Raw genomic sequence first — 162,391 nt, forward strand, 5'->3', positions numbered from 1 at the left:
CGGATTTGAACCGGGGGGGGACTTCCCGACCCAATTGGGTTCTCGGGGGGGTTATGAGCCCGCAGGCTACCAGGCTACCCTACCCCGCTGGTTTTATGGGTCATTCTTTGTGCTTTTAAGGCTTTCGCTGGCTGTGGTGGGTTTGGTTTTTAGTTTTGGTGTGTTGGGGTGGTTGGTGGGTGATGATGGGAGGGGGGGTTATGATGTGTGATTGTGCGCCGGCTTTTTGCTGATTCTCTTGATTAATGCTCAGTGAGCCTTCCCGAGAAATATGAATAACCTACCAATCGGTCTTGAACATATTGTGAGTGCCATGAACCTGGTGCTCTTGATTAATGAATTGCGTCAGTGTCTAAATGATCGCGTCCCTAACCATGGCTATGGCAATCAATGACCTAAACATAAACCCACGCCTTAAGTAGGCTATTGCAGTCTTGAGGAGGTCACTGCGAAGTGAGTCGGCTCTCCACTAAACGCCAAGCCTAATGGCCTTCCTCCTAACGGAAACGAGCAACTGCAGACTAACTGCCTTGAATGATTCTCTCCAGGAATTCCATGGCTAGGGCAGGGCCTCCTTGGGCAGGATAAGAATTACTCCCTTTATCAAGTAACACACCTTTTAAAATATTTGTCCTAGAACTTATCAATAACGTGGTTGCGCAATGCTCATACCGTGATCACGTCATTACCCTGCCCATCACCTCTAAACCTCATTATTAATAGCACCATCAATACCGTGAGTAACATCATTAGGTATATCGTATAGTAATCACGATAGTTCACGTTAACGTACATTGGCGAGTCAATAGCTAGTATGATATTGCCCAGTAGTGGGTATTCACGACCATTGACGTTGATTGACGAGACAACGGCGAGGGTTAGGTTAGGCAACACCTGGTACCTGGGTATTGACAGCCTGATTACCGAGCCTGGCCACACCCACCCCCCCGTGTAGCTCGTGGTCCTGGTTCCATTGACTATCACTGGCAATGAACCCTTAATAACCACCAGGTACTGCGGAGATCCAGCTATGTTTATGCGGGTTGGTTCTGTGATTATTACCGTACCATTAACCGGGGGATTCAATTATAAGCCTCGTCGAATTACCGAGGTAGTAATACCTAGGTACGATAATGACTAGGCTTGTTCCGTTGGTGAGCCATCCTGTGTAATTCACGGTCTTAACGCCATTTATCAAGATGGGCACTGGGCTCGTAACCACCACTAAGTACTGAACTGCCCAATCCACGGTGATGCTCATGGGACTGCAGACCTTGTATGTGCCCGTCCCATTAATCACCACATACCTAGTGTCATTACCCAGGTAGTGGGCATCCGCGTTCACAATGAGGCGGCTGCACGCAGTCACCCAATTAACATAGTTCATTGTTAAGGAGCCATTCACGTTGATTGGGTATTCACTGCTCACGGTGATTAAGTACTGCCTAATCCAGCCTATGGTTATGTTCATTGGCTTATCCACTGTAATTAATAGTGAGGAGCCGTTAATGGGTAGTAACCTAGTTCCATTGCCCAGGTAATTTGGTGTGGCAGTTATGTTAATGACTGAACCAGCCCTAACCCACCCAGCGTAGTTACTAACTAGCGACCCATTGACACTTATCTGGCCTATGCTTGTTATTGAAATTAGGTAGTAAGTGGAGTAACTAGGCCTAACGATCACCACCTTGGGAACACTTGATGGCGTAACCTCAACACCCGTGGTGTTTAGAAATCTCCGGGCCCCCCCGTTGGTCATGACCCATACGCCGGCGAGCCTCATCATTACTCCAGGCGCAGGTTCCGCAATTTGCGGGTAGGATATGTTTATGGGGTTTACTATGTACGTACTATGCACAACTCCATCCAGACCCACCCACTCCACATAAGTCATTGGAACACTCAATGCATTGAAGGTGTCCACTTGCCCGTAATTTGGCTCACCATTTACGACACAGGGCAATTCACCGCACGTGGTTGTGCTAGGTACGTTGATGTTAGGTTCGTGTTAATGGCGAAGTTGTACATATTTGTGACCGGCATGAAGGATTCACCATTCCAATAAAGAAGAGCGATCTGGGCGTTAAACGGCTGCGCATTGCTCAGTCCATTACCAATTATTAATTCCGAGTCATAGGAATAACCACTGGGTGTGGCTAGGTATGGGTTCATCATTATGACAACCTTGGCGGCAAGGCCTAACGACACCTCATATGCCCAGTTAATTCCTGGCTCGCCGTAATGAGTACCATTCTCTATCACGGCATAGCCCAGCCAAACCACGGCATTCCCATTAGTTATGTTAACCATAACCGACAGGTACAGGGCATATGGAATCTCAACGTGCCCTAGCCATATCGTCGCCATGCCCAGGACCTGAGATTCGCTGTTTGTAATGTTGACTACGTAAATCGTCAGTAGAGAATTACCGTTAGAAATATTGAGGATCTCCTCGACCCAGTACTCGGCTATCTCGTAATAATGATAATCCACCACCAAGGATCCAAGGGCAATGTTGATGGGATTGCCAGGTTGGTACTCTGTAATGTTCACGTAGGCCAGCAACTCATTAGTAATTACTGGACCTAGGGATGTTATGCCAACCCCCCCGGGCTGGTTGATGACCCTAACGACCGCGTTAACCCCCCACACCGCACGGCGCTGGGTATAGAACCACTGAGTATTGGCCCTGCGGCATTGGAATTACGTAAGCTGCGCCGCCCGTCACGTTCTGGGAATATATGGCGTAGGCCTGTTCACCCGAGACCCACCTGCTGTATTGACCTGGGGGTGAATATGTATAGGCTGTAGTTATTACTGAGTACGTGAATCAACAGGTACTGACTTGAAAGCACTGTTACATTCCACAATCCCCCCCAACATGCACCACTACTCGGTGGATTAACGGTTATTGACTGCGCATAAACCACACTGGGCATTGACATAGCCACAATTAGGGCTAGCGCTACCGCAGTTACATACCTCATTCAATGCCTATATCATGCGCATCCCTTATAGGTCTTTAGTTAGGATCAGGCGTATTATTGGTAATCGTTAAATATTACATCCTGACCTAAGCCTAGTAATGTCACTGTATAAAGAAGTCCCTAATTAGTGGCGTGGTCTTTGGATACCTATACACAGTCATTACCTACGTATTCGTCCTGGTTTACGTAATCCTACCGATCAAGCTCATACCGCTGATTCAATAAGCTATTGCAATATCTAATTGCCATGATAAGCATGGTAGGGCTATCCTTCTTAACCCTCGGCGTCGATGCTGCCATAGCCAGGGAAAGCGTCATGCTCTATTCATAGCCCGAAATCATCCCTCAAAACTTCTTATAAGTCCATTAATCATGAATACCGATGTTACGAGAAAGACAATGATTATGGCGGTGATTATTAAGTGTGTTATGAAGTTTTATGAAGTAAACCACATCATTAATAATGGTCTCTGAGTATGGGGCTACAGCAGTAATTAATGAACACGCTTATGCATTGAGTATGTTCATTAAGTAATTCATACGTTGTTAATAATGATTATGATATTGCAGCATTATGATTAATAACCTAAAATGAGCTAATATCCCTAACGAAGAACCTAACCAATGCATCAATAACATGAATATAACGATGCACATTAATGAATTACCGGCACACTTAAAAGTTAATCTTGCGGGTTAACAACACGTAAGATTGTTAAAGGGGTTTGATAGTGGTATCCTAATGCAGTGCCAATTACCCGCCAGGTATGAGTATGGGGAACACACGGCCGACGTCGCGTGATAGCCTACGGATGCACGCTTGAGGAGGCCTTTAAGAATGCCGCACTTGGGGGGGTTGCTGACCTTACTTATTACGTTGATAGGGTTGAGCCGAGGGAGTTCGTAGAGGTTAACGTGGAGGGCGAGGATCTTGAGCAATTATTGTTTAATTGGATTGATGAGTTCATATACCTATTCGATGGCAGGAAGTTCGCCTACGGCGACTATTTCAGGGAGGTTAGTATTGAGGGTAATGGACCATACAGGATTAGAGCTACCGTCGGTGGTGAGCACTTTGACATTAATAAGCATGGTTATAGGGGGCCTAATAGTTAAGGCGATGACCTACAACATGATGGAGATTAAGAAGGCCAATAACTATTGGAGACTCACGTTCGTGGTTGACATCTAGGTTATGCATTAAAAGGGGGGGATTACGTACTAACTATCGTATGTCATCAAGCACCACGAAGCGTAAGATCGGCCTTACACTCATTGGTATTGGTGTCGCCCTGTTGTTAGTGGCCTCGGCGCTCGCGTATATAGAATTAATCCGGAGCATCTCTATACCACAGCCGATCTCACTTACGAGCGTGCTTTACGTATTGGCCGTGGTCACGTATAAGGTAGCTTCATAGCCGTAATCGCCTGGGCAGGTGCAATACTCATAACGAGGGGGGGCCTACAAGCGTTATAATGGGCTAGCCGATATATTTAGCATTCAGCCCCCCCTCATTAATCAACACCTGGTACAATTTCCTATCAGCCGTGACAACCTCATTAGCGCCTATAAACTTTGCTGATGCTACTTGTACAGCATCGGCTTGGTAAATGTGATATTTCTCAATTATTGACCACGTGCTCCTTAGTATTGATAACTTAATTGGTATAATCATAAGTACGCCTAATTTAACTAGTCTTAAGGTTTCTCTCATGAATCGTAGCTTAGCGGTTTCATACTCATTATCAGTTATTAACTTCCTCATTCTTGCCCTATCAAGGACCCCCTAATACCTCTCCTATGTTCCATGCATTGAATGCTAATTTTACACTACCCGTATAGGAACTTAAATAAAGTGATTTTACATAATCACTGCCGGGTTCAGAAATGTACCTCTTTACTATGGCACTACTGTCCAGATAAATCACTCTCTCTTTCATCCCTCATCTCCCTCACGAGACCACTCACTGGCTCCCTGCTTAATCGGTTCAAAATCAAGCTCTGGATTGGTCTCCTCGGGTATTAGTGTATTAAGCTCAATCATCAGCTCCTCTTTAATCAATTCCTCCAGCAATTCGCTAGCGTCTAAACCCTGCTCCGCAGCATGTCTCTTAAACTCTCTCCATAATTCCTCATCGATATAGATACTAGTCTTTATCTTGCCCATACCTTCCTTATTGACTTAAAGGAGTAAATAAGTTTTTCTGTAAATACTTAATTAATCCAGCGTTCCTAAATTACTAAGGCGTTAAGACTTATTACTTAATCAAAATACTGGCTTTTGTGAGGGTTGCTATTGCGTTGGCAATACTCTCACTGGTGATTACATTGATTGTACTCGGCATTTCAGCATTAACGACGGGGGGGAATTTAAGTAGGTACGTTAGCGCCAGCATTTATCAGTCAGGTACTGGGTATTACCTAAACTTCACGGTGCGTAACCCATTGCCATTACCATTGGTGATAACCATATCGCAGGGAGGCCTTTCAAGGAGTGTTTATGTTGAGCCCTATGGTTTTGGAGAGGTCGTAATGCCAATAACGTCACTTAACGTACCAATAAACATAACCGTGTCAATACCTGGTATTGCCAACGTCACCAGTACGGTGACCCCCCATCATGAGGATCAGGGATAGATTAATAAGTGGCGTGGTTAATGCCGTTACCGACGTACTACTCCTAATCCTAATGTTGATATTGTACTCATTACTTAGCTCATACATGGCGCACCTGCCCTTTTCATTCACGGCAATAACCACGGAGTACATCACGCTAATCGCGGCCTTCGCATTGCTGGCGTTTTTACGCGGTTTACTGGCGGGTCACGTACTTGCCTACCCAGTAATCCTTGGTGAGGCTACGTTGATAACGGCGATATTCCTCTCAATACCGAGTACAATCACGGCCTATGGGGTTACCGTAAATATAACGCCACTGATCTACTTCTTATGGTCCATAGAGATGGCTTGGATTGTCTACTCAATAATCGATCAATTCAACAACACACTGCTTGATCCCTAACGTAGGTATTCCTCGATTTTAACGGCAAGTTCCTTAACGAGCTTACTCATTAATAATTGCGAGGCTCTCTCCCTGGCATTCCTACCCATCCTATCCCTCTCCTCAGGATGATCAAGGAGTCTCTCCACGGCTTTGGCGGCACCCTCGATATCCTCCGGTCCATTAACGTGTATACCATCTACCCCCCCATCCCTAACGACCCACTTCTGTCCATAAACGGCGGAGGTTATTACGGGCACGCCACCATACATAAACTCCAACTGCGTCAAGCCAAGGGCCTCCATCTTACTCATTATTATGTTCACGTAGGCCTCCTTAATCAACTTCTTCTTATCCTCAACACTCAACTCCCCCCCAGTCAATGTCACATTACTCAAGCCCCCCCTAGTCTCATTGACCACCTCATCCCATTGATCGCCAGGCTTGCCGGCAATGACGAAGTGCACGTCACGCCTATGCCTAAGCATCCTGGCAACCCTGACAACGGCCAGTGGGTTCTTCCTCTCCTCAATAGTGCCCAGGTAAGCCACTATCTTAGCGTCATCGGGAATCCTATACTTAACCCTGAAGTCGCTCGAATCAACAGCATTCAAATCAGCCACCTCATCATCATCGATACCTCCCGGGAATACGTAAATTTGCTCAGGCCTTGCACCCATCCTAATCATTTCCTCACCCTCAAGTGGCGTTACGCAAAGGACAAGGTTCGCAGCCTTAAATATCTCGGGAAACGCCATGTGGTTCCAGGCGAGCCTATACGTTCTCTCGACTACGTCATACCTCGTTGGGTCTGGCGGTTGATAATGGCTCATGTGACCAAAGAACACGTTACCACCCTCAAGACCAAACGTTGTCAACATCCTCCTCCACATCACGTACTTAGCCGCATCCTCAGGTCCATTCCAAAGCGTGGAATGAGTTATCAAGGAGTTCACGTTAAAATCATCGCCAATCCTCCTGAGCACATCAACGAAGTTCTTGAACATGATTCTCCTAGGAGGCCACTTGGCTATGTAACTGTCAACCTAATGGTGGGTAACCCAATGGTGGGGTCCTTCTCCTGAAATACGTAGCCCTCCAGTGACGTCTCAACAACTCTCCTCCTAACGACCTCATTACCGTCATGGTAAATACTCGTTATTAGGTAAGCCTCATAACCAAGCCTAAGAAACCACTTAACCATCCTCTGAGCAACCAACTCCTGCCCCCCCTTGGAATTGCTCGTTTGATACATTATAACGCCAATGACAGGCTTAGCCACCGCCATCACCCCCCCTCCTTTCACCCCCCCTACTTCCTGACTGACCCCACTCACGCTCCAGGAACCTCCTTAACGGCTCCCTCAGTGGAACCGCCAGTACAAGGCCTATGGCAACCCCCCCAAGTCCAATGGCCACAGCCCAGGCGAGTCCTTGGGCAAAGATGTAAAGTATCGTGACATTAACCTTCATGACGCTCAACGCTATTGTTATGACCATGTAATAGAGTATGAACCTAAATGCGTCGCCAACGAAATTAAGTAACGTCTGTGCGTATTGGTCATTCGCAGGATAACTACGTTTAAAATAATCACTTATCCAATCCACCATTATCAAACCAATGATTAATATAATAACGCCAGATACTAAGTACGGCAGATACGACAATACGCTCTTCGATGTGTCGTATAGAAAGGCGAGGTTTGGACTCGCGTAGGATAATTCAAGGAGTGCGTAGAAGATTGCGGCTATGTAAATGACCCACTTAACGAATAAGCCCAGGAAGTCACCGGCCGTATAACCACTCCTAAGTAGTGCACGACCAACTGAGGTCTTCCTAAAGAAGGCATCGAGGCCCGTAGTATATGATATCTTCTTAATTAGTATCTCCACGAGTCTCCCAACCACGTAACCAACGATTATTATAACCACGGCAGCTAGTACTGTGTAAAAAACACCCTGTGGTATAAAGCCAAATACCTCGGTCTGCGTTGCTGTTGAATTTACGGTAGCACTCATTACTAAAGAGATTTACAGCAAGGTATTTAATACTTTAGGATGATGCTTTTGACGATATAAACTATCATATTGATGTTGTTAATTTAGTATCAAAATAGATTGAAAGAGAAAACTAAACCAACTTATATACTTACACTGGCCCTTAATGTCTATTAAGTCAACATTAACAGATTAGAATCATTGGAGACTTAGTTTTATATTGATTAGTATCGTGTGCTTAAAATATGGAGGTTCATATGAGAAGGTTGAATACTGAGACACTGGCTAAGGAAAGACTTGAGGAGGCCATTAAGGAACTTGATGTGGCGGAGGTTTTCTTAAGGGAAGGCCTTGTCAGGAACGCTGCGGGTAAGGTGTTCCAGGCATGGAAGGCGTTCCTCTCATACTTAGCGTTAAGGAATGTGAATTTACTTCAGGAAAAGTATCGCGGGAATAAACGTGTTGGAAATGCCGCTATACCGCTCTATGAGTGGATAGCCGCAGTATTACCGACTAATAGAATGACTGAGCTAGGTGCGGAGATTGAGAGGATAGTCCCAGGCGTGGCCGAGTTAACGGCCATGGCCCTACAATTACATGAGTATCGATACAACGGTCCAGACCCGGAAGGCATTAGGAGTAAGATACCAAATGATGAAACAGCCATGGTATTAATTAAATCCTTCATAACTAAGGCGAGGGCATTAATGAGCACTTCAAGCAGTGAGTCAAGTAGTATCAATACATCTGGTTAACGCTAATGACGTAATTGTTAAGATTGTAGGTATTTGGCGGCTTTCTTAATGGCCTTGATTATGTTTATGTAGCCTGTGCAGCGGCAGATATTCTTGATGCTTAGTTTCAGTAGGTCATCATTAGCCGTTGGGTCTATGTTGGTGAGGTAGTCCTGGGTCACCATCATGAAGCCGTGTGTACAATAACCACACTGCATTGCGTACTCCTCAAGGAATGCCCTCTGTATTGGGTGTAGTTCCATGCCCTTACTCAAGCCCCCCCTTATTGTTGTTACTGAGTGCCCTGAGACCCTGACCACAGGTACCATGCATGACTTGACGGCTCTACCATCAACAAGCACAGTGCATGCACCACACTTACCCTCATCACAGCCCCTCCTAACCTCCCTAAATCCATGTCTCCTTAGGAAGTCGAGAAGCAATAGTCTTGGCTCAACCAAGTCCTCAATCCACTGCCCATTGACGTTAACCCTAACCCTAACCAAGTCCCCCCCCACATACTCAACACCATCCCTGAACTCCCACTTAATTAACTCGTCCTTAACAGGAGCCTTAATGTACTGCACCGAACCACTGGCTATCTCGGTCAAGGCCTTGGTTAGTAAGTTCCTGGCCACCTTGACCTTGTAATCACCAGGTGCGTGGGTATCCTCAAGGGGCTTGGCGTCAATTGATGAGAATATGGAATTCACAATATCATTGACCCTAGTTCCAACCTCCTTAATCCCAAGCCCATTTAAGTGGCCGCTCACTAACACGGGCTCTGGGTAAACGGCGCCAATGGCTATCCTGGAGTCTGTTATGACCCCCATCCTTTTCCTGATAGGTGACGGCTATGATAACACTCGGGAATGACGCACCACCCCCCCTCCTAAAGAATTCATAAACGCCCCCCTAAAGCCGCTGAGTGGTATCCTGACCTCCGTGATTAATTCATTAGGCTTTAGGTCAGTGGTGTATGGTCCCTTATAGAGTTCTGAAACCTTAACAGTCCTCTCAGTACCGATTCCCCCCCTAATCATGACCTCAGCATCCAGGGCTATCAGAGCTGGGTAGTAATTAGCCGCTGGATCTGCATGAGCTAGGCTACCACCTATCGTGCCGAGATTCCTAACCTGAATATCTGCTATATGCCATGCAGACTCACTTAATACCTTTGCATTGTCGTTAATGAGCTTGTTCATTGCAATGTCGTTATGCGTAACCAATGCGCCAATCCTTAGGTAATTGCCCTCAACCTTGACGTACCTAAGGTCATTAATGCCAAGTATGTCAATTAAATACTTAACCTCAGTCATCCTAAGCTTAAGCATAGGCATTAAACTCATGCCACCAGCGAGCACCTTAGCATCACCACCATATTCATTGAGCAGCTTCAACGCCTCATCGACTGTTGAAGCCCTAACGTACTTAAATCCCCTGGGAATACCAAGGGCGTAAGCCATGCCCATCACCCCTCGACAGCCCTCATTATCTTATAAGGCCTCAGTGGCAGGTCTGTTACTGCTTTACCAATTATTGAGGCCAGGGCATTGACTATCGCCGCAGGCACACCCATCATGGCTCCCTCACCAACACCATGAGCCCAGAGACTAGATGCTTCGTGGGTGTTTCAAAGTGTATGAACTCCACCTCCATACCCACAGCCTCAGCCAGCGTTGGTGTTTCATAGATATCGAGACTCGTCGTTAATGGATTACCCTGATCATCATACATCAACTCCTCATAAAGCGTGAGGGCGAGTCCATGCATTAAACCACCCATTAATTGTCCATCAACGAACTCCCTCTTGAGTATCCTACCAGCGTCATGGGCTATCACGTACTTCTTAACCTTAATGTCATACGTGTTTGGGTCGAGCTCTATAACGGCAAGTTGCGCCTGTATTGCGTATGTGGCTGATGAGTTTATTTTATCACCCTCTGCCGCCTTAACCGTTGGCGGTTGATAAAACACGGTAGCGCTCAATGACGCATCCAAGCCCTCTGGTAATGAGCCTGGGTCCCAATTAACTGATGATGCCATTCTCCTAATGTCGATCCTCCTACTTGGGTTGTTTATGTCATAGAACTGACCATTCTCATAACCAACCTTATCCGTGCCAAGCATCGCCATGGCTATTCTCGTCAACTTCTCCCTCAATTGTCTCGCGGCAAGTATCGCAGCACTAACTACTATTGGGGGGGCGAACCTGGATGAATATGAACCATCTGATAGCGCCCACGTCCTTGTCGTATCAACCCTATTCTCAACAATTATTACTGAGGGGGTCGACACCCAGTTCCGAGGCGACGACCTCGGCGAGCGTTGTTTCGTGACCAAGCCCCCCCTCGTTGGTGCCATTAACGAAAACCCTAATGTACCCACTCATGTCGAGGCTGATTGTTACATAGGAACCAGAGCCCGAGTGCGGGTATTTACGCTTGCTTGGCTCGATTGCTAAATCTGTGTAGCCTAAATTCGTGCCTGCCGGCTCCACGAGGACTGCAATACCAACACCAATGTTTGGGTTCTTCCTCCTCTCCTCAAGCCAACGCCTATACTCAGGTTCTATAGCCCTAACGACCCTCTCATAGTCCTGCCTTGGGTATAGGCCGCCTGTGACCGTCTCGTAGAAGTACTCATCACCAATCTTCTTCGGGAACTCCCTAATTAGGTTCTTGATCCTAAGCTCGAGTGGGTCTATACCAAGTTCACGGGCTAATTCATTAACGGCAACCTCAAGCATGTAATAGAATGGTGGGCCGCCATAAGCCCTGTTAAGGCCTGTTGGTAACTTATTCGTTATTACTACGTAATCCTCAACATCGATGGCCCTAACATCATATGCACCGTTCATGTTACCGTGAACCCTAAATAGAACGCCAGGATCAGGCGGCCTTGGATACGCACCAACATCCTCATAAAACCTATACCTAAGTCCCTGAATCACGCCATCCCTAGTCGCCGCAACCTCCACAACACCCTTCCTAGCACCACCTGAGTTGCTGCCCACGAGGTGCTCAGTCCTACTCTCAACCCACTTAACAGGTCTGCCACTAAGTATTGACGCCGCAGCGGCTAGTGTTATGTATGGATAAAGTGAGTACTTAGAGCCGAAGCTACCACCAACGTCCCTAGGGCCAAAGAGCCTAAGACTACCCGTTGGTAAGCCTAGAGCTCTCGTTACAAAGTAAGTTATCAATAACGGCCCTTGAGCATTAGCCCAGACATTCAGTTCACCACCAGTATAATGTGCAAGGACTCCGTAGGTCTCCAGGGGCATTGCATTGTGCTTTTGATAGTAGAACTCACGCTTTATAACGACCGGAGCCTCAGAGAACACCTTATCCACAGGCCCAAACTTCATATGCCTATACATGGCCACGTTCGACTTAAGCTCCTCATGAACTAGTACATCACCCTTCAACGCATCATCAAAGGTGAGCACGGGCTTTAATGGCTCGAAATCAACCTGGACATAATCAAGTAAGTCAATCGCCTTATAGGGGGGGTCATCGGCGAGGACCACGGCTATTGGCTCACCAACGAACCTGGCCTTATCCCGGGCAAATGGATAATACTTGATCGGCGCATCCACAGCCAGTGGGAATGGGTTTGGTATTACCTTAGCCAAGTCGCTTGGCCCGTAGGCAATGCCTCCATGCTCAAAGACCCCGCTTAAGTCAACCTTGAGTATTCGGGCATGGGCGTAGGGGGGGCTCCTGTAGATCGCCATGTAGAGCGTGCCTGGCGGTGTGGGTATATCATCAATGTACTCGCCAGAACCGGTCACTGCACGGAGACCTTCCCGATAATGAGGCAATTTACTCATTAACTTCAGTAATTGGGGGGGATTGGTTATTAAAGTATTAAGTTATTAATGTTATTAAGGTATATGGCGCCTAGGATATTCATCTATAGATTGCCGCAGGACGATCCAAGGAAGAACACGGCTATTAAGCTGGCTAGGTTTGGGCTTGTGTATTTAGTAGATAGTATTAGGGCGCTACCGAGCGGCTCAATAATACTTGACCCAACCGCCAAAACGCCATTAACACCCAGCGATAGGGATACTGCCATGTCAAGGGGGGGTTTATCATTAATTGATTGCTCATGGAAAAGGGCAGTGGATGTCCATGCTAAGTTCGTTAAGGGCCACTTCATTAGGAGGAGGCTGCCACTGCTCATAGCGGCTAACCCGACCCACTACGGTAAGCCCTACATCTTAAGTACGATTGAGGCAGTAGCAGCTGCTTTATACATAATGGGCTTTATGGATGATGCCATGGAGATTCTAAGGCTGTATAAGTGGGGGGGTCCAAACTTCGTGATAATTAATCGGAGGTACCTTGAGCGGTATGCCGCGGGTGATTTGTCGCCGGAGAGGGAATTGCTTGGTGTTGATGATGTTGAGCATGGGCTTGAGCAATTAATGATTGCATTAACTAGGAATGATTAATGGTTACTTCCTACTGTTGGCGTGTAGGCATATACTTCTTAACGGGCATTTATCGCAAAGTGGGTTATCGACTAAGCAGTACTTCTTACCGATGGTGACCACGGAGGCATGTACCAACTTATAGGTGTATAAGTCCCTGGGTATTAACTTCTCAAGTGTTTCCTTCCAGGAATCATAATCATCACCAGGGTTAACGCCCAATACCCTACTGAGAACTCGCTTCGTATACTGTGAAATAGGCATTGTTGGTATGTTCAGGGCGAAGAGCATTATCGAGTCCGCAGTCTCCCTACCAATACCATCCTGGTTAAGCAGGAAATCCCTGACATCACCCTAAGCCTCAGCCTTTCTAAACCGCCAATCACCGTAATGTTGCGGGCAAGCTTAACGAGCCTTTGAGCCTTTGTGAACCTGTAATTAACTCCCTTAATTATCTCAGCCAGGTAATTAGGGTCGGCATTAGCAATACCCTCAAGAGTGTTTAAACCAAGTTTTCTGAGCCTATTAAGGACCTCATGAACTACGTCCCAACGGGTTTGTTGAACGAGTATTGCTGTGATTACGACCTCATCGGGCGTCTCTGCACCACCCCCCCACCACTTAGTTGAATAGGCATCAGCGGGATACCAGCCCACGCTCTCTAACTCGTCCTTCATGTTATCGAAGATTTTGATTAATTTGTTCATCGTCTCGTTCATTACCGAGCGTAATGCCTGGATAAGTTTATTAAAGTAAACCCGCGCAACACGTGTAATGAGTGCGAGAGGTAGGAGGCCGGTTAGGCGTAGTCCATTGCCTGGTTATAAGGCTTGTAGGAATTGTAAGGCAGTGGTGCCTGAGGATGTTGATAAGTGCCCAGTGTGCGGTGGTACCGACTTCACGAAGGATTGGATGGGCCTAATAATAATACTTAAGCCCGAGGAGTCCTGCATAGCCAAGAGACTTGGCATTACTAAGGCCGGCATGTACGCAATCGAAGTCCTATAATCCCATAGGTAACAAATAATACTTATTAAGGGGGGGTTTCTCAACGTCAAGACTGATGTCAATACCAATGCCGAAATTACCGGAGGGCGTTGAGGCAGGTAAGCTCGTATTTAAGCTACTCAACATTAGGGAGAATAAGGTTATTGGCCGTAAGGAAGTCACCGCCGAGGCTTGGCACGTGGGCTTACCAACACCAAGTAGGGTTCAATTACGTGAGGAGATTGCCAAGGCCATGGGTGTTGATGTTAAGCAGGTATACGTTGTTAGGGTTGTCACCGAGTATGGTAGGCATAGGAGCGTCATTGAGGCTCACGTTTATGACGATCCAAACATAGGCGAGAATGTCGAACCACTCTATATCAAGCTCAGGAACATGCCGAAGGAGGAGGCTAAGAAGATACGTGAGGAGATGAAGAAGAGGAAGACCGAGAAGAAGGCTGCGGCTAAGAAGCAGTAATTTACGCGTATAAATCTACACCCGTGTAAATCAATAGATTTTTAAGTGAATAATCAGTGAATTGGTGGTATATCTATGGATTTTAGGGAAGTCCCAATTAATGAATGCCCAATTAAGTACCTGGACACGCTTCACCTAATACTATTCATACTTTATAAAAGGACTGAGTTATGCAGGAACCTTGGCCTTAACTGCATGGACCTACCCGTACTGGCAACAACACCGCTTACCGTTAGGAATTGTGACAGGAATGATGTTCATAAGTTCTTTAGGCGCATGAGGAGGATTGTGGAGAGGATTGGTAATGAGATTGAGATTTTTAGATTCGGCAGGTTAAGTGCGTCATTGGCCATTGAGTTTAGTACCGGCAATATTAAGGTCCATAGCAGCTTCATCGTGAGTGATAGCGATTGCAACAAGGTTCAATGCGTTACTGTGAATAATGTCACCACGTTATATATGAGACTAATCATTAGGTTGAGTGATAAGAACATAGTCGTCCTTAATGTGCCTGACGTCCTCATTTGGCTGGCAAGGGTTTATGGCTTAGATACCGTGTATAGCGCGTTGAATATGGTGCATAATTATGTTGAGAATGGTACCTTTGGCGATGACCTTGATAAGGTCCTTGAGATAGTTAGTAAGTGGGGCGTTAATTTGGATAGGGACTCCTTTATCAATGCCACATTGCCTGGTAGAAGAAGCCTATTGATTTTGAGGGAGATCCTCAGTACCACGGCTTAATTACTCACTACGTCTAAGTAATTTCTCTGTGAACCAAGGAACCAGGGAGTTCTTTATCGCGGACATTATCGTACCCAACCTACCATGTACCAACTCATGGATTAGGAAGCCAAGTCTACTGTAGTACTTCACGTAAGCCCACTGAAGCATTTTCTGGGCCTGCTCCTTAGTGAATTTGTAACCCCCCCTCATAACGGCTTTAAGCGTTGTCCAATGCTCCCAATTCCAATCCTCAATAAGGTTATCATTAAGTGCTTGGTAATAAAGTGGTGTGCCTGGGTATGGCGTGGCGACTGTGAACTGCGCATATGTTGGGTTTAGCTTCATGGCGAACTTGACTGTGTTCTTCATGTCATCTATTGACTCCCATGGGAATCCTATCACGAAGGAACCCACGTGGTCTATCTTAATCTCCTTAGCCCACTGAAACACCCTAACCGCCTGCTCAAGGGTTATCCTTTTACCAATCCTATTAATCGTGTCCTGCTCCCAGACTCAACGCCAAAGTATAGCGCGGTGCACCCATGGTTCTTTAGCGCAGTCATCATCTCCCTATCTATTGTGTCAACCCTAGAACCACAGGAGAAGTTTATATCAAGCTTTCTCTCCTCAAGTTCCCTGAGGAATTCATACACAAACCTCTTACCGAGTGTGAACTCATCATCGGTGAATACGATTATGTTCGTCTTATACGTATTCACGGCATCCTCAATCTCATCAGCACGGCCTTAGCCGACCTATACCTAACCATCCTGCCCCAGAAGTATGATGTTGAGCAAAAGGAGCAGCCGTATGGGCATCCCCTACTCGCCATAACATGGACTATCTTAATTGGCTTACCAAATAGCGTGTATTTATCCATGGGCAATAAGTGGCGGGCCGGCGGTGGTAATTCATCAAGATTCCTAATTGGCGGCCTATCGGGAGTCTTAATCACTTGGTCACCATCCTTAAATGCTAAACCCTTTATTGACCTTAACCGCGCTGGGTCTAACCCGTACTTCTCCATCGTGTTTATGAGCTCAAGCGTTGTATACTCACCCTCGCCCCTAACAATAACATCAACGTTATTGTTCAACGCCTCCTCATACATGAAGGTTACGTGGGGGGCCACCCATTATAATCGGTATGTCCCTATCATACTCCTTAATCGCCTTAGCTGTTTCATAGGCCTTATAAACAGTTGGCGTTATTGCTGTTATACCAACAACATCTGGCTGCCAGGACTTAACCTCGCTCATGAATGTCCTCAGATCAATGCCCTCAGTTGGTGAGTCAATTATCCTAACCTTATGTCCAGCCCTCTCGAGTACGGCCGCGATCCAGGCAAGGCCAAGTGGCGGTGCCTTAAGGCCAAGTACCTTATACAGTTCTAACTTATCAATTCCTGGAGGGACTGCGAGTAAGACTTTCATTTTCATCACCTCACTTGAAGGCTAACGGTGATACCTTCACCTTAATCCTCAGTATATCCTCCTGCAGCTTCCTCCACTCGGCCGAGTTATATATACAGCCCGGGTCTGGAGCGAGTACGTCACCGAAGTAGTTATACGCCCTGGCCCTACAGCCACCGCAGATCAGCTTATACGGGCATTTACCGCAGAATCCCTCAAGCTATCCCTATCCCTGAAGTTCTCCATGAATGGATCCATCCAAATATCCCAGAAGGACTTAGTCCTTAGGTTACCCACTGGGTATGGCAGGAATACGCATGGCGTTAGCGTACCCTCAGGTTCGATTGCTGCATAAACACGGCCAGCGCCACAACCACCGATGAACTCCGTCAACTCCCTAGTTATTGGATCATTGGCAATTACGAAATGTGTTGGTGAAACATCCTCACCACCGCTTAACTGATTAACTACCCTGCCGTACTGAGGAGCCGTGCTTATGATCTCCATCTTCCTCCTCCTCATCTCCTTATAAATATGCCTAAGGAACTCCTCCCTCTCCTCGGGTGACAGGTCAATCTCCAGGTTCTCACGGCCCCTACCTACTGGAACGAAGTTGAAGAACACAACTCTCTTAACGCCAATCTCCTGGGCCAGGTCAAGTATCTTGTCAACCTCATGAATATTGTACTTGGTCACCGTGAATGCTAACGCCGCACTAAAGCCAAGCTTAACGGCATTCCTAAGCCCCCCCTGCACCGCCTTAGCCCATGCACCTGGTACACCCCCCCTAAACTTATCATGAACATTGGGATCAGCAGCGTCAATGCTTATCTCGACATACCTAAGTCCAAGCTTCTTAGCCTTCTCCGCAAATTCGAGATTTGCAAACGTCGTTCCATTAGTCGCAATGGCCGGGTAAAAACCCCTTCTACCTATCTCGCCAAAACAGGCCAGAAGTCTCTGTGAACCGTTGGCTCACCACCAGATAATGCGATGGCCGGTACTCCGGCCTCATCAAGCTCCTTAACAACCCTAAGCTTCTCATCAAGCGTTAACTCATTGGGCAGTGGTTTACCGGCGTTTTGGTAACAATGAATGCACCTTAGGTTGCAGGCGTTTGTGAAGTTCCACACTATGAAGAATGGGGGGGCGGGGGGGAGCTTCTGCGGTGTCGTAACACCGAATAGGGCTATGCCTCTCAATGTAGTGACTATGCCCCTCCTAATCGCTGGATCACTAAGCAACTGCTTAATTGGCTCCTCATCCGCGTGCAGCCAAGCCGTGGCAAGCTTCATGCCCATCTCAAAGAATGGAGCCACGAAGTGAGCCACCGTTGGGCACTGGGATTCACCAGCATACTTTGCCAATACCCACTCCATCAATGGCTTCCTCTCACCATTGAACTCCACCTCCTTAGTCAATACCCTGAGCGCCCATCTAACAATGCCTCTATTCAATAATCTAATCGCGGCTATTAATGCACCAGCACCACTTCCCGAATCCTCCACCTTCTTCTTCACTAACTTATCAATGTGTTCTCCCAATGATGACATACTAGTAATATCTATTTAGATATCAAATTAAGCCTGCTTATCCGAAAAACAACGTGAAGTTCTATGTGGCTTCACGAGCAAGCAAACTCTTTTCAATATTATCAGCCAGGATAGAGTCATGTCATTTAATCCATTGGGTTCGCCCTCATCATCCTGAAAAGAGAATTTAACTGAATTAATTAAGTCTATTTAGCGTTAATACTTAATAAGGTGTATGTCTAATCCCTGACTCGTGGGGGGGACAAAGTTCGATGTAATAGTGGTTGGCGCAGGACCGGCGGGACTCACGGCAGCCCAGCAATTGGCTAGTAGGGGGGGGTTTAAGGTGTTAGTCATTGAGAGGGGTAAGAAGCCAGGTAGTAAGAATGTCTTTGGTGGCAGGATTTACGCCCACGTCCTTGATAGGCTATACCCTGAGTACGTTAAGGAGGCACCAGTTGAGCGCTGGGTCAGGAGGGAGAGGATAACAATGATGACTGAGGATTCCTGGACAACCGTGGACTTCGAAACCACGAAGGTCGAGCATAAGTCCTTCACCGCATACCTAACAAACTTCGTTGAGTGGCTTGATAAGAAGGCAGAGGCGGCTGGCGCCGTAGTTGTCTCAGAGGTTCCAGTTGACTCATTAATAATTAAGGATGGGAGGGTTGTCGGCGTTAGGGCTGGTAATGATGAGGTTTATGGTGATGTTACGATAATAGCCGAGGGAATAAACAGGCTGGTTCTAGAGAGGAGCGGTTTAGCCCCCCCTAAGTTAAGTCCAGAGATTGTGGCTCTCGGCGTTAAGGAGGTCATTAAGTTGAGTAAGGAGGAGATTAATGATAGGTTTAACCTTGATGAGGATGAGGGTTTAGCATGGGTTATAGCTGGATTCCCAACGCATTACCTACCAGGTGGTGCCTTCATATACACTAATAAGGAGGCCATAACCCTGGGCATAGTCCTATACCTAAGTTATGGCTATCAACTTGACGTGCCAATTCACGACCTTATTGAGGAATTTAGGCTACATCCAATGGTTAAGAGACTTATTAAGGGTGGCCAACTCCTTGAGTACTCAGCCCACCTAACGCCCGTTGCCGGCATTAACGCGGCGCCACCTAAATTATACGGTAATGGATACCTAGTCACTGGTGATGCGGCTGGTTTCCTGCTACATCTCGGCATATTAATTAGGGGGGGTGTGGACTTCGCCATGGAGAGCGGTAGATTGGCTGCGGAGGCTGTCACTAAGGCTCATGACTTGGGTAAGTACGATGAGGATACGTTATCAGTTTATGGAAGGCTACTTGAGGATTCCTTCGTGCTTAAGGAGCTTAAGACCTTTAGGAATGCACATAAGGTTTTAATAGAGCCGAGACTGTATAGTGACTACGTGAGGATGATAAACAATCTGTTGAGGAGGTACTTCGAGGTTGATGGAACACCAAGGAAGCTGGGCTCAACACTCCTTGAAAGCAAAGGTAATTTAACTCTCATTGATTTAGCAAGAGATGCCATTAGGCTGGTGATGAACCTATGAGCCTAGACAGGAAGATTCCAATTGAGGAGAGATTGAATAGTAACGCTTGGGATGTTGACCAGAGACCGCACATTAGAATTATAGACCCTGACCAGTGCAGGAAGTGCGATAAGAAACCCTGCCTATACCTATGTCCAGCAAGGTGCTACACACCAGGTCCAGACGGCACAGTGGTATTTTCACACGAGGCTGCCTTGAGTGCGGCACATGCCGTGTAGTCTGCCCAGAGAATAACATTGAGTGGAATTATCCGAAGAGTGGCTTTGGCGTTCAGTACAGGTTTGGTTGATGCTTCGTGCCTGCTATATAATGCTATATATGTCAAAGTTCAGAAATACATATTAAGTCAAATATCTGCCTTTAATTGATGGGTGGATTAACGATAATAGTCCCTGTGAAAGCCGCGGTACCCAATGTGACAGCAGTTAGGCTTGACCCTGTGACCCATAATCTAGTGCGTGAAGGGGGGGTACCACTGATGCTTAATCCATACGATAGGAATGCCCTCGAATTCGCCCTTAAGCTTAAGGATAAGTATGGTGGTAAGGTAATAACACTATCAATGGCGCCACCAAGCGGTAAGGACTTCCTAGAATCAACAATCGGCATGGGCGCTGACGAGGCATACCTAATCACTGATAGGGTATTCGCAGGTGCTGATACGTTGGCCACCTCATACACCGTGGCAAGGAGCATACAGAGGCTGTTCCCTAACTTCGACCTTATAGTATTTGGTGAGGAGACCACGGACTCAACAACAGCTCACATGCCTGCCCAGGTAGCCTCCTGGTTGAGTCTGCCCTACGTATATTACGCGGTTGATGCGGAGGTTAAGCTTGAGGATAGGCTTATCGTGGTTACTAGGTATCTGGAAGATGAGGGAGTCTATGAGACCTACGAATACAAGATGCCAATAATAATCAGCGTTTATAAGAATAGTAATCCACCGAGGGACATAAGTCTCACTAAGAAGGTTGAGGCTAAGTTAAATGGATTGGTGAAGATGGTTGATAATAATACTTTAAAGCTCGAGAGGGAGTGCGTCGGTCTGAGGGGCTCGCCAACGATAGTTGCTAAGATTGAGGACGCAAAACCAATAGAGAGGAAGAAGCAAATATTCAAGGGTGATCCGAGGGAGGCGGCTAAGTGGTTGCTTGAGAACCTGACCAAGGAGGGGGGGGTGATCAAGCCATGAGCGCGGCGCAGGCCCAACAAAAGATCTGTAGTGAGTGGAATCCAGTGAATAAGAATGAGTATAGGGGCATTTGGGTATATATCGAGTATGTAAACGGCGTAATTAAGGATGGCAGTCTGCAATTGATTGGTAAGGCCAGGGAGTTGGCAGGTAAGATTAACACCGACATGACGGCCGTGATTCTAGGCTATAACCTTGGTGATGCTGTTAAGGAGCCCATTTACTATGGCGCAGATAAGGTAATCTATGTCGATCACCCAGCCCTGGCTAAGTACATACCGCATATCTACGCCAACGTCATCGTTCAATTAGCCAATAAATACAAGCCAGAAATAATACTATTCGCAGCAACCAAGAGAGGCAGGGAATTAGCGCCGTATGTGGCCAACTCATTGAGGACTGGCATCACGGCTGACTGCACCGAGTTGGATGTAGATCCAAAGACCAGGGATCTAGACCAGGTAAGGCCTACTTATGGCGGTAACATACTAGCCCATATAAGGACTCCAACCAGAAGCCGCAACTGGCCAGTGTTAGGCCCAACGTATTCCCAACACCACCGAGGGATACAAGTAGAAAGGGCGAGATCATAGAGGAAACCATTGACTCGATGCCTAGCATTAATGGGCAGGGGGGGTTAATTGAGGTTAAGTCCGTAACTAAGGGCGAGGAGTTACCGCCGGTTGAGAAGGCCGACATAGTCGTTGTTGCTGGGCGTGGCGTGGGTAGCGCTGATGGTGTTAAGCTACTCACGGAACTTGCAAAGCTACTCGGCGGTACCATTGGCGGTACTAAGAAGGTTGTGGATGCTGGTTGGTTACCAGCTGATAGGCAGGTTGGGCAGACTGGTAAGACCATAAGGCCCACGCTTTACATAGGCATTGGCGTTAGCGGCGCCATTCAGCATATTTTCGGTATGAAGGAGTCTAAGATAATAGTGGCGATAAATAGTGATCCAAATGCGCCAATATTCCAGTACGCGGATTATGGAATAGTTGGTGATTATAGGGATGTTGTGAAGGAGCTGATAGAACTATTAAAGAGCTATAAGAAATAATTAAATAATATATTTAACTTATTTTAACTATGCCATAATTTCATTCGAGCTGTTTTCTAACAGTCTCGGGACCTATTGATGCGCCTATTATTGTCATTGCCGCACCAATCATTACGACTATTGATGGCGCCAGGGCAGCCGCAGTTATTGGGTTCATGCCACCTTTTAGGTTGGCATACAATAATAATGCGAAGGTCGGCGCTAATGAACCAATCGCTGCATTCAGATTCCAGCCAAAACCAATCCCGCTCCACCTGACCTCTGTTGGGAATATTTCGGAGAAGTAGGCGGTCTGCACAGTGGCGCTTAGGGTGAATATGAAGTACATGAGGCCAGTGATAGGGCCATTATTGGTATTGAGAGGGTTGTTAGGGCTAGGTAAAGTGGGTATATTGTAATTAGGAGTATTGCCGTTGGTACTATCAACATCCTTCTCCTACCGAATAGGTCAGTTAGGTAGCCACCAAATGTATTGCCTATTATACCGCCAATGCTGCCGAGCATTAACGGTAAATATGTCAATTGGACAAAGGCCCTCTGGAGCTCCGGAATATAGCTTGATAGTAACTTGGTGAATGTTGTTACGAAGCCATACCCTGCGTAGAACACGAAGGTTAGGCCAAGGTTAATCAGTATGACGAGAACTAGGCTAAACCAGTACCTTCTAATGGCGGTTGCTAACGGTACTTTAACGATCTTACCCTCCTCCTTCTTCCTCTCCCAAAGTATTGACTCTGGGGCTGCGAACCTTATTATCAAGCCTATTATGACGACAACAGCACCGCTCAGGAATAAGATCCTCCAGCCAATTACGCCTATTGGATAGTAAGCACTGACAAGTAGTAATAAGCCTGTTGCGAGTAGTGAGGCGACTGACATGCTTGAGTTAAGCACCCCCCCATTAACTAAGCCGCGCCATTTAGGTGATGCGAATTCCAAGGCCCACACAACACCGCCACCAGCCTCGCCACCATAACCAAATCCCTGGACAAACCTGAATATGGTGAGTAGGGTTGGTGCCCAAATCCCTATCTGCGAGTACGTTGGCAGTAATGCTATGACTATTGTCGCCACGGCCATCGTAACCGCATCACCAAGCAGCGCATTTCTTCTACCGTACTTATCCCTATGTGCCCAAAGAATATCGCACCGAGGGGGGGTCTCGCGAAGTAGCCCACGGCAAAAACAAGTAATGTGTATAGAAGCGCCGCCAATGGGTTTGACTTCGGGAAGAATAGCTCACTTATATATGGGATTAATGAGAAGTATATCAGGAAGTCGTAATACTCAAGGGCCCATGCGAAGAAGGTCGATATTGACGCTAGCATTAAGCCCCCCCTCCTTCTAACGTGCTCAGGAATAGATGGTCCGCTCATAGCATAGTATCAAGTTAAGGGCACATTTAAAGTGTTACCTAGTGATATATATGGCTATTTAACATTCCTAACTTTTGACACGTGACTTGGTTATGGATAGGTATAAACTTAGTACCTCCCTCGCCAATTCACGCTTGTGCAATGGGCCTATTCTCCTAATAACTCCATTCTTATCTAATACGAGTACCTCATCCTTCTCAGTGCCAAATCCCCCCCTGCTCTCACCAACCAAGTGCGCAAGTGCCAAGTCCCAATCGCCCTCACTAGCCCTCCTTAATGTCCTGGCGATTAACTCCTCCTCCGTGATCCCAACCTCGGCCTTATAGGCTATTAAGAATGTATTTGGCGAAAACCTCTTCAGATCCCTGGCAATCTTAGGTGCTTGAATTAACTCAATGACTACCTTATCCAAGTCACTACTTAATTTACCGCTTACTCGATCCCTAACGTAGAAGTCGAGTGGCGCTGCCGTGAGTATTGCTAGGTCGTAATGGCGCTTACTGACTAGATTAATGGCTACATCATACATCTCGAGGACGCTCTTAACCCTGTAGATCTCGGCGCCGGGTGGGTCACTAATGCCTACTGGTCCCTCAATTAGTGTAACCCTGGCACCCCCCCTAGCATCGCCTCCCTGGCGAAGTGATAGCCCGTTAAGCCACTACTTGGTGTTGTTATGTACTTAGTGGCATCGATATACTCATGCGTTGGGCCTGAGGTAATAAGTACGGATAAGCCAATCATGTCCCTTGGCGATAATAAATCAATTACTGAGTCAACGATCTCCTGATTAGGCGCCAACTTAGCCTTACCCTCCTCAATAACAGGCTCGACAAAGCGAACCCCTAAGTTACGCAATTTCTCAATGTTCGCCCTAATGATTGGGTTTCTCCACATTGATTCGTTCATTGCCGGGACGAGTAATAATGCACGCCCGAGCCGAGGGCAGTCATTGCGCATAGGGTTACCGAGGTATCACCAATGCCATTGGCGATCTTACTGATCGTGTTCGCCGTGGCTGGCGCAACAACCACTGCATTGGCTGTTGCGCAGATGTTAACATGTTCGGCGTAACCACTTAGCTCCACGTATACGGGGTTACCCGTAGCCCACTCCATGATCCTCGGACCAAGTAACTTACTTGCCTCCTTACTCATGAACGTGATTACATCAGCCCCCCCATGCCTAATCAATTCCCTAGCAATGTCTGGAATCCTATAAATCGAGATGCCGCCAGTTAAGGCCAGGACAACCCTTTTACCACGCAGTAAATTACTTCTTGAACTCCTTATTAACTCAATATCCTCCCTAAAGGACACAATTACTGTGAAATCGCCGATTATTAAGTTATTTCAGACCATGCGATTCCAATCATTGCTCATGACCCAACCGCCTCATCATCAATGATTTAGTTAGTGAACAGACTTTTAAGTCTATGGCATATTGGAATGAGCAGAAGAAGAATACGCGTTAATGCTTAGTCTTTTGATTTAATTTCAATTACTAATTAAGTTTCAATCACAAAACACAGCGCAGATAAACACTTCATGAAGTTTCACGTTGGTTTCACAATTCAGTTTCACAAAAGCCCTTAAAAGATCACTAGGGTTACGGTAAGGTCGATGGCATTCACAGAGGAGATTAGGTTGGTAGGAGGGGATTACCAATAGATGACTTACCGTACTCAATCAAGGTCTACATAAATAACCAAGTATTAATACCAGCAAACCTAGTTAGGTCCTTGGGACTCGATAAGGTAAAGTACGTCGACGTGGTCCTTGAGCATAACGGGCAAAAGATAGAGGTTAACAACGTTAAACTCCTTAGGACTAGGCATACGGCGAGTAGGCAGTTCACAATACCGAAGGATGTGAGGGAGAAGTACGGGATTAGACCGTTTGATGACGTAACGGTACACATGATAATACCAAGGCAGGTTCATCTTCATCAAAGAATTAAGTTGATGAATAAATTCAAAACTGAACAGCATCTAAAAATCTCTAACACACAATCCGGGCATTAACTCATTACTTAACTTCCTGAATAATACTTATTATTTCCTTAAATTTATATATTAATAAATGAGGACGGTATTCCTTAGTAATGGCTCGTTGGCTTTATTATATGATGAGAATTACTACATAAGGGATATTTACTACCCATTGCTTGGTCAGCATCATCACCACTCCTTCGGCGGTAGGTTCAAGATTGGTATTTGGCATGACGGTAAATTCACGTGGCTTGAGGGCATCGGTAATAAGGAGATTAAACTGTCAGGTTCAAAGGCTGAGCTTCATGCTCAGTGGGATGGGCTTGATATCCATATGGAGGATACGGTATTAATACCGCAGCCCGTATTGGTTAGGCACGTATCCATTAAGGGACCTGGCTTTGTTAGAGTTATTTTCTACCATGACTTTAAACTAAATGATTATGAGGCTGGCGATACCGCGTTTTACGACCCATCACTAGACGCGGTATTTCATTATAAGGGGGGGAGTACGTGGTTTGGCATTGCATCAACCAACCCAATCTATGAGTATACAACAGGTAGGAGGGACCTCAATGTAGTGCTTCCCGACTGTGAAGATGGCATACTTAGTAAGAACCCAATAGCCCAGGGCTCCGTGGCCTCCGCAATATCCATAGCGAGCCCCCCCGAGTTCTATTACTTTATCGTGGCAGGAGACAATTATGAGAGGGTTATGAGGTTAATAATCGAGCTTAGAGACAGGAAAAACGTGGAGACCTACTTCCGCAGATCGGTGAATTACTGGAGTAATGTGGCTGCGGAGTACGGTGATGATGAATTGGCGTCTCAAAGTATTGTGGTCCTGCTTGGGCATGTAGGTGTTAATGGCTCGATACCCGCCTCACTGGATACATCAATAATAAAGTTTAACCTGGACACATATGGCTATCTATGGCCTAGGGATGCTGCGTTTGCCGCAATGGCCCTGGACATGGCGGGTTACTACACATTCACGAAGCGCTTCTACTCCTTAGTGTTCAAGCTGTTTGGTGGTGAGGGCTTTCTATTCCAGAAGTATAATCCAAGTGGTACCTGGGGGGCTCGACGTGGCACCCATGGACCATCAGAAGTAGGAAATCACTGAATATTCAGGAGGATGAGACAGCAACCGTGATATACGCCTTTTGGCATTACTTCCAGAGGACGAGGGACTATGACCTACTTAGGGAGGTCTATGATGTGATAACTAAGGCCGCTAACTTCATGACTAATTTCAGGGATGAGAAGCTGAAACTACCCTTTGAATCCTACGACTTATGGGAGGAGAGACTCGGTGTGCATACGTATACGGTGGCTTCGGTATACGCAGGACTACTTGCAGCTAGCAACTTGGCTAAGATGCTTGGTGAGTATGAGAGTGCCAGTAAGTGGGAGGAGACTGCATGGAGATTCGAGAGGCAATTAGGAACTACCTATTCGATAAGGAGAGGGGCGTGTTTTATAGGTCTGTCAGGATTGATGATGGCAAGATAACGGAGGTTGATAGAACCGTCGATGCGAGCATAATGGGTATATTCCTCTTTAACGTGTTCGATGTGTATGAGCCATGCTCGAGAGTAGTGTTAAGGTTATTATGGATAGGCTTTGGGTTAAGCCCATAGGAGGCATTGCCCGTTATGAGGGTGATTACTACCAAAGGGTTCCCGGTGATTATAGTGGTGTTCCTGGTAATCCATGGATAATAACCACGCTCTGGGTTGCCCAGTACTACATGGCTAAGGGTGATTGTTATAGGGCTAAGGAGTTAATGGATTGGGTTAATAAGGTAAAGACACCCACGAACCTACTACCTGAACAAGTTGACCCATTCAAGGGATTGCCCGTTTCAGTAACCCCCCCACTTGTTTGGAGTCATGCAGAGTATTTAAGGGCCTATATAATGAGGAGGAAACATTGCGCTTAAAGTCCCCCCCAATACGTTTCGTAAAGCGTCATCCAATAACCACTAACCAGCCTATTCCTGCCCAAGACCTCCGTTATTGGTACCCTGACTATATCACCACCCCCCCTATAGGCAATCATCTTCCCAAAGTCATTCCCCCCCTCAATCGCATTGAAGGCCTCTGTGGCGAACCTAACGGCTAACACCCTATCAAACGCGGTTGGTGGTGCACCCCCCCTAATTATGTGGCCCGGAACCACGGCCCTAGTCTCAAGTCCCGTGGCCTTCTCTATGTATTGAGCAAGCTCATTACCAACACCACCAAGTCTCGAGTGCCCAAACTCATCCTTAGGCCCACCATACTCCTTAATACCCTCAGAGACCACGATCAATGCCCACCTTCTATCCTTGTAAACCTCCTTAACCCTATTAGCAACGATGTCCCAGTTAATGGGCTTCTCGGGTATTAAGACAAAGTCCGCCATCGTAGCTAAACCAGTGAATAAGGCTATCCAACCAGCCTCCCTACCCATAACTTCAACAACACCAACCCTCTCATGGGAAATTAACGTAGTCTTAAAGGACTCGGTAACCTTAATGGCTTCGTTAACGGCTGTGTCGAAGCCTATTGTGTAGTCGGTGCCATATACATCATTGTCTATTGTCTTTGGAATACCAACTACATTAGCTAAACCTCTTGCCTGTGTTTGGGCTGCCGCGCCTAGTGTGTCGTCACCACCAATTGCCACGATCACGTCTAAATCAAGCTCCCTTAAATTCCTGGCGAAGGTCTCAGCCTAGCTTCATCCTTGAATGGGTTAGTCCTCGACGTCCTAATGAATGTGCCACCCTCGAATGCAATGTCTATTAGGTCCTTAGACGTGACCCTCCTAACCTCCTTATCCAGTATTCCCTTCCAACCATGGAATATTGCATAAACCTCGTGTTTCCTCTCCAATAATTTAGTCAGTGTATATACGGCTATGTTAAGCCCTGGTGCGTCACCACCCCCCAGTGAGGATGCCCACCTTCATTTAGCCTCACCCAACACCTCAGTAACCTTCTTACCTCCATACACTATCTCTGAAAGAACCCTAGCGAACTCTAACGCGTCCTTCCTCTGCCACACATTCCTACCAACCGCAATACCAATGGCACCAGCCTCAAGAACACCCTCAACCTGCCTCAGGAACTCCTCCTCAGTCTTCGTCTTAGGGCCACCTGACATTAGCACTGGAACCTTACCGGCAACCTTGACAGCCCAGGCGAAGGTCTTTGGGTCACCGGTATACTTTATTTTCATTGCATCGGCACCGAGCTCAAGGGCTACCCTGCCGCATAAGCCACTATATCCGGTGCTGTCTCATTCGTGACCTTACCACCCCCCCTCGGGTACGACCATACAATCAGCGGTATATCGAACTTAATAGCCTCCCTCTTTATCCTGGCTAATTCCTCAAACATCTTCCATTCATAACCACTACCTGGATATATCGTATAACCCACAGCAGAAGCGCCCAGACTTACGGCCTCCTCAACCGTGCAGTTAGCCACTGATATTGGCTCACCATTATATAGGCTCGTCTTGCCATTCAACTTGACAATAAGCGGTACACTACCATCGTAGTACTTCTCAGCAATACCCCCCCTCTGGAAGACGACGCCGTCAAAGCCAGCCTCACGCGCCAGCTTAAGTATGTACTCAGGGTCTGCGGAGTCTGGATTGTCAAGGAAGTCCGTTGGCCCATGCTCAATGCCGTGGTCATAAGCAAGTATTATTGATCTACCTCTCCTTGCGAATATCCTCAGGAACTTCTCAATTAAGCCTGCCATCAATTCTTCGATTGTTAAGACCCATATTTAATGTGTGAATGTTAGAAATGTGTTGTTGGGTATAATGATTACACCGCTTTTAGGCATTATTACCCTCATTATTAATTGTAATACCGTAAATATCCCGAATCTGCTTAAGTAGGTCATCAACCATGAACCTAAGTATTTCAAAACCAATCTCGGGCCTTACGAGGTCCCTACGCAATGAACCAATAATGCCCGTCTTACTAACGTCAATAGTCCTGAAAACGTTTATATTACCGCTAGCCTCGATATCGGTGATTCTATCCCACCTAACAAGGTTCTTATCTATTGCAGCAATTAATGATGCTTCAACGGCATCGGCATGCCCGAAGGATGGGAAGTACCTCGTTATATAATCAATGACCCTCCTATTGTATACGTAGTAATGATAAGCCCTAGGACTAACCCCCCCTGAGTAATTCCACTCCTTAACAACTATGTTTAGTGCATCTACATTGCCGCCATGCCCATTGACGAACACTACCCCAATAGGATTCCATGCAGACACACTCTCAATAAAGTCGAGAAGGTAACGAATTAGGCTTTCAAAGCGGACCCACGTTGTGCCTACGAAGCCCGTATGCTCCATTGAGGAACCAATGGCAATTAATGGATAAAGCAAGGCCTTATTTCGCATTTTACGTTCAACCTCTGCTGCAACGTAATTAGCGATTATCGAGTCAGTGCCCAGGGGGGGCAGGTGAGGGCCGTGTTGTTCTATGGATCCAATCGGTACGATGATTAAAGGATCCTTAGGCACTTCATCACGTGTTATTTCCAATATCCTCACGTGATAGCGTTAATGCATTACTATTAAAAACCTGCGTTTAAGCTTCGGATCTTCACCCTAACAACCTCCCTAGTATATGGACCCAGCGCCGTCCCGAGAACACGTTGAGTGAACCTATCATAAGCGCACACATCACCGCTCGTTGGTAGCCCACACACCTTACATAGATGAGTCTCACTGGTTCCCGAAATACCCGCCTTGCCCATTGCCCTAAATGAGTTGATATTCCTAACTATTCCCTTCAGGAAACCCAACTTAATACCAGGGTGAGTTCTCTCCAGTTCATTAAACATAGCCTTTAACTGATCCTCCAACGTATTCCTTGGTTTATATGGACAGGGCTGAGCCGTGAACGGCAATTGCGCGGCTAATGAGTATAGTAGTGTCTCCCTCTCGTAAGTCTCGTATAAAGGCCTTATGTGGCTACACCACCATTAATCGTCTCCGTCCTTGGCACAAGCTTAATGAGTGAGTCATAGTCGTGAATTAATAACGCCTTAAGGCATATGCCGCTAAATCATCTGCGTGATGTCCAGTGGCCACTGAGGAGACCTTAAACTCCATAGCCGCCGCATTATAGATATATCTGCGTGTTAAGCCGCATATTGAACATGGTGGTCTACCTGACTTATCTCGGTGAATTATGTCGGGAAAGTCCATATTGAATAGTTCCTTATACGTAATTACGACTAAAGGCGCACCACTCATCCTTGATAGCTCCTCAACGGCCTGCCTAGCCACCTCCGAATAACCTGGTATCCCCCCCTGGTCAACGTGCAATGCTATTAAGTCGAACTTAAGGTCTTTCCTAAGCTCAGAGAGTACTTGAAGCATTGTAGAGCTATCCTTACCACCTGAGATAGATGCCAGTACCGTATCACCACTCCTAATTAATTTATACTCATCAATCACCTTACCAATCCTCCTCCTAACAAACTCAATAAAATGCTCCCTACAGAGTGCCAACTTAGCATAAGGAATCCTAACAAACGCCCTCCTACCACAAACACTACACCTACCAGGTATTGATTCCCTAACAACCTCAACCACATCACCAGCATGAAGTGGTCTCTTAAAGTCACTAATTAAGGTGCCATTAACGATGACGTGGGTTGCATCATCAGCCTTAACAGCACTTAATAACTCATTAATACTTACAGAACTACCGCTAATAACCGCACTCCTATCCTCCTGAATAAACTCAACCCTAATAGACATTCAAGAATCAAAACCAAAAGCAACAAGCCCTTAAAAACCATTAGATCAACCATGATTAAAAATACATGGTGCGGCCGCCGGGATTCGAACCCGGGTTCTGCGGCTTTCTACGTTCATTGCTCGGCAGGCCGCCATCCTAGACCAGGCTAGACTACGGCCGCGGTTTGAAACACGCTGTTTTGGGTTTTAAGCTTTTTGTATTGATCCCAGGTCTTCCCTCTCGATCTTAAAGGGCTTCATAATCAATAAGGCGTTATCCATCTTTCTTAGTAGCTTCTCCTTATTTATGTAGGGTATTTGGTTTTTCGTGATTAACTCCTTCGCCTTAATGATCAATCTCTTAAATGCATCTAGATTGTTTTCCTGGATCTTCACGAGGGATGCCGCCAATATTATCAATCCCTGTATACCCTCGTCCCTATTCTTACGCCAGATTTTTTCAAGCACCTCATGAGCCTCCCAGAACCTCTCCTCATTAAATAATTCAATATACCTCTTAATTGCACACTCTTCATTGTACTCTTCATCCTCCTCTAGGTCAATATTAATGGCATTCTTTATTTCAAATCCCAGATTCTCTATTGTGCGTGCATAATCACCGGTATCGACGTTTAGGTCGATCTCAAGATGACTACTTGCGACTCTAATATTTATTATCTTCAGCTTTGTTGCCTTACGCAGGTTCATAAGTAGTACCTCTCTATTCTCTGGTTTAAATCCTGGATTTTTCGTTATTAGTAATACCCTAATGATTAAGAAATTTCATGACTGTTTTAATCCCTTTTTCAACTCATCCTTTAGTCCCTGCGCCCAACGCCAGTAGTCCCCTGACGAAGTACCTACCTAGGAATATGAAGATGATAAGCGGTACTATGGCGGCTATTAATGAGCCTGCGTATGTCTCGTTATAAAGCACTCCATAACCACCTATATACTTCTGCACTGCAAGGGCTATTGGCCTTAGTCCTGGTGATTCAACGAGCACCAGTGGTATGAAGAAGTTATTCCAGGCCATTATGAGTATGTATATTGCGGTGCTATAACGCCGGGCATTGCCAGTGGCAGTAATATCCTTAGGAACACCGTGAAGTCGCTCGCCCCATCTATGTATGCCATCTCTATGTAGTCCTTGGGTATGACGGATATGAATATGGACATAAGCAATGCGCCAGTCGGTATGAAGAATATTAGGTAGCGAGTATTAAACCGCCGTAGGTATTAAATAGGCCTAGGGATACCATAATCTTAACCAGGGGGGGTACTGCAGCCACCTCATAGGGTATGAAGGTTCCTATAGCCACTAACGTGAATAATAAGTCACTCAACCAATGCTTAAGCCTGTAAAAGCCGAAGGTGCCAGTGCGCCTAGGAATGTGGATATAGCAACGACGGGTAAAACCACGATGGCGCTATTAATCAATCCATAGGCTAGGCTCCCCCCCGCGACGGTCACTATGTTACTCACGTCGAATCCACTGGGTAGTAATACTGGGGGGTTGTTTCTGCGGCCAGGGTTGTCTTGAAGGAGTTCACTATCATCGCGTATAATGGTATTAACCACAGTACTATTATTATCGCGAGAACGACTTGGTGAATCACCGACTTAGCATTGACCATACCATCACCCCCCCTGGGTTATCCACCTCTTTAAACCGTATAATGCGTAGGGTACGACTACGGCAACAGCAATCGCGATGACTATACCCGCTATCGCCGTCGCCTCGGCAAAGTGCTCGCTTATGTAATCCCAATAGAGGTTTATGACTGCCGTCTCGACAAATGGATTCAGCGCTACCATACCGTACGGTAGTGAGAATATCCTTAGGGCAAATAAGAAGAGTAGTGCCGATGAGATTATTAAGGCACCCCCCCTGACGTTAGGCAGCAATATCCTTAGGTATATCGTGAATGTGCCAGCCCCCCCATCAACCTTAGCCGCATCAATTACTGACTGTGGCACGTTCATGAGCATTGCTAGGTAGAAAATAACCGCAAGCCCCGAGTAAGCCCAGGTGGTTACTAGAAAAATGCTCCAGAAGGCGTTCTGAGGACCTAGCCAATTAATTGTGGGTAGTCCAATTAGCTTAAATACGTAATCAAAACCATACTCGACATTATAGAGCCATAGCCATATGAAGGCGTTAGCTATCATGGGCATCGCTAACGGGTATATTAATATTGATAAATAGACATTACGCTGCGTATTACTCCTTAGGAAGAACAATAGGCCGGCTAGTATTATGCCCAGCGCATTGCCTGAGACGACTAGGAGAGCCGCTAACAATATTGATCTCTCCAATGACGAGACGGTTATCGGTGTTGTAAGGGTCTTTACGTATGTTTGAAGACCCACGAATTGGGGGGGTATTGGGTTAAATAATGACCAATTAGTGAATGAGTAGTAATAATCCCAAACGAGCATGTATAGGAGGAATACACCAAAGATTAAGGCGGGAGAGGAAAAAATTAGCATTGTTTTTAATTCATGCCTCATTTAAATCACCTGATTAGCCACTGCTCGAGCTGCTGACCCACGGTGGTACGTAACAGCCGAGGTAGTAACCTGGCCAACCAAGGTAGCCAAGGCCCAGCTGATTAGCCTTTAACCACTCGGCCTTCTCCTCCGCCAATGCCGATGCTAGTGTACTCATCACTGTGACGTGCCGCTCGGTCCAACCTCGGCATAGGTTAATAGGCCTTGGTCTATCTGGGCGAAGACATCGTCAAATACGCCGCCATCGCTAAGCTGGTATACGAAGCGACACCAATCACTTGGGTTCTTACTCCAGTTGACGAGCTCCTCATAGCTCCACCACTGCTCCGGCGTGTTGTAGTAATCGGTGGTTATGTTGGTGTAGAACGTAACGGCCTTCCACTTTGTCCAGGTTGGTTCGCCACCTGGTATTCCGCTACCCCAATACCACGAGCTCCACCACTTTGCGAATAGTACTCCATAGCTCTCGCCTGGGCCAACCGGGACGGCCACTGCATCCACAACCAGTGGGTAAACACCCGCGGTTCCTGGGAATGGCTCTGCCATGGCCGTTATGTTGGTCCATGACGTGTATGGCGGTATTGCTGGGTACGTGGTCGTGTTTAGGAAGTCATACGCATAGGTTACCCACCAGTCACCATTTACCTGGAATGAAGCCTTACCCTCAATGATCCAGGCGACTCCCTGGGTCCATGTCATTGACTCCCAACCTGGGCAGTCAAGGGCTTGGAACTTCAGGAACCAGGTGTTTGTCTCGTTGATTATTGCCTGAACCTGCGGATCGCTTAGGTTGAGTGTTCCATATAGGAACTCCATGTATAGCTTGGGACCACCAAGTGCCAGGAATATGTCCTCCCATAGGTTGAACTGATCCCAACCACTGTCACCGCCTGGTATCATGAAGCATATGCCGTGTTGATAAAGCACGTACGCGTCATAATACAGCTGGTCAATTGTTGTTGGTATTGGTAAGTTGTACTCCCTCAATACCTGTGGGTTGAAGAATAGTAGGCCACCCCCTATGTACATTCACTGGGAATAGGTACATGTGGCCATTGAACATGCCAGCCTCCATGACGGGTATTGACACGTTGCCCGTACTAATCAGTGAGAACCACCAAGACGTTGCATTATAGAATGAGTTAGCACCTTGGGGGGGTGCAATCTCTATGTAACTAATCATCTCCGGACCTTCATGTGACTGGAATGTCGTTGGCGGCTTACCCGCCTCAATTAATGCTATAATTGCGTACTTAGCGGATGTACCGCCAGCGCCAGGTACTACGTACGGCACGACAGGTATGTGGAAATACTGGTCAAATAATGGCCAGGTATGTTCGCCAGCTACCTTACCAGTGGTTGCCCACCAGGTGTAGAAGAGGACTTCCTTAGGTGGTGGCGGTGTTGTGGGTCTCGTTGCGTAGTATGCCAGTAAGCCCCCCCGAGGACGACTACGACGACTATTAGGACCACAACCCATATTAATGTTGTACGGGAGATTCCTAGACGGGCCGTCATACGGTCTCTTCAGATACTTTCATAAATTTTAAAGTTTTAGGGTATTATTAGTATACCCAAGTACACCCATGTATCTATATTGATGAAAATATACCGCACTTATTAAGGTATAATACTATAGTTGTGAGTAGGTGTGTTAAGTTATTTATTTCGTAAATGATTAAATAATACTAAGTTAGTTATAATGCTAAAATAGTGCTGTCGGCTTTTATCGTCGTATGGAGTCTGTAATCATAACCGGCGCCCCCCGCTATAGTGCTTAATCCAAGTGATAATGTTGCCGTTGCCCTTAGGGATTTGAGGGCTGGTGATGATGTTGAGTTAGTAATAGGTAATTCAAGGGTCAAGGTTAAGTTACTTAATGACATACCTTTGGGCATAAATTCGCCATTAGGGATATTCGTATGTGCGAGTACGTGATTAAGTACGGCCATGTGATTGGTAGGGCTAAGCGTGACATTAAGATTGGCGAGCACGTACACGTTCACAATGTGGAGAGTTTAACCGCAGTTCACAGCGTATGCAGGGGGGGCGGTAATCCATGAGTAGGCCCACAATACTTGGTTACGTAAGGCCTGACGGTAGGGTTGGCATTAGGAATTACCTACTTGTGATGTCGACGGTAGTGTGCTCGAGCTTCGTGGCCCGCAGAATCGCGGATCAGGTACAGGCGCCGTGGCCATTGAGAACCCATTTGGATGCGGCCAACTTGAGCCTGACCTGGAGATCACCAAGAGGACGCTGATCGGCATGGCAAAGAACCCAAACGTGGGTGGTGTCCTCGTCGTTGGCCTTGGTTGCGAGCAAATACAGGCTGATGACCTGGTCAAGGAGATTGAGAAGACAGGTAAGCCCGTTGAGAAGGTCGTGGTTCAGGAGGTTGATGGCGGGACCCCCCCGGCGGCGATTGAGAAGGGAGTTACGTTACTTAGGAAGATGGCTGAGGAGGTACTTTCACAGAGGCCTGAGGAGGTTGATGTGTCAAATTTGGTCATGGGTGTCGAGTGTGGTGGTTCAGACGCAACCTCTGGATTAGCGGCTAATCCAGTCGTTGGTTACGCATCAGATAAATTAGTTGATCTTGGCGGCACGGTAATACTCTCCGAAACCCCCTGAAATGATCGGTGCCGAGGATATACTCGCCAGGAGGGCTGTGTCTAAGGAGGTTGGTGATAAAATAGTTAGGGTTGTTAGGAAGTGGGTTGACTTAGCCGCGTCCTACGGTGTTGACCTGGTTGGGACACAGCCATCGCCAGGCAACATAGCTGGTGGCTTAACAACGATTGAGGAGAAGTCCCTGGGCGCCATAATTAAAGGTGGTTCTAGACCAATACAGGGCGTTGTTGATTATGCCGAGGAGGTCAGGGGGGGCAAGGGACTGTGGATAATGGATACGCCAGGATACGACATAATGTCGGTGGTCGGCATGGTGGCCGGCGGCGCCACCCTAGTCGTATTCACCACAGGTCGTGGAACACCAACGGGCAATCCAATAGCCCCGGTGATTAAGGTCACGGCAAACCCATACACGGCAAAGAAGATGCGTGAGAACATGGACTTCGATGCAAGTACCGTGACCCTCGGCCAGGAAACCATTGAACAGGCTGGTGAGAGATTGTTCAAGCTCATAATTGATGTGGCTAGGGGCAAGCCAACAAGAGCCGAATTACTCGGGTTTAGGGAGTTCGTGATACACAAAATAATACCATCATTCTAGAATTAAAGCAATAATTGTTCAGTTTCCTTAAGCGTCCCCCTAACAACATCAACCTCAAGACCTAATGACTCTAACGCAGTGACTCCAAGCACATTAACGTCTCCCTCCTCACCGAATATCACCGTTACGGCACCCCCCCTCCTACCCATGACCTCAATGATCGCACCACCAATATCCCTCTCAACATAGCCGCCAAAGGCCAGGAATCTCCTCCTCTCAAGTGGCTTAATTCCTATTGAGTTTAAGAGGGATGACGCTATCACAGAGTAAACAGTTCCAGTATCCACAATCCCATCAACCTCAACGTACTTACTCATGTCCGCCGGATTATAAACCTAAATTTAACCTTAACAATACCCATTAAATGCGCGTTGACACGGCGGCTTTTAAACCTACCCATCACTAATACCAGCCATTTCATAGTACAGCTTCAACAGGGCCTGCGTCCCCCCCTTCTCGCCCAGCCCCCCTTAGCCACTAAGGCATTGTATAGTTGCAGTGTTAATGCCGTGCCTGGAAGCGGCACGTTAAGCCTATTAGCCGTTTCAATGGCGTACCTAAGGTCCTTCTTCAGGTGGGCTGCCCTAAACCCGGGTTCGAAGTCTCCCTTCATCATCTTTGGCATGTAGTACTGAACAGTGAATGAGTTGGCAGCGCCAGTAGATAACACTGTGAATAATTTCTCCATGTCAATACCCGCCTTTTTAGCGAGCGCCATCGCCTCGGCTACGGCGAGCATATCGATGCCAACAACTATCTGATTGAGGAGCTTGAGCATCTGACCATTACCAACATCGCCGGCATATATTATCGTCTTACCCATCGCCTGGAGAATTGGCCTAACCTTCTCAAAGACCTCGTACTTACCGCCGACCATTATGGTTAACGTGCCCTGCCTAGCCCCCCCAATGTCACCGCCAGTTACCGGCGCATCCAGGAACTCAATGCCGTACTTACCCAACTCCCTGGCGAAGTACCTGGCGTGGTCAGGCGAGTTTGTGCTCATGTCAATGACTATAAGCCTGGGTGGGCGCCGTGAACAACACCATTAGGGCCCAGTAGGACTTCCTCCACGTCTGGTGCGTCTGTAACCATGTCAATGACGACGTCGGACCTCTCGGCAACCTCCCTTGGGCTCTCGGCGACGGGAATTCCGAGCTTAGCAAAGGGTTCGGTCTTTGACCTGGTCCTATTATAAACGATTAATGGGAAGCCAGCCTTATGTATGTTCATGGCCATGGCACTACCCATGATACCAAGCCCGATGAACCCCCCCACCCTAAGTCTTTCCATACAGGTAGCCCAAGACGCGCCACTTAATAATCATTGCCTATAACCTGTTTAATTGGGATCATTATTTAAAGGCGCATTTGGTAAGTCGGTAATGTGAGGCTTGTTAGGGTTGAGGATGCGGTTGGGCAGGTGCTTGGTTACGACACGACGTATGTGGGTAAGGATGGGGGGGCAACGGTATTGCTGCCCAGAGGCCACGTGATCACAAGGGATGATGTCGAGAGACTTAAGGACTCTGGCGTTTACTTCGTGTGGGTTGAGGGTAATGAGGAGTCAAGTGATTTGATGTATGAGTGGGAGATTGCCGAGACAGTGGCTAGGGCGGTGGCTGGGGGGGAGAATACGTACGTCAAGCCCGCTAGGCAAGGCTCGGCCTGGATCATGGCTAGCGTTAATGGTGTGCTTAAGGTTGATATACACGGCTTGACTGAGTTAAACCTGGGTGGTAATGTTCTTTTGATTACTAGGCAGGGCATGAGCGGTGTTGTTAAGGATGAGTTGGTTGGCGTTGTTGACGTGATACCACTTAGCATGAGGAGGGGGGGCGAGGTTGAGGAATTACTGAGGTATAGGAATCTAGTTAGTGTCGTGCCGTTTAAAAGGAGGAAGATTGGCATTGTCATCACGGGTACCGAGATTTACCAGGGTAGGAAGAGGGACCTTTACTACCCAGTGATTAAGGCTAGGGCTGATAAATACGGCTGGGAGGTGGTATTTAACACGGTGGTACCTGACGACGAGGACAAGATAATTGGCGCCGTAAAGGATGCCATAAGCAATGGTGCGGAGGCCGTAGTAGTCACGGGTGGCATGTCTGTGGACCCAACGGATAAGACACCAATCGCGGTCAGGAGGCTTGGGGGGGCTAGGGTCATAGCCTATGGTGTACCCATTAAGCCGACGACAATGACGATGATAGCCATACTCGATAATACACCAATACTCGCAGTATCCGCCGGAGGAATATACTACAGCGACTACAACGCCATTGACATATTCCTACCAAGCTAATGGCAGACCTAATACCCGGCAGGGAGGAAATAGCGGCAATGGGCCATGGAGGGTTACTACCGAGTTATAAATTGGGTCATTAAATCGTTATACTAAGTAAATTAAGTATCTTAATAATGATATCCCTCGCCCTACGCGCCTTAGATAATGCCTCTACGGCATTTGAACGGTCATAAATCATGCCAGGCGTTAAGCCCATATTCGGTTCACCATAAGTTGAGCGTGCATGTTCAACCGCTAATTCATGCTCATCCTCGCCAATTCAATAACTAATTCCCTAACTTCACCTGGTAATTGATTAATGATGCCCATTAATTGATTTGATGGATCGTGACTCCACGTGGGCACTTGATAAATCGCTATAATTGCCTTTGCGAAGTTTTCAACGGCTAGCGAATAATGCACACTCAGCCCAATCCTCAATGGAACAGTACCTCTCGGCCCTACTTAGATGCTCATTAGCTAATCTATACCTATACCGAACCTCACTTATTGGGTCAATCATAATATCCTAACCCGCTCCATCGGCTTTGGCAACACCCAGTAATACGCCCTACCATCCTTAACCCTCCTGAACCCGCTCTCAATGATTCTACGCCTCACGTATTCCAGGAACCCACTTAATTCGCCAGTCTTATCTAGCAGTACTATGGCGTCCCAGTAAATATTAAGCAATAATGGCGTTATTAGTCCTGGGTTTAAGAAATCATTAATATCCATATCAAGCACGGTCAGAGGATAATCGCGTAGTAAGGCACTAATCGCCAAATAAATAGCCCTCCTCCTTCTAACGGGATCAATACCACCTAAACCCCTATGAAGGACTAATAAATCAACATCACTACGTTCTCCTGCCTCACAGCGGGCTAGGGAACCAAACAGCAGTACGGCGATGAAATTATTATTCACTAACTTGTTTAGTTTAGTCCTTAAATCATTAATGGCGTCTTGGCAGTTAATCGTTACCATAGGTAATACGGCTTAAGCCTTAAATGCCTTTAGTACCCTATCATTTAAGTACTCTCTCGGTGGTTTGAGAATAATTCTAATGAGGACTTGAATGTAAAGAACTTAAGTGATTAAGTAGCTGAGCATTATTTCACAGTTTAATCAATAATTTGTAGGAAAAATAATGGGCTTATCTTAGCGTTAGGGATGGTAATAATGTGATTTAATCTCCATGAGAATGCCTTATAAGTTTGGAAATAGGGTGAGGTTGGATGGAGGAGTTGATTAGGGTTGCTGAGGAGCGTGGTATTGACGTTGAGGACTTAATAATAAATGCCATTAAGAGTAGGAGTAATGATCCATCGGAATCAATAAGAATAAGGCTTGAATTAGCGAGGAGATACATTACCGAGGCCAGGGAATACATGAGCAAGGGCGATGCCGTCCAGGCCAGCGAGAAGGCGTACAAAGCAGCTGAGGAGGTTGTGAAAGCATTGGCAGAGAAGTATGGATTACCTGAGTACCAGCAAGCCACGAGAGAGGGCGGGTGGTATACCCATCAATTAAGTTCTGCAGTTAATAAATTATCAAGGACACTGGGCGGTTGGGTCCTAAATGGCTGGAGCAGCGCTACCTACTTCACGTTTGGGGCTTCCACGAGGCTAAACTGGGTATTGATGACATAAATGGCTATGTCGATGAGGTTGAGAGAATGGTTAAGGAGACTGAGAAGGCATTAACGCATTGAATCTGGGAGACTAAATATGTAAAATAAAGAATTTTTAAGATGTTCATTAAATGACGCGGTCGTGGCATCATTTGGTTGGGTTGGGAAAGTACTATATATTGACTTAAGTAGTGGTAGGACTTGGGCAGAGAGTGTTGGTGAGGATATTTACGATAAGGTGCTCGGTGGTGAGGGGCTTGCTGCCTACATAATCTATAAGCACTTCAGGGAGATAAAGGGTCCGCTAGACCCATCAAACATTCTCGTGTTTGCCACAGGGCCGTTAACAAGCGATATTATTCCACAGAGTGGTAGGGTGTCGATAGGCTTCATATCGCCGCTCACTGGGATATGGGGATCGGCCCATGTAGGTACCAGGTTTGCCTATGAGTTGAAGAGGGCGGGCCTTGATGCGGTAGTCGTAATGGGTAGAGCGAGAAGCCTGTTTACATATACATTGAGGAGGGGCAGGCAGACATTAGGGATGCCAGTAGGTACTGGGGGGGTCTTGATATAATAGAGACTGTGAATGCATTGAGGAGGGACCTTAATGACCAGTCAATTAAGGTGCTCGCCATCGGACCTGCTGGGGGGGAGCACTTGGTTAAGTTCTCGACGATAGCGAATGAGGAGGGCATTGGTGGTAGGTCCGGCGGTGGTGCTGTCATGGGTAGTAAGAACCTGAAGCTATTGCCGTTAAGGGCACCAAGCCCATTGAGTATGCATATCCCGAGGAGTTGAGGAGATATGTTAGGGAGTTGAACGTTAAGCTGGGCAGTTCTGCAAGAGGCGTTTCACTTAGGAAGTTCGGCAGCGCCGGTAGCGTGGGTATTTATAATGAGATTGGTAATATACCCGTGAGGAACTTCGCCTGGGGTAGGTGGGATGATGATGAGGTATTTAAGATAACGGGTGAGACCATGGCGAAGACAATACTGGAGAGACCGTACCCATGCACAACATGCCCAGTGGCATGTAAGAGGTTTGTCAGGGTTAAGCCAGGTAAGTGGTTTGATAAGGAGTTTAGGGGTTTGGGCCCTGAGTACGAGACAATATCGCTATTCGGCACAAACCTGTTAATCAGTGACTTGGAGGCCATAGCCAGGATGAATGAGGAGTGCGATAGGCTTGGGCTTGACACAATATCGACGGGTAACGTGATTGGCTTCATATTTGAGGCCGCAGAGAAGGGGGGGTTAATTAGTAAAGAGATTGAGGGGGGGTTAAGGCTGGAGTGGGGGGGTAATGCGGATACCGTGATTAAGTTAATACGAAAGATAGCCTACAGGGAGGGCATTGGTGACTTACTGGCTGAGGGCGTGAGGAGGGTTTCTGAGAAGATTGGTGGACAGGACTTCGCAGTGCACGTTAAGGGGGGGCTGGAGATGCCGGCCCATGATGGTAGGGCCTTCTTCGCACATGCCTTAAGCTTCGTAACGATTAATAGGGGGGGCGCTGATCACCTTGGCTGGCCGCACATGCCGTGGAGGGGGGGCATTGCCGTGCCTGAGCTCGGCATTAACGCGAGGGATGATAGGTATAACGAGTCTGAGGAGGTGGTTGACATAGTCATCAAAATGCAGAACCTAATGACTGTGTATGACTCACTGGTAATGTGCAAGTACGCGTTCACGGCCGGGTTAACAGTCACGGACATAATAAATCTACTGAAGTACACAACAGGTAAGGATTACACCGTGGACAAGCTCATGGAGATAGGCGACAGGATTTGGAAGATAGAGAGGTGGATAAATAACCAGTTGGGGGGGATAACGAGTAAGGACGATAAATTACCAAAGAGAATGCTAACACCACACGCGAATAGGAACGACACGAAGGTACCCTACGTCGTCGAGAAATGGTTACCAATCTATTACAGGAAGAGGGGTTTAACGGAGGACGGTGTCGTTAAAGAATTAGACGTGTAAAACCTAACCTATTGACTTAAAGCCATAGAGCCTTTGATATGGTATTGGCACGGCATTGGGGGGGTCTATATGAACATCGACTACCACAGCCTTGTCGGAGTTAAGGGCATCAGCGAGTAATGGCTTGAGGTCCTCCCTACGCGTTATCGTAATTCCCTCCGCACCCAATGACTGGGCTAGTAATGCAAAGTCAATATTAGGTAATTTAACCAGGGTCTCAGTAATACCTCCAAACCTAACCCTCTCATAAACACCCAAAACCCTATAGGCTGAGTCGTTAAACACGATGATCCTTGGCTTGGCGCCGTACTGAACGGCCGTTGAAACCTCAAGCCCACTCATTAGGAAACCACCATCACCGACAAGAGCCACCACATCCCTATCTGGGTAAATTATTGAGGCAGCTACAGCACCAGGTACAGCAAGCCCCCCCATCGATACATAACTGGTACTCGTTATGTAAGACTCACCCTCATAAATAGGCATTAGGAAGCTCTCAATCCTATGTGCACCAACATCGCCAATAAATATCGTCTTACCCCCCTATTGAAGATCTCCCTAACGGCCCTAATGACCTCCCAAGGCTTAATTAAACCACTCACATCCCTATAGTAACTCTCAAGTTCTCTATTCTCAACAGACCATAACTCCCTAAGCTCATTAATCACATAATCCCTACGCCTAACACTCAAACCCCCCCTTAGCGCCACAAGTAATTTAGCGAGGAAGTCCTTGGCATCAGCATGTACCTCAATGTATGGTTCATAGGCTTTACCGAGGTCATAATCATCAACATTAACGTGGACAAGCTTACCATGGATCTCAAGGCTATACCTACCAGTACCGATCTCACTAAACCTATTACCAATAGCCAACACCACGTCGGCTCTCCTAATAATCTCGTACGCAACCATATTACCCGCCTTACCCGCGGCAACACCGGCATAAAGTGGATGAGCGGGAGATATTAATCCCTTGGCCATTATCGTAGTAGCCACAGGAGCATTCAAGACCTCGGCAACCTTAATAGCCAATTCACCAGCCCCGACAGAAGCACACCCCTACCAAGCAAAAGCACGGGAAGCTCTGCATCGGCAAGAAGCTTGGCGACCTCTCTAACAACATTGTCGTCGGCCATGGGCCTCTCAACACCGACACCGCCAATATCGACAGGGGGGGAAACCTCGATCTCCGAATCAAGCATGTCCAAGGGCACCTCAATATAGACTGGGCCAGGCTTACCACTAACCGCGACCCTATAAGCTTGGCCAGGGTCTCAGAGATATCACTGTCATTACCTAACCTAAATGACGCCTTAACAACACTGCTCAAGGCATTAAACTGAGCATCACCACGCAACTGATGCATATGAGTACCCCTACCACCAATCACCGAGGGCGCAACGACAATCAAAGGATCACCCTCAACAAAAGCCTCAGCAATGGGCGACAAGGCACCAAAAATACCGGGACCAGCAGTAAGCACGAGCAAACCAGGCCTAAGTAACAACCTAGAGGAAACAAGAGCCATGAATCCGGCGGAAGGCTCGAACCTGGCATTAACAACAAACCCGCCCTTACCAATCAAGGACCTCAACAAACCCAAAATATTCTCAGCGGCAACAGTAAAGACATAACCATTAATATTAGTAAGCCAACCAGCGATTACTTCATAAACCCTCACGTAACACTTTTCATGATTAGAGACTTAAGGGTTATTATTAACCTTATAATTTTAAGTAAGTCAATAATACGCATTAAATTTAATATTTATTCCTAAGGAAGTATTAATAAATAATTTTGATGAAGGAGTTTGAGCAGAGATGGACTAGGCAAGCTGCTTATGCCTTATTGGGTCAAACAATAGGTTTCTTTCTCGATGCTTATGATTTAATGTTTGTAACAGCAATGACCCCAATATTAGCGAAGGTTTTATTGCCGTCAAAAATGCCTGCATGGCTTGCCTATTTTATCACGCTTTTTGGTTACGTATTTACATTAATAGCGAGGCCTGTTGGTAGTGCATTATTCGGTAATTACGCAGACTTAATTGGTAGGAGGAATACCCTGCTTTATACATTGCTTGGCGCCGGCATACTTAGTGCCGTCACTGCTGCAATACCCACATATGCCCAGGTGGGCATTATGGCGTACATAATATTTGCAATACTCAGGTTTATTGAGGGTATATTCATTGGTGGTGAATACGCGGCTGGGCACCCCCCCTTCGCACTTGAGCAGGTACCAATTAAATGGAGAGGGTTAGCTGGTGGTATTGATCAGTCGGGCTTTGCATGGGGTGTCGCGCTCGGCGGTGCGGTGGTCTCGGTATTTTATTCATGGCTTGGCCCATCGAGAATGCTAGCTTATGGGTGGAGATACGTGTTTCTGACTGGTCTCATACCTGCTGTGGTGGGCTTTATAATTAGGCTTACCCTGCCTGAGTCACCAGTTTTTGAGGAGATTAAGGAACAGGGTAGGCTGGAGAAGGTGCCATTCTTCTCCTTATTTAGCACTAGGGAGAGGGTGCTAACGTTTTTACAGGTGATGCTTGTTATGACCGGCATGTTCTATTGTTCATGGTCAATGTTTAACTATTTCGTTGGAATAGTGGAGGGCGCTGGTTTATCAGGTGGCGAGGCTGCCTTTTATTACTCAATGGCTGGCATAATAGATGCCATTAGCTTAATAATATGGGGTTTAATCTCGGACTTTATCGGTAGAAGGCTAGGCATAATAACAGCTGGTATTGGCGCCGTTATCATGGCGATACCCTCATTCTACTTACTATACATCGGCGCATACACGAGAAATGCGGCAATCCTATGGTTAGGTACAGTACTCGTTGGTTGGTTCACGAACTACGTCTGGGGGGGAGTAGAGCCTGCCTACTTAACGGAGAGATTCGCAACGGTCAGGAGAGGCTCAGGTGTTGGCTTTGGATATAGTTCAGGCATATTCCTATCATCGCCAATAATGCCATTCCTATCAATCCTACTTTACCCAATCCTCCACAGTATGTGGATGATAGCCGCAATAATGCTAATGATAGGCGGAACACTATCGGCAATAGGTGCATACATAGGACCGGAAACAAAAGGCGTTAGTTTAAGGGCATTCAGTGCATAAGATCGGGATGCAGCCATTCAAGGGCTTTTACAATATTCTCTTAAAATCTTCATTAGCGCTATCCCATCTTCACCTCCATAGCCCTTGCTGCTCGCCATTACGTAGAATTGTACGGCAAGGCTTGTCATTGGTAATGGGCAGTTAATGTTTTTGGCCGACTCCAGCGTATACATTAGATCCTTAATTATATAGTCGACCGGGAAATATGCCGAGTAGTCCTCCTTGAGTATCTTCTCGCGTCTAGCTTCAAACCAATAATTATAGGCTGCTGTGTCCCTGGCAGCCTTCAGGAACTCCTCAATGCTCATGCCAAACTTGGTAATGAACTGTAGGCCCTCGAGGAACACCAGTAATTGTGCGAAGCCCATGGCATTTGTTATTAACTTAAAGGCCACGGCAGTCTCTATCCTGCCCATGTAGTAGATCCTACCTGACGAGAGGTCCATAAACAGCCTTTGTACATTTGGATTCTCAAAGAGTTCCTTAGGACCACCAACAAAGAGAGGTGTTTCTCCTCTCTCAGCCTGGGGCACGGTTAAGCCAAGCATTGCAACGAGGAAGCCAACACCCCTCTTTCTACATTCCTCAGCAAGTTTCAACTTACTCGGTATGTCCGTGGTGCTAGTCTCAACGGCTATCAAGCCAGGCCTTGGGTTCTTAAGCACACCATTCTCACCGAGATAAACATCGAGCATATCCTCAGACCTAGGCACATTAGTCAGGAGTATATCCACAGTAGACGCCATCTCAGCTGGCGAAGACACACCCTTAGCCCCAAGCTTAACAAAATCCTCAACCTTAGACCTAACAATATCATAGACATATAAGTCATAACCCCCCCTCCTCAATAAATTACGCGCAAATGCACCACCCATCCTGCCTAAACCGATAATTCCAACCTTCATTGAGATAATTTCTATACTATCGTATTTAAATACTAATTATTACGCATAAATATTAGCAACTATTCATTTATTAATTACCACCATTATTCAAGTATGAAGATATGATTTTTCTCAGGGCATTTCTAAGGTGAATATTTACAGTGGCCTTACTGATATTGAATTCCTTAGCAAGTTCGTCGAGGCTTACACCTCTTGGGTAATTGAAGAAGCCCATGCGGTATGCTGTTTGGAGGATTCTCCTTTCAATATCTGTTAAGCCGTAGATAGATGGTGTGAATATGGGGGCTTTTGACACCTTAGTGATGTTGAAGGTTAGTACTTTACCGTAATTATTAAGTTCATTCCTGAGTTCGTAAAGTGACATCTCTAATTCGTTTATGTCCTTAGTGAAGAAGTACGCTGTGAAGTCCTTAATTCCCTTGCTAACGTATGAACTTACCACTACTCCGCCGCGTTCAAGTATTAGGTATTTGAGCATGCCCTTAATGTCGCCTAGAAAGAAGAGTTCGTAGGTATGATTGTTGATCTTATTAACTGAGACCACATCAACGATATTACCAAGGTACTTAAACCTCCTAATGAAGGACTTAACAACATCACTTCTCGTACCAGTCACAGTAATAATCTCAAAGCTATAACCCCCCCGCTCCTTAAACGGATAGTAATACCTCATGGATGTCCTAATGCCATCAAAATCCCTCGTATAATAACTCCAATCATCATAATGCTCAACCTGAACATAAAGTCTAACTAATTTCACATTAATAAAACATATTTATATTCTTATAAGTTTTTAGCGATATATAATTGAAAAACTATCAATCAATAAATTTATTGGGATTCATTATATTGCTGGGGGGTCAATTAATCTCTTTATATTCCTCATTAAATTTAATGCTACAATATTATTTCTCTTGAGATACTGTTCGTGAAGTAATGATTTCTTTTGAAGGCCAATACCGTGCTCGCCACTTATGGTACCACCTAATTCAATAGCTATTCTTGCAACCTCATCATACATCCTTTGCGCTAGTTCCTCCTCGCCCTGCTTAAATAATATGTGCGGGTGCATATTACCATCACCTATGTGTGCTAATATTGGCACTGGTCTTCCATACTTTATGCTAATACCCCCCCTCAATCTATTTATTGCCTCGACTAGTTTTGATATGGGTACCGTTATATCTTCAGAGTAGAAATTTCCGTACATAGCCTTAATGCTTCACCAGCCCTTGACCTAAATTCATACATTCTATCAATATCATCCTTATTTAATAATTCATGCATTTCACCAATGCGAGATGCTATATCCATTAATTCGTGGACGTAATCATCCTCAATCATCGTAAACACTAAACCGCCATTAGCCTCCTTAAGCCTGCGTTAAATACTTCATTCACAGCCTCACCGAGTAGTAATCCATGTACTCCATAAGCTCAGGTATTACGCCCCCCCTACTCCTAACCTCATAAACAAACTTGGCTAGGGATTCCATATCACTTAAGTACGCAATAAACGCCCTAAGTCGTTTACGGGGTAATGGCATTATTCTGAGCCAGGCCTCGGTAATAATGCCCAGAGTGCCCTCACTACCAACGAACAAGTGTACAAGGTCGTAACCAGCCCTATTCTTCCTAAGTGGCTCGCCAACCTTAATAACGTCACCACTTGGCAACACCACCTTTAGGGCAAGTACCCAGTCCTTAACTGTGCCGTACTTCACAGCCCTCATACCGCCTGCGTCAGTTGCTATTATACCGCCTACGGTGCACATGTAATGACTAGCTGGGTCAGGTGGGAAGAAGAAACCATACTTGTTAAGTTCCCTGTTTAAATCATCAAGAATGACACCAGGTTGAACCCTAACATACCAATCAACGGTATTGACCTCAAGTATCTTATTCATACCACGCATATCAATTAGGATGCAGCCATCACAGGAAACAGCGCCAGTAAGGCTCGTACCTGCGCCCCCCCAGGGCACCACAGTACGTGGAATTCATTAGCAACCTTAACAATATTAATGACATCATTCTCATCATGAGGATACGTAATGACCAGCGGTCTCACGGGAAACCCTATAAAATCATTCCTTGCCCCCCCAAACTCAAACCTAATTCCTAGTGAATCGATACGTTTAACTACGTCATCTTTACTCTTCATGATGTGGGATTATTACTAGAGCTAAAATCAAATAAAGAGGCAATTTAACAGATTAGAATACTTATTGAAATACCCTCATTATTTAATAGTTTTGATGTCGCAGGGAGGACAATATTCTAAGGAAGAGATTGAGAGAGGTATTGCCAAGATTTATCAGACCGTGCTTAGTACGAAGAATATAACCGCAAGGTACATTGCCGTAATTGCATTGGCCTCATTATGGGTTGATGCATACGACTTTGCAGCATTCACGTTTGGTACTGCTGCCTTTAAGGCTACATTTCCATGGATGTCACCATTTCTATTTGGCTTTGCCGTTGCTGCCGTTCAAATAGGCGCTACTGTTGGTGCTGTTGCCGGTGGTTGGCTAACGGATAGGCTTGGTAGGAGGACGATGTTTATACTAAATATGATATTATTTACGGTAATGGCAATTGGCGCTGGGCTTGCACCGGATCCGTATACATTCACAGTATTCAGAATCTTACTCGGTTTCGCACTAGGCGCTGATACAGCAACTGGTTTCACATACATTTTTGAGTATCTCGAGAGGAATCAGAGACTGTTCTGGAGTAATTTATGGCAGCTCCAGTGGTATTTAATGTATTTAGTCACAATAGCCATAGTAGTTTTACCCCCCCTTTACTTCTATTTCCACACGTTACTAACTCCCTGGTTATGGAGAACAACCATGATATTGGGTGGCGTCTTCGCTTCATAATACTCATGCTTCGAGCGCGAATACCTGAATCAGTTCTATGGCTTGCGTATAAGGGTCATCTAGCAACTGCCAAGAGAATACTAAAGCAGACCTATGGTATTGACTTACCTGACGTGCCAGACATCGATATTGATTATAGGGCAGTGGCTAGGGGGGGATTTAGGTCGGCGTTTAAGATATTTAGGTGGTCAAAGTGGAGGGAATTGGTTTATTCATTTAATGGTAACTTCGAACAAAGCATTGAGTTCTACACATTTGGTTTCTATATGCCCTATATATTATTAACCATGCATTTAGCAGGTAGTTTAGCTACGATTGAGGCCTCTGCCGTCTTTTACGGTGTGGGTGTCATCGCAGGAATAGCTGTGGCCTATCTAACTCCCAGGATAGGTACGAAGTCTCAATACGTATTGGGCGCATTTCTAGCTGGGGGGGTGTCCCTATTTGGATTAGCCCTTACCTTCCTTTACCACTGGCCGTTATGGCTATTCGTACTATGGGCTTCAGTATTCTACTTTGGTCACGTAATTGGACCCGCAAGTCAGGGTATGACCTCTATAAATGCTGCATTTGGTGCAAGCGAGAGGGGGGGTACGGCTGCTGGCTGGGGGGGTTATTTCTGGATTAAGGCAGCGGCCGTCGTTGGCTCCTTCTGGGGGGGTCCATACTGGTTAGCGGCTATTGGTGCGCCAGGCGTAACCGAGGCTCTGGGAATCTATGCCTTAGCCACTGCCATACTAGGTTTGATACTGGGCTTTGATGCGCGTAAGTATCATCCACCAGAACTTACTGAGGAGGTAAAGGCGCAATGATAAGGTAATATTAGATATTCCCTTAAAATCCTATTTCACTTTTAAATCACTCAATTAAATATTAATACGTTAGATTACGTATATAAATAACCATTTAAGGGACTTAAAACAATGAGTATAAAGTTCGCTGAGATAATCCTGGAGAGTAGGCCTTCTTGGTTTTGGCGTGTTCTTAGGCAGGTTGGTGTTGAGTACGTTACAGGAGTCTTGCCAGATGGTTTACTGATTGGAGGCAGGTTGAGGAGGAGAAGCCGTGGGACTATGGTCCTTTGATGAGGTATAAGAATATGCTTGAGGATAATGGTTTGAGGTTGGTTATTATTGAGGATAATCCGCCGATGGATGGCATTAAGTTTGGTATTCCCAGGGTTAGGGAGGAGGAGCTTGATAATGTGGCTAGGCTTATTGAGAATATGGGTAGGTTGGGTGTTAAGATTTGGGTTTATAATTGGATGGCTGGTATTGGTTGGGCTAGGACTCATACGCATATTCCCGGTAGGGATGGTATGTATGTGAGTGGCTTTGATTATAAGGATATTGAGGGTGCTCCGCCTCATAGGCTCGTTAAGGAGTATGGTGTTGATGCGAGTAAGCTTTGGGAGAATCTGAGGAGTTTCCTTGAGTATATCGTGCCCCTTGCCGAGCAGAGGGGGGGTGTTTACTTGGCGATGCACCCTGATGACCCGCCAATACCTGAGTTTAGGGGGGGTGTGCCTAGGATTATGAATAGCGTTGAGGCCTTTGAAAAATTAATTAATTTAGTCAGGAGTGAGCATAATGGTATTACCTTCTGCATGGGTAATTTCACGCTCATGACCAACGACGTGCCTGGGGCCGTCAGGAGGTTAAGGGATAGGATTTACTTTGTTCACTTTAGGGATGTAAAGGGCGACAGGTATAACTTTGTCGAGACGCTGATTGGTGAGGGTAAGACCGACTTAGTCGAGGCCGCCAGGGCAATGCTTGAGATAGGTCATGAGTGGTACATCAGGGTTGACCACACGCCAACTCTTGAGGGTGACACCGAGTTGGGCGCCGCGGGTTATAATTACCTCGGTAGGCTCTACACGATTGGTTATATTAAGGGTTTGTTCACGGCTGTGGCTAGGCAAGTGGGTAAATGATTGGGCATTCGGTTATTGGGGGGGGAAGTCAAATTTTGTTCTTTAGCTATTTCTTATGAAGTTAATGACCTCGGTTACGTCCTTCTTAACCAACTCCTCACTTGTGTACCTGGAAACCTCGCTGTCCCTGTCTAGACCGTTGTATTGGAACTCATGTAAATTAAGGCTATTTCTACGTAGAGCCTAAGCTCCTTATCACCTATTATTGAGGCTACCTCCCTAAGCCTTGAACTTGGCATGACTGCTATTAGCCAATCAACTCTATCAACTACCTTATTTGGTCCCAACCTTCTGGTGCCTGGATAGTGCTTTGCCAATTCATCCCTATAATCAATTGCTAACCCGGCCACGTAGGCTTAATGGCTTGATAGGCCTTGCTGGCGGCGTTCCTCATTAATCCGTTCTTGAGGAACCTCTCGGCCAGGTCAGCTTCGTAGAGGACTTCCCTAAACCTATCCTCCTGGTACTTCTTAGCGTCTATCCAGGGCTTTGTGATCTTCACATTTACAATCCCGCGTGAGGCGATAAAATACTTTAGGTCTCAATAACTCTCCTGGCATTAGTGACTAAGTCCTCAATGAGCTTCAGGTAACTTGTTAAATCTTCAACACCTAGTTTACCCTCATGAAAGCCCCAAACATGCAGTGCGTACCCGGCCGCCCAACCAGCCGCAACCCAACTCCCCAGCGTTGATGCAAGCCTATTACTAGCCTTTTGAAGATAGTGCGTAAACCACCTACCTTCCTTCAACGCCTGTTGGAACTCTGGCAAGTTGTATTTCTCCGCTAACGCCTTAATGCACTCCTCGGCAGCCCTGTAAAGCTTCTCACTGGCTTGAATGGCATCACCCTTACTAACGTAATCCTTAGCCTCATTAAGGTATTTCTCAGCGAGTTGTAGTCGTAGCTTCACCCCCCCGATTAATGGGTCGTTCTTACTTATTGCATTTATTATTAAGTCCGTGATGTCGATACCCCCCCTCTCCCCCCCAGCAGCCTTTATTAACTCCCTGGGTATTTCCATTTAGTTAAAGGTTGATGACCTGGCTTATATTTTTATTTATAGTTTTATCACGGGTGTTCTCTGTGTTCCAAGTCCCGTTATTGATATCTCAACGATGTCCCCCCCATGCATTAGGGTTATAGGTCTCGGTGGTATTACGGCGGTTCCTGTTGATAATAATGTCCCATCAGGAACAGTGTTATCTCTAATTAAGTACTTTATTTGATCCTCAACCCTCCTCCTCATCTTAGAAGTGCTTATACTGCCCTCAAAGATCACGGAATTACCTCTTATAATCCTCATGCTGATTGTTAGGTTGTATGGGTTACTGACTTCGTCAGGTGTTACCAGGAATGGACCGATGGCGCAGGACCCATTATAAATCTTCGATTGAGGCAAGTAGAGTGGGTTTTGTGCCTCCAAGTCCCTTGCGGAGACATCATCACTAATTGTGTAGGCCAGTATTTTACCGACTGAGTCAATCACGACACCAAGCTCAGGCTCTGGCAACGTCCATTCCGAGTCACTCCTAATGGCTATTGGCTCGCCATGGCCGACGCATCTGTTTGCCGTACCTTTAAAGAATATTTCTGGTCTCTCGGCATCGTAGACGAGTTCGTATATGGTCTTACCCCTTATCATCGCCACATCCTCCTCACTATACCTAGCCCTGGCAACCTCATACACAATACCACTGCCCCCCCAGACTTCCGGTGGATCGTAGGGCTTCGTAAACCTAAGTCCTTTATACGTGTAGTCCTTAGTTAATAATTCATCAATGTTAATATTAACCTCAGGCCCTAGCGGGACGTCTTTACCCTCTGAATAGAGCTTGAGTGCGGTTATTGGGTCGCTAAGTAATACATAGACCTTATTGCCTATGATTACGAAGTTACCAATCCAACCATTGTTAATAAGCCTGAAGATTCTCATACATTGATTATTGCTTAGGGAGCCATTTATGTGTTATATATAACATGGTTTAATTGCATAGCGTTAGGGATTAATTTTTACATGAATTTATCTAACCTATGCAAAGCCTATTGGAGTTGTTGAATGAGATTGCTAAGAGGAAGGATTAAGCCCTGAGCTTTATCTAGCTGATTTAATAGGCAGGGATTTAGACTCTAAGGACCGAGTCAATATTTACTTAAAGATCCACAGTGAACTGCTCAGTGAGGCTGAGAAGGAGTATGCCGCTAATGACCTTATGCAGGCTGGTGAGAAGTACTGGGGCGCAGTTACGGCGCTACTAAATGCAATTGCCGAATTGAGAGGTTGGGAGCACTATAGTCATAGGGATTATGCGGTGATAATAGAGCGGTTGGCTGATGAGCTTAGTGATGATGAACTAAGGGCCTTATTCGACTCCGTGGAGAAACTCCATGCGAATTTTATCACGGCTTCCTTGATAAAAATGGTTTTGATATACGTAGGGAGAGGGCTCTCATGCTTATTAAGAAATTGAGTGAGTACATGACGAAGCTGTTAAGGATGGGTTAATCATAGGCATTGGTTTAGGCAATGTACTTCCTTAGTCTCTCCTCATTTAATTCAAAGCCGAGTCCTGGCCTATTGGGTATTTCCACATCATCTCCCTTAAATACCTCCACCGGCTCATTGGTTATTTCATAGGCCAGTGGATTTTTCTCGACATAGTAGTATTCGTAGGTTGGTGTGAAGGTTATGTGGCTTGGTAGTGATGCCACGAATTGGAGTGTCGCAGCCCTACATCCAGCCCCTGATAACCCAACATGGAATGTCATGGGTATGCCGAAGGCGTCAGCATGGCGGCTATTTTCATGGCCTCCGTTATACCACCGACCCTCGCTATGTCAGGCATTACGATGTCCACGGCCTCCCTAATCATGAATTCAAGCCATTGATACTTGGTGAATAGGGTCTCGGCAGCGGCTATTGGTATGTCAAGGGCTTGGCAATCCTTGAGTAGGCCTCAATATTGTCGGGCGGTACAGGTTCCTCAAACCAAAGCACGTCGTATCTCTCCAACATCCTACCAACCTTAATTGCCGTGGATACATTGTATGCGGTGTTTGCATCAACCATTATCTCAACATCGTTACCCAGCGAGTCCCTTATTGCCTTAATCACGGCTTTATCCATGTCGTAGCCCCTACCAATCTTAACCTTAACATACCGAAATCCCTCCTGCACGAGCCTCTCAACCTCCTTAACAGTGTCCTCAGGGCTCATGAAGAGCACCGACGATGCGTAGGCCTTAACCCTATCCCTAAAGGCACCACCGATTAACTTATACACGGGCTTCCCAAAGTACTTACCCTTAATGTCCCAGAGGGCCAAGTCAACCCCGGATAAAGCCTCCACGTAGTAACCTGCGTAGTGGCCACGGATCCTCATTGCCGAGAATAACTGCTCCCAAATAACCTCATTATCCAGTGGGTCCTTACCAATGAGCATGGGCTTGAATAAGTTATTTATGACTGCTGCAGTGGCTTCAGGGGGGGCCTCCCTGGCGATCGCCTCACCCCCCCCAACCAACTAACCCCCCCTCATCGGTCACAACCTTAACGTAAACTGCAGTAAATCCGTGGCTAATCTTCGATGCTACGTCCTCATAAAAGCCCCCCCTGAATCCAGTGACGGGTTTTCCAACATATGCCTTGGCCACGTACGTAATCACATCAGCTATCCTCATGGAGATCTAGAATGCATTTATCAAAAGCCCTTAATAACCTATTATACTTACCCATTTTATTCCACTTTCTCGTAAGTTATTACTTTAATATAGATGCGCTCCACATAGTATAAAATAATGAATTTACCCAGTGAGTGGGTTGAGAAGGGTGATGCCTTCCTAAGGGATGCGGAGAACCACATTAGGGATGGGCTTTATTGGCTCTCATGCTTCGAGGCCCAGCAGGCGGCTGAGCTTTATTTAAAGGGTTTCTTATTGGCTAAGGCAGGTACGTACCCATTCACGCATGATCTAGCTGAGTTGTTGAGGACTATTAAGTCGTTGGGCATTGATGTTCCTGTGGAGTTATATGTTTACGCTGATGCGCTGAGTGGTGAGTATACCCTATCTAGGTATCCTGGTAGAAAGCCTAGGGTTTATAATGGGGATACCGCAATTAGGTGTGTGGAGTATGCAAGGAGAATCATTGAATTCATTAGGTCGGCTTCTAAGGACCCTGGCTAGGTACGTTGAGGAGGGTGATAAGCTCCTTAAGGAGTACGTGAATAGGCTTGTCCAGGAGATTCCCGAGAGCACAATAGTACTGTTCGGCTCCAGGGCTAGAGGTGATTACCTACCAATAGTGACTATGATATTGCGGTTATACTTAGGCATGTTAATGACGTACATAGTGAGTTATTGAGACTTCGTTCATTGAAGCCTGAGGGTTTATTCCTGGACTTACTCGTGCTTAGTGTCGATGATGTTGATGACCCAGTCATTAAGGAGATGCTTAGGGGCTGTAGGCTTCTCTATGATGGACTAGGTATGGGTAGCAGCCTCGGTTGTGAGCAATAATATTTTATGATGGGGTTATTTCTAACACTGTCTTTATGTCATCGTGAGTCCACGTATATGCCTCCTGGTAATTACTCAGGTTCGCCCTCTTGGTTATTAACTTGGCGGGCCAGTTATTGAACTCGTCCTTAGCCCTCCTCAGGTGTTCCAGGGCCATCTCGAAGTGCCTGATCCCAGCGTTCACGGAACCTATGATCACCTTATTATTAAGGACTACGTTAGTCATTAACTCGCCGAGACCACTCAGTGAACCACCGCTTGGGTATACACCGAGTAAGACATAGACACCATTTGGTGCTATGTGCCTGAGCCCCCCCTCACTAATTACCTGTGGCGATCCAGTGGCCTCAATCACTATGTCATATTCACCGCTTATCTGCTCAGTCATGGAGTCCACGTACGTACCACCAAGCTCCTTAACGAGCTTCGCCTTTAGGCTATCCGGTGGTCTAGTGGCTGTCGTCACCGTGCTAAGGCCCATCAGTCTAAGGACCATCGTGGCCAGTAAACCCACGGGCCTGCGCCAAGCACTAATGCGGTCCTTGGTTTCCAGTCAAACCTGGCCTGCCCGATCCTTATGGCCATGTCAATGCCCTTCTCAACTACTGAGAGTGGTTCGGTGAGTACGGCAATATCAACTATCTCCTTGGGTACTTTAACCAGGTACTTGGCATCAGTTACTGAGTACTCAGCTGCGTGGCCGTGTAAACCCCCCCAAATGCCATGTTCTAGGTAATGACCAACTGGGCAGAAGTCCACGGGTAAGTCGCAGTTCAATGGTCTCCTGACTGTTGGTACGACTACGTCACCAACACCCACATTATCCACACCATCACCAAGCTCCACAACCTCAGCCACAGCCTCATGACCAAGAATTAGGTATTGACTACCCTCAGGTGCCTTGCCGTACCTACCCTCGATTATCTCCTTATCCGTACCACAAACACCAACTCTAATTGGCTTGAGCAAGACCTGCCCCCCCTTACTGGGGTTGGGCTTGGGTACGTCCATTAGCCTCAGCGATTCTGGTATGCCTGGGATAACGGTTACTGCCTTCATAATTAATTATGTGTAAAGCACTGGTATAAATGTTTTAGAATTAAGGATCTCAATTACGATTTAAGGGTGATTAGGGCCCTTTCATCAGTATTATCCTCTCATCCTTATCCTTCAATATCTTCTTGACCGCATCGTAAACCTCATCAACGAATATGGGCCTTCCCGTGACCTTAATGACCTTGTGCTTGATCTCAATGCCTGTCTTCTCCCTAATCACGCTGGCGGCTTGTGCGTCGTAGTTCGACTCAACATCGATTATTAACTGTCCCTTGCTTAGGGCGTTCTTCACGAAATCGCTTGGGAATGGTATGAACATCTTAAGCTGCAGGAAGTTAACCCTATAGCCCTCCCTGTTTAGCATGTTCATGACGTCTAGCAATACTCCTTTTGTTGATCCCCAACCAACGAGGGTTATATCCGCGCTCTCCGGTCCATATAGCCTAACTTTATCCGTGATTGGTATTTCCCTATCCGCAAGCTCGAGCTTCTTCATCCTCTTCTCATACATCTCTGTCCTTGTGACTGGATCCTCGGTTATGTGACCGAACTCATCGTGCTCATCACCCGTCAACCAGAATATTGGCCCTAACCCGGGTATTGACCTTGGTGATACCCCCCCATCCTTCGTTATCCTAAACCTCCTATAATCATTCTCATCCTTCGTCACTACTAACCCCCCCCTATCAATCCTAAGGGCCTTCTTATCGATATCCCAAATAACCGTTGAGTACGAGTTGGCGAGGGTCTTATCAACTAGGTGGAACACGGGCATTTGATACCTCTCGGCCCAGTTAAGGGCTTTGAACGCATCCTCGATAGCCTCCCTGTGATCACCCGATGAGATTACTATCCTTGGGAATTCACCGTGGCCCATGTGCATTACGAACCTCAGGTCTGACTGGCTATTCCTCGTCGCCATGCCCGTGCTTGGCCCAGCCCTCTGGTAGTGCGTTATCACGACTGGTACCTCATTCATTCCTGCGAAGCCCGTGCCCTCAACCATAAGGCTTAGTCCAGGTCCTGACGTTGCCGTCGCAGCCCTTGCGCCGGCTATCCCAGCGCCTATTGCCATGTTTATGGCTGATATCTCGTCCTCAGTCTGAACAACGACTATGCCAGCCTTCTCCAGGGCCTTGGCCTCCTCCGTGACGGGGGGGTCAAGGCTAACTATGTTGTGGGCCTCTATGAAGAATGACTCATCAGCCGCAGGCGTTATTGGGTAATAGGTCTGGAACCTGAGACCACCGAGTATCTTACCTATTGCCACTGCCTCATTACCATTAACGATTATCGCCCTGACCTCCCTCTTTATCGGTGGTAGTGATATGTTCGTCTTTATCGGCTTTGCATAGTCATAAACCACCTCCACAATGGCTTTGTTATACTCAAGTAGTTTGCCCCCCCTCCTACCCGTGAATACATCCTCAAGGCCCTTGAATACGTAATCGATAGGTAAGCCCATTATCGCGGTTGAATAGGCGGTCATCACTACGTTAGAGTACCTGCCAATCAATGATGGTAAGTCAATGTCGTGAAGCCTCTTCTTAACCTCCTGGAGTAGGTCCGCATAGTGCATGGTTAATACATTGACTCCATTGTTCCTCAGGTAATCAATGACTCCCTTAACCGTGGGTTCAATCCCAGCCTTACTGAAGAACTCCCTAAGTCTCTCCTTTAACTCATCCTCCATGTACTGCAGTTGGTCGAGTCTAGTATTGAATGTGGATGTGTCGACTATCACGTAGCCACCGCGCTTTACATCCTGGAAGTGAGTGAATACGGATTCGGCGTCAAGGGCCACTAATACATCCATCGTGCTTAGTAAGCCACCCTTTGGTTCATCACTAACCCTAACCATGAAGTAGCTATGCCTACCCTTAATGTTTGAGAAGTACTCCCTGTCACCAATTACGTAGTAGCCAGCCCTGGCGACAGCTCATGAAGACATTAGCGCCAGTATCAATGCCACCACCCTGTGGTCCACCAATAACCCACATTATGTCCGTAGGCATTACACTAAGCCTTCTGAGACCTATTTATTAAGCCTTCTCCTATTGTAGAATATGTATTGATCACGTAAAATTAAGCCCACATCATTAATTCAATAAAATATAACAATATTCGAATGAATTAATGAATTAAGGTCTAATAAGTATCTTCCCAATTCTGGAATTATTTTTCATGAATTCCAGAGCATCACTAAACTTATCTAATGGGAATGTGGCAGCTATGACCGGCTTAACAAATCCCTTACTTAATAGCTTAAGTGTCTCAGCAACATCAGACCTGTTTGACCTAACGTTACCGATCATTATTATATCCTTCATGATTAGGTAGCCAAGCCTTAATTGGTATGTCTCGTCAGGGTTCACATTCCCAATAATTATCACCCTTCCTCCACTACGTAGGCTCCTCAGCGACTCCTCAAGGGTTGGCGTTCCCACCGCCTCGATCACTATATCCGCACCAACATTATTCGTTAAGTCCTTAACAACCTTACTAAACCTCTGCTCAGTAACCACCTCATCAGCAAACTGCTTAATGAACCTGGCCTTTTCAGGTGACCTTGTAATCGCTATAACCCTGGCACCCAACGCCTTAGCCAATTGAACGGCGTGAATACCAACACCTCCACTCGACAGTCACCACGACAGTCTCTCCATACGCTAGCCCAGCCCTTTTAAGGCCCTTGTAAACCATGGCAACGACGCAGAGGGTGAATGCGGCCAATTCATCAGGCACTCCATTAGGCACCTTAACTAATGCATTGCCTGACACCCTGGCGTATTCAGCGAAGAATCCGTCAACGTTCTCACCATAACTAAGCGCGTTAATGCAGTATGAGTCAAGCCCACGCATGCAGAACTCGCAGGTACCATCCGGCTCGTGAAGCAACGGTACGACCCTATCCCCCCCCGGCTTAAACCTTGGGTCTCTCGATTCAACCACGACACCAACGGCTTCATGACCTAAAATAACTGGGTACTTCATTCTCGGGTAATAACCAGCGAGTTGGAGTAGGTCGCGGTAGCACAGTGCCGCGTAGTTTATCTTTATTAGCACGTCGCCGTCATTAAGTCTTGGCATTGGTACGTCACGTACTTCGTACTTACCCCCCCTCTCATAAACAACAACTGCCTTCATTAATTAACGATGAGGTTGCAATATTTTAAGGAATTCCCTGAACTGATTATATTCAATTACTCTTTAATTTCGACCCTAGCCATTTCATAATCACTGGGTCTCATATTGTATAATTCATCGATTAAGTTCACCTTTAATGATGCCGGTCCCGAGGATCTCTTCTCAGCCTTTTCAGCTGCCACTTCAAACGTGACTAGGCCCTCCACTGAGGCGACCAGGAAGTCCCTGTTCATGGCCATGAAGCTTGCAATTACTGAACCAACCATACAGCCACTACCCGTTATGTATTGTAGCATTGGCGTTCCATTACTAACAACCGCACCCCTCTTACCATCCGACACATAGTCCCTAGGGCCTGTGATCACCGCCGTAACTCCATACTCCCTAGCGAGTTTCTCCGCAATATCAAGGTTAGCCTCGCCCAATGAATCCACGCCCTTAACCATGCCAGCCACACCCGCCAGAGCCATCATCTCGCCACCATTACCCTTAAGCACACTAACCTCAACCTCATTGAGGATCCTAAGCACAGTCTCCGTCCTAAACCTAGTCGCACCAGCACCAACTGGGTCTAGGAGCACAGGCACGTTATTCCTACTGGCAGCCTTACCAGCCAATAGGAAGGACTCAACCCACCTATCATCAAGCGTACCAATATTTATGTACACGACATCGGCCTTAGCCGCCAACTCCTCAATCTCATCAATAGCGTGCGCCATTATTGGCGATGCACCAACGGCTAAGGTCACATTTGCCGCATCATTCATAACCACGTAATTCATTAGGTGATGAACTAAAGGTCTCCTTCTCCTAATGGTCTGCAGGTCATTCCAGTAATTGATCATTAATAGCTCAATAACATAGTAATTAATAAATATTAATAATGTTATTCATTAATTAAGATAAGAAGAGAGAACACGCAGAATTCCTCATGATTTGGTGCACTAAGTAATTTCACATAGACTTATTAATTCAGTCTATAGCATAAGAATAAGATGAGCGAAAACCTTAGGAGCGAGTTTTTGCGTTTGTTGAGGGAGGATGAGGAGTTTAGGCTTGCGGTGATTGGTTTGTTGGGTATTGCTGATATTCAGTCATCGATTAGGGAGTTGGTTAATGCCGTTAATGAACTGACAAAGACAGTCCAAAGACTCGCTGAGGGCCAGGATAAATTGTGGCAGGAGGTTAGGGCATTGAGGGAGGACCAAAACAAGTTGTGGCAGGAGAACAACAAGATTTGGCAGGAGATAAGGGCATTGAGGGAGGGGGGGGCAGGAGAGGCTTTGGGAGGAGAATAATAAGCTGTGGCAGGAGGTTAAATCACTACGCGAGGGCTACGAAGGTTTAAGGAGTGATGTGAATAGGTTGTGGGAGGAGAATAAGCGAATAAACGAGAACATTGAGAGATTATGGCAGGAGAACAAGAGGATCAACGAAAACATAGAAAAACTATGGCGAGAAAACAACAAAATATGGAGGGAGATAAGGAGTATTAGGAGAACTTTAGAGCGTGTGACGTTGTCAATAGAGGAGGAAGCCAATGACGTTGTTCAGTATTTCCTTAAGCAGAGGGGGGGTATTATTGTGGAGACTAGGCCTACGCATTTCAATAGTCGGTTTGAGTTTGATGTTTATGGTACTAATGGGCAGTTGACGATCGTTGGTGAGGCTAAGACTAGGGCTAGTCCTAACACTGTTAGGAGGGTTGTTGAGAAGATAGATAATGCTGTTAAGGCAATGCCCGACAAATTCCCTGGAAGGGTCATCAAGGTAATTTACTGCCTAAGGGCCATGCCGGGCGCGTCGAGGAGGCTAATAGGCTTGGTGTTTGGTTCCTTGAGTCTGGTAGGGAGAGGAATTCACCGAGCATTTAATGACTTGGCTTGGCGATATTTAATTCCTTTATTAACTTAATTAGGGATTGAATTGGAGTACCACTGCTCGCGTCCACGCTAACCAGGTTGAGGGACTTAGCCAATGCATTATATATTACCCACTGCCTCGGTAGTGTCCTTGCGGTTGGTTCACGGCCTTTACGCTTAATTAATGTCTTGAGGTCGGCAATTATGAACACGTTCTTACAGTGTTTGATTGCCAATGCCAATGTTGCCCTCCCCCCCCACAAGGTCTTGAGGAAGCCTGGCTCGGTGGTTACGCAGACCCACACCAGGAAGTCCAGGAGACCTCTCTCGCCAATCACGATCTCGTAAAAACTGGGCATTATGAACCTGAAGAACCAATTGGGTAGCACTGATATGAATTCCAGGAACCACCAAAGGGGGGGCCTTAGGTTTTTCGGTATTGAAATTCCATAATAGGGATTATCAACACCCCTCATGCTTGGGAATAGCGCCAGGAACCTGGCCAGTAGTGACGCGGCCATGTGCGAGCCTCTGATCCAGGAAATCCTAACATGATCATTCCTCATTAAGTATTGAGCAAGTAATTGCGCTAATGTACTCTTCCCAGACCCATCAGGCCCGAAGAGGCATATCCTATCATGACCCATCAACAGCACCTAGACGAGTATGTATTTAACGTTTTCACGACCCACCAACTCCCGTAGTACACTCAACACGTCAATTGATAATCTCTGTTCACTGATTAATATTAATGGTTGTTCATTTCTTATCCTCGCTAAAGCTCTCATCATATTCGCACGATAGATCATCCTAATTTCTTAAAGACTTTACTACTTGACATAATTGACACATACTTTATATCAAGGCTTTCCATACTTCTTAAAACCTTAATAGGTACGTCAATGTGGTCGTGGCTTTACTTAATGTTTGTTACGTTATAATTAACAAGGTCAATTATTAGAAATGTAAGGATGATACCCTAGTTAAGTAGGTTAATCACCGTTGTTGTTAATATCTCTTCAATTCTATTGAGATTCCTTGTATTTGAGATATGAGATATACGGTATTATTGCTATTGTATTTGCGAATTTACTTGAAACTTTAATGACGCAATTGCCATGGTTCATATTATCTAAGGGAGGAATTTCTACAAGTTAAGGAATTTACCACTAAGGTAATAACCAATTAGGTGAGGATCATTATAACGTGTTGGGACTAATTATATAGGAGAATAGTTTCATCAACGAGTTTCATAGTCTTATGGCACGGTCTTTTTGATAAATCGTTATATAGAGTATTGGCAGGTTTATTGGGCTTTCCTACGTCCTTCTCCCACGTAAATTCATGCGAAACCTGTTAATTAATTAATACGTAGATAGGGAAAGACATTAGCATTGCTTTTGGTTGGGTTGATCTTGTTGTTCCTGCTTCTTCCTATTTGGTCCTATTATTCCGGCTATTAGGTGTCTTTCGGCTATCCATGTGAAGAATAGTAGTTTGTATACGTAGTCCAGGAGTTCCTCCCTGCCTGTTTCGCGGAATTCCTTAATCATGTGATCTGCAATCTCCCTTAGGGTCCTCACGTCATCCCACGTGTACTCCTCGTAGGGCTTAACCGTTATTAAGTACCTAAGCTTCTCCTCATCCTCCTTCGTATAGTACTTCGTCCTGGCTACGGGCACCATGGATAGGTAACCCCCCCTCAATGCCGTGGCCTCAGACTGCGTAATCACGTTCTTAATTGCCAAGACATCAATTAATGAATTGCTGAAGCCGAGCATTGATCGAGAGAGCTCATAAATATTAACCCTAATACCGCTGAGCTCATTCTCAATATTTGCAAGTTTCCTTTCTGCATTCTCAAGCCTACCCTCAAGGCTGCTAAGTCTCTCCTCAATATTGCCTATCCTCTTCTCGGTGCTCTCGAGTCTCCTCTCAACATTATCAAGCCTACTCCCAAGACTCTTCCTAACCTCCTCAATCCTATTTCCAAGTCCTTCCTCGACCTTATTGATCCTATCCTCAAGTTTATTCAGCCTATCCCATAGTAATGCCGTTAGTGGTCCAACCACCGCCGCCACACTGCCCAGCATGCTCAGTACTGTTAGTATGTCAACCATTAATTACCAATAACCTAATCAACAGGCTAATTAATAAACCTTATCATGCACCATGCCAGGTTTGGGGGGGTTAATTCTTCATGAGACTGCCATGTAATTATCCCCCTTTGATATTGTGACTTACCTAAGTGCTGATTTCGTGGTCGCTTACTGATTGAGTTAGCACTTTAGGTGGTGTATCGGGGGGGTAATTGAATGGAGGCCACTAGGGATTAATGCATTTTTAGTGATGATTTGATTTTGATTGTTTTGTTATTGTTGCTGCTGGGCCTTCTGTTGCTCCTGCTTTGTTTCCTCCTCAAGCTTCTTAAGCTCGGCCTCAATCTCCTTCTCAATCTCCTCAATGGGCTTTGGTGGTGGTGTTGTGGCTAGTGCGTAGCCTACCCAGGCGAGTATTCCGAAGACCACGATTATTATTAGCGTATCGGTTATTTGAAGCACCAGCGTTGTGTAGGGTGTGAAGAAAGTCAGGTATATGTAGGCCAGTATAATCACTATTGATATCACAAGCAACCCAATGCCAACTGCCTTATCCCTATTCATTAAATTCCACATGAAGAAGCAATTAATAAGCATTACTTTTTCAACCCATCGAAACTTTTAACGCATTAACAATAAGTACCGCCATTAAATAAATAATTATCATAAAATACCGAATAACTCATTGATCATTCTCCAATCACCATCATAATAACCAACGAAAATGATTAAGGGCACGGCCTATTAATCATGATAATCAATGTACTCAGGGAAAAGAGGGGGGGCGTTCTTACATAACGTCAGTATAAACCTCAATGCCCAACTCCCTGGCGAGTTCCGCAGCCTTATCATCGACGTACGGCGAGATGATCACGAGCCTACTTAACGCCATTAACCCTCTCATAAAGCCTACCAACCCTCCAGAACTCCGCAACATCACCCCCCCTGGAAATACTTGACTTAACCTCAACAAGTATGTGCGTACCATCCCTCACAACGATGTCAACATCGACAACCGCTGGATGCCCATAAACCTCACCGCTGGTGTCGTTATACGTCCACTTCTCAACCCTAGCCGTGCCGAGTATCTTCTCGACAACGCCCTTCATACCTTCCCTAAAAGCCTCCTCAGAAATAACACCCCCCCACCTAGCGCCCAATGCATCCAACTTCCTATTAAAGGCCATTATTGACTTATTGAAGTCCTCCCTCAAATTCCTCAACTCAGTCTCAATAGCCTCAAACCTCTTATACGCCTCCTCCCACCTCCTATTATTCTCCTCCCACCTTCTCTCATTTTCCTGCCACCTCCTCTCCTGCTCCTCCCTAAACGCCCTAAACTCCTGCCATAATTTCTCCTGATTCTCAGATAATCTCCTTATTTCCTGCCAGATCCTGCTGTTCTCCTGCCACAACTTATTATTCTCCTCCCATAGTTTGTTTATGTCGGTTCTAATGGCATCCTGACCCTCCCTCAACGCCTTTACCTCCTGCCACAGCTTATTATTCTCCTCCCAAAGCCTCTCCTGACCCTCAGCAAGCCTCTGAACAGTCCTAGCCAACTCACCAACCGCATTAACCAACTGCCTAATCGAAGACTGAACATCAGTAATACCAAGTAGGCCCATCACAGCAAGCCTAAACTCCTCATCCTCCTTAAGCAGCTTAAGCAGTTCGTCTTTAATACTCATCATTAAATTACTTTAATAAATAAATATAAACTTACCGCAAAAACAGTACCCTTAATGAGGTATCACGTCCGTGGTTATTAATCTAGGTTGAGACCAATAATTGGTGATTAACCATGTAAGGTCTATCAAACCCGTGCATGGTTAAATGGGAGAATTAAGGAATTAAGGAAAACGTTGCCCAATTAACTAGAGTTAAGTAGCTATGCTTGAAATAAGCGTCTACATGCACGATCATAATGATAAGATGCGCTTAATCAAGGCTAGGTTGGCATTTAGAGTCTAGGGATGCTGAGTGATTGTTTAATGAGGCGAGGATTATCGAGAATTAAGCGATTAGGACATAGATGTGATGCATGGGGGGGCAATAATTATGATGAATCGCTTTATTTAGTGTAAGACTTACTGTGTTTATGGCCATGCTGATTCTTCCTACTCATCTATTCATATTATTGTTGATATTGCCCAAAATATTACTAGGGCTATTAATGTGGGTATTAATGCCTTGGTAATGCTTGTTCCGTAAACCCTGGCGAATATGTAGGCTAGGAATAATGAGCCCATTACTACGAAAGCCAAACCAACCGCCAATATCACTGGCTCGCTTAATACACTGTGATGCATTGCCACAGCGTTAATCGAGTATTCAAGGAGAGGCGTCGCCACTGTGACGGCCATCTGAACCACACTAACGTAGAAGTAATTCCCACTGAGTAGCCAAGTGTCCATGAAGCCCGCATTAATCCTAAAGGCCCTCAACAACGCCATGAGTATCGCGGCCTCTATCAACCAACCAATAACCAAACCCACCAAAGTCGTTATTGGCATTATTACCTTCATAAACGAAATAAAGCCTGAGATGTCGCCCTGGCTTATTGACACGCCCTCACTACCTAGTTGTGTCTCGATTTGGTGAATGAGTATTGGCGTTATTGCCGGTATGAGGATGTAGGTTACGTATAGGTAAGTGGTTATGACTGCCATAATGAAGCCGATGATCCCCCCCGTAATTCTCAGCAGGGCCTTAGTATCCATTGGTAATACACCTAATAATCAATTATTAATACATTGCTGCTTACTAGACAGCGGTTAACTCCCTAATTAATTGCTCAAGGCTCTCACGTACCTGCGGTACCTCGTAAGTCCTCGTTATCACGCCATCGCTTATCCTAGAAACCCTATGGCAATTACTTATTAGCTCGAGGTTGTGAGTAACCATGACTATCGTCATACCAAGCTCCTTGTTCAGTCTCCTGAATATCTCCATGATAACCATGGCCGTCTTACTGTCCAGGTTGCCCGTGGCTCATCAGCCAGTAGGAGCCTTGGCCTGGTCACTATTGCCCTCGCGATGGCAACCCTCTGCTGCTCACCACCGCTAAGCTCATTAGGCCTCCTCCTGGCCTTATCCCTAAGGCCAACCATCTCAAGGGCCTCAAGGGCCATCCTCCTCCTCTGGCTTGGGTCAACACCCCCCCTGGCTATTAGCGGTAACTCAACGTTCTCAAGCACGGTCATCCTAGGTATTAAGTAATATAGTTGAAATACGAAGCCCACAAACTCATTCCTATACCTATCAAGCTCCGCATTACTAAGCCTATGCAGTTCATAGGGCCCAACCCTAAGGTAACCCCCCCTACTAACCCTATCCAAACCACCAATTAGGCTGAGCAGTGTCGTCTTACCACTGCCGCTGGGCCCGACAATGCACCTAAACTCACCCTCACTAATCTCCAGGTTCACACCACGGAGCGCCGGATAATCACCGTAATACTTCCACACATCCCTGGCCTCAATAAACGACACACGGGTTATTACGGCACCTCTTTAAAATACATACTCACCAAGAATTCATATATTGGAGACTGTAGTGATGACACCGCTGTAAAGAGAGTATGGTTTATAAGGGTATTCGTGGCCTTAAGCCCGATGTCGAAAATGATAACTAATAAATACGCATTAATAATAACCACGGCATTACTCACACTGCTGGCCTTAATACCCCTGGCACAGGCACAGCAATACTCGAACACTGCACCGCCATTCTCAATAGTCGGCATATCCTCGACACCATCACCAACCATTACCGGCATCTCCAAGGTATCAATAACCCTAATATACACAGGCGGCTACTACCTATACAACACGGAGTTCTCCCTAACACCCTGCAGCGGCGTCGTGGTTTCCCAAAACCCTGTATTCATTGGTTGGTTAAACCCTGGGCAGGAGGTCACGGTCACGTACCTAATAAACTCAACACTACCCATTAACTGCCAGTCAACGTTAACCATAAGCTGGGGCGCCGAGTACGAGACATCGCCGAGGGCCCAGGTAACCACGTACATTGAGGTGGCGGGTTCAGGCTCAATGAACATAAACTTCCCACTGGTTATTTACGGCTCTCCAATAATCACGGCACGCACTAATGCGCAGTACCTGGTTAGTAACCTAGTTAATCCGGTGGAGCTCGTGATAAATAATAATGGTAGTGGGCCCATTTACGACTTGCAGGTCAACGTAGCGATTGAAGGCGCCACATTAGCGGCAGGCTCCAGTGTCTTAGTAATCGGCACATTGAATCCAGGGAGTAACTACACCGCGACGCTTTATATACTACCGACTGGTAGCGGCCCCCGTAACAATGACCATAAGCTACTCAGGGCTTGATCAAAGCGGTAATGCTGTCAGTGGAAGTATTTCAATAAGCATGAGCGTTACCACGGTGTCCTCAAGCCAAGTCATTGTTTATCCAGTCAATTCATCATTGAGAATCGGCTCGGGTGAGTTGACTATTGGCATTAGGAACGTTAATCCTGTACCCATCTATAACGTGACTCTAGTCATAGCATCAACCCAGGGATTAAGCCTAACGGGCAATACTACGTATGATATTGCCGAGATACTGCCTGGATCCACCGATTATGTCTATGTACCCATCGCCGTGCCAATAACCTCATCCTCAGCATCCATAACATACTCACTGACTTACCAATACACCGGTGGGTATCCCGGCGGTGTCCAGGGTTCCATAACCCTCTCGGTGCTTAACGAACCATCAATACTAGTCACCGGTTATCAAGTGGCGCCAACCCCCCCATTAACAATCGGCGAGACCGGCTCCGTATCGCTGAACTTCGTCAACACAGGCCCAGTGCCGGCATACAACTTAAACATAACCGCAATACCGGGCCCCCCGGCATTAAGATGATTAGTCAGTCAAGCACCTACATGGGCACGCTGAACTCCCAGCAATTAAGTGCCGTGGCCTTCAGCTTCAGCGTCACTAGAGCCATGAACACATCGATAACCTTCCAAATACAGTACACAGACCAATTCGGGCAGCAACACGTGCAGTACTACACGGTGCCGATAACCGTGATTAGAAACGCCACATTATTCGCACAGTACGCCTCCCAATACGGTCAACAAGGCACTAATTACTATAGATTCCATAGAGTTAATTACCTCACCTACGTAATAATTACGTTTGCTGTAATTGCAGTAATCATAATAATCATAGTAGTGTTACTCCTGCGTAGGAGACATGGTGGCTCCTCATGAGGATTAGCGATTACTTTAAACTCGCGTGGAGCGCGGCATGGGAGCGTAGGGGGGGTAGGACTATAGGCGCCATTGTAGGCATAATAATAGCCATAGTGGCCCTTGGCCTAGCCGTGGGCATGGGGGGGCAGGGCTATAAGGTGTTGACCACGAGCTTCTTCGAGAGGGTCTTTGGAACGAATACCGTGTTCCTATTCCCAGGGCAGAACTCCCAGCTAACGCTTACTGATGTTTATGAGGTCATGGACATACCGCACGTGACCAATGCCATACCAATACTCTCCACGGTGGCTAGGGTGGATATTAATGGGCATGAGGTGACGGCCACGGTAATAGGGGGGCCACGGAGCAGGAGATAATGCAGCTCTACGGAGTGACCTCGCTGAGCAATGCCATACTGGCTGGCGCACCGGTACTATCACCTGGCCTAGCCCTGGTTGGTTACGACATTGCCTTCACAAGCACTGGCCAGCAGATTGCCTATCCTGGGCAGGTCATGGTGATAACAACACCAAGCGGCTCCGAGTTAACCTACACAATTGGCGCCATAATGCAGCAGAGCGGTATTGGGATCATTGGCTTAAACCCAAACAATGCCATATTCATTGATGAGAACACATTCCTGTCGCAATTCGACCCATCCGGCACGGTTGATGGAATAATCGTTTACGTGGACTCACCAAACAACATAAACTACGTCACTAACGAGTTAAAGGCCCTATTCCCAATGGACCAGGTACTAAACCTATCAACACTACTATCGAGTATTAACCAGTTCTTCACGGTGCTCGAGCTCTTCCTAGCCTTCATAGCCGGCATAAGCTTCATAATAATTGGCATTTGGATGTTCGACACAATGATGTTCAATGTGATCCAGAGGACTAGGGAGTTCGGGATAATGAGGGCTGTGGGCTTCAGTGGCAGGTCAATACCTCTGCTCCTCATTATCGAGCCGCGATAATAGCCATAATAGGCTCCGTGATAGGCACGGCACTGCTCATGGCCATAGTCAGCGCCTTCCCAAGCCCATCATCATTCATGAGACCAACCTTTGGACCAGGTAGGGTAGCCAGGGCCGCAGCCGCATCATCAATAATGTTACCCATAGTACTCACACCACTTGACTTCGCCGCAATATTCATACTGCCCATAGCAATAAACGTGATAGCCGCGTTAATACCGGCGATAAGAGCCATGAGAATACCGCCAGCTCAAACCCTCCGCTATGAATGAGACCGGTTGCTTACCAAGTCTAAAGCATGTCATAATTTAAGTACAGCCCTCCTAAGTATTGGGTCCGCAATTACGTACTCCTCATCGACTCTCTCCACAATGCCGTGATCCATCAACTCCCTGAGTAGTATGTAGAGTGACTTATCATTGATTGACTTACCCTCCGCAGCCTCAAGAGTCGCCTTCAACTCCTTCCAACTCCTTTTAACGAATAATTCCTTAAGTAATACTCTATACCTGGGACTCCTATTGGCTAGGAAGTTCCTGAGTTCATTAAGTGCCAGTGCCGTTGCTGACTCGAGGACTTCCTCGATGGATTGCTTACCCTCAATCACGTATTGGTGACCTATGTACGTCAACCAACCAATGACGCCATCAAGCTCATTCACAATACGCACGAGGAATTCATCAGCGGGCCTAATCCCATACTGCTCAAAGCCCCCCCTTCTCAGGAAGTCCAGGGACTCATCGGGGGGGCTGAGCCTCCTGGTGCTCACGAAGTGTATGTACCTGCCGAATAGCGGGGCCTCAGGATCATTAATCCTGAGGAACCTATACAATACCCCCCCAACCTCCGATCCCGACAGCAGGAATTTCACATACCTCAAATTATCGTATGCATACGCAAGTAACATGTTAAAGTCCACCCAAGTCACCTTACTCAGTTCCTGGGACTCATCAACAGCGATCACCACGGCCCTACCCAATTCAGTGCCTAGGTCATTAAGGGCATCGAGCAACTCACCAATACTTAGCCTACGGGATTCACCTAACCTAATCTCCACATGTATCGGCGATACCCCCAACCCTAATCCACCTAACCCTGGATATGGCGTCCCTAACCCTGTTAATTATTGACTTATTCCTGGCCAGGAAGTCCTCAAGCCCACGCCTAATCAACTCAATAAGATCGATCTGCCTAGGTCTTCCTGCAAACCTAACGTCGAGGTATACGTATGGGTAACCAACCTCATTAAGCGCAACCCTCATCAACGAGGTCTTACCAGTCCTCCTCAAGCCCCTGACGACTATTACCTTATCATTAATAATGCCGTTAATCAAATCCCTTAATTCAGTCTCGAAGTCGTATAAATCCTCCCTCCTACTCTTAGGCTCAAGATCAAATAGCATATACCAGTTACTTACCCTATAGGTAAGCTTATTAACTTAGCGTAAAGTAATCAGCATGCATTTATGGCAATTTCAACACCAACTATATGTGAGACCGTAAAAGCGTTATTGAGACGCTTAATCATGGGTATATTTTAAGGGGGGGATCGAACTCGGCATACCTAATGAGACAAACTAAGATTAAGCCCTGAGACGTCCTTAAGCTTCAGGTATAACCTACACTTCTGGGATTTACGAAAGGAGTTAAGTAATGGGTCTTAATCATGAATTAGCGCATGTGAAGAAATACATTTTGAGGAAATGAATAAGGTAATCTTGCTGTGATTGGGCATTACATTATAATCACTTCCTTGGCTTCAGTACCGCACCTAGTATCGCCAGTACCACGCCTATTATACCAATCACCAAGGCGAACAATATGAGCATGCCGCCAATTAGTAATGATGAGGTTATTGAGACACCAACAATACTATACTTAACCGTGACTGGTATTGAGTAATTATTCACTAGGTATAGGGTGCCCGTGCCTGAGAGCACGGTGTAAGCCACTACGTAATGCCCACTGGTGTACATGGTCTTAAGCACGCCAGGCATGCTTGTAAAAGTCTCAAGGGGGGGCTGATTAATCGAGTCCGTATAAACCACAGTCAACACCTCACCAGGGCTTGCAGTGCCTACAGTGACATTACCACCAGGGCTTAGCGTAACAGTCATCATCGTAGGCATCACTAGCCTAGAGACAACATAAGTACCAACAACATACATCACAACAGCCAACACAATTAAAACCACACCGGCTATCAACAAGCCCTTCCTCATATAGTATCTCGAGAATCACCTAACTAATAAGTATTGCTTCCGGAACTGAATAATTTTTGTAGAGTCATAACTTGGACCTGGAGAGTCGCTGTAGTTATATAATTACGGCGACTCTGCAAATCCAAAGCACGGCATTTAACCTAGTTGAGATAGCTTATCCCTATCGATGTACCAATACGTCTTATTACCGACATCGCTTATCACGACTCCGAGTCTCCCAAGTTCGTTCCTAATCTCATCGGCTATATCGAACATTTTCTTAGCCCTTAATTGAGCCCTGATCCTTATCAACGTATCTATCAGTGAGATGAGTGATGGTGGTAGCCTTGTCCTGTTTAATATTCCGAGAATGTTTGCCAAATCGCTGAAGGCTGTTAATGCATTGGTTAAGGCGTTCTTTGAGAAGTGCTGTGTGTTGTAGATTACTGTGGATGTAACGTATTTGGCGAAGTCCATGAGCGCCGCGACGGCGCCGCTGGTGTTTATGTCGTTGTTCATGGATTCCTCGAAGGAATTAACGAAGCCATTAACCCTACTTAGCAATTCAGTATCCTTGTCGCCCACGTCGGGGGGGCCTCATTTACGGCCTCGATGAGCATGTCATAAGCCGCGTATATACTCATTAATGAGTTCCTAACCTGATCTAGGGCGTCTGGGTCGAAGTCCATTGGCTTCCTATACTGGGTCATGGAGTAGTAAAGCCTCAGTACCTCACCGTCATACTTCCTCAATACATCCATAATAGGTATGATGTTACCGAGAGACTTACTCATTTTCTGACCCCTAATCGTCACCAACCCAACGTGTATCCAGTACCTAGCGAAGTAGTCGATTCCGAAGTAAACCCTGGCAATGGCGATCTCATTCTCGTGGTGCGGGAATATTAGGTCCTGCCCACCGCCATGTATGTCAAAGGGCACGCCAAGGTACTTACTGGACATGACCACGCACTCCAAGTGCCAGCCAGGCCTACCTGGGCTCCATGGGCTATTCCACCAGGGCTCACCCTCGCTCCATGACTTCCAAAGCGCGAAATCCAGCGGGTTTCTCTTACCAGGCTCGGGCTCAACCCTGGCGCCCGCTATCAACTCCTCGATCTTCTGCCCTGAGAACTCGCCATACCTAGCACCTTGGTTATGTCGAAGTACACGGAACCGTCGGGGGGGCTCACGTAGGCCAGGTTCTTACTCACTAACTCCTGGATCCACCTTAACATGTCGTTTATGTTCTCGGTAACCCTCGGATATGCATACGCCCTCTTTACGTATAGCCTATCCATTGCGTCAAAGAACTCCTTAATGTACCTACTGGGTACCTCATACCACCTATTAATTAAGTCACCACCAAACTCCTGCCTAGCCCTGTTAATTATCTTATCGTCAATGTCCGTGAAGTTAGTCACAAACCTAACCTCAACACCCAGGTACTCCAGGTACCTCCTGAATATGTCGTAAAACACGAATGTCCTCGCATGCCCAACGTGCATTGAGTCATACGGCGTTAACCCACACACGTATATCCTGGCCAAGCCAGGGCGTAGGAGGGTTATTCTCTCGAGGCTTTTCGAAGCCGTGTTGTAGGCAGTTATTGGTAATTCCTTGGAGTTCGTGTACATGCCCTTACTGGGCAAATGATGATCACCAGGCACAATTACTATAAGGATTAATAAGTATAACTCGGTGAAGGAAATTATTTTTACCTTAGGATGAATAATAACTAATGCAAATGAGTGCCGAGGAATTAACCGTGCTCTTAATGCTCAAGAGGTACGGGAGAATGGGTAGATACTCACTAAGCGCCATCTCCGGCATGGGGGGGGAGGGTGTCGTGAGGCGCGTACTAAATGAGCTTAAGAGCCAGGGAGCCATCAGGGTTATGAGGGGGGGTGGGGGGGCGGAGCTGACGAATAAGGGTGAGGAGTTACTCAATAACTTATTACGTGATTTGGGCATTGACGAGATAAGGGAGGTCACGAAGTTCTCCCAGGTATTTAAGTGCGAGTGTAGGAGGTGTTACGTGTCTGTGGTTAGTCGTAGTATCAATGAGGATTCCATTGTAAGGCTTAGGGACATTGCGATAAAGAATGGCTCTGATGCGGCGTTATTCCTAAAATACGTGTGCCCGCAAAATAGGTTCCTAATACTTAAGCTTAATAATTACCTGGATGAGTTGTCGCAGGAGGCTGTGAGTGAGTTGCAGGAATTGGGTGGTATTGGGTGTGATAAATACGTGATTGTTTTATGTGGGAACGAGAGTTACCAATTAATTAAGTCATTAATAAGTACGGTAATTAACATTTAAGGGTGTTTAACCTACGCGGTGGCTGCCATTGCCCTTTGAGTCTCGTACTGCTTAATTAGGTTGTCAATGGAATTTACTAACTCCTGCTCGTAGTCAATGAGCTTCTTATACTCCTCATTCTTAATCTCCATCCTAAGCCTAGCCAACCTCTTAACCGTATCCAACTCCCTAAGTGCTGAGGCTGGTACCCCCCCGCGGTTAATCGCCTCGAGCCCCCCCTTCCTATAGAACGTTATGATGAGCCTAAGAAGCCAGTACTGCTTTGGCGGTAAGGACCTAACATCAACTGGGTGATAAGCATCCTGCTTTAGGAAGCCCTCCCTAATTAGGAACGCTGCATTTAACAGGTGCTTCTCCTGCTCACTAAGCGCCTCGGTGCCGAGTATCCTCACGACCTCCTGAAGCTCAGCCTCCCTGGTCAGTATCCTCACGGCCTCGTCCCTAAGCTCCCTCCAGTCAGGAGCAACATTCTTTTGGTACCACTCAGCCACCGTATCAACGTACCTACTGAAGCCCATTAACCAATTAATGGCTGGGTAATGCCTTGAGTAGGCGAGCTTAGCATCTAACGGCCAGAAAGCCCCTATAAACCTAAGCGTATGGCTTGTGACGGGCTCTGTGAAGTCACCGCCAGGTGGTGAGACCGAGGCGGCTATCGTAACTGAACCCAACCTATTACCCTTACCAAGGGTTACAACCCTACCAGCTCTCATAAAACTCCGCCAACCTTGTTGGCAAATACGCCGGGAATCCCTCCTCACTGGGCATCTCGCCGATCCTCAGGGCAACCTCCCTCATCGCCTCAGCCCACCTACTCGTTGAGTCAGCCATTAGGAACGCATCATAACCCTGATCCCTGAAGTACTCGGCAATGGTGACGCCCATGTATATACTTGCCTCCCTAGCAGCCACGGGCATGTTGGATGTATTCACTATGATCGTTGTCCTCTCCATCAACGGCCTACCCGTGTTAGGGTCAACGAGCTTAAGCAAACCCTGTAGCGCATCCGCGGCCTCGTTTCCACGCTCACCACAGAGCACCGGGAACACTAACCTAGCCTCACTATACATTGCCAGCGTCCTTATTGTTACGGTCTTACCACTGCCGAATGGCCCAGGAATTGCGGCTGCGCCACCAATGGCTATTGGGAATAGGGTGTCTATGGTCCTAATACCCGTTATTAACGGCTCGACTGGCGGCAACTTCTCCTTAAATGGCCTTGGCCTCCTCACGGGCCACTTATGCCACATCTTAACCTTCACTGTGCCTTCCTTAGTCTCCACCTCGGCAATTACGTCATCAATTGTGTACTCGCCCTCGGGGGGGGCTACGTACTTAACAACACCGCCTACCCTATATATTGGTGGATAGAGGATCCTGTGCTCAACAAGTGGCGTTTCTGGGACAACACCGAGTATGTCGCCAACCTCAACCTCATCGCCAACCTTAACCTTTGGTATCCACTTCCACTTCTTATTGAAGTCCAGTGGTGGTGCCTTCTCATAATTAATACCCCTAGCTACGAAGGGCCTCTTTGTTAAGTCGAATATCAGCGATAATGGCCTCTGAACACCATCATAAACCCTATTTAGTATGCCGGGACCAAGCCACGCACTAAGTGGTTCACCAGTCCTTACTACGGGCTCACCGGGCTTTAATCCTGTCGTCTCCTCATAGACCTGTATGAAGGCCATGTCACCCTGAATCCTAACAACCTCGCCAAAGAGCCCTAGCTCACCGACGAAGACTAGCTCGTAAAGCAGTGCACCAGGTAATTCAGCCTTAACCACTGGTCCACTTATGTAGACGATCCTGCCCTTGCCAGATGACACGGTGCATGAGTTAAATTCTACATATTTAAAATTAATTCTACATAATTAATGGCTCAACTAGATGATGCCAGGTGCGCCAGCAGGGTCTTTATTTGATGCTCCATAAGCCTAAGCCTCGAATCCAATGTTGCGTCGACTCTGATGGACCCGTCGGCTGAGGAAATGATGACACCCAGTAAGTCCTCGTCTGTGGTGTTTATGATCGCGTTAAGGCCGAGTTCCGACACCAACTCCTTAGTAACATCCTCATCAGCCTTGCTCACCGTTATTACCAATTCCTGAGAACCGATTATTGATGTTGCCCATAAAATGGAGTTCCTAAGGAACTTCTTATAATCATTGGTGCCTCTCATGGAATTAATCCTCTCCTTAACTCTCCTAACAACCTCAGCATATGCCTCCTCAAGAATACCAAGCTTCTCCTTCTTTTCCCTCATCATCTCATCATAAAGCCTATACTCCCTCTCCATGTTCAGTTCCTTATCAATATTCTCAAGAGTACTTGAATACTTATCAATCACGGCCTTCACACCCTCGAGGAGCTCAGCCTCAGCCCTAAGCCTAACGTTATTACTCCACTCATTAATCTCGCTCTCAAGTCGAGCAATAATGCCATTAATTAATCGCTCAGTTAGTTCCTGCTCAGACACGTGGCAAGGTTATTTTACGTATTTAAAAGTTTTCCTTTCCCTCCCTTAAGAATGAGCTTACGCCCATTAATTAAGTACGTGCAGTTGTTAATATTCACATAGAACCAGCAATCCTCCTTAATTATAGTCTTTACGGAGCCTGTCGGCGTTAATACCTTGATCGTCTTAGCCGTCTCATCAACAACAATACCACTAATTCCATTCAAGGACCCGTTCCTACAATTAACGGTTTCCACAAACTTAAAAAGCAATGGCTTACTCATTCACCGGCCTTAACGGCCTTTTTAGCTTCCTCATTCATTATTGTTAATATCCTGGCAATGGCCCTCCTAATCGTCCTAACCCTGCCAGGGTTGTCCAGGGTACCACGCTCCCTCTGCGTCTGCAGCTTAAGCAGCTCGTTCCTTAAATCATTGAGCAGCTTAGCCCTATCCTCAGGCTTCATGTTCCTAATAGTCCTAGCGTTAAGTCTCTGCCTGCTCGCCACCCTCACCACCCTGTACCTGCTGTGCCTGGGCCTCGGCAGTTACCTCCCTACTCGGTGGTTTTATCTGGAACTCATCACTAAATCTAATTGGTGGCGTTATCCTAACCTCAATACCGTAAAGGCCCGGCTTAAGTAGTACCTGACCAACGAACTTCTGAACCTTGGTCCTCGAGTCATAACCATTCTTATAAATAACTCCATACACGTACTTCTCAAACCTTGACCTCTCACTCGTTAACTTGCCACTAATCGTGACCTCAGCACCCTTTGCGCCACCGTCCATTATTTGCCTAATGGCTATCATACCGGCCCTCCTGAACTTAACGCCCTTTGTCATTGCCCAGGCAATCCTATTGGCGATGATCTTGGGGTTAAGCTCTGGGTTCTGTATGGGTGTTACGTCGATTATTGGATTCTCAACCTCAAGCTTCTTACTGAGTAAATCCGTCAATTCCTTGACAATGACGCCCTTCCTACCGATTATCCTATTTGGTCTTTCAGCGTAAATTATAATCCTTGTGCCGAGCGGAGTCTTTAGTACGTCAGAGTCAACGTAGCCCTGCTTGGCCAGTCTGTAGTTTAGGAATTCCTTAACCATCCACTCCTTAATCTTATCCTGCAGTATCTTCTTATATACGGGAATCCTCCTCTGCGCTTGGCTCATTCGATTAAACCAACAACCCTATACCTATTTAAGATTTTTGTCATTCATTAGCCCTAGACGGGCTCAAAACCAACGATATCCGTTATGGAACCCCCCCCTCCTCTCATTCTCAGGCTTAAACACAGGCCTAACCTTAAGCCCAACCTTAACGTTACCTGGCTCAACATTGATTATGTAGTGAACAAGACCGCCAGTGACCCCCCCTGGGAACTCTATGAAGCCAATGATCACAGGCTTAGGCAGCTTGTTTCCGTAGGAGTCCTCGTAGACCACGGTGTAGGTCCTAACAACGCCCACAGGCGCTATCTCAACCAACTCCTTAATCTCGGCGAAGTCGTACTGACAAAAGGCCTTTGGGGGGGGCATTAGTAACCTACCACAAACTGGGCATTTACCAGCGAGCAATTTACCGGCCTTAATGCCCTCAAGGAACTTGGTACCTATTGGACCGGCTGTATACCTATAACCTTGCTCGATTGTATGGAGCCAATGCCTAATATCCCTATTAACACTTATCTTCTCGAAGGACATGCTCATCACCTCACGGGCTCGAAACACTCAATATCTAGTACAGAGCCCGTTCTTTGATCGGCAGGCTTCCACCGAGCCTTGACCCTCATACCGAATACTTTCATTGACTTAACATCCTCAGGGTCAACGCATAGGTAATGCATTATGCCGGGGAACCTATGCTCGCTGAACTCCTTGCCAGGTACATCAAGCTTAATCACACCAACAACCCTAGGCTCCTTAAGCGGTTCCCTCGTAGCGCTTATGTAACTAACCACCGCCGTGATTACCGTGCCCTCATCCTTAACCTCAACCCAACCATCCACAGGTTTGAAGCAATATGGGCAATACATCTTGGGCGGCACAAATATGTGGCCGCACTTGCTACAGTACGTGCCGTATATCTTACCATTCCTTAGACCATCTAGAAATTTGGAATAAGCCGTACCAGCAGTCACGCTGTACTGGAATGGTCTTGTCCACTCCTCATGTGGGTAGTTCTTAATATCGCTCTCCCTAATCGGTGTACCCCCCCTACCATAGTCTATACATTAATGAGGCTATATTTAAGAATCACCCTACCCTACCGCAAAAAGCCTTTAAGTATAAGTATTACATTGAGTTGGGTTAACACGTAGTGATGAGGAGGCATTTGGCTGATCAGTGAGTGAGCGCTGGAAATGCTGATTAATGAATTGAGAATGCACTCCTAACATGGTTAATTGCGTCATTTCTAATATCCATTATCCTTATGGGTAATTCATCCACCTTAACTCTACGATTCATCACTATTGTAGCCATAACACCAGCAATCATACTGGCATTACCGCCAACCCTCGCCTTAATACTGCGCATTAATACTGATAACTCCTGGTCAAGCTCCACTGCATCCGCATCAGTGATAAAGCCGTTATTCCTCAGGTAATTAATAAACCACGAGTACACGTTATCAAGGATGATCTCCCTCCTAATACCATACTTAGTACCGATGTCGTTAGCAATACCGTAAGGATCAAGCAGAAACACAACACCAACTATGGGTAACCCCCTCTTAATTGTATTGACTATGCAGGAGACCTTGCTACCCATTTCCCTAGTCATGTCTACAGTAGTTGGGTAACAACGCAGGAATAGCTCTGAGTATGCTTTATCGATTTCACCGGGTGAACCAGCTACGTAACCCACCGTACCCAAGTCCCACCTGGGCATTGCCAAGCCTATGACCCTATCCACTACCCTAGCTGGGTGTTAGAACTTAAAAAGTAAGAGGGTTAGGGTTCTCACGACTATGAGCGCTGTGGCTAGGGCATTGACTAAGATCGTGGTATGTCCACTATGTGATTACATGGGTGAGGATGTTAGTAAGGTAGTTGATGCAATAGCCAAGGCGTCACCAAGGCCCAGGCTGAAGTGCCCGAAGTGTGGTGCTGAGGTTGACGCGAACTCCTTCGTCACCCACATGCGCAGGCATGGCAGGGTTGGCGGTAAAACAATAACGTGCGACATATGCGGCGCTAAGTTAAATGGTGAGGGGGGGGCATTCCTTAGGCACATTAAGGAGCACTTGATAGTTTCGGTTAGGCGTAATGGGATGGATGTTTATTACTGTCTCGTGTGCGGTCAGGAATTCATAACGAAGAACTCCGCGATAACGCACCTAATCAAGAGACATAGCCTCGAGTGATTACGCGTGAGCTTACTCTGGGACTTCATAATTACGTTACTTATTATTTGGCCTCCGTACGTTGCCAATGCGACGCCCGTAGTTGCCAGTAAGGTGTTTAGGCGTAAGACGCCCATAGATCTTGGTAGGAATTTCATTGATGGGAGAAGGCTTTTTGGCGATGGGAAGACATATGAGGGCTTCATCACGGGTTTAATAACCGGCTTCGTAATTGGTGAGTTGACGTACATCATAGTGACCAGGGCTGTGAATATTGTCTCAGAACTCCCAAATCCATTGGCCGTATTTGTAATGTGCATTGCAGCACTACTGGGCGACTTACTCGGGGCGTTCATTAAGAGGAGATTTGGTCTACCCCGCGGAGCGCCGGCACCACTGCTTGATCAACTTGACTTCCTACTGGCGGCGTTGCTAGCCCTGTGGCTAATTCAGCCAAGTGTCCTAAGGGTTATTTACGTGGTTATTGCCGTGATAATAACGCCACCGATACACTTAGCCACGAATGCCATAGCCTACCTCCTAGGCTTAAGAGAGAGCCATGGTGATTATGTAATTAACTTTATAAATTCATCATAGTGTCTAAGAACGTGCGTGCAGTAGTGCTTGGTGATGAGCACACGGTATATACCTTTAAGTTACTTGGGTTTGAGGGTAGGGTCATTAATGAGAATGAGAACATATTGGCAATAATTAAGGAGTTGAGTGTTGAGGAGGGTGTTGGTGCGATATTAATAACGAGTAACCTCGTGGATAGAATTAGGGAGGATTTTGATAAGTTGAGGATGAGAATGAGGAAGCCCATGCTCATTGAAATACCGTCCCTCAGGGAAATGAAGTTCAAGGAGGTTAATTACCTAGCGATTCTTCGAAGTGTCCTTGGTATTTAATGAACAATAATTAGCAATGCAAATAGTAGATACGCAATTATCGTGACAGCCATAGCCCCCCCAAGGGACATCACCCTGAACCTACCCATGTAATCACTATTTCGCAGGAGCGATATCGATATATACGTAAGGATAGCATCCGTTATTAAGACACCCACCGATAGAGCTAGCCCATAGGGGTTTTGGAGCGCGTAAATAATTATTAATGGTGACATGAGGACTGCAACCAACGTGAATATTGCTGCGAGGATTATTGCGGTTTTAATACCGTAGGTATTGGCTACGGTCCTCACGCCAGCCCTCATGTCGCCGACAACGTCGATTGCGCCTTAACCAGTTCCCTACCCATGGTTGCTAGGAAGGAAACAATGAATAATAGGTATGGAAGATTAAGGGTTGGTATTGTGGATGAAACGGCGTAGAGTCCATATAGGAATGTTAATGATGATGTTATTGCCACGAAGACGTTGTTCACTATAATGACCCTCTTCAACCTATAATTGTAGGAGAAACCAAGCGCTATAGCCATTATTAATATTACGATGCTCCAAGCCACTAAATATCCCATGGCAATACCAAGTACATTTAATAATATAGCGATGACTACAGATAGTAATGATAATACCCAAGCCTCACTAATTGAAGCTTCACCACGTACGAGGGGGGGTGCGTCTGGCCTATTAATCCTGTCTTCCTCAATATTGTAAATGTCGTTTGTGGCGAAGAGGAATATTTCCGTAAGTAGTGATGATAGGAAGAGGAGTACCATTGCAATGGCACTCCTACCGCCAGCTATTACGTAGGATGCAATGACTATCAGGCTTGTCAGTATTCCATGCTCAATCCTAGAAAGCCTGATGAATGCCCTTAAATTCACGGTAACGCTAGAAATAACAGCCTTATTAAGTTAGACCGTATTAAAATGATGATGAGTAGACATACGGTATACCAAACATCTCGGCGACGTCCTTATCAATGGCAGCAACATCCTCTGTACTAACCTCCTTAATATCGTACTTGCCCAATGCGGATACCAACATCTGAATCTCCTCCTTAACAGCCTCTATGTAATTCAAAACCCCCTTCTCACCCTTAACCATCGCCGCTATGAGAAACGGCCTAGCCATATAAGCACCGCTGGCTCCCAGAGCCATGGCCTTAACCACGTGCGAACCATTATAGAGCCTACCCGCGAGTAGTAGCGATATGTCCATTATCCCCAGCCTTCTGGCGTCATGTATCTTCTTAAGGGCCACTATGGTTGGGTAGCCCAGGTCCTTCATGGCTACTGAAGGTGCCATTCCTGTACCACCCTCCTTACCATCAATCACGACAGCGTGAGCGCCCTCCTCATGGGCAATGCTAATGACCCTATCCACATCCCTATAGGGGCCGAGCTTAATCCAAATCCTCGCCCTTGGGTATGCCGTCTTCATGAACCTAATCATGCCCCCCCTAAGTATGTCCTCCGTGTATGTACCGGGCACTGAGTACCTGGTTATGAACTTATCCTTAACCTTCTCAGGATCCACCTCAAAGTGGTACTTTGCCTTAAGTCTAATTGCCTCCTCCTTCGGGATCTTAATTACACCGCCAAGACCAGGCTTGGCCCCCCCTGTCCCATCTTAATCTCGAAACCAACGAGGCCCTCCTCTATGTATGGCTCAACATCCTTATCACTATACACCTTATTCCAAAGCTCATCATACGCATCCTCCACATTTTGCTGGATAATAACCCCCCCACCGTACTTATCAACATTCGTTAAGTAAGCCATCAACCTCTCCTTAAAGCTTGGGTGACCCCCCCTTGTGTACCTCCTTGAATAGCCCCCCCTAACCGTGGCCACGTTCTCCCCCCCAATACCCATGACAATACCTGCCTTAGCCGCTGCCCTGGCAATCTCAAGGCTAAACTTACTGGCTATTGCCGTAGAACCCATTGAACCAACGACTATGGGCATGGAAACCTTAAAACCACCCAATGAACCTTCTAGATTCACGTCCATGAAAGTGGGCTCCCGAAGAAGCTCAGCCATCTTCTCAAGCCTTTTTGGCGTAAACGCTGGTGGTAATAATATTATTGAACTGTCTAGGGTCTTGAATCGAGGAAATCCCCCCCTCTTATCATAAACCCCCCCAGAGCCAAGCACTGCAGAGCCGTAGGTGGCTATCTCACCGAATGGGTAAACCGCATCACGGCCCTTAAGTGCCTTAAGTGCTATTTCATCAAATGGGTAATCATCGATGAACTCCCTGAGACCCCCCCTAATTGACGCCCAATAAGCCCTAAGCTTAACAAGCAATTTTGCAATTTCGAGAATCATTAACCACATGACACAGCATTGTTTTAAATACTTGCTCGTCAATATAACAAAGAATCTCCTGAATAAGTAGTTATAAGTAATGAGAAATCCTTAGTCAGATCATATTATTATTGATATGTCACTGCCATATTTTATTGATAAAAATACACTCATTAACTCATAATTACGGTATAATCCTATAATCCTTTTAAAGTAATATTCATAATAGAAGTTCATGGCATCAATCGATGAGGTTAGGCAGCAGGGCATTAAGTTAAAGGAGGTTCTTGGTTTAATGACGTGGCCAATAGGCATTAGGTTTTGTGGTAAGGGTGAGCAATGCAGCATTAGCGATTTCAAGAGGCCATATAAGGATCTCGGTATTAGGGTTGCGTTTTGCCAGGCTATAAACATGGTGAGGACTTACGGCTGGAAATTAGCAGTGGGGCTTGAGGACTCTTTCTGCATGATAGGCGCTGAGGCGCTTGGTTTAACTAAAACGGCGCTGGACTACATTGATAGGGACATACCGCAGTGGCATACATCGAGTAAGGAGACAATGAATAGCATAGTTACCACACTGCATTCAAGGTTTCTTGAACCCAACTCAACAGAGTTGGTCCTAATATCGCCACTTGATAAGATCGACTTTGAACCACATGTTGTTATTATTTATGGTATGCCTGCCCAAATAGCCACCATTGCCAAGGCATTGATTTGGAATGGCGTTATGCCAGGCGAGATTTCATATATTGGGTTGGCATCGTGTACGTTAATCCCATACTCACACAAGTATGGTAAGGTCCAGATAAACATACCTGGAACTGGAGAGTTAATACTAGGGAGGACTGAGAATTACGAGATCAGCATAATAATCCCAGCCAAGTACCTAAACCTGGTAATTCCAGGTATAAATGCGGTTAAGAGAATACACCCATACCCACTAGCTAAGTTCTCGCTTTATGAGCCAAGGTACCTAAGTGGTATGAGGAATTGACATTTGATTATTACAAGAACGTAGTTGGTTAACCATTTTACTTATATAAATAATTTAATAAAACTTTATACATTAATTTCATAAGGTAATATTTAAAAAGAGTTCATAAATAGAATATTTATGGCACTAAATCAAAAGTTCTATTCCCTAGATAAGATAAGGCGAATGGCTATTGAGGCCGCCGAGAATCCAGCTAAATTCTGGGCTGATAAGGCTGATTACCTTACGTGGTTTGAAAGACCAAAGTCCATATTTGAGGGCAGAGCACCAGATGTTTATTGGTTTAGGGGGGGTGGTTACCTAAACATTAGTTATAACGCTATTGATAGGCACATACCGCTAAGGCCAATAAGGTCGCGTTTTATTACGAGAATGAGAGGGGGGGCGATAGTAAGGTCATTAGTTATTGGGACCTTTACAGGGAGGTGAATAGGGCCGCGTACGTACTTAAGGAGCTTGGTGTTAAGAAGGGGGATGCGGTATCGATGATGATGCCCAACACGCCAGAGGCTGTTTACTTCGGCCTTGCCGTGCATAGGCTCGGCGCCACATTGGTAATTCACTACGCTGGTTTAAGTGAGGAGACCCTTGCATATAGGCTTCAGGACTGCGGATCAAAGGTGTTCATAGTCGCATCAAAGGGATTTAGGGCTGGTGACGAGGTTAGGATGAAGGACCTTGTGGACAGGACACTCGAGAAATACCAAACACCCGTTGAGAAGGTGCTGGTTGTATCCAGGGGGGGCTTCTCCGACTTTAATGTTAAGCAAGGTAGAGACATCGTCTATGAGGATGTCGCCCCAAAGGGCAAGGTCTACGTCGAGCCAGTCCCTGTGGAGGCTAATGAGCCGGCCACCATATACTACACGTCAGGCACGACGGGTAGGCCCAAGGGACTGTGGCAGAGTAATGGTGGTTATCCAATAGGCCTTAATTGGACATTTAGGGCACTATTTAATCCACAGGACACTGATGTTTGGTGGACAATAAGCGAGTTGGGGGGGTGGCCTGTGTGGCCCATGGCTAATTTATACACAATACCCGTGATGGGGGGGTTGACCGGTCTTCTATTTGAGGGATTCGTGGGTTATAAGAGGGACTTATTTGCCAGGATCGTTGAGAAGTACCGCGTCTCTTTGATCTGGAGTAGTACGACCACGTTATACACGATTAGGAGCATTGGTGAGGATGCGCTTAAGGGAGACTTATCAAGCCTGAGAATAATACTCAATACAGGCGAGACGCTTAACCCAGGTATTGCTGAGTGGTATATACAGCAATTACCGAATACCATGATTGCCGATGCTTATTGGATGACGGAGCACCTAATACCGATTGCAGCGACGCCATACGGCCTCGGCGAGATACCATTTAAGCCTGGCTCTGCCGGTATTCAATTCCCAGGTAGTAAGTGGCTCGTGGTCGATGATGACGGTAACCCACTGCCACCGGGGGGGCAGAGGGGGGGTTACATAGTCATTGCCATTCCAAACCCGGCAATGGCTAAGATGTGGAACGACCCCCAATCACGAGAGATTAGTGAAGACGTACTGGAGTAGGTTCCCAGGGTATTTCTACACAGGTGATTATGGCTTCTACGACTCGGATGGATACCTATACGTGCTAGGTAGAGCCGATGATATATTGACTATTGCAGGCGAGAGACTCGGTACAATGGACATAGAGGGTATCCTCGCGAGACATAAGGCGGTTGCTGAGGCTGCCGTTGTTGGCGCACCGGCGCCTGGCGGTGGCGAAAAAGTGCTGGCCTTTGTCGTACTTAAACCAGGGGAGGCGCCGTCGGAGGCATTAATCAATGATATTAAGGAGTTTGCAAGGGCGTCGGGTACTAGGTTGATGATGTAATAATCGTGAGGAGACTACCAAAGACTAAGTCGGGTAAGATAATGAGAAGGTTGCTAAGGGCCTTGGTAAAGAATGAGCCGTATGGAGACATATCAACATTAGATGATGTCAAGACACTGGATGATATAAAGGCGGCCTTAATTGAGCGTGGTTACATAAAGCCGTGATCACCATGATGAACTATCAGTATCAAAATCCAATTGAGACATTACTTGATTATTTGAGGAATCGACCAAACGATGTTTTCCTGGTAGATGAAAGTGGTGCGTCGCTTACGTACAACGAACTTTACAACAAGGCCTCCAAACTCGCAGGCTCATTAAGTAGGTTTGACGTTAGCCGTGGAGATAGGGTGGCCATAATCATGAGCAATAGCATGGAGGCCGTCATTTCATTATTTGCAACGTGGATTCTTGGCGCATCGGCAGTCCTCATAGACCCGTTAACCATATCTGAGGACCTTGATTACCAACTAAGTGATTCGGCTCCTAAGGTCGTCATTGCCGATAAATCGGTCATTGAGAGAGAGATCGCAGTTTTATCCAAGTATAGGGTCGTTGGTGTTGGTGTTTCTGGGCAGGGTATATTAAGCTTTCAGGAATTACTGAGTAATGTTCCCTCAACGGATTTTAAGCCAGTCGAAGTTAGGAGTGATGATGTTGGATTAATCTATTACTATGCGGGTATTGCTGGGAGGACAATGCAGGTTTGGCATACGTACTTTAGCCTATATTCAGGGCCTTATGCGTTTGGTGAGGCGATAGGACTAAATCCCAAAGACTCCGTGCTTGTGGTTGCCCAGCTATCCCACATACTCGGTCTTACTGAGCTCATGTCGGCCTTCGTGAGGGGGGGGCCAAGGCCGTTATCGCCAGGCACTTTGACGCCAAGGATACGCCTGAGTTAATACGTAGGTATGGAATAACGGTGTTTGCAGGCGTGCCTTTAATGTTTGACCAGATACTAAATAATAAGGACTTAAGCCCCCAATGCATTATCATCATTAAGGCTGGCCCTCTCGGCAGCCGCGCCATTACCGCCAGCGACCCAGTTAGGGTTTTACCAGAGGTTTGGTGTGCCGCTTGTGCAGTTCTACGGCTTAACTGAGGCGTACGTACTTACAGTACAGCCGATCAAGTATAAGGATGTGACTGGCACGGTTGGCTCGGCAATACCAGGTGCCGAGTTAAAGATTGTTGATCCAAACGATCCATCTAAGGAATTGGGCGTGGGCAGTGTTGGTGAGTTAGCGGCAAAGGCTCCCTGGGTTATGAAGGGTTATTCGGACCCGGATGACACGAGGAGGGCCTTTCATAATGGTTGGTTATTGACTGGAGATTTAATGGTTATGGATGATAAGGGCTTACTTTACTTCAGGGGTGTTAAGAAGAGGATGATTAAGTACAAGGGTTACCCAATATTCCCGCGCGACCTGGAAATAATATTAATGAAGCACCCAGCCGTTAAGGAGACCTACGTAACCGGCGAGCAAGCCGAGGACCCAAGCATTGGTCAATTACCCGTGGCCTACGTAGTACTGCATGATGAATATAGGGGGGGTAAGGTGTCTGACAAGGAATTGATTGATTTCGTAAATTCCAGGGTAGCATTTTACAAGAAACTTAGGAAGGTTTACTTCGTAGATAGGCTACCCATTAAGTAATCATTATGGCATTAAATTAAAATTAAATTGAAAATTATTGTCCTCTCCAAATAACTTCACCAATGTCATTAGGAACTTTATAACCAGGTAATTTACTGAGGGCGTCCCTAAACTCACTGCTTCTTAACATGCTGAGGAATGCCTTAACGCTATCCTTCTCAAGCCTATCAATGGGTATTGCGAAGTCATAACTCTCCCAACCAAGTGGTATGAAGTCAAGACCATACATGGCCGCTGCCGCCCTAATGCCAACACCGGCATCAGCCTTACCCTGGGCCACAGCCGCCGCGACTGCAGTGTGCGTCTTAACCTCATAGTAATAACCATTCACCTTTCTCACTAATTCCTCGAACTTAACACCCATCTTAACCGCGATCTCCTTCAACTTCAGATCTAGTAGAAATCTTGTACCCGCGCCCTTATTCCTATTAACAATCCTCACATCACCTCTTAGCAGGTCCTCAATACCCCCCCTTATGTTCTTGGGATTACCCCCCCTGGGCACTATCAATCCCTGTTCCCTGAGATAACCCCCCCTAATTAGAACGGCATTATTAACGCTGTACTTAACCATGTATGGCACATTGTATTGACCAGTTTCCTCATCAACGAGGTGCAGACCAGCCACATCAGCCTCACCGCGCTTGACTGCGTAGAGTCCACCCATCGAACCGACATTGATTACCCTAGCCCTAACAAAGCCCGGCAGCATTGGTATTAACACGTCAAGTCCAAGGTCATGACTACCAATTATGTATAGGTTAGCCGGCATATACTGATGAGTGAATAGGGTCACCTCCACATCATCGCCACTGTCCAGGTACTCCACGGTTTCGGGGATGGCTATGTAACCGTCGGCGAAGGCCAACGTACTTATGGCGCCTGACTCGGCAGGTAATGGGTAGGCCACTATCCCATGACCCGTATCAACTAAGCTAACTGGATAAAGAGCCCTCCTACCCTTCGCGCCATCGGCCTAATAGCCAGCTTGGCCCTAATCTTAACCTCATCAACGCCCGTGCACAGCATCCTAGCCAGTATCGGCTTAACTATTATGTTGAATATCATCAATGCTGAACTTGGGTATCCAGGTAGTCCAATAACCAACTTATTATCCCGTGACACGCAACTACGGTAGGTTTACCAGGCTTTACCTTGAGGCCATGGATTATTATGCCTGGAGGCCCTATCTCATCGAGTACCCTATACGTTAGGTCCGCAAGACCTGCGGAGGTTCCTCCTGACAGAAGCACTAGGTCGCTTATGCTCAGAGCCCTATTCACCGCATCCCTCATTTCATTAATGTTATCCCTAACAATACCCATAATCATTGGTTCGGCGCCCATCGATCTAACGGCGTGGGCTATCGTGTACGTATTTATATCATAAATCTTACCGCGACCCAACTCCTTACCTGGGCTAACTAATTCATTACCTGTGGATATTATCGCAACCTTAGGTCTCTTAAACACTTCAACCCTGTCAATACCAACAGCCGCAAGCAGGCCAACCTCCCTCTCCCTAATTACGGTGCATCTCCTAAGTATTAACTCGCCCATCATTACGTCGGAGCCTGCGGACATCACATTCTCACCAGGCGTTACTGAGCGGTATATCATTAATTCATCACCACTACGTTTCGTATACTCAACCATAACCACTGCATTGGCGCCAGGTGGCATTGGGGCGCCGGTCGCTATTTCAACTGCCTCGCCAGGGTTAACCTGAGGTAGTTCCTCAGCCCCCCCTGTCTCAACATTACCAATGACTTTTAACCTAGTTGGGTTAAGTTCATCGGCTCCAAATGTATCCTCAGCCCTAACCGCGAATCCATCCATTGTGGCCCTATCGAATGGTGGTACATCAATACGCGAATACACGTCCTTCGCCAAGACCCTCCCATAACTCTCCTCAATACTTACAACCTCAGTTCCCAGAGGTTCAATCCTAACCGTGTTGAATACCTTGCTTAATGCCTCCTCAGGTGTTAATAATTCATGAAATATTACCCTCTTACCTGCCTCAGACATCGTGCGTAATAAGATGTGGTGCTTTAATAAATTAATTAGCTCGTTAAAGTTAATTAATAATGCAGTAATTACACTGTGAGATTAGTATTTAAGTTCGGGGGGGCTTTATCTACGCAGTGATGAAGAGACTAACAAGTACGTGGTTAGTACTCATGCTTACATTCTCGGTAATAGGCCTATTTACATCATCTATTGTGATATACACGTATTACTATCTACGTGAATTACCGCCATTATGCACGTCATTTAAATCTCCATTCCCGGGAATAACCATTGACTGCGAAAGGGTGCTCTCAAGTAGGTACTCAGACATAGGCGGTGTTCCGCTGGACTTGTTAGCGGCTGTCTGGTTTATAGTGAATATAATCCTCGTACTAACATACGACTTAGGCCCAGGGAATCTGGCCAAGCTCGCACTGGATTCACTGTTTTATTGGAGATTTATTGGTATAGTGGTGGTTCCATACTTAATCTTCGTTGAGACCTACCTACTCCATGCACTGTGCATATACTGCACAATAATGCATGCAATGATAATAATAGACTTCATAGTGATAACGGTATTCTTCATCAAAGCAGGAAAAACGCCTAACGCATCTGTTCATTGATTAAGTATGGTGTTTATTACCGTTAATAAATCCCTAATGCTCCTGAAGGAGTAGGTCGGCCTAATGCCTGATAAATCAATACCCCACACATCCAATACATAACCCAACCTTCTCTCCCAATCACCGATGAATATCGTCATCAATCCAAACCTGGCTGGATAATAAACATCAAAGAGTGGGTTATCGCCAATCATTACCTGGCTCCATCGAAGAATTCACGGCAATTCTTAGGGCAACCAACTATGTCGGGTGTCCTAATACCATCAATGAACTTAGAAAAGCCAAGCTCATTAATAACCACGGATTGATACTTATACAAACCATTGGTTGCAATGATTATTTCATGTCCCAACTCCTTAATTACCCTCAAAAGCTCAAGTGCGCCATCAAATGGTTTAAAGCCACGAACATACTTCATTAATATACTATTAACGTCAATGCTCATTGGCACACCAAACCTATGAGCAACCTCAGTGAATATGTAGTCCCAATCAAATGCCCTTATCGTGAATTCCCTTAATAACTCCTTATTCAGTTCCTTAGCAGCCCTGTAAACAACCCTCCAATCAGTGTTGACCTTACTAGCTATTGATGTACTTATTTCCTGAAACACTGGGTCCCATGCTTCGAGGGGTAGTAGCGTACCGTCTAAGTCAATTAGGATAAGCACAGGTCCTTGGTAATTACTGGCCTTTAAGAATCATATCCCTGGTTTCACTTTGTTTCATATTAATTGAACGTTATTTTTCAGGGAGATTCCTTATTAAATAATTAATTTATGGGTTTGGTGATGAGTATGAGAAACAGAAAAGTAATGGATATAGGGGTAATAGCGTTGGCTACGGCACTTGCACTAACGTTGGTACTAACCGTGGTCATGACAGCAAACCCATTACTTGCATCTCAAACAACAAACGCCACTAACTCAACAGTTAGTGTTAATGCTACGTCTATAAGTAATGTTACGACAACGATAAGCAACGTGACAATGACGAACGTAACTACATGCCCACCCGGCCTACTTACTGCGATCCAGGCTAACCTATACATTGATGATATGTGGTTAATGAGGGTTGGTGCGAACATGAGCGGGTTTAACACCACGTCATTAATCGCCATTAACGCCACAGGCCTTAATGAGACCGCCATAAATGGCACATTCACGGGATTCAACATAACCAGGTTCAACATGACGACATACAACATAACCGGCTTCAACCTAACACCTACAGTGCTGCAGAATATTACCAATTACTATATTAGTAAGGGTGAGTGCCTGCTGGCACTTCAGTTCCTCGTCCACCTTAGGCACTACTTAGTTCACGTCTATGTGCTTGAGAAGCACGCGGAAATTTGGAATAGAACACTAACCTATAGATTAATGCTGCTCAATGAGACATTAACGAGACTTGAACAGCAGGGGGGGCTACTGAACAGCACGCAAGCAAGCCAAATTTACAGCCTATTGAGCCAATTAAAGCAGGCCCTGGTCAGTGGTAACTACTCAGAGGCCATGGCACTACTCAGTGAGTACAAGTCGTTACTAAGCAATATAACTAGTCAGTACTATGAGGAGCAGAAGATTGGCTTCGCAAACAGGATTGATCATGAGCTTGAGCACTACGTAATGCAAATAATAAGGGGGGGATCAATAATGCTGAATGAAACATTGACGCAATTAGCCATGCTTGATCACGAGTTGGGCGCTTTGGTAAATATTACTGGATTAAACATAACAAGTGTCAAGGAGTTACATGAACTATTCAAGGAGCTTGAGATGATATACCCGTTAATACAGGGCAACGAAACAGCGCAGGCACAGCTACTGCAGATGCTTAAGCACGGTAAGGGATTCAGTGATTGGCTCAATATAACGCAGCAATTCGGCCAGGAGGTTAAGGGCTGGCAACTACATGGGCAGGGACATGGCAAGGGACAGCACGGCCAGGGTAAGGGCAGACAAGGAGGGCAGCAAAGCCAACATAGGCGGGGGGGGAGGACAGGGTAAGGGTGGTGGTTAATAAGTAGTTTTCTTAGGGGGGGTACATTATCATTAAATATTTTTTAATTCCATTTTCATGTGCCTCTTTCTTATTTTCATTCTATTTCTCTTTTCATTATTAAGTGAATTAATAAAGTTTTTAAGTCAATAAGCCTTAATTGAATTGATGATGCTAATAGCATTAATTACTGCGTTCATTTATTTATTGAGTAATGGCTCATTGGTGAGTATAAATGTAACTGTTGCGCAAAGCACTGCCTTACTTAATGTTACATTACCCATAAAGCCCCCCCTGGGGGCCAATAATTGTCCAGAACTCAAGCGGTTCAACAATACCTGCAATATTGATAGGGAATCACTTGGTAATACCCGTCTTTGGGAATGGCTCATTCACGATACAGTATGTGCCTTACGTAACGCAATCGCCGAGTGGTTACATGGTCATTAATGTATCATCACCATATACGATAAACCTCTTTGTTAGTAATAACGTACTCATAACGCAATTACCAATAAGCCTAATAACGAACTTTACCAGGGTAAGTAATAGAATAGTACTCCAACTCGCGCCAGGTAATTACTCAATAGGCTTCATACCAGAACTACCAACAGCAATAAGCAATACCACAACTAAGACCACGGTAACCACAACCACCGTGAGTAATGTTAGTGCGGTTACTACGGTTACGAACTCAACGTCAAAAGCCACAAAACCCTCACCTGGTTTAGGCCGATGCTCTATTACATAGTCATCGTGATTATCGTTGCTGTGGCGGCATTATTTGCTTACTTATTCGTAATTAGGCATAGGGGGGGTCCTGAGGTGAACCCTGTAATTGTTGAGGGATTAAACCCAACAGATAAGGAGGTTCTTAAGGCGTTGATGGATATGGGTGGTGAGGCTTACCAGGCTGATCTTCAGAGGAAGTTGAACATGCCAAAGGCAACGCTTTGGAGAGCCATTAGGAGACTGGAGAGTGCAGGTTATATCCAAGTCATTAAGGAGGGTAGGGTTAATAGGATTAGGCTCATTAAGAAGCCAAAACTCGATTAATCCTCCCTGAGCATCATCACTCCATGGCCATTCCTAGATCTAAGAATGTCCAACGCCTCAGTCGCAAGCTTCATTGCGACCCTACCACTATGTGCAATGCCAACACCTATCCTCGCATTTATTAGGTTAGCCAGTGGTTTAAGGCTATCATCATTAATGGTTGGCTGTACTATTGATACTATGTTATCACCACCCAGGTAAAGCGTTATGCCACCATAGGGCGCCAGGTAAAGCCTAACCTGGTTAACCACACCCCAAACATGCTCATATAATTGGTAGCTCGATGTCCACTCCGTACTGGTTGTCGAGTCAATGAGGTCTATGTGCGCAATGGCTACATAACCATCATCCCTCCCACCCATCAATGACTCACCCGAGGCAGCCTTCATCGCAAGCTTGAAGGCCTCCCTCTCGGCGACCCTGGGATTCATATCTGCATACGTACCGCTCGACAATGGCACTGGGCTATACTCACTGAGTTCCTTAATTATCTTTGTCAATTCATTATTGCCTAAACCATTTGTTATTGCGAGCATGTAATCATACCTAAGTGGGTGGGCCCAGGCGTTGAGTCTGGAGAATGCATTGACTAATTCTTTATGTAATTGTGCCTGGACGCGTTGAATTATGTGTTCTCTATCGGGACCGAGGGTCTCTGTCCATTCTCTATACCCAATTAACCTAATTATTGTTACCTGAACCAAAGGTTTAACACCGAGACCGAGCTTAAACCTTTAGTTTAAAAACATAACCCTTCAAATGAGTGAGAATACTTAAAATAATGTGATTGAATAGTGAATTAATGAGCTTAAGAGTCATAACATTCGATGTATACAACACGCTGATAAACTACGGTAAGGAATTAATTGAGGAGATAGCCATGAACATAACCAAGTACCTCAAGTCACTGGATATTGAGGTGCATTTTGATCATGTTTATGAGATTTACATGGGACTTGATAGGGAGATTAGGCTTAGGAGGGTTGTTGAGATGGCGTATGTACCGCCAATGGATAATGTTAGGACATTCCTGGAGAGGTTGACCCGTAAATACGGGATTGAACTCAACGAAAGGATGGTCATGGACGTAGCAAACATAATAGCAAACACACTACTCGAGTCAGGTAATGTGAAGCCCAGTGAGGATGCGCAGTACGTGCTTATGGAGATGAAGAGCGATGGTTTATGATCGGTGTTGTATCTAACGTAATATTTTGGAGCAGTACAGTGTCCAGGAAACTCCTCGATAAGTTCGGCCTGAGCAGGTTCATCGATGTGCAGGTATATGCTGATGAGGTTGGTAGAGCTAAGCCACACCCGGCGATTTTTGAGCGAGCATACTCATTATTAACGCATGGTGCTGAGCCGGATGTCGCAATACACGTTGGTGATGGGTTCAAGGAGGATTTACTTGGTGCAATGCTTGATGATGTAATAGGCGTGTACATAGATAGGACAGGCGTATTAATCAGTGGTGGTAGTCCCGCCGAGTTGATTAGGTGTAGAGCCTATGCTGTTAGGAAGCTGAAGGAAGTTTTACTAGTGCCTCACCTTGTTTCGGGCTGTTCATGAGTCCATGAAGAAAATAATTTAATTAGTAAAATCAGGGTGAGAAGACGTGGTAGTACCATTTAAGTGCATGCCGAATTGCGGCTATTGCTGCACAATATCCCCAGTAACGGTATTCCCGCACGAAGTAATAATACTGAGTAAATTAGCCGAGGAACTGGATGTAAAGGACTTAACATTTAAGCCTGGCTATGTAATAACGGATATTAAGAATGGCGTTAGGATAGCCCTATCATACCTAATGCAACTAAATAGTGATGGTGTATGCCCATTCTTAAACACTGACGATAAAACCTGCAAGGTCCACTCACTGTACAAACCGCTCACCTGCAGATCCTTCCCATACCTACCCAGGGTAATTAGGTATGTGATAGACCCAGAGCTAAAGCTGGTGGACTTCACGGTAGAGTTCGTAGTATCCACACTATGTCCAGTCGTTAGGAATAACTATACACAGGATGACCTAGAGGCTATGATAAGTAATGTCAGGATTGCGGTTAAGGTAATGCCTAAGGAAGTGGCAGCGGCGGAGGAGGCCATAAGGGTCAGGAAGTTATATGCAGATGCATTAACGGCGCTATGGAGGGCGGGATACGTCGAATTGAGGGGGGGAGTGAGGGGGGGAATAATACGAACTGGCCCATAGTTAATGCATTCGAATACATCAGGCAATTCATACCCCACATAACCCTCGACAAATTTGTACCGAATATATCCCAGGTGATAAGGAGATTAGATTTGTAATCGGTTATTCGATATCGGTTTAGAGAAAGATTTATATTTAAGGTGCAATCCGCCTACTTGACCATTATGGAAGTAGCCATTAAGGCAATAAACTTAACGAAACGTTATGGAAACTTCACCGCGGTTGATCACGTAAATTTCGAGGTATATTATGGAGAAATCTTTGGATTCCTTGGACCAAATGGTGCAGGTAAAACAACAACAATAAAGATGCTAACCACAGTAACTAGACCAACCGAGGGAACGGCAATAGTTAATGGCTATGACGTGATCAAGCAGCCAGCTAAGGTTAGGGAAAGTATAGGTGTTGTACCTCAGGAGTATACTGCCGATGAGGATCTGACTGGTTGGGAGAATTTAATGCTTATTGCTGCGCTGTATGGTATTCCTAAGAGGGAGGCTAAGGAGAGGGCTGCTGAGCTGCTTGATTTGGTGGAACTTTCTTATGCAGCTGATAGGAAGGTTGAGACGTACTCTGGTGGTATGAGGAGGAGGTTGGAGATTGCCATGGGCCTTATTAATAGACCTGCCATATTGTTCCTAGACGAGCCTACGCTGGGTCTTGATGCTCAGACGAGGGCTGCAATTTGGGACTATGTGTATAGGCTTAGGAAGCAGTACGGCATGACTATATTCATGACCACGCATTACCTGGAGGAGGCTGACAGGTATGCCGAGAGAATTGCAATTATTGACCACGGCAAGATACTCGCTATTGGCACGCCGAAGGAGCTTAAGGAGAAGGTTGGTGGTGATGTGATAACCATTGAGGTTAATGGGGGGGATGTTAATATCGCCAGGAAGGTTATTGAGGGTATTGACGGCGTTAGTGGGGGGGTTACTGTTAATGGCAACACGATAATCTTTAAGGTTAGAAATGGCAATACGGCGGCTCCAATAATACTTGAGGCTCTTAATAAGCTTAGTATTAGGGCTACGAGCATAACCATTAAGGAGCCTACGATGGATGAGGTATTCCTGGAATTCACGGGTAGGAGACTTAGGGATGAGGAGGGTAGTTCGGAGGAGTTTATGAGGTTTAGGAGGACTGTGGCTAGGGCCAGGAGGTGATGGGCATGGCCACGAGACTACACCCACTACATGGGCTTTGGGCATTGACCAATAGGGAGTTGGCTAAGTGGTATAAGGTACCCGTCATATTAATAATATCGCTGATACAGCCAATTGTCTGGTTAGCATTTTTCGGAAAGTCCATGAACTTCGCGGCTATGTTCACGAGTGGACTAAACATACCTGGGCTGAACATACCTAAGCAGGTAATTGACGAAATAGCGTCCGAGGTACTTAAGGCCAACTTCGGGACCACGGATTACTTCTCATTCCTGGCGGTGGGCATGTTATCCTTCATAACACTATTCACATCATTACAGAGTGGCATGAGCATTGTATGGGATAGGAGACTTGGGGGGGTCCTAAGCAAGTTACTGACTACGCCAGTGCCTAGGGGCAATATTATAATGGCTAAGGTCCTTAACTCCATGATTAGATCCCTCGTTCAATCAACAATAGTATTAATAATAGCGATACTGCTCGGCATGAGACTAAACCCAAGCCTAAATCCACTGGACATACTAGGTGCCTACGCGGCGCTTGCTCTAATGTCCATGGGCTTCGCGTCGCTATTCGTGACGCTAGCCCTAAGGTCAACCTCCTGGGAATCACAAATGGCCATAATGAACCTACTAAACATGCCACTGATGTTCGCTAGTAACTCCTTCTACCCAGTTAAGTCGATGCCCTGGTGGCTCAAGCCCGTTGCCATTGTGAATCCATTAACGTACGTTAACGACATCAATAGGCAATTATTGCTTGGCATAACGGGGGGGCAGAGCCTACTGCTTGATTATGCATACCTAATAGCCTTTGCAGTAATATTCTCAGTAATAGGAATAGTGCTTTCCTGGAGGTATTTAAGCGAGGCGTAATTTTAAGCTAGTTTGTATAAGATTCATAACCTTACCTTGAGTACGTCCCCATGTACTCCGCCGTACCGATTATATTATTCTTTATAATCCTTAAAACCTCGTCCTTAGACGCCCTCTGCTTGATATTGGGTACGGTATTCAATGCGTATAACCTAAAGAAGTATCTGTGTGGACCGTGGCCCCTTGGTGGGCATGGACCGCCATAGCCAATCCTGCCAAAGTCGTTAACTCCCTGTATGCCGATTCCCTCGACGACTGGGGGGGTCTTCGGTACGTTCTCAGGTAGGTCAGTCCTATCGGGCGGTATATTGTATAAAACCCAATGCGTGAATACACCTATTGGTGCGTCTGGATCCTCCATGATTAAAACCAGGGACTTAGTACCTGGTGGAACGCCTGTCCATTGTAATGGTGGGCTTATGTCAACATCATCACACGTGTACTTCCTTGGGATTCTTTCACCGTATTTAAAGGCGGGGCTTGTTAATGCAAAGGACATACAAATTACTATTGATCTACAACCAAATTATTAAGTATTATGTTGATTCTCATTCTAACGTGTTAAGTAATGAATTAATTTAATAGGGGGGGCTAGTATATAGATTATTGATGGTTAGGATAAACCTACGAAGTCAGGAGAGGTATGGAGGTGTCTTAAACGCACCGCACAGGGCTTTTCTGAGGTCTATAGGTTTTTCGGATGAGGACATTGGTAAGCCATTGGTTGCTGTTGTTGCTGCGTGGAGTGAGGCTGGGCCGTGCAACATACATACGCTTCAATTGGCTGTCCACGTTAAGGAGGGTGTGCGTAGGGGGGGTGGTGGTTCGCCACTTACTGTGCCGACGATAGTCGTTAATGACAACATTGGGATGGGTACTGAGGGTATGAGGTATAGCCTGGTGAGTAGGGATGTCATTGCTGATACGATAGAGGCCCAGGTTAATGCGCATGCGTTTGATGGATTCGTTGGTATTGGTGGTTGTGATAAGACGACACCGGGAATCCTAATGGCTATGGCTAGGTTAAACATACCGGCTGTTTACCTATACGGTGGGACGGCGGAGCCTGGTTTTTACGGTAATCTTAAACTCACCATTGAGGATGTTCACGAGGCAATAGGTGCCTACCTCGCGGGTAAGATTACGGAGGATGAGCTTTATGAAATAGAAAAGAGGGCCCACCCAACCTATGGAACCTGCGCAGGCATGTTCACAGCAAACACCATGGCAGCTATAGCGGAGGCGTTAGGCATGGCCCTACCAGGGAGTGCCTCACCACCAGCCACATCAGCTAGAAGAGTTATGTATGCGGTTGAGAGCGGCGTTGCACTAATGAATGCCATGGAACTTGGTATTAAGCCTAGGGACGTCATGACGTATGAGGCCTTTGAGAATGCCATAACGGTATTAATGGCAATGGGCGGATCAACAAATGCCATACTACACTTACTAGCCATAGCGTATGAGGCTGGGGTTAAGTTAACGCTTGAGGACTTCGACAGGATATCTAGGAGGACTCCATACATAGCGAGCTTAAGACCTGGCGGTGATTACGTGATGGCTGACCTCGACGCCGTTGGTGGCGTCCCACTAGTCATGCTGAAGCTACTAAAGGCGGGTCTGCTCAATGGTAAGGTGCTTACAATAACGGGTAAGACAATGGAGGAGAATCTAAAGAATTACAAGTTCCCAAATGTGCCGCATGACCACATAGTTAGGGATGTGAGTAATCCAATAAAGCCTTGGGGCGGCATTAGAATACTCAAGGCTCATTGGCGCCTGAGGGTGCTGTGATTAAGGTCGCAGCCACGGAGTTAATGAAGTTTGAGGGTAAGGCGAGACCATTTAATAGTGAGGAAGAGGCGTTCCAGGCAATTAGAAGAGGCGAGATTAAGCCGGGTGATGTGGTTGTAATTAGGTATGAGGGTCCTAAGGGTGGTCCTGGAATGCCGGAGATGCTTAGGGTCACCGCCGCAATAGTCGGAGCCGGGTTAGGTAGGGATGTGGCATTGGTCACTGATGGTAGGTTTAGTGGTGCTACCCGCGGCTTTATGGTTGGTCATGTGGCCCCCGAGGCTGCCGTTGGAGGGCCGATAGCTGTTGTCGAAGATGGCGATAGGATATTAATTGACGTGGAGAATGGCCGACTTGACCTACTCGTTCCAGAGGAGGAGGTAAAGAGGAGGTTAAAGAATTGGCAACCGCCACCGCCCAGGTACACAAGGGGGGGTTTACTTGCTAAGTACGCATCACTAGTTACGTCAGCGTCGATGGGCGCTGTAACGCTGCCAAGGCTTTAATACTGTATTAATTGCTTAATTATGTTTTCAACACCCTCATTCTTAATTACCCAATGATTAAACCTTATTACTACCTTAATCACGTCATCACCGTCGTCAAGCCTCGCCACGCCATTATAGGCTAATTGCTTGTTAAATCTTAGGTATAACTTACCATCACTAAATCTACTATTGATAGTAACAAGGATTATTTCCCTGTCCAGTTGATCGATGGTCTTAAGTATGTATTGAGCAATCTGCAGTGCATCCTGCCCCCCCTTAAACTGCACCTTTATTGTACTTATATCATTGCCAAAGTGTCCCTGACCGCCACTCCTCATTATGCTGATGCCATCCCTATACTGTGGAGGCAATAGATTAAGCAATGCCCTTACAACCTTAAGCTCGCTCTCCGTTGCATGTACGTGCGTGCTAAGTTCAACATGCTCTATTGGGTTAATCACAGTGGTTACTGAAGTTTATTCCCCTTAATATTCCTTAGTCAGGACTATCCTAGGCACCCTACATTGAGTTGAGTTCCTTAATTCTCTCAGTTCCTCATTACTTAATCCATCAGACCAGGCCTCCGTAACCATGTACATGTCCTCATCCTTAACACCCCTAATCATAGCGCACATATGCAGTGCGCAAACCTTAACATAGACATACCTAGCATGCAACGCCTCCTTAAGCTCATTGGCTAGCCTTGCCGTAAACCTCTCCTGAAGCATGGGTCTAGCCGCAAGCCACTTAACATACCTAGCCACCTTGCTCAGACCAGGTACCTCGCTGTTGAGTGGCTCGTAAATCACGGTAACCGTGCCAATAATTGGCAATAGGTGGTGTTCACATAATGATACGAATTTAATGTCGTTAATTGAAATGCGACCAACATATTCATTACCCTCCATGGGAAAGAACTTAATCTTAGGCGGTGGTTCCCTTAAGCCACGAGTCAACTCAAGTAGGGCATTTAGGTACCTCCTAGCGTCTCTCTTAATCCAGGCCTGTCAGGATTATCGCCCAAAAACTCTATTATCTTACTTACGTAATTTTCCATCTCCGCTTCCTCATCATTGTGATTATTACGCACAGAACAAGACGGTTAGTACCTATATTTAAGTAAAGCACCCATTGCCATTAAAAATAAGTTCTCTAATGAAGCCTCCTAACCAATAACAACGCCAGTATTATCGATACGGCAACGCCAATAATTAGTGGATAATAAATGCCGTAATTGATGATCACGGTACCAATGGCCTTAGGACTCATTGATTCATTACCCTGAGCCGCGGTTTCGTTTATAAGCTGCATTAAATACTGAGTATTTATTATTGATGGCATGTTTATCACGAATGTCTCCTCTACGGTCACATCAATATTGACATCCGTATTATTAATGCTTAGATACGTAAGGTATTGCTTAGCTAAAGCCGTTAATACCGCCTTCTTAACCTCATCACTCATTATCGTACTCTCAATCTCGCTCTCGTACCCACTCACCTGGGTCATGTAAGACAATGCCCTCGTCTGATATAATGAGAGGTTTATGTAGGTGACTAGTAATTGATTTGTTAGGTTTAATAATTCGTTATGAAGTACGTAAAGACTCCTTGATATACTTATTATTAGTAACTCGCTCTCATTCGCCGCGGCAATTGCATAATTAAGACCCTCCGTGGCTTGATTAACCTGGTTCTGCGTCGTTGTGAGCTCACTTTGTATTGTGCCAAGGCTGTTATATACCTGGGAGAGGGTTGTTAATGAGTTCTCGATTTGATTTATCATAGTTATTGCATTATTTATTTCATTTATTAACGTGCTATTACTAGTCGAATTCTCTATTTGGAGTAAGTCCTGCTTTAACGTATTTAGGGAACTCAGGTACGTTTGCTCATTACTCACCACCGGACTAAGCGAGCTCCTTAATTGAGATACCACATTGGCTTCGGCACCAAGTACCTGACCACCAGCGGTGAGTGCTACCTTGAGCTCGATTAATTGAGCCTGGAGTAGGCTCTCAACCATTAATGTTGAGTTTATTATGTATGCCGATGCTCCGAGTACCTGAGCCGTCTCATTAAGTAGGTTTATTAATTGTAGGAATTGCGCCGTGTAATTACTCGCCGTCCCTGAAACGCCCGTTAAGGAACTTGAGAAGCTCCTTATCTGATTAAGGGTGTTGTTTAGGCTGTTAATGGCTTCATTCAGGGAGTTTATTGACTCATTTAAATCAATGCTTGCCTGAACGGTTATTGGGTTTATCCTAACGCTATGCCATGGACCCATATTCTCAACAACCATGCCCAGTGTTAATGAGGAGGAATTCTCCGTATTGAATATCCAATAATCAACCTCATAACCAAGTATGTTCTGCGTTAGCGTGGGTGTGACATTATACTCATAAAATAGGCCGGATTGCCTGGTTAGGGTTAGGGTGGTCATTATTGGGAATGGCAGTAAATTAGTGACATTCACTGAGATACTCACGTTGGTACCAACACCGCCATTAACCGTTGTTGAGTTGATGCTGGATCCATTAACGAGGATTTGGTAATCCATGGACGCTATTGGCAATAGCGTATAAACGGGCTTAAACCTAACATCAAGTGTCTCCTGGGAGTATGGCTGCAATGTGATGATCCAGGTCACGGCATTGCCACTGATTGATGCTGCTGATGGTGATACATATAATATGCTTGAGTATGGTAGTACGTTCATGGTAACGTTTAAAGAGATTGGGTATGGCTCATTATTGTAAAGCACCAATGAATACTCAATGTAATAATTCGTGGCTTGATTATTGGGGTTCAAATACGTGACGTAATTAACCGTAAAGTAGGCATTCAATGATTCATGGGCATATGCGGTGATTCCCATGAATAGCGTAATCACGATCATCATAACCATCAATAATGCATACTTAATACCCATTAATAGTGCAGATACTCCTTTACTAATTAAACTTAATTTCCTATGTAGAACCAATAAAACTATTTATCAAGTCCCTCCTCCTCTCTATCTCACCTAAATCCTGACCCAACCTCCTTAACCTCCTTTCTTCAAGATCGAGTATTCTTAGGTATGATTTAATAACGGTTAATTGATCAACCCTTAACCTACTGAATTCCTCCTTAATCCTTGCAAGGTCACTCTCGCTCACTATCCTACCACCCCCCCTAAGGTAAATGATCCTATGACCTATTGCCGCAACCTCCATGTTATGCGTAGCGATAACGAAGGTGACGCCTATGGCCCTATTCAACAACTTAACTAAGTCGAGTATTAAGTATGAACTGGCCAGGTCTATGGAGCCTGTGGGTTCATCCATGATTATGAAGGATGGGTCATTAGCCAATGCCCTGGCGATCGCCACCCTCTGTTGCTGACCACCACTTAGTTGGCTTGGCCTATTATTCGCAAACTCACCAACACCAACAAGGTCTAAAAGCAGCCTGGCCTTCTCCCTAGCCTCATCCTTCGTGTACCTGCCAGTTAATAGCATCGGTAACATCACATTCTCAAGAGCGGTTAATTGCGAAACAAGGTTATACTGTTGAAATACGAAACCCAGCCTCTCAAGCCTGAACTTTGATAGGTACCTCTCATCGGCGTCAGTGACGTCAACCCCATCAATAATTACGCGACCGCCAGTCGGCTTATCTAACGTACCCATTATATTCATCAACGTGGTCTTACCAGAACCACTGGGCCCCCCCATGACAATCGCGATCTCCCTCCTCCTAATGGCTAGGTTTATGTTGATTAATGCATCAACATAAACACTACTGCTCAGGTAATACCTCTTGCTAACATTTACGAGTCTCACAACCTCCTCGTTATCCTTCACGGGAAATGGTATTTAATATGGGTTAAAATCCCTTATTGCGGATGATATCGAGAAAGGCCGTATCTATCATGATAATTGTGATTTGGCTAATCATAATGTTTTACCTAGCTCGATATTCGTTAAATGTATTCAATGCGCTAACGTACGATGAGACGCAGTTAATGCCGAGCAATATAGAGCCTGTTATTGTTGATAACTTGGTTAATAAGTACATAGGTACTTCCAACGAAACAACACTTGTCGTTGTAATTAAATTAAGTAATAATGTAACAACCGATATTGAGAATAGATTGAATTACGTAAGTAAGGTCATTAAGGATGTGGACGCACCCAATATAACAGTCACCGACCTACTAACGACGTACAATGATGTCTACACGATCTATAACGAGACCATTAGTAATATCACTGCGGAAATAATCAGCAATGAATCCAGTAGTGTATGGAGTCTTTATTGGTCATTAAATAACGAGTGCTCATCAATAATACAATTGAATAGGGAGTATTATTCCACGGTCTATAACATAAGTAATACGGTTAGTGGTGAATTTAATGCAACCATAAATTACGCACAACTGCTTTATTACGAGATTGAAAAATACTACCTAAGGAATTACCCAAATGCATCGTTAAGTACACTGTTTAGGTTAACAACTAGGGATTATAGACTTAAGTATGGTCAATATGGCCCGTACATAGACGAACTAGCTAATGAAACACTTACCCAATTAATAAGTAAAATTGGTAATAATCCATCGCCATATACACTAATTTCGGAGAATATATCGGGGATTTTATTAACGAACTTTGAGAACATAATTCAGCAGGAATATCCAGGAATAGACCTAAGCAACATAACTGGTTATGTATACGATCAATTCATAAATAATGGCGTTAATAAAACAAATCTAAGGATTGCCATTTTACTCGGACCAGACACGAACATCAACTTACTAAGGCTCTTATTAATGCAGAATTACATGAATAGTACACAGCAGTTATTAATACCATACATTTACCAATTAACATGTAATAATGAGTCTATCGTAAACACCGTATTGAATGACCTAGGAATTAGTGTCATGAACGCTATAATGCAGGAGCATCCACCACCAAGCATTCTCAATTTACCTGACAACCTAACCCAGAAGTTCCTGAATGGCACGTACACAGTAGCCTTCATAACATTACCGAGTAATTATGAGGATGAGGTGTACGACTTACTAATACGTAGGGATTGGGTATATCCAGTTAGTACGGGGGGGTTATTCTCTATGAGCTTGAGAAGATGGTTACGAGTGACGTGAACATAATCGATAAGACTACGGCGGTCCTCGTGTTCGCAACAATGATAGCCATGTTGGGGGGGACGCTGATAGGCCCGGTCATGTCATTAACAATACTTGGCTTAACATACTTATCATCACTCGGACTCCTCTATAACTGGGCAATACACTTCAAGCTCTATTACCTCACCGTGTACATGATCGCCCCAATAATCTTCGGAATAGGTGTTGACTATAGCATGCTCATGCTTAGTAGGTACCTTGAGGAGAGGGTTAAGGGGGGCGTAGTAAGGATGAGGCATTAAGGATTGTATTAACGCGTGTTAGACCAACAATACTAACAAGCGCGTCTGTCGTTGGACTTGGGCTAGGCAGCTTCGCAATTTCGAGGTATGGCTACATACAGGACATTGGTATCGGCTTTATAATTGCCGTATCCCTCACGATAATCGCAACGGCGGTGATACTACCTGAAATAATGAGGGTGCTTGGAGATGGCGTGCTATGGCCAATGGGACTAAGGGCTAAATCCGTTGAGTTGAGGACAGCGTTTCTCTCAAGAATGGCTAGGTTTGCCGTTAATAGGCCGAAAACCGTGGTCGCGGCATTCCTAATAATAACCGTACTGGCCCTCACATACTTAATACTGAACATAAACATAACAACAGATCCAGTGCAGGTAATGCCGAATACGCCGGCCAAGATCGGATTAACGCTATTAATTAATTATTTTAGGAATTACGATTACTCAACAGCGTATCTGGTGGTTTATGGCAATAAAACTGCCGCAATTGCATTACTTAATACCGTTGAGAAGCAGAATTACGTAATTAACGCGGCTCTCACATACAACGGTTCAAACATGTACATAATGACTGTTACCGTGAACCAACAATCATTATCGGATAAGTTAATACCGATATACCTAAGCCTTAGGAAGATTGCTGATGAGGTGTCCAGGGAGTACGATGCTGAGGTACTCGTTGGGGGGGGTTCACCATCGTATAAGTACTACTTCGTGCTTGGCTTTGAGCATGAGTACTACGGCTTCATAATGTACTTAATGATTGCCATAAACATTGTGATTCTCACGATATACATGAGGTCCGTAATGATACCATTGAGGCTCGTTGCAACGGTGCTCATGAGTATTACCTGGTCTTTGGCATTGACCATATTCGTGTTCCAAGGTTTAATGGGGGGGATAAAGACCTACTGGTTATTACCGGTGATATTAATATCACTCCTGCTGAGTGTTGGTACGGACTACGACCTATTCATAATTAGTAGGTTTAGGGAGGAGGTAATTAATGGTTTTAGTGATAAGGAGGCTATTGTAAGGGCTGTGGAGTTCACGGGACCTGTTGTCACTGGTGCAGCGTTGGTACTCGCCATGGCCTTTGCGTCATTGGCATTGTCGAGTATATACATTTTAAAGCAGGTGGCGCTTGCCGTGGCCTCCTCAGTCATTATAGACTCGTTTATAGTTAGGCCATTGCTTGTTCCAGCCATAATCGTACTTCTCGGTAAATGGAATTGGTGGCCATTTAGCAATAAGGTAATTAAGCACCCAGTTGCTAATTAATTGCATGGACGGAATTTACAGGGTTTACCTGCCCTGGTACGTGAGGCTTAGCGACGGGAGTAAGTATAGAGTACCACTTAATGTAATAATGAGGGGTCTGCGAAATAACGTTTTTGTGATTAAGGTACCGCAGGACGAGATTGATTACGCCGCAGAGGAGCTTATCAGAAGAGGGTTTAGACCAACAATGCTCGCCGTGAATAGGGGGGGCGAGAGGTATAGCTTGACCATGAAGATTGAGCATCCCTGGGAAATACACGCCAGGATTTTCCCCGATGGTACTATTGAGTCGGAAGTCGAGATAAGTAGGGATTATCTACAGCATCTTGTTGGACCAAGGTTTAACGTGGTTTACGAAACCTATGATTTACTGAGGGAAATGGCCAATGATAAGAGAATATGCATTAAGCCGTTAGGTCGATGTATTAGTGATGTTATTGAGAACATAGGTATTGAGTTAAAGGCGCCTAGGGCATTAATACAGTGGAAGCCTTTGGTAATTACGGCATCATTAATAGCATTAACACCAATAATAAGCAAGGTAAGTAAAGCCTCTGTGTTTCATTTACTACAGTAATTCAAGCATTTAATTCCCATAATATGGGTCATTTTTCATGTGATATGCCTATTAATTGAAAGAGGCAGGGCTTTACTATTTCTATTCCTCAATATTTATAACACCCACTCATTAAATAAATTAAGTGGGGACAGAAGGTAATACCATAGTTGGCGTGGCTGGCAATGCCGACGTTAAGGACATAATTAGGTACATTTCCCATATAATAACATCAGCACTTGATGTAAAACCAAGCGAGTGCCTACTTAATAATTATAATAGTATTACGATGAGCGCCGTAAACATGATGCTCAAGTTATTCCCAGAGTTGACGAAAGAGTTGAATGCACTCGCGAGCAAATTCACGGAAATACAGGAGGCTAGTAAGAAGCTTGTTGGGATTAGGGATGTTGGTAAGTATGCTGATAATGTATTGACTATATTCACGACATATAACGTTGATCCAGGGATTTACGCGGTATTCGCAGCCCTACAGGCCATGGAGGTTGCGAGAACTTGCGGTGAGAATGATGCAAAGTTCTTCCTGGTGAGGACTTTATTAGCGGGTTCACTACCATTCAATTTATATAGGGTATTACTTGATTATCTAAGCATGGATCATAAATTCCCAATAAACCTACTAAAGGCCCTACTTGAAACAATATGATGTATTGGAGCTCATATTCACGGCTTAAAACCACGTATTAATTGATACAGGTAGGATGGCGTTACAGGCGTTTTACCAAGCTTCACCTTAACGCCAGTTTTACTTCTCACGGCCTTCTCCAATGCAAGGAATACTGATGCCAGGGCGCCGGTAGTTCCTGACTCCCCCCCAATGCCTCTAACACCACCAGGTAATGGTGATGGCGTATTTATTTCGTTTATCGCGACCTTATAAGCGACATCTTCCGCACTTGGTAAACCATAATCCGCAAGCGAGGCATGCAATGGCGTACCATCCTCACTATAAAATGCTCCCTCCCAAAGGACTTGGGCAAGGCCTTGAAGCACGCCACCGTGAATTTGAGCCTCAACCTCCTCTTCAAGAAGTGGCTTGCCCACATTATGTACGGTGTAGTAATCAATGACCCTTGCAACCAAGGTCTCTGGATCGAAGTCAACAACCGCAACATGGGCGCCCGGCGCAAATATTGCCATGCTAGGCTTATAGTCAACCTCCTCCTCAATAACCACACCCTTAGATCTTATTGCGTCGATCAATGATAAGCCCATCGATGAAAGCCTCGAGTTAACTCTCTCGGCTAATTCCGTAATCGCCGCTGCGACTACCGTGGCGCTTCTGCTACCGAATGTACCAACACCATAGTTAAGAGTCTCAGTATCACCAGGCACAACCTCAATAAGCTCCTCAGGTAATCCGAAAACCTCTGATACGTACTTCGTAAAGGCTGATACGTGGGCATGACCCTGCGGCCTAGAACCAATAATTAACCTCATCTTGCCGTTACCTATCACGGCCTTAACACCCTCACCACCGAGTGCGCTCACGTATAGCGCAAAAACAGCAATAGATACACCCTTATCCGAGTACTTACTCTTAAATTCGTAGTAACGCTTCGCCGCATCCTCAAGTATTGATTGGTAATTGGCTGGGTCAATAACAAGGCCCAGTGGTGTCCTATAGGTTTCTCCATCCTTAATTATATTCCTCCTCCTAATCTCAACAGGATCCATACCAAGTTCATCGGCTAAATCATCCATTAACGTCTCATGAATCAACGTAGCTTTAATAAATTGTTAAGACTACTTAAAGTCAATTCTTAATTTTTACTTGACAAAGTAAATTAACTAAAGCTATAAAAGTAGGCAATGAATCTCTATTTATTACAAGTTCCTGTAACTTCTCGCCGATAATGTGTGTTTTTAAATAAACTTTAAATTTATTACTTATTTCAATCATTTCCTTTAGAAATAAGTTAAGCATGCGAGCTTTATCATGCGTATTAGCTACTAAACAGTAATATCCTGATCTATGGTGCATTAACTTGAAGTTATATTTATTATATATTATCCATATCTCATGCGAATTATAATTATTAAATGCTATGTGAATTGTTTTACGTACCCTATAATGATTAAGTATGGTAAATCTTACTCTTGGATCCTCAAGTTGAGAAACAAAATTAAGTAGATCCCATGCAAATTTATAAGTACTATCTTTAGTAAGCCATATAGCATTAGCACTTCTTTTAAAATTAAAATCCATTAATGTATATCCTATATGTTTAAGTGTGTCGGCAAGTAATTTAGTACCGAGTTGCCCATCAACAATAATACTCATTGTAAAACCAGTGCGACGTTTATTACTATCTATGAATCCATCTCCGAGGTAAAACCCGGTCAAAGTTGCCATTAAGTTTACGTCTAATTTACCGTTAAGCCACGTCTTGAGTGCATCAAGTTTATTTTTAAAATTAAAACCTATTAATGAGTTGTTAAAGTAAGTCTCGATAGAAATACCTAATTTACCATCATTAGTAACAGATAATCTATTTAATGAAAGACGCAATAAAATTCTACTAATATTCTTGCTCTGTGCAATAGCTTTAATTAATGCAGCAGTTAATACGTGTATTTCAATCTCGTTGTTAGTGATCACAAAGTTACTACCATATCTACCTCCATCACTTGAAAGTAAACCAAGTAATATATCCTTAGCAATGTTATAATCAAGGTGTATTTGATCCTTGATTTCTACATTAATTGATATTCTCGATAATTCAAGTGCTATAGATACTGATGCATTCTTTGTTTTCTCTAACCTTATTAATACTTTCAGATCCTTTAATTTTTTGTTTTCCACGAACCTTATATAGAATGATTTTCTTCCTAACCTAATAAAATTTTGCGGATCTATCTTATAGTTGTTATTCATTAACGCCTTCTTAACTTCCGGTAACCACGTATTATATGTATATCCTATAATTATGTTCTTAATTTTAACAAGAAAATCGTAATAATCAAGAAGACTATTAATTGTAAGCACTTTATTTGGCGCAAGCATCATTAATTGTTCGTACGGATTTGTATTCGGTAAATTAATATATTGCGAGTTATTAAGTACTGCATCAATTCGCCTTATTAACGTGTTAATGGCATACTTAATTACATCTTCTTCTGATAAGCCTTCATACCATATTTTCTTAGTCATCAAAAATATTTCTCATAAAAACTTATAACACACTGAAGCATATCGTTAATAGTCACGAACATCTTACTAATTTACCTTAAACATTATAAAGAGTTTGTCATTGTCGTAATAAACAATACAGCCTTGGGTTCCATTGGATTGGCGACCAGCCTTGCCTGTTCAATCTCCCTCTCAACAACTACGTCTGCCTCCTTTAATGCATTAATGTCGCCACCCTCTAATGTGGTGTCTAGGGATATATTCGTGCCTATTTCAGGGTGTATTATCTCCTCGTTTTTCAATGCCTCATCTATTGTAATTATGGGTTTTAATGGTTCATACTCAATTGATACCTCATCAGCGATATCCTCAAGTGAGTACCTGGACTCGGTTATAACCGCCGCCACTGGCTGACCAACGAAGTTTACGGTATTTGCGGGTAACACGGGCATCCTAACAATCTTTGCGTTTGGCACAGTCATCGCCGGCATTAGTAAATTGCCTATGGTCTTTGCCGTGAGAAATAGCAGGGCTTTAGTACCTGGTTCCTCTATTTTCAATATCCTGGCCCTCGCATATGGTGATCTAATTACGTGGAGATAAGCCATATTGTTAAGCTTTATATCATCTAAGTACGTGGAATTACCAAGCACGATATCCAGGTGTTCCTTAATTGGCACGGCCTTGCATTATAACGATTGCTTTTAAGATTTGTCATGCGTTTTTCTTTCTTTAATTCATAAAGAATAGAAAGATTTTTAATCAAAAACACTGTAAATTTAACGATGGAATCTAGCGTGGGTAAGGAGGTCGTGGATACCCTGGAGGAATTCATGAGTAGGGTTTTCCCTGATGTTATTGGTGCCCTTGTGGTTAGGCGTGATGGATTGCCTGTGGCCTTTAAGGTTAGTAATGAATTCAATGCCAAGGTTGTGAGTGCCATGGTCGCGATCGCAAGGAGCACGATCGATAGACTTGGTGCTGAGTTAAGCCTTGGTGAACCAACAATAAGTATTGTGCAGTATACAAAGGATACATTATTAATCGCACCATTAAGTAAGGACTTAATCCTAACTGCAATAGCAAAGCCCGAGCCAAACCTTGGATTAATACTACTTGAGATAGAAAAGCTAAGAGACAAATTAATGAAGATACTTGTTGAATAGGATACGCAATAAAATAATTTAAATCGTGCTTATTACCGTGAGAATATACCCACCCTACCCTCAATGACCATCTGCTCTATCTGCGATGGTGTTAAGCCCTTTGTTTCAGGCATGAATAAGTACGACCAAAGAGCCACAAATAATATCGCACCACCAAGTAGTATAAATGCACCGTCATAGCCAATTTGATGTATCAGTATGGGCATGTAGAAGGAGGCAAAGGCTGCGCCAAACCTGGAGAACATTGCAGCAATACCTTGCCCGGTAGCTCTAATCCTAGTGGGCCAAATTTCGGCCATGGCAACGGTCCAGGGGGGCCAGGGCCGAAGTTCATGAAGTAGTAGTAAATTGTGAATAGTGCCATGACAAGCGGAAACGCTAAGGAAGTTGAGAATAGTTTCATCTCATACAGTGCTAACCCAACGAACATATCAATACCCATTATTGTGGATCCAAGTATTGTCACAAACCTCCTGCCAAGCACGTCATAGGTGGCTGCCGTTGTGTAATAACCAAGCAATGCGATTGCCCAGTAAAGTGCTGAGGCTAGGAAGGACATTTGAGGCGTTGTTACCCCAAGTCCCTTAGTTATGTATGGTGTGTACATGTTCGAGCCGTAGAATGCTATGTCTGCCACGGGCCACCAAACCCATAGGAATATCGTTGTTATCCACATCTTACCTGCGAATAAATCCTTAATTGATGGTTTCTTGGCGATACCTGAGTCGAAACTCGCCTCCTTACCACCGGTCATCTTTCTAATGACATCAGTCGACCTCTCCTTAACCTTCCTGCCCAGTTGCTCCTGTAGCGCGGCCCATCTTGGTGATTCGAGAATACCCATCCTAAGTAAGATAATGACTAAGCCCCCCCAAATGGCCTCACTACCGAGCATGAATCTCCAGGTAAAATCAGGGTTTGTGTTACCCCCCCATGCAACCGCCATACCATATGCAGATAGGAAACCAACGACAGAGCCAATACCCCAGAAACTATTCATTGATGCCAGCGCGAAGCCCCCCCTGCGCTTCGCTGGTGCGTACTCAGCAACCATCGTTGGTGATAGGGAGTAATCACCGCCAATGCCTATGCCGAGCAGGAACCTTACGATAAATAATTCCCAGAAATTCGTTACAAAGGCCGATAGGGCTCCAAAAATCACGAAGAACACTAGGTCGTATATGTAGAGAAGTCGCCTACCCATTCTATCAGCAATTGGCCCGAAAATAACGGCGCCCAGGGCAACTCCTATGAAGGCTGATGCAGCTAATAAGCCTGTCTCAACCGGTGTTAATTTCCATAGTGGCATTAGGTAAATTAGCGCTGCGCCTATGATTAACGTGTCGTAGGCGTCAACGAACTGCCCCCCCATGGATGCTGTGAACCAAGCAAGCCAGAAGTACCTCCCAAGCTTCCTTAGGGGGGGTAGGTCGTCAAAGTTTATGTTGTTACCTTCAATACCATTGCCCATTACGGCTTTACTATTAACACTTATTAATATGCATTACCTACGTGCACCTAAGCAATTGCAATAACTCAGATAATGAATGAATCACAAAATCAGCTTAAATCGCCATGCCCATGAACTCCAGTATCTATAATATTATAATACCTATCAATAATCCCAGCATACATACCTGCCGCCTTTGCCCCCCCAGGTACATCAGTACTGATTCTATCACCAATATAAATGACCTCATCACCCCCCCGCATATTGAGGATCTGTAAAGCCCTAGTGAACGGCTCAGGGTGGGGTTTAACGTGTTTTGTATCGTCTCCTGCAACCACTATTACATCGAATAGGTAGCCGACACCGTCACTACGTATTCTGTCTCTCTTAAGCCCTGGTTCGCCATCCGTATTCGTAACTATACCAAGTTTAAGGCCACACCTTCTTAACTCATTTAGGGTGGGTATGACGTCAGGAAACAACCTACTTTTTAAACGCCATGAATCCCAATAAGCTCTAACAAGTCTATTAACCTCATCAATACCTATCTCAATGCCCAATGCCTTAGCTACCTCCTTAAACCAAACCCTCCTGTCGAATTGACCAATGGACTCCATCCATGTCTCAACATCCTTAATTATCCTGAGTATGTGTTCCTGACTTAAATCAGTAATTAATGATAATTCCTTAGCAATAACATGCCTCGCGTAATTTCTTGCATCGCTTACGTCCATTATCGTATCGTCATAATCAAACAGAACTGCTTTCGCATTAATCTTCTCATTAGGCGCCATACGTACTAACTAATGTCAATATCATATAGGCTATATCCTTTATTGAGTCTAGTACATCATCAATACCGAATATTAGGCTCATACTACTCATGAACTCCACGTAGGTTAACTCCTTGGCGCTTGAGTATAGTTTATCCAGGCTGAATCCTTTATATCATCAACCTCCTCCTCGAGCTTCTGTATTCCCATAACCATGACCCTAATATCACTAAAGCTCTTCTTATCTAGGTTATTGATGATCTCCAGGAGCATTTTGAGGGCTTCCTTACCAATTCTAAGCATCTCCAGAAATTCCTCGCTAAGGAACTTCCTAACAGGCTCGGTATTGCATAGATAGTATGTACGCCTTAACTCCCTAGACAGTACGTGAATTCCGTCGAGTATGTCATCCGACTTATTGAGTATGGTATCCATAATTGAAGCCGTGGTTATTGGCACCGCGCCCTTAAGCACAGAATCATTTATCTGCCTAACGATTTCATCACCCTCACGCTCAAGCGCGGCTATCTCCCTCATACCCTCAGAGACCTTGGTTTTACTAACGTTGTTATCCTCAACGGCGCTTAGCACCATCTCCTCAAGTATTGATATGGCCTTTTGACTAAGCTCGATATGAGCCACTAACTTACTTAGAAATTCCCTCTCCCCCCCTACGTACAGTGGCGACAATATCCTTCCCCAGAAATCCTTTATAAACCGAGACATTACCTAAAGCGAAAAATATGACTAAAGAGTTATATATAAACCAATTCCCTAATTACTGCATGTATGATGAGGATGAACCCAGAAGATCGATGATGCTTGAACGCCGCTACTGATCACGCCCTGGTAATCACGAGGTAGAATTTACCAATTTGCTTACATATTGCCGGTACCTGACCAATTCGAAGTGCCACTATGCATGGTTCGCCACCGCCAATCTTGGTGCTTATGTCGAGTAAGTACTTATCATCAACCTTTGCCTTACTAAAACCACTACTTACTGGGTACACGGCTAGGAAATCATGACCCATGTACTTAAACTGCATTTCCATACCGTAAACCTCGTAATAATGACTTTCCGATGAACCCATTTCCCTAACTCTTAACCTAATCGTTACGGGATTTCCCTGAGTATCCGTTGTTTTATAAATGACGTACGAACCATCCCTCTCAAACATTGCCCAATCCCTACCGGCTAAGTATATTATTGCGTGTATATTAACGGGTACAGTTACAACCCTAGTTACCGTGTATATTGCTTGAACAACGTCGTTAAGACTAAGCATGAATACCCCCCCCATAACCGGCTTTGCCTATTGCCTTTTTAACCTTAACTTTTCTTTAGGTGTAGAAGGTCTCAACGCAGGAAGTAATTCTCATACTCCTTAACGTACTGCACACTCTCCTTAACACTGAGGAATAATTTCTTAACGTACTCAACGTCCTCTTTAGTGATCTCGTTATGACCAGCCTCCTGAGCCCTTAATTGAGCAGGTGCCAATAACTGAATGGCATACCTGAGACTCTCCTCGGTGCCTATCTTAGTCAACTCCTCAAGCGCGTCATTGGATAACGAAACCTTCTCCTCCTTAGCCCTGATCTTTATTATCTCCCTAACCTCATCAGCCGTGTAAGGCTTCGTCCTGATTATAATGAGCCTGTCAAGCATGTCCAGTGGAACGCCATGAGGTGACTCGACATCCGTGCCTCTAATCTTCGTTATACCCCCCCTATTGGTGGCTAGGATGAGTATTGGACTTAACTCACTCTCCATAGCCCTGCTCAGGTACGCCCATGTCTCGATATCGAGCATGTGGACATCATCGATAAACAATACACCAGGTACAAGCTCACCCTTGCCATCATTTATTAGCTTCATCACGAACTCATCAACGGCCTTCCTAACCTCATTTGGAATTTCCCGCTCCTCAGCTGCGAAGCCAAATATCATGGCGCTGAGCAATCCCTGCTGCCTAGCCTGGTATATGTCCAGGTCATTGAGTGTGAAGAACCTCGTTATCTCCTTTTCTTTATAGACAGGTCCCTTTGGAACCTCTATCTTCTTCTTAACGTAAATATCATATGTTTCACCACCCTCACCCTTACCCTGAACAAACACCCTACCAGTCTCCTCATCAATCCAAATAACATCACCCTCCTCAACGCCAAGCTCAATTAATTGCTCAGCGATCTCCGCGGGGGGGACCCTAAGTCTCTTTTCCTCGTCCTTCGTGGCCAGGGTTATGGTGGCACTCCTGGGTATTTGGGCGTATGGATTGTATGGGTGCCTACCATATTGAATGTCAAGGCTCTTAACAACACCCTCATACACCCTACGCCACTCCCTAATCCTAACACCAATGGCGCTCCTAAGGGCCCTCGTCAGGAATTCCGTCTTCTTAACCTCCATACTATAGACCTCAGCAGCGCTTATCTGCACAAACGGCGTGTCAGGACCAAGCTCCCTGGCGATACCTATGGCGAGTGCCGTCTTACCAGTGCCAGGTGGGCCGACGATTAATACGCCCTTACCGCCAAATTTACCAGCCCTAATCATCTTAACAACGTAGTAGGCGGCTTCCCTAGCCTCGACCTGCCCAACAAAACCATCTGCCGAGAACTGCACCTTACCATCCCTAACACCTAAACCCTTAATGTGGCTATGCAATCCAACCCTCTCAAAGGTTGGCTTCACCTCCTCGATCTTTATCTGGGACATAGCAATTAACGAAGTTAATACAGCCTTTAAACCTTTCAACGTAATGCCCATCAATAATGCCACGATGAATTATATCTACTTATTTACACGTATTAATAGCGTCTCTTCGTTAATTGGGACGTGGACGTTATCAATACCGTACTTAGTCTTCAACCTCTCAAGAAATTGCAACGCCTTTATTGCCTCTGTATGCACGAGGAGAACCCTAGTATCTGGGCTGAAATGATTAATGAATGCCTCTAATTCAGCCTTACCACTATGTGAGCTGAAGTCAAACCAATAGAGCCTAGCCTCGAGCACTATCTCAGCCTTATCAATGAATGTTCGTCCTCTCGTTAATAATTCAAAACCTGGAGTATCGGGTGCTTGATAACTCGGGAGTATCACGGCATTTCTCCTATCCTTACCCAACTTCTTCAAGTAGTAAACAGCGGCGCCTCCCTTTAGCATACCAGCTGGCGAAACTATTATCACGGGTTCCTTGGTTAACGACTTCCTCTGGTAGTCCGTGGTGACCTCGAGACTACTCTCAACAGCCTTTAGATAAAGCTCAGGATTCGCCAAGTAATGCGGGTACTTAGCCACTATTTGATTGGCTACCCTGGCTAATCCATCAATTATTATTGGGTAGTCAATGCCATTCTTATAAAGCGTTATTAATATTTCCTGGGCCCTACCAATCGTTAATACCGGTATTAACACAGAACCACCACTCTCGATAGTCTCCTTTATCACTCTAATGAATTCCTTCTCGACCTCCTCCCTAGACGGGTGCGTGTTGGTCACGTATGTACCCTCCATAATAACAACATCGACATCCTTAGGAACATTATTTATGTCAGCGCCACGGAGCAGGTTTGATGGTGATAAATTAAAGTCGCCCGTGAACAATATTCTGGCACCGTTTATTTCAAGTAATGTCAACATACTGCCAGGTACGTGACCCGCATTTATTATGGTAGCCCTAACATCCTTTGAAATATCGACATCCTCGCCGTAGGTCACGGGTATTGCGTGGTCAAGCACAGCCTTGATCTCCTCATCCTCATAGGGCAGGTAATAACCACTTAGCTTAATGGCATCCTTAAACATGATGTCCGCAAGCTCAAGCGTCAATGGCGTGGCGTATACAGCGGTGGTGAACTAACGTATAGGCTCGGCAACGCACCACAGTGGTCTAAGTGGGCGTGACTTAGGAATACCGCCATTATGTCCCTGGGCCTAACATGGCCGGGCATTACGGGTCTATCATTTTCATCAAAATTAACGCCATAATCAAAGAGGAAACCCTTATCGGAATTGGCGTCCTTAACGAAAATAGCCATTCTACCGACCTCACCTCCACCACCTAAAACCTTAATCATCAAGTCAGTCATTTACTCATGTAGACGCCAAATAACCGGTTTATGTACTTTGTTATTGCGTTAAATCAAATTGAGGGATACTTAATTACTGCCATTAATGCCCAGGGACTCCTCAAATTCCTTCATGACCCTTACCTGCCAGGGCTTTAGGTCAACCTCACCAAGTCTCCATAAGCGTAACAGCGAGTTCATGGTACACAACGTCCATGGACCAAAGATCATTATTAAGGACCCCCCCAGCCCTAACCCTACAACCACCGCAGTACCTTAGGTATGGGCATCTCATGCATGGGGAATCACCGTAATTTCTCTCTCTAAGCCTAATCACAAGCTCAGTGTTTACCCTGGGCCTAAGCCAAATCTCAGTTAATCTCTCCTTCCTGACATTACCCATTGGCTTATCATTGAAGAATTGACATGGATAAACATCACCATTAGGATAGATCGACATAACCTTCCTACCGGCACTGCATGCACCCATCCTACTCACAAGCCTTAGCTTGCTCATGAACTCACCCTCATCGTTGCTCGCCAGCAATGATGCAACGACACCATCAGCTGGATTATCCACAGTCAATATCTCAACGTCTGAGTACTTCCTGGCGATATCAATTAGCTTCATTAAGAACCTCAGTAACTGCTCGGGGGGGCTCGGTAATAAATTAACGATACCCCTACCCCTACCACTAGGTACTAGGTGGTAAAACGCTACCCTAGAAATACCCAACCTATGCGCCAGCTCCACAACCTCAGGCGCATGATCAATATTTAACTTGGTAACGGTTGTCCTAATACCGACTGGTATTCCAACCTCCATCACATTCTTAATACCCCCCCTAATCGCCAAGTCCCAGGCCCCCCCTGAACACCCCCCCTAATCTTATCATGAACCTCAGGTATTGGTGAATCAATGCTTATTCCAACGTATTGGACATTCAACTCCTTAAGCTTTAAGGCCCAATCCCTAGTGATTAACGTACCATTAGTGCTGAGGGAGACCTTTATACCATAATCATTAGCTCTCCTCATAACGTCAGTTATGTCCTCCCTAATTAAAGGCTCGCCACCACTAATAATGAGAAGTGGAGTTCTTAGTTCATGGGCATCATCAACAACCCTTAGGGCCTCCTCAGTCGTTAACTCATCTCTTGAGAGACCCTGTATCGCATTTATGTAGCAGTGTATACACTTTAAGTTGCATCTATACGTGATGTTCCAGAATATTAACGGCCTACTAATGTCTGTGAACTCCCTATCGTTCTTCACGTAGTCATGGCCCTTAATAGAAAGGCTCACGGTGCCGCTCCCCCCCACCACTAAGTTCGTTATGTTGATCATCTAATCAATTGGCAGGTACCTAACCAAGTATAAAATCTTGCTTGCCCATGTATGTAAAATAACACTAAGAAGTAAGTTATTAAATAAGGGGCTTGAACCCAACGCAATGCATAGATGGCCACTTGAGGAGAAGCCATTGCTGGTATTTTACGAGACAACGAAGGCATGCCCATTGGCATGCCGACATTGTAGAGCCAACGCGCTGCTTAAGCCATTACCCACTGAGTTAAGCACTGAGGAGGCTAAGAAATTCATTGAGGACATAACGGGATTTGGCAAACCATACCCAGTGCTGATACTCACTGGCGGTGACCCATTAATGAGGGAAGACATACTGGAATTAATAGACCATGCAAGGTCGCTGGGAATCCCAGTGGCGCTGTCTCCTGCCGTGTCAACAAAGTTACTTAATGATGAATTACTCAGGGAATTAAGGGGGGGGCGTGTAAGCTCAGTATCAATAAGCCTAGATGGAGCCAGGCCTGAGACCCATAATTATATTAGAAGAACTGCTTTGGAGAGAATCGATGTTTTTAAGACGACTCTGGAAGTATTTAATAGGCTTAGGAGTTATGGAATTGAATTCCAGGTTAACACAACGGTTATGAAACTCAACGTACACGAATTACCCCAGGTATTTAAGATCGTTAAAGACAGCGGGGGGGCCAATGCGTGGGAGGTCTTCTTCCTAATACGCGTGGGTAGGGGGGGCATGGAACTCGAGCCCTTGGATCCCTGGGAGACTGAGGATGTTGTTCAATTCCTATACGACGCATCACTATACGGATTACAAATAAGGACTGTTGAGGCACCCTTCTTTAGGAGGGTTATCATGCATAGAAACGCTGGTGCTAAGTATGAGGGTGGTAAGTTGTATTGGGAATTAACGAGGCAGCTCAGGGAATTGATGGGTGAGCCTCCAAGCAATACAAAGCCGCCAAGCTTTATACCGACCAGGGATGGTTACGGTATAATATTTGTAGCCAGTGATGGTTCGATATACCCAAGCGGGTTCCTACCGCTAACGCTTGGAAATGTTAGAAAAGACAACATAGTGAGGGTATATAGGGAGCACCCAGTGCTTAAGACGATAAGGGAGGCTCGGTTTAATGGTAAATGCGGTATATGCGAATTTAAGAATATATGCGGTGGGTCAAGAGCAAGAGCTTATACTGAATTAGGCGATCCTTTAGGATCAGACCCGGCCTGCATTTATGAACCTACTGCGAAATGAGTTTATTAAAAACCTCCATGGCACCAAACCTATTAAGTACTTCGTTGATCCACTCCCACTTTAAACCACTTCTCACGTTGGTATTCCTAATCAATTCCTTAATAAGGGATACGTACCACGGAATATCACTATTAACTACCACTGACACAACGAGATCCTCAATAGACGCGTAAGGTATGCCCTTTATTAGAACTGAACGTGAGAAGAGGTCTGGAACTAGGGACCTCTCAATAACCACGTAACTGCCTAGGACTTGCTTAACGAATTCATGATCGCCATAAATCAATACATCGACAACATCTGGAACATCAAAAATACCCAATCTCTCGCCGATAATCTTTAGTAGACTTGCTAATCCACATGCATGATCTATATTCAATTCAACAAGCCTCCAATGAACATCATCGCACGTAATACTCATAAAATTAACCCCCAATTATTACACACATTCATTATTTCATTATCACTAAAACCAAGGCTCCTTAATATCCTCAGGGGGGGACTTAAGTTAATGAATACTACGTAATTATGGTCAAGGTTTATGGCTGTTACAGACCCAGTATCGAGATGCAGCCTATAGATGTTGCTTAACGGTAACCCCGTAATTAGGGCTACTATCGTAGTAATTGGATGCCAATGACTTACTGCAATTACGTGCTTCTCATTAATACCTTTAATAAAGTTTAAGAAGTCCATTACCCTATTAACCACAGACTCCATGGTCTCGCCACCGGGTGGATGATGCTTAATAGGATCCTTAACATAGTCATTAAAGGGTATCTCACTTATCTTCTTGAGTTCCCATTCACCCATATCAATCTCTCTTAACCTCTCATCAACTATAATTAGGGTCAATACAACCGGCCGTTTGTCGAGCACGCAATAACGGTGACGTGAATACTGGACCATGAACGCCTAGCTTACGTAGAAGCATTGCGGTGGCCGCGGCTCAAGCCTTCCCTTATCCGTTAGTGGGTTATCGTTATAATTCCTTGAATGAAGAATCCCAAGCGCATTCAATTGCGCCTCACCATGCCTAACAAGGTATAGTATCACGTTAGTGATTACGGAGGTACTAAGTAATAAAAGCATTACTAAGCCCTGACAACAACCTCAGGCCAGTACTTATCGAGAACCTCAACTATACCGCCTGGTTTAATCACGACATTGCTCTCAAGCCTAACACCAAACTTACCAGGTAGGTATATGCCAGGCTCAATAGTGAATGTGCTACCCCCCCTCGGTAACGCCTTATCGTAGGACTGGCTTATGAATGGTTCCTCATGAACCTCAAGCCCAATCCCATGACCAGTCCTATGAATGAAGTACTCCCCCCCATAACCACCCTCGGTTATGACTCTCCTGGCTATCGAATCAACATACGCACCAGTAACGCCCTCCTTGATTCCGGCTATTGCCTCGTCATGGGCTTTCTTAACTAGGTTGTAAATGCGCCAGAAATCGCCTGGTGGGTTGCCTATTACGAATGTCCTCGTTAAATCGCCATAGTAATCATTGTAGGTTGCGGTGACGTCAATGACAACCACATCACCAACCTCAACCCTCCTACGGGAAGGCACCCAATGAGGTATGGCCGAGTTAGGACCTGACTGAACAAGCACATCCCTAGGCTCAGCACCTGCATTACCAATGGCATCACTAATCACCTTAGCAATATCAAGCTCCGTCATTCCCGGCTTAATAGTTTCATGAGCAGCCTTAATACCATCTTCAATGGCCCTAACTGCGCGCTCGATATTCCTTAACTCACCCTCATCCTTACTTATTCTCATTGATGTCAATAAATCATCAATTGAATAATCACTAAATTCACCAATCACTCTACGTAAAATCCATAAATAATTAAGCGTTGCCCTACCTTCAAGACCAACCCTCCTCGCCGCACCGCAATTACCATTAATGAACACCTTAATGGCATTTAACGGGCCCTCCTCATCACCATAAACAATATACGGCAAACCAGTGGCCTTGGCCTTACCCTCATCAAGCCTCGGCAACACTAAGGCATATGCACCATTGCCTGTACAAATCATTAATGCACCAAATCTCTCAAAGGTCTCAATGTAGGAGCCAACTAGGTACCTAAAATTCGGTCCAGGAGTAACGACCGCTAACTCCACTGATTTCCTGCGTAATTCATTGATTAAGCCATTAATCCTATTAATGTTAAGCATTACTCATTAAGCCATAGAGGCGTAATTAAGCTATTCCCTTAACGCATTAAAGATAAAAGAAATAGATCAGTAGAGGCCGCTCACATCATTAATCAGGTCCCGTAGAATCATCACGATAGAATTAATCAATTTAACTACCACGGGATTTAAAAACCAAGCCCTAACCCCTACCTACCTGTTGTGCTGATTGGAGCATAGCCATAGTTCTCAATCTCTCTATTATATTAAGTAGGATTGGTGTCTTCTCCCTCTCGACCACTACGTAGATATCATTGTCATACCTAAGTACATGCTTAGCGGTTATTTGATTGGATTTCATGACTTGTACGAGAAATGTCACAATACCGACAGGGGCCTTTTCAGCGAACATTATCCTCACCATGCCATACTCCTCAATCTTTGTCTGCGTGCAAACACTGGTTATGTACATTAATGGCGCAATCACGTGCATTTTATTGCCGTCATTAAGTATTATAAATTGAACCTTAGCCGCAGTTAATAGGTCCCTAAGTTTCGCCACCTTCTCCATATTCTCCTCCGTTAACATTATCTCAACCTCACCCATGCCACTGTACGTAATTATCTCAGCCATACTTAACGCCTTAACAATGTCAGGATACTCATTAACCAACTTATAATTCATGGAAATCCTCTCCAACGCCTTGACTATCGTGAATACCTTGGTGTCCTTACCAACCATTGAATCAACAAGGGGGGGCTTAATACTCCTAGCGAGCGCTGATAAGTTAACAAGACCGCTCGACAATAGGGTTACGTAGAGCGGGTTTTCCTCAACAATTATCCTAACAGCCTGTTGAATACTTAAACTCCGAGACACAATTACTATCTGTGAAAAAGAATTAATATTTTTTACTTAAAAATGCGCATCATGTCTGAAATTGATACAGAGTATTGAGCAGAGTTTAATCATTAAAACGGGTAGGCTTGAGTAATAATGAGTAATAATGTTTATTAATCCATAAGGTGTGGTTCTCTACGATGCTGCCCCTGGAATTACTACTGGCAATAGTAGTTCCAATTATTGGACTAGCCCTAGCTGGGTACAACGCATCATCAGTACTCAGGATACAGCCAGGTAAGAAGGAATTAACCGAGATAAACATGCTAATTGCCGAAGGAGGCAAGACATTCCTAATGAGGGAGTATAAGACGATACTGCCAACGGGTGTTGTATTGACAGTGCTTATATGGGCTGCGTATTACGTAATATTCCACAGCGGATTAATGGCTGGGTTAGCCGCATTATCCTTCGCCCTAGGCGCCATAGGCAGTGCCGTCGCCGGTTACCTAGGGATGTACGTAACCACGAGAAGCGCCGCCAAGACAGCTTGGATGGGTAAGTACGGTATGGGCCCAGCACTAAGCACATCATTTAAGGCAGGCACCGTAATGGGACTATCTCTAGCCAGTATTGCCCTATTAATAGTCACGGTACTATACATGGCATACTCATCAACATTACCAACACCACTATGGGCAGAGGCATTGGCGCCGGTGGCATTTGGTGCAAGCCTAATATCACTATTCATTAGGGTCGCCGGCGGTATATACACGAAGGCCGCTGACTGGGGGGGTGCCGATATAGTTGGTAAGGTTGAGGCGGGGGGGATACCGGAGGATGACCCTAGAAATCCAGGTGTGATTGCGGATAACGTGGGTGATAATGTGGGTGACTGCGCGGGCATGGCGAGTGATGTCTATGAAAGTTTCGTAGTTGTTCTCGCAGGTACACTATTGCTTGCCGCAGTATTTAGGCTTGCAACGAACCTAATCATGCTATCAATAGTACTTGCAACATTAACATTAATAGGCACATTGGTCGGGGGGGTTCAGGTGGTTAGGGGGGGTGAGGTGAAGGGTAAGGACCTAGCCGCCGCTGCAATGAGCAAGCTAAACCTTGCGCTCTACACAACTATAATCGTCTCGGCAATACTCGTTGCTATATACTCGTTCATGGCCTTCCCATTGATGGAGGCCACGGCGATATTTATATCGGACCTACTGGGCATGATAACGGCAATAGTCGTACTGTTCGCCACTGAATACTTCACGCACTACACATTCCCACCCGTAAGGAACATCGCACGCCAGGCAGTGCTCTCAGCATCAAACGTAATAGTGGCGGGTTACTCATACGGCCTATTAAGTGCGATACCCACGATATTCATGGTCGTGGCCGCCCTCGGGATATCCTACGTACTTGGCTCAATGTTTATACCACCATACGGCGTTGAGGGGGGGGTATCTTCGGTACGGCCGTGGCATCCGTAGGCTACTAAGTCTCGCAGGTATAGTTATTTCCCTGGACTCCTATGGGCCGGTTAGTGATAATGCCAATGGTCTCGTGGAGATGACGGGCATGGACGAGGTGAGGGATGTAACAGACCCACTGGATGCCATCGGCAACACCTTTAAGGCGACAACGAAGGGCTACGCAATAGCAAGCGCTGGCTTAGCAGCCCTAATACTATTCATTGGATTCATATACGAGGTTGTGGAGAGGATGGGAATACCACTGGTACAGGCCTTTGGTGAGCTAATGGTTATTGACCCAAGAATAATAATTGGAGCCTTAATTGGCGTGGCCCTCGTATACTTCTTCTCAAGCCAGACCCTAGCCTCTGTGGGTAGGGCCGCTGGTGAGCTTGTTGAGGAGATTAGGAGGCAGTTTAGGACTAAGAGAATTCTTGAGCTTTGGCCTCAGGAGAAGCCCGATTACAATAGGGCGATTGATATTGTGACCAGGCATGCACTCAAGAATTTCTTAGTACCTGCCTATCAGCCGTAATAGTCCCAATAGTGGTTGGACTGGCGCTGGGCTGGATTGGCCTTGTTGGTACAATATTCGGCGTAATACTCGCCGGATTCCCAAGGGCACTACTAATGGCTAATGCCGGTGGCGCCTGGGATAATGCCAAGAAGTACATCGAGATTGAGGGCATCGAAGTAAACGGCCAGAAATTTGGCAAGAAGAGCGAGCCGCACAAAAATGCTGTGGTTGGCGATGTGGTTGGCGACCCATTCAAGGACACCACTGGACCATCACTGAACCCACTCATTAAGGTTGTGAATACCGTCTCGATAGTCTTTGCACCGGTTATAGCAATGATTAGCCTGATAAACCCAGCGGCAGGTCCATTAATAATGCACCTAATCTCGATACTAATGGCGTAATCAAGTAGTCCTAAAATTAAATTATTATTAAAATTGTGCTTCCATTAATATATTTAAATTTTTACGTATAAATTATTTTCACAGTCAATATTGATAGGGAATCTTCTCGAATTTATTGTTCAGTATTTATAATTATTGTTAATGATTAATCAATAGAAAAAGTATTAATAATGATCGATATAATAAAATTTATAAAAACTAGAGATCCATAAATGTATAATGGGTTCCCTCGGTAAGTACGTGTTAACCTTCGAAGAGGCTGATCCAGACGATGTTAAGTTAATAGGTGGTAAAGCATCCAGTCTCGTCCTAATGACGAGGCTCGGCTTACCTGTTCCTCCCGGCATTATAATAACCACGAAAGCGTGCAGGGAGTACTATGACAAGGGTGAGAAGTTACCTGAGGGATTGATGGATGAGGTTGCCAGGGGCATTAAGTACCTTGAGGAGAAGACTGGGTATAAGCTTGGTGATCCCGATAATCCATTACTCGTTAGCGTAAGGTCTGGAGCCGCAGTCTCAATGCCCGGTATGATGGATACGGTCCTCAACGTAGGCCTTAATGATAGGACTGTCCACGGGTTAGCCAAGAGAATTAACAATAAGCATGGGGCATACGATGCGTATAGGAGGTTTCTGGCAATGTTTGGTAGGATAGTCCTTGGCATACCTGAGGAGGAGTTTAACAAGCCTCTTGAGGAGATTAAGCGGAAGTACGGCGTTAAGGAGGACCCAGAAATACCGCTTGAGGGACTTAAGGAACTCGTCGAGATCTATAAGCAGATATACATTAAGAGGTTTGGTAAGGTGTTTGATGATCCATGGGAGCAGTTAAGGCTCTCAATAGAGGCTGTGTTCAAGTCGTGGAACTCACCAAGGGCTAGGTTCTATAGGGAGGCCAATAAGATAACGCCTGATATCGCTGACTGCACGGCCACGGCAATAGTGACCATGGTCTTTGGCAACGCTGACTGGAGGTCAGCAACTGGCGTCGTCTTCTCAAGGGACCCAGCAACTGGCGAGAATAGGCTTTACGGTGAGTACCTGCCCTATGCCCAGGGTGAGGATGTGGTTGCGGGCATAAGGACTCCAAAGCCCGTTGAGAAGCTTAAGGAGGAGATGCCTGAGGTCTATGAGCAGTTATACAATGGTGTTAAGCTCATTGAGAGAACTAAGAAGGAGGTTCAGGATGTGGAGTTCACGATAGAGAAGGGCAAGCTATGGTTCCTACAGACGAGGAACGCTAAGATGAATCCACTGGCCGTTTTGAAGACGAGGGTCGACATGTACAAGGAGGGCCTCATAACGAAGGAGGAGGCGATAATGGGTGTTAAGCCTGAGTACATACTGCAGATGCTTTATCCAAGGATTGATGAGTCCAAGGCAGGTAAGCCATTGACCAAGGGTATACCGGCATCACCAGGTGCAGTAAGCGGGCAGGCGGTATTCGATCCAGATAGGGCAGTGGAGTGGTCTAAGGCTGGCAAACAGGTTATACTGGTTAGGGAGGAGACGAAGCCGGATGACGTGCACGGCTTCTACGCATCAGTGGGTGTATTAACAAGTAGGGGGGGTGGTGCAACTAGCCACGCGGCAGTTGTTGCCAGGGCAATCGGTAGGCCGGCGGTAGTTGGCGCCGAGGCTCTACAGATTGATTACAGCACTAGGACTGCGAGGGTTGGTGATGTGGTTATTAAGGAGGGTGATTGGATAACAATTGATGGATTTACGGGTAATGTCTATGTTGGTAAGGTACCGACGATAGAGCCCAAACTACCGCCTGAGTTCTTCGAGTTCCTGGACATGGCTGACTCAGTGTCTGTCTTTGAGGTTAGGGCTAATGCCGATACGCCTGATGACGCCACAATAGCCAGGAGGTTTGGTGCCAAGGGCATTGGCCTATTGAGGACCGAGAGGATGTTCAGGGCGCCTGGTAGGCTAGACCTATTTAGGAAGGTAATACTCTCAGACAACCCAAGCGAGAGGAAGGAGTTGCTTGATCAATTGGCTGAGATGATGAAGAAGGACTTCCTGGAGGTATTCGAGATAATGGAGGGCTACCCAATAACGGTTAGGTTATTCGACCCACCACTGCACGAGTTCCTGCCAAACTTTGAGGAGTTGGTTACAGAGGTGACCAGAGCCAGGACACTGGGTAAGCCAGACCCTGAGAAGGAGAGACTGCTCGCCAGGGTTAAGGCATTGATGGAGGCTAACCCAATGATGGGGCACAGAGGCGTTAGGGTTGGCATTACATACCCGGAGATCTACGCGGCGCAGGTTAAGGCAATACTGTCCGCAGCCCTCGAGCTTAAGAGGAAGGGTAAGCACATTGAGCTGCAGATAATGATTCCGCAGGTTGCGGAGGTTAGGGAGCTCGAGATAATAATTAACAACGTCGTTAAGCCCACGGCAGAGGAGGTATTCAAGGCGTATGGCGATAGGATTGACTTCAAGATTGGCACCATGATGGAGACGGTTAGGTCATGCCTAACAGCCGACAAAATCGCCAAGGTAGTGGACTTCATGAGCTTTGGAACAAACGACTTAACGCAGGCAGTCTTCAGCTTTAGCAGGGATGACGTGGAGAATAAGTTCATGAGCAAGTACCTAGAGCTCGGCGTACTGCCCTACGACCCATTCGTGACCATCGACGAGGATGGCGTTGCCAAGCTCATGAAGATAGCCATAGACGCGGCTAGATCCGTGAAGCCAGACATAGAGATTGGCATATGCGGTGAGCATGGCGGTGACCCAGACTCAATAAAGATACTGGCTAAGGTTGTGGTAGGGGACTCAACTACTTCAGCGCATCGCCCTATAGGGTACCAGTGGCTAGGCTAGTCGCTGCCCAGGAGTCCCTGAAGATATTGGGCAAGGCACCAAAAATACACATATACTAATGCATGGAATCAAATATTAAGAATATTTAAATTTAGGTCTATTTTACATAATCCTAACGAGGAATAAGTAAGGACAGTAATGCTATATTCATCTATTAATTATCACTAAATGTCACTAAATTTAATTAATAAGTCAAATTTTTGAACTAAAAAACTTAAAAAAGGACTAATTTCCTAACGAGGATGTATGACGGTAGCCATAACACCAATACAATATGCACTATCAGTGATATCAGGAATACTGGTTGGTTTTTCACTTGGTCTTATTGGAGGTGGTGGCAGCATCTTGGCTGTTCCATTGTTCCTATACTTCGTTGGTCTTGACACAATACCTGATGCAGCCCATATAGCCATTGGGACTACGGCATTGGCCGTTGGACTTAACGCGTACATAAACTCCTACATGCACCTTAGGAAGAGGAATGTGGCGCCAAAGGTTGGAGCATATTCGCCGGCGTAGGCCTCGTTGGTTCCTTAATAGGGGGGGCTTACCTGGGCCACATAACACCAGGCACTGACCTACTGACCTACTTCGCCATTGCAATGATTGTGCTAGGTATATACATGGCGATTAGGAAGGAATCAACGCAGGCCGGTACAGTTGATGAGGTTAATCACGTGCTTAATGCCTTCCAGAGGTGCCCGAGACTGACAATGTCGACCATACTCAAGGTGGCGGTCTTCGGCTTCGTAGTGGGCTTGGTCAGTGGTTACTTCGGTATTGGTGGTGGCTTCCTAATTGTGCCCAGCCTAATGTTCTCCGCTGGCCTATGCATAACGAGGGCCATTGGTACGAGCCTAATAAGTGTTGGTACGTTTGGTGTGGCCAGTGGTGCTGAGTATTGGTTCTACGGCGACGTCCTCATACTCATAGCCCTACTATACGTGGCCGGTGGCGTTGCAGGTGGTTACGCAGGCACTAGCATAGCGGTTAAAGCCCCCAAAGAGGACGCTGAGAATTGCCTATGGAATCATAATAGTACTCGTAGGCATATACATGCTAATGAGAATATACCACGTACTACCATAATTGGTCTCAAAATTTAATAACTTATGTTCATATTCATGAACACAATAATTAAAACAAAGTATTTAATTTACCTCCCATTACTCCTTAATTTGATGAGGTCAATTAGCTATAATAAACTCATAAACTTCATTAGAGGCAACCCGCTTTATGAGATTAGGGAGAGTTCTAATACCGTTGAGTTATTATTCCATGCACCAAGTGAGGAGGAGGCGGCTGGGGCTGAGTTCATCACTGGTGATGAGCCTAGACCTATAATGAGGATCGTATTTGATAGAGTTGGCGATGAGTTAATACCGAAGGAGGCATGGGTCGAGAGGGGCAATACGATACATAGGATGAGTGTTGATGAGCTCGACACTTGGCTCGAGTTTGTTGATATGTACTCCTAATTACTTTTTACACCCACACTTTTACTAGGGGGGGTTAAAAATAGGTTTTTAAATGGCTCAATCCCCTTTAATGATTGTGAATCTAATAAGAATTGGCATTGTATTAATGATTATTGGAGCCGTAACGCTATTGATAGCAAGTTCATTCCTGCCTAAGGTATACAATGTAATGACGAGTACCCTGGGCAATATGACGATAAGCATCGACGTATATTCAAGGTATTTAATACCCATTTACATAAATAGCCCTGCATACATAGTAATTCTTCTCAATGATTCATACCCATTATCCGTGTACGTATTTGATCAATTCGGCCATGTACTAACTCCATTAAGTTATAAGCAGGTGCATAATGCCTATTTAATAACATTCCAATTACTTAATCACGGCAATTACTCACTGGTACTATTTAACGATAATCCAAGGCCACTTAATGTTTCGGTTTTAATAACAGCTATTTCTCAATACATGGCTGGTAATGCATTATTAATAAGTACAATAATGGATTTAGGGGGGGTTATCATATTCCTCATTGGCGCAATACTTGTCGTGATTAACGCATTATTCATTGCTAGATATAGACTTTTCAGGACGAGGTAAAAAGCTTAAAAGATAGTGAATCATCACGTGATTAGTGTGAGTACTGATGAGCGTGGCATACCTCGTATTGGACGTCCTCGGTGTAGTGGCTCTGAATGAGAATGGTGATGTGATAGCTAAGGTGCTTTATGAAGGTAGTACGGACGAGATAGCCGATAAGATGAATAAGCTTGAGACCGGTGAACCAATAGATGAGGTTGTAAGGATAATAAATGAACTTAAGGATAAGGGCATTACTAAAATCGTCGTTGAGAATAGGGAGTTGGCTAGGAACCTCGCCAACATGGTAACTGGCGTTGAGATAAGATCCGAGTTACCAAGTAAAGCAGGTATGATGTATAGGAATAACATTAGTAAGTATGTTAAGGAGGTCTTTGGGCTCACTGAGGATGAATACTTGGCGAGGGTTTATGAGATAACCACGGTACAGACAAGGCATAAGTTGAGGCAAGTTGCGGAGAAGAGGGACCTATTCATAGCGCAGGCAATAAGTTCTGTCGATGATATTGACAAGATACTCAACTTAATAAGTTCGAGGGTTAGGGAGTGGTACGGCCTTCACTTCCCAGAGCTTGAGGACTTGGTTAAGGACCATAAGGAGTATATGACGCTAGTCACAGAGCTGGGACACAGGAGTAATTTCACCCTTGATAACCTAACGAAGCTAGGCCTCTCGCAGGAGAGAGCCAAGAGAATTGCTGATGCTGCGAGTAAGAGCGTGGGTGCTGAAATGGCTGATTGGGACTTGGAACCCATAAGGACTTACGCAAAGCTATACATACAATTATCAGACCTAAGGGGTAAACTGTCCCAGTACATTGATGAGGCTATGGTTGAGGTCGCACCAAACATTAGGGAATTGGTTGGCCCATTACTTGGTGCTAGGCTATTAATGCTCGCGGGAGGCTTGATGAGACTCGCACTATTGCCTGCATCAACAATTCAAGTGCTTGGTGCTGAGAAGGCCTTATTCAGGGCGTTAAGGACTGGCGGTAAGCCGCCGAAGCACGGTGTCATATTCCAATTCCCAGAGATATTTAGGGCCCCAAGGTGGCAGCGCGGTAAGATCGCCAGGGCATTGGCTGCGAAGTTGGCAATAGCAGCTAAGGCTGATGCATTCACGGGCAACTTCATCGCGCCAAGGCTTAAGGAGGACCTAATGAAGAGGATTCAGGAGGTTAAGACGCTGTATGCCAAGCCACCACCAAGAAAGCCGGAGCTAAGGCCGTTAGAAAGGCTGCAGAAAGAAAGGGTACTGAGAAGAAGGCTGAGGAGAAGAGGGCTCGTGAGAGGAGGGGGGGCGGTCGTAGATAGGAACATTAAGGTTTATAATCCCTTAAAAATACGCATTCCCAATGTCTTCATTAATACAGGTTGTCGGTGTTAAGGAGCACGAGAAATTCAAGGGCGTCTACTGGGTGTCATTTGAGGATGGGACAGAGAGATTGGCAACAATCAATCTAACACCAGGTAAGAGGGTTTATGGCGAGCAGTTGGTTCAGTGGGAGGGTAAGGAGTACAGGATTTGGAATCCGTATAGGTCAAAGCTGGCGGCTGCGATTATGAACGGACTTAAGGTAATGCCGATAGCGGAGGGAACACGGGTTCTCTACCTAGGTGCTGCCAGTGGTACCACCGTGAGTCACGTAAGCGATATAGTTGGTAATAAGGGCGTCATTTACTCAGTGGAGTTCTCGCCGAGGGTTTTCAGGGAGTTCATGGAGAAGCTTGTGGATCAGGGTAGGAAGAATGTAATACCGATATTGGCAGATGCAAGGTACCCGGAGCAGTACGTACACATTGTTAAGTCCGTCGATGTGGCCTACATAGACATTGCACAGCCATTCCAGGCAAAGATACTTGCTGATAATGCCGATGTTTACGTGAAGAGCCACGGCTATGTAATGCTAGTCATAAAGGCCATGAGCATTGACGTAACCAAGGAACCAAGCGAGACATTCAAGAGGGAGATTGACGTGCTTAAGGACAGGGGCTATGAAATACTTGACATGGTTCACCTGGAGCCTTACGACACGGCCCATGCCATGGTTATTGGCAGGAAAACCTCGTAATTACTCATTAGCTATGCAAAAGAGATTTAAATAAAATAGTATGTATGGTTATAATAAGGTAATGAGTAATGAACTCATAACACACGTATTGAGCTTGGCAGCGAGTAGGAGAGCTAAGGTACTGCTTGTTGGGGGGGATTCATCATTATCGTATGACGCAATAATTAGGATACCAAATTATAGAGATAATGAGGAGGGTAAATTCATCGTTAAGGTTAAGGAGGATGCAGATAGGGTGAGTAGGGAGGCAATAGTAGACCTTATCGTGCTATCAAGGGTTTCAAATTCGACGCCAATAATCGTAGGTATTAATTATGGTGATGAGGAAATGGCGGATGGAGTGGCGTATAAGGTACATGGAATCTACGCAGTGGGTATTAGGACATTTAAGAGGATTTTGGACAATGAGGGGGGGGTTAAGTTCGTGAAGGATAAGGGTATTGTGAGGGCTAGCGTGAAGGGTCAATTGCTTAGGAGGTTGAGGGAGGATAGGGGGGGTATGAGCCTTGGTGACCTTGCTAAGATTCTTGGCGTCACCAGGAGGACCGTCTATGAGTATGAGAGAGAGTCCATAGAGGCTTCGGAGAGGACCGCCAGAATACTCATTAACATATTCAATGAGGATATACTGAACGATGTTAATTTAAGGCCTAGGGATGAGGAGGTCATTAACGAGGTTAGGGAGAGGGAGGAAATGGTTGATGAGGATATTAAGGAATTACTGCCATCCTTTAGGCTATACTCATTACTGAAGGCTCATACGAAGGTCGCAGCCCACTCACAGAGTGAGTCGTACCTCGTTGAGGATAAGAGGAGGGTGAGTAATGAGGTCTTTAACGTCGCTAAAGTTCTTGGTGTTGGGCTGGCCTTGATAGAGTCTGATAAGCGTGATGTTGAATTCCTGGAGTCCAGGAATTAAGTAACGAGGCAGCACTATGAGTGAGTATCCCAGGGTGGAGGTTAGGGAGGGCTTAGCTTCAATAATTGTCCCGGACCTATCTAAGTACGTTGTTGGTAATAGGCCGGAGCCGGCCCACGCGCCGGTGTTTTATAACCCTAGGATGGAGGTTAACAGGTCATTGTCAACGGCAATAATTAATGGGTACGTAAGCTATATTGGTAAGGCTGGTATTACTATTTGTGAGCCATTATCGGGGACTGGGGTTAGGGCCGTTAGGTACGCCAGGGAGATCAATGGGGTTTCCAGGGTAATAGCCAATGATATTTCCGAGAAGGCCTATGAGTTAATAAAACTGAATGTGGATAGGAATGGACTTAATGATGTAGTTAGCGTGTATAGGGATGATGCCAATAACTTACTATTGAGGGTTGCACGTGAGGGTGGTTGCGACGTAATCGATATAGATCCATTTGGATCCCCCCCACAACCCTTCATAGAGAATGGACTTAGGGCAATTAAGGATGAGGGGGTTGCTATGCATAACGGCGACAGATGTGGGTGTTTTATCGGGTAAATACCCAATTAAGTGCGTTAGGCGTTATGGGGCGTTACCACAGAAGTTTCCCTATAGGTTTGAGGTTGGTATTAGGATATTGATATCATTAATTGCACGCTACGCATTATCAATGGACTATGGAATACAGCCACTGATATCATTCCTCGACGGCCATTACTACAGGGTGTGCGCATTAATTCTTAAGGATAGGGCCTATGCCCTGGAAACACTCAAGAACCTTGGTTATGCCTATTACAGGCCGAGCACACTGCAGAGGGGGGGCTTCATACCAGGGTATCCAATACCAACAAGTACTAGATATAAGTTGGCGGGTCCATTATGGATTGGCAATCTCTGGGATACCGAATTCATGGTGGATCATTTCACGAGGAATATTAAGGATTACTTTAGTGATAGGGCTAAGGAAATCAGTAGGTTAGTCATTGAGGAATCACTTGGCCCCCAATATACCCTACGCATTAACCACAGAGATCAGTAGGGACCTGGGCCGTGAACTGCCTATTAATGATGTAATAAGTGTGATCAGGGGGCTTGGTTATCAAGCCGTAAGATCGCACTTTCACATTAAGGGATTTAGGACAAATGCGGATCTACTTAGGGTTAGGGAGGTTATTATGGGTAAATAAAAAATAAGCCCTAGTAATCCACAGCGCACGTGTTGGTAGTAGTAATAACAGGACTGCCTGGTTCGGGAAAGACAATAGCATCAGACGTTGCGAGGGAGTTGGGCCTTCCCGTGGTGACTATGGGCGACGTGATTAGGGATGAGGCTTTAAAGAGCGGTATTTCCTCATCAACGGCATCGGTAACACTGAGATTGAGGAGTGGTACCAGGGCAATAGCCTATAAGACTCTTGAGAAGGTACCTAGGCAGTCTAACGTAGTTGTTATTGATGGAGCCAGGAGCATTAGGGAGATTGAAGCCATAGAGGAGGCATTATCAACGAATGTAGTGTTAATTTACGTGGTGGCGCCATGGAAGATGAGATTTGAGAGATTGCTAAAGAGGGGGGGTAGGCCTGATGACCCGAAGACCCTTGAGGACTTTCTAATGAGGGATCTTAGGGAGTTGAGGTATGGACTTGGAGACTTAATAGCTAGGGCGGATTACATACTCGTCAATGAATCATCAATAGAGGAATTCAAGGAGAGCGTCCGAAGAATACTCACGTCGTTAATATCCCAGGTCAAGTAACGGCATTACTTAGTAACTGCCTTCTGCCGTTCAGCTAAGTTCCTTAGGGCCGTTAACAATTCATCAATTGTGTTATTAACGACAGCCAACGGTATATGCTCTCTCCTGCAATCTCAATGCCTAGGTAATCAGGTCTGTCAACACCGTGCATAACCACTATGGCGGGCCTCAGACTCGTGAATGCAAGCATGGACTTAATGGCTATTAATGGAGACCTGCCATACCTAACGTTGGTGAACACGGCAGCTCTCTGCGTGGTGCTTCCATAAAGCTTTAAGTATTCATGCGATGGCACGTCGAGGACAAGCTTCAAGCTATCAACCACGGTATATCCATGAATATCGACATAACCCTCAGGCCCAACAGCTAGCGTCGCACCTATCGCATTAACGAAGTCATTAATCTCAATGGGTATGTCGAAGTCCCTCATATCAAGAATCGCCTCCCAAAACCTTTCGCCACCAAGTTGCCTACTCAATATGTATAACTTCTGACCACCCCTCTCAAGCTCGTAATCAACCAATGCCTTAACAACCCTCTTAATAAATTGGGAGCCCGGTGACTTCCTACGCCCAGACTCATAATCACTAATCACACTCGGTGATGTACCAACCTAGCCGCCAACTCAGCCTGGGACATCTCGAAGAATTCGCGCCACTTTCTAATTCCCTTGCCAGGGTTATCCGAAAGCACTATATCGCCGGCTATCCTAATCATAATGTCCGTTATAAAACCCTCATACTCAACCATTAAGAAATAGACAAAAGTCTAGTATTTATGCGTTTTACCGTTATGATCCACGCATAACCATGCCAAAGGTTCATTAATTATTCCGTTTTATTCTTTTCCAAGGAAGAACTTATAAAGACATGATTACCCATAATTAGGCGTGTCTTCTCAACAAACCGGCACTGCATTACAGACTACGGCCGCTACGGAGAAGATCACAATTACGAAACCACCACTTGGTTCACCCATTAGGCGTACATACGTATTCAAGGTTAAGAGGTATGATCCAGAAAGGGGGGGAGGCTATTACTGGCGTGAGTATAAGATTGAACTTACAAACCACGAAACCGTACTTGATGGGTTGATAAAGATTAAGTGGCATCAGGATGCCACGTTATCCTTCAGGTATAGCTGTAGGATGGGTATTTGTGGCTCCTGCGGTATGATAATAAATGGAGTGCCGAGGCTTGCCTGCGAAACCAAGCCCTATGACTTAGGCACTGAGGTTGTTACCATTGAACCACTCAGTAATTTCGAACCAATAAAGGACGTAGCAACTGACTTCTCGGACTTCTTCAGGAAGCATAGGAGTGTTAAGCCTTGGTTGATCAGGAAAGATGAGACGGAGCAGTTCGAGAAATTAGAGACCTACTACCCACAGACGGAGGAGCAACTCAATGAGTACCTGGAATTCGCATACTGCATTAAGTGCGGGCTTTGTTACTCGGCGTGCCCAATGGTTTTTCTGAATAAGGATTACCTGGGCCCACAGGCGCTTGCTCAGGCGTATAGGTGGAGTGCTGATAATAGGGATGAGGGTGCCGTACTCAGGCTTAAGGTCGTTGATAGTGAGAATGGCGTATGGTCATGCCACTACAGCGGCACCTGCAGTAAGGTATGCCCCAAGGATGTTGACCCAGCCCTGGCGATAAACCTTTTGAAGAACTGGTTATTAACAGGTAGGCGTAGGAGGTGATGGGAATGGCGCAGCAGAAGCAGGTTAAGAGGGTTCCACCGAAGTGGTCCCTTTGGTTTAGGGGGGGTCTTGATGAGTGGTTACTTATTTTCCAGAAGGTTAGTGGTGCCATATTGGTGATCTACCTAATCGCACATACCCTGGTAATATCCACAGCACTCGGCTTTGGCCACCCATCAGAATTAACGTGGAATACCGTGATAGGCTTCGTTGAGGGACCACACGTGGCTGGGCCAGCGCACGTGGGCACGATAATTGAGTACTTAATAGCGCTGTTGGCAGCTGTACATGGGGGGGCTAATGGCTTCAGGCTAATATTAACTCAGTATTTCGGTGTTGGCCTTCCAAGGCCTGAGAGGCATACATTCCCAAGGGCGGTGCCTTCAGTTAAGAAGTCTGGGCAGGCATGGCTTAAGTACGTAGCTATTATTGTAGTCATAATATTCCTCATACTGGCAACACTGGTTGCATTCGTGTGGTGATGGGTATGGTGAGCGCATCCACATTAAGAAGGTGGCAATACCTCCTTGGGATAGTGCTCATTGTGGTACTTGGGATACACCTAGCCTTTAGATGGCCGAGTTATGAACAGTCAATTTCCTACCCAGTCGTGGTTAATCAAATACTTAATTATGGGTACATAGCCGCAATCTACATACTACTCTATGCAGCGTTGGCGCATGGCCTAATAGGCTTCAGGACATTACTCCTTGAGTTGTGGCATTGGAAGTACGCCAGGATAACCGTTGACGTGGTGTTAATAATAATTGGCGTTGCAGTAGCCGTAATAGGCACGATAGCACTAACAGGCGCAATACTAACCCTCGCCCACTAATAGTTGTTCAGGTTCCCAATAACTTAAAACCTCCTTAAATACATCACCTATGCTATTGCCATTACTTTTTTCACCATTAATCAACGACACAGCGACTATACTTGAGATAAGAGTTAGTACATCCCTCCTCGTTAAATAACCCATGTTACCAATCCTAAAGGCCTTACCCTTAACCTCATCCATGCCATCAGAGATCGAAACGCCAAGCCTATACACGGTCCTCCTAAACTCATCTGGATTAACGCTAGGCGGATACTTGAATGAAAGTACCGTAGTCGATCTGTAATAGTCATCCTTTATGAACGGCTCTAAACCAGCCTTAGTTAATGCATTAAGTATCGCCTTACCCCCTCTCAATGTGCCATCTAATCCAGTTCTCAAGGCCAACCTCCCTAATTATGCCCAGAGCCTCCCTAATTGCAAATAGGTAATTGACCGCAGGCGTGAATGGAGTCTCCATCTTCTCTCCAAACTTCCTCATTAATTTAATATCGAAGTAAATACTCGCGTGATTCACGGAATCAGCCTTACGGTAGGCCTCATTAGAGGCTACGGCGATGAATGACATGACTGGAGGAGCCGCAAGGCATTTTTGGCTACTCGATACGGCAACGTCAATTCCCCAGGAATCCACCTCAAAGTAATCACCGCCTAAGGCAGATACATTATCAACAAGTACCAAGGCACCATAGGACTTAATCCACTTGGTAACCTTGGGTAAGTCCCTAAACACAATGCCTGGGCTTGTGTCGTTATAGACCGTGGCAAACACGTCAACTTGCTTGATACCCATTGATTCAACCCGAGCCCTTAAATCATCGTATGTTGGCGCCCTATCCCAACCATAATTAACCTCAATAACCTCAGCACCAACCCTCCTAAGGTGGTTAACAAGTCTCCTACTGAAGCTTCCGAAGACAGGCACGAGAACGACATCCCCAGGCTTAACGAAATTCAGCACCATAGTCTCAACAGCACCAGTACCACTTGCGGTTATTGGGTATACATCACCGTTTGTTCGAAAGACGTACCTTAAACCCTCAACCACGTCCCTATATAGCCTATGGAAGTGAGGGGATCTATGATCAACAACCCTCATTAAGGCTCTCATAACCCTAGGTGGTATTTGCGAAGGTCCAGGAACAGCGAGGAGTGGGTCCGGTGCCAGGTCCAGATCCACGTTCCCGTAGCTACTAGTTATTATTTAAGCTTTATTTATTAAATATATAAACTTCACTATACTCCAATATATTTCATATACCAGTAATACGCATTAACCGTGGAACTCAACCTTAATAAATAACGCCTTAGCGCAATGTCGTGTTAATAACAAAACTGGGCATTAAGGGGTTCTATGGAGTAAATACTAATATCGAGCTTGGGCCTTTAACCGTGATTACGGGATCACCAGGCTCGGGCAAGTCCATGATTATTGAGCTGGTGTGGAGGTTCTTCAGGGGTATTAGGGAGAGACTGCTTCTTGAGGATTTGCCTAGGGTTGGTGATGCCAGGGTTGATATCACAATATCCCTTGACGATAGGGTTAAGAAGAAGCTTGAGGAGTTTGGCTATTCCGGTGATTCTGTAACGATTAGCGTCAGCTTTGATAATGGTTATACTAGTGTGGTTAAGGTTGGTGAGAGGGAGGTTATGGTTACTGAGTTTAGGAATGGAGAAAGCAGGGTTAAGTATCCGCTGGAGGTTGATGTTATTGATACATCAGTACTACTCAACCCAGATGGGTTATCACCCAGGGAACAGGCACTGCAGCTAGTGGGTAGTGCTTCCGAGGATTATGAAACGGCATTATCAGTAATTAAAGCAATCAGGGAGTACCTATCCTCAATCGGTATTTATAAGATAGGCCCTTACATAGATTTTAGGGGTCGTGTTAAGAACGCCGATACCTCACAGCATGACTTTGTTGGTGAGCATGGTGAGCACATAATCGAAATCCTATCCCAATTATTTACTGACCCAAGGAGGGATTCCGACGTTAGGCTTCTTAGGAAGATCCTTGGTGAGCTTGGCTTTAGGAATTTCAGGGCTGGCTGGTATGGAGGTGAGTTAGTTCTATCCTACGTGGATAAGAGAGGCCTTGTTCATATAGGCGATGAGCCACCATGCCACATGAAGACCATACTCACATTGGCGACCCAACTCATTGTAGCGAGGAAACCATCATTAATACTCCTTGAAAATGCCGACTACTGCTTAAGTGAGGGCCTTGGGAATGCATTAACTACGTTATTGAGTAATTACATTGATAGTAAGCAGTTAATAATGGAGGTCAGGAATAAGTGGTTTATTGACGAGCTAAAGATGCCTCACGTAGTGCTCTACAGCATGGATTAGCATTGAATGTTTGCCGTCTTGATCAAGTCCCTGAGAACGTCCCTGACCCTATTCCTATCAGTCTCGCTAAGTGTGTCCCAATTATCAATTATGTACCTAGCCAGCGATATGAAGTCATTAACAGCAGCCGTAGTCTTATCAATGCTTGGAAGGCCTATGAAGGCCTTACCACTTTCAGTAATCTCGTAGTACTTCTTAGTGCCCTCAACTCTCGCCACCTTAATTAAGCCATCAGTCTCAAGCTCCTCAAGGGCTGGGTAGACAGAGCCTGGGCTTGGTCTCCAGAAGCCCATTGATAACCTCTCGATCTCATCAATAATCTGCGCACCGGTCATTGGACCCTTACTACTGAGTAGGTAAAGTATCAAGTACTTCAGGCCTCTCCTCTTTATGAACCATTGTGGCGGTGGCCCGAAGTGGCCATGCTCGTGATACATTAATTATCGGATTCAATAATAGTGGGGGGGATTTATTTAACTTATCTCACAAAATCCTAAACTGAATCATGAGTACCAGGGGGGGACATGGTGGGTATGGGTGGAGGTATGGGTTGATAGACATGAGCTCAAACATGAACCCACTGGGTACTCCAAAGGAATTGATCGAGTTAATTAAGGAGAGCGTGGATCATGACCATTACTCGCACTACCCAACGGAGCTTGGTGATGAATTAAGGGATTCACTGGCTAATTTTGAAGGTATTGGGCCTGAGTTTACGTACGTATTTAATGGAGCCACGGAGGCCCTGCAATTACTATTCATGTACTTAAGGCCTCGGCGAGTGATAATACCTATACCAAACTATGGCGATTATCTACGACTAAGTAAGCTCGTGAATGCTGAAACCAGGCTAATTGAGTATTGGGGGGGGCGTGGAGACTTTGTGAGCTCGCTGATCAATGACGCGGTGCCAGGCACTATCGTCGTACTCTCAAACCCAAACTCACCAATGGGTTACTTAATTAAGCGTGAGCAATTGCTTAAACTAGCCGAGGAGCTGGGTAAGCGTGGTGGTGCGTTGATCGTTGATGAGTCCTTCATGGATTTTGTGAGAATTAGAGAGTCATTAATCAGGGATGCGTTGAATCACGACAATGTCTTTATCGTTAAGTCATACACTAAGTTCCTGGCAATACCAGGGCTCAGGGTTGGCGCGGTATTCACTAAGGTTGGCATTGAGGACTTGGTGCCCACATGGCCCATAAACTCGATAGCCGAGTACGCGGTGTCAAGGTACATGAAGTACGCTCATGGATTCAGGGAGTTAACGATTAAATACGTTGAGGAGGAGAGAAGGAGGGTTTTGAACTCATTGAGGGAGCTCGGCATTGAATATTACGAATCAACGACTCACTACTTCGTGATAAGGCATAAACCATGGCTCAGTGAGGAACTCATCAAACACGGATTCCTAATACGTGACCTATCAAACATACCACCACTGACTAAGGGATACTTCAGAATCAGCGTTAAGAGTAGGGATGTTAATAACGACTTCCTCAACGCATTAAGGAAGGTAATGCAAATTAAGTATTGAGTCAACCACCGAATAATGAGTGAAAGGGATCTAAGAGGTGATATCCCAAACCTAGTATCTAAGTTAATTCAAATGCCCAGTGTTAATCCTCCCGGTTATACTGTTAACATCGCTGGCTTTATTAGGGATTGGTTGAGTGGTTTGGGTTTTACGAGTGAGGTTAGGGAGTATGCTAAGGATAAGCCTAACGTGATTGCCAGGGTTGGTAGGGGTAAGCCCGTGCTGATACTTAATGGCCACATGGATGTTGTTCCTCCCGGCGATGAATCCAGGTGGGCTTATCCGCCCTTCTCAGGGAAGGTCGTTGAGGGTAGGATATACGGTAGGGGTGCCACGGACATGAAGGGTGGCTTGGCCGTGATAATGACTGTATTTGCGGAGTTAGCGCCATTAATTGAGAGGCAGGGATCTGGTACGTTAGTATTCTCGGCAACGGCTGATGAGGAGACTGGCGGTCACCCAGGTGTTGAGGCCTTGGTTAGGGATGGCGTATTGGTTGGTGATGCTGCGATAGTTGCCGAGCCGTCTGGCGGTTTTAGGTACTACATTGGGGGGGAGAAGGGTCTTTGCCAGGTTAAGCTCGTGGCTAGGGGTAGGCCTGCCCACGGTAGTTTACCGGTACTTGGCGATAATGCTATCATGAAGCTCATTAGGGCGATTGGCAAGGCTGAGGAGTTAATTGATGAGTTTAACAGGGGGGGTATTAAGCTGCCCAGTGAGTTGATGGAGGCTATTGAGAATTCGGCTGAGGTTTACCTGGAGGCCTCAAGGGGGGGCTCTGGCCTTAACCTAGCGCTTAGTGATTTTGAGAGGGTTGTTGGTACCGTGTCCTTTAATCCTGGGGTTATTAGGGGTGGCTCAAAGATAAACATGGTCCCTGACTACGCAGAGCTCGAGCTCGACATGAGGGTCCCACCGGGGGGGGTCTCGCCGAACCAGGTAATTAACCACCTAAAGAGCGGGTTGAGCGGGATAGCCGATGTTGAGGTTCTGGACACCAGCGAGCCAAACTACACGAGTCCTGGGGAGACTATTGTTAGGCTTATTCATGAGGGTATTGAGAGGGTGCTCGGTGCCACGCCAAAGCCCATAATAGTGACTGGCGCCACTGACGGTAGGTACCTGAGGGCTAGGGGCATTCCAACTGTTGTTTACGGTCCTGGTGAGTTGGCACTGGCGCATGCGTATAATGAGTACGTCACAATTGACGACTTAGTGAAGACTCACGACGTAATGGTTTACGCAGTGAGGAGATTCTTTGGTCTTGAGAAGTAGCGCAATTGTTAAGTAATTACCTACTAGTTAAAGGCCATGCCAACTAAATTCCTCTATTGGTGGGACTCGTACAGGAGGGAGTTTGATGCGACTGTGGTTAGGATAGACGGTAATAGGGTTTGGCTTGACCAAACGCTTTTCCACCCGAGGAGTGGTGGCGTTGCAAATGATACTGGTAAACTTGTTTGGCAGGGTGAGGAGTACGTGGTCAAGGAGGTGGTTAAGGAGGGTGAGGATGCCGTGCACATACTCGATAGGGAGCCAAGGTTCAGGTTGGTGATTCCATTCACGGCATAATCGATTGGGATAGGAGGTATAGGCTAATGAGGCTTCACACGGCCACGCACATAATAGCCGCACTGGTCTATAAGAAGTATAATGCCCTCGTGACCGGCGGCGACATAACACCTGAGTATGCCAGGGATGACTACAACCTAACCCTGAGCGGTGATGCGCTTAGGAAGGCATTTCAGGACTTGATTGCGGAGGCTAACGAGGTCGTTAAGAGGGGGGTATTCCGGTGAAGATTTACTTTCTGAGGAGGGAGGAGGCGCTGAAGATACCGGGCATTGTTAAGCTCGCGGAGAGGGAGCCACCGCCTGGTGAGGAGTGGAGGATCGTGGAGATCGAGGGCATTGACATTCAGGCTGACGGTGGACCACACGTGGCCAATACGAGGGAGATTGGGGGGGAGATTGTTTTCCTGAAGTCGGAGAGTAGAGGTAAGGATAAGAAGAGGGTTTATTACACGGTGAAGCCCTAATTTTAAGTAAAGTTACCTCCTCTTCCTCGACTTACTCCTTTTTAACTCCACTGAGGATTTCACGTAATCAATCATTGAGTATACACCACCAACCTCCTCAGCAAATCCCTTCCTAGCCCATAAATTAGCTGATGTGATTATGTCCTCACTAATACCACTGAGCTCATCGATTAACCTAACCGTGGCCAGACCCCCCCTTGACCTCGACAAATTACTTACTTTCTCCATTATTAGTGCCCTGGCCGCATTAACAGTCTCCCTGAGGACCTTGGAGACGAAGGATCTATCCGTGGGTTTTACGAAGTAAGTGACTGACCTGGCATCCTTATACAGCATTGAATTCAACTCCCCAACTAACGAAGCATCAGGTAGTAGGTACGTGGAGTTATCAATCCTTGGGCACAGGAGTAATGTAGCCCTCTCCTTAATCATTGAGTATATGTGGGTCTCATAACCAGGTATATCAAAGGTCCATATAACGAGGTCACTATTATCATTAGTAATGACGAAACTGTGAAGTATATGGTTAACCCTAGGAACATCACTCACATGAACATCCCTAACATCATTAGGACCCTTATACCTACCCTCAAAGACCATTGAAGACATCCCACTCGTTACTCCAAAGACCACATACATCAAAGCCAAAATAACCCAGGGATTTATAAGCTTTACTCTAATAAAAAATAGAAATAATGCCAAGACTTATGCCAAATAAACTAATTAAATATAAATGACACAAGCACTATAAATTAGGAATTCCCGTGTTTTGGGCCTGAAGAGTCGCCGTAGTTCTATATACACGGCGACTCTCCAAGTCCAAGTTATGACTAAGGTATGGCATTAATGCGCCCTAAGGAGTTAATGGTTGTGAGTCTTCCTCTTATGAGGTGAGGTTTGGTTGGTCGAGGATTACGGTAAGATGAGGCTACTCAGGGAGTTCGTGAAAAGAATTGGGAAGTACTTCGGTAATGATAGGGCGGCTGTTGTTACTTGCAACAACGTCAGAGAGTGAGAGTCTCAGGTCATTGACTAGGCATAATTACCTGGTCATTAGGTTAATATGGAATCTCGATAAGAAGTCCCTTGGGGAGTTATACTAATTCCTTAAACCACCTAGCGGGCTTCATTTTGACGATGCCTAGGCATTACTTGGTGGTAACCCAGGGCTCTTTGGGAATCGGCGACTACGTTTAATTGGGACCTAACGGCATGTAGGTATTCGGTAATGGAGAGGTTAATACCCGCGATCAATGAGGTCAGGTGGTAGGGGATTAATGAGGGAGTTGGTTGAGGTGGTAAACGACTTGATGCATTACAGAAGGATCCAAGCGCCAGGTTGATGGAGCCCAACGACATACTAATGAGGAGCAGCCTAATAATCTACAAATGGGTCACATCCATAGGGGGGGACGTAAAAATACCCAAGGACCCAGAACTCGACATAGGGAGTACTACGCCTGGCAACTACCCATTTACAAAACAACGATCATACAGATACTTAGGTAATTTCCGCACTTTGGAAGTGCAGAGTCGCCGTAATTATATAACTACGGCGACTCTCCAGGTCCAAAGCACGGAAACTACTAAGCCTATGATGACGCGGTCATGCTAGGGATAAGGCCATTAATTTTTTAAATTCTAGATTCATCCTTTCTAGAGGCCCAGGAACAATTAAATTATAATAAAGAGAAAGTCGCGGTGTATCAGATAATGATGTTTCAGGTGTTATCTATGATCGCCGCAGCCCCCCCATTAATAGGAAGCGCTCTCTATTTATTTCGCGACTGAAAATGTACCTGCTGCCGCATCAGGCGGTGTAAGTGCAGGTTTAGCAACTTTCTTTGGAGCAGTGTTAGCTTATGCTGATAGTAATCCAATTACGTGGCTGTCATCGTTGGAACAGCTACGGCGTTGGGACCAATTGGTTGGAGAATGATAATTGCCATAGCCGTTACGGCATGATGCGGTGATGTTTAAATGCATAGTATATACGATTTTTCAAAAATACGAGTGACCTTAGATTTATATCAAATAGGCTTTATTTTATTAATACTCTTTTTAACATATTTACTCATAATTATTAAACCCATGATTGGTACTATAGTTATTCCAATCGTTGAGTCCTTTTACTTATTTTATATGTTCTATTTATCGAGAGTTATATTCGGAACATGGCTGAATTTGTTAGTGAGGAATAAGCAGGTCGAAGTAAGTTACGTAAATAATGAGCAGATCTATGTGGTCAGTGGTGAAACGAGTGTTAAGCGATTAAATAAGCCCGTTGTGATATATAATGCCATCGTGCCCACGGGCCTTCCTGTAATAATAATTACGAGGCAGTACCTCGAGTTATTAAATAAGGAGGAATTAATGGCTGTTGTAAAACATGAGTATGCCCATATTCTAAACAGGGATTATCTATCAGCATACATAGTATTTATACCATATATGCTCATTACTTTTTTACCCATCACAATATACCTAATTAAATACTTAAGAATTGAGGAGATCTCGATACCCATATTAATCATTATTTACATATATCTCTTCTTGGTTGTAATTAAGAAGCAGTATAATATTGCGGAGAGGGAGGCTGATCTACATGCTGTAAAGGCCGTGTAGGGAAGCCCTCAAATCGGCACTTTATAAGATCCGTAATCCCAAGTCATTGTTAAGTAAGTTCTTCGACACCCATGACCCGATTGAGTTAAGGTATAAAATAAATGAATCAAAACTAGGCCTTACTGCCAGGTGCGGGCATTGATATACCCGTTGACATTGATAACCACCTTATTGATTCTTAAGTACCTAACTCTATACGCATCCTTCTATACGTCCCTTACAGGTAATATTATTGTAATGGTGATATTTGTACTAACGTACTTCGTGTCTATCCTCGCATTCTTTATCGTGTATAGTTTTTTAGTGCTCAAACTATTGACGACATTGGGTTACTCCCCCATCATTGGCTAGGAAGTCATTATTATTTTACTTAACATTTACCTCACTGGATTTCGCATGGCCTGTGCAGAACCTGATGATTTATGCCGTGAATAACGCACTGGCAATTATTGGTGCGTCACTCATTTTAGGGAGACCCATGGCTAAGTCCTTGTTAATTTGGGCATTGCTGGCCCTATTACCTTCGTTTGTGATTGCATTATGGATAGGGCTATATCCCTTGATTCATCATTAATTACCTCATCGTATATCGTGGGCTCGTTGCTTGCCCTCGTTCATCGCCTTAGCGTTTCTGTACATCCGCTGACTTTACAGGATATTGCATTTATATTCTTGCATAACTACTTCATTTACATAATCATATTTGCATTGATTAGGCTAAGCCTGAATCACCTGTATAGGTTAATCTTAGTCCTAAATGGCGCCCCTTAATCAAATGAATGGAACAATGCAGAAGCTAACCTATGGCATTGAGGATGAGGCTGTGGACGTAGTCTCCTGGAAATTAAGGGAGGAGCTCGGTGTTAATGTTAAGTTAGGCAGGTTAGTAATCACCGAGGTGGTAGGGAGATGCTCGAGTTGAATATTTACGGCGCTACCGATGACCTGTGCGTGGTTGGTGATGCAACCCTGGATCTTCAGGTCGGTAAGGTTGAGGAGTTGATGGGCGCAATTAATGAGTTGAGGAGTAGGTATCCACAGTACCTGAGGCCCAGGTTGGTTAAGGTGCTCTATTGCATGAGGTATGTCCCTGAGGCCATTGAGGAGGCTAGGAAAAACGGTGTTTGGGTGCTCACGTGGAGGGAGGAGTTAACGCCATTCCTGGTGTCATCGACGTAGGTCTTTATAGAAACTTTATAAGTACCGTGATGGTGGAATTTGTGGAGTATATGGGCCATGTTTGGGTTGATGTCGAATTAATAAGTGGGGGGGATAGGGAGGTTAGGGTAAAGGCGTTGGTGGATAGTGGCGCTACCCTAACCGTCATACCCAGGGCATTAGCCGTGGAGCTTGGGCTGAGGGTGACTGATAGGGGGGCGTTGTCATGACTGCCGGTGGGCCAGTCAATGTTGAGTTTAGTGAGGTTAAGGTTAGGTTAATGGGTAGGGAGGCCACGGTTAGGGTTGTCATTAGTGACATCATTGATAAGGTCCTCATAGGCATAACGACGCTGGAGATCCTGGGCCTAATGATAGATCCAACAACGGGCACGCTTAAGGAGGCGCCGTACCTATTGTACTAGGTTTTCCTCACGCTTCATCAGGTAGAGTTCATCAAGGGTCTCACTTATTAAAGCCTCGTATAAGCCATCAGCATCCTCTAGAATAATTAAACCGCGCTCCAGTATTGAAAGCCTGAACTCTGGGTTAATATCCATTAATGGAACCACATCCACTGGAATGCCGAGGACCTCCTCGAGCCTAACCCCAAGGCTTAATAACCTATTGAGGTCAAGGTCCTTTCCGTAAACTGCAATGTCCACGTCCCTAAACTCATTTAGATCCACAAAACTACCGAATATGATGCCTAGGGAAATACCGTACTCCTTAAGAACACCTTTAATCCTCGAAATTAACGATTCCTTCTCCTCATTACTCATTGAATAATAAGTGTACTCCTCATTAAATTCCATAGCGATCCCTTAACCTTAGTTTTGCATTGGGTTTAGTTTTAATAAATCACGCCGTTAATTCTCCTGAGGATAGTTCCAACGGTTTGCCTTTAGGCTCGCTTATGAAGAGTACCGTGAATACTATACCAACTATCGCTATTGTAACGAGGACAAGCAGCAGGTTTGACATGACCATGTACTTGGCGGTCGCGCTCAACGTGCTGCTCGTTATTGGGAAGATATTGGGATTAGCAGCGCGGCTATTGTTGCGCCGAGCTTACCACTGCCCGCGGCTATTCCGTGCCCCCCCGTAGTCCTGAACCTGGTTGGGAATACTTCCGTTGGCAGTATGAATGTGGTCACGTTGGGACCAACGTTAGTGAAGAACTGGGCTAGGCCGTATAGGGCTATTATAGCCGCTGGGGGGGTTATTACGCCGTTTCTCAGCATGAGCGCCGTGATTAGGTATGCGGCGGCCACTATTGAGAAGCCCATTATCTGCATGGACTTCCTACCCATCTTATCCACTAGGAAGGCAGCCACGTAATAGCCGGGGGGGACTAGGAAGGCTAGCACGACGTATAATTGAACGTATATACCAGCCAGCGGGTTCTTGGCTAAGCCCATTGCGGAGGTTACGAAGGGCCCGAATATGTTCATGCCGTAGAAGAACACGTCAAGCGTGAACCAAGGTATTGCCGTGCCTAGTATCACTGATAGGTACCTCAGGAAGTTAGTGCGAAAACCATTATCGCGGTTATTCACGTTGTTTATCTCCACGTCCTGCCTAAGCACGTCCTTAATGGCCCTCCTGGCACCCTCCACATCACCCTTAACAAAGTACTCAAACCTGGGTGTCTCATGGACTTTACGCCTAAAGTAAATGACGAGGGCTGGCATGGCAGCACCAAAGCCAAGTATTATCCTCCAGGCGAGGTCTGGGTTCACCTTGGCATTCAGTAGTCCTAGGCCGAGTAGGGCTGCCGTGACTATGCCCCCCCAGCCCTGCATTGAGAAGACACCAGCCACGAATAAACCCCCCCTACTCCTGGCTGGCGCGTACTCACTCATTAGCGTGGCGCTTATTGGGTAGTCACCACCAACCCCCCCGAGACCCAGTATGAACCTTGTGATCCAGAGCATCGTCGGGTTTATCGAGAAGGCGGAGACTATGGCGCCGGCGGTTAGTAACGCGGCCTCCACCCCCCCGTAAATATACTTCCTACCGAATATGTCGCCAATCCTACCAAAGATGAAGGGCCCTATCACCGCACCAAATAATGCGGCTGATGATATTAGGCTTATTTCTGAAGCCGTTAATGACCAAACCTGTTTTAGGAAGACGAGGGCTATGGATATTGCGAATAGGTCATAGGCATCAGCGAAGAAGCCTGCGCCGGATATAAATAGTAGCTTTAGATGCTCTGGTGTTGGTTTCGACCAATCAAGCGGTTCAAAGGGCGTCTTGCTTGACATCATGATTCGTGAAACTAAAGCCTTAATAGGGCTTTTGTCAGTAAAGTAATAACCATATTTATTAATAAGTATTCCTATATATCAACGCGAGGTCCATGGGGGGGCAAATTTTTATTAATGCTTATTCCCCCCCACGCATAAACGATGCCTGCAATAGACCTAACACAGATTGACTTGAAGTCACTAACGCCGGATCAGGTGGATTGGAGGAAGTTCGTACTGCCTGCAGATCACCCAATGAGGGTTATTAGGATTGAGAAGGTTGTAGCCAACATAGGCGTTGGACAGAGTGGCGAGAGGCTTGAGAAGGCTGCTAAGGTCCTTGAGGAATTAACAATGCAGAAGCCAAGCTATAGGCTTGCCAAGAAGTCCATTAAGGACTGGAACATCAGGAAGGGCGAACCGATAGGCGTTGCAGTAACCCTAAGGAGGAATAAGGCCGTTTGGTTCCTACTGAGGACATTGGCGGCCGTGGACTTCACGCTCAGGGAGAGTTCATTTGATGACTGGGGTAACGTGGCCTTCGGAATTAGGGAGCACATAATGATACCAGGTACTAAGTACGACCCAGCAGTGGGTGTGTGGGGGGCTTAAACGTGGTTACCGTACTCGCGAGGCCGGGGGGGCTAAGGGTCATGTACAGGAGGAGGGCTAGGCACGACGTTGGCAGGGAACAAAGAGTAAGTAGGGCCGAGGCAATGAAATTCTTCCAGGAAGTACTCGGTGTAAAAATAATAAAGTGATTTTAAAAATTTAAATTTAGCGAATTATTTCTATCATAAGGTGCTAGTTATGCTTATTATTGTTCTATCGCTGTATTTAAATACTTTCGTGCCATTGCTGTAAGTCATTACGTATAATGTAATTGACCGATAACACATTGCGTTATACCAATACCATGTAATGTTCTGCAAATCCCTAAGATATGATTGAATTATATAGTAATATCCAGGTACTGGTATGTTAGCTGATACCTAAGAATACGAATATTCTGCGCATTGTCTAGCAGCTAATATCAAATATTAAAAATACCTTGCTGCATTTATTACTGTGAATAATTGCGTTGTTGGTAATGGTATTAGCCTTACGGAGTTAGCGGATAGGTTCGGCACGCCGCTTATTATTTATGACCTTGGTAGGATTGAGGAGAATTATAAGGCCATTAAGGAAGCCACTGGCGCTAGGGTCCTTTACTCAATAAAGGCTAATCCTAACCTGGCAATACTGACCTTTCTGAGGAAGCTTGGTTCGGGCGCAGATGCCGCATCGCCCGGTGAGATATTTCTGGCGCTAAAGGCTGGTTTTGAGCCGGGTAATATTTTGTACACTGGGGGGGCCTTTCGATCGATTAATGATATTAAGTACGGTATTGATGCTGGTGTTCTCTTTAACTTTGATTCGAGGAGAGAGTTCGAGAGGGCATTATCCCTCGCTACAGGCCCAGGACTGTGTTCTTCAGGGTTGACTTGGGCTATGGTAGGGGGCTTCGCGCCTGGGGTCATGTTGGCTGGTGAGGAGAGTAAGTTCGGCATGTTCTTAGATGAGGCCGTTGAGGCCTATAGGCTTGCGAGGGATGTTGGTGTTGAGGAGTTCGGCATACATGCTATGATGGGTAGTAATGTGCTTGACGCCGATTACTTCGTTAAAATCGCCGAACTACTCAAGGGATATGCCGAGGTGATTGAGGATAGGGTTGGCGTTAGGATTAGGTATTTTGACATGGGTGGTGGTTTCGGGATCCCGTATAAACCCGATGAGAAGCCCCTTGACCTTAATAAATTGAGTGTTCTCAGGAACTTCTTCCCCGGCGAATTGTGGGTTGAGCCTGGCAGGTTCATCGTTGGTAATGCGGGCTATTTAATCACGAGGGTCACTGAGGTCAAGAGGAAGGGTGGCAAGACCTTTGTTGGTGTTGATGTTGGCATGAACGTGCTCATTAGGCCCATGCTCTACGGCGCTTATCACCACATAGTGACGTGTAATGGTGGTGAGGAGAGGGAGGTAGTGGATGTGGTTGGGCCTATTTGTGAGAATACGGATAAGTTGGCGATCAATAGGGAGTTGCCAAAGGTTAGAGGGTGACTTACTCATTATCCTTAACGCTGGAGCCTACGTGTACTCAATGAGCAGTAATTATAATGGTAGGCCCAGACCAGCCGAGGTTGTTGTTTATAGGAATGAGTATGGAATAGCCAGGTTTAGGGAGTCCCTGGAATCCCTAGTGGCTGGGCAGGTTGTTCCTAGCTTTATTTAAGCTACTTATCACTATTTACTTATCAGCACAACTTTGCTTAAATAGGCCCTCCCTACTCCGTATCATGTGTCAGCATGGGATGAGTTAGTCAAGAGCGTTGGTTCAATAAGTAGCATTAGGGAGTTATTCCTTAAGGCCAGGTCCGCTGGCTTTAACGTTGCCGAATTAATGAACAATTACCTGCGTAGTGAGCCATTATTTAACTTCATTGGTCTTGAGTTTGTCGAGGTTAGTGATGGTTTTGTTAGGGCTGTTTTCCCCCCCTATAAGCGTGAGATTCTTAGGAGGGGGGGTGGTATGGTTCATGGTGGTGTTATTATGACGGTTATAGATACTGTACTGGGCACGGCGGTCATGACGGTTAATGACGGTGTTGACCAGTACACGGCCGAGCTTAAGGTGCACTTTCTGGAACCATTAATAAACGGGCCATTCACCGTCGAAGGTAGGGTAATAAGGGCCGGTAGGCACCTAGCCGTAGCCGAGGCCCACGTATACGACGCAAACAAGAAGCTATGCGCAGTGGGGGGGATAGGGACATGGTTCATGGTGAAGAATAGTGGGCAGAGGAATAATAATCGTAGTTCCTGAGGCAGTAATTAATACTTATAATCTATGCTAGAGAGTTTACTTAATGTTTAGGGTCCTAGACCTTACGAGGCTCTATCCTGGCGGTGTCGCCACTAGAATATTGGCTGACCTTGGTTTTGACGTTATTAAGGTTGAGGATACGGAGTCTGGTGATTACCTAAGGGAAATATCGCCAATGCTCTTTGAATGGTTAAATGCTGGTAAGAGGAGTATTGCGATTAATCTAAAGACTGGTGAGGGCAGGGAGTTATTTTACAGACTTGTTAGGAATAGTCACGTGGTCATTGAAGGCTTTAGGCCTGGCGTTACGAAGAGACTCGGCATTGACTATGAAACCCTCAAGAACGTTAATGAGAGGATCGTTTACTGCTCAATAAACGGCTATGGAGAAAATGGCCCGTACTCAGGTCTTCCAAACCATGACATAAATACCGTGGGCATCGCAGGGCTGTTGGACCCAGACCTATTTAGTGATGGTGTGTCAAGGCCACTAACTGTGCAGGTTGCAGACGTTGGCTCGGCTCTACTATGCGTTATTGGGGTATTGAGCCTGTTGTTGAGGGGTGTTGGTGGTAGGGTTGAGGTCTCGATGATGGAGGCCGCGTTGCTCTTTAATACGCTGAATATGGCGATGACTTATGAAGGCACCGAACCAACCCTAACGGGTAAGTACCCATTCTATAACGTCTATAGGTGCAGGGATGGTTACATAACCATTGGCGCCATAGAGACAAAGTTCTGGCAGGGTTTATGCAGAGCCCTAAACCGCGAGGACTTAATCAATAGGCAATTCGACAAGGGCGCCATAGACGAATTAAGCAGGGAGTTCAGTAAGTACACAGTTACCGAAGCCCTCAGACTCCTCTGGAGCCATGACGTGCCCGCGGCCCCGGTAAACTCAATAAAGAACCTCGGTAAAGATCCTCAACTAATTGCGAGGGGGGGATTCAATGAGAGGGAATTCCTAAACCCATTACGAATAAATGGCGCTAAGTTAAGAGGGCAGGGTAAAGCACCGAAACTGGGCGAGAATACTGTGGAAATACTTATGGAAATAGGCCTATCACATGATGAAATAAGTAAGTTAGCCGAGCTAGGCGTAATTGTTAAGTGATTTAAATAAACAATAATTGAGGCTCTGGCAATAAACCTCTTTCATGGCCCATCTCCAGCAATACCTGGATCGACTTCTCACCATCAATACCCATGTCCATTGTATACTCATTTACATACATCCTAACGAACTTATCCGTATCGCTTATATTCAAACCCCTTGAGAATTCCATGGCATGGGACAGCGCCTCCTCCCTATGGCTCATAGCATACCTAATGGACTCAAGCAACGCCTCTTTAACTGCCTTGGCCACGTCAATGCCTAAAGACGCCTTAACAACGTCTAGGCCGAGGGGGGGTGTTGGTAACTTCGTCTCCTCATACCACCACTCACCTAGGTCCATGATCTTCTTAAGCCCATACCTCTCATAAGTTATTTGCCCCTCATGTATTAATGCACCAGCATCAACCACACCAGCCTTTACCGCATCCATTATCTTATCGAAAGGTATCTCTACGGTCTTTACATTGGGCATTGCGAGCTTAACTAATAATGTTGCTGTGGTGTACGTGCCTGGTACCGCGACTAACTCGGGCCTTGCGGTATTACCCACGACGACGGGGGGGCCGTACCTAAGCCCCATGGAAGCGCCGACTCTAAGTATGTAGTATTTACTTCCTATGTATGCCATGGCATGCGTACTCACTGCCGTGACGTCGATCCTACCGTGTATTGCCAATTTATTCAGCGTCTCAATATCAACTAGGAACTCCCTGACCGTGAATGGCGCCTTAACAAGGCCCCTCTTCAGTGCATAGAACATAAATGCATCGTCTGGGTCCGGACTATGCCCAATTAGTAATTCCATCGCCTCAATGACTTACCCATTAATATTAAGCTTTATTATCCCAGAAACTGTAGGCAATTGTTTATGCCGAATATTCTCAATTCCTCGTTAATACCCAGGATGACCCTACCATCAACCCTATACCTAATAGCCCTGAAGTACTGCCTAATCAATTCACTAGACACGCCAATCCTACTCGCCGCATGCTGAATAACCGGCTCTGGATCCTTCTCGAATAACTCAAGGGATTTCTCGATTGCATTAATTACCGTGTTAAGTTCGTGATCATCATAATCCCTGGTAGTAACCATGACTGCGTAAATAAGTGGTAATCCAACCCTCTCCCTCCATAATTCACCAACATCGATAATGTATGGGTAGCCCGCATTAACCATCCTCAATGCATCATCCCCAATGACCAACACAGCACCAAAACTTCTCAACGCTGCGTATGGATCATTAACCACCTTAAAATCAATACCCAATAACCTCCTCACCGCCAACGCATTTACGCTTGTATCATTAACGGCCGCGTACCCAGTGCCCAAGCCCCCCCTGAATAACCTAGCCGATATAACTGGGCCATCACTATAAATTGCAAACCTTGGAATGACGTAGAGTAGGTTACAGTTATGCGCTGCGTATGTTAGTGGTACAAAACCAATCCTCGCCCTACCCTCCAATAGGAGTTTTATTGACTCATTATTACTAGCCCATATTGGGTTAAGCCCTGAATAGTAGAAAAGTGGGTCTGAGTGAACGTATCTCAACCTAATAACACTCATCGTGGTCAGCCCTAGGCACCACTCACCTCAGTAATAATTCTGTGAAATGTATCTCTAAGGAATAACCTCATACCCGCCTCACGCGCTATGTGCGCCAACTCCCCAAGCGTAACAGACTCCCTAGAACCCGCTTGCTTAAGCACCTGCTCATTTATCATTGTGCCAACGAGGTCGTTGGCACCAGCCATTAATAACGTTGAAGCCAACCTCTTACCTGTCGAGACCCAGTACGCGCTATCCTCTTAATGGAATCACCAAGTATCAGCCTCGAAATCGCTATGACCTTCACATCATACTCCGCCGGCGCTGGTCCCTTAACCAAGCATCCTTATATAATTTCGTGTTCCAGGGAACGAACTTTATAGGTATGAAGAGAAGTATTCCATGAGTCCTCTCCTGAACCTCCTTAATTGCGAAGACATGTTCAACGATGTGCCTTGGCTTCTCAATATGGCCGTAGAGCATGGTCGCATTACTCATAAGACCAACCCTGTGAGCCTCCTCCTGAATCCGGAGCCAGGCCTCGACATTGAACTTATACGGAGTTATCACCCTCCTAACCTCCTCATTCAGAATCTCTGCACCACCACCGCTAAGCGCATCAAGTCCCGCCTCCCTAAACCTCTCAAGCACCTCTCTCGTGCTCATCCTCCAAACCCTTGCGTAGAAGTCTATCTCCGCCGCCGTGGGCCCCCCTTAATAACTACGTCAGGCGCCGCCTTCTTAACTGATCTAAATACATTCTCAAAGTACTCAATGCCTAGGTCTGGTTGAATCCACCGTTTATGTGCAGTTCTGTCACGCCAAAGCGTGCCTTAGCCTCCAGTACGCCCTTTGTTATCTCCTCAGGGGTTCTAACGTAGGCCTCAGGGTGACCCTTAGGCCTGTAGAAGGCGCATATTGGGCATTGGGCCACGCAAATGTTTGAGTAGTTGATCACGACGTTGTTAACCACGGTCACGGTATCCCCAGTTATCTTCCTCGTAAGTTCATTCGCGACGCGGGCCAGATCCTTAAAGTCGCACTCCGTCATGAATTCCTCAGCATCGGACTTAGTAATGCCGTTGATTACGGCATTACGTAAATCATTTATTGTGCACATGGCACTTCGTTGATATTCGAATTCTTTTTAAGCATTGGTCTTTTGATTCTATTTACTTCATTATCAAAAACACAACGTAATAACTTAAATAATGCCATAAACGCATAATGACGTGGGTAATAATTGGAGCCCCATTGTTGAGAAGGCCCTTTATGAGGAGCAACTGGGCCCACGTGATATTGAGGAATTATTTAAGGCCGATCTATGGGAGCTTGGGTCCGCCGCCGAGCACATAACCAGGAAGTACTTCGGTAACGTGGTTACCTTCATACCAAACATGATACTTAACTACACGAATGTGTGCGTAATAGCATGCAGGTTCTGCGCCTTTTACAGACCACCTGGGCACCCCCCCGAGGCCTATACATTGAGTGTTGAGGAGGCTGTGCGGAAGGTTGTCGCCATCGATAGGGAGTTTGGTATTAGGCAGGTCCTGGTGCAGGGAGGTATAAACCCCCCCGAGCTAGACATTGAGTATTACGAGGAACTATTCAAGGCATTAAAGGCTAGGCTTCCTCACGTTGCAATCCATGGATTAAGCCCAATAGAGATCGATTACCTAGCAAGGAAACATAGGATGAGTTATTCGGAGGTTCTGGATAGGCTTAGGGACGCCGGTATGGACACGCTGGCTGGTGGTGGCGGTGAGATACTAGTTGATAATGTGAGGAAAGCCATTGCTCCTCACAAGATTGATACTGAGACCTGGCTAGGCATAATGGAGACTGCGCACAGGATGGGTATAATGAGCAACGCAACCATGATGTACGGACACGTGGAGACGATTAGCGACTGGGCGGAGCACCTATATAGGATAATTGAGCTTCAGAGGAGGACACATGGATTCCTATCATTCACTGCCTGGAACTTTGAGCCAGGTAATAGTGAGTTGACTAGGGAGGTTCCGTACCCACTGACCTCAGCCACCCTCCTGAGAGTTATTGCCGTGGCCAGGCTCGTGTTTAAGAATGAACTGCCCAATATACAGTCGAGTTGGTTAACGAATGGACTTGAGGTTGCACAACTGGCCCTTAAGTTCGGCGCCAATGACTTTGGCGGTACACTTTATGAAGAGAGGGTTATACCGGCCACGGGGGGGCTTAAGATGCCCGTACTAACAAGGGATGCAGTCATAAACTTAATTAGGGGGGGTTTAGGTTTAATACCTGCCGAGAGGGATAATTGGTACAGAATTATCAAAATATATAACTAAGCGTTATGATGGACATTATTGATGCATTATGGGCCTGGTCTATGTTGATGCCGTGATTAAGCATGGAGACAAGTCCGTACCAGTTAAGCTACTTGTCGATTCAGGGGCCATATACACGGTCTTAAGAAGAGATGTTTGGGAGTACCTCGGGCTTAGGCCTATGCAGGAGATGGAGTTTGTCCTTGCTGACGGTACCGTAATTAAACGATGGATTTCAGAGGCTATAATCGAATTGAGGGGTTATGGTGAGAGACACGCGCCTGTTGTGCTTGGTGAGACGGAGGATGAGAACCTACTTGGTACAGTCACGCTTGAGATATTCGGGGCTCGTCTTGGACCCATTCAGGAGGGAGTTACGCCCAGCCAGGATGCTAATGAAGTGAAGAGTTTAAACTATAATACAAATACATTATTGCATCACTGATGTGCGGTAGTGTTGTAATTACGATAATGGTGCCAAAGGAATTGAAAGAAATTATGGACAAGGATTCAGGCATAATTAATTGGAGTGAGGAAATTAGGAACTTCATAATTATGCAAATCACTGAAATTAAGTAGGAGGAGGCATTGAACTTAATGTAGGGCTTCCCATTAGTTATTTTAGCTCGTGCCTGTGCAATAAACTTAATTAGCAGGTGACTATGCCCTGGACCTTGTTATGTGGAGGAGGGTTTCCATACTGGTCAAGGTTTTTGAGAAGAGGAATTCCGTGATTACCTGGGTTGATAATAAGCCGATACTCGTGGTTAAGTACGGAGATAATTACTACGGGATGCTCGCCATATGCGCCCACATGGGGGGGTGCGCCTTACTAACGGATGTCGATGGTTACGTAGCCACATGCCCAGCACACCAGGCCAAGTACGACGTTAGGACTGGCGAGATGATAGAGAAACCGCAGGTAAGGCCTGATGTGAAGTGTGAGTATGCTGATGTAAAAGCACCACTACCAACCTACAAGGTCAGAGTCACCCAGGATGGATTTCTCGAGATTGATGTTTAAGAAATGGCACTAAAAATGATAAATAAAAAGTTCATTTGAGTAATGCGGCATACCTCAGACCTGAATCCTCATTATAGAATTCAGAATCAGTGAATAAGTCGAAAAATTATAACATTAGTATCAATTATCGCCTTCACAATCTAATGCGTTCTTTTCAATGCCGGTCTCAATATCCTTAAGCGTCAATTTCCTACCAAACGTAAGTCTCCTTCTATCGTCTAATACTTCCTAAATATTATCTTGTCATCCTCAACGTAAACTATTAGCACATCGCCAACCCTAATACCAAGCCTCTCCCTAATGCCCGCGGGTATCGTAACCTGAAAATTCCTAGTAACCTTAACCCTTTTCACATTAGGTTTCTATTTAATTTACTATATCGATTTAAATCTCACTATTGAGACTAATATGATTTAGTCAGGGAAAAACATGCCCTTCTTTACGTTCAATACCCCCCCCTTACTATCCAGTGCTGCCTTTATTGATCTTAAAACATCAAGCGCATTACCGAGCTCGTGCCTTAACCATCTTGAACGCACAATGCCAATACCGTGATGATGACTTATGGATCCGCCATTCCTTAACGTAGTCTCCATGGCCCTATCCCATATCTCCCAGTAGGTATTTTCGTCAGGCCTAAATAGTACTGTGAAGTATATGCATGCGCCATTTATGTATAAATGCGATATGTGAGCCATTACACCCACAACGCCACTAACCCTCAACAGGGAATCCCTAAAGTCCTTATATAATTGATTAATCCTTGACCAGGTTGTTGAGACTTCTATTGTGTCGAACCAAAGCCCATACTTCTTAATAGTCTCCATCTCCTCCTCGACGTTGAATCTGGTCCTCAGCCAATCCTCAAAGTACTTACTCCCCACATACTCACCACCGTGACCCCTAATAACCTCATCAGCCCTCCTCCACAGCGCTTGAACTAAGTCGTCATAGTAGCCCTCAAAACTAATTATTAATAATGGCTTATTAATACCAAACCTAATCGATGCCTCCTGCTCATCATAAAGCCTGGCAACTGCTGGAACGACCCTTTTCACCATCAATTCCCTGAGGGCCTCAACACCCTGCTCAAGGGTGTTAAATCTATATGCGCCATAAATGGTGTGTGTTGGTAATGGTACAATTCTAAGCACAGCCTTTGTGATAACGCCGAGCATGCCCTCCGAACCAATGAATAGGTACTTAAGTGATGGGCCTGTGGATGCGCGTGGAACGTTGTTACTCCTCAACCAGGTTATTTCACCATTGGGTAGGACAATCTCAAGGTTTATTACCATGTCCTCAATATTACCGTACAACGTACTGTACTGGCCTGAGCTCATTGTCGCTATCAAGCCTCCTATTGTTGCGTAATTGAAAGATTGCGGGATATGCCTAAGGCTATACCCCCCCACCTCATTTAGCTTGGTCTCAACATCTCTCAACCTGGCGCCGGCCTCAACGGTCACTAATGAGTCATAGGTATTAATGTCTATGACCCTATTCAACTTGGACATGTCGATAATTATTGATCCGGCGCCGTATGAGGCGCCAGTGACGCTTGAACCACCGCCATAAACAACCACAGGCACTACATCACTGCCCTCATTAATTACTCTTAAGGCCAGTGATATATCATTTACGCTCTCAGGCACAATAACTGCTAAAGGCTTTGGCAATTCCTCATTAAGCAATTGCTCACGCATCATTAATAAAGGCCAAAAATCCCTGGAGTACCTCCTTAAAGCTTCGTCGCTCGTAATTACCTTATCACGACCTAACGCGTTAATCAACCTCTCAATCACGTCCCGCATCTCATCCCCTCAACAAACCTCCTAACAACATCCCTACTTAATGATAATTTCTCCTCACCAGGTTTAATGCGTAACTCCACGTTGACGTGGACACCCCCCCTAATAATGTCATTTAACGTCCAGTCACCTCTAAAAACTTTCAATAGCGCCGCAACACCCCCCTAGCCGTAGCCTCCACATCCCTCTGTCTCTCAACTACGGTATTTAACGCCGTAGCCAATAACCTAAGGAACAATACACTCCTTGATAAACCACCATCAACCCTAACAACACTAACTCTAGAGTAATCCCTAATTTTATCGAAAATGAGACCTATCAATTGAACGATACCCTCAATAACAGCCCTCACGAAGGACTCCTTTGTGGTATTGAGCGTTAATCCATCAATTAAACCCCCCCTGGCGCACGGCCTCGGTGGTACATTAACACCTGCCAATGCTGGTACAACCACTATACCCTGAGTATCAACATTAGCTAAACTATCCAACTCCTGCGGTGAAGACAATAACCCAAGCCTAATTAACCAATCAATTACTGAACCAGTCGCAGGCAGGAAACCCTCAATGCCATAATACACGTTACTGCCATACTTGAGTATGAGGAGCGGTAGTAAACCACCGCCAGTAAGCCTGAATCCATCAGTGACTGCGTCCACGAAGGAGCCAGTACCATTGGTGACCTTACCGCAACCAATGCTTAGGCAACCCTCACCAACCATTGCCGCCTGTTGATCAGCTATTAAAA

General features: G+C 45.7%; 186 protein-coding genes, 1 tRNA gene and 38 pseudogenes. 98 read left to right on the plus strand and 127 right to left on the minus strand.

Annotated features, from left to right (window positions below):
• Positions 1-211, plus strand: a 211-nt coding sequence (locus JCM11217_RS08030) for a hypothetical protein (protein WP_243678778.1), incomplete at its 5' end; no start/stop codon positions are given.
• A 455-nt stretch (positions 212-666) separates the two neighbouring features.
• Here JCM11217_RS08030 and JCM11217_RS08035 read toward each other — a convergent pair.
• From JCM11217_RS08035 to JCM11217_RS08050, 4 genes are all read right to left on the minus strand, one after another.
• Positions 667-1,086 (minus strand): hypothetical protein, encoded by a 420-nt coding sequence (locus JCM11217_RS08035; RefSeq protein WP_054842622.1) that lies wholly within the window; start codon positions 1,084-1,086, stop codon positions 667-669.
• Positions 1,070-1,924 carry a hypothetical protein gene (locus tag JCM11217_RS08040; RefSeq protein WP_054842623.1) on the minus strand — a complete coding sequence of 285 codons (855 nt, stop codon included), beginning with the start codon at positions 1,922-1,924 and terminating at the stop codon, positions 1,070-1,072. Before JCM11217_RS08040 ends, JCM11217_RS08035 begins: the two co-directional genes overlap by 17 nt.
• 23 nt (positions 1,925-1,947) lie before the next feature.
• Positions 1,948-2,652, minus strand: a complete 705-nt coding sequence (locus JCM11217_RS08045) for a thermopsin family protease (RefSeq protein ID WP_054842624.1) — start codon at positions 2,650-2,652, stop codon at positions 1,948-1,950.
• 104 nt (positions 2,653-2,756) lie between these two features.
• A complete protein-coding gene (locus JCM11217_RS08050; RefSeq protein WP_054842625.1) occupies positions 2,757-2,987 on the minus strand; it encodes a hypothetical protein in 231 nt (76 codons plus the stop codon).
• Between the two features lie 742 nt (positions 2,988-3,729).
• On the opposite strand from JCM11217_RS08050, the pseudogene JCM11217_RS08055 reads away from it, so the two are divergent.
• Together JCM11217_RS08055 and JCM11217_RS08060 are read left to right on the plus strand one after the other, a co-directional pair.
• Positions 3,730-4,179: pseudogene (locus JCM11217_RS08055) on the plus strand (archease).
• Between the two features lie 40 nt (positions 4,180-4,219).
• Positions 4,220-4,405 carry a hypothetical protein gene (locus tag JCM11217_RS08060; protein WP_243678779.1) on the plus strand — a complete coding sequence of 62 codons (186 nt, stop codon included), beginning with the start codon at positions 4,220-4,222 and terminating at the stop codon, positions 4,403-4,405.
• A 63-nt stretch (positions 4,406-4,468) separates the two neighbouring features.
• Here the strand turns inward: JCM11217_RS08060 and JCM11217_RS15275 are convergent, their stop codons facing one another.
• Both JCM11217_RS15275 and JCM11217_RS08070 read right to left on the minus strand, forming a co-directional pair.
• Positions 4,469-4,753, minus strand: a complete 285-nt coding sequence (locus JCM11217_RS15275) for a type II toxin-antitoxin system VapC family toxin (RefSeq protein WP_243678780.1) — start codon at positions 4,751-4,753, stop codon at positions 4,469-4,471.
• 171 nt (positions 4,754-4,924) lie between these two features.
• Positions 4,925-5,155: a ribbon-helix-helix protein, CopG family gene (locus tag JCM11217_RS08070; RefSeq protein ID WP_243678781.1), complete on the minus strand. Its 231-nt coding sequence runs from the start codon at positions 5,153-5,155 to the stop codon at positions 4,925-4,927.
• Between the two features lie 116 nt (positions 5,156-5,271).
• Here JCM11217_RS08070 and JCM11217_RS08075 point away from each other — a divergent pair, with 116 nt between their 5' ends.
• Complete coding sequence (locus JCM11217_RS08075) at positions 5,272-5,625, plus strand: hypothetical protein (protein WP_054842626.1); 354 nt, start codon at positions 5,272-5,274, stop codon at positions 5,623-5,625.
• On the plus strand, positions 5,609-6,010 hold the full coding sequence (locus tag JCM11217_RS08080; RefSeq protein ID WP_054842627.1) for a hypothetical protein: 402 nt from the start codon (positions 5,609-5,611) through the stop codon (positions 6,008-6,010). Before JCM11217_RS08075 ends, JCM11217_RS08080 begins: the two co-directional genes overlap by 17 nt.
• Here JCM11217_RS08080 and JCM11217_RS08085 read toward each other — a convergent pair.
• From JCM11217_RS08085 to JCM11217_RS08090, 3 genes are read right to left on the minus strand one after another with little or no spacing between them, the layout of a single operon-like run.
• The gene (locus JCM11217_RS08085) at positions 6,007-6,996 is read right to left on the minus strand and encodes a glycosyltransferase family 4 protein (protein ID WP_243678782.1); all 990 of its coding nucleotides are present in this window, start codon (positions 6,994-6,996) and stop codon (positions 6,007-6,009) included. The two genes, JCM11217_RS08080 and JCM11217_RS08085, sit on opposite strands and share 4 nt — an antisense overlap.
• Positions 6,997-7,019: 23 nt before the next feature.
• A complete protein-coding gene (locus JCM11217_RS15280) occupies positions 7,020-7,277 on the minus strand; it encodes a hypothetical protein (protein ID WP_243678784.1) in 258 nt (85 codons plus the stop codon).
• On the minus strand, positions 7,264-8,007 hold the full coding sequence (locus JCM11217_RS08090; protein WP_054842628.1) for a hypothetical protein: 744 nt from the start codon (positions 8,005-8,007) through the stop codon (positions 7,264-7,266). The genes JCM11217_RS15280 and JCM11217_RS08090 overlap by 14 nt, the downstream gene beginning before the upstream one ends.
• Positions 8,008-8,243: 236 nt before the next feature.
• On the opposite strand from JCM11217_RS08090, the gene JCM11217_RS08095 reads away from it, so the two are divergent.
• A complete protein-coding gene (locus JCM11217_RS08095; protein ID WP_243678785.1) occupies positions 8,244-8,741 on the plus strand; it encodes a PaREP1 family protein in 498 nt (165 codons plus the stop codon).
• A gap of 17 nt (positions 8,742-8,758) precedes the next feature.
• On the opposite strand, the gene JCM11217_RS15285 is transcribed toward JCM11217_RS08095, so the two are convergent.
• From JCM11217_RS15285 to JCM11217_RS08105, 3 genes and pseudogenes are all read right to left on the minus strand, one after another.
• Entirely contained in the window at positions 8,759-9,553 is a 795-nt protein-coding gene (locus JCM11217_RS15285; protein ID WP_243678787.1) for a 2Fe-2S iron-sulfur cluster-binding protein, read from the minus strand.
• 21 nt (positions 9,554-9,574) lie between these two features.
• Entirely contained in the window at positions 9,575-10,192 is a 618-nt protein-coding gene (locus tag JCM11217_RS15290) for a xanthine dehydrogenase family protein subunit M (RefSeq protein WP_243678789.1), read from the minus strand.
• A 106-nt stretch (positions 10,193-10,298) separates the two neighbouring features.
• Positions 10,299-12,459 (minus strand): annotated as a pseudogene (locus JCM11217_RS08105) (xanthine dehydrogenase family protein molybdopterin-binding subunit).
• 144 nt (positions 12,460-12,603) lie between these two features.
• Here JCM11217_RS08105 and JCM11217_RS08110 point away from each other — a divergent pair.
• Positions 12,604-13,182, plus strand: a complete 579-nt coding sequence (locus tag JCM11217_RS08110; RefSeq protein ID WP_243678791.1) for a DUF367 family protein — start codon at positions 12,604-12,606, stop codon at positions 13,180-13,182.
• 3 nt (positions 13,183-13,185) lie between these two features.
• On the opposite strand, the gene JCM11217_RS15295 is transcribed toward JCM11217_RS08110, so the two are convergent.
• Positions 13,186-13,452: a hypothetical protein gene (locus JCM11217_RS15295; protein ID WP_243678792.1), complete on the minus strand. Its 267-nt coding sequence runs from the start codon at positions 13,450-13,452 to the stop codon at positions 13,186-13,188.
• Positions 13,452-13,880: a hypothetical protein gene (locus tag JCM11217_RS15300; protein ID WP_243678793.1), complete on the minus strand. Its 429-nt coding sequence runs from the start codon at positions 13,878-13,880 to the stop codon at positions 13,452-13,454. The genes JCM11217_RS15295 and JCM11217_RS15300 overlap by 1 nt, the downstream gene beginning before the upstream one ends.
• A gap of 55 nt (positions 13,881-13,935) precedes the next feature.
• On the opposite strand from JCM11217_RS15300, the gene JCM11217_RS08120 reads away from it, so the two are divergent.
• The 3 genes from JCM11217_RS08120 (at position 13,936) to JCM11217_RS08130 (ending at position 15,370) form a co-directional block, all read left to right on the plus strand.
• Positions 13,936-14,169, plus strand: a complete 234-nt coding sequence (locus tag JCM11217_RS08120; RefSeq protein WP_054842630.1) for a transcription elongation factor subunit Spt4 — start codon at positions 13,936-13,938, stop codon at positions 14,167-14,169.
• A gap of 55 nt (positions 14,170-14,224) precedes the next feature.
• Positions 14,225-14,626, plus strand: a complete 402-nt coding sequence (locus JCM11217_RS08125; RefSeq protein WP_054842631.1) for a 30S ribosomal protein S24 — start codon at positions 14,225-14,227, stop codon at positions 14,624-14,626.
• 75 nt (positions 14,627-14,701) lie between these two features.
• Positions 14,702-15,370 carry a hypothetical protein gene (locus JCM11217_RS08130; protein WP_054842632.1) on the plus strand — a complete coding sequence of 223 codons (669 nt, stop codon included), beginning with the start codon at positions 14,702-14,704 and terminating at the stop codon, positions 15,368-15,370.
• Here the strand turns inward: JCM11217_RS08130 and JCM11217_RS15305 are convergent, their stop codons facing one another.
• The 6 genes from JCM11217_RS15305 to JCM11217_RS15330 all read right to left on the minus strand — a co-directional run bounded on the left by JCM11217_RS15305 (position 15,371) and on the right by JCM11217_RS15330 (position 18,317).
• Positions 15,371-15,802 carry a hypothetical protein gene (locus JCM11217_RS15305; RefSeq protein WP_243678795.1) on the minus strand — a complete coding sequence of 144 codons (432 nt, stop codon included), beginning with the start codon at positions 15,800-15,802 and terminating at the stop codon, positions 15,371-15,373. It lies immediately after the preceding gene.
• Between the two features lie 20 nt (positions 15,803-15,822).
• Complete coding sequence (locus tag JCM11217_RS15310; protein ID WP_243678796.1) at positions 15,823-16,071, minus strand: hypothetical protein; 249 nt, start codon at positions 16,069-16,071, stop codon at positions 15,823-15,825.
• On the minus strand, positions 16,068-16,463 hold the full coding sequence (locus JCM11217_RS15315) for a hypothetical protein (RefSeq protein ID WP_243678798.1): 396 nt from the start codon (positions 16,461-16,463) through the stop codon (positions 16,068-16,070). The genes JCM11217_RS15310 and JCM11217_RS15315 overlap by 4 nt, the downstream gene beginning before the upstream one ends.
• On the minus strand, positions 16,456-16,791 hold the full coding sequence (locus JCM11217_RS15320) for a cobalamin B12-binding domain-containing protein (protein ID WP_243678800.1): 336 nt from the start codon (positions 16,789-16,791) through the stop codon (positions 16,456-16,458). Before JCM11217_RS15320 ends, JCM11217_RS15315 begins: the two co-directional genes overlap by 8 nt.
• Before the next feature lie 156 nt (positions 16,792-16,947).
• Positions 16,948-17,520, minus strand: coding sequence for a radical SAM protein (locus tag JCM11217_RS15325; protein ID WP_243678802.1), 573 nt, complete (start codon positions 17,518-17,520; stop codon positions 16,948-16,950).
• Between the two features lie 176 nt (positions 17,521-17,696).
• Positions 17,697-18,317 (minus strand): radical SAM protein, encoded by a 621-nt coding sequence (locus JCM11217_RS15330; RefSeq protein WP_243678803.1) that lies wholly within the window; start codon positions 18,315-18,317, stop codon positions 17,697-17,699.
• A gap of 232 nt (positions 18,318-18,549) precedes the next feature.
• On the opposite strand from JCM11217_RS15330, the gene JCM11217_RS08145 reads away from it, so the two are divergent.
• The 5 genes and pseudogenes from JCM11217_RS08145 (at position 18,550) to JCM11217_RS08160 (ending at position 22,091) form a co-directional block, all read left to right on the plus strand.
• Complete coding sequence (locus JCM11217_RS08145; RefSeq protein ID WP_054842633.1) at positions 18,550-19,839, plus strand: FAD-dependent oxidoreductase; 1,290 nt, start codon at positions 18,550-18,552, stop codon at positions 19,837-19,839.
• Entirely contained in the window at positions 19,836-20,057 is a 222-nt protein-coding gene (locus tag JCM11217_RS08150) for a hypothetical protein (protein WP_243678965.1), read from the plus strand. Before JCM11217_RS08145 ends, JCM11217_RS08150 begins: the two co-directional genes overlap by 4 nt.
• Positions 20,015-20,128 (plus strand): 4Fe-4S dicluster domain-containing protein, encoded by a 114-nt coding sequence (locus tag JCM11217_RS15335; RefSeq protein WP_243678951.1) that lies wholly within the window; start codon positions 20,015-20,017, stop codon positions 20,126-20,128. The genes JCM11217_RS08150 and JCM11217_RS15335 overlap by 43 nt, the downstream gene beginning before the upstream one ends.
• A 78-nt stretch (positions 20,129-20,206) precedes the next feature.
• Positions 20,207-21,034 carry an electron transfer flavoprotein subunit beta/FixA family protein gene (locus JCM11217_RS08155; RefSeq protein ID WP_054842634.1) on the plus strand — a complete coding sequence of 276 codons (828 nt, stop codon included), beginning with the start codon at positions 20,207-20,209 and terminating at the stop codon, positions 21,032-21,034.
• Positions 21,031-22,091, plus strand: a pseudogene (locus JCM11217_RS08160) (electron transfer flavoprotein subunit alpha/FixB family protein). Before JCM11217_RS08155 ends, JCM11217_RS08160 begins: the two are co-directional and overlap by 4 nt.
• Positions 22,092-22,131: 40 nt before the next feature.
• On the opposite strand, the gene JCM11217_RS08165 reads toward JCM11217_RS08160, so the two are convergent.
• From JCM11217_RS08165 to coaBC, 4 genes and pseudogenes are all read right to left on the minus strand, one after another.
• Positions 22,132-22,419, minus strand: coding sequence for a hypothetical protein (locus JCM11217_RS08165; protein WP_054842635.1), 288 nt, complete (start codon positions 22,417-22,419; stop codon positions 22,132-22,134).
• Positions 22,398-23,171: an MFS transporter gene (locus JCM11217_RS08170; protein ID WP_054842636.1), complete on the minus strand. Its 774-nt coding sequence runs from the start codon at positions 23,169-23,171 to the stop codon at positions 22,398-22,400. The genes JCM11217_RS08165 and JCM11217_RS08170 overlap by 22 nt, the downstream gene beginning before the upstream one ends.
• The gene (locus JCM11217_RS08175; protein WP_054842637.1) at positions 23,153-23,467 is read right to left on the minus strand and encodes a hypothetical protein; all 315 of its coding nucleotides are present in this window, start codon (positions 23,465-23,467) and stop codon (positions 23,153-23,155) included. Before JCM11217_RS08175 ends, JCM11217_RS08170 begins: the two co-directional genes overlap by 19 nt.
• 67 nt (positions 23,468-23,534) lie before the next feature.
• Positions 23,535-24,786: pseudogene (gene coaBC, locus JCM11217_RS08180) on the minus strand (bifunctional phosphopantothenoylcysteine decarboxylase/phosphopantothenate--cysteine ligase CoaBC).
• A gap of 303 nt (positions 24,787-25,089) precedes the next feature.
• Here coaBC and JCM11217_RS08185 point away from each other — a divergent pair.
• The 4 genes and pseudogenes from JCM11217_RS08185 (at position 25,090) to JCM11217_RS15350 (ending at position 27,402) form a co-directional block, all read left to right on the plus strand.
• Positions 25,090-25,490 (plus strand): annotated as a pseudogene (locus JCM11217_RS08185) (AbrB/MazE/SpoVT family DNA-binding domain-containing protein).
• Positions 25,491-25,548: 58 nt separating this feature from the next.
• Positions 25,549-26,583 carry a hypothetical protein gene (locus tag JCM11217_RS15340; RefSeq protein WP_243678805.1) on the plus strand — a complete coding sequence of 345 codons (1,035 nt, stop codon included), beginning with the start codon at positions 25,549-25,551 and terminating at the stop codon, positions 26,581-26,583.
• A gap of 26 nt (positions 26,584-26,609) precedes the next feature.
• Positions 26,610-26,972, plus strand: a complete 363-nt coding sequence (locus JCM11217_RS15345; RefSeq protein WP_243678807.1) for a glycoside hydrolase family 15 protein — start codon at positions 26,610-26,612, stop codon at positions 26,970-26,972.
• A 73-nt stretch (positions 26,973-27,045) separates the two neighbouring features.
• Positions 27,046-27,402, plus strand: coding sequence for a hypothetical protein (locus tag JCM11217_RS15350; protein ID WP_243678808.1), 357 nt, complete (start codon positions 27,046-27,048; stop codon positions 27,400-27,402).
• On the opposite strand, the pseudogene JCM11217_RS08195 reads toward JCM11217_RS15350, so the two are convergent.
• The 17 genes and pseudogenes from JCM11217_RS08195 to JCM11217_RS08245 form a co-directional block, all read right to left on the minus strand.
• Positions 27,399-28,339 (minus strand): annotated as a pseudogene (locus JCM11217_RS08195) (ATP-dependent 6-phosphofructokinase). The gene JCM11217_RS15350 and the pseudogene JCM11217_RS08195 sit on opposite strands and share 4 nt — an antisense overlap.
• Before the next feature lie 72 nt (positions 28,340-28,411).
• A complete protein-coding gene (locus JCM11217_RS15355; RefSeq protein ID WP_243678809.1) occupies positions 28,412-28,684 on the minus strand; it encodes a hypothetical protein in 273 nt (90 codons plus the stop codon).
• 23 nt (positions 28,685-28,707) lie between these two features.
• Positions 28,708-29,214, minus strand: coding sequence for a hypothetical protein (locus JCM11217_RS15360; RefSeq protein ID WP_243678811.1), 507 nt, complete (start codon positions 29,212-29,214; stop codon positions 28,708-28,710).
• A gap of 79 nt (positions 29,215-29,293) precedes the next feature.
• Positions 29,294-30,028, minus strand: a complete 735-nt coding sequence (locus JCM11217_RS08205; protein WP_054842638.1) for a creatininase family protein — start codon at positions 30,026-30,028, stop codon at positions 29,294-29,296.
• Between the two features lie 23 nt (positions 30,029-30,051).
• Positions 30,052-30,387: a hypothetical protein gene (locus JCM11217_RS08210; protein WP_243678813.1), complete on the minus strand. Its 336-nt coding sequence runs from the start codon at positions 30,385-30,387 to the stop codon at positions 30,052-30,054.
• A 127-nt stretch (positions 30,388-30,514) separates the two neighbouring features.
• Positions 30,515-31,246, minus strand: a complete 732-nt coding sequence (locus JCM11217_RS08215; protein ID WP_054842640.1) for an ATP-binding protein — start codon at positions 31,244-31,246, stop codon at positions 30,515-30,517.
• A gap of 66 nt (positions 31,247-31,312) precedes the next feature.
• Positions 31,313-31,407 (minus strand) — tRNA-Gly (locus JCM11217_RS08220).
• Positions 31,408-31,432: 25 nt separating this feature from the next.
• Complete coding sequence (locus JCM11217_RS08225; RefSeq protein ID WP_243678815.1) at positions 31,433-31,933, minus strand: DUF309 domain-containing protein; 501 nt, start codon at positions 31,931-31,933, stop codon at positions 31,433-31,435.
• A 103-nt stretch (positions 31,934-32,036) separates the two neighbouring features.
• Complete coding sequence (locus JCM11217_RS15365) at positions 32,037-32,261, minus strand: hypothetical protein (protein WP_243678816.1); 225 nt, start codon at positions 32,259-32,261, stop codon at positions 32,037-32,039.
• Positions 32,261-32,404 (minus strand): ABC transporter permease subunit, encoded by a 144-nt coding sequence (locus tag JCM11217_RS15370; protein ID WP_243678954.1) that lies wholly within the window; start codon positions 32,402-32,404, stop codon positions 32,261-32,263. The genes JCM11217_RS15365 and JCM11217_RS15370 overlap by 1 nt, the downstream gene beginning before the upstream one ends.
• 29 nt (positions 32,405-32,433) lie before the next feature.
• Complete coding sequence (locus JCM11217_RS15375) at positions 32,434-32,571, minus strand: hypothetical protein (RefSeq protein ID WP_243678818.1); 138 nt, start codon at positions 32,569-32,571, stop codon at positions 32,434-32,436.
• Positions 32,568-32,711: a hypothetical protein gene (locus JCM11217_RS15380; protein ID WP_243678820.1), complete on the minus strand. Its 144-nt coding sequence runs from the start codon at positions 32,709-32,711 to the stop codon at positions 32,568-32,570. Before JCM11217_RS15380 ends, JCM11217_RS15375 begins: the two co-directional genes overlap by 4 nt.
• A complete protein-coding gene (locus JCM11217_RS15385; protein WP_243678822.1) occupies positions 32,708-32,863 on the minus strand; it encodes a hypothetical protein in 156 nt (51 codons plus the stop codon). The genes JCM11217_RS15380 and JCM11217_RS15385 overlap by 4 nt, the downstream gene beginning before the upstream one ends.
• 4 nt (positions 32,864-32,867) lie before the next feature.
• Positions 32,868-33,719 (minus strand): glucose ABC transporter permease GlcT, encoded by an 852-nt coding sequence (locus JCM11217_RS08235; protein WP_243678824.1) that lies wholly within the window; start codon positions 33,717-33,719, stop codon positions 32,868-32,870.
• Positions 33,720-33,753: 34 nt separating this feature from the next.
• Positions 33,754-33,900: a hypothetical protein gene (locus JCM11217_RS15390; RefSeq protein WP_243678826.1), complete on the minus strand. Its 147-nt coding sequence runs from the start codon at positions 33,898-33,900 to the stop codon at positions 33,754-33,756.
• Complete coding sequence (locus JCM11217_RS08240; RefSeq protein ID WP_243678828.1) at positions 33,897-34,769, minus strand: extracellular solute-binding protein; 873 nt, start codon at positions 34,767-34,769, stop codon at positions 33,897-33,899. The genes JCM11217_RS15390 and JCM11217_RS08240 overlap by 4 nt, the downstream gene beginning before the upstream one ends.
• On the minus strand, positions 34,690-35,220 hold the full coding sequence (locus tag JCM11217_RS08245; protein WP_054842644.1) for a hypothetical protein: 531 nt from the start codon (positions 35,218-35,220) through the stop codon (positions 34,690-34,692). Before JCM11217_RS08245 ends, JCM11217_RS08240 begins: the two co-directional genes overlap by 80 nt.
• 293 nt (positions 35,221-35,513) lie before the next feature.
• Between JCM11217_RS08245 and JCM11217_RS15395 the strand changes: the two genes are divergently transcribed.
• From JCM11217_RS15395 to JCM11217_RS08255, 3 genes and pseudogenes are all read left to right on the plus strand, one after another.
• Entirely contained in the window at positions 35,514-35,678 is a 165-nt protein-coding gene (locus JCM11217_RS15395; protein ID WP_243678830.1) for a hypothetical protein, read from the plus strand.
• A complete protein-coding gene (locus JCM11217_RS15400; RefSeq protein ID WP_243678832.1) occupies positions 35,663-35,803 on the plus strand; it encodes an SAF domain-containing protein in 141 nt (46 codons plus the stop codon). The genes JCM11217_RS15395 and JCM11217_RS15400 overlap by 16 nt, the downstream gene beginning before the upstream one ends.
• 68 nt (positions 35,804-35,871) lie before the next feature.
• Positions 35,872-36,975, plus strand: a pseudogene (locus JCM11217_RS08255) (UxaA family hydrolase).
• Between the two features lie 2 nt (positions 36,976-36,977).
• Here the strand turns inward: JCM11217_RS08255 and JCM11217_RS08260 are convergent.
• Entirely contained in the window at positions 36,978-37,292 is a 315-nt protein-coding gene (locus JCM11217_RS08260; RefSeq protein ID WP_054842645.1) for a hypothetical protein, read from the minus strand.
• 75 nt (positions 37,293-37,367) lie between these two features.
• A pseudogene (locus JCM11217_RS08265) lies at positions 37,368-38,268 on the minus strand (NAD(P)-dependent oxidoreductase).
• 93 nt (positions 38,269-38,361) lie between these two features.
• Between JCM11217_RS08265 and JCM11217_RS08270 the strand changes: the two are divergent.
• Entirely contained in the window at positions 38,362-39,279 is a 918-nt protein-coding gene (locus JCM11217_RS08270; protein WP_243678834.1) for a molybdopterin-binding protein, read from the plus strand.
• Positions 39,280-39,516: 237 nt separating this feature from the next.
• Here JCM11217_RS08270 and JCM11217_RS15405 read toward each other — a convergent pair whose 3' ends face one another.
• Both JCM11217_RS15405 and JCM11217_RS08280 read right to left on the minus strand, forming a co-directional pair.
• Positions 39,517-39,684 (minus strand): hypothetical protein, encoded by a 168-nt coding sequence (locus tag JCM11217_RS15405; protein WP_243678835.1) that lies wholly within the window; start codon positions 39,682-39,684, stop codon positions 39,517-39,519.
• A gap of 96 nt (positions 39,685-39,780) precedes the next feature.
• A complete protein-coding gene (locus tag JCM11217_RS08280) occupies positions 39,781-40,248 on the minus strand; it encodes a nucleotidyltransferase domain-containing protein (RefSeq protein WP_054842646.1) in 468 nt (155 codons plus the stop codon).
• Positions 40,249-40,499: 251 nt separating this feature from the next.
• On the opposite strand from JCM11217_RS08280, the gene JCM11217_RS08285 reads away from it, so the two are divergent.
• The 3 genes and pseudogenes from JCM11217_RS08285 to JCM11217_RS15415 all read left to right on the plus strand — a co-directional run bounded on the left by JCM11217_RS08285 (position 40,500) and on the right by JCM11217_RS15415 (position 42,882).
• Positions 40,500-40,913 (plus strand): PaREP1 family protein, encoded by a 414-nt coding sequence (locus JCM11217_RS08285; protein ID WP_243678837.1) that lies wholly within the window; start codon positions 40,500-40,502, stop codon positions 40,911-40,913.
• Between the two features lie 123 nt (positions 40,914-41,036).
• A pseudogene (locus JCM11217_RS15410) lies at positions 41,037-41,695 on the plus strand (hypothetical protein).
• Entirely contained in the window at positions 41,692-42,882 is a 1,191-nt protein-coding gene (locus tag JCM11217_RS15415) for an aldehyde ferredoxin oxidoreductase C-terminal domain-containing protein (protein WP_243678839.1), read from the plus strand. The pseudogene JCM11217_RS15410 and the gene JCM11217_RS15415 overlap by 4 nt, the downstream one beginning before the upstream one ends.
• A gap of 3 nt (positions 42,883-42,885) precedes the next feature.
• On the opposite strand, the gene JCM11217_RS08295 is transcribed toward JCM11217_RS15415, so the two are convergent.
• The 3 genes from JCM11217_RS08295 to JCM11217_RS15420 are packed head-to-tail and all read right to left on the minus strand — an operon-like array spanning position 42,886 to position 44,098.
• Positions 42,886-43,368, minus strand: a complete 483-nt coding sequence (locus JCM11217_RS08295) for a thiamine pyrophosphate-dependent enzyme (protein ID WP_054842647.1) — start codon at positions 43,366-43,368, stop codon at positions 42,886-42,888.
• A complete protein-coding gene (locus tag JCM11217_RS08300; RefSeq protein WP_243678841.1) occupies positions 43,368-43,916 on the minus strand; it encodes a hypothetical protein in 549 nt (182 codons plus the stop codon). Before JCM11217_RS08300 ends, JCM11217_RS08295 begins: the two co-directional genes overlap by 1 nt.
• Positions 43,889-44,098: a hypothetical protein gene (locus JCM11217_RS15420; RefSeq protein ID WP_243678843.1), complete on the minus strand. Its 210-nt coding sequence runs from the start codon at positions 44,096-44,098 to the stop codon at positions 43,889-43,891. The genes JCM11217_RS08300 and JCM11217_RS15420 overlap by 28 nt, the downstream gene beginning before the upstream one ends.
• Before the next feature lie 225 nt (positions 44,099-44,323).
• On the opposite strand from JCM11217_RS15420, the gene JCM11217_RS15425 reads away from it, so the two are divergent.
• A complete protein-coding gene (locus JCM11217_RS15425; protein WP_243678845.1) occupies positions 44,324-44,518 on the plus strand; it encodes a hypothetical protein in 195 nt (64 codons plus the stop codon).
• Between the two features lie 166 nt (positions 44,519-44,684).
• Positions 44,685-46,010 carry an MFS transporter gene (locus JCM11217_RS08310; RefSeq protein ID WP_054842650.1) on the plus strand — a complete coding sequence of 442 codons (1,326 nt, stop codon included), beginning with the start codon at positions 44,685-44,687 and terminating at the stop codon, positions 46,008-46,010.
• Positions 46,011-46,027: 17 nt separating this feature from the next.
• Here JCM11217_RS08310 and JCM11217_RS08315 read toward each other — a convergent pair whose 3' ends face one another.
• The 6 genes from JCM11217_RS08315 to JCM11217_RS15445 all read right to left on the minus strand — a co-directional run bounded on the left by JCM11217_RS08315 (position 46,028) and on the right by JCM11217_RS15445 (position 49,078).
• The gene (locus JCM11217_RS08315; protein ID WP_054842651.1) at positions 46,028-46,915 is read right to left on the minus strand and encodes an NAD(P)-dependent oxidoreductase; all 888 of its coding nucleotides are present in this window, start codon (positions 46,913-46,915) and stop codon (positions 46,028-46,030) included.
• Between the two features lie 70 nt (positions 46,916-46,985).
• Positions 46,986-47,675 (minus strand): helix-turn-helix domain-containing protein, encoded by a 690-nt coding sequence (locus JCM11217_RS08320; protein ID WP_054842652.1) that lies wholly within the window; start codon positions 47,673-47,675, stop codon positions 46,986-46,988.
• An 84-nt stretch (positions 47,676-47,759) separates the two neighbouring features.
• Positions 47,760-48,125, minus strand: coding sequence for an FAD-linked oxidase C-terminal domain-containing protein (locus tag JCM11217_RS15430; RefSeq protein WP_243678847.1), 366 nt, complete (start codon positions 48,123-48,125; stop codon positions 47,760-47,762).
• On the minus strand, positions 48,095-48,259 hold the full coding sequence (locus JCM11217_RS15435; RefSeq protein WP_243678849.1) for a hypothetical protein: 165 nt from the start codon (positions 48,257-48,259) through the stop codon (positions 48,095-48,097). Before JCM11217_RS15435 ends, JCM11217_RS15430 begins: the two co-directional genes overlap by 31 nt.
• Before the next feature lie 52 nt (positions 48,260-48,311).
• Entirely contained in the window at positions 48,312-48,902 is a 591-nt protein-coding gene (locus tag JCM11217_RS15440) for an FAD-binding oxidoreductase (protein ID WP_243678851.1), read from the minus strand.
• Positions 48,836-49,078, minus strand: a complete 243-nt coding sequence (locus JCM11217_RS15445) for a hypothetical protein (protein ID WP_243678854.1) — start codon at positions 49,076-49,078, stop codon at positions 48,836-48,838. Before JCM11217_RS15445 ends, JCM11217_RS15440 begins: the two co-directional genes overlap by 67 nt.
• Before the next feature lie 94 nt (positions 49,079-49,172).
• Between JCM11217_RS15445 and JCM11217_RS08330 the strand changes: the two are divergent.
• The 3 genes and pseudogenes from JCM11217_RS08330 to JCM11217_RS08335 all read left to right on the plus strand — a co-directional run bounded on the left by JCM11217_RS08330 (position 49,173) and on the right by JCM11217_RS08335 (position 51,735).
• Positions 49,173-50,611: pseudogene (locus tag JCM11217_RS08330) on the plus strand (MFS transporter).
• 111 nt (positions 50,612-50,722) lie between these two features.
• Positions 50,723-50,884: a hypothetical protein gene (locus JCM11217_RS15450; RefSeq protein ID WP_243678857.1), complete on the plus strand. Its 162-nt coding sequence runs from the start codon at positions 50,723-50,725 to the stop codon at positions 50,882-50,884.
• Positions 50,884-51,735, plus strand: coding sequence for a mannonate dehydratase (locus JCM11217_RS08335; protein ID WP_243678858.1), 852 nt, complete (start codon positions 50,884-50,886; stop codon positions 51,733-51,735). The genes JCM11217_RS15450 and JCM11217_RS08335 overlap by 1 nt, the downstream gene beginning before the upstream one ends.
• A gap of 42 nt (positions 51,736-51,777) precedes the next feature.
• Here JCM11217_RS08335 and JCM11217_RS08340 read toward each other — a convergent pair.
• From JCM11217_RS08340 to JCM11217_RS08350, 3 genes and pseudogenes are all read right to left on the minus strand, one after another.
• A pseudogene (locus JCM11217_RS08340) lies at positions 51,778-52,237 on the minus strand (PaREP1 family protein).
• A 32-nt stretch (positions 52,238-52,269) separates the two neighbouring features.
• On the minus strand, positions 52,270-52,758 hold the full coding sequence (locus tag JCM11217_RS08345) for a PaREP1 family protein (RefSeq protein WP_054842653.1): 489 nt from the start codon (positions 52,756-52,758) through the stop codon (positions 52,270-52,272).
• A gap of 36 nt (positions 52,759-52,794) precedes the next feature.
• Entirely contained in the window at positions 52,795-53,670 is an 876-nt protein-coding gene (locus JCM11217_RS08350; RefSeq protein WP_054842654.1) for a fumarylacetoacetate hydrolase family protein, read from the minus strand.
• A 235-nt stretch (positions 53,671-53,905) separates the two neighbouring features.
• Between JCM11217_RS08350 and JCM11217_RS08355 the strand changes: the two genes are divergently transcribed.
• Positions 53,906-54,205 (plus strand): PaREP1 family protein, encoded by a 300-nt coding sequence (locus JCM11217_RS08355; protein ID WP_243678956.1) that lies wholly within the window; start codon positions 53,906-53,908, stop codon positions 54,203-54,205.
• 49 nt (positions 54,206-54,254) lie between these two features.
• Here JCM11217_RS08355 and JCM11217_RS15455 read toward each other — a convergent pair.
• Both JCM11217_RS15455 and JCM11217_RS15460 read right to left on the minus strand, forming a co-directional pair.
• Positions 54,255-55,257: pseudogene (locus JCM11217_RS15455) on the minus strand (mandelate racemase/muconate lactonizing enzyme family protein).
• Positions 55,241-55,414: a hypothetical protein gene (locus JCM11217_RS15460; protein ID WP_243678860.1), complete on the minus strand. Its 174-nt coding sequence runs from the start codon at positions 55,412-55,414 to the stop codon at positions 55,241-55,243. The pseudogene JCM11217_RS15455 and the gene JCM11217_RS15460 overlap by 17 nt, the downstream one beginning before the upstream one ends.
• 117 nt (positions 55,415-55,531) lie before the next feature.
• On the opposite strand from JCM11217_RS15460, the gene JCM11217_RS08370 reads away from it, so the two are divergent.
• Genes JCM11217_RS08370 through JCM11217_RS15465 form a run of 3 tightly spaced genes read left to right on the plus strand, consistent with a single transcriptional unit; the run spans position 55,532 to position 56,251 of the window.
• On the plus strand, positions 55,532-55,918 hold the full coding sequence (locus JCM11217_RS08370; protein WP_054842657.1) for a HEPN domain-containing protein: 387 nt from the start codon (positions 55,532-55,534) through the stop codon (positions 55,916-55,918).
• Positions 55,881-56,096, plus strand: coding sequence for a hypothetical protein (locus JCM11217_RS08375; protein ID WP_054842658.1), 216 nt, complete (start codon positions 55,881-55,883; stop codon positions 56,094-56,096). Before JCM11217_RS08370 ends, JCM11217_RS08375 begins: the two co-directional genes overlap by 38 nt.
• Complete coding sequence (locus JCM11217_RS15465) at positions 56,093-56,251, plus strand: hypothetical protein (RefSeq protein ID WP_243678862.1); 159 nt, start codon at positions 56,093-56,095, stop codon at positions 56,249-56,251. The genes JCM11217_RS08375 and JCM11217_RS15465 overlap by 4 nt, the downstream gene beginning before the upstream one ends.
• Positions 56,252-56,255: 4 nt before the next feature.
• Here the strand turns inward: JCM11217_RS15465 and JCM11217_RS15470 are convergent, their stop codons facing one another.
• From JCM11217_RS15470 to thiM, 6 genes are all read right to left on the minus strand, one after another.
• Positions 56,256-56,747 (minus strand): hypothetical protein, encoded by a 492-nt coding sequence (locus JCM11217_RS15470; RefSeq protein WP_243678865.1) that lies wholly within the window; start codon positions 56,745-56,747, stop codon positions 56,256-56,258.
• A complete protein-coding gene (locus JCM11217_RS15475; protein ID WP_243678957.1) occupies positions 56,732-57,262 on the minus strand; it encodes an alcohol dehydrogenase catalytic domain-containing protein in 531 nt (176 codons plus the stop codon). Before JCM11217_RS15475 ends, JCM11217_RS15470 begins: the two co-directional genes overlap by 16 nt.
• A 118-nt stretch (positions 57,263-57,380) precedes the next feature.
• Entirely contained in the window at positions 57,381-59,192 is a 1,812-nt protein-coding gene (locus JCM11217_RS08385; RefSeq protein ID WP_243678959.1) for a 2-oxoacid:ferredoxin oxidoreductase subunit alpha, read from the minus strand.
• A 256-nt stretch (positions 59,193-59,448) separates the two neighbouring features.
• The gene (locus JCM11217_RS15480; RefSeq protein ID WP_243678866.1) at positions 59,449-59,904 is read right to left on the minus strand and encodes a zinc-binding dehydrogenase; all 456 of its coding nucleotides are present in this window, start codon (positions 59,902-59,904) and stop codon (positions 59,449-59,451) included.
• A gap of 4 nt (positions 59,905-59,908) precedes the next feature.
• On the minus strand, positions 59,909-60,454 hold the full coding sequence (locus JCM11217_RS15485; RefSeq protein WP_243678868.1) for an alcohol dehydrogenase catalytic domain-containing protein: 546 nt from the start codon (positions 60,452-60,454) through the stop codon (positions 59,909-59,911).
• Positions 60,455-60,510: 56 nt separating this feature from the next.
• Complete coding sequence (gene thiM / locus JCM11217_RS08395; protein ID WP_054842659.1) at positions 60,511-61,299, minus strand: hydroxyethylthiazole kinase; 789 nt, start codon at positions 61,297-61,299, stop codon at positions 60,511-60,513.
• A 150-nt stretch (positions 61,300-61,449) separates the two neighbouring features.
• On the opposite strand from thiM, the pseudogene JCM11217_RS15490 reads away from it, so the two are divergent.
• Positions 61,450-62,328, plus strand: a pseudogene (locus JCM11217_RS15490) (hypothetical protein).
• On the opposite strand, the gene JCM11217_RS08410 reads toward JCM11217_RS15490, so the two are convergent.
• The 6 genes and pseudogenes from JCM11217_RS08410 to JCM11217_RS08435 all read right to left on the minus strand — a co-directional run bounded on the left by JCM11217_RS08410 (position 62,325) and on the right by JCM11217_RS08435 (position 67,909).
• The gene (locus JCM11217_RS08410; protein ID WP_054842662.1) at positions 62,325-62,963 is read right to left on the minus strand and encodes an ATP-binding protein; all 639 of its coding nucleotides are present in this window, start codon (positions 62,961-62,963) and stop codon (positions 62,325-62,327) included. The pseudogene JCM11217_RS15490 and the gene JCM11217_RS08410 overlap by 4 nt on opposite strands.
• A gap of 741 nt (positions 62,964-63,704) precedes the next feature.
• Positions 63,705-64,436 carry a hypothetical protein gene (locus JCM11217_RS08415; RefSeq protein ID WP_054842663.1) on the minus strand — a complete coding sequence of 244 codons (732 nt, stop codon included), beginning with the start codon at positions 64,434-64,436 and terminating at the stop codon, positions 63,705-63,707.
• Between the two features lie 252 nt (positions 64,437-64,688).
• Positions 64,689-64,979, minus strand: coding sequence for a hypothetical protein (locus JCM11217_RS08420; protein ID WP_054842714.1), 291 nt, complete (start codon positions 64,977-64,979; stop codon positions 64,689-64,691).
• Between the two features lie 314 nt (positions 64,980-65,293).
• Positions 65,294-66,109, minus strand: a complete 816-nt coding sequence (locus tag JCM11217_RS08425; RefSeq protein WP_243678870.1) for a DUF3782 domain-containing protein — start codon at positions 66,107-66,109, stop codon at positions 65,294-65,296.
• Between the two features lie 438 nt (positions 66,110-66,547).
• Positions 66,548-67,138, minus strand: a complete 591-nt coding sequence (locus JCM11217_RS08430) for a hypothetical protein (RefSeq protein WP_054842664.1) — start codon at positions 67,136-67,138, stop codon at positions 66,548-66,550.
• Positions 67,139-67,181: 43 nt separating this feature from the next.
• Positions 67,182-67,909 (minus strand): annotated as a pseudogene (locus tag JCM11217_RS08435) (ABC transporter ATP-binding protein).
• 123 nt (positions 67,910-68,032) lie between these two features.
• Between JCM11217_RS08435 and JCM11217_RS15495 the strand changes: the two are divergent.
• From JCM11217_RS15495 to JCM11217_RS15520, 6 genes are read left to right on the plus strand one after another with little or no spacing between them, the layout of a single operon-like run.
• Entirely contained in the window at positions 68,033-68,770 is a 738-nt protein-coding gene (locus tag JCM11217_RS15495; protein WP_243678872.1) for a hypothetical protein, read from the plus strand.
• Positions 68,745-69,311 carry a hypothetical protein gene (locus tag JCM11217_RS15500; protein WP_243678873.1) on the plus strand — a complete coding sequence of 189 codons (567 nt, stop codon included), beginning with the start codon at positions 68,745-68,747 and terminating at the stop codon, positions 69,309-69,311. The genes JCM11217_RS15495 and JCM11217_RS15500 overlap by 26 nt, the downstream gene beginning before the upstream one ends.
• Positions 69,308-69,664, plus strand: a complete 357-nt coding sequence (locus JCM11217_RS15505) for a hypothetical protein (RefSeq protein ID WP_243678875.1) — start codon at positions 69,308-69,310, stop codon at positions 69,662-69,664. The genes JCM11217_RS15500 and JCM11217_RS15505 overlap by 4 nt, the downstream gene beginning before the upstream one ends.
• Positions 69,661-70,023, plus strand: coding sequence for a hypothetical protein (locus tag JCM11217_RS15510; protein ID WP_243678877.1), 363 nt, complete (start codon positions 69,661-69,663; stop codon positions 70,021-70,023). Before JCM11217_RS15505 ends, JCM11217_RS15510 begins: the two co-directional genes overlap by 4 nt.
• Complete coding sequence (locus tag JCM11217_RS15515) at positions 70,023-70,625, plus strand: ABC transporter permease (RefSeq protein WP_243678879.1); 603 nt, start codon at positions 70,023-70,025, stop codon at positions 70,623-70,625. Before JCM11217_RS15510 ends, JCM11217_RS15515 begins: the two co-directional genes overlap by 1 nt.
• A 17-nt stretch (positions 70,626-70,642) precedes the next feature.
• Positions 70,643-70,897, plus strand: coding sequence for a hypothetical protein (locus JCM11217_RS15520; RefSeq protein ID WP_243678881.1), 255 nt, complete (start codon positions 70,643-70,645; stop codon positions 70,895-70,897).
• Positions 70,898-70,926: 29 nt separating this feature from the next.
• Here JCM11217_RS15520 and JCM11217_RS08450 read toward each other — a convergent pair whose 3' ends face one another.
• The 4 genes and pseudogenes from JCM11217_RS08450 to cysS form a co-directional block, all read right to left on the minus strand.
• Complete coding sequence (locus tag JCM11217_RS08450) at positions 70,927-71,682, minus strand: ATP-binding protein (RefSeq protein ID WP_243678883.1); 756 nt, start codon at positions 71,680-71,682, stop codon at positions 70,927-70,929.
• Positions 71,672-72,028, minus strand: coding sequence for a hypothetical protein (locus tag JCM11217_RS15525; RefSeq protein ID WP_243678885.1), 357 nt, complete (start codon positions 72,026-72,028; stop codon positions 71,672-71,674). Before JCM11217_RS15525 ends, JCM11217_RS08450 begins: the two co-directional genes overlap by 11 nt.
• Before the next feature lie 342 nt (positions 72,029-72,370).
• A complete protein-coding gene (locus JCM11217_RS08455) occupies positions 72,371-72,847 on the minus strand; it encodes a hypothetical protein (RefSeq protein WP_054842665.1) in 477 nt (158 codons plus the stop codon).
• 135 nt (positions 72,848-72,982) lie between these two features.
• Positions 72,983-74,435, minus strand: a pseudogene (gene cysS, locus JCM11217_RS08460) (cysteine--tRNA ligase).
• Positions 74,436-74,566: 131 nt separating this feature from the next.
• Here cysS and JCM11217_RS08465 point away from each other — a divergent pair.
• Positions 74,567-75,148, plus strand: a complete 582-nt coding sequence (locus tag JCM11217_RS08465; RefSeq protein ID WP_243678887.1) for a hypothetical protein — start codon at positions 74,567-74,569, stop codon at positions 75,146-75,148.
• Between the two features lie 11 nt (positions 75,149-75,159).
• On the opposite strand, the pseudogene JCM11217_RS08470 reads toward JCM11217_RS08465, so the two are convergent.
• The 8 genes and pseudogenes from JCM11217_RS08470 to JCM11217_RS08505 all read right to left on the minus strand — a co-directional run bounded on the left by JCM11217_RS08470 (position 75,160) and on the right by JCM11217_RS08505 (position 80,525).
• Positions 75,160-76,939 (minus strand): annotated as a pseudogene (locus JCM11217_RS08470) (V-type ATP synthase subunit A).
• A gap of 95 nt (positions 76,940-77,034) precedes the next feature.
• Entirely contained in the window at positions 77,035-77,631 is a 597-nt protein-coding gene (locus JCM11217_RS08475) for a V-type ATP synthase subunit E (RefSeq protein WP_054842666.1), read from the minus strand.
• A 14-nt stretch (positions 77,632-77,645) separates the two neighbouring features.
• Positions 77,646-77,894 (minus strand): ribonuclease P protein subunit, encoded by a 249-nt coding sequence (locus JCM11217_RS08480; protein ID WP_054842667.1) that lies wholly within the window; start codon positions 77,892-77,894, stop codon positions 77,646-77,648.
• Positions 77,891-78,118: a 50S ribosomal protein L29 gene (rpmC, locus tag JCM11217_RS08485; protein WP_054842716.1), complete on the minus strand. Its 228-nt coding sequence runs from the start codon at positions 78,116-78,118 to the stop codon at positions 77,891-77,893. The genes JCM11217_RS08480 and rpmC overlap by 4 nt, the downstream gene beginning before the upstream one ends.
• Positions 78,096-78,782, minus strand: coding sequence for a 30S ribosomal protein S3 (locus JCM11217_RS08490; protein ID WP_054842668.1), 687 nt, complete (start codon positions 78,780-78,782; stop codon positions 78,096-78,098). Before JCM11217_RS08490 ends, rpmC begins: the two co-directional genes overlap by 23 nt.
• A 63-nt stretch (positions 78,783-78,845) precedes the next feature.
• A complete protein-coding gene (locus JCM11217_RS08495) occupies positions 78,846-79,319 on the minus strand; it encodes a Zn-ribbon domain-containing OB-fold protein (RefSeq protein WP_243678889.1) in 474 nt (157 codons plus the stop codon).
• Positions 79,319-79,750: a Zn-ribbon domain-containing OB-fold protein gene (locus JCM11217_RS08500; RefSeq protein ID WP_243678891.1), complete on the minus strand. Its 432-nt coding sequence runs from the start codon at positions 79,748-79,750 to the stop codon at positions 79,319-79,321. The genes JCM11217_RS08495 and JCM11217_RS08500 overlap by 1 nt, the downstream gene beginning before the upstream one ends.
• Before the next feature lie 229 nt (positions 79,751-79,979).
• The gene (locus JCM11217_RS08505) at positions 79,980-80,525 is read right to left on the minus strand and encodes a hypothetical protein (protein ID WP_054842670.1); all 546 of its coding nucleotides are present in this window, start codon (positions 80,523-80,525) and stop codon (positions 79,980-79,982) included.
• 55 nt (positions 80,526-80,580) lie between these two features.
• On the opposite strand from JCM11217_RS08505, the gene JCM11217_RS08510 reads away from it, so the two are divergent.
• The 3 genes and pseudogenes from JCM11217_RS08510 to JCM11217_RS08520 all read left to right on the plus strand — a co-directional run bounded on the left by JCM11217_RS08510 (position 80,581) and on the right by JCM11217_RS08520 (position 81,863).
• Complete coding sequence (locus tag JCM11217_RS08510; protein ID WP_054842671.1) at positions 80,581-80,976, plus strand: hypothetical protein; 396 nt, start codon at positions 80,581-80,583, stop codon at positions 80,974-80,976.
• A 6-nt stretch (positions 80,977-80,982) separates the two neighbouring features.
• A pseudogene (locus JCM11217_RS08515) lies at positions 80,983-81,521 on the plus strand (CDP-2,3-bis-(O-geranylgeranyl)-sn-glycerol synthase).
• 30 nt (positions 81,522-81,551) lie between these two features.
• Positions 81,552-81,863 (plus strand): V-type ATP synthase subunit F, encoded by a 312-nt coding sequence (locus JCM11217_RS08520; RefSeq protein ID WP_054842672.1) that lies wholly within the window; start codon positions 81,552-81,554, stop codon positions 81,861-81,863.
• On the opposite strand, the gene JCM11217_RS15530 is transcribed toward JCM11217_RS08520, so the two are convergent.
• The 3 genes and pseudogenes from JCM11217_RS15530 to JCM11217_RS08530 form a co-directional block, all read right to left on the minus strand.
• Complete coding sequence (locus JCM11217_RS15530) at positions 81,860-82,168, minus strand: hypothetical protein (protein WP_243678893.1); 309 nt, start codon at positions 82,166-82,168, stop codon at positions 81,860-81,862. The genes JCM11217_RS08520 and JCM11217_RS15530 overlap by 4 nt on opposite strands.
• The gene (locus tag JCM11217_RS08525) at positions 82,165-82,740 is read right to left on the minus strand and encodes a UbiA family prenyltransferase (RefSeq protein WP_243678894.1); all 576 of its coding nucleotides are present in this window, start codon (positions 82,738-82,740) and stop codon (positions 82,165-82,167) included. Before JCM11217_RS08525 ends, JCM11217_RS15530 begins: the two co-directional genes overlap by 4 nt.
• Before the next feature lie 40 nt (positions 82,741-82,780).
• Positions 82,781-84,189, minus strand: a pseudogene (locus JCM11217_RS08530) (glutamate synthase-related protein).
• A gap of 214 nt (positions 84,190-84,403) precedes the next feature.
• On the opposite strand from JCM11217_RS08530, the gene JCM11217_RS08535 reads away from it, so the two are divergent.
• The 7 genes and pseudogenes from JCM11217_RS08535 to JCM11217_RS15555 all read left to right on the plus strand — a co-directional run bounded on the left by JCM11217_RS08535 (position 84,404) and on the right by JCM11217_RS15555 (position 88,694).
• Entirely contained in the window at positions 84,404-85,165 is a 762-nt protein-coding gene (locus tag JCM11217_RS08535; protein WP_243678896.1) for a DUF169 domain-containing protein, read from the plus strand.
• Between the two features lie 120 nt (positions 85,166-85,285).
• Positions 85,286-85,594 carry an acetyl-coenzyme A synthetase N-terminal domain-containing protein gene (locus JCM11217_RS15535; RefSeq protein WP_243678898.1) on the plus strand — a complete coding sequence of 103 codons (309 nt, stop codon included), beginning with the start codon at positions 85,286-85,288 and terminating at the stop codon, positions 85,592-85,594.
• A pseudogene (locus tag JCM11217_RS15540) lies at positions 85,564-86,755 on the plus strand (acyl-CoA synthetase); the annotation flags it as partial. The gene JCM11217_RS15535 and the pseudogene JCM11217_RS15540, both read left to right, overlap by 31 nt.
• 84 nt (positions 86,756-86,839) lie before the next feature.
• Entirely contained in the window at positions 86,840-87,031 is a 192-nt protein-coding gene (locus tag JCM11217_RS15545; protein ID WP_243678961.1) for a hypothetical protein, read from the plus strand.
• A 5-nt stretch (positions 87,032-87,036) separates the two neighbouring features.
• Positions 87,037-87,198 (plus strand): hypothetical protein, encoded by a 162-nt coding sequence (locus JCM11217_RS15550; RefSeq protein ID WP_243678900.1) that lies wholly within the window; start codon positions 87,037-87,039, stop codon positions 87,196-87,198.
• An 8-nt stretch (positions 87,199-87,206) separates the two neighbouring features.
• Positions 87,207-88,376 (plus strand): annotated as a pseudogene (locus tag JCM11217_RS08545) (acyl--CoA ligase); the annotation flags it as partial.
• Between the two features lie 102 nt (positions 88,377-88,478).
• Entirely contained in the window at positions 88,479-88,694 is a 216-nt protein-coding gene (locus JCM11217_RS15555; protein ID WP_243678962.1) for a hypothetical protein, read from the plus strand.
• Positions 88,695-88,728: 34 nt separating this feature from the next.
• Here JCM11217_RS15555 and JCM11217_RS15560 read toward each other — a convergent pair whose 3' ends face one another.
• From JCM11217_RS15560 to JCM11217_RS15570, 3 genes are read right to left on the minus strand one after another with little or no spacing between them, the layout of a single operon-like run.
• On the minus strand, positions 88,729-89,604 hold the full coding sequence (locus JCM11217_RS15560; protein WP_243678902.1) for a substrate-binding domain-containing protein: 876 nt from the start codon (positions 89,602-89,604) through the stop codon (positions 88,729-88,731).
• A 20-nt stretch (positions 89,605-89,624) separates the two neighbouring features.
• The gene (locus tag JCM11217_RS15565) at positions 89,625-89,801 is read right to left on the minus strand and encodes a hypothetical protein (RefSeq protein ID WP_243678904.1); all 177 of its coding nucleotides are present in this window, start codon (positions 89,799-89,801) and stop codon (positions 89,625-89,627) included.
• Complete coding sequence (locus tag JCM11217_RS15570) at positions 89,762-90,724, minus strand: molybdopterin-binding protein (RefSeq protein WP_243678906.1); 963 nt, start codon at positions 90,722-90,724, stop codon at positions 89,762-89,764. The genes JCM11217_RS15565 and JCM11217_RS15570 overlap by 40 nt, the downstream gene beginning before the upstream one ends.
• A 119-nt stretch (positions 90,725-90,843) precedes the next feature.
• On the opposite strand from JCM11217_RS15570, the gene JCM11217_RS08555 reads away from it, so the two are divergent.
• Positions 90,844-91,332 (plus strand): vitamin K epoxide reductase family protein, encoded by a 489-nt coding sequence (locus JCM11217_RS08555; protein ID WP_054842717.1) that lies wholly within the window; start codon positions 90,844-90,846, stop codon positions 91,330-91,332.
• Here the strand turns inward: JCM11217_RS08555 and JCM11217_RS15575 are convergent.
• Together JCM11217_RS15575 and JCM11217_RS08560 are read right to left on the minus strand one after the other, a co-directional pair.
• Positions 91,326-91,526, minus strand: a complete 201-nt coding sequence (locus JCM11217_RS15575; RefSeq protein WP_243678908.1) for a hypothetical protein — start codon at positions 91,524-91,526, stop codon at positions 91,326-91,328. The two genes, JCM11217_RS08555 and JCM11217_RS15575, sit on opposite strands and share 7 nt — an antisense overlap.
• Positions 91,526-92,002, minus strand: coding sequence for an HAD hydrolase-like protein (locus JCM11217_RS08560; protein WP_243678910.1), 477 nt, complete (start codon positions 92,000-92,002; stop codon positions 91,526-91,528). The genes JCM11217_RS15575 and JCM11217_RS08560 overlap by 1 nt, the downstream gene beginning before the upstream one ends.
• Positions 92,003-92,122: 120 nt before the next feature.
• On the opposite strand from JCM11217_RS08560, the gene JCM11217_RS08565 reads away from it, so the two are divergent.
• The 3 genes from JCM11217_RS08565 to JCM11217_RS08575 all read left to right on the plus strand — a co-directional run bounded on the left by JCM11217_RS08565 (position 92,123) and on the right by JCM11217_RS08575 (position 94,388).
• Positions 92,123-93,340, plus strand: a complete 1,218-nt coding sequence (locus JCM11217_RS08565) for a hypothetical protein (RefSeq protein ID WP_243678911.1) — start codon at positions 92,123-92,125, stop codon at positions 93,338-93,340.
• Positions 93,341-93,693: 353 nt separating this feature from the next.
• Entirely contained in the window at positions 93,694-94,083 is a 390-nt protein-coding gene (locus JCM11217_RS08570) for a hypothetical protein (protein ID WP_054842673.1), read from the plus strand.
• Positions 94,068-94,388: a winged helix-turn-helix transcriptional regulator gene (locus tag JCM11217_RS08575; RefSeq protein ID WP_054842674.1), complete on the plus strand. Its 321-nt coding sequence runs from the start codon at positions 94,068-94,070 to the stop codon at positions 94,386-94,388. Before JCM11217_RS08570 ends, JCM11217_RS08575 begins: the two co-directional genes overlap by 16 nt.
• On the opposite strand, the gene JCM11217_RS08580 is transcribed toward JCM11217_RS08575, so the two are convergent.
• Positions 94,385-95,092: a GTP cyclohydrolase IIa gene (locus JCM11217_RS08580; protein WP_054842675.1), complete on the minus strand. Its 708-nt coding sequence runs from the start codon at positions 95,090-95,092 to the stop codon at positions 94,385-94,387. The two genes, JCM11217_RS08575 and JCM11217_RS08580, sit on opposite strands and share 4 nt — an antisense overlap.
• A 98-nt stretch (positions 95,093-95,190) precedes the next feature.
• On the opposite strand from JCM11217_RS08580, the gene JCM11217_RS15580 reads away from it, so the two are divergent.
• The 5 genes and pseudogenes from JCM11217_RS15580 to JCM11217_RS08600 all read left to right on the plus strand — a co-directional run bounded on the left by JCM11217_RS15580 (position 95,191) and on the right by JCM11217_RS08600 (position 98,647).
• The gene (locus JCM11217_RS15580) at positions 95,191-95,577 is read left to right on the plus strand and encodes a hypothetical protein (protein ID WP_243678913.1); all 387 of its coding nucleotides are present in this window, start codon (positions 95,191-95,193) and stop codon (positions 95,575-95,577) included.
• Positions 95,574-95,960, plus strand: coding sequence for an HAD hydrolase-like protein (locus JCM11217_RS15585; protein WP_243678914.1), 387 nt, complete (start codon positions 95,574-95,576; stop codon positions 95,958-95,960). The genes JCM11217_RS15580 and JCM11217_RS15585 overlap by 4 nt, the downstream gene beginning before the upstream one ends.
• A 67-nt stretch (positions 95,961-96,027) precedes the next feature.
• Positions 96,028-96,701 (plus strand): annotated as a pseudogene (locus tag JCM11217_RS08590) (YkgJ family cysteine cluster protein).
• Between the two features lie 66 nt (positions 96,702-96,767).
• A complete protein-coding gene (locus tag JCM11217_RS08595) occupies positions 96,768-97,772 on the plus strand; it encodes an ATP-binding cassette domain-containing protein (protein WP_054842676.1) in 1,005 nt (334 codons plus the stop codon).
• The gene (locus tag JCM11217_RS08600) at positions 97,772-98,647 is read left to right on the plus strand and encodes an ABC transporter permease (RefSeq protein ID WP_054842718.1); all 876 of its coding nucleotides are present in this window, start codon (positions 97,772-97,774) and stop codon (positions 98,645-98,647) included. Before JCM11217_RS08595 ends, JCM11217_RS08600 begins: the two co-directional genes overlap by 1 nt.
• A 31-nt stretch (positions 98,648-98,678) precedes the next feature.
• On the opposite strand, the gene JCM11217_RS08605 is transcribed toward JCM11217_RS08600, so the two are convergent.
• Entirely contained in the window at positions 98,679-99,146 is a 468-nt protein-coding gene (locus JCM11217_RS08605; protein ID WP_054842677.1) for a YbhB/YbcL family Raf kinase inhibitor-like protein, read from the minus strand.
• 110 nt (positions 99,147-99,256) lie between these two features.
• Between JCM11217_RS08605 and ilvD the strand changes: the two are divergent.
• Positions 99,257-100,947, plus strand: a pseudogene (gene ilvD, locus JCM11217_RS08610) (dihydroxy-acid dehydratase).
• On the opposite strand, the gene JCM11217_RS08615 reads toward ilvD, so the two are convergent.
• From JCM11217_RS08615 to JCM11217_RS08630, 4 genes and pseudogenes are all read right to left on the minus strand, one after another.
• Positions 100,944-101,390 carry an RNA-binding domain-containing protein gene (locus tag JCM11217_RS08615; protein WP_054842678.1) on the minus strand — a complete coding sequence of 149 codons (447 nt, stop codon included), beginning with the start codon at positions 101,388-101,390 and terminating at the stop codon, positions 100,944-100,946. The pseudogene ilvD and the gene JCM11217_RS08615 overlap by 4 nt on opposite strands.
• A gap of 24 nt (positions 101,391-101,414) precedes the next feature.
• Positions 101,415-101,986: pseudogene (locus JCM11217_RS08620) on the minus strand (GTP cyclohydrolase I).
• Positions 101,987-102,081: 95 nt separating this feature from the next.
• Positions 102,082-103,860, minus strand: a complete 1,779-nt coding sequence (locus JCM11217_RS08625; protein ID WP_054842679.1) for a hypothetical protein — start codon at positions 103,858-103,860, stop codon at positions 102,082-102,084.
• A gap of 40 nt (positions 103,861-103,900) precedes the next feature.
• Positions 103,901-104,776, minus strand: coding sequence for an ABC transporter ATP-binding protein (locus JCM11217_RS08630; RefSeq protein WP_054842680.1), 876 nt, complete (start codon positions 104,774-104,776; stop codon positions 103,901-103,903).
• A gap of 41 nt (positions 104,777-104,817) precedes the next feature.
• Here JCM11217_RS08630 and JCM11217_RS08635 point away from each other — a divergent pair, with 41 nt between their 5' ends.
• From JCM11217_RS08635 to JCM11217_RS08655, 5 genes and pseudogenes are all read left to right on the plus strand, one after another.
• Positions 104,818-106,083 carry a hypothetical protein gene (locus JCM11217_RS08635; protein ID WP_054842681.1) on the plus strand — a complete coding sequence of 422 codons (1,266 nt, stop codon included), beginning with the start codon at positions 104,818-104,820 and terminating at the stop codon, positions 106,081-106,083.
• Positions 106,065-106,597, plus strand: a pseudogene (locus JCM11217_RS15590) (MMPL family transporter); the annotation flags it as partial. The gene JCM11217_RS08635 and the pseudogene JCM11217_RS15590, both read left to right, overlap by 19 nt.
• 336 nt (positions 106,598-106,933) lie before the next feature.
• Positions 106,934-107,647, plus strand: coding sequence for an MMPL family transporter (locus tag JCM11217_RS15595; RefSeq protein WP_243678963.1), 714 nt, complete (start codon positions 106,934-106,936; stop codon positions 107,645-107,647).
• Between the two features lie 4 nt (positions 107,648-107,651).
• Entirely contained in the window at positions 107,652-108,224 is a 573-nt protein-coding gene (locus JCM11217_RS08650) for a hypothetical protein (protein WP_054842719.1), read from the plus strand.
• Between the two features lie 124 nt (positions 108,225-108,348).
• Positions 108,349-108,870, plus strand: a complete 522-nt coding sequence (locus JCM11217_RS08655) for a hypothetical protein (protein ID WP_054842684.1) — start codon at positions 108,349-108,351, stop codon at positions 108,868-108,870.
• Positions 108,871-108,887: 17 nt separating this feature from the next.
• Here the strand turns inward: JCM11217_RS08655 and JCM11217_RS08660 are convergent, their stop codons facing one another.
• The 3 genes from JCM11217_RS08660 to JCM11217_RS08670 all read right to left on the minus strand — a co-directional run bounded on the left by JCM11217_RS08660 (position 108,888) and on the right by JCM11217_RS08670 (position 112,037).
• Positions 108,888-109,928, minus strand: coding sequence for a molybdopterin-dependent oxidoreductase (locus JCM11217_RS08660; protein ID WP_243678916.1), 1,041 nt, complete (start codon positions 109,926-109,928; stop codon positions 108,888-108,890).
• A 52-nt stretch (positions 109,929-109,980) separates the two neighbouring features.
• The gene (locus tag JCM11217_RS08665) at positions 109,981-111,378 is read right to left on the minus strand and encodes a hypothetical protein (protein ID WP_054842685.1); all 1,398 of its coding nucleotides are present in this window, start codon (positions 111,376-111,378) and stop codon (positions 109,981-109,983) included.
• 83 nt (positions 111,379-111,461) lie between these two features.
• Positions 111,462-112,037: a hypothetical protein gene (locus tag JCM11217_RS08670; RefSeq protein ID WP_054842686.1), complete on the minus strand. Its 576-nt coding sequence runs from the start codon at positions 112,035-112,037 to the stop codon at positions 111,462-111,464.
• 105 nt (positions 112,038-112,142) lie between these two features.
• Here JCM11217_RS08670 and JCM11217_RS08675 point away from each other — a divergent pair, with 105 nt between their 5' ends.
• Positions 112,143-112,523, plus strand: coding sequence for a roadblock/LC7 domain-containing protein (locus JCM11217_RS08675; protein ID WP_054842687.1), 381 nt, complete (start codon positions 112,143-112,145; stop codon positions 112,521-112,523).
• Positions 112,524-112,555: 32 nt separating this feature from the next.
• On the opposite strand, the pseudogene JCM11217_RS08680 reads toward JCM11217_RS08675, so the two are convergent.
• The 8 genes and pseudogenes from JCM11217_RS08680 to JCM11217_RS15605 form a co-directional block, all read right to left on the minus strand.
• Positions 112,556-113,895, minus strand: a pseudogene (locus JCM11217_RS08680) (MFS transporter).
• 188 nt (positions 113,896-114,083) lie between these two features.
• On the minus strand, positions 114,084-114,767 hold the full coding sequence (locus JCM11217_RS08685; RefSeq protein WP_054842688.1) for an HAD family hydrolase: 684 nt from the start codon (positions 114,765-114,767) through the stop codon (positions 114,084-114,086).
• 105 nt (positions 114,768-114,872) lie between these two features.
• Positions 114,873-115,472, minus strand: a complete 600-nt coding sequence (locus JCM11217_RS08690; RefSeq protein ID WP_243678918.1) for a DUF47 family protein — start codon at positions 115,470-115,472, stop codon at positions 114,873-114,875.
• A gap of 113 nt (positions 115,473-115,585) precedes the next feature.
• Positions 115,586-116,035, minus strand: coding sequence for a hypothetical protein (locus JCM11217_RS08695; RefSeq protein ID WP_054842720.1), 450 nt, complete (start codon positions 116,033-116,035; stop codon positions 115,586-115,588).
• Between the two features lie 71 nt (positions 116,036-116,106).
• Positions 116,107-117,417, minus strand: a pseudogene (locus JCM11217_RS08700) (RuvB-like helicase); the annotation flags it as partial.
• A 126-nt stretch (positions 117,418-117,543) separates the two neighbouring features.
• A pseudogene (locus JCM11217_RS08705) lies at positions 117,544-118,844 on the minus strand (MBL fold metallo-hydrolase).
• A 145-nt stretch (positions 118,845-118,989) separates the two neighbouring features.
• On the minus strand, positions 118,990-119,679 hold the full coding sequence (locus JCM11217_RS15600; RefSeq protein ID WP_243678920.1) for a radical SAM protein: 690 nt from the start codon (positions 119,677-119,679) through the stop codon (positions 118,990-118,992).
• Positions 119,649-120,128, minus strand: a complete 480-nt coding sequence (locus JCM11217_RS15605; protein ID WP_243678922.1) for a radical SAM protein — start codon at positions 120,126-120,128, stop codon at positions 119,649-119,651. The genes JCM11217_RS15600 and JCM11217_RS15605 overlap by 31 nt, the downstream gene beginning before the upstream one ends.
• A gap of 148 nt (positions 120,129-120,276) precedes the next feature.
• On the opposite strand from JCM11217_RS15605, the gene JCM11217_RS08715 reads away from it, so the two are divergent.
• Positions 120,277-121,404 carry a TIGR04053 family radical SAM/SPASM domain-containing protein gene (locus JCM11217_RS08715; RefSeq protein WP_054842689.1) on the plus strand — a complete coding sequence of 376 codons (1,128 nt, stop codon included), beginning with the start codon at positions 120,277-120,279 and terminating at the stop codon, positions 121,402-121,404.
• On the opposite strand, the gene JCM11217_RS08720 is transcribed toward JCM11217_RS08715, so the two are convergent.
• The 4 genes and pseudogenes from JCM11217_RS08720 to JCM11217_RS08735 all read right to left on the minus strand — a co-directional run bounded on the left by JCM11217_RS08720 (position 121,391) and on the right by JCM11217_RS08735 (position 124,437).
• Entirely contained in the window at positions 121,391-121,825 is a 435-nt protein-coding gene (locus tag JCM11217_RS08720) for a hypothetical protein (protein WP_054842690.1), read from the minus strand. The two genes, JCM11217_RS08715 and JCM11217_RS08720, sit on opposite strands and share 14 nt — an antisense overlap.
• Positions 121,822-122,496 (minus strand): annotated as a pseudogene (locus JCM11217_RS08725) (histidine phosphatase family protein). Before JCM11217_RS08725 ends, JCM11217_RS08720 begins: the two are co-directional and overlap by 4 nt.
• Positions 122,497-122,498: 2 nt before the next feature.
• Positions 122,499-123,599, minus strand: coding sequence for a Xaa-Pro peptidase family protein (locus JCM11217_RS08730; RefSeq protein ID WP_054842691.1), 1,101 nt, complete (start codon positions 123,597-123,599; stop codon positions 122,499-122,501).
• Positions 123,600-123,759: 160 nt separating this feature from the next.
• A complete protein-coding gene (locus tag JCM11217_RS08735) occupies positions 123,760-124,437 on the minus strand; it encodes a hypothetical protein (protein ID WP_054842692.1) in 678 nt (225 codons plus the stop codon).
• Between the two features lie 161 nt (positions 124,438-124,598).
• Between JCM11217_RS08735 and JCM11217_RS08740 the strand changes: the two are divergent.
• The 10 genes and pseudogenes from JCM11217_RS08740 to JCM11217_RS08785 all read left to right on the plus strand — a co-directional run bounded on the left by JCM11217_RS08740 (position 124,599) and on the right by JCM11217_RS08785 (position 136,462).
• A pseudogene (locus JCM11217_RS08740) lies at positions 124,599-126,794 on the plus strand (V-type H(+)-translocating pyrophosphatase).
• Between the two features lie 219 nt (positions 126,795-127,013).
• Positions 127,014-129,697 (plus strand): annotated as a pseudogene (ppdK, locus tag JCM11217_RS08745) (pyruvate, phosphate dikinase).
• Positions 129,698-129,884: 187 nt separating this feature from the next.
• A pseudogene (locus tag JCM11217_RS08750) lies at positions 129,885-130,727 on the plus strand (sulfite exporter TauE/SafE family protein).
• A gap of 92 nt (positions 130,728-130,819) precedes the next feature.
• Positions 130,820-131,116 (plus strand): hypothetical protein, encoded by a 297-nt coding sequence (locus tag JCM11217_RS08755; protein WP_054842722.1) that lies wholly within the window; start codon positions 130,820-130,822, stop codon positions 131,114-131,116.
• A 70-nt stretch (positions 131,117-131,186) separates the two neighbouring features.
• Positions 131,187-131,717: a hypothetical protein gene (locus JCM11217_RS08760; RefSeq protein ID WP_243678924.1), complete on the plus strand. Its 531-nt coding sequence runs from the start codon at positions 131,187-131,189 to the stop codon at positions 131,715-131,717.
• A gap of 46 nt (positions 131,718-131,763) precedes the next feature.
• Positions 131,764-133,104, plus strand: a complete 1,341-nt coding sequence (locus tag JCM11217_RS08765) for a C/D box methylation guide ribonucleoprotein complex aNOP56 subunit (RefSeq protein ID WP_243678925.1) — start codon at positions 131,764-131,766, stop codon at positions 133,102-133,104.
• Positions 133,073-133,789: a fibrillarin-like rRNA/tRNA 2'-O-methyltransferase gene (locus tag JCM11217_RS08770; RefSeq protein WP_054842693.1), complete on the plus strand. Its 717-nt coding sequence runs from the start codon at positions 133,073-133,075 to the stop codon at positions 133,787-133,789. Before JCM11217_RS08765 ends, JCM11217_RS08770 begins: the two co-directional genes overlap by 32 nt.
• Before the next feature lie 61 nt (positions 133,790-133,850).
• Entirely contained in the window at positions 133,851-134,708 is an 858-nt protein-coding gene (locus JCM11217_RS08775) for a helix-turn-helix domain-containing protein (RefSeq protein WP_054842724.1), read from the plus strand.
• A gap of 142 nt (positions 134,709-134,850) precedes the next feature.
• Positions 134,851-135,893, plus strand: a pseudogene (locus JCM11217_RS08780) (tRNA (guanine-N1)-methyltransferase).
• A gap of 29 nt (positions 135,894-135,922) precedes the next feature.
• Positions 135,923-136,462 carry an AAA family ATPase gene (locus tag JCM11217_RS08785; protein ID WP_054842694.1) on the plus strand — a complete coding sequence of 180 codons (540 nt, stop codon included), beginning with the start codon at positions 135,923-135,925 and terminating at the stop codon, positions 136,460-136,462.
• 5 nt (positions 136,463-136,467) lie between these two features.
• On the opposite strand, the pseudogene JCM11217_RS08790 reads toward JCM11217_RS08785, so the two are convergent.
• A pseudogene (locus JCM11217_RS08790) lies at positions 136,468-137,212 on the minus strand (helix-turn-helix domain-containing protein).
• A 139-nt stretch (positions 137,213-137,351) separates the two neighbouring features.
• Here JCM11217_RS08790 and JCM11217_RS08795 point away from each other — a divergent pair.
• From JCM11217_RS08795 to JCM11217_RS08805, 3 genes are read left to right on the plus strand one after another with little or no spacing between them, the layout of a single operon-like run.
• Complete coding sequence (locus tag JCM11217_RS08795) at positions 137,352-138,167, plus strand: succinate dehydrogenase iron-sulfur subunit (protein ID WP_243678927.1); 816 nt, start codon at positions 137,352-137,354, stop codon at positions 138,165-138,167.
• 5 nt (positions 138,168-138,172) lie between these two features.
• Positions 138,173-138,649, plus strand: a complete 477-nt coding sequence (locus tag JCM11217_RS08800) for a succinate dehydrogenase (protein WP_243678929.1) — start codon at positions 138,173-138,175, stop codon at positions 138,647-138,649.
• A gap of 5 nt (positions 138,650-138,654) precedes the next feature.
• Positions 138,655-139,002 carry a hypothetical protein gene (locus JCM11217_RS08805; RefSeq protein WP_243678930.1) on the plus strand — a complete coding sequence of 116 codons (348 nt, stop codon included), beginning with the start codon at positions 138,655-138,657 and terminating at the stop codon, positions 139,000-139,002.
• Here the strand turns inward: JCM11217_RS08805 and JCM11217_RS15610 are convergent.
• Positions 138,985-139,383, minus strand: coding sequence for a hypothetical protein (locus tag JCM11217_RS15610; protein ID WP_243678932.1), 399 nt, complete (start codon positions 139,381-139,383; stop codon positions 138,985-138,987). The two genes, JCM11217_RS08805 and JCM11217_RS15610, sit on opposite strands and share 18 nt — an antisense overlap.
• Positions 139,346-140,182: an aminotransferase class V-fold PLP-dependent enzyme gene (locus JCM11217_RS08810; protein ID WP_243678934.1), complete on the minus strand. Its 837-nt coding sequence runs from the start codon at positions 140,180-140,182 to the stop codon at positions 139,346-139,348. Before JCM11217_RS08810 ends, JCM11217_RS15610 begins: the two co-directional genes overlap by 38 nt.
• Positions 140,183-140,322: 140 nt before the next feature.
• Here JCM11217_RS08810 and JCM11217_RS08815 point away from each other — a divergent pair, with 140 nt between their 5' ends.
• The gene (locus JCM11217_RS08815; RefSeq protein WP_054842696.1) at positions 140,323-141,357 is read left to right on the plus strand and encodes a hypothetical protein; all 1,035 of its coding nucleotides are present in this window, start codon (positions 140,323-140,325) and stop codon (positions 141,355-141,357) included.
• Here the strand turns inward: JCM11217_RS08815 and JCM11217_RS08820 are convergent.
• The gene (locus JCM11217_RS08820) at positions 141,354-141,794 is read right to left on the minus strand and encodes a PadR family transcriptional regulator (RefSeq protein ID WP_054842697.1); all 441 of its coding nucleotides are present in this window, start codon (positions 141,792-141,794) and stop codon (positions 141,354-141,356) included. The genes JCM11217_RS08815 and JCM11217_RS08820 overlap by 4 nt on opposite strands.
• A 68-nt stretch (positions 141,795-141,862) precedes the next feature.
• On the opposite strand from JCM11217_RS08820, the gene JCM11217_RS08825 reads away from it, so the two are divergent.
• The 3 genes and pseudogenes from JCM11217_RS08825 to JCM11217_RS08835 all read left to right on the plus strand — a co-directional run bounded on the left by JCM11217_RS08825 (position 141,863) and on the right by JCM11217_RS08835 (position 144,932).
• Positions 141,863-142,894 carry a histidinol-phosphate transaminase gene (locus tag JCM11217_RS08825; RefSeq protein ID WP_054842698.1) on the plus strand — a complete coding sequence of 344 codons (1,032 nt, stop codon included), beginning with the start codon at positions 141,863-141,865 and terminating at the stop codon, positions 142,892-142,894.
• A 15-nt stretch (positions 142,895-142,909) separates the two neighbouring features.
• Positions 142,910-144,169, plus strand: a complete 1,260-nt coding sequence (locus JCM11217_RS08830; protein ID WP_054842699.1) for a M20 family metallopeptidase — start codon at positions 142,910-142,912, stop codon at positions 144,167-144,169.
• A 36-nt stretch (positions 144,170-144,205) separates the two neighbouring features.
• A pseudogene (locus tag JCM11217_RS08835) lies at positions 144,206-144,932 on the plus strand (alanyl-tRNA editing protein).
• A gap of 12 nt (positions 144,933-144,944) precedes the next feature.
• Here JCM11217_RS08835 and JCM11217_RS08840 read toward each other — a convergent pair.
• Positions 144,945-145,571 (minus strand): hypothetical protein, encoded by a 627-nt coding sequence (locus JCM11217_RS08840; RefSeq protein ID WP_054842700.1) that lies wholly within the window; start codon positions 145,569-145,571, stop codon positions 144,945-144,947.
• A 1,551-nt stretch (positions 145,572-147,122) separates the two neighbouring features.
• Between JCM11217_RS08840 and JCM11217_RS08845 the strand changes: the two genes are divergently transcribed.
• From JCM11217_RS08845 to JCM11217_RS08865, 4 genes and pseudogenes are all read left to right on the plus strand, one after another.
• Positions 147,123-147,557, plus strand: a complete 435-nt coding sequence (locus JCM11217_RS08845; RefSeq protein WP_243678935.1) for a M48 family metalloprotease — start codon at positions 147,123-147,125, stop codon at positions 147,555-147,557.
• Positions 147,558-148,314: 757 nt separating this feature from the next.
• Positions 148,315-148,479 carry a hypothetical protein gene (locus JCM11217_RS15615; protein ID WP_243678937.1) on the plus strand — a complete coding sequence of 55 codons (165 nt, stop codon included), beginning with the start codon at positions 148,315-148,317 and terminating at the stop codon, positions 148,477-148,479.
• Positions 148,467-148,736 carry a hypothetical protein gene (locus JCM11217_RS08860; RefSeq protein WP_054842704.1) on the plus strand — a complete coding sequence of 90 codons (270 nt, stop codon included), beginning with the start codon at positions 148,467-148,469 and terminating at the stop codon, positions 148,734-148,736. Before JCM11217_RS15615 ends, JCM11217_RS08860 begins: the two co-directional genes overlap by 13 nt.
• Positions 148,737-148,786: 50 nt before the next feature.
• Positions 148,787-149,139, plus strand: a pseudogene (locus JCM11217_RS08865) (retroviral-like aspartic protease family protein).
• On the opposite strand, the gene JCM11217_RS08870 reads toward JCM11217_RS08865, so the two are convergent.
• Genes JCM11217_RS08870 through JCM11217_RS08875 form a run of 3 tightly spaced genes read right to left on the minus strand, consistent with a single transcriptional unit; the run spans position 149,128 to position 150,987 of the window.
• On the minus strand, positions 149,128-149,529 hold the full coding sequence (locus JCM11217_RS08870; RefSeq protein ID WP_054842705.1) for a nucleotidyltransferase domain-containing protein: 402 nt from the start codon (positions 149,527-149,529) through the stop codon (positions 149,128-149,130). The pseudogene JCM11217_RS08865 and the gene JCM11217_RS08870 sit on opposite strands and share 12 nt — an antisense overlap.
• A 46-nt stretch (positions 149,530-149,575) precedes the next feature.
• Positions 149,576-149,725 (minus strand): hypothetical protein, encoded by a 150-nt coding sequence (locus JCM11217_RS15620; protein WP_243678939.1) that lies wholly within the window; start codon positions 149,723-149,725, stop codon positions 149,576-149,578.
• A gap of 11 nt (positions 149,726-149,736) precedes the next feature.
• Positions 149,737-150,987 carry an MFS transporter gene (locus tag JCM11217_RS08875; protein ID WP_243678940.1) on the minus strand — a complete coding sequence of 417 codons (1,251 nt, stop codon included), beginning with the start codon at positions 150,985-150,987 and terminating at the stop codon, positions 149,737-149,739.
• A 141-nt stretch (positions 150,988-151,128) separates the two neighbouring features.
• Between JCM11217_RS08875 and JCM11217_RS08880 the strand changes: the two are divergent.
• From JCM11217_RS08880 to JCM11217_RS08895, 4 genes and pseudogenes are all read left to right on the plus strand, one after another.
• Positions 151,129-151,727, plus strand: a pseudogene (locus tag JCM11217_RS08880) (50S ribosomal protein L5).
• 307 nt (positions 151,728-152,034) lie between these two features.
• Positions 152,035-153,066 carry a diaminopimelate decarboxylase gene (locus JCM11217_RS08885; protein WP_243678942.1) on the plus strand — a complete coding sequence of 344 codons (1,032 nt, stop codon included), beginning with the start codon at positions 152,035-152,037 and terminating at the stop codon, positions 153,064-153,066.
• 238 nt (positions 153,067-153,304) lie between these two features.
• A complete protein-coding gene (locus JCM11217_RS08890; RefSeq protein WP_054842707.1) occupies positions 153,305-153,829 on the plus strand; it encodes a PaaI family thioesterase in 525 nt (174 codons plus the stop codon).
• A gap of 43 nt (positions 153,830-153,872) precedes the next feature.
• Positions 153,873-154,943 (plus strand): CaiB/BaiF CoA-transferase family protein, encoded by a 1,071-nt coding sequence (locus JCM11217_RS08895; protein WP_054842708.1) that lies wholly within the window; start codon positions 153,873-153,875, stop codon positions 154,941-154,943.
• Between the two features lies 1 nt (position 154,944).
• On the opposite strand, the gene JCM11217_RS08900 is transcribed toward JCM11217_RS08895, so the two are convergent.
• The 3 genes and pseudogenes from JCM11217_RS08900 to JCM11217_RS08910 all read right to left on the minus strand — a co-directional run bounded on the left by JCM11217_RS08900 (position 154,945) and on the right by JCM11217_RS08910 (position 157,617).
• The gene (locus JCM11217_RS08900) at positions 154,945-155,751 is read right to left on the minus strand and encodes an MqnA/MqnD/SBP family protein (RefSeq protein WP_054842709.1); all 807 of its coding nucleotides are present in this window, start codon (positions 155,749-155,751) and stop codon (positions 154,945-154,947) included.
• Positions 155,752-155,786: 35 nt separating this feature from the next.
• On the minus strand, positions 155,787-156,515 hold the full coding sequence (locus JCM11217_RS08905) for an MqnA/MqnD/SBP family protein (protein WP_054842710.1): 729 nt from the start codon (positions 156,513-156,515) through the stop codon (positions 155,787-155,789).
• An 11-nt stretch (positions 156,516-156,526) separates the two neighbouring features.
• Positions 156,527-157,617: pseudogene (locus JCM11217_RS08910) on the minus strand (CofH family radical SAM protein).
• A gap of 112 nt (positions 157,618-157,729) precedes the next feature.
• Between JCM11217_RS08910 and mqnC the strand changes: the two are divergent.
• The 3 genes from mqnC (at position 157,730) to JCM11217_RS08925 (ending at position 159,833) form a co-directional block, all read left to right on the plus strand.
• Positions 157,730-158,830 carry a cyclic dehypoxanthinyl futalosine synthase gene (gene mqnC / locus JCM11217_RS08915; protein ID WP_243678944.1) on the plus strand — a complete coding sequence of 367 codons (1,101 nt, stop codon included), beginning with the start codon at positions 157,730-157,732 and terminating at the stop codon, positions 158,828-158,830.
• A gap of 28 nt (positions 158,831-158,858) precedes the next feature.
• Positions 158,859-159,254, plus strand: coding sequence for a retroviral-like aspartic protease family protein (locus JCM11217_RS08920; protein WP_243678946.1), 396 nt, complete (start codon positions 158,859-158,861; stop codon positions 159,252-159,254).
• Between the two features lie 234 nt (positions 159,255-159,488).
• Entirely contained in the window at positions 159,489-159,833 is a 345-nt protein-coding gene (locus tag JCM11217_RS08925) for a Rieske (2Fe-2S) protein (RefSeq protein WP_054842711.1), read from the plus strand.
• Between the two features lie 120 nt (positions 159,834-159,953).
• Here the strand turns inward: JCM11217_RS08925 and JCM11217_RS08930 are convergent.
• The 4 genes and pseudogenes from JCM11217_RS08930 to JCM11217_RS08940 all read right to left on the minus strand — a co-directional run.
• Positions 159,954-160,186, minus strand: a pseudogene (locus JCM11217_RS08930) (AbrB/MazE/SpoVT family DNA-binding domain-containing protein).
• A 60-nt stretch (positions 160,187-160,246) separates the two neighbouring features.
• A complete protein-coding gene (locus JCM11217_RS08935; RefSeq protein ID WP_054842712.1) occupies positions 160,247-161,647 on the minus strand; it encodes an FAD-binding oxidoreductase in 1,401 nt (466 codons plus the stop codon).
• A complete protein-coding gene (locus JCM11217_RS15625; protein ID WP_243678948.1) occupies positions 161,635-161,790 on the minus strand; it encodes a hypothetical protein in 156 nt (51 codons plus the stop codon). The genes JCM11217_RS08935 and JCM11217_RS15625 overlap by 13 nt, the downstream gene beginning before the upstream one ends.
• Positions 161,787-162,391: FGGY-family carbohydrate kinase (locus JCM11217_RS08940; RefSeq protein WP_243678949.1), on the minus strand; the 605-nt coding region annotated here is incomplete at its 5' end. The genes JCM11217_RS15625 and JCM11217_RS08940, both read right to left, overlap by 4 nt.

Origin of the sequence: Vulcanisaeta distributa JCM 11217 (genome assembly GCF_001316005.1) — an archaeon.
Lineage (GTDB): Archaea > Thermoproteota > Thermoprotei > Thermoproteales > Thermocladiaceae > Vulcanisaeta > Vulcanisaeta distributa_B.

Coding starts and splice junctions, on each gene's coding strand:
- JCM11217_RS08050 (WP_054842625.1), bottom strand. CDS start 2,987: ATGAGGTATGTAACTGCGGTAGCGCTAGCCCTAATTGTGGCTATGTCA.
- JCM11217_RS08060 (WP_243678779.1), top strand. CDS start 4,220: ATGTCATCAAGCACCACGAAGCGTAAGATCGGCCTTACACTCATTGGT.
- JCM11217_RS15275 (WP_243678780.1), bottom strand. CDS start 4,753: ATGAGGAAGTTAATAACTGATAATGAGTATGAAACCGCTAAGCTACGA.
- JCM11217_RS08070 (WP_243678781.1), bottom strand. CDS start 5,155: ATGGGCAAGATAAAGACTAGTATCTATATCGATGAGGAATTATGGAGA.
- JCM11217_RS08080 (WP_054842627.1), top strand. CDS start 5,609: ATGAGGATCAGGGATAGATTAATAAGTGGCGTGGTTAATGCCGTTACC.
- JCM11217_RS08085 (WP_243678782.1), bottom strand. CDS start 6,996: ATGTTCAAGAACTTCGTTGATGTGCTCAGGAGGATTGGCGATGATTTT.
- JCM11217_RS15280 (WP_243678784.1), bottom strand. CDS start 7,277: ATGGCGGTGGCTAAGCCTGTCATTGGCGTTATAATGTATCAAACGAGC.
- JCM11217_RS08090 (WP_054842628.1), bottom strand. CDS start 8,007: ATGAGTGCTACCGTAAATTCAACAGCAACGCAGACCGAGGTATTTGGC.
- JCM11217_RS08095 (WP_243678785.1), top strand. CDS start 8,244: ATGAGAAGGTTGAATACTGAGACACTGGCTAAGGAAAGACTTGAGGAG.
- JCM11217_RS15285 (WP_243678787.1), bottom strand. CDS start 9,553: ATGGGGGTCATAACAGACTCCAGGATAGCCATTGGCGCCGTTTACCCA.
- JCM11217_RS15290 (WP_243678789.1), bottom strand. CDS start 10,192: ATGGGCATGGCTTACGCCCTTGGTATTCCCAGGGGATTTAAGTACGTT.
- JCM11217_RS08110 (WP_243678791.1), top strand. CDS start 12,604: ATGTTATTAAGGTATATGGCGCCTAGGATATTCATCTATAGATTGCCG.
- JCM11217_RS15295 (WP_243678792.1), bottom strand. CDS start 13,452: ATGCTCTTCGCCCTGAACATACCAACAATGCCTATTTCACAGTATACG.
- JCM11217_RS15300 (WP_243678793.1), bottom strand. CDS start 13,880: ATGAACGAGACGATGAACAAATTAATCAAAATCTTCGATAACATGAAG.
- JCM11217_RS08120 (WP_054842630.1), top strand. CDS start 13,936: ATGAGTGCGAGAGGTAGGAGGCCGGTTAGGCGTAGTCCATTGCCTGGT.
- JCM11217_RS08125 (WP_054842631.1), top strand. CDS start 14,225: ATGTCAATACCAATGCCGAAATTACCGGAGGGCGTTGAGGCAGGTAAG.
- JCM11217_RS08130 (WP_054842632.1), top strand. CDS start 14,702: ATGGATTTTAGGGAAGTCCCAATTAATGAATGCCCAATTAAGTACCTG.
- JCM11217_RS15315 (WP_243678798.1), bottom strand. CDS start 16,463: ATGTATGAGGAGGCGTTGAACAATAACGTTGATGTTATTGTTAGGGGC.
- JCM11217_RS15320 (WP_243678800.1), bottom strand. CDS start 16,791: ATGAAAATGAAAGTCTTACTCGCAGTCCCTCCAGGAATTGATAAGTTA.
- JCM11217_RS15330 (WP_243678803.1), bottom strand. CDS start 18,317: ATGTCATCATTGGGAGAACACATTGATAAGTTAGTGAAGAAGAAGGTG.
- JCM11217_RS08150 (WP_243678965.1), top strand. CDS start 19,836: ATGAGCCTAGACAGGAAGATTCCAATTGAGGAGAGATTGAATAGTAAC.
- JCM11217_RS08155 (WP_054842634.1), top strand. CDS start 20,207: ATGGGTGGATTAACGATAATAGTCCCTGTGAAAGCCGCGGTACCCAAT.
- JCM11217_RS08165 (WP_054842635.1), bottom strand. CDS start 22,419: ATGTACTTCATATTCACCCTAAGCGCCACTGTGCAGACCGCCTACTTC.
- JCM11217_RS08170 (WP_054842636.1), bottom strand. CDS start 23,171: ATGGCCGTGGCGACAATAGTCATAGCATTACTGCCAACGTACTCGCAG.
- JCM11217_RS08175 (WP_054842637.1), bottom strand. CDS start 23,467: ATGAGCGGACCATCTATTCCTGAGCACGTTAGAAGGAGGGGGGGCTTA.
- JCM11217_RS15340 (WP_243678805.1), top strand. CDS start 25,549: ATGAGGACGGTATTCCTTAGTAATGGCTCGTTGGCTTTATTATATGAT.
- JCM11217_RS15350 (WP_243678808.1), top strand. CDS start 27,046: ATGCTCGAGAGTAGTGTTAAGGTTATTATGGATAGGCTTTGGGTTAAG.
- JCM11217_RS15355 (WP_243678809.1), bottom strand. CDS start 28,684: ATGAAAATAAAGTATACCGGTGACCCAAAGACCTTCGCCTGGGCTGTC.
- JCM11217_RS15360 (WP_243678811.1), bottom strand. CDS start 29,214: ATGGCAGGCTTAATTGAGAAGTTCCTGAGGATATTCGCAAGGAGAGGT.
- JCM11217_RS08215 (WP_054842640.1), bottom strand. CDS start 31,246: ATGTCTATTAGGGTTGAGTTTATTCAGGAGGATAGGAGTGCGGTTATT.
- JCM11217_RS08225 (WP_243678815.1), bottom strand. CDS start 31,933: ATGAACCTGCGTAAGGCAACAAAGCTGAAGATAATAAATATTAGAGTC.
- JCM11217_RS15365 (WP_243678816.1), bottom strand. CDS start 32,261: ATGGCCTGGAATAACTTCTTCATACCACTGGTGCTCGTTGAATCACCA.
- JCM11217_RS15370 (WP_243678954.1), bottom strand. CDS start 32,404: ATGTCCATATTCATATCCGTCATACCCAAGGACTACATAGAGATGGCA.
- JCM11217_RS15385 (WP_243678822.1), bottom strand. CDS start 32,863: ATGGTCAATGCTAAGTCGGTGATTCACCAAGTCGTTCTCGCGATAATA.
- JCM11217_RS08235 (WP_243678824.1), bottom strand. CDS start 33,719: ATGCTAATTTTTTCCTCTCCCGCCTTAATCTTTGGTGTATTCCTCCTA.
- JCM11217_RS08240 (WP_243678828.1), bottom strand. CDS start 34,769: ATGTACATAGGGGGTGGCCTACTATTCTTCAACCCACAGGTATTGAGG.
- JCM11217_RS08245 (WP_054842644.1), bottom strand. CDS start 35,220: ATGGGTTGTGGTCCTAATAGTCGTCGTAGTCGTCCTCGGGGGGGCTTA.
- JCM11217_RS15400 (WP_243678832.1), top strand. CDS start 35,663: ATGTGCGAGTACGTGATTAAGTACGGCCATGTGATTGGTAGGGCTAAG.
- JCM11217_RS08260 (WP_054842645.1), bottom strand. CDS start 37,292: ATGAGTAAGTACGTTGAGGTTGATGGGATTGTGGATACTGGAACTGTT.
- JCM11217_RS08280 (WP_054842646.1), bottom strand. CDS start 40,248: ATGGTAACGATTAACTGCCAAGACGCCATTAATGATTTAAGGACTAAA.
- JCM11217_RS08285 (WP_243678837.1), top strand. CDS start 40,500: ATGGAGGAGTTGATTAGGGTTGCTGAGGAGCGTGGTATTGACGTTGAG.
- JCM11217_RS08295 (WP_054842647.1), bottom strand. CDS start 43,368: ATGCCTATTTATGAGGGTGAGTCTTACATAACGAGTACCAGTTATGTA.
- JCM11217_RS15425 (WP_243678845.1), top strand. CDS start 44,324: ATGGGCGACAAGGCACCAAAAATACCGGGACCAGCAGTAAGCACGAGC.
- JCM11217_RS08310 (WP_054842650.1), top strand. CDS start 44,685: ATGAAGGAGTTTGAGCAGAGATGGACTAGGCAAGCTGCTTATGCCTTA.
- JCM11217_RS08315 (WP_054842651.1), bottom strand. CDS start 46,915: ATGAAGGTTGGAATTATCGGTTTAGGCAGGATGGGTGGTGCATTTGCG.
- JCM11217_RS15430 (WP_243678847.1), bottom strand. CDS start 48,125: ATGTACGGAAATTTCTACTCTGAAGATATAACGGTACCCATATCAAAA.
- JCM11217_RS15435 (WP_243678849.1), bottom strand. CDS start 48,259: ATGATTGAGGATGATTACGTCCACGAATTAATGGATATAGCATCTCGC.
- JCM11217_RS15445 (WP_243678854.1), bottom strand. CDS start 49,078: ATGAAGAGTAAAGATGACGTAGTTAAACGTATCGATTCACTAGGAATT.
- JCM11217_RS15450 (WP_243678857.1), top strand. CDS start 50,723: ATGAGTATAAAGTTCGCTGAGATAATCCTGGAGAGTAGGCCTTCTTGG.
- JCM11217_RS08335 (WP_243678858.1), top strand. CDS start 50,884: ATGAGGTATAAGAATATGCTTGAGGATAATGGTTTGAGGTTGGTTATT.
- JCM11217_RS08345 (WP_054842653.1), bottom strand. CDS start 52,758: ATGGAAATACCCAGGGAGTTAATAAAGGCTGCTGGGGGGGAGAGGGGG.
- JCM11217_RS08350 (WP_054842654.1), bottom strand. CDS start 53,670: ATGAGAATCTTCAGGCTTATTAACAATGGTTGGATTGGTAACTTCGTA.
- JCM11217_RS15460 (WP_243678860.1), bottom strand. CDS start 55,414: ATGAGGATAGCTGATGTGATTACGTACGTGGCCAAGGCATATGTTGGA.
- JCM11217_RS08370 (WP_054842657.1), top strand. CDS start 55,532: ATGAATTTACCCAGTGAGTGGGTTGAGAAGGGTGATGCCTTCCTAAGG.
- JCM11217_RS15470 (WP_243678865.1), bottom strand. CDS start 56,747: ATGGTCCTTAGACTGATGGGCCTTAGCACGGTGACGACAGCCACTAGA.
- JCM11217_RS15475 (WP_243678957.1), bottom strand. CDS start 57,262: ATGGACGTACCCAAGCCCAACCCCAGTAAGGGGGGGCAGGTCTTGCTC.
- JCM11217_RS15485 (WP_243678868.1), bottom strand. CDS start 60,454: ATGAAGGCAGTTGTTGTTTATGAGAGGGGGGGTAAGTACGAAGTACGT.
- thiM (WP_054842659.1), bottom strand. CDS start 61,299: ATGATCAATTACTGGAATGACCTGCAGACCATTAGGAGAAGGAGACCT.
- JCM11217_RS08410 (WP_054842662.1), bottom strand. CDS start 62,963: ATGGGTCATGATAGGATATGCCTCTTCGGGCCTGATGGGTCTGGGAAG.
- JCM11217_RS08415 (WP_054842663.1), bottom strand. CDS start 64,436: ATGGTTGACATACTAACAGTACTGAGCATGCTGGGCAGTGTGGCGGCG.
- JCM11217_RS08420 (WP_054842714.1), bottom strand. CDS start 64,979: ATGAATAGGGATAAGGCAGTTGGCATTGGGTTGCTTGTGATATCAATA.
- JCM11217_RS08425 (WP_243678870.1), bottom strand. CDS start 66,109: ATGATGAGTATTAAAGACGAACTGCTTAAGCTGCTTAAGGAGGATGAG.
- JCM11217_RS08430 (WP_054842664.1), bottom strand. CDS start 67,138: ATGGATACTAAGGCCCTGCTGAGAATTACGGGGGGGATCATCGGCTTC.
- JCM11217_RS15495 (WP_243678872.1), top strand. CDS start 68,033: ATGTCGAAAATGATAACTAATAAATACGCATTAATAATAACCACGGCA.
- JCM11217_RS15500 (WP_243678873.1), top strand. CDS start 68,745: ATGACCATAAGCTACTCAGGGCTTGATCAAAGCGGTAATGCTGTCAGT.
- JCM11217_RS15505 (WP_243678875.1), top strand. CDS start 69,308: ATGATTAGTCAGTCAAGCACCTACATGGGCACGCTGAACTCCCAGCAA.
- JCM11217_RS15510 (WP_243678877.1), top strand. CDS start 69,661: ATGAGGATTAGCGATTACTTTAAACTCGCGTGGAGCGCGGCATGGGAG.
- JCM11217_RS15515 (WP_243678879.1), top strand. CDS start 70,023: ATGCAGCTCTACGGAGTGACCTCGCTGAGCAATGCCATACTGGCTGGC.
- JCM11217_RS15525 (WP_243678885.1), bottom strand. CDS start 72,028: ATGCTATTTGATCTTGAGCCTAAGAGTAGGAGGGAGGATTTATACGAC.
- JCM11217_RS08455 (WP_054842665.1), bottom strand. CDS start 72,847: ATGAGGAAGGGCTTGTTGATAGCCGGTGTGGTTTTAATTGTGTTGGCT.
- JCM11217_RS08465 (WP_243678887.1), top strand. CDS start 74,567: ATGCAAATGAGTGCCGAGGAATTAACCGTGCTCTTAATGCTCAAGAGG.
- JCM11217_RS08480 (WP_054842667.1), bottom strand. CDS start 77,894: ATGAGTAAGCCATTGCTTTTTAAGTTTGTGGAAACCGTTAATTGTAGG.
- JCM11217_RS08490 (WP_054842668.1), bottom strand. CDS start 78,782: ATGAGCCAAGCGCAGAGGAGGATTCCCGTATATAAGAAGATACTGCAG.
- JCM11217_RS08495 (WP_243678889.1), bottom strand. CDS start 79,319: ATGAGCATGTCCTTCGAGAAGATAAGTGTTAATAGGGATATTAGGCAT.
- JCM11217_RS08510 (WP_054842671.1), top strand. CDS start 80,581: ATGAGCGCTGTGGCTAGGGCATTGACTAAGATCGTGGTATGTCCACTA.
- JCM11217_RS15530 (WP_243678893.1), bottom strand. CDS start 82,168: ATGAGGGCTGGCGTGAGGACCGTAGCCAATACCTACGGTATTAAAACC.
- JCM11217_RS08535 (WP_243678896.1), top strand. CDS start 84,404: ATGGCATCAATCGATGAGGTTAGGCAGCAGGGCATTAAGTTAAAGGAG.
- JCM11217_RS15535 (WP_243678898.1), top strand. CDS start 85,286: ATGGCACTAAATCAAAAGTTCTATTCCCTAGATAAGATAAGGCGAATG.
- JCM11217_RS15545 (WP_243678961.1), top strand. CDS start 86,840: ATGGACATAGAGGGTATCCTCGCGAGACATAAGGCGGTTGCTGAGGCT.
- JCM11217_RS15555 (WP_243678962.1), top strand. CDS start 88,479: ATGAAGCACCCAGCCGTTAAGGAGACCTACGTAACCGGCGAGCAAGCC.
- JCM11217_RS15570 (WP_243678906.1), bottom strand. CDS start 90,724: ATGTCTGAGGCAGGTAAGAGGGTAATATTTCATGAATTATTAACACCT.
- JCM11217_RS08555 (WP_054842717.1), top strand. CDS start 90,844: ATGAAGAGACTAACAAGTACGTGGTTAGTACTCATGCTTACATTCTCG.
- JCM11217_RS15575 (WP_243678908.1), bottom strand. CDS start 91,526: ATGATTGGCGATAACCCACTCTTTGATGTTTATTATCCAGCCAGGTTT.
- JCM11217_RS08565 (WP_243678911.1), top strand. CDS start 92,123: ATGAGTATGAGAAACAGAAAAGTAATGGATATAGGGGTAATAGCGTTG.
- JCM11217_RS08575 (WP_054842674.1), top strand. CDS start 94,068: ATGCTCTATTACATAGTCATCGTGATTATCGTTGCTGTGGCGGCATTA.
- JCM11217_RS15580 (WP_243678913.1), top strand. CDS start 95,191: ATGAGCTTAAGAGTCATAACATTCGATGTATACAACACGCTGATAAAC.
- JCM11217_RS15585 (WP_243678914.1), top strand. CDS start 95,574: ATGATCGGTGTTGTATCTAACGTAATATTTTGGAGCAGTACAGTGTCC.
- JCM11217_RS08595 (WP_054842676.1), top strand. CDS start 96,768: ATGGAAGTAGCCATTAAGGCAATAAACTTAACGAAACGTTATGGAAAC.
- JCM11217_RS08600 (WP_054842718.1), top strand. CDS start 97,772: ATGGGCATGGCCACGAGACTACACCCACTACATGGGCTTTGGGCATTG.
- JCM11217_RS08605 (WP_054842677.1), bottom strand. CDS start 99,146: ATGTCCTTTGCATTAACAAGCCCCGCCTTTAAATACGGTGAAAGAATC.
- JCM11217_RS08625 (WP_054842679.1), bottom strand. CDS start 103,860: ATGGGTATTAAGTATGCATTATTGATGGTTATGATGATCGTGATTACG.
- JCM11217_RS08635 (WP_054842681.1), top strand. CDS start 104,818: ATGATATCGAGAAAGGCCGTATCTATCATGATAATTGTGATTTGGCTA.
- JCM11217_RS15595 (WP_243678963.1), top strand. CDS start 106,934: ATGACTGTTACCGTGAACCAACAATCATTATCGGATAAGTTAATACCG.
- JCM11217_RS08650 (WP_054842719.1), top strand. CDS start 107,652: ATGGACGGAATTTACAGGGTTTACCTGCCCTGGTACGTGAGGCTTAGC.
- JCM11217_RS08660 (WP_243678916.1), bottom strand. CDS start 109,928: ATGGATGATTTAGCCGATGAACTTGGTATGGATCCTGTTGAGATTAGG.
- JCM11217_RS08665 (WP_054842685.1), bottom strand. CDS start 111,378: ATGACTAAGAAAATATGGTATGAAGGCTTATCAGAAGAAGATGTAATT.
- JCM11217_RS08675 (WP_054842687.1), top strand. CDS start 112,143: ATGGAATCTAGCGTGGGTAAGGAGGTCGTGGATACCCTGGAGGAATTC.
- JCM11217_RS08685 (WP_054842688.1), bottom strand. CDS start 114,767: ATGGCGCCTAATGAGAAGATTAATGCGAAAGCAGTTCTGTTTGATTAT.
- JCM11217_RS08690 (WP_243678918.1), bottom strand. CDS start 115,472: ATGTCTCGGTTTATAAAGGATTTCTGGGGAAGGATATTGTCGCCACTG.
- JCM11217_RS08695 (WP_054842720.1), bottom strand. CDS start 116,035: ATGCTTAGTCTTAACGACGTTGTTCAAGCAATATACACGGTAACTAGG.
- JCM11217_RS08715 (WP_054842689.1), top strand. CDS start 120,277: ATGCATAGATGGCCACTTGAGGAGAAGCCATTGCTGGTATTTTACGAG.
- JCM11217_RS08720 (WP_054842690.1), bottom strand. CDS start 121,825: ATGAGTATTACGTGCGATGATGTTCATTGGAGGCTTGTTGAATTGAAT.
- JCM11217_RS08730 (WP_054842691.1), bottom strand. CDS start 123,599: ATGCTTAACATTAATAGGATTAATGGCTTAATCAATGAATTACGCAGG.
- JCM11217_RS08755 (WP_054842722.1), top strand. CDS start 130,820: ATGAGGTCAATTAGCTATAATAAACTCATAAACTTCATTAGAGGCAAC.
- JCM11217_RS08760 (WP_243678924.1), top strand. CDS start 131,187: ATGATTGTGAATCTAATAAGAATTGGCATTGTATTAATGATTATTGGA.
- JCM11217_RS08765 (WP_243678925.1), top strand. CDS start 131,764: ATGAGCGTGGCATACCTCGTATTGGACGTCCTCGGTGTAGTGGCTCTG.
- JCM11217_RS08770 (WP_054842693.1), top strand. CDS start 133,073: ATGTCTTCATTAATACAGGTTGTCGGTGTTAAGGAGCACGAGAAATTC.
- JCM11217_RS08775 (WP_054842724.1), top strand. CDS start 133,851: ATGAGTAATGAACTCATAACACACGTATTGAGCTTGGCAGCGAGTAGG.
- JCM11217_RS08800 (WP_243678929.1), top strand. CDS start 138,173: ATGGCGCAGCAGAAGCAGGTTAAGAGGGTTCCACCGAAGTGGTCCCTT.
- JCM11217_RS08805 (WP_243678930.1), top strand. CDS start 138,655: ATGGTGAGCGCATCCACATTAAGAAGGTGGCAATACCTCCTTGGGATA.
- JCM11217_RS08820 (WP_054842697.1), bottom strand. CDS start 141,794: ATGTATCACGAGCATGGCCACTTCGGGCCACCGCCACAATGGTTCATA.
- JCM11217_RS08825 (WP_054842698.1), top strand. CDS start 141,863: ATGAGTACCAGGGGGGGACATGGTGGGTATGGGTGGAGGTATGGGTTG.
- JCM11217_RS08830 (WP_054842699.1), top strand. CDS start 142,910: ATGAGTGAAAGGGATCTAAGAGGTGATATCCCAAACCTAGTATCTAAG.
- JCM11217_RS08840 (WP_054842700.1), bottom strand. CDS start 145,571: ATGTATGTGGTCTTTGGAGTAACGAGTGGGATGTCTTCAATGGTCTTT.
- JCM11217_RS15615 (WP_243678937.1), top strand. CDS start 148,315: ATGGCGCCCCTTAATCAAATGAATGGAACAATGCAGAAGCTAACCTAT.
- JCM11217_RS08860 (WP_054842704.1), top strand. CDS start 148,467: ATGCTCGAGTTGAATATTTACGGCGCTACCGATGACCTGTGCGTGGTT.
- JCM11217_RS08870 (WP_054842705.1), bottom strand. CDS start 149,529: ATGGAATTTAATGAGGAGTACACTTATTATTCAATGAGTAATGAGGAG.
- JCM11217_RS08875 (WP_243678940.1), bottom strand. CDS start 150,987: ATGATGTCAAGCAAGACGCCCTTTGAACCGCTTGATTGGTCGAAACCA.
- JCM11217_RS08895 (WP_054842708.1), top strand. CDS start 153,873: ATGTTTAGGGTCCTAGACCTTACGAGGCTCTATCCTGGCGGTGTCGCC.
- JCM11217_RS08900 (WP_054842709.1), bottom strand. CDS start 155,751: ATGGAATTACTAATTGGGCATAGTCCGGACCCAGACGATGCATTTATG.
- JCM11217_RS08905 (WP_054842710.1), bottom strand. CDS start 156,515: ATGAGTGTTATTAGGTTGAGATACGTTCACTCAGACCCACTTTTCTAC.
- JCM11217_RS08920 (WP_243678946.1), top strand. CDS start 158,859: ATGGGCCTGGTCTATGTTGATGCCGTGATTAAGCATGGAGACAAGTCC.
- JCM11217_RS08925 (WP_054842711.1), top strand. CDS start 159,489: ATGTGGAGGAGGGTTTCCATACTGGTCAAGGTTTTTGAGAAGAGGAAT.
- JCM11217_RS08935 (WP_054842712.1), bottom strand. CDS start 161,647: ATGCGGGACGTGATTGAGAGGTTGATTAACGCGTTAGGTCGTGATAAG.